Origin of the sequence: Streptomyces sp. NPDC087859, from assembly GCF_044742595.1 — a bacterium.
Lineage (GTDB): Bacteria > Actinomycetota > Actinomycetes > Streptomycetales > Streptomycetaceae > Streptomyces > Streptomyces canus_F.
This window is the reverse complement of the sequence record NZ_JBIUUU010000012.1, coordinates 1-225,418: the sequence shown is the minus strand read 5'-3', so window position 1 is coordinate 225,418 and position 225,418 is coordinate 1. Positions and strand designations below refer to the sequence as shown.

General features: G+C 69.3%; 204 protein-coding genes and 21 pseudogenes (1 of these 225 cut by a window edge). 123 read left to right on the top strand and 102 right to left on the bottom strand.

Going from position 1 to position 225,418, the window contains the following annotated elements; translation table 11 throughout:
• The 5 genes from ACIOHP_RS29490 to ACIOHP_RS29470 form a co-directional block, all read left to right on the top strand.
• Window positions 1–426, top strand: the 3' portion of a protein-coding gene (locus ACIOHP_RS29490; RefSeq protein WP_401892165.1) for a response regulator. 273 nt of this gene lie to the left of the window's left edge; the window shows 426 of its 699 coding nt (coding positions 274–699); its start codon lies off the left edge, out of view; its stop codon occupies window positions 424–426.
• A gap of 305 nt (window positions 427–731) precedes the next feature.
• The gene (locus ACIOHP_RS29485; protein WP_401892164.1) at window positions 732–2,456 is read left to right on the top strand and encodes a GAF domain-containing protein; all 1,725 of its coding nucleotides are present in this window, start codon (window positions 732–734) and stop codon (window positions 2,454–2,456) included.
• 890 nt (window positions 2,457–3,346) lie between these two features.
• Window positions 3,347–3,946: a hypothetical protein gene (locus ACIOHP_RS29480; RefSeq protein WP_401892163.1), complete on the top strand. Its 600-nt coding sequence runs from the start codon at window positions 3,347–3,349 to the stop codon at window positions 3,944–3,946.
• 483 nt (window positions 3,947–4,429) lie between these two features.
• Complete coding sequence (locus tag ACIOHP_RS29475) at window positions 4,430–5,335, top strand: universal stress protein (RefSeq protein WP_401892161.1); 906 nt, start codon at window positions 4,430–4,432, stop codon at window positions 5,333–5,335.
• 25 nt (window positions 5,336–5,360) lie between these two features.
• Window positions 5,361–6,266 (top strand): universal stress protein, encoded by a 906-nt coding sequence (locus ACIOHP_RS29470; RefSeq protein ID WP_401892159.1) that lies wholly within the window; start codon window positions 5,361–5,363, stop codon window positions 6,264–6,266.
• Window positions 6,267–6,429: 163 nt separating this feature from the next.
• On the opposite strand, the pseudogene ACIOHP_RS29465 reads toward ACIOHP_RS29470, so the two are convergent.
• The 4 genes and pseudogenes from ACIOHP_RS29465 to ACIOHP_RS29450 all read right to left on the bottom strand — a co-directional run.
• Window positions 6,430–6,526, bottom strand: a pseudogene (locus ACIOHP_RS29465) (polyphosphate kinase 2); the annotation flags it as partial.
• 27 nt (window positions 6,527–6,553) lie between these two features.
• Window positions 6,554–6,625, bottom strand: a pseudogene (locus tag ACIOHP_RS29460) (hypothetical protein); the annotation flags it as partial.
• Between the two features lie 102 nt (window positions 6,626–6,727).
• The gene (locus tag ACIOHP_RS29455; protein WP_401892158.1) at window positions 6,728–7,252 is read right to left on the bottom strand and encodes an AAA family ATPase; all 525 of its coding nucleotides are present in this window, start codon (window positions 7,250–7,252) and stop codon (window positions 6,728–6,730) included.
• 132 nt (window positions 7,253–7,384) lie between these two features.
• Window positions 7,385–7,808, bottom strand: a pseudogene (locus tag ACIOHP_RS29450) (cyclic nucleotide-binding domain-containing protein).
• Between the two features lie 369 nt (window positions 7,809–8,177).
• On the opposite strand from ACIOHP_RS29450, the gene ACIOHP_RS29445 reads away from it, so the two are divergent.
• The 7 genes from ACIOHP_RS29445 (at window position 8,178) to pflA (ending at window position 16,427) form a co-directional block, all read left to right on the top strand.
• The gene (locus ACIOHP_RS29445; protein WP_401892156.1) at window positions 8,178–9,101 is read left to right on the top strand and encodes a carbamate kinase; all 924 of its coding nucleotides are present in this window, start codon (window positions 8,178–8,180) and stop codon (window positions 9,099–9,101) included.
• Between the two features lie 167 nt (window positions 9,102–9,268).
• Entirely contained in the window at window positions 9,269–10,270 is a 1,002-nt protein-coding gene (locus tag ACIOHP_RS29440; RefSeq protein WP_401892154.1) for an Acg family FMN-binding oxidoreductase, read from the top strand.
• 443 nt (window positions 10,271–10,713) lie between these two features.
• The gene (locus ACIOHP_RS29435) at window positions 10,714–11,154 is read left to right on the top strand and encodes a pyridoxamine 5'-phosphate oxidase family protein (RefSeq protein WP_401892153.1); all 441 of its coding nucleotides are present in this window, start codon (window positions 10,714–10,716) and stop codon (window positions 11,152–11,154) included.
• 223 nt (window positions 11,155–11,377) lie between these two features.
• A complete protein-coding gene (locus ACIOHP_RS29430; protein WP_401892152.1) occupies window positions 11,378–12,208 on the top strand; it encodes a universal stress protein in 831 nt (276 codons plus the stop codon).
• Between the two features lie 370 nt (window positions 12,209–12,578).
• Window positions 12,579–13,202, top strand: coding sequence for a hypothetical protein (locus tag ACIOHP_RS29425; protein ID WP_401892151.1), 624 nt, complete (start codon window positions 12,579–12,581; stop codon window positions 13,200–13,202).
• A 220-nt stretch (window positions 13,203–13,422) separates the two neighbouring features.
• A complete protein-coding gene (pflB, locus tag ACIOHP_RS29420) occupies window positions 13,423–15,684 on the top strand; it encodes a formate C-acetyltransferase (RefSeq protein WP_401892149.1) in 2,262 nt (753 codons plus the stop codon).
• Entirely contained in the window at window positions 15,681–16,427 is a 747-nt protein-coding gene (gene pflA, locus ACIOHP_RS29415; protein WP_401892147.1) for a pyruvate formate-lyase-activating protein, read from the top strand. The genes pflB and pflA overlap by 4 nt, the downstream gene beginning before the upstream one ends.
• A gap of 104 nt (window positions 16,428–16,531) precedes the next feature.
• On the opposite strand, the gene ACIOHP_RS29410 is transcribed toward pflA, so the two are convergent.
• The 7 genes and pseudogenes from ACIOHP_RS29410 to ACIOHP_RS29380 all read right to left on the bottom strand — a co-directional run bounded on the left by ACIOHP_RS29410 (window position 16,532) and on the right by ACIOHP_RS29380 (window position 21,068).
• The gene (locus ACIOHP_RS29410; protein WP_401892145.1) at window positions 16,532–16,912 is read right to left on the bottom strand and encodes a hypothetical protein; all 381 of its coding nucleotides are present in this window, start codon (window positions 16,910–16,912) and stop codon (window positions 16,532–16,534) included.
• Complete coding sequence (locus tag ACIOHP_RS29405) at window positions 16,909–17,574, bottom strand: DUF4389 domain-containing protein (protein WP_401892143.1); 666 nt, start codon at window positions 17,572–17,574, stop codon at window positions 16,909–16,911. Before ACIOHP_RS29405 ends, ACIOHP_RS29410 begins: the two co-directional genes overlap by 4 nt.
• 193 nt (window positions 17,575–17,767) lie before the next feature.
• Window positions 17,768–18,445 (bottom strand): CBS domain-containing protein, encoded by a 678-nt coding sequence (locus tag ACIOHP_RS29400; protein WP_401892141.1) that lies wholly within the window; start codon window positions 18,443–18,445, stop codon window positions 17,768–17,770.
• A 303-nt stretch (window positions 18,446–18,748) separates the two neighbouring features.
• Window positions 18,749–18,871, bottom strand: a complete 123-nt coding sequence (locus tag ACIOHP_RS29395; RefSeq protein ID WP_401892140.1) for a hypothetical protein — start codon at window positions 18,869–18,871, stop codon at window positions 18,749–18,751.
• A gap of 118 nt (window positions 18,872–18,989) precedes the next feature.
• Window positions 18,990–19,217, bottom strand: a pseudogene (locus ACIOHP_RS29390) (vitamin K epoxide reductase family protein); the annotation flags it as partial.
• A gap of 83 nt (window positions 19,218–19,300) precedes the next feature.
• Window positions 19,301–19,930, bottom strand: a pseudogene (locus ACIOHP_RS29385) (respiratory nitrate reductase subunit gamma).
• Between the two features lie 715 nt (window positions 19,931–20,645).
• The gene (locus ACIOHP_RS29380) at window positions 20,646–21,068 is read right to left on the bottom strand and encodes a pyridoxamine 5'-phosphate oxidase family protein (protein ID WP_401892139.1); all 423 of its coding nucleotides are present in this window, start codon (window positions 21,066–21,068) and stop codon (window positions 20,646–20,648) included.
• Between the two features lie 305 nt (window positions 21,069–21,373).
• On the opposite strand from ACIOHP_RS29380, the pseudogene ACIOHP_RS29375 reads away from it, so the two are divergent.
• A pseudogene (locus ACIOHP_RS29375) lies at window positions 21,374–21,819 on the top strand (MFS transporter); the annotation flags it as partial.
• A 624-nt stretch (window positions 21,820–22,443) separates the two neighbouring features.
• Here the strand turns inward: ACIOHP_RS29375 and adhE are convergent.
• Window positions 22,444–25,095: a bifunctional acetaldehyde-CoA/alcohol dehydrogenase gene (gene adhE, locus ACIOHP_RS29370; RefSeq protein WP_401892138.1), complete on the bottom strand. Its 2,652-nt coding sequence runs from the start codon at window positions 25,093–25,095 to the stop codon at window positions 22,444–22,446.
• A gap of 338 nt (window positions 25,096–25,433) precedes the next feature.
• Here adhE and ACIOHP_RS29365 point away from each other — a divergent pair, with 338 nt between their 5' ends.
• Window positions 25,434–26,342: a universal stress protein gene (locus ACIOHP_RS29365; RefSeq protein ID WP_401892137.1), complete on the top strand. Its 909-nt coding sequence runs from the start codon at window positions 25,434–25,436 to the stop codon at window positions 26,340–26,342.
• Window positions 26,343–26,597: 255 nt separating this feature from the next.
• Here ACIOHP_RS29365 and ACIOHP_RS29360 read toward each other — a convergent pair whose 3' ends face one another.
• A complete protein-coding gene (locus tag ACIOHP_RS29360) occupies window positions 26,598–27,608 on the bottom strand; it encodes a zinc-dependent alcohol dehydrogenase (RefSeq protein ID WP_401892136.1) in 1,011 nt (336 codons plus the stop codon).
• A gap of 158 nt (window positions 27,609–27,766) precedes the next feature.
• Window positions 27,767–28,663, bottom strand: coding sequence for a universal stress protein (locus tag ACIOHP_RS29355; RefSeq protein WP_401892134.1), 897 nt, complete (start codon window positions 28,661–28,663; stop codon window positions 27,767–27,769).
• 326 nt (window positions 28,664–28,989) lie between these two features.
• Here ACIOHP_RS29355 and gap point away from each other — a divergent pair, with 326 nt between their 5' ends.
• Window positions 28,990–30,018, top strand: a complete 1,029-nt coding sequence (gene gap / locus ACIOHP_RS29350; protein WP_401892132.1) for a type I glyceraldehyde-3-phosphate dehydrogenase — start codon at window positions 28,990–28,992, stop codon at window positions 30,016–30,018.
• A gap of 55 nt (window positions 30,019–30,073) precedes the next feature.
• Here the strand turns inward: gap and ACIOHP_RS29345 are convergent, their stop codons facing one another.
• The gene (locus ACIOHP_RS29345; protein WP_401892131.1) at window positions 30,074–32,392 is read right to left on the bottom strand and encodes a PAS domain S-box protein; all 2,319 of its coding nucleotides are present in this window, start codon (window positions 32,390–32,392) and stop codon (window positions 30,074–30,076) included.
• Window positions 32,393–33,250: 858 nt separating this feature from the next.
• Between ACIOHP_RS29345 and ACIOHP_RS29340 the strand changes: the two genes are divergently transcribed.
• From ACIOHP_RS29340 to ACIOHP_RS29310, 7 genes are all read left to right on the top strand, one after another.
• Window positions 33,251–33,331, top strand: a complete 81-nt coding sequence (locus ACIOHP_RS29340) for a PhnA domain-containing protein (RefSeq protein ID WP_401892415.1) — start codon at window positions 33,251–33,253, stop codon at window positions 33,329–33,331.
• Window positions 33,332–33,490: 159 nt separating this feature from the next.
• Window positions 33,491–33,832, top strand: a complete 342-nt coding sequence (locus ACIOHP_RS29335; protein ID WP_401892130.1) for an ArsR/SmtB family transcription factor — start codon at window positions 33,491–33,493, stop codon at window positions 33,830–33,832.
• On the top strand, window positions 33,829–35,562 hold the full coding sequence (locus tag ACIOHP_RS29330; RefSeq protein WP_401892128.1) for a SulP family inorganic anion transporter: 1,734 nt from the start codon (window positions 33,829–33,831) through the stop codon (window positions 35,560–35,562). Before ACIOHP_RS29335 ends, ACIOHP_RS29330 begins: the two co-directional genes overlap by 4 nt.
• Window positions 35,559–35,966: a pyridoxamine 5'-phosphate oxidase family protein gene (locus tag ACIOHP_RS29325; protein ID WP_361552229.1), complete on the top strand. Its 408-nt coding sequence runs from the start codon at window positions 35,559–35,561 to the stop codon at window positions 35,964–35,966. The genes ACIOHP_RS29330 and ACIOHP_RS29325 overlap by 4 nt, the downstream gene beginning before the upstream one ends.
• Window positions 35,966–36,391, top strand: coding sequence for an ATP-binding protein (locus tag ACIOHP_RS29320; RefSeq protein ID WP_361552232.1), 426 nt, complete (start codon window positions 35,966–35,968; stop codon window positions 36,389–36,391). Before ACIOHP_RS29325 ends, ACIOHP_RS29320 begins: the two co-directional genes overlap by 1 nt.
• Window positions 36,392–36,438: 47 nt before the next feature.
• The gene (locus ACIOHP_RS29315) at window positions 36,439–36,852 is read left to right on the top strand and encodes an anti-sigma factor antagonist (RefSeq protein ID WP_401892127.1); all 414 of its coding nucleotides are present in this window, start codon (window positions 36,439–36,441) and stop codon (window positions 36,850–36,852) included.
• A 428-nt stretch (window positions 36,853–37,280) separates the two neighbouring features.
• Window positions 37,281–37,631, top strand: a complete 351-nt coding sequence (locus ACIOHP_RS29310; RefSeq protein WP_361552327.1) for a metalloregulator ArsR/SmtB family transcription factor — start codon at window positions 37,281–37,283, stop codon at window positions 37,629–37,631.
• Window positions 37,632–37,975: 344 nt separating this feature from the next.
• Here the strand turns inward: ACIOHP_RS29310 and ACIOHP_RS29305 are convergent, their stop codons facing one another.
• Window positions 37,976–38,452: a hypothetical protein gene (locus ACIOHP_RS29305; RefSeq protein ID WP_361552238.1), complete on the bottom strand. Its 477-nt coding sequence runs from the start codon at window positions 38,450–38,452 to the stop codon at window positions 37,976–37,978.
• Window positions 38,453–38,561: 109 nt separating this feature from the next.
• The gene (locus tag ACIOHP_RS29300; protein WP_361552241.1) at window positions 38,562–39,494 is read right to left on the bottom strand and encodes a hypothetical protein; all 933 of its coding nucleotides are present in this window, start codon (window positions 39,492–39,494) and stop codon (window positions 38,562–38,564) included.
• A 748-nt stretch (window positions 39,495–40,242) separates the two neighbouring features.
• Here ACIOHP_RS29300 and ACIOHP_RS29295 point away from each other — a divergent pair.
• Together ACIOHP_RS29295 and ACIOHP_RS29290 are read left to right on the top strand one after the other, a co-directional pair.
• Window positions 40,243–40,731: a hypothetical protein gene (locus ACIOHP_RS29295; protein WP_401892126.1), complete on the top strand. Its 489-nt coding sequence runs from the start codon at window positions 40,243–40,245 to the stop codon at window positions 40,729–40,731.
• A gap of 110 nt (window positions 40,732–40,841) precedes the next feature.
• On the top strand, window positions 40,842–41,522 hold the full coding sequence (locus ACIOHP_RS29290; protein WP_401892124.1) for a hypothetical protein: 681 nt from the start codon (window positions 40,842–40,844) through the stop codon (window positions 41,520–41,522).
• A gap of 20 nt (window positions 41,523–41,542) precedes the next feature.
• Here the strand turns inward: ACIOHP_RS29290 and ACIOHP_RS29285 are convergent, their stop codons facing one another.
• Complete coding sequence (locus tag ACIOHP_RS29285; RefSeq protein ID WP_401892123.1) at window positions 41,543–42,001, bottom strand: MarR family winged helix-turn-helix transcriptional regulator; 459 nt, start codon at window positions 41,999–42,001, stop codon at window positions 41,543–41,545.
• A gap of 63 nt (window positions 42,002–42,064) precedes the next feature.
• Here ACIOHP_RS29285 and ACIOHP_RS29280 point away from each other — a divergent pair, with 63 nt between their 5' ends.
• Together ACIOHP_RS29280 and ACIOHP_RS29275 are read left to right on the top strand one after the other, a co-directional pair.
• Entirely contained in the window at window positions 42,065–42,433 is a 369-nt protein-coding gene (locus tag ACIOHP_RS29280) for a VOC family protein (protein WP_361552250.1), read from the top strand.
• Window positions 42,434–42,631: 198 nt separating this feature from the next.
• Window positions 42,632–43,027, top strand: coding sequence for a hypothetical protein (locus tag ACIOHP_RS29275; protein ID WP_401892122.1), 396 nt, complete (start codon window positions 42,632–42,634; stop codon window positions 43,025–43,027).
• A gap of 77 nt (window positions 43,028–43,104) precedes the next feature.
• Here the strand turns inward: ACIOHP_RS29275 and ACIOHP_RS29270 are convergent.
• Window positions 43,105–43,270, bottom strand: a pseudogene (locus ACIOHP_RS29270) (IS5/IS1182 family transposase); the annotation flags it as partial.
• Window positions 43,271–43,362: 92 nt separating this feature from the next.
• Window positions 43,363–45,249, bottom strand: coding sequence for an ABC transporter ATP-binding protein (locus ACIOHP_RS29265; RefSeq protein ID WP_401892120.1), 1,887 nt, complete (start codon window positions 45,247–45,249; stop codon window positions 43,363–43,365).
• Between the two features lie 339 nt (window positions 45,250–45,588).
• Between ACIOHP_RS29265 and ACIOHP_RS29260 the strand changes: the two genes are divergently transcribed.
• The 4 genes from ACIOHP_RS29260 to ACIOHP_RS29245 all read left to right on the top strand — a co-directional run bounded on the left by ACIOHP_RS29260 (window position 45,589) and on the right by ACIOHP_RS29245 (window position 49,558).
• Window positions 45,589–46,458 carry a calcium-binding protein gene (locus ACIOHP_RS29260; RefSeq protein ID WP_401892118.1) on the top strand — a complete coding sequence of 290 codons (870 nt, stop codon included), beginning with the start codon at window positions 45,589–45,591 and terminating at the stop codon, window positions 46,456–46,458.
• Window positions 46,459–46,634: 176 nt separating this feature from the next.
• Complete coding sequence (locus tag ACIOHP_RS29255; protein WP_361552262.1) at window positions 46,635–47,222, top strand: 3'-5' exonuclease; 588 nt, start codon at window positions 46,635–46,637, stop codon at window positions 47,220–47,222.
• A gap of 105 nt (window positions 47,223–47,327) precedes the next feature.
• Window positions 47,328–48,836: a DUF4246 domain-containing protein gene (locus tag ACIOHP_RS29250; protein WP_401892116.1), complete on the top strand. Its 1,509-nt coding sequence runs from the start codon at window positions 47,328–47,330 to the stop codon at window positions 48,834–48,836.
• Between the two features lie 296 nt (window positions 48,837–49,132).
• Window positions 49,133–49,558 (top strand): DUF6003 family protein, encoded by a 426-nt coding sequence (locus ACIOHP_RS29245; RefSeq protein WP_401892115.1) that lies wholly within the window; start codon window positions 49,133–49,135, stop codon window positions 49,556–49,558.
• Between the two features lie 238 nt (window positions 49,559–49,796).
• Here the strand turns inward: ACIOHP_RS29245 and ACIOHP_RS29240 are convergent, their stop codons facing one another.
• Window positions 49,797–50,339 carry a DinB family protein gene (locus tag ACIOHP_RS29240; protein ID WP_401892114.1) on the bottom strand — a complete coding sequence of 181 codons (543 nt, stop codon included), beginning with the start codon at window positions 50,337–50,339 and terminating at the stop codon, window positions 49,797–49,799.
• A gap of 194 nt (window positions 50,340–50,533) precedes the next feature.
• Between ACIOHP_RS29240 and ACIOHP_RS29235 the strand changes: the two genes are divergently transcribed.
• The 11 genes and pseudogenes from ACIOHP_RS29235 to ACIOHP_RS29185 all read left to right on the top strand — a co-directional run.
• The gene (locus ACIOHP_RS29235; protein WP_401892112.1) at window positions 50,534–50,752 is read left to right on the top strand and encodes a hypothetical protein; all 219 of its coding nucleotides are present in this window, start codon (window positions 50,534–50,536) and stop codon (window positions 50,750–50,752) included.
• Window positions 50,753–51,146: 394 nt separating this feature from the next.
• Complete coding sequence (locus ACIOHP_RS29230) at window positions 51,147–51,731, top strand: GNAT family N-acetyltransferase (RefSeq protein ID WP_401892110.1); 585 nt, start codon at window positions 51,147–51,149, stop codon at window positions 51,729–51,731.
• A 417-nt stretch (window positions 51,732–52,148) separates the two neighbouring features.
• On the top strand, window positions 52,149–52,724 hold the full coding sequence (locus ACIOHP_RS29225) for a snapalysin family zinc-dependent metalloprotease (protein WP_307035660.1): 576 nt from the start codon (window positions 52,149–52,151) through the stop codon (window positions 52,722–52,724).
• 164 nt (window positions 52,725–52,888) lie between these two features.
• On the top strand, window positions 52,889–53,254 hold the full coding sequence (locus tag ACIOHP_RS29220) for an SH3 domain-containing protein (RefSeq protein ID WP_401892108.1): 366 nt from the start codon (window positions 52,889–52,891) through the stop codon (window positions 53,252–53,254).
• Window positions 53,255–53,332: 78 nt separating this feature from the next.
• Window positions 53,333–53,551, top strand: a complete 219-nt coding sequence (locus ACIOHP_RS29215) for a hypothetical protein (RefSeq protein WP_401892107.1) — start codon at window positions 53,333–53,335, stop codon at window positions 53,549–53,551.
• Between the two features lie 30 nt (window positions 53,552–53,581).
• On the top strand, window positions 53,582–55,093 hold the full coding sequence (locus ACIOHP_RS29210) for an MFS transporter (RefSeq protein ID WP_401892106.1): 1,512 nt from the start codon (window positions 53,582–53,584) through the stop codon (window positions 55,091–55,093).
• Window positions 55,094–55,642: 549 nt separating this feature from the next.
• A complete protein-coding gene (locus tag ACIOHP_RS29205; protein WP_401892105.1) occupies window positions 55,643–56,881 on the top strand; it encodes a glucuronoxylanase in 1,239 nt (412 codons plus the stop codon).
• Between the two features lie 414 nt (window positions 56,882–57,295).
• Window positions 57,296–58,486 (top strand): glutamate--cysteine ligase, encoded by a 1,191-nt coding sequence (locus ACIOHP_RS29200; RefSeq protein WP_401892103.1) that lies wholly within the window; start codon window positions 57,296–57,298, stop codon window positions 58,484–58,486.
• A 146-nt stretch (window positions 58,487–58,632) separates the two neighbouring features.
• The gene (locus tag ACIOHP_RS29195) at window positions 58,633–60,417 is read left to right on the top strand and encodes an N-acetylglutaminylglutamine amidotransferase (protein WP_401892102.1); all 1,785 of its coding nucleotides are present in this window, start codon (window positions 58,633–58,635) and stop codon (window positions 60,415–60,417) included.
• Window positions 60,390–62,501, top strand: coding sequence for a S9 family peptidase (locus ACIOHP_RS29190; protein ID WP_401892100.1), 2,112 nt, complete (start codon window positions 60,390–60,392; stop codon window positions 62,499–62,501). Before ACIOHP_RS29195 ends, ACIOHP_RS29190 begins: the two co-directional genes overlap by 28 nt.
• A 30-nt stretch (window positions 62,502–62,531) precedes the next feature.
• Window positions 62,532–62,708, top strand: a pseudogene (locus ACIOHP_RS29185) (aminoacid decarboxylase); the annotation flags it as partial.
• A 136-nt stretch (window positions 62,709–62,844) separates the two neighbouring features.
• Here ACIOHP_RS29185 and katG read toward each other — a convergent pair.
• On the bottom strand, window positions 62,845–65,037 hold the full coding sequence (katG, locus tag ACIOHP_RS29180) for a catalase/peroxidase HPI (protein WP_401892098.1): 2,193 nt from the start codon (window positions 65,035–65,037) through the stop codon (window positions 62,845–62,847).
• Window positions 65,038–65,373: 336 nt separating this feature from the next.
• Between katG and ACIOHP_RS29175 the strand changes: the two genes are divergently transcribed.
• Together ACIOHP_RS29175 and ACIOHP_RS29170 are read left to right on the top strand one after the other, a co-directional pair.
• Window positions 65,374–66,519 carry a Vms1/Ankzf1 family peptidyl-tRNA hydrolase gene (locus ACIOHP_RS29175; RefSeq protein WP_401892097.1) on the top strand — a complete coding sequence of 382 codons (1,146 nt, stop codon included), beginning with the start codon at window positions 65,374–65,376 and terminating at the stop codon, window positions 66,517–66,519.
• 485 nt (window positions 66,520–67,004) lie between these two features.
• Window positions 67,005–67,838, top strand: a complete 834-nt coding sequence (locus tag ACIOHP_RS29170; RefSeq protein ID WP_401892095.1) for a PIG-L family deacetylase — start codon at window positions 67,005–67,007, stop codon at window positions 67,836–67,838.
• A 287-nt stretch (window positions 67,839–68,125) separates the two neighbouring features.
• Here the strand turns inward: ACIOHP_RS29170 and ACIOHP_RS29165 are convergent, their stop codons facing one another.
• Complete coding sequence (locus tag ACIOHP_RS29165; RefSeq protein WP_401892093.1) at window positions 68,126–69,139, bottom strand: hypothetical protein; 1,014 nt, start codon at window positions 69,137–69,139, stop codon at window positions 68,126–68,128.
• A gap of 214 nt (window positions 69,140–69,353) precedes the next feature.
• Entirely contained in the window at window positions 69,354–73,181 is a 3,828-nt protein-coding gene (locus tag ACIOHP_RS29160) for a hypothetical protein (protein ID WP_401892092.1), read from the bottom strand.
• A 266-nt stretch (window positions 73,182–73,447) separates the two neighbouring features.
• Here ACIOHP_RS29160 and ACIOHP_RS29155 point away from each other — a divergent pair, with 266 nt between their 5' ends.
• Window positions 73,448–74,266, top strand: a complete 819-nt coding sequence (locus tag ACIOHP_RS29155; protein ID WP_401892090.1) for an NPP1 family protein — start codon at window positions 73,448–73,450, stop codon at window positions 74,264–74,266.
• A 149-nt stretch (window positions 74,267–74,415) separates the two neighbouring features.
• On the opposite strand, the gene ACIOHP_RS29150 is transcribed toward ACIOHP_RS29155, so the two are convergent.
• Together ACIOHP_RS29150 and ACIOHP_RS29145 are read right to left on the bottom strand one after the other, a co-directional pair.
• Entirely contained in the window at window positions 74,416–74,973 is a 558-nt protein-coding gene (locus ACIOHP_RS29150; RefSeq protein ID WP_401892089.1) for a hypothetical protein, read from the bottom strand.
• 74 nt (window positions 74,974–75,047) lie between these two features.
• Window positions 75,048–75,422: a hypothetical protein gene (locus ACIOHP_RS29145; protein ID WP_401892087.1), complete on the bottom strand. Its 375-nt coding sequence runs from the start codon at window positions 75,420–75,422 to the stop codon at window positions 75,048–75,050.
• Window positions 75,423–75,709: 287 nt separating this feature from the next.
• Here ACIOHP_RS29145 and ACIOHP_RS29140 point away from each other — a divergent pair, with 287 nt between their 5' ends.
• Window positions 75,710–76,177 carry a DUF5709 domain-containing protein gene (locus ACIOHP_RS29140; protein ID WP_401892412.1) on the top strand — a complete coding sequence of 156 codons (468 nt, stop codon included), beginning with the start codon at window positions 75,710–75,712 and terminating at the stop codon, window positions 76,175–76,177.
• A 14-nt stretch (window positions 76,178–76,191) separates the two neighbouring features.
• Here ACIOHP_RS29140 and ACIOHP_RS29135 read toward each other — a convergent pair whose 3' ends face one another.
• The 6 genes from ACIOHP_RS29135 to ACIOHP_RS29110 form a co-directional block, all read right to left on the bottom strand.
• Window positions 76,192–76,746 carry a hypothetical protein gene (locus tag ACIOHP_RS29135; RefSeq protein WP_401892086.1) on the bottom strand — a complete coding sequence of 185 codons (555 nt, stop codon included), beginning with the start codon at window positions 76,744–76,746 and terminating at the stop codon, window positions 76,192–76,194.
• A gap of 66 nt (window positions 76,747–76,812) precedes the next feature.
• Window positions 76,813–77,340 (bottom strand): hypothetical protein, encoded by a 528-nt coding sequence (locus ACIOHP_RS29130; protein ID WP_401892084.1) that lies wholly within the window; start codon window positions 77,338–77,340, stop codon window positions 76,813–76,815.
• A 35-nt stretch (window positions 77,341–77,375) separates the two neighbouring features.
• Window positions 77,376–81,389, bottom strand: coding sequence for a CHAT domain-containing protein (locus ACIOHP_RS29125; protein ID WP_401892082.1), 4,014 nt, complete (start codon window positions 81,387–81,389; stop codon window positions 77,376–77,378).
• 90 nt (window positions 81,390–81,479) lie between these two features.
• Window positions 81,480–82,166: a hypothetical protein gene (locus tag ACIOHP_RS29120; protein WP_401892080.1), complete on the bottom strand. Its 687-nt coding sequence runs from the start codon at window positions 82,164–82,166 to the stop codon at window positions 81,480–81,482.
• Between the two features lie 55 nt (window positions 82,167–82,221).
• On the bottom strand, window positions 82,222–82,389 hold the full coding sequence (locus tag ACIOHP_RS29115; protein WP_401892079.1) for a hypothetical protein: 168 nt from the start codon (window positions 82,387–82,389) through the stop codon (window positions 82,222–82,224).
• On the bottom strand, window positions 82,386–82,652 hold the full coding sequence (locus tag ACIOHP_RS29110; protein WP_401892077.1) for a hypothetical protein: 267 nt from the start codon (window positions 82,650–82,652) through the stop codon (window positions 82,386–82,388). Before ACIOHP_RS29110 ends, ACIOHP_RS29115 begins: the two co-directional genes overlap by 4 nt.
• Before the next feature lie 348 nt (window positions 82,653–83,000).
• Here ACIOHP_RS29110 and ACIOHP_RS29105 point away from each other — a divergent pair, with 348 nt between their 5' ends.
• The 4 genes from ACIOHP_RS29105 to ykgO all read left to right on the top strand — a co-directional run bounded on the left by ACIOHP_RS29105 (window position 83,001) and on the right by ykgO (window position 85,545).
• Window positions 83,001–84,497 (top strand): XRE family transcriptional regulator, encoded by a 1,497-nt coding sequence (locus tag ACIOHP_RS29105; RefSeq protein ID WP_401892076.1) that lies wholly within the window; start codon window positions 83,001–83,003, stop codon window positions 84,495–84,497.
• 415 nt (window positions 84,498–84,912) lie between these two features.
• Window positions 84,913–85,077: a 50S ribosomal protein L33 gene (gene rpmG, locus ACIOHP_RS29100; protein WP_266833770.1), complete on the top strand. Its 165-nt coding sequence runs from the start codon at window positions 84,913–84,915 to the stop codon at window positions 85,075–85,077.
• Between the two features lie 47 nt (window positions 85,078–85,124).
• On the top strand, window positions 85,125–85,385 hold the full coding sequence (locus tag ACIOHP_RS29095; RefSeq protein WP_401892074.1) for a type B 50S ribosomal protein L31: 261 nt from the start codon (window positions 85,125–85,127) through the stop codon (window positions 85,383–85,385).
• A gap of 37 nt (window positions 85,386–85,422) precedes the next feature.
• Window positions 85,423–85,545 (top strand): type B 50S ribosomal protein L36, encoded by a 123-nt coding sequence (gene ykgO, locus ACIOHP_RS29090; RefSeq protein WP_046258531.1) that lies wholly within the window; start codon window positions 85,423–85,425, stop codon window positions 85,543–85,545.
• A 130-nt stretch (window positions 85,546–85,675) separates the two neighbouring features.
• Here ykgO and ACIOHP_RS29085 read toward each other — a convergent pair whose 3' ends face one another.
• The 5 genes from ACIOHP_RS29085 to ACIOHP_RS29065 all read right to left on the bottom strand — a co-directional run bounded on the left by ACIOHP_RS29085 (window position 85,676) and on the right by ACIOHP_RS29065 (window position 93,384).
• A complete protein-coding gene (locus ACIOHP_RS29085; RefSeq protein WP_401892072.1) occupies window positions 85,676–86,086 on the bottom strand; it encodes a VOC family protein in 411 nt (136 codons plus the stop codon).
• A 53-nt stretch (window positions 86,087–86,139) separates the two neighbouring features.
• On the bottom strand, window positions 86,140–87,348 hold the full coding sequence (locus tag ACIOHP_RS29080) for a PP2C family protein-serine/threonine phosphatase (protein ID WP_401892071.1): 1,209 nt from the start codon (window positions 87,346–87,348) through the stop codon (window positions 86,140–86,142).
• Between the two features lie 251 nt (window positions 87,349–87,599).
• Window positions 87,600–89,258, bottom strand: coding sequence for a catalase (locus ACIOHP_RS29075; protein WP_401892070.1), 1,659 nt, complete (start codon window positions 89,256–89,258; stop codon window positions 87,600–87,602).
• Between the two features lie 355 nt (window positions 89,259–89,613).
• A complete protein-coding gene (locus tag ACIOHP_RS29070; RefSeq protein WP_401892068.1) occupies window positions 89,614–91,083 on the bottom strand; it encodes an FG-GAP-like repeat-containing protein in 1,470 nt (489 codons plus the stop codon).
• A 303-nt stretch (window positions 91,084–91,386) separates the two neighbouring features.
• Entirely contained in the window at window positions 91,387–93,384 is a 1,998-nt protein-coding gene (locus ACIOHP_RS29065; RefSeq protein ID WP_401892066.1) for a GDSL-type esterase/lipase family protein, read from the bottom strand.
• A gap of 306 nt (window positions 93,385–93,690) precedes the next feature.
• On the opposite strand from ACIOHP_RS29065, the gene ACIOHP_RS29060 reads away from it, so the two are divergent.
• The gene (locus ACIOHP_RS29060) at window positions 93,691–94,737 is read left to right on the top strand and encodes a hypothetical protein (RefSeq protein ID WP_401892065.1); all 1,047 of its coding nucleotides are present in this window, start codon (window positions 93,691–93,693) and stop codon (window positions 94,735–94,737) included.
• 106 nt (window positions 94,738–94,843) lie between these two features.
• Here ACIOHP_RS29060 and ACIOHP_RS29055 read toward each other — a convergent pair whose 3' ends face one another.
• Both ACIOHP_RS29055 and ACIOHP_RS29050 read right to left on the bottom strand, forming a co-directional pair.
• Complete coding sequence (locus tag ACIOHP_RS29055; protein ID WP_401892064.1) at window positions 94,844–95,716, bottom strand: alpha/beta fold hydrolase; 873 nt, start codon at window positions 95,714–95,716, stop codon at window positions 94,844–94,846.
• A 265-nt stretch (window positions 95,717–95,981) separates the two neighbouring features.
• Entirely contained in the window at window positions 95,982–96,605 is a 624-nt protein-coding gene (locus tag ACIOHP_RS29050) for a GyrI-like domain-containing protein (protein ID WP_401892062.1), read from the bottom strand.
• 165 nt (window positions 96,606–96,770) lie between these two features.
• Here ACIOHP_RS29050 and ACIOHP_RS29045 point away from each other — a divergent pair, with 165 nt between their 5' ends.
• Complete coding sequence (locus tag ACIOHP_RS29045) at window positions 96,771–96,980, top strand: hypothetical protein (RefSeq protein ID WP_401892060.1); 210 nt, start codon at window positions 96,771–96,773, stop codon at window positions 96,978–96,980.
• Window positions 96,981–97,177: 197 nt separating this feature from the next.
• On the opposite strand, the gene ACIOHP_RS29040 is transcribed toward ACIOHP_RS29045, so the two are convergent.
• Window positions 97,178–97,573 carry a DUF3662 domain-containing protein gene (locus tag ACIOHP_RS29040; protein WP_401892059.1) on the bottom strand — a complete coding sequence of 132 codons (396 nt, stop codon included), beginning with the start codon at window positions 97,571–97,573 and terminating at the stop codon, window positions 97,178–97,180.
• A 417-nt stretch (window positions 97,574–97,990) separates the two neighbouring features.
• Here ACIOHP_RS29040 and ACIOHP_RS29035 point away from each other — a divergent pair, with 417 nt between their 5' ends.
• Window positions 97,991–99,475, top strand: a complete 1,485-nt coding sequence (locus ACIOHP_RS29035; RefSeq protein ID WP_401892057.1) for a ricin-type beta-trefoil lectin domain protein — start codon at window positions 97,991–97,993, stop codon at window positions 99,473–99,475.
• 126 nt (window positions 99,476–99,601) lie between these two features.
• Here ACIOHP_RS29035 and ACIOHP_RS29030 read toward each other — a convergent pair whose 3' ends face one another.
• Window positions 99,602–100,513 carry an RNA polymerase sigma factor SigF gene (locus ACIOHP_RS29030; RefSeq protein ID WP_401892056.1) on the bottom strand — a complete coding sequence of 304 codons (912 nt, stop codon included), beginning with the start codon at window positions 100,511–100,513 and terminating at the stop codon, window positions 99,602–99,604.
• Window positions 100,514–100,792: 279 nt separating this feature from the next.
• Between ACIOHP_RS29030 and ACIOHP_RS29025 the strand changes: the two genes are divergently transcribed.
• Together ACIOHP_RS29025 and ACIOHP_RS29020 are read left to right on the top strand one after the other, a co-directional pair.
• A complete protein-coding gene (locus ACIOHP_RS29025) occupies window positions 100,793–100,996 on the top strand; it encodes an XRE family transcriptional regulator (protein WP_401892054.1) in 204 nt (67 codons plus the stop codon).
• Between the two features lie 369 nt (window positions 100,997–101,365).
• Entirely contained in the window at window positions 101,366–102,580 is a 1,215-nt protein-coding gene (locus ACIOHP_RS29020) for a PP2C family protein-serine/threonine phosphatase (protein WP_401892052.1), read from the top strand.
• A gap of 32 nt (window positions 102,581–102,612) precedes the next feature.
• Here the strand turns inward: ACIOHP_RS29020 and ACIOHP_RS29015 are convergent, their stop codons facing one another.
• The 3 genes from ACIOHP_RS29015 to ACIOHP_RS29005 all read right to left on the bottom strand — a co-directional run bounded on the left by ACIOHP_RS29015 (window position 102,613) and on the right by ACIOHP_RS29005 (window position 105,789).
• The gene (locus ACIOHP_RS29015) at window positions 102,613–103,179 is read right to left on the bottom strand and encodes a VanZ family protein (RefSeq protein ID WP_401892051.1); all 567 of its coding nucleotides are present in this window, start codon (window positions 103,177–103,179) and stop codon (window positions 102,613–102,615) included.
• 254 nt (window positions 103,180–103,433) lie between these two features.
• Window positions 103,434–103,841, bottom strand: a complete 408-nt coding sequence (locus ACIOHP_RS29010) for an ATP-binding protein (protein ID WP_361556758.1) — start codon at window positions 103,839–103,841, stop codon at window positions 103,434–103,436.
• A 784-nt stretch (window positions 103,842–104,625) separates the two neighbouring features.
• On the bottom strand, window positions 104,626–105,789 hold the full coding sequence (locus ACIOHP_RS29005) for a N(5)-(carboxyethyl)ornithine synthase (protein ID WP_401892050.1): 1,164 nt from the start codon (window positions 105,787–105,789) through the stop codon (window positions 104,626–104,628).
• A gap of 443 nt (window positions 105,790–106,232) precedes the next feature.
• Here ACIOHP_RS29005 and ACIOHP_RS29000 point away from each other — a divergent pair, with 443 nt between their 5' ends.
• Entirely contained in the window at window positions 106,233–106,691 is a 459-nt protein-coding gene (locus ACIOHP_RS29000; RefSeq protein WP_401892048.1) for a hypothetical protein, read from the top strand.
• Window positions 106,692–107,128: 437 nt separating this feature from the next.
• On the top strand, window positions 107,129–107,638 hold the full coding sequence (locus tag ACIOHP_RS28995; RefSeq protein ID WP_401892046.1) for an SUKH-4 family immunity protein: 510 nt from the start codon (window positions 107,129–107,131) through the stop codon (window positions 107,636–107,638).
• 23 nt (window positions 107,639–107,661) lie between these two features.
• Here ACIOHP_RS28995 and ACIOHP_RS28990 read toward each other — a convergent pair whose 3' ends face one another.
• The gene (locus tag ACIOHP_RS28990; RefSeq protein ID WP_401892045.1) at window positions 107,662–107,946 is read right to left on the bottom strand and encodes a transposase; all 285 of its coding nucleotides are present in this window, start codon (window positions 107,944–107,946) and stop codon (window positions 107,662–107,664) included.
• Window positions 107,837–108,256 (bottom strand): helix-turn-helix domain-containing protein, encoded by a 420-nt coding sequence (locus tag ACIOHP_RS28985; RefSeq protein WP_401892043.1) that lies wholly within the window; start codon window positions 108,254–108,256, stop codon window positions 107,837–107,839. Before ACIOHP_RS28985 ends, ACIOHP_RS28990 begins: the two co-directional genes overlap by 110 nt.
• A gap of 84 nt (window positions 108,257–108,340) precedes the next feature.
• On the opposite strand from ACIOHP_RS28985, the gene ACIOHP_RS28980 reads away from it, so the two are divergent.
• The gene (locus tag ACIOHP_RS28980; protein ID WP_401892410.1) at window positions 108,341–109,141 is read left to right on the top strand and encodes a phosphotransferase; all 801 of its coding nucleotides are present in this window, start codon (window positions 108,341–108,343) and stop codon (window positions 109,139–109,141) included.
• A gap of 444 nt (window positions 109,142–109,585) precedes the next feature.
• Here the strand turns inward: ACIOHP_RS28980 and ACIOHP_RS28975 are convergent, their stop codons facing one another.
• On the bottom strand, window positions 109,586–109,972 hold the full coding sequence (locus ACIOHP_RS28975) for a fic family toxin-antitoxin system, toxin component (RefSeq protein ID WP_401892041.1): 387 nt from the start codon (window positions 109,970–109,972) through the stop codon (window positions 109,586–109,588).
• A complete protein-coding gene (locus ACIOHP_RS28970) occupies window positions 109,969–110,271 on the bottom strand; it encodes a hypothetical protein (protein ID WP_401892039.1) in 303 nt (100 codons plus the stop codon). The genes ACIOHP_RS28975 and ACIOHP_RS28970 overlap by 4 nt, the downstream gene beginning before the upstream one ends.
• A 449-nt stretch (window positions 110,272–110,720) precedes the next feature.
• On the opposite strand from ACIOHP_RS28970, the gene ACIOHP_RS28965 reads away from it, so the two are divergent.
• From ACIOHP_RS28965 to ACIOHP_RS28950, 4 genes are all read left to right on the top strand, one after another.
• The gene (locus ACIOHP_RS28965) at window positions 110,721–111,248 is read left to right on the top strand and encodes a hypothetical protein (protein ID WP_401892038.1); all 528 of its coding nucleotides are present in this window, start codon (window positions 110,721–110,723) and stop codon (window positions 111,246–111,248) included.
• A 233-nt stretch (window positions 111,249–111,481) separates the two neighbouring features.
• Complete coding sequence (locus ACIOHP_RS28960; protein ID WP_401892037.1) at window positions 111,482–111,733, top strand: hypothetical protein; 252 nt, start codon at window positions 111,482–111,484, stop codon at window positions 111,731–111,733.
• Window positions 111,734–111,780: 47 nt separating this feature from the next.
• Entirely contained in the window at window positions 111,781–112,665 is an 885-nt protein-coding gene (locus ACIOHP_RS28955) for a hypothetical protein (protein ID WP_401892035.1), read from the top strand.
• A 59-nt stretch (window positions 112,666–112,724) separates the two neighbouring features.
• Window positions 112,725–112,868, top strand: a complete 144-nt coding sequence (locus ACIOHP_RS28950; RefSeq protein ID WP_401892034.1) for a hypothetical protein — start codon at window positions 112,725–112,727, stop codon at window positions 112,866–112,868.
• Between the two features lie 290 nt (window positions 112,869–113,158).
• Here ACIOHP_RS28950 and ACIOHP_RS28945 read toward each other — a convergent pair whose 3' ends face one another.
• Window positions 113,159–113,881 (bottom strand): hypothetical protein, encoded by a 723-nt coding sequence (locus ACIOHP_RS28945; protein ID WP_401892032.1) that lies wholly within the window; start codon window positions 113,879–113,881, stop codon window positions 113,159–113,161.
• Window positions 113,882–114,005: 124 nt separating this feature from the next.
• Here ACIOHP_RS28945 and ACIOHP_RS28940 point away from each other — a divergent pair.
• The 8 genes and pseudogenes from ACIOHP_RS28940 to ACIOHP_RS28905 form a co-directional block, all read left to right on the top strand.
• Window positions 114,006–114,230, top strand: a pseudogene (locus tag ACIOHP_RS28940) (IS630 family transposase); the annotation flags it as partial.
• Window positions 114,231–114,699: 469 nt separating this feature from the next.
• Complete coding sequence (locus ACIOHP_RS28935; protein ID WP_401892030.1) at window positions 114,700–116,511, top strand: alpha-galactosidase; 1,812 nt, start codon at window positions 114,700–114,702, stop codon at window positions 116,509–116,511.
• A complete protein-coding gene (locus tag ACIOHP_RS28930; RefSeq protein ID WP_401892029.1) occupies window positions 116,511–117,821 on the top strand; it encodes a sulfotransferase in 1,311 nt (436 codons plus the stop codon). The genes ACIOHP_RS28935 and ACIOHP_RS28930 overlap by 1 nt, the downstream gene beginning before the upstream one ends.
• Entirely contained in the window at window positions 117,818–118,783 is a 966-nt protein-coding gene (locus ACIOHP_RS28925; protein WP_401892028.1) for a dimethylarginine dimethylaminohydrolase family protein, read from the top strand. Before ACIOHP_RS28930 ends, ACIOHP_RS28925 begins: the two co-directional genes overlap by 4 nt.
• A 10-nt stretch (window positions 118,784–118,793) precedes the next feature.
• The gene (locus ACIOHP_RS28920; protein ID WP_401892026.1) at window positions 118,794–119,768 is read left to right on the top strand and encodes a glycosyltransferase family 2 protein; all 975 of its coding nucleotides are present in this window, start codon (window positions 118,794–118,796) and stop codon (window positions 119,766–119,768) included.
• Entirely contained in the window at window positions 119,752–121,032 is a 1,281-nt protein-coding gene (locus ACIOHP_RS28915; RefSeq protein ID WP_401892024.1) for an MFS transporter, read from the top strand. The genes ACIOHP_RS28920 and ACIOHP_RS28915 overlap by 17 nt, the downstream gene beginning before the upstream one ends.
• 84 nt (window positions 121,033–121,116) lie before the next feature.
• Window positions 121,117–121,548: a hypothetical protein gene (locus tag ACIOHP_RS28910; RefSeq protein WP_401892023.1), complete on the top strand. Its 432-nt coding sequence runs from the start codon at window positions 121,117–121,119 to the stop codon at window positions 121,546–121,548.
• A 183-nt stretch (window positions 121,549–121,731) separates the two neighbouring features.
• Window positions 121,732–122,505, top strand: a complete 774-nt coding sequence (locus ACIOHP_RS28905; protein ID WP_401892022.1) for a maleylpyruvate isomerase family mycothiol-dependent enzyme — start codon at window positions 121,732–121,734, stop codon at window positions 122,503–122,505.
• Between the two features lie 101 nt (window positions 122,506–122,606).
• Here ACIOHP_RS28905 and ACIOHP_RS28900 read toward each other — a convergent pair whose 3' ends face one another.
• Complete coding sequence (locus tag ACIOHP_RS28900) at window positions 122,607–123,623, bottom strand: LacI family DNA-binding transcriptional regulator (protein ID WP_401892021.1); 1,017 nt, start codon at window positions 123,621–123,623, stop codon at window positions 122,607–122,609.
• 576 nt (window positions 123,624–124,199) lie between these two features.
• Here ACIOHP_RS28900 and ACIOHP_RS28895 point away from each other — a divergent pair.
• Genes ACIOHP_RS28895 through ACIOHP_RS28885 form a run of 3 tightly spaced genes read left to right on the top strand, consistent with a single transcriptional unit; the run spans window position 124,200 to window position 127,313 of the window.
• The gene (locus ACIOHP_RS28895; protein WP_401892019.1) at window positions 124,200–125,516 is read left to right on the top strand and encodes an extracellular solute-binding protein; all 1,317 of its coding nucleotides are present in this window, start codon (window positions 124,200–124,202) and stop codon (window positions 125,514–125,516) included.
• The gene (locus ACIOHP_RS28890) at window positions 125,513–126,415 is read left to right on the top strand and encodes a carbohydrate ABC transporter permease (protein ID WP_401892018.1); all 903 of its coding nucleotides are present in this window, start codon (window positions 125,513–125,515) and stop codon (window positions 126,413–126,415) included. The genes ACIOHP_RS28895 and ACIOHP_RS28890 overlap by 4 nt, the downstream gene beginning before the upstream one ends.
• A 1-nt stretch (window position 126,416) precedes the next feature.
• A complete protein-coding gene (locus ACIOHP_RS28885) occupies window positions 126,417–127,313 on the top strand; it encodes a carbohydrate ABC transporter permease (protein ID WP_401892016.1) in 897 nt (298 codons plus the stop codon).
• Window positions 127,314–127,340: 27 nt separating this feature from the next.
• Here the strand turns inward: ACIOHP_RS28885 and ACIOHP_RS28880 are convergent, their stop codons facing one another.
• Both ACIOHP_RS28880 and ACIOHP_RS28875 read right to left on the bottom strand, forming a co-directional pair.
• On the bottom strand, window positions 127,341–127,937 hold the full coding sequence (locus ACIOHP_RS28880; protein WP_401892014.1) for an NADPH-dependent F420 reductase: 597 nt from the start codon (window positions 127,935–127,937) through the stop codon (window positions 127,341–127,343).
• Between the two features lie 40 nt (window positions 127,938–127,977).
• Window positions 127,978–128,811, bottom strand: coding sequence for an inositol monophosphatase family protein (locus tag ACIOHP_RS28875; protein WP_401892012.1), 834 nt, complete (start codon window positions 128,809–128,811; stop codon window positions 127,978–127,980).
• Window positions 128,812–128,947: 136 nt separating this feature from the next.
• Here ACIOHP_RS28875 and ACIOHP_RS28870 point away from each other — a divergent pair, with 136 nt between their 5' ends.
• Window positions 128,948–129,886, top strand: a complete 939-nt coding sequence (locus tag ACIOHP_RS28870; protein ID WP_401892010.1) for a LysR family transcriptional regulator — start codon at window positions 128,948–128,950, stop codon at window positions 129,884–129,886.
• A 537-nt stretch (window positions 129,887–130,423) separates the two neighbouring features.
• Here ACIOHP_RS28870 and ACIOHP_RS28865 read toward each other — a convergent pair.
• Entirely contained in the window at window positions 130,424–131,392 is a 969-nt protein-coding gene (locus ACIOHP_RS28865; protein ID WP_401892009.1) for an alpha/beta hydrolase, read from the bottom strand.
• Window positions 131,393–131,455: 63 nt separating this feature from the next.
• The gene (locus ACIOHP_RS28860; protein WP_361556803.1) at window positions 131,456–131,773 is read right to left on the bottom strand and encodes an antibiotic biosynthesis monooxygenase; all 318 of its coding nucleotides are present in this window, start codon (window positions 131,771–131,773) and stop codon (window positions 131,456–131,458) included.
• 144 nt (window positions 131,774–131,917) lie between these two features.
• On the opposite strand from ACIOHP_RS28860, the gene ACIOHP_RS28855 reads away from it, so the two are divergent.
• From ACIOHP_RS28855 to ACIOHP_RS28845, 3 genes are all read left to right on the top strand, one after another.
• The gene (locus ACIOHP_RS28855) at window positions 131,918–132,823 is read left to right on the top strand and encodes an AraC family transcriptional regulator N-terminal domain-containing protein (RefSeq protein WP_401892007.1); all 906 of its coding nucleotides are present in this window, start codon (window positions 131,918–131,920) and stop codon (window positions 132,821–132,823) included.
• Between the two features lie 158 nt (window positions 132,824–132,981).
• Window positions 132,982–133,731 carry an SDR family oxidoreductase gene (locus ACIOHP_RS28850; RefSeq protein ID WP_361556663.1) on the top strand — a complete coding sequence of 250 codons (750 nt, stop codon included), beginning with the start codon at window positions 132,982–132,984 and terminating at the stop codon, window positions 133,729–133,731.
• 233 nt (window positions 133,732–133,964) lie between these two features.
• Window positions 133,965–134,270 carry an L-dopachrome tautomerase-related protein gene (locus tag ACIOHP_RS28845; RefSeq protein WP_401892005.1) on the top strand — a complete coding sequence of 102 codons (306 nt, stop codon included), beginning with the start codon at window positions 133,965–133,967 and terminating at the stop codon, window positions 134,268–134,270.
• On the opposite strand, the gene ACIOHP_RS28840 is transcribed toward ACIOHP_RS28845, so the two are convergent.
• The 3 genes from ACIOHP_RS28840 to ACIOHP_RS28830 form a co-directional block, all read right to left on the bottom strand.
• Window positions 134,212–134,835: a hypothetical protein gene (locus ACIOHP_RS28840; protein WP_401892003.1), complete on the bottom strand. Its 624-nt coding sequence runs from the start codon at window positions 134,833–134,835 to the stop codon at window positions 134,212–134,214. The genes ACIOHP_RS28845 and ACIOHP_RS28840 overlap by 59 nt on opposite strands.
• Window positions 134,836–135,262: 427 nt before the next feature.
• Complete coding sequence (locus tag ACIOHP_RS28835; protein ID WP_401892001.1) at window positions 135,263–136,288, bottom strand: MASE1 domain-containing protein; 1,026 nt, start codon at window positions 136,286–136,288, stop codon at window positions 135,263–135,265.
• Window positions 136,289–136,338: 50 nt separating this feature from the next.
• Window positions 136,339–137,169, bottom strand: a complete 831-nt coding sequence (locus ACIOHP_RS28830; RefSeq protein WP_401891999.1) for a PP2C family protein-serine/threonine phosphatase — start codon at window positions 137,167–137,169, stop codon at window positions 136,339–136,341.
• A gap of 504 nt (window positions 137,170–137,673) precedes the next feature.
• Between ACIOHP_RS28830 and ACIOHP_RS28825 the strand changes: the two genes are divergently transcribed.
• Complete coding sequence (locus ACIOHP_RS28825; RefSeq protein ID WP_401891998.1) at window positions 137,674–137,913, top strand: hypothetical protein; 240 nt, start codon at window positions 137,674–137,676, stop codon at window positions 137,911–137,913.
• On the opposite strand, the gene ACIOHP_RS28820 is transcribed toward ACIOHP_RS28825, so the two are convergent.
• Window positions 137,907–139,418, bottom strand: coding sequence for a hypothetical protein (locus tag ACIOHP_RS28820; RefSeq protein WP_401891996.1), 1,512 nt, complete (start codon window positions 139,416–139,418; stop codon window positions 137,907–137,909). The two genes, ACIOHP_RS28825 and ACIOHP_RS28820, sit on opposite strands and share 7 nt — an antisense overlap.
• Window positions 139,419–139,802: 384 nt before the next feature.
• Here ACIOHP_RS28820 and ACIOHP_RS28815 point away from each other — a divergent pair, with 384 nt between their 5' ends.
• The 3 genes and pseudogenes from ACIOHP_RS28815 to ACIOHP_RS28805 all read left to right on the top strand — a co-directional run.
• Window positions 139,803–140,540 carry a beta-glucanase gene (locus tag ACIOHP_RS28815; protein WP_401891995.1) on the top strand — a complete coding sequence of 246 codons (738 nt, stop codon included), beginning with the start codon at window positions 139,803–139,805 and terminating at the stop codon, window positions 140,538–140,540.
• A 214-nt stretch (window positions 140,541–140,754) separates the two neighbouring features.
• Entirely contained in the window at window positions 140,755–141,258 is a 504-nt protein-coding gene (locus ACIOHP_RS28810; protein WP_401891993.1) for an N-acetyltransferase, read from the top strand.
• A 364-nt stretch (window positions 141,259–141,622) separates the two neighbouring features.
• Window positions 141,623–141,817: pseudogene (locus ACIOHP_RS28805) on the top strand (NADP-dependent oxidoreductase); the annotation flags it as partial.
• A gap of 169 nt (window positions 141,818–141,986) precedes the next feature.
• Here the strand turns inward: ACIOHP_RS28805 and ACIOHP_RS28800 are convergent.
• From ACIOHP_RS28800 to ACIOHP_RS28780, 5 genes and pseudogenes are all read right to left on the bottom strand, one after another.
• Window positions 141,987–142,295, bottom strand: a pseudogene (locus tag ACIOHP_RS28800) (dihydrofolate reductase family protein); the annotation flags it as partial.
• Between the two features lie 69 nt (window positions 142,296–142,364).
• Window positions 142,365–143,102 (bottom strand): dienelactone hydrolase family protein, encoded by a 738-nt coding sequence (locus tag ACIOHP_RS28795; protein WP_401891991.1) that lies wholly within the window; start codon window positions 143,100–143,102, stop codon window positions 142,365–142,367.
• Window positions 143,103–143,304: 202 nt separating this feature from the next.
• Window positions 143,305–146,556, bottom strand: a complete 3,252-nt coding sequence (locus ACIOHP_RS28790; RefSeq protein ID WP_401891989.1) for a family 78 glycoside hydrolase catalytic domain — start codon at window positions 146,554–146,556, stop codon at window positions 143,305–143,307.
• Window positions 146,557–146,676: 120 nt separating this feature from the next.
• On the bottom strand, window positions 146,677–146,877 hold the full coding sequence (locus ACIOHP_RS28785; protein ID WP_401891988.1) for a hypothetical protein: 201 nt from the start codon (window positions 146,875–146,877) through the stop codon (window positions 146,677–146,679).
• A gap of 710 nt (window positions 146,878–147,587) precedes the next feature.
• Entirely contained in the window at window positions 147,588–147,935 is a 348-nt protein-coding gene (locus tag ACIOHP_RS28780; RefSeq protein WP_361556627.1) for a PRC-barrel domain containing protein, read from the bottom strand.
• A gap of 128 nt (window positions 147,936–148,063) precedes the next feature.
• Between ACIOHP_RS28780 and ACIOHP_RS28775 the strand changes: the two genes are divergently transcribed.
• Window positions 148,064–148,393 carry a GNAT family N-acetyltransferase gene (locus tag ACIOHP_RS28775; RefSeq protein ID WP_401891986.1) on the top strand — a complete coding sequence of 110 codons (330 nt, stop codon included), beginning with the start codon at window positions 148,064–148,066 and terminating at the stop codon, window positions 148,391–148,393.
• 691 nt (window positions 148,394–149,084) lie between these two features.
• On the opposite strand, the gene ACIOHP_RS28770 is transcribed toward ACIOHP_RS28775, so the two are convergent.
• Window positions 149,085–150,014: an ornithine cyclodeaminase family protein gene (locus ACIOHP_RS28770; RefSeq protein ID WP_401891985.1), complete on the bottom strand. Its 930-nt coding sequence runs from the start codon at window positions 150,012–150,014 to the stop codon at window positions 149,085–149,087.
• Complete coding sequence (locus ACIOHP_RS28765) at window positions 150,011–150,769, bottom strand: IclR family transcriptional regulator (RefSeq protein WP_401891983.1); 759 nt, start codon at window positions 150,767–150,769, stop codon at window positions 150,011–150,013. Before ACIOHP_RS28765 ends, ACIOHP_RS28770 begins: the two co-directional genes overlap by 4 nt.
• A 133-nt stretch (window positions 150,770–150,902) precedes the next feature.
• Here ACIOHP_RS28765 and ACIOHP_RS28760 point away from each other — a divergent pair, with 133 nt between their 5' ends.
• Entirely contained in the window at window positions 150,903–152,231 is a 1,329-nt protein-coding gene (locus ACIOHP_RS28760) for an amidohydrolase family protein (RefSeq protein ID WP_401891982.1), read from the top strand.
• Window positions 152,228–153,295 (top strand): dipeptidase, encoded by a 1,068-nt coding sequence (locus ACIOHP_RS28755; protein ID WP_401891981.1) that lies wholly within the window; start codon window positions 152,228–152,230, stop codon window positions 153,293–153,295. Before ACIOHP_RS28760 ends, ACIOHP_RS28755 begins: the two co-directional genes overlap by 4 nt.
• Window positions 153,296–153,602: 307 nt before the next feature.
• Here ACIOHP_RS28755 and ACIOHP_RS28750 read toward each other — a convergent pair whose 3' ends face one another.
• From ACIOHP_RS28750 to ACIOHP_RS28740, 3 genes are all read right to left on the bottom strand, one after another.
• Window positions 153,603–155,162 carry a mucoidy inhibitor MuiA family protein gene (locus tag ACIOHP_RS28750; RefSeq protein WP_401891979.1) on the bottom strand — a complete coding sequence of 520 codons (1,560 nt, stop codon included), beginning with the start codon at window positions 155,160–155,162 and terminating at the stop codon, window positions 153,603–153,605.
• Window positions 155,163–155,168: 6 nt separating this feature from the next.
• On the bottom strand, window positions 155,169–157,232 hold the full coding sequence (locus ACIOHP_RS28745) for a DUF4139 domain-containing protein (protein WP_401891978.1): 2,064 nt from the start codon (window positions 157,230–157,232) through the stop codon (window positions 155,169–155,171).
• Between the two features lie 421 nt (window positions 157,233–157,653).
• Window positions 157,654–158,058: a DUF302 domain-containing protein gene (locus ACIOHP_RS28740; protein WP_401891977.1), complete on the bottom strand. Its 405-nt coding sequence runs from the start codon at window positions 158,056–158,058 to the stop codon at window positions 157,654–157,656.
• 119 nt (window positions 158,059–158,177) lie between these two features.
• On the opposite strand from ACIOHP_RS28740, the gene ACIOHP_RS28735 reads away from it, so the two are divergent.
• The 3 genes from ACIOHP_RS28735 to ACIOHP_RS28725 all read left to right on the top strand — a co-directional run bounded on the left by ACIOHP_RS28735 (window position 158,178) and on the right by ACIOHP_RS28725 (window position 160,745).
• A complete protein-coding gene (locus ACIOHP_RS28735; RefSeq protein ID WP_401891976.1) occupies window positions 158,178–159,545 on the top strand; it encodes a rhodanese-like domain-containing protein in 1,368 nt (455 codons plus the stop codon).
• 70 nt (window positions 159,546–159,615) lie between these two features.
• Window positions 159,616–160,002 carry a rhodanese-like domain-containing protein gene (locus tag ACIOHP_RS28730; protein WP_401891975.1) on the top strand — a complete coding sequence of 129 codons (387 nt, stop codon included), beginning with the start codon at window positions 159,616–159,618 and terminating at the stop codon, window positions 160,000–160,002.
• Entirely contained in the window at window positions 159,999–160,745 is a 747-nt protein-coding gene (locus ACIOHP_RS28725; RefSeq protein ID WP_401891973.1) for a sulfite exporter TauE/SafE family protein, read from the top strand. Before ACIOHP_RS28730 ends, ACIOHP_RS28725 begins: the two co-directional genes overlap by 4 nt.
• Window positions 160,746–160,766: 21 nt before the next feature.
• Here ACIOHP_RS28725 and ACIOHP_RS28720 read toward each other — a convergent pair whose 3' ends face one another.
• Window positions 160,767–161,054 (bottom strand): metal-sensitive transcriptional regulator, encoded by a 288-nt coding sequence (locus ACIOHP_RS28720; protein WP_361556590.1) that lies wholly within the window; start codon window positions 161,052–161,054, stop codon window positions 160,767–160,769.
• A 99-nt stretch (window positions 161,055–161,153) separates the two neighbouring features.
• Here ACIOHP_RS28720 and ACIOHP_RS28715 point away from each other — a divergent pair, with 99 nt between their 5' ends.
• Window positions 161,154–161,741, top strand: coding sequence for a rhodanese-like domain-containing protein (locus tag ACIOHP_RS28715; RefSeq protein ID WP_401891972.1), 588 nt, complete (start codon window positions 161,154–161,156; stop codon window positions 161,739–161,741).
• 45 nt (window positions 161,742–161,786) lie between these two features.
• Here the strand turns inward: ACIOHP_RS28715 and ACIOHP_RS28710 are convergent, their stop codons facing one another.
• The 3 genes from ACIOHP_RS28710 to ACIOHP_RS28700 all read right to left on the bottom strand — a co-directional run bounded on the left by ACIOHP_RS28710 (window position 161,787) and on the right by ACIOHP_RS28700 (window position 164,128).
• Window positions 161,787–161,930, bottom strand: coding sequence for a hypothetical protein (locus ACIOHP_RS28710; RefSeq protein WP_401891971.1), 144 nt, complete (start codon window positions 161,928–161,930; stop codon window positions 161,787–161,789).
• A 373-nt stretch (window positions 161,931–162,303) separates the two neighbouring features.
• The gene (locus ACIOHP_RS28705) at window positions 162,304–162,768 is read right to left on the bottom strand and encodes an FMN-binding protein (RefSeq protein WP_401891969.1); all 465 of its coding nucleotides are present in this window, start codon (window positions 162,766–162,768) and stop codon (window positions 162,304–162,306) included.
• 7 nt (window positions 162,769–162,775) lie between these two features.
• Window positions 162,776–164,128: a ferric reductase-like transmembrane domain-containing protein gene (locus ACIOHP_RS28700; RefSeq protein ID WP_401891968.1), complete on the bottom strand. Its 1,353-nt coding sequence runs from the start codon at window positions 164,126–164,128 to the stop codon at window positions 162,776–162,778.
• 218 nt (window positions 164,129–164,346) lie between these two features.
• Here ACIOHP_RS28700 and ACIOHP_RS28695 point away from each other — a divergent pair, with 218 nt between their 5' ends.
• The 4 genes from ACIOHP_RS28695 to ACIOHP_RS28680 all read left to right on the top strand — a co-directional run bounded on the left by ACIOHP_RS28695 (window position 164,347) and on the right by ACIOHP_RS28680 (window position 168,384).
• Entirely contained in the window at window positions 164,347–165,096 is a 750-nt protein-coding gene (locus ACIOHP_RS28695; RefSeq protein ID WP_401891966.1) for a response regulator transcription factor, read from the top strand.
• Window positions 165,093–166,577 carry a sensor histidine kinase gene (locus tag ACIOHP_RS28690; RefSeq protein ID WP_401891965.1) on the top strand — a complete coding sequence of 495 codons (1,485 nt, stop codon included), beginning with the start codon at window positions 165,093–165,095 and terminating at the stop codon, window positions 166,575–166,577. The genes ACIOHP_RS28695 and ACIOHP_RS28690 overlap by 4 nt, the downstream gene beginning before the upstream one ends.
• Window positions 166,578–166,703: 126 nt before the next feature.
• Complete coding sequence (locus ACIOHP_RS28685; protein WP_401891963.1) at window positions 166,704–166,979, top strand: hypothetical protein; 276 nt, start codon at window positions 166,704–166,706, stop codon at window positions 166,977–166,979.
• A gap of 832 nt (window positions 166,980–167,811) precedes the next feature.
• A complete protein-coding gene (locus ACIOHP_RS28680; protein WP_401891962.1) occupies window positions 167,812–168,384 on the top strand; it encodes an SMI1/KNR4 family protein in 573 nt (190 codons plus the stop codon).
• 136 nt (window positions 168,385–168,520) lie between these two features.
• Here the strand turns inward: ACIOHP_RS28680 and ACIOHP_RS28675 are convergent, their stop codons facing one another.
• Both ACIOHP_RS28675 and ACIOHP_RS28670 read right to left on the bottom strand, forming a co-directional pair.
• Window positions 168,521–169,093 carry a hypothetical protein gene (locus ACIOHP_RS28675; RefSeq protein WP_401891960.1) on the bottom strand — a complete coding sequence of 191 codons (573 nt, stop codon included), beginning with the start codon at window positions 169,091–169,093 and terminating at the stop codon, window positions 168,521–168,523.
• 127 nt (window positions 169,094–169,220) lie between these two features.
• Window positions 169,221–169,439, bottom strand: coding sequence for a VOC family protein (locus ACIOHP_RS28670; protein ID WP_401891959.1), 219 nt, complete (start codon window positions 169,437–169,439; stop codon window positions 169,221–169,223).
• On the opposite strand from ACIOHP_RS28670, the gene ACIOHP_RS28665 reads away from it, so the two are divergent.
• The 3 genes from ACIOHP_RS28665 (at window position 169,405) to ACIOHP_RS28655 (ending at window position 170,661) form a co-directional block, all read left to right on the top strand.
• Window positions 169,405–169,647, top strand: coding sequence for a hypothetical protein (locus tag ACIOHP_RS28665; RefSeq protein WP_401891957.1), 243 nt, complete (start codon window positions 169,405–169,407; stop codon window positions 169,645–169,647). The two genes, ACIOHP_RS28670 and ACIOHP_RS28665, sit on opposite strands and share 35 nt — an antisense overlap.
• Complete coding sequence (locus ACIOHP_RS28660; RefSeq protein ID WP_401891956.1) at window positions 169,634–170,083, top strand: hypothetical protein; 450 nt, start codon at window positions 169,634–169,636, stop codon at window positions 170,081–170,083. The genes ACIOHP_RS28665 and ACIOHP_RS28660 overlap by 14 nt, the downstream gene beginning before the upstream one ends.
• Window positions 170,084–170,187: 104 nt before the next feature.
• The gene (locus tag ACIOHP_RS28655) at window positions 170,188–170,661 is read left to right on the top strand and encodes a hypothetical protein (RefSeq protein ID WP_401891954.1); all 474 of its coding nucleotides are present in this window, start codon (window positions 170,188–170,190) and stop codon (window positions 170,659–170,661) included.
• A 77-nt stretch (window positions 170,662–170,738) separates the two neighbouring features.
• On the opposite strand, the pseudogene ACIOHP_RS28650 reads toward ACIOHP_RS28655, so the two are convergent.
• Window positions 170,739–171,126 (bottom strand): annotated as a pseudogene (locus ACIOHP_RS28650) (transposase); the annotation flags it as partial.
• Between the two features lie 127 nt (window positions 171,127–171,253).
• On the opposite strand from ACIOHP_RS28650, the gene ACIOHP_RS28645 reads away from it, so the two are divergent.
• Both ACIOHP_RS28645 and ACIOHP_RS28640 read left to right on the top strand, forming a co-directional pair.
• On the top strand, window positions 171,254–172,243 hold the full coding sequence (locus ACIOHP_RS28645) for a Rieske 2Fe-2S domain-containing protein (protein ID WP_401891952.1): 990 nt from the start codon (window positions 171,254–171,256) through the stop codon (window positions 172,241–172,243).
• Between the two features lie 571 nt (window positions 172,244–172,814).
• A complete protein-coding gene (locus tag ACIOHP_RS28640) occupies window positions 172,815–173,117 on the top strand; it encodes a hypothetical protein (protein ID WP_401891951.1) in 303 nt (100 codons plus the stop codon).
• Window positions 173,118–173,455: 338 nt separating this feature from the next.
• Here ACIOHP_RS28640 and ACIOHP_RS28635 read toward each other — a convergent pair whose 3' ends face one another.
• Window positions 173,456–173,956: a hypothetical protein gene (locus ACIOHP_RS28635; protein WP_401892423.1), complete on the bottom strand. Its 501-nt coding sequence runs from the start codon at window positions 173,954–173,956 to the stop codon at window positions 173,456–173,458.
• 126 nt (window positions 173,957–174,082) lie between these two features.
• On the opposite strand from ACIOHP_RS28635, the gene ACIOHP_RS28630 reads away from it, so the two are divergent.
• From ACIOHP_RS28630 to ACIOHP_RS28620, 3 genes are all read left to right on the top strand, one after another.
• Entirely contained in the window at window positions 174,083–174,643 is a 561-nt protein-coding gene (locus ACIOHP_RS28630) for a tetratricopeptide repeat protein (protein WP_401891949.1), read from the top strand.
• A gap of 178 nt (window positions 174,644–174,821) precedes the next feature.
• Window positions 174,822–175,589, top strand: a complete 768-nt coding sequence (locus tag ACIOHP_RS28625) for an SDR family NAD(P)-dependent oxidoreductase (protein ID WP_401891948.1) — start codon at window positions 174,822–174,824, stop codon at window positions 175,587–175,589.
• A 26-nt stretch (window positions 175,590–175,615) separates the two neighbouring features.
• A complete protein-coding gene (locus ACIOHP_RS28620; RefSeq protein WP_401891946.1) occupies window positions 175,616–175,975 on the top strand; it encodes a MerR family transcriptional regulator in 360 nt (119 codons plus the stop codon).
• A gap of 178 nt (window positions 175,976–176,153) precedes the next feature.
• Here ACIOHP_RS28620 and ACIOHP_RS28615 read toward each other — a convergent pair.
• Both ACIOHP_RS28615 and ACIOHP_RS28610 read right to left on the bottom strand, forming a co-directional pair.
• Window positions 176,154–176,486: pseudogene (locus ACIOHP_RS28615) on the bottom strand (GNAT family N-acetyltransferase); the annotation flags it as partial.
• Window positions 176,487–176,575: 89 nt separating this feature from the next.
• A complete protein-coding gene (locus ACIOHP_RS28610; protein WP_361559127.1) occupies window positions 176,576–176,950 on the bottom strand; it encodes an amphi-Trp domain-containing protein in 375 nt (124 codons plus the stop codon).
• A 247-nt stretch (window positions 176,951–177,197) separates the two neighbouring features.
• Here ACIOHP_RS28610 and ACIOHP_RS28605 point away from each other — a divergent pair, with 247 nt between their 5' ends.
• Together ACIOHP_RS28605 and ACIOHP_RS28600 are read left to right on the top strand one after the other, a co-directional pair.
• Window positions 177,198–177,524, top strand: coding sequence for a carboxymuconolactone decarboxylase family protein (locus tag ACIOHP_RS28605; RefSeq protein WP_361559124.1), 327 nt, complete (start codon window positions 177,198–177,200; stop codon window positions 177,522–177,524).
• A gap of 144 nt (window positions 177,525–177,668) precedes the next feature.
• On the top strand, window positions 177,669–179,105 hold the full coding sequence (locus ACIOHP_RS28600) for a DUF2252 domain-containing protein (protein WP_401891944.1): 1,437 nt from the start codon (window positions 177,669–177,671) through the stop codon (window positions 179,103–179,105).
• A gap of 239 nt (window positions 179,106–179,344) precedes the next feature.
• Here ACIOHP_RS28600 and ACIOHP_RS28595 read toward each other — a convergent pair whose 3' ends face one another.
• Both ACIOHP_RS28595 and ACIOHP_RS28590 read right to left on the bottom strand, forming a co-directional pair.
• Complete coding sequence (locus tag ACIOHP_RS28595) at window positions 179,345–180,037, bottom strand: DUF899 domain-containing protein (protein ID WP_401891942.1); 693 nt, start codon at window positions 180,035–180,037, stop codon at window positions 179,345–179,347.
• A 443-nt stretch (window positions 180,038–180,480) separates the two neighbouring features.
• A complete protein-coding gene (locus ACIOHP_RS28590) occupies window positions 180,481–180,936 on the bottom strand; it encodes a hypothetical protein (RefSeq protein WP_401891940.1) in 456 nt (151 codons plus the stop codon).
• Window positions 180,937–181,241: 305 nt separating this feature from the next.
• On the opposite strand from ACIOHP_RS28590, the pseudogene ACIOHP_RS28585 reads away from it, so the two are divergent.
• A pseudogene (locus ACIOHP_RS28585) lies at window positions 181,242–181,506 on the top strand (transposase); the annotation flags it as partial.
• A gap of 8 nt (window positions 181,507–181,514) precedes the next feature.
• Here the strand turns inward: ACIOHP_RS28585 and ACIOHP_RS28580 are convergent.
• Complete coding sequence (locus ACIOHP_RS28580; RefSeq protein WP_401891939.1) at window positions 181,515–181,979, bottom strand: hypothetical protein; 465 nt, start codon at window positions 181,977–181,979, stop codon at window positions 181,515–181,517.
• Window positions 181,980–182,602: 623 nt separating this feature from the next.
• Complete coding sequence (locus tag ACIOHP_RS28575; protein ID WP_401891937.1) at window positions 182,603–183,364, bottom strand: isocitrate lyase/phosphoenolpyruvate mutase family protein; 762 nt, start codon at window positions 183,362–183,364, stop codon at window positions 182,603–182,605.
• 335 nt (window positions 183,365–183,699) lie between these two features.
• On the opposite strand from ACIOHP_RS28575, the pseudogene ACIOHP_RS28570 reads away from it, so the two are divergent.
• A pseudogene (locus tag ACIOHP_RS28570) lies at window positions 183,700–183,984 on the top strand (hypothetical protein); the annotation flags it as partial.
• Window positions 183,985–184,398: 414 nt separating this feature from the next.
• Here ACIOHP_RS28570 and ACIOHP_RS28565 read toward each other — a convergent pair.
• Window positions 184,399–185,397 (bottom strand): NADP-dependent oxidoreductase, encoded by a 999-nt coding sequence (locus ACIOHP_RS28565; protein ID WP_401891936.1) that lies wholly within the window; start codon window positions 185,395–185,397, stop codon window positions 184,399–184,401.
• 122 nt (window positions 185,398–185,519) lie between these two features.
• Here ACIOHP_RS28565 and ACIOHP_RS28560 point away from each other — a divergent pair, with 122 nt between their 5' ends.
• From ACIOHP_RS28560 to ACIOHP_RS28540, 5 genes and pseudogenes are all read left to right on the top strand, one after another.
• Window positions 185,520–186,395 (top strand): LysR family transcriptional regulator, encoded by an 876-nt coding sequence (locus ACIOHP_RS28560; RefSeq protein WP_401891934.1) that lies wholly within the window; start codon window positions 185,520–185,522, stop codon window positions 186,393–186,395.
• A 112-nt stretch (window positions 186,396–186,507) separates the two neighbouring features.
• Entirely contained in the window at window positions 186,508–186,711 is a 204-nt protein-coding gene (locus ACIOHP_RS28555; RefSeq protein WP_401891933.1) for a transposase, read from the top strand.
• Between the two features lie 528 nt (window positions 186,712–187,239).
• Entirely contained in the window at window positions 187,240–187,995 is a 756-nt protein-coding gene (locus ACIOHP_RS28550; protein ID WP_401892408.1) for a class I SAM-dependent methyltransferase, read from the top strand.
• A gap of 193 nt (window positions 187,996–188,188) precedes the next feature.
• A pseudogene (locus ACIOHP_RS28545) lies at window positions 188,189–188,384 on the top strand (transposase family protein); the annotation flags it as partial.
• Between the two features lie 488 nt (window positions 188,385–188,872).
• Window positions 188,873–190,162 (top strand): hypothetical protein, encoded by a 1,290-nt coding sequence (locus tag ACIOHP_RS28540; RefSeq protein ID WP_401891931.1) that lies wholly within the window; start codon window positions 188,873–188,875, stop codon window positions 190,160–190,162.
• A 435-nt stretch (window positions 190,163–190,597) separates the two neighbouring features.
• Here the strand turns inward: ACIOHP_RS28540 and ACIOHP_RS28535 are convergent, their stop codons facing one another.
• The 3 genes from ACIOHP_RS28535 to ACIOHP_RS28525 form a co-directional block, all read right to left on the bottom strand.
• On the bottom strand, window positions 190,598–191,785 hold the full coding sequence (locus ACIOHP_RS28535; protein ID WP_401891929.1) for a tachylectin-related carbohydrate-binding protein: 1,188 nt from the start codon (window positions 191,783–191,785) through the stop codon (window positions 190,598–190,600).
• A gap of 55 nt (window positions 191,786–191,840) precedes the next feature.
• Complete coding sequence (locus ACIOHP_RS28530) at window positions 191,841–192,041, bottom strand: hypothetical protein (RefSeq protein WP_401891927.1); 201 nt, start codon at window positions 192,039–192,041, stop codon at window positions 191,841–191,843.
• Between the two features lie 168 nt (window positions 192,042–192,209).
• On the bottom strand, window positions 192,210–192,518 hold the full coding sequence (locus tag ACIOHP_RS28525) for a hypothetical protein (RefSeq protein ID WP_401891925.1): 309 nt from the start codon (window positions 192,516–192,518) through the stop codon (window positions 192,210–192,212).
• A gap of 159 nt (window positions 192,519–192,677) precedes the next feature.
• On the opposite strand from ACIOHP_RS28525, the gene ACIOHP_RS28520 reads away from it, so the two are divergent.
• On the top strand, window positions 192,678–193,673 hold the full coding sequence (locus tag ACIOHP_RS28520; RefSeq protein ID WP_401891923.1) for a helix-turn-helix domain-containing protein: 996 nt from the start codon (window positions 192,678–192,680) through the stop codon (window positions 193,671–193,673).
• A 160-nt stretch (window positions 193,674–193,833) separates the two neighbouring features.
• On the opposite strand, the pseudogene ACIOHP_RS28515 reads toward ACIOHP_RS28520, so the two are convergent.
• From ACIOHP_RS28515 to ACIOHP_RS28495, 5 genes and pseudogenes are all read right to left on the bottom strand, one after another.
• Window positions 193,834–193,932 (bottom strand): annotated as a pseudogene (locus tag ACIOHP_RS28515) (DUF5990 family protein); the annotation flags it as partial.
• On the bottom strand, window positions 193,920–194,384 hold the full coding sequence (locus ACIOHP_RS28510; RefSeq protein ID WP_401892405.1) for a DUF4209 domain-containing protein: 465 nt from the start codon (window positions 194,382–194,384) through the stop codon (window positions 193,920–193,922). The gene ACIOHP_RS28510 and the pseudogene ACIOHP_RS28515, both read right to left, overlap by 13 nt.
• 106 nt (window positions 194,385–194,490) lie before the next feature.
• A complete protein-coding gene (locus ACIOHP_RS28505; RefSeq protein ID WP_401892403.1) occupies window positions 194,491–195,966 on the bottom strand; it encodes a cellulase family glycosylhydrolase in 1,476 nt (491 codons plus the stop codon).
• 176 nt (window positions 195,967–196,142) lie between these two features.
• Window positions 196,143–196,358: pseudogene (locus tag ACIOHP_RS28500) on the bottom strand (hypothetical protein); the annotation flags it as partial.
• Window positions 196,359–196,443: 85 nt separating this feature from the next.
• Window positions 196,444–197,754 (bottom strand): cellulose binding domain-containing protein, encoded by a 1,311-nt coding sequence (locus ACIOHP_RS28495; RefSeq protein WP_401891921.1) that lies wholly within the window; start codon window positions 197,752–197,754, stop codon window positions 196,444–196,446.
• Between the two features lie 1,486 nt (window positions 197,755–199,240).
• Here ACIOHP_RS28495 and ACIOHP_RS28490 point away from each other — a divergent pair.
• From ACIOHP_RS28490 to ACIOHP_RS28480, 3 genes are all read left to right on the top strand, one after another.
• Window positions 199,241–199,615, top strand: coding sequence for a hypothetical protein (locus tag ACIOHP_RS28490; protein WP_401891920.1), 375 nt, complete (start codon window positions 199,241–199,243; stop codon window positions 199,613–199,615).
• 702 nt (window positions 199,616–200,317) lie between these two features.
• Window positions 200,318–200,752, top strand: coding sequence for a pentapeptide repeat-containing protein (locus ACIOHP_RS28485; protein WP_401891918.1), 435 nt, complete (start codon window positions 200,318–200,320; stop codon window positions 200,750–200,752).
• Between the two features lie 187 nt (window positions 200,753–200,939).
• Window positions 200,940–201,977 carry a GDSL-type esterase/lipase family protein gene (locus ACIOHP_RS28480; RefSeq protein ID WP_401891916.1) on the top strand — a complete coding sequence of 346 codons (1,038 nt, stop codon included), beginning with the start codon at window positions 200,940–200,942 and terminating at the stop codon, window positions 201,975–201,977.
• 378 nt (window positions 201,978–202,355) lie between these two features.
• On the opposite strand, the gene ACIOHP_RS28475 is transcribed toward ACIOHP_RS28480, so the two are convergent.
• The gene (locus ACIOHP_RS28475) at window positions 202,356–202,853 is read right to left on the bottom strand and encodes a pyridoxamine 5'-phosphate oxidase family protein (RefSeq protein ID WP_401891915.1); all 498 of its coding nucleotides are present in this window, start codon (window positions 202,851–202,853) and stop codon (window positions 202,356–202,358) included.
• A 303-nt stretch (window positions 202,854–203,156) separates the two neighbouring features.
• Window positions 203,157–203,393 (bottom strand): hypothetical protein, encoded by a 237-nt coding sequence (locus ACIOHP_RS28470; protein ID WP_401891914.1) that lies wholly within the window; start codon window positions 203,391–203,393, stop codon window positions 203,157–203,159.
• A gap of 359 nt (window positions 203,394–203,752) precedes the next feature.
• Here ACIOHP_RS28470 and ACIOHP_RS28465 point away from each other — a divergent pair, with 359 nt between their 5' ends.
• Window positions 203,753–204,508 (top strand): SDR family oxidoreductase, encoded by a 756-nt coding sequence (locus tag ACIOHP_RS28465; protein ID WP_401891912.1) that lies wholly within the window; start codon window positions 203,753–203,755, stop codon window positions 204,506–204,508.
• Between the two features lie 34 nt (window positions 204,509–204,542).
• Entirely contained in the window at window positions 204,543–205,265 is a 723-nt protein-coding gene (locus tag ACIOHP_RS28460; protein ID WP_401891910.1) for a TetR/AcrR family transcriptional regulator, read from the top strand.
• Window positions 205,266–205,882: 617 nt separating this feature from the next.
• On the opposite strand, the gene ACIOHP_RS28455 is transcribed toward ACIOHP_RS28460, so the two are convergent.
• Complete coding sequence (locus ACIOHP_RS28455) at window positions 205,883–206,491, bottom strand: TetR/AcrR family transcriptional regulator (RefSeq protein WP_401891908.1); 609 nt, start codon at window positions 206,489–206,491, stop codon at window positions 205,883–205,885.
• Window positions 206,492–206,579: 88 nt separating this feature from the next.
• Here ACIOHP_RS28455 and ACIOHP_RS28450 point away from each other — a divergent pair, with 88 nt between their 5' ends.
• The gene (locus tag ACIOHP_RS28450) at window positions 206,580–207,299 is read left to right on the top strand and encodes an SDR family NAD(P)-dependent oxidoreductase (protein WP_401891906.1); all 720 of its coding nucleotides are present in this window, start codon (window positions 206,580–206,582) and stop codon (window positions 207,297–207,299) included.
• An 892-nt stretch (window positions 207,300–208,191) separates the two neighbouring features.
• On the opposite strand, the gene ACIOHP_RS28445 is transcribed toward ACIOHP_RS28450, so the two are convergent.
• Window positions 208,192–208,545, bottom strand: a complete 354-nt coding sequence (locus ACIOHP_RS28445; protein ID WP_060895109.1) for a helix-turn-helix transcriptional regulator — start codon at window positions 208,543–208,545, stop codon at window positions 208,192–208,194.
• A gap of 144 nt (window positions 208,546–208,689) precedes the next feature.
• Between ACIOHP_RS28445 and ACIOHP_RS28440 the strand changes: the two genes are divergently transcribed.
• Together ACIOHP_RS28440 and ACIOHP_RS28435 are read left to right on the top strand one after the other, a co-directional pair.
• Complete coding sequence (locus ACIOHP_RS28440; protein ID WP_401891904.1) at window positions 208,690–210,063, top strand: aldehyde dehydrogenase family protein; 1,374 nt, start codon at window positions 208,690–208,692, stop codon at window positions 210,061–210,063.
• A 399-nt stretch (window positions 210,064–210,462) separates the two neighbouring features.
• The gene (locus ACIOHP_RS28435; protein ID WP_401891902.1) at window positions 210,463–211,575 is read left to right on the top strand and encodes an alkene reductase; all 1,113 of its coding nucleotides are present in this window, start codon (window positions 210,463–210,465) and stop codon (window positions 211,573–211,575) included.
• A gap of 901 nt (window positions 211,576–212,476) precedes the next feature.
• Here ACIOHP_RS28435 and ACIOHP_RS28430 read toward each other — a convergent pair.
• On the bottom strand, window positions 212,477–212,836 hold the full coding sequence (locus ACIOHP_RS28430) for a DoxX family protein (RefSeq protein WP_401891901.1): 360 nt from the start codon (window positions 212,834–212,836) through the stop codon (window positions 212,477–212,479).
• Window positions 212,837–213,003: 167 nt separating this feature from the next.
• Window positions 213,004–213,498, bottom strand: coding sequence for a cupin domain-containing protein (locus ACIOHP_RS28425; protein ID WP_401891899.1), 495 nt, complete (start codon window positions 213,496–213,498; stop codon window positions 213,004–213,006).
• An 81-nt stretch (window positions 213,499–213,579) separates the two neighbouring features.
• Here ACIOHP_RS28425 and ACIOHP_RS28420 point away from each other — a divergent pair, with 81 nt between their 5' ends.
• Window positions 213,580–214,431, top strand: coding sequence for a LysR substrate-binding domain-containing protein (locus ACIOHP_RS28420; protein WP_401891898.1), 852 nt, complete (start codon window positions 213,580–213,582; stop codon window positions 214,429–214,431).
• Window positions 214,432–214,499: 68 nt separating this feature from the next.
• Window positions 214,500–214,694, top strand: a pseudogene (locus tag ACIOHP_RS28415) (site-specific integrase); the annotation flags it as partial.
• A gap of 143 nt (window positions 214,695–214,837) precedes the next feature.
• Here ACIOHP_RS28415 and ACIOHP_RS28410 read toward each other — a convergent pair.
• From ACIOHP_RS28410 to ACIOHP_RS28395, 4 genes are read right to left on the bottom strand one after another with little or no spacing between them, the layout of a single operon-like run.
• Entirely contained in the window at window positions 214,838–216,091 is a 1,254-nt protein-coding gene (locus ACIOHP_RS28410) for an XdhC family protein (protein WP_401891896.1), read from the bottom strand.
• Window positions 216,084–218,201 carry a xanthine dehydrogenase family protein molybdopterin-binding subunit gene (locus ACIOHP_RS28405; RefSeq protein WP_401891895.1) on the bottom strand — a complete coding sequence of 706 codons (2,118 nt, stop codon included), beginning with the start codon at window positions 218,199–218,201 and terminating at the stop codon, window positions 216,084–216,086. Before ACIOHP_RS28405 ends, ACIOHP_RS28410 begins: the two co-directional genes overlap by 8 nt.
• The gene (locus ACIOHP_RS28400) at window positions 218,198–219,190 is read right to left on the bottom strand and encodes an FAD binding domain-containing protein (protein ID WP_401891894.1); all 993 of its coding nucleotides are present in this window, start codon (window positions 219,188–219,190) and stop codon (window positions 218,198–218,200) included. Before ACIOHP_RS28400 ends, ACIOHP_RS28405 begins: the two co-directional genes overlap by 4 nt.
• Window positions 219,187–219,744 (bottom strand): (2Fe-2S)-binding protein, encoded by a 558-nt coding sequence (locus ACIOHP_RS28395; RefSeq protein ID WP_401891893.1) that lies wholly within the window; start codon window positions 219,742–219,744, stop codon window positions 219,187–219,189. The genes ACIOHP_RS28400 and ACIOHP_RS28395 overlap by 4 nt, the downstream gene beginning before the upstream one ends.
• Before the next feature lie 157 nt (window positions 219,745–219,901).
• Between ACIOHP_RS28395 and ACIOHP_RS28390 the strand changes: the two genes are divergently transcribed.
• The 3 genes and pseudogenes from ACIOHP_RS28390 to ACIOHP_RS28380 all read left to right on the top strand — a co-directional run.
• Window positions 219,902–220,513 (top strand): TetR/AcrR family transcriptional regulator, encoded by a 612-nt coding sequence (locus ACIOHP_RS28390; protein ID WP_401891891.1) that lies wholly within the window; start codon window positions 219,902–219,904, stop codon window positions 220,511–220,513.
• 177 nt (window positions 220,514–220,690) lie between these two features.
• Window positions 220,691–221,101: a hypothetical protein gene (locus ACIOHP_RS28385; RefSeq protein ID WP_401891890.1), complete on the top strand. Its 411-nt coding sequence runs from the start codon at window positions 220,691–220,693 to the stop codon at window positions 221,099–221,101.
• An 80-nt stretch (window positions 221,102–221,181) separates the two neighbouring features.
• Window positions 221,182–221,307, top strand: a pseudogene (locus ACIOHP_RS28380) (RNA-guided endonuclease TnpB family protein); the annotation flags it as partial.
• 307 nt (window positions 221,308–221,614) lie between these two features.
• Here the strand turns inward: ACIOHP_RS28380 and ACIOHP_RS28375 are convergent.
• Window positions 221,615–224,389 (bottom strand): glycosyl hydrolase, encoded by a 2,775-nt coding sequence (locus tag ACIOHP_RS28375; protein ID WP_401891889.1) that lies wholly within the window; start codon window positions 224,387–224,389, stop codon window positions 221,615–221,617.
• Window positions 224,390–224,906: 517 nt separating this feature from the next.
• Between ACIOHP_RS28375 and ACIOHP_RS28370 the strand changes: the two are divergent.
• A pseudogene (locus ACIOHP_RS28370) lies at window positions 224,907–225,418 on the top strand (RNA-guided endonuclease InsQ/TnpB family protein); the annotation flags it as partial.

Genomic DNA, 225,418 nt, shown 5'->3' with positions numbered 1-225,418 from the left:
CTGACCTCGTTCGACGACGAGGAGGCACTCCTCGACTCGATCATGGCGGGGGCGTCCGGCTATGTGCTGAAGCAGATCCAGGGCTCGGACCTGGTGTCGGCCGTGCGCACGGTTGCCCGAGGGCAGTCCCTGCTCGACCCCAGCGCCACCACCAAGCTGATGGCCCGACTCCGCCAGGGCCAGCAGGTGGAGGAGGAACCGGACGCCCTGCCAGGTCTGACCGACCGGGAGCGGGAGATCCTGGCCCTGATCGGCGAAGGACTCACCAACCGCCAGATCGGCCAGCGGCTCTACCTCGCGGAGAAGACGGTGAAGAACCACATCTCCCGCCTGCTGGCGAAACTGGGTGTGGAACGACGCATCCAGGCCGCCGTCATCGCCACGCAGGCCCAGGACAGGCTCAAGCAGGAGGGCCACGGCCGCTGAGCGTTCCGATGGAAGTCCGGTGTCTCCTCGGCGGGCCCGTCGTGGCGGGTTGCGCTCATGCGGCCGAGCCGCCTGTCAGGCGCGGCCTCGCGTCTCTTCGGGGTGCCGCCGAACCGCACTGGGCTTCGCCGGGATCCGCTGGGCCACAGCCCCCTCGGCTCGCCCGCCGCGGGGTGTGAGCACGACCGTCGCCCCGAGCCGTCCGGTCCCGAACCCACCCTGCCCCGACCAGCCGATGGCCCGATATTGTGGCGACTGACCAGCATGGTCGAGCGCGGGCGTGCAAAGGGGCTGGAGGATCGCAGGTGGGAAGCTCCAACGAGTCCCGAGAGGCTCGCGTACGGCTGCCGCAGCTGAGGCTGGATGAGCTGCTGGAGGAGCTCCAGGCCCGTCTGGACGCGGCGCGCGGTACCCGGGACCGGGTGCACAGCCTGCTGGAGGCGGTGCTCTCGGTCGGGCGGGAGCTGGACCTGGAGCAGGCGCTGCGCAGCATCGTGGAGGCCGCGGCGGTACTGGTCGAGGCCGAGTACGCCGCGCTGGGGGTGATCGGGCCGGGCGGCGAATTGCTGTCGGAGTTCCTCACGGTCGGGATCGACGAGGACCAGATCGCCCGGATCGGCCGCTACCCCGAGGGGCACGGCATTCTCGGGGAGCTGATCCGCCGCCCCGAGCCCTTGCGGCTCGCGAAAATCTCCGATCACCCTGCCTCGTACGGCTTCCCGGCCCACCATCCGCCGATGAACACCTTCCTCGGCGTCCCGATCCGGGTGCGCGATCAGGTCTTCGGCAACCTGTACCTGACCGAGAAGCGTGGCGGGGCGCAGTTCGACGAGGACGACGAGTCGGTACTGGCGACCCTCGCGGTAGCGGCCGGTGTGGCAATCGACAACGCCCGGCTGTACGAGGAGTCCCGGCTGCGCGAGCGCTGGCTGCAGGCGAACGCGGAGATCACCCACAGCCTGATGTCCGGCAGCGAGCGCGCCGAGGTTCTCGCGTTGATCGCCGAGCGGGCCAGAGAGAACACCGGGGCGGCGCTCGCCGTGGTCGCGGTGCCCATGGAGGGCACCGACTCGCTCACCGTCGAACTGGCCATCGGGCAGGAGGCGGAGATCCACCGCGGACTGGTGCTGCCCGTCGGCGACAGCCTGATCGGCCGGGCCTTCTCCACGGTTTCCTCCGTCACCAGCCCGGATGTCTCGCGGGATGAGAAGGACTCGGCCGGGCCGCCGCGGTTCACCGGGCTCGGGCCGGCCGTGGCCGTCCCCATCGGCACCGGCGACGGGGTGCGGGGCGTGGTCCTGCTGGTTCGTGAGGCGGGCCGGACGGTGTTCTCCGAGGAGGAGACCGAGCCGCTGCTGGGCTTCGCAGCCCAGGCCGCGGTGGCGATGGAGCTGGCGGAACGCCGCAGCGACGCCGAGCGGATCGCGGTGCTGCAGGACCGCGACCGTATCGCCCGGGACCTGCACGACCTCGCCATCCAGCGACTGTTCGCCACCGGCATGACCCTGCAGAGTGCGGGCCGCTTCATCGAGCACCCGCAGGCCGCGGAGCGGGTGCTGCGGGCCGTGGACGACCTGGACGAGACCATCAAGATCATCAGATCGACCATCTTCGGTCTACGCGAACGGGACGACGGCACCGAGCCCGGCCTGCGGGCCCGGGTCGTGCGTCTGGCAGGCGAGACCGCGCCGGTGCTGGGCTTCCCGCCCAGCCTCCGGATGGAAGGCCTGCTGGACACCCACGTGCCCAGGGAGACCGCCGAGCATGTGGTGGCGGTGCTCTCCGAGGCGCTGACCAACATCGCGCGACACGCTCGCGCCGACCGTGCCGAAGTGGTCCTGGAGACCGACGGCCGCGAGGTGCGGCTGACGGTGTCCGACAACGGCGTGGGCATCCCGCCGGACGGTCGCCGCAGTGGTCTGCGCAACATGGCTGAGCGGGCACAACAGTTGGGCGGGGAATTGAAGTTGGGCACGTCGGCCGGCGGGGGCACCATGCTGGTGTGGCGGGTACCGGTGCTGGAGCGGTAAAGGGGATGTGCTGTCCGGCTCGGCTCACCTTCGCTTCGGCTTGGGGAGCCGCTGCCAGGGCGGCGGTGGCCATCCCCGTACCGTCCGTGGTCCTGGCGGTCGTAGGAGTGCTCCTGCGTCCGGTTGCTCGTACACAACGATGGAGACCGGGCAGCGGATGTGGCGCATGACCGCGTGCCCGACCGGCGCGCTGTGAGGGCTGGCCTTGGTTGGGCGGTTCCTCCGGCCGAGAACCAGCAGGCCGGCCTCGGCGCACCACGAGCAATGACGCGGAAGGCAATGCCGTGCTCTCGAGGGCGAACGCCAGTACGTCCTCGCACGGACGGCCCGTGTTCACGTCCACCACCACAGCCCGGTATGGTGCGCGCCCAGGGCCGGCCGTCGGCGTCCGGCACGTGCACCCCCTCGGCGGCCTGGTCGGCCCGCACCAGCACGAGGGGTCTTGGCACGTGGTCCACCGTCGCCAAGGCCATGAAGCAGCCGAAGCCACTGAACGCACGGCTGCCCGGAAGCGGGAGCTCGGCCACCGCGCCCACCGGGACCAGGGCTTCGGGCGCGGGCGCGCAGAACTGCTCGGTACTGAAGTACACCTGCGGGTAGCGGTCCTTGAGCTGGCCCATTGCGCCCCGCAGATTCCGCCGAGCCCGGCTAAGACAGGCGCGGGACGCATGCGACGAGAGCCGGTCGGAGCCCAGGACAGGGCCACTCGGCCCATGCGGCCGGCGCGTTCGCGGCCGAGGCTGGAAATGGTCCGTGACATACCGAGGAGTGGGCGATGCACAACATCGGCGCGTCCGCGACGGCCCAGCCGTATTCGGAACACCACTTCCGTGCCCGCCGCGATGCCGAACGGTCATCGCGGAGCGACAATTGCATGGGGGTGTCCATCGATGGCACAGACGCGGCGTAAGAAAGCGAAGCGGGTGTGGTTCTGGCGGTGGCGGAGCAATCCACTCCGGCGCCGCAGCGACTCCGCGGAGGCGTGGATCGTGCTCGCCACCTGGACTCTGGCCCTGCTGGGAAGCCTGATCGTCGGCCAGATGACGATGCAGGCCGTGCAGGACAGCATCGCCTCACGGCGCGCCCAGGTGCACGCAGTGTCGGCCACCCTGACCGAGAACGCGGCGAAGACCGCGACCGCGACGGAGTTCGGAACCAGCGGTGACGCGGTGTGGGCGAAGGTGCGGTGGACGTCCGCTGACGGGTCTACGCACACGGGCACGGCGAGGGCCGAGCCCGGCAGCAAGGCGGGCACAGCGGCCACCGTATGGACTGACAGCACCGGCAAGCAGGTCACCGAGCCCTCCACAGCGGCCGAGGCGATGCTGGAATCGACGTTCGCGGGTGTGTTGTTCGGGGCGAGCGCCGGTGCCGGAGCGCTGCTGTGCGGATGGCTGGTCCGGGGGCGTCTGGAGCGGCGACGCATCGCGGAGTGGGACGCGGAGTGGAAGCAGGTCGGTCCCCAGTGGCGGAAGCGGATGCTCGGCTGACTGGGGCGACCGGGTCCCGATCATCGACTGGCTGCGACACACGCGCCGGTTCTCAGGCGTGGACGATGACGACCTCCGTGTGCACGACGCGGGTCCGCTCGGTGCCCCAGCGAGGCTTCCTGAGAGAGGGCCGGACGGCACCGCGGGTGCCACGACGCACAACAGACCCACTGTGATCGCCGGCGCGGCCGTCATCAGCGCCGTGGCCTAATCCGGGCCGACCGAGAGCCCAGAGACAGGCGACCGGTGGGAGGCCGGTCATCCCTGTGTATGCCATCACCTGCGGCACCAGTCATGCGGCCACCGTCACCTCGGTCGGCACGTGGGACAACTTCTGTGGGCCCGGCAGCGACAGCCGACACAGCGAGGACATGTCTCGGCCGATGGGGCCCATCGGCCCCGGACCGGGGACCTGTGGTCTCTGCACCGTGTCCCTGGTCGCCACCACTCTGGAATCAGAACCCCGACCAGGAGGTGGACAACATGTCCCGCAACGTCATCGTGGGCCTCGACGGCTCGTCCGAGAGCCGTGCAGCCGCAGAGTGGGCGGCCCGCGAGGCGAAGCTGCGCGGCCTGCCGCTGCGGCTGGTGCACGTCTGGGAACCCGTCCCCGAGCCCATGGCCCAGGCCCCGCTCCTGGGCGCCGAGACGCAACAGCACTGGAGCGAACGGATTCCGCGTGAGACGGCCGACGGGCTCCGCCTGCGCCATCCCGGCGTGCACGTGGAGGTGGAGCAGATTTCCGGCAAACCGATGGACGCGCTGCCGGAGGTGTCGAAGGACGCCGAGCTGCTTGTCCTCGGCTCGCGCGGGCTGAGCGGCCTCGCGGGATTCCTTGTGGGGTCCGTGGGCATGGCGGTGATCGCCCACACGGAGACCCCCGTCGTCCTGGTGCGGGCCGGGGAACAGGCTTCCGACGAGCACGAGCCGGACCCGGCGGGCATCCCGTCCGCCGCCACCCCGTACCGGCCGGTGGTGCTCGGCCTCGACGCCGGCCACTCCGACGACACAGTGATCACCTTCGCCTTCGAGGAAGCCTCCCGCCGCGGCACCGCGCTGAAGGTCGTGTACGGCTGGAACCTTCCTCCCTACTTCGCCTACGGACTGCCCGCCGACCCCGAGCTCAACGCCGAGCGGGGCCGCCAGGAGGCCGCCGCGCTGGCCGCGGCACTACGCCCGTGGCGGCAGAAGTACCCGGACGTCGAGGTCGTCGAGGCGTCGCACTCCGGCAGTCCCGCCAACCAGGTCATCGACGCCTCCCGCGAGGCATCGCTGGTCGTCGTCGGTCGCCGGATCCGCCGCAGCCCCATCGGTGCCCACATCGGTTCTGTCACGCACGCGGTGCTGCACCACGCCACCGCTCCTGTCGCCGTCGTCGCGCACGGCTGAAGGCACCCGCTGAAGGAGTGGAGATATGAACGCACCGGTCGAACGAGCCCTCCTCGCTCCCGTGGTCGTGGGAGTGGACGGCTCCGAGCCGAGCCTGCGCGCCGTCGACTGGGCGGCCGACGAGGCCGTGCTGCGCGGAGTGCCGCTGCGGATGGTGTACGCCTGCCTGTGGGATCGGTACGAGGGTGCCGCAGTGGCGCGGGACATCGGCAGGCCGACCGCGCTGCCGCTGCCCCAGGACGTCGTCGGCGCCGCCGTTCAGCGGGCACGCACGAGACATCCCGACGTGCAGGTGAGCGCCGACGTGGTGTTCGAGGAGCCGGAGTACGCCCTGTTCCGTGAGGGGCGGGACGCCTCTGTCCTGGTTGTGGGTACCCGTGGTCGCGGCGGCATCGCAGAGATGCTGCTCGGCTCCGTCAGCCTTGCGGTCGCGGCGAGTGCCGACTGCCCCGTGATCGTGCTGCGCGGCAGCCACGACAACCAGGCGATGCCTCCGGTCCACGGTCGTGTTGTCGTGGGTGTCGGTGAGGAGGTGAAGGAGTCGGCGGTCGTGCGGTTCGCCGCCGAGGAGGCGCGGCGCCGCGGCGTGCCGCTGGAGGCCGTACGGGCCTGGAGGTGCCCTGCGCACGAGACCACCGACCATCCACTGCTGGCCGGAGATCCCGCTCGCCTGCACGAGGAGAAGGCGGTCGAGGAGCTGGAGGCGGCATTGCAGGATGTCCCAGCGGACGTCGATGTCCACCGGCGCACCGTCGAGGGACACGCCCGCCGGGTGCTGGTCGACGCCTCGCATGAGGCCGACCTGCTGATTGTCGGTGCCCGGCGTCGCGAGGGGCGCTTCGGGCTCCAGCTTGGAAGGGTTGCCCACGCGGCATTGCACCACTCCGCCTGTGCGGTCGCCGTCGTACCGCACCGGGAGCACGAGGCCTGACGGAGGCTCAGAAGCTCGCCGCGTGATCGGGACGCAGGTCTGGAAGATCGCGCGGCGGGTGCTCGTGTCCCGGCGATGACGGCTTGGGCGGCAGATCGAGCACTGTCGGAGGCTGCCGCAGAGTCTCGGTGATGCCGGCGATCACTGGCGTTGGGCCCTCGGCCCGCGAGTGGGCCTCCCTTCGGGTGATCGACTCCAGGTCATCGGAGACAGCTTCCAGCGCCGCAGCGGACCAGCCGACGCCGGAAGCGCTCCTGTCTCTTGGGAGATGCAGCCCAGGACCGGTCGAACAGCACAATCTCCGCGGCGGTCGGCGGATGCTCGACGTACCGATGGAAGCACCACTGACCGCGTTTCAGGGCCGCCCCAAGTCTGTTCTGAGGCCTGTCCGGCGGATCTTTCCGGGCTCGGCGCTCCTGGCACGGTTGCGTTACCGGGTGGCACCGGGGGTGGCCGGACAGTCACGCGAGCGATGGCCACCGATCAGCCGCCCACTCCAGCCATCCTGACCACCCAGGAGGCGGACCTCCTACCTCATGTCCATCGAGTTCCGTGGCGTCGGGCTCCTCGAACAGGGTCCTCCAGTGCAAGAGGTCTGCTTCGTTCATTGCGAAGGTCTGATCAGGGGTGGTCGACTTGCGATGGGCGATCCGAGCACGTTGGGTCTCATGGTCCACCGGCACGTACACGAGTTGACAGGACGCGCCTACAGACATCACCAACCAGCGGATCGCGGACCGCTCATCACGAGACCAGCATCCGAAATCCAAGACCACGTTCGTTCCCAGCTTCAGCGCCTCCAGACCCAGCCAGAGCAGCCGTCCTTCCAGCACATCGCGCTTCCCGGCCGGCTGCGGATCACCGAACAGCGGGAGCATCCACTCATCCGGCGTCAGCCGCAGCGCGCTGTGCCCCTTGGCCAGTTGTCGAGCTCTCGTGGTCTTTCCGGCCCCGGGCAGGCCGACCGTCAGGAACAACGTCGTCACGGCCGGATCCTGTCACGAAGGCCAGTCACGGCTCGAGGCAAATAGCGGATCGAAGCATCACATCGCTGACGATGTGCGGGTTGGCGTGCGTGGTGTCTCCTTCGGCGCTGTCTCTTCGACTCGTCGGCGTGGTCACAGGAGGCTGCCGCTGCCGTACGGGGCGTACAGATTCGGCAGCCGGGTGCGGGCCGCCTGAAGGCGGTGGGCGAGGACGTCGTCCCCCCATTGCGTGACGCTCGTGCCGAGTGCGGGGTCGTCCCGGCATATCGAGCGGAGCGCGACGGCGTCGAATTCGTAGGCGCGGACCGGGCTCGTCGCCGCGGCACCCAGATGCCAGGCATGCGGGGCGAACAGCCAGGACCAGCCGATGAGTTCGTCGTGTCGGAGAGTCTCCATGACGGCCGCATGTCGAGGTCGACGCTTCCGGTAGGGATGACCCAGAACCGGTCGGCGCGCGGCCGCCCTCCTCGAAGAGAAGGGTGCCCTGCGGGAACGGCACCTCACGGGCGAAGCGCATCAGACGTCGGCGGTGCTCGGCCGGCAGCGCCTGCAGCATGTCGGCCGCGGCGGGAGCGTTCACGGCGTGCCTCCAGTCACGGCGTGCGAACCTGCCATGTCCTGCGTGCTCACGTGCCCCGCGCCGGGCGATGGGCCACCCGGTCCCATGTCCGGGCCGGTTGGCACCGCGTCCGGGGCCTTCGGCACCCTGTGCCGGAACGATCCTCGATGTTCGATGAAGTCGGGACACTCCTCCGTGGGAGGGGGGTGTGCACCGTGGCCGCGTCACTCACCTCGGAGTGCGGATCTCTCGACGGCCGAGGACACCGGGGAGGTCTCCTCGTCCGGCTCCATCGCCCTGGATCAGGCGGGGAACGGCCCCACTCCGGCAGCGCCCTCGTCAACACCATCCTGGAGGACCAAGACCATGCGTATCGTCATCGCTCTCGGCGGCAATGCCCTGTTGCACCGGGGTGAACGCCCTGACGCGGACGTGCAGGAGGCGAACATCGACAGGGTGACCACCGCGATCGCCGGCCTCGCCCTGGAACACGAGATCGTCATCACCCATGGCAACGGACCCCAGATCGGCCTGCTCGCCATGGAGAGCGCCGCGGATCCGGCGCTCAGAGCTTCGTACCCGCTGGACCTTCTCGGCGCCCAGACACAGGGGATGATCGGCTCCCTGCTGGTCCGCGCGATGTACGACGCCTTGCCGGGGCGCCCGATCGCCGCGCTGGTCACGCACACTCGTGTACGGGCCGACGATCCGGCCTTCGGCACACCCACGAAGTTCGTCGGCCAGGTCTACCCCCGCAAGATCGCCGAGTCCCTCGCTCGCACACATGGTTGGCACATCGCCAAGGACGGCACGGGCTGGCGCCGCGTCGTCCCCTCACCATCGCCCGAACGGATCCTGGAGACCGAGACCATCCACGGACTGCTGGGCAGTGGCGTCCTCGTCATCTGCGCCGGCGGTGGAGGTGTACCGGTCACCGCCGACCAGGACACCGGTGCACTGACCGGGGTCGAGGCGGTCGTCGACAAGGACCTCACGGCGGCTCTGCTCGCCGAGGACCTCAAGGCCGACTTCCTGCTCATCCTCACCGACGTCCCGTGCGTCTACGCCGGCTACGGCACCCACGACGCGCAGCCCGTCCTCGACGCGACCCCCGACGACCTGCGCCGCGGAGGCTACCCGGCCGGGTCCATGGGCCCCAAGGCGGAGGCAGCCGCCAGGTTCGTCGAGCGCACTGGAGCACTCGCGGCCATCGGTGCCCTGGACGCGGCGTACGAGATCATTCACGGGAGATCAGGCACCCTCGTACGCCCTGACCTGGCAACCGGCTGAGTGGGCGATGCCGGCGCACCGCCGCGAGAGCCGCTCACACCCGTGAGGTGTGCCCGTCCGGCCCGCCGGCGGGACCATCGGCCTCTCACCGGGGTGAAGGCCAAGCACCCACGCTCGTAGGAACGCACTGCACTACCTGTCCCACGGCGACGTGTGAGGAGGGCATCGTGCACAACACAACCCTGGATGCCGTGAATCCGGAGACCTGCGTGTGGGCCGCTGTCGCCGCGCCCTCGATCCACAACACCCAGCCATGGTCCTTCCGCCTGGATCCCCTGTCGGCCACGTTCCAGGTGCGCGCCGCCCCGGAACGCGGTCTGCGCCACGCGGACCCGGCAGGTCGCGCCCTGCATCTTTCGGTGGGAGCGTCCCTCCTGAATCTCCGGGTCGCGATCGCGCACGCCGGATGGTCGCCGGTGAGGCGCCTGTTGCCCTCCCCGGAGGACCCGGGCCTGCTCGCCATCGTCCGCTTGGCAGGGGCCGCTGCCCGGCGCCCCACGGAGCATCGGACCGATCTGTATGAAGCGATCTGGCGCAGGCGCAGCAGCCGCCTCCCGTTCTCAGGGCGGCCGTTGCCACCGTATCTACGGAACGAACTCGGTGAAGCGGCCCGCGCGGAGGGCGCTCGGCTCTGGTTCCCCGACCCCGTCGAGACGGGGCGGCTGCTCCGCCTGACCGCAGAGGCCGAGCGCCGCAACCGCGTCGATGCCGACCGCGCCGACGAGAGCAACCGCTGGGTGCACCAAGACCTGCGACCAAGGCCAGACGTGGGCCTGCCGCGGGCGGTACTCGGCCTCCAGGACGCCCGCGAACACCTTCCCTTGCGGGACTTCACCGCGCAGCGGCACACCGAGCGGCTGCTCGCCCGACCGTTTGAGGCGGCACCCGTCATCGCTGTGCTCCTCACTGAGCACGACCGCCGCGCCGACTGGCTGCGGGCCGGGCAGGCTCTTCAGCACGTGTGGCTCCTCGCCACAGCGCATCGTGTGTGCGCCTCGCTGCTGCACCAGGGGCTGGAGTGGCCGGACCTGCGGAGTTCGCTGAGTCCGATGCCCGGTCGGACCGGTCATGTTCAGATGCTCATCCGCCTTGGATACGGGCCCGAAGGCGTCGCGAGTCCGCGGCGCGTCCCGAGCATGGTGCTCGATGGCGTGCCGGCTGAGCGTTGAGCAGACCGGGCGCGTTCTGTTGGGGGTTCAGTAGCCCCTTAGAGGGGGCGCGCGGGGCTGCGGCAATGCGCGGCTCCGCCGTGTGAAGCGACCGGCTACGACGGTGCCGTAGACGATCGACGGCATGTCGCGGCACGTCCAGCGGCGCGCTCGGCACGTCCGCATGGACATCAACTTCCGGTCACGACCTGCGGTGCACGGGCCAGGGCCGTGGCCAGGTCTGGACGGAGCTCGAAGACGCCTGCCGGACCAACGGCGTGAAGGATCCGCCGGAGAGCCCCCTGTCGGTGACCGGCCGGAACCGGCCGCGCCCTCGTGGCCCACCCGACCGCGGGCCCGTTCTCCGGCGCGACCGGGACTCGTGGCCCCTCGTCCTCGGGCCCCGATCGGCTCAGGGTAGAGGCACGCAGCACCGCTGTACCAGGCGAAGGACGGGCCGGCAGATGAACCCCAACGACGGATCCCGCGCACTCGGGCGGCAGGAGTGCCTGCGGCCGATGGACAGGGCACCCATCAGCCACGTCGTCTGCACACGCGGGGCGCTGCCCGCCGTGCTGCCGGTCAACTTCGTCCTGGACGCCGACGGTTGGGTTCTGCTGCGCGCCTCTGCGGCCTCGGAACTGGTGCGCTCGATCGACGGCGCGGTGGTTGCCTTCGAGGTGGACGATGTCGACGCGGCCGGACACTGCGGCTGGAGCATTGTCGTCACGGGCGCGGCCACGGTGGTGACCGACGCCGCCGAGCATGAGTGCCTGGACCGCACAGGCCCGGTCTCCTGGGTTCCCGCGCCGCAGGAGGTCTTCGTTCGCATCGAGCCCGAGCTGGTCGCCGGGCGTGAGTTCGTCGGTGGGCGAACCGTGTACGGGGTGGATGTCACCGCATGAAGGTCCGCCAGCCTTCTTGGTCGGGCCCGGGGCCGTACGGCCCGCTGGTTCGGGACGTACGGCGTGTCGACAGGTTCTGTCGGCCTCTCCTTGGGGCGTCCGCGGGCGGCGAGCATCGCTCGTGCGGGGCGTCCTGGTACCCCGCGTGCCGGCGGCTGCGAATTCGCCGCCGACGGCACATCACGGGAGTGACCGGCGCACGGAACAGAAGGGAGTCAGAACAATGCCTGACCGTCATGTGGTCGTTGGAGTGGACGGTTCACTGATCGCCGTACGGGCGCTGGACTGGGCTGTGGAGGAAGGGGTGCGCCGCGGCGCCGTGTTGCGCGTGGTCTACGCCGTGGCCGACCGCGATGAGGCGGGGCCCGTTCTGGCGTCGGCCGCCTCGCGGGTCCGCGAGCGCCACCCCGGTGTGCCGGTGGAGACGAGGGCAGTGGAGGGCGGGGCCGTGCGGGCGCTGGCGGGAGAGAGCAAGGACGCGGTTCTCACGGTCGTGGGCACCCGGGGGTTCGGCGGGGTGAGCGGCCTGTTGGCCGGTTCGGTGAGCTGGCGCCTGGCTGTGCAGGCGCACGGTCCGTTGCTGGTCGTCCGTGGGGACCACCCCTGCGACGAGGGGCGCGAGGTGCTGCTCGGTCTGGAGAGCGACGCCGACGAGGCCGCAGCCGTCTATGCCTTCCAGGAGGCGGCACGGCGCGGGGTCCAGCTGCACGTCCTGCATTCCCCGACGCACCGGCGCCCCACGCCCGAACTGCCTTCACTGGTGAGCGCGACGAGTGCGGGCCGGGAGCGCCAGGCGCGCGACGACCTGGCGGAAGAAGCCGTTCCGCGGTTCGGCATCGCCCGCCTGCGCGAGGAGTATCCCGAGGTCGGGGTCGACAGCCGGACGGTCAGCACCAGCCCGTCCCACGCCCTGCTGACGCGTACGCGCCACGCTGGCGTCGTGGTCATCGGCGCGCGTCGGCGAGCAGGCCGGCTCGGTCCACAGCTCGGCCCGGTCGCGCACGTTCTGTTGCACCACTCCCACTGCCCAGTGGTGCTGGTGCCGAAGACCTGAAGACAAGCGCCGGGGCCGAGGCGGATGGGCCGGTCGGCCCTGATCCGGGAGTGGGCCGGCACCGAGAGCGGCGAGCGGGAGCCGGACGTGGTGCGAGCGACTTCGAGTACGACGGCCGGTTCACCCCGCACAAGCCGGTGGTCTCGGCGTGCCACGGCCACCCCCGTCACCGTACAGACCTGCCTGAGATCGCCGACTGGGCCCGGGACCGCTGACGGAAGCCAACGGGCCCCGCACAGAGGGCCGTTCGGCCCGCGGTCCCGGGCCCTGCAGCCCCTCCGAAGGGCGTCGCCGGGGCGGGACATTGAAGGTGCAACAAGAGTCGTCCATCGCATTCTGCGCGTCGCGCCCCTCGAAAGGGATGAGCATCATGGCAGTGCACGACCACCCCACCCGGCACCTGGGATTCCGTTTCCCGTCCCTGCGCAGGACCGGGACGGCTCCCGCCTCCGACGCCGAGACGACCGCCGCCGCGACGGCGACCCGTGCGTACGTGTTCGCCGGTCTGCGGGTCCTGACGGGGTTCGTCTTCCTGTGGGCCTTCCTGGACAAGACCTTCGGCTTCGGCTACGCGACCCCGTCCGGCAAGGGCTGGATCGACGGCGGCTCGCCCACCATGGGCTTCCTCAGCGGCGTGTCCGCCGGACCGATGGAGTCCACCTTCCATGACTGGGCCGGGGCCACCTGGGCCAACTGGCTGTTCATGCTCGGTCTGCTCGCCATCGGCCTCGCCCTGATCGCCGGCATCGGCCTGCGGCTCGCCGCGGTCGCGGGCACGCTCATGATGGCGCTGATGTGGATCGCCGAGTGGCCGCCGGCCAAGCATCTGTCCGACGGGTCGCTGAGCATGTCGACCAACCCGTTCGCCGACTACCACGTCGTCTACGCCGTCGTCCTGATCGCCCTCGCGGCCGCGGGCGCCGGTGCCACCTGGGGCCTGGGCAAGGCCTGGGCGCGGCTGCCGTTCGTCAGCCGCAACCGCTGGCTGATCTGAGGGCTGTATGCCCGTCGGACCGGGGCGCCCCCACTTGTCTGCGGGGGCGCCCCGGTCTGTGTGCCCCGGCGAGGCCCGGCCTGACCAGGCCCAACGGCCCCTCCGAGAGAGGGACCGTTGGCGCGCCCGGGGTGCGCCGACCGGCCCTGCCCGCAGGCAGCGCGAGCCACGAGTATGACAGTGCAGACAGTTCACGTGCGGAGCGAGGGAGAGACCGGCGATGACGGCAACGGTGACAGCTGGACCCCAGCCGACGACCGAGGCGTGGCGAGGCTTCGCCGGCACGCGTTGGCGGGGCCACATCGACGTGCGCGACTTCATCCAGTCCAACTACACGCCCTACGAAGGCGATTCCGCGTTCCTCACCGGGCCGACCGAACGCACGCTCACCGTCTGGGACAAGATCGCTCGGCTGTTCCCCGAGGAACGGCGCCTGGGCATCCTCGACGTCGACCCGGGCAACCCGTCCACCATCACGTCGCACCGGCCGGGCTTCATCGACCGTGACCGCGAACTGATCGTCGGTCTGCAGACCGACGCCCCGCTGAGGCGGGCGATCATGCCCAACGGCGGGCTGCGGATGGTCGAGAACGGACTGAAGGCGTACGGCTACGAGGCCGACCCCTTCGTCACGCGCGTCTTCAGCACGTACCGCAAGACCCACAACGACGGCGTATTCGACGCCTACACCCCCGAGATGCGCGCCGCCCGCAAGGCCGGCATCATCACCGGACTACCGGACGCGTACGGCCGTGGCCGGATCATCGGCGACTACCGGCGGGTCGCGCTGTACGGCACGGACCGCCTCATCGAGGCCAAGCGCGCCGAACGAGCTCTGCTGGACGCGCGGCCCTCCAGCCCGGACGTCATCCGGGACCGCGAGGAACTGGCCGAGCAGGAAAGGGCGTTGGGCGAGCTGGCCCAGATGGCGGCCTCGTACGGCTGCGACGTCACCCGCCCCGCCGTCACCGCGCACGAAGCCGTGCAGTGGCTCTATCTGGGCTTCCTGGCGGCGGTGAAGGAGCAGAACGGCGCCGCGATGTCACTCGGCCGTACCTCCACCTTCCTGGACGTCTATCTCCAGCGCGACCTGGATGAGGGGATCCTCGACGAGACACGTGCCCAGGAGCTGATCGACGACTTCGTGATCAAGCTGCGGATCGTCCGTTTCCTGCGCACACCCGAGTACGACGCACTGTTCTCCGGCGACCCGACCTGGGTGACGGAGTCCATCGGCGGTATGGGCGCGGACGGCCGCACGCTGGTCACCCGCACCTCGTTCCGCTTCCTGCAGACCCTGTACAACCTCGGCCCGGCCCCCGAGCCCAACCTGACGGTCCTGTGGTCGCCCCGACTGCCGTCCGGATTCAAGGAGTTCTGCGCGCAGGTCTCGATCGACACGAGTGCGATCCAGTACGAGTCCGACGACCTGATGCGCCCGCGCACCGGTGACGACACGGCGATCGCCTGCTGTGTCTCGGCGATGGCGGTGGGCCGGCAGATGCAGTTCTTCGGCGCACGCGTCAACCTTGCCAAGGCTCTCCTGTACGCGATCAACGGCGGCCGGGACGAGATGACCGGCGAGCAGATCGCACCCGAGGCCCCCGCGCTGACCCGCGAACACCTGGACTACGAGCAGCTGTCGAAGGCGTACGACCACATGCTCGACTGGCTGGCGGCCACCTACGTCAACACGCTCAACGTCATCCACTACATGCACGACAAGTACGCCTACGAGCGCATCGAGATGGCACTGCACGACCACCCCGTGCACCGCTTCATGGCCTGCGGCATCGCGGGTCTGTCGGTCGCCGCCGACAGCCTGTCCGCGGTCAAGTACGCGCGGGTGAAGGTGATCCGCGACGCGACCGGCCTGGCCGTCGACTACGAGATCGAGGGCGACTACCCGGCGTACGGAAACAACGACGACCGCGCGGACGAGATTGCCGCCGACCTGGTCCGGTCGTTCATGGCCAAGGTGCGCAAGCACCCCACGTACCGCGACGCCGAGCACACGCAGTCGGTGCTGACCATCACCTCCAATGTGGTGTACGGCAAGCACACCGGCAACACCCCCGACGGACGCCGTGCCGGACAGCCCTTCGCCCCCGGGGCCAACCCGATGAACGGCCGCGACCTGCACGGCGTGGCCGCCTCGGCCCTCTCGGTGGCCAAGCTCCCGTACGAGCAGGCCCGGGACGGCATCTCGCTCACCACGACCATCACGCCCGAGGGACTGGGGCACGACCCGGCCGAGCGAGCGGGCCACCTGGTCGGCATCCTGGACGCGTACACGGCCTCCGGCGGCTTCCACATGAACGTCAACGTCCTGGACCGGGCGACGCTCCAGGACGCCATGGAACACCCGCAGAAGTACCCGGAGCTGACCGTCCGGGTCTCCGGATACGCCGTCAACTTCGTCCGCCTGACCCGTGAGCAGCAGCTCGACGTGATCAGCCGTACCTTCCACGGATCGCTATGAAGACCACGGTCGAACCGGTCACGGGCCGGATCCACTCCTGGGACCTCTCCACGGGGGTGGACGGTCCCGGGACCCGGTTCGTGCTGTTCCTCAGCGGCTGCCCGCTGCGATGCCTGTACTGCGCCAACCCCGACACCTGGCACATGCGCGACGGCAAGCGGACCACCGTCGACGAAGTGACGGCCGAGATCGAGAAGTACCGGCACTTCATCACGACCGCCGGCGGGGGAGTGACGCTCACCGGCGGGGAGGCCCTGTTGCAGCCCGCGTTCACGGCGGGGATCTTCCGTCGCTGCAAGGAGCTCGGCCTGCACACGGCCCTCGACACCTCTGGCTTCCTCGGCGCCCGCGCCAGCGACGAACTACTCGCCGACACCGACCTGGTCCTGCTCGACATCAAGTCGTTCGACGTCCGGACCTACCGCAGGCTGACCGGAGGGGACCTCTCCCCGACCCTCAATTTCGCCACCCGCCTGGACCGGCTCGGCGTCCCGGTGTGGATCCGCTACGTCCTCGTGCCCGGCTGGACCGACGATATGGCAGCGGTCGACGGCCTCGGCGCGTTCCTCGCCGGGCTGGGCAACGTCGACCGGGTGGACGTCCTGCCGTTCCACAAACTCGGTGCCCACAAGTACGACGCTCTGGGGATCACCTTCCCCCTGCGGGACACTCCCACCCCGGACCCGGACCTGACGGAGCGGGTACGCGAGCAGTTCCGGGAACACGGGCTGCGGGCGCTGTGACAGGGCTGCCTGGCGCGGCGTGACCGGGGCACAGCGAGCCAGAGCCCCCGACCGGCGGTGATATCCGGTCGGGGGCTCGGGATTTCCGGGTCGGGCGCTCGCGCTCAGTAGGCGGAGGCGGGCCAAGTGGAGGCCACCGCCACGACGACGCCCACGTCCAGCAGCGCGCCGACACTGAGCCACGGATCGAACCAGATCGCTTTGAGGACGAGACCGGTCGCTGCCCCGACAACGGCTGCCGTGGGCCACCACTCGCTGCCCGCGAGCGTCCCGGCACCGGCGACGGTGTAGACGACGGCGGTGTACCAGGCGAGCGCCAGGGCCGTGGCCCTGGCCGGCGCGGGGGAGACATGAGCGGCTGCCAGAGCCCACGAGTGTCCGGGGTCGAACGGGGGCGGCTTGTCCGGCTGCTGCGGCGCCGTCCAGACCCCCGGGTGCAGTAGCCCGTGCACGATCAGGAACGCCGCCACCAGAAACGCGATCACGGCAGTACCTCCGGTTCGCTCGGTTCGGTGCCGCCCATGTCGAGGCGGAAGGGGGGATAGGTGTCGGTCATGAGGGCGGTGTAGGCGGCGACGCGTAGTACCCAGCGGTTGAGGCCGAGGATGAGGTCGAACAGGCTCTTCGGGTATTTCTCGGTGAAGGCGAGGGTGATGGCGGCGATCAGGGCGAGTACGGCGACGAGTCCGCCGTCCCACCAGCCGAGGTGCCAGCCGCCGAGGAAGAAGCCGATGATGATGTAGTGGGGTATGGCCAGCAGCCACCACTTGACCAGGACCAGGCCGCGGGAGAGGTGTTGGGGGTAGGCGATGTCCAGCCGGGCCGGGTAGTCGGGTTCTTCGCCCAGGCTGAAGGGCGGGTAGCGGTCGGTGCCCAGGGCGCCGTACGAGTAGTAGGCGACCCGCCAGGTCCAGCGCAGTACGCCGAGGTTGAAGTCGAACAGGGCGCGTGGGTAGTGCTCGGTGAACAGGATGGCGAAGAACGCGATCATGCTCACGGCGGTGAAGGCGATCCAGAGGAAGAACAGCGCCACGTAGTGGGGGATGACGAGGATCCACTTCACCAGCCACAGCCAGCGGGACAGTGGTGTGTCGAGCACCGCGTTCACGCGGACCGGGCGGTTGGGTAGTCCGGCAAGGGTCGTCATGGCGATCAGCTCCTCCGGGCCCGGAGCGACAGCCGCGAAACCGGGCCCATGACAAGCGTCGCCCGGGACCGGGAGCAGTGAGGAGGGCCGCCCGGGGTTGAGGTGAGGGCCATGGGTCCCGGGCCGAACGACTGGCACCGCTCTGCCGTCAGTCGTCGAGCAGCGAGGGGTGCACGACTCCGCCCGAGGAGCGCTACTCGGGCGCAGGCGTCTCGTCGACAGGGGACGTCAGGCTGTTCACGACCCCGACGACCCCGTCCACCCGCCACGTCAGCTGGGCGGTGAGGAAGATGTCACTCCGCCGTTCCAACTGCCCCTCCAGCGTGACCATGCCGTCTCGCACCGAGACCGTCACAGCGTGAGGTGCCAGACACATGGCGCGCACCAGGACGTCGTCGGTGACCTCCCGGCGGATCTCCTCATCCGTTCGCAGGAAGATCCGCAGCAGATCCCGTCGGGTGGCGATGCCGATCAGGCGGTCCTCCTCGTCCACGACAGGAAGCCGGTCGACGTGGTGGCGTTCCATGACGCGTGCCGCGTCCGCGACGCGCTGTTCGGGGTGCACGGTGACGGCGGGTGTCGACATCATCTCTCCGGCGGTCATGGCCGGGGCCACCGCGGTCATGTGAGGGGCGGAGCGGCGCAGCGCGGAATTGCGGAACCACCGCACGCGGCCACGGGAGGACCGGTCTGTGTGCCGGCGCATCAGGTCGGTCTCGGAGATCACTCCCAGGACCTTGTCGTCGTGGTCCACCACGGGCAGACCGCTGATGCGGTGTTGGTCCAGCAGTCGTGCCACGTCCTTGAACGACGTGTCCCGGTGCGCTTCGACGACCTCGCCGGTCATCACCTCGCCGACTGTGCGGGTCATCACGCCGACTCCCTTCCGCCTCCACCGTCCGCCAGAGGAGCGCGACGGATGCTGTGCCGGGACGCCCCCGGCGTGAAGCCCTGCGAGGCGAGGCGTCTGTGATGCCGTCCCTCGTCCAGCCGCTCCGGGGAGGAAAGTCCCTGATGCTGCTCCAGCCTTCCGTACGACGAGCTCCCGGGCATGGGCCGACCGTCCCGAGGTCGGGGGACCGAAGCCCCGGCTTGCCGGTCCATGCGGCACGCGGGCACGTCCTGGCCCGGACGCGGGCCGCCATGCGCCGTTCCTCCGCCGTGTGGCGGCCGGTCACAGCAAGGTGCCCCAGTACGGCCAGAAGCGGGTCAGGACGAGCAGTGTGATCACGCCGTACCAGGTGCCGAGCAGCATCCAGTGTGTGTCCCGCACGATCTGCAGGACACCCTGCGCCACGGGGATGATTCCCCTGTCCAGGCAGTGCACGGTGCGTACCAGAACAGGGCGATGGTGACGCCCCCACCAACGCCCCGGCGTCCGGTGCGAGCCACAGCCGACGGTGCAGGCGCGCGCCGGTGAGGACGGCGATGCCCAGGGCGGTCACTGCGGCGAAGGCAGCCAGCCCGAGCAGCATGGTGGGGAAGCCGAGCAGGCTGCCCTGCGGACTGGACATGCCGCTGCCGCAGCTCACGACGGGGAAGATGTCGCAGGGCGGTTGGTAGGCGGGGTCCTGGAGCAGCCGCCAGTCGTCCACGGCGAGCTGACAGGAGGCGAGCCAGCTGACGGTCCCGGCGAGGGTCATCACCCATCCGGTTCGGCGGCCGGCGCCCACTGTGGGCGGGCGGCGGATGGTCGTGGCGTCCGGTGCGAGGGCGGGGCCGTGACTCATGCGGCTCGCCTACGGGGCCGGCCCCCTGCCGTCGGGGCTGCCGTCGTCGGCGTCGACCGCCGCCGGTAGACGAGGTAGGGCCGGACCAGGTATCCGATCGGGGCGCTCCACACGTGCACCAGCCGGGTGAACGGCCAGGCCGCGAAGAGCAGGAAGGCGGTCAGGGCGTGCAGCTGGAACAGCATTGGGCTTCGGCGATGGCCTCCGGTTGGGGCTGGAGGAGGAACAGACCGCGGAACCACACCGAGACGGTCGAACGGTAGTCGTAGCCGGCCGAAGACGTTGTGGGCGGCGGTGGCGGTGATGCCCAGCAGGACGGTGGCGGGTAGCAGGGGGAAGAGCAGCTTGTCGCTGCGGTCGGTGCCGAGCCGGATGGTGCGGGTCAGCAGTCGACGGGCGCACAGCATGCCCAGTCCCGCGACCATGACGATGCCCGCCACCGAACCCGCTCAGACAGCGGTGGTGTGGTAAGCGTGCTTGGAGATGCCGACGGCCTCGGTCCACGCGTCGGGAACGGCGAGCCCCACGACATGCCGGGCGATCACCATGAAGGCGTCCACATGGAACAGCGGGCTGCCCCAGCGCAGCCAGCCGACCCGTGTCCCTATCGCCCCGATCAGCCGCACGGGACCGGCGTCGGTGTCGCCCTGGCGGCCACCGCGGACGCCCTCTCCCTGCTCGTCGAACCCTTCCTGAACGGGACTGTCGGCCCTGTTGGAGAAGACCTTCGGCCGCCGCGCCGACCACCGCCGCCGGTGGATGCTGACGGCGACCCCTTCCAGCGCCCCGACCTCACCGAACTCATCGCCTACGGCCGGGAGATCGGCGTCCGGGTCGCGGTGTCCCCATTCGGCACCCCCACGCTCACCTCGCAGCGGCTGCGGGACCTGCACGGGGCGGGCAGGGTCGGAATCTCGCTGAGCCTGGACGGGTCCACCCCCGAAATCCACGACGCCTTCCGCGGCGTACCCGGGGTCTACCGCTGGACCCTGGACGCCTGGGACACGGCCCGCGCCCTCAAGCGAGCCTCATCGGGATACTCCGATGCATCGCGCGTGAGCTTGAGATTCTGGTTCTTCGGCGGCGTCGGCTCACCCCGCTCCTTCGCCGCCCGGGTGTGTTCCTCGGCCCATCGGGCACGGAAGGTGGCCGTCCTCTCCTGTTCTCGGGACTCCGGTCCTCGATGCGGTCATGGTTGCGGGAATCGGCCTACACCTGCGCGCGGATGGCTTGCGTGCACTCGGCCTGTCTCATCACGGCCTCTGCCCACCTGCGCACGCCGCGGGAGATCCCGACGCGGGCCGCGTGGCACCGTCCCCACCGGAGCCCGGCCGGCGCACCTCACTCCATCCCGCGCGTTTCCCGCAGCTCGCGTCCGGTGACCATCTCCGACTCGATCCGTACGAACACCCCGTCCTGCAGGGGCATCCAGGACGTGGGGCCGGTTTTCGACAGCCGCTCGTGCTCGGCGGGGTCGGTCACCACGGTGGCCCGGCCGGTGACGACGACACTCCAGCCGGACCGGGACGCCGCGTCGAACTCGTCCGCCTCGAAGGCGACCACGACGCCGTCGACGGCGCGTACGAGGTCCGAGTCCGGCGAGGTCGACAGCAGGACGGAGCAGTCCGTATCCAGGGAGAAGTTGATGGGGAGGACCGCGGGCAGGGCCTGCCGGGTGTAGACCACGCGGCCGACCGGCACCTTGGCGAGCAGGCGCAGGCACTCCTGTCGGTCGAGTCCGCGAGAGGCGTCGTTGTGGAACATCAGTCCATCGTCCCCAGGGTCATGGTGCGGGGGTAGGGCCGAGTGGCCCTACCCCCGCACCATGCGAAAGCGGCCTTCGGTGCGCTGGAGCCGCGCGGGCCACGCGGCACACGGGGCCGCGCGGAGGGACCGCCGGGTCCGGACTCAGGGACCGTCCGTCTGCCGGCAGGGACTCATGGCCCCATTCCTCGGTGAGCCCGGATGCGAAGAGCGTGACCGGAAGCCGTTCCGCGGGCAACGGGCCCGCGGTGCACATGCGATCCCGGTCGCGCAGTACCACTGCGAAGAGGAAGAGGACGGACAACGTGGTCCAGGAGTTGAAGTCGAAGAGCGAAGGCTCACCGTCGGGTGTACCGGTCTCCCGTCAGGCATGGCTGATGCTGGCCCTGGCCACTGTCGGTTTCGCCGTGAACTTCTGGGCGTGGGCGCTGCTCAGCCCACTCGGCCCCCGGTTCAAGGACGGCCTCGACCTGTCGTCGTTCGAGCAGTCGCTGCTGGTGGCGGTACCTGTCGTGGTCGGCTCGCTGGGCCGCATCCCGGTCGGGGCGCTGACCGACCGGTTCGGCGGGCGGGTGATGTTCCCGATCGTGTCGGCGGCCACCATCGTGGCACCGCCATCAGTGCCCTGACCACGGTGAAGCTGGTCGACGCGAACAGTATGTCCACCCCCTTCCTGATCACCGCCGCGGCACTCGCCGTGTACGCCGTGACCGCCGCCCTGCTGCTGCGCTGCGCGACGACATCCTCAGCAGTCCCACAGGCTCCGTACCTTCTCTCACCGCGAGCGGGGGTACGGAGCTTTGCTGACTCGGCATGGTCACGCGGAGCCGGGAACCGCCCTTGCACGCGGGTGATCCCTGCCGAGCCCCGCAATGTTCGTGGTCTGGCTGCTGACCTTCCCGGGGACGGCGGTCGTAGAGTCATGTGCTGCCGGAACCGATCGCAAGTCGAACGGGACTGCGGCGCCCGAGGCGGAGTGGCACGGGGAGCGCGGAGAGCAGCCGGGAACAGAGGCGGACGGGCCTGACCGGCCTGCTCGACACCGCGGTTCCGTATGAGTACGCCGAGCACCTGGTCGCGAGGCTCTTTCCGACACCGCCAGGCACGCCCGCGCCACGGCGGCCGGCATCAGCGCCGAAGCGACCGGCACGACGGATGTGGCATCGCCCGGCCACCAGCCGTCGCAACGGTCTTGCCAACCTTCACTCCCGGGCTCAGGAACTCGGCGGCACTGTCACCCTCGCCCGGAACGGTCCCAGAGGCACTGCCCTGGACTTCTCTGCGCCGCTTCCGGCCTTCTGAACGCGTCACGACATGCGGCACCGGGCCGCCTCCACCTGAGACGGCCCGGTGCCGCATGCCGCGGTGCAGCGGTTTACCGGGCTGCTGCCTGGCCGTAGTAGGCCGTGCGCATCAGTTCCTGCATGTCGTCGAGCATCGGCATGCGCGGGTTGGCGGGCGCGCACTGGTCTTCGTAGGCGTTGAGGGCCTGTTGGGGCAGGGCGGCGAGGTAGCTCTGCTCGTCCACGCCCAGGGCCTGGAACGACGGCTCGATACCCACGGCGTCACGGAGCCGTTCCACAGCGCAGGCCAGGGACTCCACACCCTGTGCCGGGGTGGCAGCGGGCAGGCCGAGTGTGCGGGCGATGTCCTGGAAGCGTTCCGGGGCGCGGTAGCTCTCGTACTTGGGCCACCCGGTCAGCTTGGTGGGCACGGTGCCGTTGTAGCGGATGACGTGCGGGAGCAGGACCGCGTTGGTGCGGCCGTGGGCGATGTGGAAGGTGGCACCGAGGGTGTGCGACATGGCGTGGACGATGCCGAGGAAGGCGTTGCCGAAGGCCATGCCGGCGATGGTGCCGGCGTTGTGCATCTTCTCCCGGGCCTCGGGGCTGCCCGCACGGTCGTTCACGGCGGCGTCGAGGTGGCCGAAGATGAGGCGGACGGCGTGCAGGGCGGGTCCGTCGGTGAAGTCGTTGGCGTAGACGGAGACGTACGCCTCGATGGCGTGGGTGAGGGCGTCGAAGCCGCTGTCGGCAGCCAGGGCCGGGGGCAGTTGGGCGGTGAGCAGGGGGTCGACGATGGCCACGCTGGGGGTGAGGGCGTAGTCGGCCAGCGGGTACTTCTTGCCGGTGGCGGGGTCGGAGATGACGGCGAACGGGGTGACCTCGGCGCCGGTTCCCGATGTCGTGGGAATGCACACCAGGCGGGCGCGCTCGCCCAGGACCGGGAAGCGGAAGGCGCGCTTGCGGATGTCGGAGAACTTCTGCCGCATGTCGGCGAAGTCGATGTCCGGGTGCTCGTACAGCAGCCACATCACCTTCGCGGCGTCCATCGGGGAGCCACCGCCGAGCGCGATGATCGTGTCCGGGCGGAAGTCCCGCATGAGGCGGGCGCCGCGCTGGACGGAAGAGATGCTGGGCTCGGGTTCGACGTTGTCGATGATCTGCAGCGTCACCGGTTCGGGCCGGCGTTGCAGGACGCGGCTCACCCGGTCGACGAAGCCCAGACGGGTCATCGTCGCGTCCGTGACGATCGTGACGCGGTGGACGTCCGGCATGGCGGTCAGGTAGCGGATGGCCTGCGGCTCGAAGTAGATCTTCGGCGGCACCTTGAACCACTGAAGGTTGTTGTGGCGGGTGCCGACCCGCTTGACGTTCAGCAGCTGGGCGGCGGTGACGTTGTTGGACACCGACGTGCTGCCCCAGGATCCGCAGCCCAGCGTCAGCGAGGGCAGCAGGCTGTTGTAGACGCCGCCGATGGCGCCCTGTGAGGAGGGCGAGTTGACGATGATCCGTACGGTCTTCATGCGACGGCCGTACGCTTCCGCGAGCTCGCGGTCCTCGGTGTGGATGACCGAGCTGTGGCCCTGACCGTGGAAGGCGACCATGGCGGCGGCCAGATCGAAGCCCTGGGCCTCGGAATCCGCGCGGAGCACGGTGAGTACCGGGCACAGCTTCTCCCGGGTCAACGGCTCGTCCGGGCCGACCCGTTCGGCCTCGACCAGAATGACGGACGTGTCGGCGGGCACGGTGAACCCGGCCTGCTCCGCGATCCACGCCGGGCTCTGTCCGACGGCCGCGGCGTTGACCTTGGGCTCGCAGCCGCCGCCCGCCGAGCCGACGGGAAACAGGAACGTCTCCAGCTTCGCCTTCTCCTCGGCGGTCGCCAGATGGGCGTGCAAGGTGCGGAACTCGGCGAGCGCAGCGTCGTAGATCTCGGAGTCGAGGATGACGGCCTGCTCGGAGGCGCAGATCATGCCGTTGTCGAAGGACTTGGACAGCACCAGATCGTTGACGGCCCGGCGCAGCTTGGCGCTCTTGTGGACGTACGCGGGGACGTTGCCGGCGCCGACGCCGAGGGCGGGCTTTCCCGCGGAGTAGGCGGCCTTGACCATGGCGTTGCCACCGGTGGCGAGGATGAGCGCGACGCCCGGGTGGTGCATCAGCGTGTCGGTCGCCTCGAGGGAGGGGGTCTCGATCCACTGCACGCAGTGCTCCGGTGCCCCTGCGGCGATGGCCGCGTCGCGGACGACGCGGGCCGCTTCCGCGCTGCAGCGCTGGGCGGAGGGGTGGAAGGCGAAGACGACCGGATTGCGGGTCTTGAGTGCCATCAGCGCCTTGAAGATCGTGGTGGAGGTGGGGTTGGTGACGGGCGTGATCGCGCAGACCACGCCGACCGGCTCCGCGATCTCGACGATGTCCTCGATGTCGTCGCGGGCTATGACCCCGACGGTCTTCATCCTGCCCATGCTGTGGGTGACGTGCTCGCAGGCGAACATGTTCTTCGCGGCCTTGTCCTCGAAGACACCTCGGCCGGTCTCCTCGACGGCGAGCGCGGCCAGCCCGGTGTGCCGGTCCAACGCGGCGACCGATGCCTTCTTGACGATGTGGTCGACCTGCTCCTGAGTCAGCGACTCGTAGTCGGCGAGCGCCTTGAGCCCGTTCGTGACCAGTCGGTCCACCGCGATAGCGGTTTCTGAGGGTCCGCTGTCGGGGGTGGTGGGCCTGCCGTCGTCCTTACCGGGCATGGAGATGCGCCTCCGTCGTCGAGTCCGCAGCGTGGGTGAGGAACGGCACCGTGCGGGATCAGTACCGCTTCCCTCACCACTCTTGCTTCTGACCAGCCCCGCGTTCAGGCGCCGAAGGTCCCCGACGGTGTCCCTATCGGCCCCAATTCGGCGAACCGGTGAGGCTTCCGTGAGCTTTGAAGGAAGGGAGGAGACAACCACCCCCGGCGCTCCGACGACGCACGGCCGGAAGGGGGCCGTGGAGCCCAAGGAGAGGGCCCATCCGGCCCGTGTGCACCGCCCGGAGTTCGTACCAGGCTGGGTCGGAGGACAACGCGTACACCTAGGAGGCACACGCCATGGACCGACACGTAGTCGCGGGGATCGACCTTTCTCCCGAGAGTCGCGCCGCCGCGCACTGGGCGTCCCGGGAAGCCCTGCGCCGTGGCGCAGCGCTGCGGCTCGTGCACGCCTGGCAGCTGCACCCGCGTCCCGCCGCCAACGTACCCATGGGCATGACCGAGCGAAGCTGGGCTCGGCAGATCCTGTCGGAGGCGTCGGACAGCGTCCGCGCCGCCCACCCCGGGCTGCAGATCGTGGACCAGCAGGTGAAGGACTCCCCGGCCGCTGCCCTGCTGGCAGCGGCGGAGGACGCCGAGCTGGTGGTGCTCGGGTCCCGCGGGCTCAGCGGTGCCACGGGGTTCCTGCTCGGTTCGGTGTCAGCGAAGGGCGTCGCCAGGTCGCCGCGCCCTGTCGTGCTGGTCCGCGAGGGTGAGAGCGCCGCCGGCGAGCACTTCTCGCCCCTCGCCGGTGTTTCGCCCGACGAGATTCCCGAGACCCCCTACCGCGATGTCGTCCTCGGCCTCGATACCGGCCAACCCTGCGACGAGCTGATCGAGTTCGCCTTCGAGACCGCCCGGCGGTGCGGTGCCGCGCTGCGTGTGATCCACACCTTCACGGTCCCGCCGGGATACGCCGTCGCCGACCGGGTCGTCCCGCCGCCCGGCCCGGAGCTGCTCGCGGAGCGCGAGCACGCCGTGGTCGCGACGCTGCGCCCGTGGTGTGAGAAGTTCCCCGAGGTCGCCGTCACCGAGACCGTCGTCGAAGGCAGGGCGGCCGCCGAACTGCCCCGCGCGGCTTCCGGGGCGGCGCTGGTCGTCGTGGGACGCCGGATCCGGGACAGTCGGCTCGGTGTCCACACCGGTCCGGTCACCCACGCGGTCCTGCATCATGCACGCTGCCCGGTGGCGGTCGTCCCGCACGCCTGAACCACTGTACGGAGCGGGACTCTTTCTCCTGAAGGAGCACCCGACCATGCGGTCGGCCGCTGACACCGCCGCAGGAGCCGGTGTGCCACTTCGCCCTGGGCGCTGAGTGGCACACCGGTTCCTGTTGGTCGGTCTGCTCACCTCAAGCCTCACGCCTCAGGACGACGAGACGGCCGACCACAAGAGCCGGCCGCCCTCCGCACACGCAGTCGTGTCCGGAGGGCGGCTCCAAGCCGGTGGTGACGCGGTGTCGCCTCACATCTCGAAGACGATGCGCGCCTCGACCTCCCCGCGCAGTACGTCCGCGATGGACTCGTTGACGGTGTCCAGGGAGCGGGTCTGGTAGATGACCTTCGTGCGGCCCGCCGCGTGCAGCCGGAACACCTCGTCGAGGTCCTGGCGGGTGCCGACGATGGAGCCGATGACGGAGGTGCCGTTCAGGACGGTGTCGAAGATCGGGACCTGGATGGTGCCGCCGGCCGGCAGCGCCACCATGATCAGCTTGCCGCCGCGCCGCAGACCGCCGTAGACGGCGGCGAAGGCTTGCTCGTTGACCGCGAGCGCGATGGCGGAGTGCGCGCCGCCGTGCCGCTTGAGCACCTCGGCCGGGTCCTCCTTGCGGGCGTCGATGAGGATGTCCGCGCCCAGCTTCCGGGCAAGCTCCAGCTTCTCGTCGGTGACGTCGATGGCGGCGACGGTGGCACCGGCGATCTTCGCGTACTGAACGGCGAGGTGACCGAGGCCGCCGACGCCGGAGATCGCCACCAGCTGGGCCGGAGCCACGCCCGCGACCTTGAGCGCCTTGTACGTCGTGACGCCGGCGCAGGTCAGCGGGGCGGCGTCACGCGGGTCGATGCCCTCGGGCACCGGGGCGGCGAAGTCGGCCGAGGCGAGCATCTTCTCCGCGTAGCCACCGTCCACGCCGTAGCCGGTGTTGCGCTGTTGCTCGCACAGCGTCTCCCAACCGGACAGACAGTGCTCGCACCGCCCGCAGGCCCAGCCGAGCCAGGGCACGGCCACCCGCTGCCCGATCGCCAAGTGGGTGACGCCCGAGCCGAGTTCCTCGATGATGCCGACGCCCTCATGTCCTGGGACGAACGGCGGGGTCGGCTTGATCGGCCAGTCGCCGTGCGCGGCGTGGATGTCGGTATGGCACAGGCCAGAGGCCTCTACGCGGATACGGACCTGGCCGGGGCCCGGCTCGGGATCGGGGCGCTCCTCGATGACCAGGGGCTGACCGAAGGCTTGGACGACTGCTGCTCTCATGACGGGCATCTCCTCTGCGGGGTGGACGCGTTGCCGGTCGCACGTCTTGGTATTCCGGCTCGCGGAGCCTGGTGACTCGGGGTGCCGGTAACAGACTCGTCCGGGTGAAGCCGTGGGCGGCAGGTCCGAATGCCCCCGGCCCGTGGTCCGGTCGGCCCTCAGGCGTGGGGTACAACGGCGACGGGCGCGACGGCGTGGTGGATCACCCCGTGGGCGACGGGGCCGATGCGCATGCCGAGGGCCGGCCGGCCCGTTCTGCGGCCGACGACCACCAGACCGGCGTCCCGAGAGGCCTGGAGGATAACCTCCGCGGCGGATGCGAGATCGATCTTGTGGACCACCTTGACCTGTGGATATCGCTGCCTCCACGGTGTCAGGGCATCCAGGAGTTCCTCTTCGACGCGGGCTTCATCACCGGTGTCCTCGTCACCCGTGGGCACGGACCCTGGGTTGTAGGCGAACACCGGTGGACGGCTCCACGCGTGCACGGCACGCAAGGTGACCCCTCGGGCCGCCGCCGTGGCGAAGGCGAACTCCAGCAGTGCTTCGGCCGGTTCGTCCCGGTCCTGGATGCCTACGACCACTGCGCCGCCGTCCTGATCGACATCGACGCTCTGGGCGCCCTCGACGGTGCCGTGCTTGATCGCGCGTACGAGCACCACGGGGGTTTCGGCGCGGGCGAGCACACGCTGACCGACGGATCCGAGAAGGAAGCCCGCGATGGCGCCGTGCCCACGCGAGCCCAGCACCAGCATCTCGGCGTTCTCCGCCTGCCCCAGGAGCGCGCGGGGGGCCAGATCGGACACCTGCTCGACATCGATCGGCAGTTCCGGATGTCGCGCCGTCAGATTTTCCCTCGCCTCGTCCAATATCTGCTGCGCCCAACGCTTCTGGGCTTCCGACTCCTGGGCCGAGGGCACGTCGACCGGTCGCCAGATCCAGGCAGTCACCAAACGCAGGGGCACCGCCCGGCGCTGTGCTTCGCGGGCGGCCCAGTCCGCTGCCGCCAGGCTTTCGGGGGAACCGTCCAGACCCACGACGATGGGGCGAAGCATGGGAAGTACCTCCATGTGCGATGCGGTGGGCCGCGGACGTTCCGGGTGGCCCTTGCCTCGAGCGTGGTGGGGGAGTGAGGTCGGGCCCAGGGGCCAGTGGTCCTTGGTTCGGTCCCGAGAGTCCTGGAAGCCCTGACGGCAGGGGTCCATTGCGGGGCTGTGGCCGAAGGCAGCTCTTCACACCGACCGCCTGCGGAGCCGTTTCCCAGGTATCCGACGTCGGGCCGAACGGCCCTCGACCCGCCCCCGTACGGCCCACGTCCCACACCCCGCGGAACCCGCAGGCTGGTCTCACACATCAGAGACCGCCCAGGAGGACAACCGACATGACCGTGCGTGTGGGAATCAATGGCTTCGGGCGCATCGGACGGAACTACCTGCGCTGTGTGCTGGACCGCGCGGACGCGGAGTCCGGCACGCCGGTCGAGGTCGTGGCGGTCAACGACCTCACCTCCCCGACAGCGCTCGCCCATCTGCTGGAGTACGACTCGACGTACGGCAGGCTGCGCCGCACGGTCGAGCACGACGATGACTCGATCACCGTCGACGGTCACCGCATCGCCGTGACCGCCGAACGCGACCCGGCAGCCCTTCGCTGGGGCGACCTGGGTGTGGACGTCGTCGTAGAGTCGACCGGCCGCTTCCGCAGCCGCGAGGACGCCGGACTGCATCTCAAGGGCGGAGCCCGCAAGGTGCTGCTGTCCGTGCCGGGCAAGGACGTCGATGCCACGGTCGTGATGGGTGTCAACGAGAGCACGTACGACCCGGACAGCGACCACGTGGTCTCGAACGCCTCGTGCACCACCAACTGTGTGGCGCCGATGGTGAAGGTTCTCGACGAGGCCTTCGGTATCGACAAGGGCCTGATGACCACCATCCACGGCTACACCAACGACCAGGTCGTCCTGGACGGTCCGCACAAGGACCCGCGCCGCGGCCGTACCGCTGCCGTCAACATCATCCCGACCAGTACCGGAGCGGCTCGTGCCGTCGGTCTGGTCCTGCCGGAGCTGGCCGGCACGCTCGACGGCATCGCGGTCCGCGTGCCCGTCGAGGACGGCTCGCTGACCGACCTCACCCTGGTACTGAATCGGGCCGTGACCGCGGACGAGGTCAACTCCGCGTTCCGGGAGGCCGCCGACGGGCGGCTGAAGGGCATCCTGCGGGTCTCCGACGCCCCGATCGTCTCCCGCGACATTGTCGGTGACCCCGCCTCCTGTGTCCTGGACGCCCCGCTGACCCAGGCACACGGCAACCTGGTCAAGGTCTTCGGCTGGTACGACAACGAGTGGGGCTACACCAACCGGCTGCTCGACCTCACCGAGTACGTCGCCGCCCGGCTCCGCCAGAGCTGACCGTGCCATGAGGCCGACGCCGGCCGGTGATGTTCTGCCGGGAGTCCTGTGCCGGTCACAGCCGGAGGGTGAACCAGGTGGTCTTTCCGCGCTCGTCCGGGCGGACTCCCCAGGTGTCGGCGATGGCGTCGACGAGGATGAGGCCGCGTCCGGACTCCTCGTCCTCGGAGGCCAGTCGAGGCTGGGGCAGGTGGGGACTGAGGTCGCTGATTTCTACAGCGAGGTCGGTTTCGGTCCGGCGCAGGTGGAGGACGAGCGGGCCTTCCGCGTGCTGGACGGCGTTGGTGAGGATCTCGGAGACGAGGAGCCTTGCGTCGTCGGCCGCGGGGACGCAGCCCCAGTCGGCAAGGGTCTTGATCACGAACGAGCGGCCGATGGACACCGCGGAGGCCGTGGCCGGTAGCTCCTGGGTGGCGATGGCCAGAGGCGCAGCGGGGAGTTGGGCCAGGAGCAGGGTGACGTCGTCGTCGTGGCCCTCGGCGTCCGGCAACAGGGAGGCGAGTACGTGGTCGGCTGTGTCATCGAGGCAGCTCGTGCGAGTGAAGGCGTCGACGAGAGCCGTGGCGAGCTTGTCGATCTCGTCCTCGATGTCGCCGCACGGAGTCTCCACAAGGCCGTCGGTGTACAGCACGAGGGTGGCCCCGGGTGAGATGGCCGCGCTGGACTGCTGGTAGAGCATGTCGCCGACGCCAAGCGGGGTGTTCACGGGGGAGGGGAGGCGGCGGACGCCTTCGCCGGGGGCGGAGATGAGCGTGGGCAAGTGGCCGGCGGAGCAGATGGTCACGGACCCGGAATCCGGTGCGATGACCAGATAGCAACAGGTGACCAGTTGGTCGGGCACATCGAGGTCGGCGACGACCGCGTCCAGGGCTTGCATGAGCTGGCGGGGTTGCATGCCGGTCTTGGCCAGCGCGTGGGCGGCGGAGCGCAACTGGCCCATCACGGAGGCCGCTTCCAGACCGCGGCCCATGACGTCGCCGATGAGAACGCCGACCCGGCCGGCGCCCAGGGGGATCAGGTCGAACCAGTCGCCGCCCACGCCGGCTCCCTGGGTGGCCGGCCGGTAGCGGCTGGCCGCCTCCAGGCCGGGGATCGCGGGCGGGGTGCCCATGAGGCTGCGCTGCAGGGTGAGCGCGATGTGCTTCTGCTGCTTGTACAGTGCGGTGAGTTCGGCCTCGGCGCGTTTGCGGTCGCTGATGTCACGAATGATGGCGCAGGCGCCGATGACGGTGCGGTCCGGGCTGCGTGTGGGCCACAGAGTGACGTCGACGTCGAGCATGGCGCCGGTGCTGGTGAGACGCAGCGTTTCGAAGTGCTCGATCTTCTCGCCCTTCCTCAGCCGGTCCAGCAGCAGGCTGATCTCGTCCTTGCGCTCCGGCGGCGCGAGCATGGACACGTGCTGGCCGATGGCTTCCTCGGCCGTGTAGCCGTACAGGCGCTGAGCGGCGGCGTTCCAGTAGGTGATGCGGCCGTCGAGCGTCTTGGCGAGGATGGCGTCCTGGGAAGACTCGACCAGCGCGGCCAGCTCGTTGATGCGCGCCTCGGCTGCTTTGCGGTCGCTGACGTCGCGGACGGCGGCGGAGACGAGGAGTCCGTCGGCGGTTTCCAGGGGGCTGAGGCTGATCTCGACGGGGAACTCGCTGCCGTCCTTGCGGAGTCCGTGCAGTTCGAGTCCGGCTCCCATGGGGCGCACCTGGTGAGCGCTGCCGTAGCCTTCGCGGTGCCTGGCGTGGGGAGTGTGGAAGCGGTGCGGGATGAGCAACTCGACCGGGTGGCCGAGGAGTTCGTCGCGTGGGTAGCCGAAGAGTGCCTCGGTCTGGGCGTTGACGAGTCTGATGGTCCCGGTGTCGTCGACGATCACCATCGCGTCGGGGGCCGATTCCAGGAGGCCGCGGAATCGCGCCTCGGCTGCTTTGCGGTCGCTGACGTCGCGGACGGCGGCGGAGACGAGGAGTCCGTCGTCGGTTTCCAGGGGGCTGAGGCTGATCTCGACGGGGAACTCGCTGCCGTCTTTTCGGAGTCCGTGCAGTTCGAGTTCGGCTCCCATGGGGCGTACCTGGCGAGTAGCGGTGTATCCGTCGCGGTGGCCGGAGTGCTGCGCGCGGAACCTTCCGGGAATCAGCATCTCCACCGGGTGGCCGAGGAGTTCATTGCGTCGGTAGCCGAAGAGTGCCTCGGTCTGGGCGTTGACGAGCCTGATGGTCCCGGTGTCGTCGACGATCACCATCGCGTCGGGAGCCGCTTCCAGCAGGCTCCGGAACCGGTCTTCGGCCGTTCCGGGCTTCTTCGTACGGCCCACGGCGCTGCGTCGCGGGTCCTGGCCCCGAGTGTTGGCGGTGCTGCCAGTTACCGCTGACGCAATCGTTTCGCTCATATCGGCCCCAACTGGCTGGTGGTGTGCGGCGAATCGATCCATCTCAGCGCATCCTGATCGCATCCACTGCCGTCTGCCGCTTACTGGCGCAGCATCGGCCGTACCTGTTTTCTTACGATCGGGTGCCTCCTCTGTCTGACGAAAGAGGAAAGGGCGTCCTGGTGGCGCTGGGAGAGGCCGGCCCATCAGTAAGGAGTATCCGCGCGGCTCGGCGCACGGACAGTCGGCCGGCCGTGGGGCCTGACGTGAGGGCCGACCAGGTTCCGCATGTCCTCGGCGACCTTGACGCCAGGGAGGCCGCGCGGGTCCTGGTCGATGGTGAGGCCTCGTTGGGGCAGGGGGCCGGTGCGTGGCATCCGGTGGTCCGGGTGGGGCGACTCCGATGCCCCCGTCGGCTCCACGTTCCTTGTCTCCGAGAGCTGGACTCGCACCCAGAAGCAGGGCTTATCGGCCCCCGTGGTCTTCGACGGTGATCCCGCCGACGGCCGTGAGCTCCAGATCTTCCGACTTGAGGAGGAGACCTCGGCCGACTCCCTGAACGCAGCCGAGCACGGCCCTGGCTTTAGTCGCACGGTGATCGACCACCGTTTTCAAGCAGACGATAGCGAGCTGTACGCGATGCGGGCCAGTGACCCCGAAACGCGGCCCCTCGCCCTCATCCGTGAGCCACTTGTGACGGCAGTGAGTACCTTCTGCGCGGCTCGGGCGCCCTGTTGAACAGCGAAGTCGGGTCCTTTGCCTCGGCGTGTGCTGTAGCAGGTCAGCCAGACGAAGACGGTTCACCTCTGCAGGTCTTGGCGGCGGCACAGGACCGTAAATGATCGGGAAGGCCGGTGTGGGCGGTCTCTTTCGTCCGAAGTGCGACGGTCATACATCGACTGCAAGATCGACGGCTTCGGTGCGATGCAGCTGAGGTCGAGCGTGGTCAAGAAGGGCTGATCCGCCGGCCCCCGTTCGCGGGGGAAGCCGACAGCATTCGGATGCCGAGTTGCTAAAGTTCGCAATTGGTTAGATGCTGTGTTGACAATGCGTGCAGGTAGCCGCGGGCGCAGTCTTTGCTTGCCCTGGGTGGGGCGCTGCCGGGGGAGTCGAGGGGTCGTGTCCGTTCCGCTGTACCAGGCCAAGGCCGAGTTCATCCGGATGCTCGGGCATCCCGTGCGGATACGGGTGTTGGAGCTGCTGCAGGGCGGGCCCATGCCGGTGCGGGCCCTGCTGGCGGAGATCGAGGTGGAGGCCTCCGGCCTGTCGCAGCAGCTGGCGGTGTTGCGACGCTCGGGCATCGTCACCTCCCGCCGCGCCGGGGCGACGGTGGTGTACGCGCTCGCCGGCGGGGACGTCGCCGACCTGATGCAGGCCGCGCGCCGGATCCTGACCGAGATGCTGGCCGGGCGGAACGAGCTGTTGGCCGAGCTGCGAGAGGGCGGGGTGGCAGCGTCATGAGGGTCTTGTTCGGCCGGGCCGGGGCCCGGCTCACCGCGCTGCTGCCCGGCCGTAGGGACGTGGCGGACATGCGCCGTGGACCGCGCCGTGACCTGCTGGCCGGCCTGACGGTGGCCATCGTCGCGCTGCCGCTCGCACTCGGCTTCGGGGTGTCCTCCGGGCTCGGCGCGCAAGCGGGGCTGGCGACCGCCGTGGTTGCGGGCGCGCTGGCCGCGATCTTCGGTGGGTCGAATCTGCAGGTGTCCGGGCCTACCGGTGCGATGACGGTGGTGCTGGTGCCGATCGTCGCCGAGCACGGCCCGTCCGGTGTACTCACGGTCGGGCTGATGGCGGGCGTGATACTCATCGCGCTCGCCGTCCTGCGGGCCGGGAAGTACATGCAGTACGTGCCCGCACCGGTCGTCGAGGGCTTCACCCTCGGAATCGCCTGCGTGATCGGCCTGCAGCAGATCCCGAACGCCCTCGGGGTGCCCAGACCGGAGGGCGACCGCGTCCTCGTGGTGACCTGGCGTGCCCTGGACGAATTCGCCCACCGCCCGAACTGGACCGCCCTCGCCCTGGCCGTATCCGTCGCCGCCGTCATGCTCATCGGCGCCCGCTGGCGGCCCACCATCCCGTTCTCCATCCTCGCGGTGATCGCGGCCACCGGGGTGGCGCAGGTCGCGGGCCTGACCTCAGCGAAACCGATCGGCGACCTGCCCTCCGGGCTGCCGGCGCCCTCGCTCGCGTTCCTCGACCTCGGCTCGCTCGGCACCCTGATCGCCCCGGCCGTGGCGGTCGCCGCCCTGGCCGCGCTGGAATCCCTGCTGTCGGCCGCGGTCGCCGACGGGATGACGGTGGGCCAACAGCACGATCCGGACCGGGAACTGTTCGGCCAGGGCCTGGCCAACATCGCGGCCCCGCTGTTCGGCGGGGTCCCGGCGACCGGCGCGATCGCCCGTACCGCGGTCAACGTCCGCACCGGCGCGGGCTCCCGGCTGGCCGCGCTCACCCACGCCGCGATCCTCGCCGCGATCGTCTTCGCCGCCGCACCCCTCGTCTCCAGGATCCCGCTCGCGGCACTCGCGGGTGTGCTGTTGGCCACGGCGATCCGCATGGTCGAGGTCGGCTCACTGCGGGCCCTGGCGAAGGCCACCCGCTCGGACGCCCTGATCCTTGTGCTGACCGCCGTCGCGACCCTCGCGCTCGATCTCGTCTACGCGGTGATCATCGGCTTGGTGGTGGCGGGCGGACTCGCCCTGCGTGCCGTAGCCGAGCAGGCACGCCTCGAGGAGATCCCCCTTGACCGCGGCGACCACAGCGATGAGGAACACGCCCTGCTCGCCGAGCACATCGTCGCCTACCGCCTCGACGGCCCGCTGTTCTTCGCCGCCGCCCACCGCTTCCTTCTCGAACTGACCGAGGTCGCCGAGGTCCGCGTCGTCATCCTGCGCATGTCCCGGGTCACCACCATCGATGCCACCGGTGCCCTGGTCCTCAAGGACGCCGTGGAAAAACTGGCCCGGCGCGGCATCGTGGTCATGGCGTCCGGCATACGGCCCGGCCAGCGCCAGGTTCTGGACTCGGTCGGCGCGCTGGAGCTGTTGCGTCTGCGGGGAGGCGAGTTCGCCACCACGCCCGAAGCGATCCAGGGCGCCCATGCCTACCTGGAGGGCGCCGGTGTGATGCGGCCGATGCCTGCCCGGACCTCCCGGCCCGTCAGCGAGGAAACCGAGGAAACCGTCGGATGAGCATCCCGCCCGCATCCCTGCGCATGGCCGAGGTCTCCGGTGCCGAGGCCCTGTGGCTCCTGGAGGGCAGCTCGCTGGGACGTCTGGTGTACACGCAGCGAGAGCTGACCATCGTCCGGCCCGCGCGGCACACCGGGCAGTACGGCCATCTGGTGCTGCGCACACCCGCCCCTGCGGCCGCGGTCCCCATGACCGCGACCTACCACGTGGACGAGGTCCGCGCGGTCGCCGGCACCGGCTGGAGCGTCACCGTCACCGGGCCGGTCGATCTGATCACCCACCCGGACGAGGCGGCCCACTACCGGCGCACCCTCACCGGCTGGAGCCACGGCCCGCACGACACCCTGCTGCGCCTGTACCCCAAGACGATGAGCGGATTCCGCCTCATCCACGCGGAGCCCTGATGAGCACCCACCTCGAGGCCCTGCCCTACCGGCATGTGCTGACGCTGCCCGCGATGCCGTCCGCGGTCCGGACCGCCCGGGAGACCGCCGAGCTGGCCCTGACGGAATGGGGGATAAGCCCCCGCCATCCCACCATCGGCCCGGCCCTGCTGATCCTGAGCGAGCTGGTCACCAACAGCATCCGGCACGCCGTGGCGCTCTCCCCGCAGGTGACGGTCGTCTTCGCGGCGAGCGAGGACTGCCTCGCGTTCGCCGTGCATGATCGCCACCCCTACCAGCCGCCCCTGTACGGCGCGGCCACCGGCACCGGGAGAGGCGGTCTGGCCACCGTCATGGAGCTCACCCTCGGCCTGGGCGGCACCGCGGTCGTCAGGGGTGATGCCGACGGCAGGGGCAAGAGCATCTGGATCACCCTCCCCCTGTGACCCCCTCCTGCGAACCGACAGGCCCATGTGGAAGGACGTTCACGACCATGACCATCGAGTGGCGCTACACCGTCGAGCAGGACCTCGGCATCCTGTCCGTCGCCGGATTCCTGGGCCCGGATGCCGTCCGCCGCTTCAGTGGTGCCATCGGCTGGGTGGTGGGACGCGGGAGCGGTCCGGTCATCGTCGATCTGACCGGACTGCGCGGCTGGTCGACCGAGGGACAGCTGGCGATTACTGAGGCCGCCCAGCACCTCACCGCAGCGGGACGGAGCCTGGAACTGGCCGCGATCCCCGCCCACGGCCTTCTCGTCCCCGACAGCGGGAGCCCGCCCATCCCCGTCCACGCCGACCTGCCGCACGCACTCGCAGCCCACAGCACACGCCACGGCGAGCGACCGGAAGGCCGCCACGAGTGGCGCACGACAGGATGGCCGCCGGCCGTCGACGCCGGCGAATGAGCCCGCTGGGTCCGGCCGGGGCGATGGCGCCGTCGCTGCCCCGCACCGGGACGACCAGACAGACGGCCTCCGGGGCCAGGCGGTTCGCAACTGCGCGGCGAGGTCAGGTCAGTGCCGGTCGCGGTCCGACGCTGGCCTTGCCGACGGCTCCGAGGCGGCAGTCAGGGCATTTCAACCGGGCGACCGACCCGCCACGCGGTGGAGCGACTCTCATGCAAGCCGCCTCACCACACCGTATAGAGTTGCTCATATTAGCAATTAATGACGTTGGCACCGCCGCTTCAGGCGGTTCGGTTCTCCCGCACGGATTCGGCGTGGCCGCCGCCGCAGGCGAGGATGGCCCGCATGGGTTCGACGAGTGGGTGGACACGATGCGCCGAGGACGGGCCGGCAGGACCGTACGGATCGGCCGGAGAGGGGACGGCACGGTGAGTACGCCGCTGTACCAACTGAAGGCTGAGTTCTTCAAGACCCTCGGCCACCCCGCGCGCATCCGGGTCCTGGAACTGCTGAGCGAGCGCGAGCACGCGGTCGCGGAGATGCTGCCTGAGGTGGGGATCGAGGCGGCCCATCTGTCCCAGCAGCTCGCGGTGTTGCGCCGGGCGAACCTGGTGGTGACCCGCAAGGAGGGCTCGGCCGTGTACTACTCACTGACCAGCCCGCACATCGCCGAACTGCTCCGTGTCGCCCGCACCATCCTCTCCGGCGTACTCGCCGGCCAGGCCGAACTGCTCGCCGATCTGCAGGCCGCCCAGCCGCGGGGAAAACCGCCGTCGTAACGACGGCCCATGATCAGCGGCCGCCTCGACTCCGGTCGCTCGATGGCCTGCCGGACACCGGCTGACCAGGCATCGCGCCACGGAGGGTGCATGGGCCGGCTGCGCGCGGCCCGCGACACCGTGCCGCCAGCTGAACCTGCCCCGGCTGCGGTGGGACCAGAGTCAGGGGAGCTTCCCGCAAAGGCACAGTGATCCCCCGCCGTCGGCGGGCCCGTCAAACATGAGGGGGCCATCGAACTGCCAGACGCAGTTCGATGGCCCGCGGGTTCATCTGTGGACGTGGCGGGGCCGGCTCGCAGTCGCGCCAGCGTCCTTCCGATGGAGGGATGCCGGAGCGAGCTCGGTCAGGTGAGCCAGCTGTTCGCGGCGCACCCGGTGCTCTGCACCCACCGATGGGAGGAGATGCGGTCGGGCACGCTGCCGCTGGTGTACCTGTTGTCGGTCACGTCGTCTGCATACAGCTCGTACGGTGAGAGGCAGACGTACCCGTGCTCGGCGGCGTAGTTGAGCGCCAGGTAGAAGGCGACGACGTCGTTGCCGCCGATCGTGCCGTTGTTCGCGACGGACTTGGGCTGGCTCCAGTCGTTGCCCTGGAAGGGGCCCGAACTGTCGCTCCAGTCGGGGTCGTTGCCGGGGGTGACGCCCAGGAGCGTGCCCGTGCAGTCGAACCCGTTCCAGGCGCGGACGTTGCCGTCGCGGCCGTGGCTGCCCCACTCCGCATCGCAGTACTGGCCCTGTTGCGCCGCATGGGCGGACGTGGGGACGGCGAGACCGAGAGCCATCAGGCCTGTGGCCGCAATGGCCGTGGTCAGCTTGCGCATGTGTACTCCTGTTGTCTGTCTCGTGGGAGGTGTGCTGATCCACGGCGGTGACCATGGACATGGTGTCGCGACCGTGCGCCGTCGTCACGGGAGGCCCTGAACGGAGCTCTCACGTGCGCGGTTCGACGACCTTCGTGGCGCGGGCGAGCGCCTGGAGCTGGAGGCGCGCATAGGTGTCGAGGTCGCTGCCGTAGCGGTCGCGAAGCTGGTTGACGTAATGACTCTCGCGTTCGTTTCCGATAGACCGCAGCGAGGTGTTCTTGGCGCACGTCGCATCGGCGACGGCGAGCTTCCGCTCTGCCTCGAATGCCTCGCCGGGGCCTGCCTTCAGGCCTTGCTCGACGGCTGCCTGACGGGCCTCTTGGGGAGTGCGATACGTGTGCCCGGAACGCGCCATGCACCGGGACCAGGAAGCCAGCGCCGCAGCGAATCGCTTGTCGGCCATCACCTGGGGGACGTAAAGGGGTTGCAGACCCATCACCGTCTTCTCGGCACGGAACCAGGCCACCCGGTCGCCGTAGAGGTGTCTTTCCGCCTCTGCCACGCAGCCGCCCACTCGCTTGCGGACAGTCCCGCCGGTGGGCACCTCGGCCGTGATGACCGGGGCAGCGGTGCCTTCGTCCAAGGCCTTGTCGTAGGCCGCACGCCGTTCACCGGAGAGGCCGGCGCGGTAGGCGACGTTCCTGTTGGTCAGCTTGGCGCGTTCGTGCTTGGCGTCTATGCGGCTGCCGTAGCCGTGCTTGTTCGCCCAGGGGACATCGTCGGTGACCCAGCCGAGCGTGCGGCTCTCCTCGAGGCTCAGCCGCTCCGCCTCCCAGAAGTCGAAACCCTTACGCGCCATGCAGCGTTTGATCAACCGCTGTTGGGCATCAGCGATACGCAGCTGCTCGGCGTCCGTCAGCTCTCGCGGGTGCGTGCTTGCGGCCGAGGTCCCCCGATCCGTCCCGGAGGGCCTCGCGTCCTGTTCCTGCGGGCCGCACCCCGCCGTGACAACGCCCAAAGCCGCCATCACGACGAGCGCGGCAGCGCCCACGCGCTTCATCAACAACCACTTCCCCCGATGCGGCTCGTCGTCCCGGCCCTCGGTTGACCTGCGGACCGAGAGCAACGTACGCGACAACGCGCCGCTTGCCGTCCTGACATCTGTCAGGGCAACGAACTCCGTGGGCAAGGAGGCCGGTACGTTCCGTGGACGGCCGGAGTCAGCCAGTCGGGCTCAACTCCAGGGGCGGCATCCGCCGGCGCTGTACGACCATCCACTAGCCGGGAGCGGGGGCGGAACCCCGGTGATGGATGCCTTCGCCTTCGGTGACGCAAGACGTTCCGGCTCCGGCAAGCCCTGCCGGAGTCGACGGCACGAAGGCGGCCGCGACTGACCGGCCTCCGCTCAGCACTCATCTCCGGATACCGGCCTCCGGCACTTGAGCACCTACCAGAAGACGCCGCGGGCGAGGTGTAGCCGTAACCGCGCTCAGCTCCATCGCGCTACGTCCGGTCACGTCCGGTTTCCCGCCGGGGCGGCAGTGTCCGGCCCCGGCGGGAACCCCCACCTGCCAACACTCGTCGGAGCTCTCTGCGTGCCCCCGCCGTGACCGCTGTCGTGACCGCCGTACTGCTCGCCGGAACATCCGTGGCGTGCGGCGGGCAGTTGGCATCGCGAGAGGGCGCTGCGCCCGCTGCCGGGCTTCTCGCTCTATGGCGGAGGGCGGGTCATCGTCCCCGGAGATCCCGCCGGAGCACTGCAGACGGCCCGCGAATTCCCTCTCTCAGGCCGCCAGTACGAGCAGGTCATGGCGGATGCCCGGGTAGCGGGCCTCGGCCGGGCCCGTGGCTACGAGGACTCCGGCAGCACCGACGCCTCACTGCTGCGCGTGACACTGCGGACGACGGAGGGTTTGCGGACCACTCGGATCGCCGCTCCCGAGGCGGGTGGGACAGGCTCGCGGCGGGAGCTCCTGGAGTACGTCGACCGCCTCCCGGACGCTCCCCGTGGGGCACGTGAGTTCCGGCCGACAGCGCCGGCGGTGCTGGCCACAAGCGGGGTGAGCGCGGGATCGGCCTCGGTCACGCCGTGGCCCCTGCGCCCGCTCTCCGACGGCACCTGGACCCGTGAGGGAAGGTGCACCGTCCTGACCGACGAGGCGCTGACACAGGTTCAGCGCCTCGCCCGAGACGCACGTCAGGACAGCCGCTGGACCAGTGGTGGCAGCCTCTACGCGGTGTCCTTCCGGCCCCTGCTGCCCGACGGACACACCTGCCGGGACCTCGACGTCCGCTGACACCGACCGCCGACACCCATGGGGCCGCACTCGAGCCAGATCCGGGCAGGACAAGTCGAGAGGTACGCCGCCGCATCCCACCTGTCAGACCCGTGATGTTGGATGGAGACATGACCATTCACCGTGTGGCCCGGCGACTGCCCGAGATTTCCGCGCTTCGCGGTCACTGCCGTTCGATGGCGATGCTGGAAGCGATACTCAGCCCGGAATGGGCCGACCGGCACTACTCCTTCGACGCGCATTGGTCCGCCGGAGAGGAGATGGCCTCGATGCGCAACGGATCGGGCGACGAGTACTCCATCGTCTTCTCGGACGCCGGCGCCTACATCCGCGGCTTCGCCCACGAGTCGCCCATGAGCCCCTACGCCAATGACGGGCCGTGGCCCGGCGTCCTGGACGACGTCCCGGACGTCTTCCGGTCCTGCGTCGAAGAGCCCGCGTTCGCAGACGAGGACGGAATGCCGGCCGTGACCGCCTGTGCGTGGCGCGAACGGGGCGATGGAGCTTGGACGGCGGGCACGATCGAGTTTCCCGACGACGGTGCCGCAGATCCGGATGGCTCCGAGTATCTGTTCCGACTCCTTACCGACCGCTCTCCGGAGACATTCCAGCGTTTCGCCGAGGACTACTACGAAATCCCGGTGCCCCTCGCGGCCATTCAGCACGTGTTTGCACTACGTCCTCTCACGAGCGAGGTGGTTGTGGCCCTGAATCCGGAGGTGGCTTTGGATGCTCTGGCAAAGGACACGGCCGAGATCGGCTACCCGACCGGCGACAGCACGGAGACCTGATACATCGACCACCTCGTGAGCTATCCCCCCTCGCTGTCCCCGCGCAGAGAATGGATCATGCTCTGCAGGATTCGGAAGGCCTCTGACTGCTCGGTCTCGGTCAGGCCGGCCTGCATTCTGGCCTCGACGGACCGGACGGCCGCGCTCGCCTTTTCGAGGCTTCGCCGGCCGCGAGGCGTGAGCCGTGTGGGAAGGACCTTCCCGACGGCTGCCTCCGCAGGTCTGGTCACGTAGCCGTCGCGTTCCAAAGCCTGGAGCAGCACGTTCATCGTCTGCCGTGTCACGAACGCGCCCCGCGCGAGCTCGGAGTTCGACAAGCCCGGTCGCTGCGCCAGCAGCTCCAGGCAGGAGTAGTGCGTCACGCTCATCCCGAGCGGCCGCAGCACTTCCTCCATGGCCGCGCGGAGGGCGCTCGAGGCTTCTTTGAGCAGGTAGCCCAGTGACGTCTCCAGGTCGACGCCGACACCTTCTTGACTCATGTCAGTATTCTGACATACGTTCATGCGTGTCAGAAAACTGACATGCAGAGAAGGAGCGTCATCATGCCCGCTACCGGCCCCGACTTCATATCGCTCCAAGTGCGCGACCTCGACACTTCGCAGGCGTTCTACGAGCAGTACCTGGGACTCGTCCGCTCGCCGGCCGGACCTCCGCACGCCGTCGTCTTCGAGACGAAGCCGATCGCGTTCGCCCTGCGCGACGTCATTCCCGGCACCGACCTCGCATCCGTCGCGCAGCCCGGCATCGGTGCCGCGATCTGGCTCCACGCCACCGACGTCCAGGCCATCCACGACGCGCTCGTCGCCGACGGCCACACCATCGCCTCCGCGCCGATCGACGGCCCCTTCGGCCGGACCTTCACCTTCGCCGACCCCGACGGCTACCAGGTCACACTCCACGACCGCACGTGACCGACCAAGCGTCACCGCACCATCACCGGCGGGTCGCACCCCAGGGCCGGTCCTGACGTCACCTCTGCCTTCCCGACGTTCTGCCAACTGGACGACCTCAGCTGGGAAGTGGCTGGCCAACAGCGGCACCCCGACACGCCGTGTTGAGCTGGTCAGGGCGCCCTGGCCTAGTGTTCGCTGCTGGACGAAGGGGGTCGCTTGTCGCGCGATACGTTCGAAGCGGAGGCGGGCATGAAGGGGATCACGTTTCCCGCCTGGCACGGGAAGCACTACGTCACCCTGGCTGAGCTACTGGTCCGCCTCGGCAGCTTCGGCCTGGACCTGACGTGGCGCGTCGAATTCGACGAGCTCGTCGATCCTCGCTGTGCCGAGATGGAGAGACGGTCCGCCGACGCCGGCATGGACACGTTGACGCTGTTGTCGCTGACGACCCCCTTCCTCCAGCTGATCGACGCCGAAGCACGTGGATCCGCCGAGGGCAGGGTCACGGTCGTCCTGACCGAAGTGGACAGCTCGTTGTGGGAGGTCAGGGCTGTCGACGAGCGCGTACTCAGCGAACTTCGTCGCCACTATCCGGGCGCAACGGACCTCTGAACGCAGGGTTGCGTGACGAGTACGCCTTATCGCCTCTGACGCGGGCGGGCCGGGTGCGCGGTCGTCCAACAGCCCGTGGGGGCACGAGTGGAGGCACCAGCCGCGTGCTGATGGGGGCGGCAGGTCGTGGAATCGACGCTGACCATGCTCCGGTCGAACCGGCCTTCGGTAGGCGTCTGCGTGGACGGCCCGCAGGATTCTCTCCCGCGTGCCGTCCGCCGACCACCTGTGATGACGGTCGTGAACCGTCTCCAGGGCGCCGGATTCGACCACCGGGGCATCCGGGCAGCGGGGACCCCCTCGCCCAGATGCGCCCTGACCAGGAACAGCGCTGTTCACGCGGTCTTGGCCCCCGTCGGCGACGGCAGCGTAGGGCCGGCGTGCGGCGTTGGGCCGGTGGCCTGGTCCGGGCCGGTGGAGTTGTGTTGGTCGCTCTCGCCGAGGAAGCCGCCCGACTGGTGTTGCCAGAGCCTGGCGTAGGCGCCCTGTGCTGTGAGCAGTTCTTCGTGGGAGCCCTGTTCGATCACCCTCCCGCGGTCCAGCACGACGAGACGGTCCATGCCCGCGACGGTGCTCAGCCGGTGGGCGACCACGAGCGCGGTGCGCCCCTTCATCAGCCGCCACAGCGCGTCCTGGACGAGGATCTCGCTCTCCGAGTCCAGGGCACTGGTCGCTTCGTCGAGCAGCAGGACCGGTGCGTCCCGCAGGATGGCGCGGGCCAGGGCCACGCGCTGGCGCTGGCCGCCCGAGAGCTTCACGCCTCGCTCGCCCACCAGCGTCCTGAAACCGTCGGGGAGCTGCTCGGCGAATTCCGTGACGTGCGCCGCCTCGGCTGCCGCGAGGATCTCCTCGTCCGACGCGCCGGGCCGGGCGAAGGCGATGTTGTCCCGCAGCGGGCGGTGGAACATGGCGGGTTCCTGCGGGACGTAGGCGATCAGCGACCGCAGATCACTCTGCCGCAGGCGGCTGATGTCCTGGCCACCGATCAGGATGCGTCCGCCGTCGACGTCCGACATCCGCAGCAGGAGACGCGTCAGGGTGGTCTTGCCGCCGCCGGACCGGCCGACCAGCCCGATCCGCGCACCCGCCGCCACGTCCAGGTCGAGCCCTTCGAAGATCGGTGCCGCGCCCGCGTGGGCGAACGTGACCTTGTCGAAGCGGACACCGGAGTCACGCGGCGCGAGCGGCTCCGGCGTCGGCGGGTCGAGCACGGTGGGCGGATCCAGCAGCAGCTCCGTGAACTGCGCCGCCTCGGTCATCGAGCTTTCCAGGCGCCGGTAGATCTGATTGAACTCGAACATGATCTCGGTCGCCTGGGAGTAGTAGGTGAAGGCGACGACAACTCCCTCCACCCCCAGCCCCGGACCGCCGAAGGCGATCGCTATCACCAGCCCCAGCACATTGGTGGCGACGGACAGCGGCGCGATCACGGTGTCGACGCGCAGGTTGCCGTAGTCCCACGACCTCAGCGTCAGCCGTCGGGACTCCGCGACCCGGCTTCGGTGCTCGGCGCCTTCCCGCCGTTCGGCCGCGAAGGCCCGGATGGTCTCCATGTTCATGAGGCTGTCGGCGACATGGCCGGAGACACGGGCGATCGCCGCCTCCCGTTCGTTGACCAGCCGTTGCCGGCGACGGATCAGCGGGGTCGCGGCCACCAGGGTCAGCGCCATCATCACGAGCAGACCGGCGACCAGCATCGGCGAGTAGGTCCACAGCACCGCCGCACCGAACAGCAACGGCACGAGACTGCCGACGATTCGGTACGTCATCGTGTCGATGAAGTCCTCGAATCGCTTGCCGTAGCTCAGGACCCGCTTGGTGAGAGAGCCGGCAAAGTTGTCGTGGAAGAATGCCGCGTCCTTGGCCAGGAGTTCGTCCATGCCGTCGACGTACAGGTGCTCCATACCGAGCGCCGCCACCCGGTTGAGACAGTGCTGCCCGACCCGCCACACAGCCTCGGAGAGCAGCAGTGTCACCCCGAAGCCCAGCACGTACGGCGACGCGGAGTCGAGGGTGAGGCCGCCGTCCGAGGCGGCCTGCCCCGCCAGCTTGGCGATCAGCAAGGGGGCGATGTAGCGGATGCCGATGTTGCCCAGGGCCGGAAGCAGCAGCGCGGGCAGCGCCAGCCACCGTAGGCGCAGGAGTTCACGGTTGTAGTGGCGCAGCGCCAGCAGGACCGCGCTCTTGCGCGGAGCGGAGCCGTACGTGTCAGAGGTGCCCATCACACTCCCGGGGGTGAGGAAGCGGGCAAGTGTCCCGTCGAACAAGGTTCTCAGTCCATGCATTTACGGCGGAGCGGTGATAATCGGACACTCCGCCGCCGGGTTCCGCAGCATCAGACCGCCCTGCCGAGCCGTATGCGGGCTCCGCCCGGCTCGCCTTGCGCGTACGGATGGCGTCTGTCGGCGCAGACACGGCGGAGCACGGTTTCCGATCCAGGGCAACGATCGGGCCGGTTCGGTAGTCGTAGAAGGCGACATACGCCATCCCGCTGTACCTGCCGCCAACTGCCCTCGTTCGGTGCGTGGTTGGGAGCATGGTGCGCTGCCCGTGGAGGATTCATGAGCCGTTACGTCCCACCGATGGGCGAGAGACAAGCCGGGGAGCGTGAGGTCTCCTCGCCGGCCCGCGCCACGCACGCCTCGTGGCGCAAGCCGATCCGGAGCGCAGCACGGCGCGGAGCCGTGGTGGGAGCCGTCGCCGTAGTGGCGGTGGGGGCGGCCGCTTCGGCTGATGCCGCGCCCGATACCTCACGCAGTGAACCGGTGGTCAGCGGTGCCGTCATCAACGCGGGGCATGACGTCATCGTGGGGATCACACGTGACGTGGTGTTCCCGGTCACGGTCACCGGATCGGACGACTCCGGGCTCTCCTTCGTCGATGTGGACCTGAAGGGACCTCACGGCGGCTTCTACACCACCGACGCGTTCTGCGAGACCGCCACGGACTGCACGACGGTGTTCACCGTCAACGCCCACCTGGCTCCCGGCAGCGACGACCCGGTGGACCTGGCCAACGCCAACGCGGGAACCTGGTCGGTGGACTCACTGGTCGACGCCAACGACGGCGATTCCGTCTACTCTCCCGGCGTAGCGTCGTTCGCCCTCAAGCGTGCTGCGCGGCTGACAGTCAACGCGGCACCGGAACCGGTCGCCAAGGGTGCGCAGATCACCGTCACCGGCAAGCTGGTGCGGGCCAATTGGGACACCTACAGGTATGCGGGATATACGGGCCGGGCGGTGCAACTGCAGTTCCGCCCCAAAGGCAGCAGCACCTACGCCACGGTGGCCACGGTGAACACCAACAGCACGGGCAACCTGCGCACCACCGTCAAAGCGGTCAAGGACGGCTACTGGCGGTGGAACTTCACCGGCTCGGCCACCACCGGACCCGCCAAGGCAGCCGGCGACTTCGTCGACGTACGGCCCTGAACGGGCGAGCGTCACCGCACAACGGCCGCTGCCCCGGACGGATCCGGGGCATGCCGCCTGCGAAACGCGGCAGGTTGCGGGAGCGCGGGGCCGCCACGAGGTTGCGTTGGCGGTGACGGGTGGGCGGGTGGAAATCGAGGTGCCGGAACCGGGCGCGCATCCTTACTCTCGGTTCCATGCCCCATGAATCGTCGCTCCTGAACGTCATTGACGTGGAGGCCACCTGCTGGGACGGGCAGCCGCCGCCCGGCTCCGTGAACGAGATCATCGAGATCGGTCTCACCGTCGTGGACGTATCGGCACGACGCCGTGTGTCCCGGCACCGTGTCCTGGTCCGCCCTGTCCGGTCGGCGGTGAGCAACTTCTGCACCGAACTGACCGGACTGACGCAAGCTGAGGTGGAACGGGGCGTCACCTTCGCCGAGGCATGCCGGATCCTCGTCGAGGAATACGAGGCTGGGAAGCGCCCCTGGGCGAGCTGGGGCGAGTACGACCGTCGGCAATTCGCTCGACAGAGTCAAGCCGATGGGGTGGCCTACCCGTTCGGCTATCCGACGGAACGCACCCACACCAACGCCAAGGCGGTATTTGCCGCTGCGTACGGGCTGCGGAAGAAGCCCGGTATGGACCATGCTCTCCAGATCGCCGGACTGCCGCTCGAGGGGCGCCATCACCGAGGCGAGGACGACGCATGGAACATCGCGGCGCTTGTTCTCGACCTGTTGGATCGCGGGACATGGCCAGTGACGGCCACCGTCGTTTGACGCTCCGGCTCCAGCCCCAGCTGCAGACGCCTGGGACATCTCCTTGTGTCAGTACCGGCACGTAGGCTTCTGGCCACCACTCACCTACTGGGAAGACACAGAGACTTGACTGACCTGTCTGCTTTTCCGCTGCCTTTTCACGCTTCCCGGTCCATAGCGTTCGCGACACCCCGAACACTGCGGGAACTTCAGATGATGGAGTGCAGCTCCGAGATTCGGGCGAAGCCGCGGTGGTTCGACAAGATGAACGACGCCGACATCGTCGCGAGATGGACGCGAGAGGCGATCGCCCAGGGGCTCACCGAGGCACAGGTGCAGTACGTACTGGCCGAACTTCGGCATTACGCCGCGCTGCGAGACGCACGGACCGGCATCGAGGTGTCCACCGTCGATGGAGTGTGGCAGTCGGACACCCTTGTGGACGACAAGCTCAGATTGCGGCTGCGCGAGGCGGTGCGGGTTCTGGAGCAGGTCCCCGAAGCAGAACAGGACTGGCATCCCGGATCTGACGGCCTCGTACTGGATCTGGTCCACCCCTCCCTGTTCTGCCTGGTGAGAGAGGTGAGCGGTGCACCCGAGCGGGCTTGGCGCAATCCGACGGACCGATACTCGAAGTACGAGTTCTCGGAGAAGTTCCAGTGGCTGCCGACGGACGTGGACGTCGACGACGAGGGCGAAGTCGCTTTCCGTTCGTACGTCAACAACGTACATCCCGAGACGCATCGCGAACTGGTCTCCGTGCTGCCAGACTTGTTCGCTCGCTTCCGCCCGCTCTGGGAGAACGTACTGACCGATCTGCGGCATCCGCGACCGCTGCGGATCGAGGCCGATCCGTACGGATGGTACGACTCGGAGCCGGAATACCCGAACAAGTCCTCCTACAGCGATGATGAGGCCTACGCCGAAGCCCTCCAGGCATGGGAAGAAGCCCACGATTCCTGGTGGGAAGACCGCCGTCCGGTCATCCCGGATGCCCCCGCGTTCACCCCGCCCGCGATGCCCGATGCGGCCGAGCGAGTCGACCTGCGTGGCCGCTCACTCCAGGTCATCGTCAAGATTGCCGCTATTCATCTGACCCCGGACAAGCCTGAGTACCCCGGCGGTTCCTGGCATGTCGAGGGGATGATGAACGAGCGAATTGTCTCAACCGGCATCTACTACTGGGACAGCGAGAACATCACCGAAAGCCACCTGAGTTTCCGGGCGGCACTCGATGACCCGAGCTACGAGCAGAACGACGACAACGGATTGCGTGAGGTCTACGGCCTGGAAGACGAAGACGCACTGAACCAGGTACTGGGATCGGCATCGACCCCGGCAGGACGCTGCCTTGCCTTCCCGAACGTCCTGCAACACCGCGTCGGTTCATTCCGCCTCACGGACCCAACCCGCCCGGGCTATCGCAAGATTCTCGTGTTCTTCCTGGTCGATCCGTCAGAAAAGATCGTCTCGACATCTGATGTGCCACCGCAGCAGCCCTGGTCCGACTCCTCGACCATGACACTCGAACAGGCCCATGAGTACCGCGACCAGCTCATGCAAGAACGCAAGTTCTTCGTCGACGAGCACAACGAACAGCTCTACGAACGAGAATTCTCCCTCTGCGAGCACTGAGCCTATTCCAAGGCCTGCTGGGCAAGGCCGTATTCGAGCAGCTCAGGGTGCGTGACCGCACCTGACTGCTCATGATGCGAAGTCGAGATTGCGCGTAGGGGGTGACGGCCTGGGCTGTGTGGTGCAGGCCGTCACCCGGCACCTCAACGTTCGCGGAGAGGCAGGAGCGAGCGGGTGGCGTCAGCTCTGGCCATCTGCGCGGGGGAGTTGGCCATGCCCTGGGATCGAAGTGCCTTCCGAGGGTATTGGCACCACGTTCGTGTTCATGCTTTGTTGCGAAGGCGGGTGCCAAGACCATGGCCGACGATGCTCTGTTGTTCGTTCTCCCCGAGCGCCATCCGCGTCTGGGCGCGGCCCTGGCCGCTGTCGGCGACCTGGAGTGCATCGAGACGCCCGCGGTGCGGGGGTGGCTTGATGCGCACGGGGTTCCTGCGAGCTCCGAATGCGTCAGGATCGTCCCGGCCGGAGCCGAGGTGCTCATCCCCGAGGACGCGGAGCGGCTGCCGGTGCCCCTGACGCAGGAGGAGACGGTGCGGGTGGAGCACGCCTGCGCACCGCAATCCGTCACGGACATGGAGTCCGAGCTGCTCAACTTCCGCGACACCACCCAGGACTGGCAGTCCCTCGTCCACCGGGCGCTCACGTCCGGGATTCCCGAGGCGCGGATCGCGCAACTCACGGGCCTGGACCCACAGGAGATCGGCCAGGCTGTGCAGGGCTGAGCTGCGGGCTCTGGGTGTCCACTTCCTTTGGGTGCCCCCTAGCGCCAGCAGCCGGTGAAGTCGCGGTTGCTGATAATCGCCCGGAGCTGGAGGAGCCGCGTCGTTCGTGTTGCCGCCCCTGAAGTCGATTCGGCCGAGGTGGCGGGCACTGTCGGCCGGGAGGATCGGACCATCGTCCCGGCCGTGCCGCGGCACGATCAGCGCCTGGTCGACATGGCGGTATTCGGCGCGGTACGGCTCAGGCCTGCCAGCGGTAGAGGTCGCGCAGCAGGGAAATCTCAGCGCCGTGATGGATCAGCTCCCTGTTGACGTGCAGGACGATGCCCTCCATGGGAAACCGCTCGGGACCGAGCGTGGGCGGATTCTCCAGGCCAGCGTCCGAGAGCTTGCGGACCCCCGCGTTCCATCTCCCGTACATCTCATCGAGCTGCTTCAGCGCCTCGTCAGCGGTCCCCGCGTAGGCGAATGTCTGGGAGTCGACGTCCTGGCCGCCGAAGTGCCACCCGACCCGATAGCCCAGGCAGGAGACGATGATGTGCGCCAGCCGCCAGGCAATCGTGGTCACCGGCGCCGGCACCGGGGCAGGGGACGCGGAGTCCATCGTCCATTCGCCCGAACCTGCCGACATCGGTGCGGCCGACCTGCCACGTGGGCGGATGCTCCAACAGCCACGCACCGGCTCCCAGAAGTACTCCTCATCGGCAAGACCGTGCAACCGCGGCCGCAGGTTCTTGTGCCAGTGCCGGTCCAGCTGATCCGCGATGCGCTCGCTCCTTGCCACCTCCGCACCCTACATACGACGGAGATTTGCCTGTGCCCTTCGCGGACGCCGTCGCCGCGAGCGGCTTCTCACGGGTCTCACCTCACAGCCTCGCCGAACGGCATCGGAGCGGAGAACCCGCGCCAGCGTGTGACGGCCACGCGGCTGGCGCACTACACCAGGCGTCTCAGTCGTTCGGCGTGCAGGGTGGCCTCATGGCTACCGATCATCCCGTCGTCGTCTACCCGCCCGCCGCGGACGGAGGTCGACGCGTGCGGATCGATGACCACTTCGTCGGCATCGCCTACAGCGTTCTCGACATCGCCGCGTTCGTTCAGGAGGCCGGGCTGCAGGACTGGGACGAGATGGACGTCGTCCGGTCCTCGCTGATCGAGTGGCGCAGCGGCGGGCCCGACGTCTGGACGTCCGTCTGATGACTATGTCGAGCGCCGCACAGCAGCGGTCAGTGAACCTGGTGATCAAGATGGTTCAGGCCGCGGGCCGGGGCACGCTTTGAGCGCGGGGAGGAGAACCAGAAGGTTGCCGCGGAACTGCGGGTGAGCGAAAGCGGTCCGTTCAGCTGCGGCGGTCCTGGCGCGCAGGGTGCGGACGGTGGCGTCTCCTAAGGATCACCCGCGCGTACTGAATCAGCCGCTTGAAGGTGGCGGCAACCGACCAGGAAGCGATGATGAACTGCCCGGCCGGGCTGTCGGTGCGTGGTTGATGGCATGCGCGATCTGCCGGTAGGTGGTGCCGTGGTCGTGAGGGCCGGACCGTGCTCGGATATTCGGTGTCCTGCACGCTCCGTGAGGACACAAGATGGTGCGCATGACGTTGGCCACCCCGATACTCCACACCACCCGCCTGCGACTGCGCCCCTTCGCCGACGCCGACGCGGAGCCCCTGTTCGCGCTGCACAGTAGCGCCTACGTGATGCGCTACTGGGACTCCCCGCCGTGGACCGACCGGGCCCGCGCGGAGCGTTTCCTCTCGATGTGCCGGACGATGGCGGACGAAGGCACCGGGGTGCGGGTCGCCATCGACCGTGCTTCTGACGGGGCCTTCGTAGGCTGGTGCGTTCTGACCGGATGGAACCCGGACTACCGCAGCGCGTCGTTGGGCTACTGCCTCGCCGAGGCGATGTGGGGCCATGGCTACGCGACGGAGGCGGCACACGCCCTGCTGCAGTGGGCATTCGACACGCTGGACTTGAACCGGGTCCAAGCCGAGGCCGACACGCGCAACGTGGCGTCTGCCCGGGTGCTGGAGAAGATCGGGTTCGTGCGTGAAGGGACGTTGCGGGAAGACTGCGTCGTGAACGGCGAGGTATCCGACTCGTGGGTGTTCGGATTGCTCAGGCGAGAGTGGCAGCCGTCGGCCGTGCCGATTCCCGCTCGCGAAGCGCAGCGTTGAGCCCGTTTCTGATAGTGGCCACGTCCGGGTCGTCAGCGGGCATGCCGAGGACCTTGTGCAGCTCGCTGGACCTCCTTGTCGGCGTCCGGTCCCGTCGCGGTCTCCAGGACGCCGGCTGTCGCGCGGACCGGGTTCCCGGTCGCTGCCCGCGCCATCAGGCGACTTGACGCCCCGTCGGAGCCGCGGGATGTCGGATCTCGGGTCTGGCGGGTGGCCGCCCAACTTCCCTTTCAGGGCGAGGTGATGGCGCAAAAATTGGCATGGCAGGTACATGACCTACAGGGCTCGTGGGGCATACCATCGCAAGGCCCCGGAGGGGCGGTCGACGAGGCGTCCGGCCCCACCGGACGTTCGTGCCGCTCCTTCGCGTACCCGGCCCCGCCGGGGCCGGAATCCCCCCACGGACAAGGAGCAGAAATGCCCCTCGGCACATGGCTCAAGGCAGGAACTTCCGCCGCTGCGCTCACCCTCGCGATGGCGAGCGCCGCGACTGCCGCCCCTGCGGCTGAACACCCCACCGCACAGGCGGCCGTGGTGACCCTTCGCTACGACGACAGCCGCGCCGCAGGCTGGGAGGCGGCGATCGCGGCCGGAGTCGCCTCATGGAACGCGAACGTCAGCAACGTCAAACTGGTGGAAGCGGCCTCCGGCACCGGGGCCGAAATCGTGATCGTCGCCACCACGGGCTGGCCGCAGGCCACCCTCGGCCCCGTCCGCCCGGGCCGTCAGGTCCGCGTCGAGCTCGGTAGCCAGGCCGTGAGCCAGGGCTACGACAAGACGCGGATCGCCGCCCACGAGCTGGGTCACAGCCTCGGCCTGCCGGACACCAAACCCGGCCCCTGCTCACAACTGATGTCGGGGTCGAGCGCCGGCACGGCCTGCACCAACGCCGTACCCAACGCTACCGAGCGGTCCCGTGTGCAGTCCGCTTACGCAAGCGGCGTCGCCGCGCTCGTACCCACTGATGGCCGGATCCTCATCGACGCACCCTGAGCACACGGCCTCAAGGGACGGCGCTTCCCGGGGACCTCGCGAGATCCCCGGGACGTCGTCCCCCTCTCATCCCCGCCGCGACCCTGACAACTGTCAGGGTCCGCTCCCTCCCCGGGCTCCCTACAGTCCTGAGCGTCAGCCACACCACTCAGGGGGAACTCGCCATGTCCACTCACCTCTTCGCCAGGACCGCGCTCGTCGGCGCCGGGGCGCTCGCTCTGCTCAGCCCGCTCACCATGGGGACCGCTGCCGCAGCCGAGCAGGGGACCGCCCGCGTCATGGCCGCGCCGTACGCGGTCGTGCCGTACGAGACCGTCAACGTCCGCACGGGCCCGGCCACTGGCTTCCCCGCGGTGAGTACCGTGGCCGCGGGTGAGTCGCGCGGCGCCTACTGCTGGGAGTTGGGTGGGTGGGTCAGCGACTACGGCTTCACCAACAGGGTCTGGGTGAAGATCGCCGAGGGTTACGTCAGCGCCGTCTACCTCAAGGGCAACGAGTACGGCGACCTGCCCGCCTCGGCGAGTTGCTGACCGTGGCGTGACAGCGATCGGCCGCGCCATCGTCGCGGGGGACGGACATGCGGCCGGCCACTGATCAGCCGTAGCGCCATGGCCCTGGCCGCTGCCGTGCTCGCCGTCGGCGGCCTTGCCACCACGGCCCAGGCAGCTCCGGCCGCGACGGCAAGCAGCGGTGCTCCGACCTTGGTGGACGTCTACGTCTGGGCCACCGACGTCGGTCTGCGCCGGCTGCGTCCACGGTCCGTCCTACGCCGGTCGGTGGCCGGTCGGGTGTGGCCCGGGTCCTGGAAGGGAACCTGTCCAGCCTGATCGTGGCGCGGCGGAAGGAACCTTGTGGCGGTGTCTGACTCGGCGGCGAACGGACCGCGCGCGGGCGGGGCCGAGGACGGGTACGTTCCGGATCCCAACCGGTGGCATGCGCTGTGGGTCACCCTCGTCGCGGGGTTCATGAGCCTGCTCGACGTGACGATCGTGGCGGTGGCTCTGCCCACCGTCCAGCGTGAGCTGGGCGCCACCCCCGCCCAGGTGCAGTGGGTGGTCTCCGGGTACGCGCTCTCGTTCGCCCTGGCCCTGGTCACCGCCGGGCGGCTCGGCGACGCGCTCGACCGGCGCCGCATCTTCCTGCTGGCGCTGAGCGGGTTCACCCTTTTCAGCGCGGCGTGCGGTGCAGCCCCGAGCATCGTCTTGCTGGTGGCGGCCCGGCTCGCCCAGGGGCTTGCTGCCGGTTTCATGGCCCCGCAGAACTCCGCCCTCATCCAGCAGATGTTCCGCGGCGCCGAACGCGGCCGCGCCTTCGGCTTCTTCGGCGCCACCGTGGGCATCTCCTCCGCCGCCGGGCCCCTCACCGGCGGCGCCATCCTCGCACTCGCCGACGGCTCCGACGGCTGGCGGTGGATCTTCTTCGTCAACGTGCCGATCGGTGTCCTCGCTGTCCTGCTCGGTCTGCGCCTGCTGCCACGCGTCGAGCGCTCCGGACGCGGGTCGGTGGACGTCGCCGGTATCGCGCTGCTCGGCCTGGGCGTGCTGGCGGTCATGTACCCGCTGGTGCAGGCGGACGCCGGTGGCATCGGAGGCTTGTGGCGGCTCTTCCCGGTGGGCGCGGTGCTGCTCGCGCTCTTCATCCGGCGTCAGTTCCGCCTGGTCGCTCGTGATGCCCAGCCCTTGCTGGATCCGCGCCTGTTCACCACCGTGCGGGGCTACGCGGTCGGTGCGGGCGTCGGCACCCTGTACTTCATCGGGTTCAGTGGGGTGTGGCTCGTCTTCGCGCTCTTCTACCAGGGTGGGCTCGACTTCACTCCGTTGGAGTCCGGCCTTGCGGTCACCCCCTTCGCCCTCGGCTCCGCCGCCGCGGCGGTGGTGGCGGGCCGACTCGTGGACCGTTTCGGTCGCCTGCTGACGGTGTGCGGGCTGAGCGCCGTCATCCTCGGTATGGGTGGCGCCGCGCTGTTGCTGTGGCTTGTGACAGACGATGTGGCGCCCTGGGTCGCTGCCCCGGCCTTGTTCATCGCGGGCATCGGCGGGGGCTTCGTGGTCTCCCCGAACATCACCATGACCTTGCGGGACGTGCCCGTCCGCATGGCGGGAGCTGCGGGCGGCGCCCTGCAGACCGGTCAGCGTCTCGGGGCGGCCGTGGGCACCGCGGCTCTGCCCGGCATCTACTACCTCGTCCTGGGCGGCACCGATCACTACCGCACGGCACTGGTCACCGCGCTCGGCGTGGCCCTCGTCGGCATGGCCGCCTCGCTGGCACTGGCCACCGCCGACTGGCTGCGCGACCGTGGTGGCGATGCTTCGGGCCGCCACTGCCCGGACGAGGTCGCCAACAGTCCTGTCCACTCCCGGCAGGGCTGAACTGGTCGACCCTGCGTCCCGATCGCGGCACGGCATCCGGGAGTTCTGACAGGTGGCCCAACACAGGGCCTCCGGACGGCGGGCGGCACACCACCCTCGTCCGGGCGCGTTCGTACCCGGGGCAGTGCTGGTCAGGCGGTCCTGTTCGTTGCGGGCCACGGCGGCGTAGTGCCACCGGTAGCTGGCGGGCCGGTCGCCCGGTCCGGAGTCGGCGCGTCGAGGGGCTTGACCTCGGTGATGGGCATCGTTAACTTTCGTCAGGTCCGCCACTTGGACATCGTTCAGGATGTCGAACAACATGGGTGCCCCGGTGAGCCGCTGAGCGGGTATCGGGGCGACGGCCAGTACTGCTTTCCGTCATAACGGCACGTGTGCAGTCATCTACGCGTATGGGAGCGCTCCCATATCGCCCGTACCGGTGGAGGCCGGCGACGGCCTCGAAGGTCCGGAGCAGAACCTGCGGCCAACGGAGGAGACATGGCACAGAGTCGGACAGAGCCCGCCAGCGGGGAGCGGAGATCGCCGAGCCGGAGGACCGTCCTGGCCACGATGGGGGCCCTCCCTGTCCTCCCCGCCACGGCGTCGGCCGCACGAGCCTCCGATGCCGGGACCGCGCTGGTCGCCGCCACGGCGGTCATCGATCCGTCCGCGACCCGGCAGACCATCCGTGGCTTCGGCGGGATGACCCACTCGGCCTGGATCGGCGACCTCACGGCGGCTCAGCGGGACATGGCGTTCGGGACCGGCGACGGACAGCTGGGGTTCACTGTGCTGAGGATCCCCGTGCCCGAGGACCGGGCGGCATGGAACCGCGATCTGGCGACAGCGCAGCGTGCGGTCGAACGAGGGGCCGCCGTCATCGCCTCACCGTGGAACCCGCCCGCCTCCATGGTCGAGACCTTCGTCCGCGGCAGCCAGACCGACGCCCGGCGTCTCCGGTACGACATGTACGGCGCCTACGCCCAGCACCTGAACGATTTCACCACCTACCTCCGGAACAACGGAGTCAATCTGTACGGCATATCAGTGCAGAACGAGCCCGATTACGCGCATGACTGGACCTGGTGGACCCCCGCCGAAATGGTCCGGTTCCTGCGCGAGAACGCCGGCTCCATCGGCACCAGGGTCATCGCGCCGGAGTCCTTCCAGTACCTGAAGAACATGTCGGACCCGATCCTCAACGACCCGGTTGCGCTCGCCAACGTGGACGTCATAGGGGCCCACCTCTACGGCACGCCGTTCGCGAACTTCCCATACCCCCTCTTCAAGCAGAAGGGGGCGGGCAAGGAACTCTGGATGACCGAGGTCTACTACCCCAACAGCAGTGATTCGGCGGACCTCTGGCCCCAGGCGCTCGACGTCGGGGAGCACATGCACCGGGCGATGGTGGACGCCGAGTTCCAGGCCTACATCTGGTGGTACATCCGGCGCAGCTACGGCCCCATGCGCGAGGACGGCAAGATCAGCAAGCGCGGCGCCTGCATGGCGCACTTCGCCAGGTTCGTCCGGCCCGGGTACGTGCGGGTCTCGGCGACGGCGAATCCGGCGACGAACGTCTACGTCTCCGCGTACCGTGGCGCAGGTTCCACGGTCGTCGTCGCCATCAACAAGGGATCCGCTGCGGTGAGCCAGCAGTTCACCCTGGCGAACACCTCCGGTTCCAGTGTCGCTTCGTGGCTGACCGACGCGAGCAGAAACGTCGCGTCTCAGGGCACGAGCGGCGTGACGAACGGCTCCTTCACCGTCTCGCTGCCAGCGCGAAGCGTGATGACGCTCGTGGTCCGCTGAACCACTCTCTGCGGAGCCACAGCTGCTGGTGCGGCGGCTGTCGGAGGACTGGTGTGCGCCCCGCTGACGGGTTTCACGCCAGGCCCGAGCAGCGGGCCGACGTCCGGCGACGCGGGGCCGCCTCGCCCTGAGGGGCGCGGCGGCCCCGCCGCGTTCGCCGGATCGGACGCGCAACAGTTGGCCTGCGGTGCCGGGATTCACTGCCCTCCGCGCGCAGGAAACGGCCGCCCAGCGCCCGACGAAGACGACAATCCGTCGCTCATTTGTGAGGCATATATACCAGATGGGCGCGAAAGGGTGCTTAGTCATCGCCGCTCTGGGCACTTGGAGATCGTCATCACAGCCGCCGCGTCCGCCCCTCGAGGGCACGTTTGCAGGGACGTGGGGAGTTCGGGTCAGACCGCTAGGAGTGACGTGAACGTACACATCGGAGTGGAGGAGGAGTTCCATCTCCTGGAGGTGGAGAGCGGGCTGCTCGTACCGCGGGCCGAACAGGTCCTGCGACGGCTTCCCGGGCGGGGCTTCACCGCGGAACTGCACCGGTCCAGCGTGGAGGCGAACAGCGGGGTGCACGCCTCGCTGGACAGCCTGTACACCGACCTCTCGCACACCAGACGCCGACTTGACGCGGCCGCCTCCTCGCTGGGACTGGCCGTGGTGGCCGCGGGGACGGCTCCACTGGCGCCCGCCGCCTGCGGTCCCCCCACCGCCGACGCGCGCTACCGCCGTATGGTCGAGGAGTACCGCCGGGTGGCCGACGAGCAGCTCATCTGCGGCGCGCAGGTCCACGTGGACGTACCCGACCGCGACACGGCGGTGCGCCTCATGTGCCCGATCTCGCCGTGGCTGCCGGTGCTGCTGGCACTGTCCGCCAGTTCGCCCTTCTGGCAGGGGGCCGACACCGGCTATGCCAGCTGGCGCACGCTGGTGTGGCAGCGCTGGCCGAGCGCGGGTCCGGCGGGTTGCTACCCCGGCGCGGCCGAGTACGAAGCCGCCGTCGACGAACTCGTCCAGGCCGGGATCATCAGCGATCCGGGGATGATCTACTACGACGTACGGCCCTCCGCCCATCTGCCCACGCTGGAACTGCGCATCTGCGACGCCTGTCCGCGCGCGGAGACCGTCGTTCTCATCGCCGGGCTGTTCCGTGCCCTGGTGACCGACGCCGGCGACCGTCTGGCGGCCGGCCTGGTGGCGTGCGACGGCCACCACGAGTGGTTGCGAGGCGCCTCCTGGCGAGCCGCGCGATCCGGGCTGGAGGGGACGTTGGTGGACCCCGAGACGCGTCGGGAGGCATCCGCCGCACAAGTCGTGCGCAAGCTTCTCGCTCGTCTGCGTCCCGCGCTCGAAGCCCACGGCGACTGGCAGACCGTCAACGCGCTGACCAGGAGGGTTCTGGCCGAAGGCAGCGCTGCTCGGCGTATCCGTCACGTGGCCCAGGAAGAGGACCTGCTGGCCTGTGTCGATGTGCTGATCGCTGAAACCCGCGGCGAACGCAGGGACCGTCGCACCCCACCCCGCGGCCGCAGGAAGACCCTGCCCGCCACCACGGGCCCCGCGGTCGCCTCCACCGTCTCCGGGGCGCCGGAGGTCATCGCCCGCTGATCCGCGCCGCCACGTGCGGCCTTCCCCGATGTGACAGAAGAGGTTTCCATGTCCAGCCATCCCGTCCGGGTCGCGGTCCGCAGCCGCGGCCCGGAGGTCTCCTACCGGAGCGTGACCGACGAGGTACGCAAGGGAGGTGGCGCCGCATGTGCGGGCTGAGCGGTGAGATCCGCTTCGACGGTCGGCGCCCCGACCTCGCGGCCGTCGAGCGCATGAGCGACAGGCTTGCCCCCCGTGGACCCGACGGGCACGGGACCTGGACTGGGGGAGCGGTGGCGCTGGGACACCGACGCCTCAAGATCATCGACCTGTCGGACCTCGGGGCGCAGCCGATGACCGACACCGACGGCGAGCTCACCGGCGTTTTCAACGGCTGTGTCTACAACTACCGCGAGCTGCGTGAAGAGCTCCAACGCCTCGGCCACCGCTTCGCCTCCCATTCCGACACCGAGGTGGTTCTCAAGGCTTACCGCCAGTGGGGCACCGCGTGCGTCGAGCGCTTCTACGGCATGTTCGCCTTCGCCCTCGTCGAGCACCGCACCGGCCGCGTCGTACTGGCCCGCGACCGCCTCGGCATCAAGCCGCTGTATCTGGCAGCCGCGCCGGGCCGGCTGCGGTTCGCCTCGTCGCTGCCCGCCCTTCTCGCCGCCGGGGACGTCGACACCACCCTCGATCCGGTGGCCGTCCACCAGTACCTGACCTGGCACGCCACGGTCGCGGCGCCGCACACCGTCCTCAACGGCGTGCGCAAGCTGCCGTCGGCCACCGTGCGTGTCGTCGAACCCGACGGCTCCCACCGCGACCACCGCTACTGGCAGCCCTCGTACACGCGCCGGGCCGAGTACGCGGACATGGGTCCCGACGAGTGGCGGGACGCGGTACTGGAGGCCCTGCGCACGGCCGTGCGCCGCCGGATGGTCTCCGACGTGCCCGTCGGCGTCCTGCTCTCCGGCGGCCTGGACTCCAGCCTGATCGTGGCGCTGCTGGCCGAGGAGGGGCAGCGGGATCTGATGACGTTCAGTGTCGGATTCGAGGCCGAGGGCGGGGAGGAGGGCGACGAGTTCCGGTACTCGGACCTGGTGGCCCGCGAGTTCCGTACCGACCACCGCCGGATGATGGTTCCCTCCCAGCGGGTGTCGACCGCCTTGGACGACACTGTCGCCGCGATGAGCGAACCGATGATCAGCCATGACGTGGTCGCCTTCCACCTGCTGTCCGAGCAGGTCTCGCGCGAGGTGAAGGTCGTACAGAGCGGGCAGGGCGCGGACGAGGTGTTCGCCGGATACCACTGGTATCCGGAGCTCGCCGCGGTGGCGCGCGAGGAGGAACCCGACCGGTACGCCGAGGTCTACTTCGACCGTTCGCATGCCGACCTCGCACGCATTCTGGAGCCCGACATGCTGCCTGCCGACGACGTCTCGGGCCGCTTCGTCAGGGAACACATGGCGCTCCCCGGGGCACAGACCGCCCTGGACGCCGCGCTGCGGCTGGACACCCATGTCATGCTCGTCGACGACCCCGTGAAGCGGGTCGACAACATGACCATGGCCTGGGGCCTGGAGGCCCGGGTGCCCTTCCTCGACCATGAACTGGTGGAGCTGGCCGCGGCCTGCCCGCCGGAGCTCAAACTCGCCGACGACGGCAAGGGCGTACTGAAGGAGGCGGGCCGCAAGCTGCTGCCGAGTCAAATCGTCGACCGTCCCAAGGGCTACTTTCCCGTCCCCGCCATCAGGCAGATGGCGGGCCCCGTCCTGGACCGGGTGCGCGAGGCGCTCGAAGCACCGGAGGCGAAGAAGCGCGGGCTGTTCCAGGAGTCGTACGTGGCCGAACTCCTCGCGGCACCCGACGAACACCGGACCAAGCGGGGGGCCAACGCCCTGTGGCAGGTGGCTCTGCTGGAGATATGGCTGCAGACGCACGGAATCCAGTGACCGGCCGCCCGCTCACGCCGACCGTGCGGACAGCGCCACCGGGCCACCGTGCCGCCCCCGTCCCGGTGCCGCTGCCCGACGCCACAGGCCCCCGCGACGCCATCACGCGGCTGCACGCGCACGGGTGCTGGTACCCCTCCGCCGACCCCGACGGCGCCCAGGCGGCCTTCATCTGCGACCGGGGCGGCAGTCCGCAACTGTGGGCCGGCCCCGTCGACGGCGAGGAGGTCCGACTGCTCGACTCCACCCCGGACCCGGTCACCGAGGTCTCCTGGTCACCGGACGGCCGCTGGATCGCCTACACCATCGCACCCGGCGGCGGCGAACACACCCGGGTGCTGTGCGTACGGCCCGACGGCACCGGCCGGCGCATCCTGGCGGGCGCCGACCCGGCCACCTCCGCCTATCTCGGCTGCTGGGCGCACGACGGAACGGCCGTCGCGGTCACCCTCTCGGCACCGGCCGCCCGCGGCCACGGCACACGGCGTCCCGGCCCGCCCGACCTGGCCGGCAGGGACACCGGCGCGACGCTCCCGGGCGCGGTCACGGACGACGGCGGGCCCGGGACCGCTGCGCCGGGCACGTCGGCCCCCGCCCTGGCGCCACGCATCGCCCGGGCGGGTGGCGGGCTGTCGTCCTATCTGGTCGATCCGGACGGCCTCATGTCCCCCGTGCTGCTGGCCACGGAGACCAACGCCGCGACGCTGCGGGTGTGCGATCTCAGCCCCGACGGCTCTCTGGCGCTGTTGCGCCGCGGACCGCGCGGGCGCCGGGAGGCGGTTCTCCGGCGTCTGGACGACGCGACGACGACCTCCACCCTGCCGGTCGCCGACGGTGATCCGTGGATCGGCCGGTTCTCCCCGGACGGGCGCACGCTATGGCTGCGCAGCGACGCCGACCGTGAGTACGCGGCGCTGTTCGCCCTCGTGCTCGACGCCGACGGCGTACCGTACGGCCGCACGGTGGTGGCGGAGCGCGAGGGCAGCGGTCTGGAACTGCTGTCGCTGGGCCACGACGGCCGCACCGCCGTGCTGACCTGGAACGTCCGGGGCGCGAGCGAACTCGAACTTGTCGAGACCTTCCCCGCACGCCCCGTCCCGGACATCATCGGATTGGCGCGGCCCGTGCCTCTCCCGCATGAGGTCGTCACACGGATCGTCCCCGCCGGAGCAGGACGGCTGCTGCTGGCCCTGTCCGGCTCGCCGCGCCGCCCAGGCGTGTGGTGGGCCCACGAAGGGGTGTCGCTGCTGCGCACCCCGTGGTCCGCCCGCGATGAGGACACCGTCCCGCCCGGCCGCCCACCCGTACGCCCCGTCCCCCTGCGGCCGGCGGCGCGCGACGGCCTGCTTCTCGGCGGCTGGTACCACCGGGCGCCGGGGCGCGCCCCGAGCGAACCGGCCCCCTGCGTCCTGTATCTGCACGGTGGCCCGGAGGAGCAGGAACGCCCGGTGTTCAACCCGCTCTACCACGAGCTGATCAGCCGCGGGCTGGACGTCTTCGCCCCCGATGTGCGCGGTTCCGCCGGGCACGGCAGGTCGTTCGTCGACGCCGACCTCGGCGCGGGGCGCTTCGCCGCGCTGGACGACGTCGCGGACTGCGCTGCCCACCTTGTCGGGGCCGGTCTGGCGGACCCGACCCGGCTGGCCGTGATGGGGCACTCGTACGGCGGCTATCTGACCTTCGCCTCGCTCGTGTGGCACCCGGATCTGTTCCGCACCGGCGTCGCCGTCTGCGGCATGTCCGACCTTCTGAGCTTCTTCGCCGGTACCGAGCCATGGATCGCCGAGTCGGCCGCACACAAGTACGGCGACCCCGCAAGCGACCAGGCGTTGCTGCGTGCCCTGTCGCCGATGAACCGCATCGACGCGCTGCGTGTCCCCGTACTCGCCGTCCACGGCGAACACGACACGAACGTCCCACCGGGGGAGTCCGAACAGTTCGTCCGGGCCGCGCGCGAACGCGGCGTCCCCGCCGAACTCCTCGTCGTGCGCGACGAGGGTCACGAGTTCCGGCGGGCGGACAACCGGCGCCTGTTCCGCCGGACAGCGGCCGACTGGATGGAACGGCATCTCGGCGGGCTCTGAACCAACGGCGTACGCGACGCCGACCCGCGCGTGGCCGAGATCGTCGACCTCGACGACCGCCGTCAGTCGCAGGGCGTGCTGGGCCAGGCTCAGGAGCTGATGGCGGACGCTGTCGGCGCAGAGCACTCGTTCTTCTCCACCTGCGACAGCTCGCTGTCGGTCAAGACCGCCATGCTCGCCGTGGCCGGTCCCGGCGAGAAGCTCTTGCGGTGGTGCGGCGCCGACGGTCGGGCAGCCAGGCGTACCCCTTGGCGAGGAGGGCGAGTGCGCGCTCGATGAGAGGGTCCCGGGGCCCATCGGCCAAGAGCTCAGGGACTCCTGACCGAGGGGCCCTGGACTTCACTCAGCGGCGGACGTCGTACCGGTCGAGGTTCATCACCTTGTCCCACGCGGCGGCGAAGTCCCGTACGAACTTCGCGTCGGCGTCACGGGAGGCGTAGACCTCGCTGAGGGCGCGGAGTTGGGCGTGCGAGCCGAAGACGAGGTCGGCGGCGGTCGCGGTCCACTTCACCTCGCCCGTGTCCCGGTCCCGGCCTTCGTACACGTTCTCGTCCGTGGCCGACGTGGACCATTGCGTGCGCATGTCGAGGAGGTTGATGAAGAAGTCGTTGGTCAGAACCTGGGGCCGGTCGGTGAGAGCGCCGTGTGCGGAGCCCTTGTAGGCGGTGTTGAGGGCTCGCATGCCGCCGATCAGGACGGTCATTTCGGGGGCGGTCAGGTCCAGCATGTTCGCACGGTCGAGCAGGAGCGTTTCGGGGGAGAGCTTCTCACCCGCCTTGAGGTAGTTGCGGAACCCGTCCGCCCTGGGTTCGAGTACGGCGAACGCCTCCACGTCGGTCTGTTCCTGGGTGGCGTCCGTGCGCCCCGGCGTGAAGGGGACGGTCAGCTCGTGCCCGGCGTCGGCTGCGGCCTTCTCGATGGCCGCGCAGCCGCCCAGGACGATCAGATCGGCGAGGGACACCCGCTTCTGGCCGGTCTGTGAGCCGTTGTAGTCCTGCTGGATCCGCTCGAGTGCGCTTACGGTGTCGGTCACCGCGGGGACGTCGTTGACCTCCCAGTCCTTCTGCGGCGCGAGCCGGATCCGTGCCCCGTTGGCGCCGCCGCGCTTGTCGGTGCCGCGGAATCCGGCGGCCGAGGCCCAGGCGGTGGTGACGAGCTGGGAGACGGACAGGCCGGAGGCGAGGATGGTTCCCTTGAGAGCGGCGACGTCCGTGTCGGTGACCAGGTCGTGCTCGACCGGGGGGACCGGGTCCTGCCACAGCTGCGGCTCGGGAATCCACGGGCCGAGATAGCGCGAGCGGGGGCCCATGTCGCGGTGCAGGAGCTTGAACCACGCCTTGGCGAAGGCCAGCGCGAACTGGTCCGGGTTCTCGTGGAAGCGCTTGGCGATCGGCCCGTAGACCGGGTCCATCTTCAGCGCGAGATCCGTCGTCAGCATGATGGGGGCGTGCCGCCTGGACGGATCATGAGCATCGGGCACCCTGTCCCGGGCGGAGGGGTCGGTGGGAGTCCACTGGTGGGCACCGGCCGGGCTCGTCGTGAGTTCCCAGTCGTAGCCGAACAGGTTGTCCAGGAACCCGTTGTCCCACTTCGTCGGCTCGTGCGTCCATGCCCCTTCGAGCCCGCTGGTGAGCGCGTCGCCGCCGACTCCACTGCCGCAGGTGTTTCGCCAGCCCAGGCCCTGCTGCTCGATGGGGGCGGCTTCGGGCTCGGGCCCGATACAGCTGGGGTCGACCGCCCCGTGGCACTTGCCGAACGTGTGGCCGCCGGCGATGAGCGCCACCGTCTCCTCGTCGTTCATCGCCATCCGCCCGAACGTCTCACGGATGTCTGTGGCGGCAGCCAGCGGATCCGGGGTGCCGTTGGGGCCTTCCGGGTTGACGTAGATCAGCCCCATCTGAACGGCGCCGAACGGACCGGCGAGTTCCCGGTCCCCGCTGTAACGCTCATCCCCGAGCCAGGTGTCCTCGGGCCCCCAGAAGATCTCCTCGGGTTCCCACTGGTCCTCCCGCCCGAAGCCGAACCCGAACGTCTTGAACCCCATGGACTCCATGGCACAGTTCCCGGCGAAGACCAGGAGGTCCGCCCAGGAGATCTTCTGCCCGTACTTCTGCTTGACCGGCCACAGCAGACGGCGCGCCTTGTCCAGGCTCGCGTTGTCCGGCCAGCTGTTCAGGGGAGCGAACCGCTGCGCGCCGCTGCCGCCACCGCCCCGGCCGTCCGCCGTCCGGTACGTTCCCGCGGAATGCCAGCTCATACGGATGAAGAGCGGACCGTAGTGGCCGTAGTCGGCCGGCCACCAGTCCTGCGATGTGGTCATCACCTCGAAGACATCGCGCTTCAGCGCTTCCACGTCGAGGGTCGCGAACTCCTTGGCGTAGTCGAAGCCCTCGTCCATCGGATTCGAGCGCGATGAATGCTGATGGAGGATCTGAAGGTCCAGCTGATTCGGCCACCAGTCCCGGTTCGTCCGCGGCCGACTCGCCGTGGGGGTGGGGGAGGGGATTGCCGGATTCTCGCTTTCACTGCCGGACATGCGCGCACCGTGCTTCCTGGTCGAATGTGTCCCTTTTGCTGGTTGTTGCTCCCGACGTTGTTCGCTTTGCGGGAGCCGGGCAATCCGACACGCACACGGAGGGCGCCATGGCGCCCACACGATGGAAACCCCGGCCCGCACCATCACCTTGCAGACGGGCACACGCGCAGCCGCTTACGGTCGGCGGCTGCTTCCCACGGTTGCCGCTGCTCCCTGCGGGATGCCAGGGGCACGCGCATACGACGGCTATCGGCCGTGATCCAAGTGGCCTGACACGTGTCTTGCGTCGGCCGTCGGGCACCCGGCGACAGAACGGGGGCAAGTGAGGAGGAACGTATGCAGCTGTCATTCCTGGAACCGCTCTTCGACCGCCCCGGCCCGTGGGCCACCGTCTACTTCGACCCCGCTCAGAACGACGAGTCGGGGGCCAAGCGGCGCGAGCTGTCCGTGCGGGAAGTGTGCCGGATCCTGGAGGAAGAGGGCGCTGACGCGGCCACCACCCAAGCGGTGCGCGACACCCTGATGAACCTCGGCCCCGCAGAGGACCCGGCGGGCCGAGTGATCTTCGCCGCCGCAGGAGAAGTGGTGCTCAGCCATCGTCTTTCCCGGCCCCCGCAGAACCAGATCGCCTGCTGGGCCCCGCTGCCCCGCCTGACGCCTCTGCTGGAGCTGTCCGGCCAGGACCCCGTCTGCCTCGTGGCGTACGTCGACCGGACCGGCGCGGACTTCGAACTGCGCGGGGCGGCCGGGCGGCACGACGCCGGGCAGGTGGAGGGCCGGCAGTGGCCGGTTCACCGCACGGCCAGGGCGGACTGGTCCGAGCGGCACTTCCAGCTCAAGGTCGAGAACACCTGGGAGCACAACGCCGGGGAGATAGCCGAAGCGCTGAGCTCGGCGTACGAGGAATCCGGCGCCGATCTGGTCGTCCTGGTCGGCGACCCCCGCGTACGGCCGGCCGTACGCGAAAGGCTTCCCGACGCCGTCCGCCACGTCACGGTGCAGACCGAGCACGGCGGCCGCGCCGCAGGCTCATCCTCCCCCGCGCTGGAAGAGGGCATCGAGCAGGCCCGGCGGCAGTACACCCGTCGCCGCGCCGAGGAGGCGCTCGACCGCTTCCGCGCCGGACGCGTGGGCACCGACAGGCCGACGGACGCGGTGGAGGGAGTTCCGGCCCTGGCCGAAGCCGCCCGGGAGCACCGCATCGACACGCTGCTCGTCCGGCCCGACGGGGCGGACCTGGCCCGCGAGGCATGGGTGGGCGGCGAACCCGACCAGGTGGCGGTGCGCCGGAACGACGCGCGGACCCTGGGGCAGGCTGATCCGGTCCCCGTACGGGCCGACGACGCGCTGCTGCGGGCGGCAGCCGTCACCGCCGCCGACGTACTGATCGTTCCTCCTGCCGACGGGGACGGTACGGACGATCTTCCGGCAGGCGGCCTCGGCGCACTGCTGCGCTGGACGTACGAGCCGACCGCCGTCTGACGACGGCGCTCCGTCACGGTGCAGGTCAGCGACGAGGAGAACCGGCTCCTCTCGCTCCCGGCCGGTGTCTGCCCGCCGTGACGCCCGGTGCGGCCCGACGATCGGAGACCTTCCGCCGGATTCCGGTGGCCGGCGGAACCGGCGGGCCGCGGGATCGCACCTGTGCGGACGGGTGCTCGCCACGGGCGCCCGAGTCGTGTGCCTCACAAGCTGGCCGGCCGCGCCTCGCCGCCCTCGAGCCGAGCGAACCCGACCGCCAAGACTCGGGCGTTTCCCCTTGCACGGCGGGAACAGCCGAGTCGGCCGGCACTGTTGCACCAGCTGAGGGACCGGCATCGCGTGGGCGGGGATCAGGGAGGAACTGGTCCGCTCCGACGCGGTCCGGCCCCCGGTCCGTGGTAAGCCCGGTCACTCGATATCTGCGTGCCCTCATGTGCGCCTGCCGCGGACTCGGACCGAGGCTTCTCACACAGGAGGACTGTTTTATGAACGACCGGCCGTTGACGCTCATGGCGGTGCACGCACACCCCGACGATGAGGCAACCGGGACGGGCGGTGTTCTCGCGCGGTACGCGGCGGAGGGCGTGCGCACGGTCCTCGTGACGTGTACCGACGGCGGATGCGGTGACGGGCCGGGGGGTGTCAAGCCCGGCGATCCCGGGCATGATCCGGCGGCCATAGCCCTGATGCGGCGTCAGGAACTCGAGGCAAGCTGCGACATCCTGAAGATCAGTCATCTGGAGATGCTGGACTACGCCGACTCCGGAATGATGGGCTGGCCGACCAACGACGCCGACGAATCCTTCTGGCAGACACCCGTCGAGGTGGGCGCCGCCCGGCTCGCGGAACTCTTTCGGCGCTACCGACCCGATGTGGTCGTCACCTATGACGAGAACGGCTTCTACGGCCACCCCGACCACATCCAGGCCCACCGCATCACGATGGCGGCGCTGGCGATGACCGGGCTGGCATCGAAGGTGTACTGGACGACGGCGCCCCGTTCGATGATGCAGCGGTTCGGGGAGGCCATGCGTGAGTTCGGTGCGGACGTACCCGAGCCGGATTCCGCCGAGGCCGAAGCCATGGCCGAGATCGGACTCCCCGACGAGGAGATCACCACCTGGGTGGACACCACCGCGTTCGGCGGCCAGAAGTTCGACGCCCTGGCCGCGCACGCCAGCCAGGGCGAGAACATCTTCTTCCTCAAGATGGGCCAGGAGAGGTTCACCGAGTTGATGGGCGTCGAGACCTTCGTACGCGTCCAGGACACCACCGGGGCGGCCCTGCCCGAGAACGACCTCTTCGCCGGCCTGCGCTGACCTGCCTCCCTTGAGGCCGTCAAGAGATGACGGTCCGTGCTGCTCGGCTGCGCGTGCTCGCACGTCCGCAGGCGAGCAGCACTCATCGTCCTGTTCACCGCCACCGCCGTGGAGGTGGCGGGTGTCTCGTACAGGGCGATGAAACGGGCCCCCGGCACTCCCGCTCGGTGTAAGGGCCATCGGTCGGGAAAAGCCGCTGACCGATGGCGAGGACGCTGGGGAAGGCCAGCAAGCGGTACTCGTCGACCAGACCCGCCGCCATCAGCCGGCACGATGAGATTCCAGCCTCAGGTCGCGGAGTTGTTTGCGGTGGCTGCGAGTCGTGGCGAAAGGCGAGTCGACCGCAGGCGGTCGTAGAGGGCCGCGAAGGCGGTGGCCGTGAGCGGGAAGGTCAGGGCGGCGGCTGTGAGGATGCCGATGATGACGGGCGCGAGGATGCCGGCGTAGTACGCGGCGAAGAAGTTGCCCGTTGCCTCTTCGAGGAGGTCGCGCAGGAACGGGCGGACCGGCAGCGCCAGTTGTGTGGTGAGCCGGATGACGGTGGCGGTCAGTGCGGCCAGTGGCAGTGCGATCGCGAGGACGCGGATCGCGCCCGCACGCGTTCGTGTGGTCAGCGTCCAGGAGTGACGCAGGGCCTCACGCGGTCTCAGGCCGGAGGCCGCTGCGGCGGGCGCGAGGGCCAGCGCGAGGCGGGCCAGCACGGCGACGCATAGGGCGACGGCCGGAGAGGCCGAGACGAGTGTGTAGGGCCATGATCCGCGGGCCAGGGGCAGTGGAGTGTCGAGCAGATTGCTGGTCAGATGACGCGTCAGCTCGAAGGCGAGCAGCGGCGGGGTCCACACGATCAGGCCGCGCAGCACGTATACGGCGAGGATCGGTCGCAGTCGGGCGCTCGCCGTCGTAGCTGACCGGTCGGACTGTGGGGACGCCTGAGCTTCTGCTGTGACCGTTCGGGAGCACACACTCTGCAGGGCCGCGCTGCCCACTCCGAGCAGCAGCAGGTAGAGGGGGAGAGTTGTCAGGGCGACCAGTCCCAGATCGGAGTGGTCGTGCGAGTAGGGGTCCTCGAGCTGGTGGTAGCGGATGCGTTCGCTTCGCATGTGGGTGAACAGGGGCCAGGAGAGGGCGAAGACCGTGACTGTCGTCAGGAGCCCGGCGAGCGCGGTCAGGCTGACGACGCGTACCGTCGCGGCCGTGAGAGTGCTCCGGTGGTGCAGCAGAACGGCGAACGTGGCGGCCGCGACGCCGCGTTGTGTCCCCCCGAGCGACGAAGGAGCGGTGCTGTTGTGCTGTGGGGGCATGGAGCAGCCTTCTGTGCGGGCGGGTGCGTTCTCACGAGGACGCTGAGCGGACCGGGTGCGGTTCTTCGCTCGTCGGCGGTGAGCAGGAAACAGCCGGCTCCTGACGTTGTTCTCGCCGGCCTGTGTCGAGCCTGAGCGGTCGGCCACCCCGGAGTGGACGGCGGTGGCGCCCGGACAGGAGCGACAGACGCAGGGGCCTCCAGGCCCTGTAGCCCTACAGGGCCTGCCCGCACACCCTCCTGTACGCCACCTCCGGCACATACGTCCGCCACTGCTCCCGCGAGAGGTTCGCCCCCTTGCCCGCCCGGGCGCACACCTGGGTGGCCGCACGTTCGGGGTCGACCGCGTACCGCTGGAGGGGGACATGGGCGCTGGCCGCGTACAGGGTGCCGCTGTCGGCGCTGAAGGCGAGCGAGTCGATCACCTCGCCCGGGGTGGTCAGCGGGACGCCCAGGGGCTGTTGGGTGGCGATGTCCCAGAGCTGGAGTGTGCCCGCGGTGCCCCCGACGGCCAGGGTCGCGCCGTCCGGGCTGACCGCCAGCGCGCTCACCGCTTCCGGGACCTCGCCCAAGGGAGCGCGGAAGACGTTGCGCAGAATGCCCGTACGGTGCTTCAACTCCCCGTCCCACAGGGCGACCCGTCCGGTCAGGTCGCCCGCCGCGAGGCGTGAACCGTCGGCTGCGAAGGCGAGTGCGCTGATCCGTTCGCCCTGGACGAGCCCCTTGCCGGTGACCTTCCCCGCGCGCAGATCCGCGGTGCGGTTGTCGCCGACGAGGAGGCCGCCGTCGGGGTGGATGGCCAGGTGGGTGCTGGTCAGGCCGGTGAGGGCGGTCGTGCGGCGGCCGGTTGTGGTGTTCCACGCCTCGTCGACCGGTTTGCCGGGGGCGGGCAGGCGGGCCGCGTAGAGGGGGCCGCCGCCCGGTCCCAACGCCAGGGCGGCCACGGGGGCGGCGGACTCGGGCGTCGCGAGTTCCAGGGCGGCCTGGAGCCGGTCACGGGTCAGGTCCCAGACCGTGAAGCGCTGGGGGGACACCTCCCGGCCGGGCGCCGAGACCCCGTACGAGAGTGCCCTGCCGTCGGGGCTGAACGCGAGGAGAGCCGCCGTGTGTGCCGGGATCGCCGGACCGGAGGGGGCGGCCGGCACGGGCGGGGGCGGGGCGGGGAGCGTGCGCAGGAGGCGGCCGTCGGAGGTGGCCCGGAGTTCGAAACGGTAGCGGGCGCCGACGATTCGGGCGGTCGCGTAGGTCCGGCCGTCCGGGCTGATGCGTACGGCCGACATCGGGTGCGCGCGCCAGGTCGGCGTGACCGCCATGCCCAGTTCCAGGCAGTGGACGGCGCCTCCTTCCAGGTAGCGCAGGGCGGTCCGACGGGTGGGGTCCCAGGAAAAGCCGTACAGGTGCTGGTTGTTGACGGGGTGGCGGAACACGGGGGCCGCGGGGTCCGACAGGCGCCACACCCGGATCTCCGCGCCGGCGTCGGTTGCCAGGAAGGTGCCGTCCGGGGTGAACGCGGCCTGTTGCGCGCCCGGTTCGTCGAGGCGGGCGACTTCGCGGGCGGACGTCGTGTCCCATACCGTCACACCGGACGCCGAGAGCGCGGCGAGCCGGGCGCCGTCGGCGCCGAACACGAGGGCTGTTGCCTGCGCCTCGGCGCACAGGCCGCGGGCCCGTTCCCAGGGGCCGGGGCGGGTGCGATGGTCGGCGGTGTCCCAGACCCGCGGGGACCCGCCCGCCGGGCAGACGGTGACCATTCGGCCGTCCGCGCTCACGGCCGGAGTGACCGGGCCGTGCGCCACCCGGCCCCCGAACAGCTCGCCGCCGCCGGTGAGGGACCGCAGACTCACCCGGCCGTCGCCGGTGCCGCTCACGACGTATCCGCCCTCCGCGACGTCGATGACGGAGGCGGCGGGGAGAGGGCGCGGGCCGCCGGTCCAGCGGCCGGTGGCCGTGTCCCACAGACGGATGCCGTCGGCCCCGGCGACCGCGAGGACCCGGGCGTCGGGGCCGGCCGCGAGCACCTCGCCGGCGGGGAGTCGCCCGGAAGCGGTGCGGCGGCCCGTGACCACGTCCCAGGTCCGCCAGGTACGACGCTCGACACTGAGCAGGGTCCGGCCGGAGTCGGCGAGGAAACGCTTCGGGTCGTCGCCCGGCGCCGGGTCGGTGAAGACGGCGTGTTCCACCTGGGCGAGAGACCCGAGCAGCGCCCGGCGGGCCTCCGGCAGCGGCGAGACGCGCCAGGCGGCGACGCCCAGCAGCATCGCGGTGCGCGGATCGGTCGTCCGCGTCGCGTCGGCGAGGTCGGCGATCCGGCGCGCGGCAGTGTCGGCGCGATGCCGTGTGTTGTCGACGCCCAGGTGCCAGGCGGCCACCCCGCCCATCAGGGCCATCGCCAGCAGGGCGGACAGCGCGCCGACGAGACCTCGGGTACGCCGGGCGGTACGGGCGGCGGCCCGGACCTGCGCCGCGCGGGCCGCGAGCGCCGCGTCGAGGAACTCCCGCTCGGGCGGGGTGAGACGGCCCTGTTCCCCGGTCGGTTCACCGGCGAACAAGGCCTCGGCGCGGGCCAGCCTGCTGCCCCGGATCAGCGCACCCGGGTCTCGGTCGTGGTCCAGCCAGAGCCGGGTCTCCTCGGCCAGCCGCCGGTGGTGGCACAGCCACTCGCGGTCCTCCTCGATCCAGTCGCGCAGCCTCGGCCAGCAGGTGATCAGGGCTTCGTGGGCGAGCTGGACGCCGTCCTCGTCGGCGGTGAGGAGCCGGGCCCGGGCCAGGCGTTCCACCACCACGGGCACATGGCCGTCGGTCGACTCGGCCAGTTCGGCCCGCGTCAGCGGGCGCCGGGTGTCGGCGCCGCCCTGCCCAGGTTCGACCATCCGCAGCAACAACTGACGGGCGCTGCGAGCCTGTTCGGGGGTCAACTGCCCGTACACCTGCTCCGCGCTCGCCGCGATCGCCCCGCGCACCCCGCCTGCCGCCTCGTACGCGGCCAGCGTCAGCAGCCGGCCCCGGCGCCGCCGCCAGGTCTCCAGCAGCACATGCGACAGCATCGGCAGCGCGCCCGGCCGGCCGAGGACCTCCTCGACGATCCGCGCGGTAAGTTCCCGCTCGACCAGGAGCCCGACGGCCGCCGCCGGCCGGGTCACCGCCTCCCGCAGCTCGTCCGCCGTCATCGCCCCGACCAGCAGCCCGGCACCGTCGAGCGCGCCCGCGAGTTCCCGCCGCTCGGCGCAGCGGGCGTAGAAGTCGGCCCGTACGGACACGAGTACACGCAACCGGCTGTCCGGGTTCCGGGCGGCCAGCAGCAGGTCGATGAACCGGGTCCGCTCGGCGCGGTCGTGGCAGAGGGTGAAGACCTCCTCGAACTGGTCGACGACGACCCAGCTCTCCGGGTCTCCCTCCTTCGGCACCAGCAGGTGCCCGTACGCCTCGGCGGGCCGTTCCCCGGGGGTGAACACCCGCACCTCGACAGGCGCGCCAGAGGAGTCCGGGGCGTCCGGCGAGCCGGGGGAGTCTGCCGCGACAGGGCCCTCCTGGTCGGAGTTGCGTCCCCGGTCGGCGCCCTCCTGCCGGAGGCGGGGTATCAGCCCGGCCCGCAGCAGCGACGACTTCCCGCTCCCCGACGCCCCGAACACCATCGCGAACCTGTGCTCGCGCACCAACCGCAGAAGCTCGCCGACCAGGTCGTCCCGCCCGAAGAACAACTCCCGGTCGTCCGAATCGAAGGGCGCCAGCCCCCGGTAGGGCGCCGCGGCCGCCCCGGTCTCGTCGCGGGCGGTGGACGCGGCCTCCGCCTCGGCGTCCTTCCAGCGCGGTTCCCACTCACCAGGGTCGGCCCCGCACGCCCGCACATACCCATGGACCACCGTGAGAGACGGCAGCCGTTCCCCGCGCGCCGCCTCGGACAGCGTCGCCGCGGAGAACCCGGCCGCCTCGGCCATCCGCCGGTACGAGGGTCCGCCCGCCGTGCGTCGCAGTTCCCGCAGCTCATGGGCGAACCGCTGCACCGGACCGGCCTGCGGGTCCACAGGTCTCTCGGGACGCCCCATGAGCTTCACCCTCCCCATCCCCGTACCGCACGGGAGTCACCTCACAGTCACATCACTGGGGTAAACGGGTCATGCGCCATACCTGTTCACAACGAAAACAACCGAAAACAGTCGGAGTGACGAATGCGAACTCCGGACGACGGAATTGAACGGCCTGATGAAAGGGGTGCCAGTCAACTTTCCGGCTGCCAGTCTCGGTCCCGCCACGCCGGACGACGGCACGACCGAGCCGTGTTCCCGGCACGACCAAGTGGAGAGCACCCGCAATGTTCAAGGCATCCACGCACCACCGCAGAACGTCCCGTCTCGGCCGAGCGGCACTCGTCGCGCTCAGCGCCGGCGCGCTGACCGTCGGTGTCTCGACGAGCGCGTCCGCCGCCATCCTGACCCCGCTGCCGTGGAACGCGAGCACCTTCCAGAACAAGTACATGCCGCTCTTCGACTACGACTCGGACAGCTGCTTCCCCGCGGCGGCTGTCGACGCGAGCGGAAAGCTCAACGGCGGTCTGGACAACACCGGGACGATCACCGGCGGCTGCCGGACCAACCACCTCGGCAAGGCCAACACGTACTCGCAGAGCTGGTGCAAGGACGGCTGGTGCGCGTACGTCTACGCGCTCTACTTCGAGAAGGACCAGACGCTGAACGGCGCCGACGCCTTCGGTCACCGTCACGACTGGGAGTCCGTCGTGGTCTTCCAGAAGCAGGGCGAGGAGAGCCCCCGCTTCCTGTCCGCCTCCCGGCACGGCGGCTACAGCACCCACCCGATCAACGAGGTGCCGATGGGCAGGCTGAACGGCGAGTCGAGCTACAACCGCGTCGAGATCGTCTACCACAAGGACGGCGCGAGCACGCACGCGTTCCGCTTCGCCAAATGGGGCGAGGCCCCGGTGGCCTGGGGCGACGGAGGCTGGGACCGCCCGGCCCTGGTCACCATGGAGAACATGGACAAGACACCGCGCGACCAGCTGTGGAACTCCACGTGGGGCAAGGCCAACTTCCCGCTGACCGGCAACCTCCAGAGCAACATCAACAAGGCCCGGAACGCCGACAGCCGGGCCGCGGCCGCCATCCCCGCGTTCTGACGCGCGAGTACACACGGGCCTGCGGCCTGACGCAGTCACCTTTCCGCAGGCCGCCCTGAGCAGCCGCCGGTGGGACCAGCTCCCCGCCCGTCCCACCGGCGGCACCCACTCGTCCGTCTTCATCCAGCACCAGCGGGTGGGTGATCACCTCACTTCCCGAGCTCCGTGAAGCCGTGTTCCACCGTGGTGGTGACCCGTACCAGGGACGGTGTGCGTGGGGTGGAACCGAAACCGAACCGGACCGGTGGCTCGACGCGGGCGAGGCGGCCGAGCGGTTCGCCGTCGTAGGTGGCGGTGGCCGTCGTGATCAGGTGAAGGTCGTGGGCGCCGTACCACTCACGCCGTCCGGCCCGCGCGCGCCCGTGCGTGCGGACGCCCAGGAACAGCCGAGCCGGGACACCGACGGCCGTGGCCCACATCGGACGGGCCGCCAGGGAACGGGGCACGGCACGCAGCAGAAGTGCCAGCGCGCTTCGCCGACCGGTGGTGAAGCGCAGCTGTACGGGTCCCGCGACGACGGTCCAGGTGCCGTCCCTGACGGTCACCTCGACCGGCACCACCCGAACGTCGTCGAAGACATAGGTGTCGGCGATGAAGCGAGCTGTCTGCCGCGACGGAGCGAACAACACCCGGTGTCCGTCCGCGCGTTCGAGCATCACGTCGCTGAACGCCCCGAACGGTGACCGCGCCCAGTGCCCGAGCACCACGCGGGTTCCGCAGGAGGTCCCGATCCCCGCGATCCAACCCTCGAACCGGACCCGTCCAGGCCCGCCGCCCGCTCTCACCGGGCCGCCGTACGGTGACCGCGCAGCCGGCCGCAACGCCACCAGGCGACGAGCCCGCCGGCCTGCATCGCCGCCTCCAGCAAGGAGGCCGGACGGATGCGGCCCCGAGGCACGTACGCCACGTCGACGGCCGGCAAAGAGGCAGCCGTGCCCACCGCCGTGCGGCGCGTCCAGGCCAGGCCCCCCTGTGGGGACGGAGTGCGCGGCAGCACCCACCCGGACACGGCGAGCAGGCCCGCTGTCGTCCGCCGCAGCCACTCCTCCGACTCGGGGCGGAAGACCCACTCGAAACTGCGCAGATGCAGCAACGGCCAACCTCCACCGACCAGATCGAACAGGCCCTGTGACCGGGCGGTGAGAAGCGGGTTCATCGATCTCCTCCGGGTGGGACGGGCGGATCGGCAGGGGCACACACCCAGGCGCACGGGTCGTACACCGTCCGAGCAGTGAACCAGGGGCTCCGCACGGAGCTCGGGAAGGCCGGCCGCGAGTGTCACAGTCCGAGGAGTCCTCGCGCCGGGACACGTCCAACCGGCCGGCTGCTGTGGCCCCGAGCCTGCGCACCGCCATGGGGGCGCTCGCCGCGCCTCCATGTGTCGTGTGCCGGGTACTCGGTACTCCGTACCCACAGATGATCAGAGACGTCCCGGAGGCGATGATGAGTGATGAGGACATGGCGGATGACGTCTACCAGCCCACGGGCGGCAACGAGGAACAGGAGGACGCGAACCCGCTGGACCTCCAGGACGCGGTGGACGAGCGCACTTACGACGATCAGTTGGACGAGGGCTATTCGCCGCCGGAGAGGCCTTTGGGCGTGACCAAAACGGGCACGACGGCGGCCGAGCAGTACGAGGGCGAGTCGTTGGATGACCGCCTGCGCCAGGAGGTCCCCGACGTCGAGGCACCGATGGGGGACGAGATCGGTGACCTGCCCGACGGGGAGGGCGAACCCCTCGACCCGGAGGCCGGGACTGAGCGCGCCGGCCGCCTGGTGGCCCCGGACGAAGGCGTACGGGAGGACACAACGAAGGAACTCGTCGCTGAGGATGAGGGCATCGACGGGGGAGCGGCAGGCGCGGAAGAGGCCGCGATGCACGTCGTACCGGAGGACCGGCTGCCGTAGCCGACACCCCTGGATCAACCGCGCTGCCAGATTCCGAACGGCAAGGTGGCGCCGTACTTGAGGAGTGTGCTGTCGGGGCCGGTCAGATCGGTGTATGTCTGGTCCAGGAACTGCCTGAGGCCCGGGCGGGCGGTGGTGCGCCAGGCCCAGAGGAAGTCGATGACGTCGTCGGGCCGTTCCTCCGGGAACTCGTAGTCGTCGATAGGGACGCAGAATCGCTGCCGGAAGACCTCGCCGGTACGGACATCCTTGATGTCGCCCTCGATCCACACAATCCCCTGGAAGAGCAGCAGGGCGTTGATGTACTCGATGAGCGCCGTGATGTTGCGGCCATGGACCGGCTTTCCGTTGCGGGCGAGCACGGAATGGTAGAAGTACGGAAAGAGGTGCGGGACGTCGCGCCGCTTCGTCGGGTCGCGGTCTCCCTCCTTCCAGTGGGACGACCCTTCCGGCGGCAGCATGCTGGCCGCGGAGGAGGGTGGGGGATAGGCACGGTCCGTGGCTGATGGGCGGCCGTAGAGCTGTACGTACAGGTCCGTGCCGTCCTTGGCGGATCTACGCGAGGCCATGACTCTGTGCTCCTAGCGGGTGTTGAGGGCTCCTCGGAGAGAGCCGTCGAGGATGGGATCTCCGGTTCAATGGGCCAGGCTGAGGGCCAGCAGCAGGCCGCCCTCCGTGGGATGGAAGGGCCGGCCACCGAACTGCGCGACGCATGCGCGGCCGTCGGGGCCGGACGTCTCGGCGATTGTGAACAGCTGACTGGCGAACCAGTTGCGGACCGCCTCACTGTCGAAGCTGAACATCGTGCCCATCTGGTTGCTGCTGAAGATCACCGATGCCTCGCCGGTCTCCCGGTGGACCAGGCACAGGTATGTGCCCGAGTTCAAGGCGAGGTTGCGGGCGTTGACCCAGTGCAATACGTCGTTGTGGCGGGCGGCGGGGATCTCGGTGGCGACGCCCGCGGTGAGGCGCAGCCACCACGGCTGCTGTCCCTGGACCGGGTCGGCCCACACCAGTCCCAGCCCACCGTCGTGGACGAAGGAGAACTCGATGTCGTCGGCCGGTGACCCGCCCCCGGCCTTCAGTGATCCCGGGTAACGCACTTCCGCGAGGTCGGCGAGGAAGCCGATCAGTTGACGCTGCTGGTCGGTGCCCAGGTCCATGGTGACTCCTGTCCAACGGTACGGTCTGAAGGGGTTCAGCTGTCGAGAAGGGCCGCAACGGCCTGTGCCTCACGCACGTCGAAGAGCGCGTGCAGCCGGGCGAGCGTCGTGCGGATGCCGAGGTGGCGGACCAGGTCGGCGTAGACGCTTCTGTTCCTGGTGAGTTGGGCGTCCTGTGCGTCCGGCTGGTGCAGGTGCAGGGTGGATTCGGCGAGTGCTCGCAGGGAGCCATCCATGAGGTGTGGCCGGTCCGTTCGTTCGGCGAGGGTGAGCAGGACGCGCGCCAGGGCGCACAGGCTCTCGGCGGCTCCCGCGTCCGCGCCGGCTTCGCTGAGGATGTGTCCGGCCCGCTCCAGCAGTCGGCGGGCGTCCTCCAGGTCGTAGTCCAGGTACGCCACGACGCCGAGGTGGTGGAGGTAGCGGCCCTCCGAGTCTCTGGCACCACGTCGTTCGGCGCTGGCCCGGCATTCACTCCAGCGTGTCCTTGCTGTGTCGAGGTCGCCCGCGTCCCTGGCCACCACGGCGAGCAGGTTCAGTGCCAGTTCGTGGTCCTCGATGTCACCACTGCGTTCGGCGAGCGCGAGGTGGTGCTCCGCGACGGCGCGCGCCGTGACGACATCCTTCTCCATGAGTGCCGCGTACACCAGGTAGGAGTACGCGCGGAGCATTCCGTCGGTGTCGCCGATCCGCTCGTGCTGGAGCAACGCCTCGCGGGCGTGGACCTTGAGCTCGTGCGGTTGCTCCAGGCGCAGGTAGACGTCGGCGACCACCAAGGTCGTCGCGGCGATGCCGTGCCGGTCGACGGGCTCCTCGCGGTCGTGACCCAGCGCTTCTTCGAAACACCGCAACGCGTCGGCGTACCGACCCTCGTCGATCGCCAGGCGGCCCCGCTCGGTCAGCCGTGCTGCCTGGGTACGACGGTCACCGGGTCCCCCGCGCAGCTCGTCGGCGCGGTCCAGATGCCATTTCTTGGCGGCGAGTTCGCCGCGCCGGTCCGCGCGCAGGGCGAGCGAGTGGTGGATGCGGCTCATCTCCTGGCGGTCGCCCAGCTGTTCACTGAGGGTCAGTGCCTCCTGGAAGTGGGCGTCGGCGAGGTCGTGGCGGGACAGGCTCGTCTCGGCGAGACCGAGCCGGTGCAGGCTCTGCACGATCGCTGCGGTGTCCCCTGCCTGCCGTCGGATGGCCAGGGCGCGCTCGTGGGCCGCCACTGCGGCGGCGACCTGTCCGGTCTCGTGGTCGCAGTCGCCGATGCCTTCGTGGGCGTCGGCGGCGAGGAGGGAGTCGGGGGGCACCAGGGTGAGGGTTTCCCGCGACAGCGCCCTGACCTGGTCGAACCGTCCTGCGACGAAGTGGCGTCTGCACAGCAGTCCGGTCACGCCGATGAACTCGTCGGTCATGCCCGCTTGCCCGGCGTGGTACCTGGCCTCGTCTGCGGCGTCCACGTCGGCGGCCCGTTCCAGGTCGCCGGTCCCGAGCTGGGCAAACCAGTGAGAGGTGGCCCCTCGGTGTGCGAACCGCCGAGCCTGTGGGGCGAGTTCAGCGAGGTAGGCGCTGATCCAGCGGGGCACGGTGAAACGCCGGTCCGGGTGGGGTGCCGAGGACGCGGACGGGGACAGCAGTCCCGCAGCGACGAGTTCGCCGAGCACGTCCGCCCCGTCTGGACGCGGTGGTGCGGGACGCGCGCGGCTCATCGCCGCCGCCATGTCCGTGGGGGACGTGCCGACCGTCAGGAACGCCTGGGCAGGCACCGGCGTACGGAACACCGAGGCCGCCATCAGGGCGCTGCGGGTGTCGGGGCGCAACTGGGACCATAGGGAGGGCAGTTCCGCGTCCTCGGCCGCCGTCATAGCGGCCTCCCGGAGGACCGCGCCCAGCCCCTGCGCCGCCACGGACCGCACGTGCTGTTCGGCGTCGTTCACCCCACGGGCGTGCAGTACGTCCGTGAGGCGCGGCCATATGTCCGGGCCGGCCGCATGTGGGGTTGCGCGCAGCAGACACGCCGCGAAGCCGAGGGCCCGCGGGTGGCCGCCCAGCGCGTGGGTCAATCGGTCGAGGTCCTGGGGGCGCAGAACGGACAGTCCCGGTATCCGCCGCGCCAGGTAGCGGGCCTCGGCCTGTGGCAGGGGCTCCAGCCGCAGGGTGGCCAGAAGGTTGTGGTGGTCTTCCGGCCCGGGCGCGTGCGGGTGTGCGTGCAGGTTCAGGGTCAGGGGGGAGCGGGAGGTAATGACGAGTCGCCGTTGTCCGCCGTTACCGGACGACGCCCAAGCCGTCAGGAACAGGGCCTTGAGGGATTCTTCCGTGTCTGCCCGGGTTCCGGGCGGGCGCGAGACTGCGGAGAGGGTGCGTGAGTCGAACAGCACCAGTGGCGGGGTGGACGGGTGGGTCGTCGGGGTGGCTGGGTGGTCGGCGTGGGCGTCGAACCATTCCCGGGCGCGGCGCACCCGCTCGGCCTCCGGCAGGCCTGGGGCGCGCAGGTCTTGCGCCGCCTGGGGGTCGACGCGTCCGGTGAGAGCCCGCATCATCCGCGTGAGGGATTCCAGTGCCGAGGTCCGGTCGTCCAGGTGTGCGATGCGCTGCCGCTCCACACTCTCTCGGGCCAGGAATTCCTCGACGAGTGCCGTCTTGCCAGTGCCCCCGAGCCCTGTCACTTGCACCGGTTCACCTGCCTGCCGGTACTCGCGCAGCAGCCACTGGAGTTCCCGGCGGCGGCCCACCCGGTCGCGAGAGTCGTTCGCGGCGTCAGCTGTGGTGCCGTCGGTCCTGCCGGACTCGTCCCGTGCGCGGGCAGCCGTCGGGGCCTTGCCGCGCAGACCGGTGGGCCGGCCTGCGGCGTACAGGGTGGGCGTCCCCCACTCCGCCGGGGGCAGCGGCCGTTCCTGCCCGCCCGGCCGTACGTGGAGGGCTGCGGGCGGTGCGGAGCGACGGTGTTGCTCCAGCTCCTGCCGGACTTGGGCGACCGTGCGGGGGAGCGGGGATGTCGGGTCCTCGGCGAGGCGCTCGTAGAGGCGGGCGGCGAAGTCCGTGGCGTACGCGTCGCTTACCTCTGCCGTCATGGCGAGTACGGCAGGGAAGCCTGCCGAGGCGAAACGCTCGGCCAGGCCGGGCAGTTGGGCGGTGTGCTGTGATCGGCCCGGTGCCGAGAGATCGGTGCGGGGCGTGAAAGGGCCGTGGGAGGCGCCGAGTGCCGAGGCGCAGGCCGACAGCATCAGCAGACCGGGTCGCGGCATGGTGTCGGGGAACGCGGCGACGAGCCGGTCGAAGGGCACGAGGTCGGGCTCGCCCGTGCTGCCCTCCAGACACAGACCGTGTTCGTAGCCGTGACACGACAGGTGCACGATGTCGAACGCGTCGCGGTGCACAGCGTCGCGCAGTGCGTGCCAGCTCCCTTCCCCCAGCAGCTCCAGCTCCAGCTGGCCGTCGTGGTCAGTGGCGTCGAGCAGCCGTCGTTGTTCAGCCTCGATGTCGAGACGGGCGAATCCGTATTCCTCGGGGGCGGCGATCATCGCCAGCATCCGCAGCGTTCCCTCTTTGACGTCCTGCCCCTGGCTCTCCAGGCCGTGGCCGGTGCCTGGCGAGGCCGAACGGTAGAGAGCCACTCGTGGGTCCAGGGCCAGCGGTGATCTGGTGCCCGGATGGCACAGCGCCTCCCACGGCAGGTCTTTGAGCGGTGCGTCCACGACGTGGATGCCCACGCTGTGCGCGGTGTGCGGGCCGGGAACGTGGCGCAGCAGGTTCTCGAGGGTTCGGCCCACCGGGCCGTCCAGGTAGGTGCGGGTGAGGGCGGCGCCGGCGGCGACGAGGTCGGCGTGGGAGGGATCCGTGCGGGCGGTGTCGTCCAGCGGACGCAACGGTGCTGCGGCCGCCGCGGCGGACCGGGTGTGCCAGGACCGCAGCACCCAAAAGGCCTGGTCGGCCGCGTGGTCGGGCACGCCGGCCGGTTGACGCACGATGCCCGCACGATGGGGCAGCCGGAGGGTCACCTCGGTGCTGTCGATGTGCAGGACGGCGTCGGTGGAGGGGGAGGCGGCAGGTAGGGCGTGGGACGGCATGGAGACTCCGTGGGTGCCGACGGGGCGTGCCGCGGCGGATCGTGAGGGGGCCGATAGTGTGCGCGGCCGTGCCGTACGGGGGCGTGATGTTCAGTGGGCCGGAGCGCTGGGTGAGGCGACGGCGGGTGCCGACGAGGAAGGCGAGACGGCGGTGGCCGGTGCCGGTGTCTTGTCCGCCGTATCCGCTTCGGAGGTCGCAAGGACCAGGCAGAGGGCACCGAGCAGCGTGATCCCGCACCCCACGAAGGTGTGGACGCGGGCCCTGCGAACGCCCGCACGGACATCCCACGCGTACATCAGGGCCGCCAGGCGGCTCACGCGGGCGTAGTCGTCGGCCACCCAGGAGGCGGCCTGGCGACGGGCTGCGGCCAGGGCCTGTCGGCGCGGAGGGTCGGTCTCCGCCGCGAGCAGCCGGGTGACGTCCTGCAGTGCCCGCCGGTGCCTGGCGCGGTCGTGGTCGAAGTCGGGCAGCGCGGTGGGGCCTTGGCGTGCGGACGGGCCGAGGAAGAGCTCCGGTTCGGCCTCGACGGCGGCCTTGATCTCGGCGAACCGCGGGCTGTCGAGGTCCTGGTAGGACACCAGACGCGGCATGAGGGCCTCGCTCGTGACCCACAACGCCCAGCCCACGCCGAACAGGGCGATCGCCAGTCCGGCCAGCGCGAACAGCAGCCGGCCCGTCGAGGCGGCGGAGCGCATGGCGGTCAGTGGGACACCGGCGAGCAGGACGGCGCCCACGGCGGCCAGGGCCGCGAGCATCCACTTCGCCGTGGCCCGCATGTCCGGGACCGCGTCGATCGGGGAGGAGCCGGGAACCGGTCCTCGACCTGGAGGGTCAGCCGTCGGGGTCGTCATCGTGGCCCTTGAAGAAGACGGTCTGTACGTCGTCCACCGGGGCGCTGATGCCCTCGTCGCCCATCACCTGCCAGTGCCCGTCGAGGTACACCTCGGGTGCGGGACCGGTGTAGCGGACCTCGCCCTCCTGGGGAGCGGAGGCCGTCACGACAGTGCCTCGGCGACCATCCGGTCCATCTCCCGCTGGGCGTGCGGGGGCAGCCCCAAGTACAGCGGGGACTGATACCGGCGGGCCCCGCGCACGGCGCGGTCCTTGCCCGCGTCGAGTAGTTCGTCCGCCAACCGCGACATCTCCTGGCAGATCTCCGCGCGCCCTTCGGGTGAGTTGCGTACGGCACCGCGTAAATGGGAGCGCACCAGGTCGTCGATGAGCGCTTCCAGTTGCTTCTGGCCCTCGGACTTGAACAGCACGACTTGTCCCCCTCATTATGTTCTGCCGGTTGTGTCCTTTGATGTCGTGTCCATTGATACGGCAGGCGTCGGTGGGCGGCGGGGCATTTTGCACGACGGTTCGGGCTGTGCAACGGCTCTTGCCGCATTGCCTTCCTTGGGCTAACGCCCGGCTGACACTCTGGTGTGATGGCGTACACCACCTCGCAGTCACCGCCCCGATCGCCGTTCCCTCCGGCAGCGGCCATCGGGGCCCGCGGGCGTGTGGCGTGGCTCTTACGGGTCAATCGGGTCCTGGGATCACGCGGCACGGATGCCTCCCTGCCCGCGTTCGCCGGCGCGTTCGCTGGCGGTTCCTACAACAAGCCGGTGAGTGTCAGCGCACTGTCCCGGTGGGAGACGGGGCAGGTCCCGGTGCCGGCGGCCGCGGTGAGCCGGTACGAGGAACTGCTGGCGCTTCCGCGTGATCTGCTGGTGACCACGGCGCGGACCACACTGCGCTATCTGGCCTCCTCGGCACTGACCCGGCCGCCCTTGCCGAGGACGGGCAAAGGGCTCGAAGCCGCCGCCGACCGGGCCCAGGAGCTGGTGGAGCGGGCGCTGTCACGGGATCTGATGCGCGGTGAGGACTGGGCCGAGCTCACCGAGGCGCTGTGCGAGATCGACCGGTTCGCGCTGCTGCCCGTATCCGCTTGGACCCAGATGACCGAGCGGCTCGTCGCTGAGATGGTCATCTCCGATGACGTGCCGTGGATGGCTCGGTTCGAGGCGCTGAACCGGCTGCTGAACCAACCCAGGGCCGCGCAGCACGCGATCGCCGTCTGCGCCTCGCTGGCTCGCGACAGCTCCAACTACGCGGCGACGGAGGTGATCTGCGCCCTCGACAACACCGCGCACCCGGACGCCGCCGCCCGGGTCCTGGCCGAGGTCAGCCGGCCGAGCAGTCAGCGCGCCCTGGAGGGAGCGGTCATGGCGTGCATCCGCAAGGTCGACTACCGGCACTTCACGGCACCGCAGGTGCGCCGTCTCGCCCAAGCTGTCGAGGACATCGGCCCCGGTTGGGATCTCTTCGGTCAGATGCAGGCGCTGTCGAGCGTCTTGTACGAGTTACCCGGGGTGGTGCCGGCGGAACGGGGTCGGCCGAGCCCATCCGCGACGGTCGTGCGCGACGCCGGTGTCGCACACTCTTCCTCCAGCCGTCCTCGCGTCCACCGAACTCCCCCTGCCGGGCTCATCGCCGCGATGCCGCCCACCGAACTGGCCGCCGTGGCACGACGGATCCTCCGACACGTCCGCCGCGGAACCGGCCCCGACCGGACGGACGCCACGCTGTCCCTTCTGGTCACGGAGATGTTCTGCCACCCGGTGTTCGACGTGCGCCTGCACACCTCGCTCCTGCTGGCCGCGACGCCGTACCGCAGGCCGCTGGCGGACGCGGCCGTCGCGGAGCTGTCCCGCTCGCGTATCGCCGCGACCGTGTCCTGCGCCCTGCCCGTTCTCGGCGCCCTGCGGATCATCGGCGACGCGCGTCACCGCGCGAGCGTAGAGAGGCTCGCCCTCACCTCCGGACTGCCGCGCGCCACCATTTCCGCCGCGGTGCACAGCCTGGGACACATCGACGCCCATCCAGGCGACGACGCCTTCTTCACCCGCGCTCTCACCCACTACGCCCGCCAGTGGGCCCAGCGTCGGGACCCGGTCGCAGCCACCACGCTGAGCGGCCTGGTCTACGCGATGGGCCGCGCAGGCCGTACTGATCTGCTCCGCGATGTCCGCGACCGCGCCGAGCACCCCCTCACCGCCCGGCAAGCGGCCGCCTGGTGGCTGAACCTCTCCATCCACACCCGGGCGAGCTCACTGACCTGAACGTCTCGAAGCGCGGCGGCCCCGCCCGACGTCGCCGTTCCCGCCACCGTGCCCTGCCAGAGCGCCGACGCCTGCCGTCGTCTCCGAGTCGGGAATGCCGACGGGGGCGGGTGTGTTGAACGCGGCGTGGGAGTGAAGGGGACAGTGTCCCCGGGCCTCATTTATTGCCTGCGGGGACGATCGTCCGGCTGAAGCCCCGTAGAGCCTTTCGCCGCGTAGGCGACCGCCCCTTCACCCCATGTTTCTTGGCCGTCGTCCAGGCGGGTAAGAACACGCGCCCGGGTTACGGCCGCACCGCTTCAGCCCGTACCGAGAGCGGTGACCGTCGGGAATGAGGAACCGGCCGACGTTGTTACAGAAAGCGTCTGACATGTCCGAGTCAATTAGCTCGGACGGTGGGCGGAAGGAGCACCTCATGGCACGCAGCACCACACGCGCCGTCGTCAAGCTGAAGTCGACGGCCGGTACCGGAGTCACCTACGTGACCCGCAAGAACCGTCTGAACGATCCCGACCGAATGGTCCTGCGCAAGTACGACCCGCAGGTCGGCGCGCACGTCCTCTTCCGAGAAGAACGCTGACCCCGACTTCGCGGCTCCCCATTCGGCAGCATCAGAAAGGCCACCCCATGAGGCACGGAATCCACCCCGTCTCCCGCCCGGTCGTCTTCCGCGACCGCGCGGCAGGCTTCCAACTGCTCACCCACTCCACCCTCCACTCGGAGCGCACGGTCGAGTGGGAGGACGGCGGCACGTACCCGGTCGTCGACGTCGAGATCTCGTCGGCGAGCCACCCGTTCTACACCGGCACCTCACGGGTCGTGGACACCGCGGGCCGCGTGGAGCGCTTCCACAGGCGCTATGGCGCCACCACTCCCGTCCGCGCCTGACAGCGGACCTCGTTCGATCCCTCGCAAGGAGACGGCTATGAAGGTGCGAAAGTCCCTGCGCTCGTTGAAGGCCAAGCCCGGCGCCCAGGTGGTGCGCCGACGGGGCGTCACCTTCGTGCTCAACAAGAAGGACCCGCGCTTCAAGGCCCGCCAGGGCTGACGGCCTGAGCCGCGACATGATCCGGCCCGGCACCGCAACTGCGGTGCCGGGCCGGACCCATGCCGTGTCCAGAGCCGGAAGCGACGGGGCGTGATCGGCTACCCCGTGCCCAGGGATGTGACGCCGTCCGCTACCCCTGCTCGGGCCAGGTGAGGCCCTGATCGGTCCAGACCACACCCTTGTTGCGGCAGAGGCAGAAGGGGTGGCCGATGGGGTCGGTGTAGACGCGGAAGCCGTAGCCGTCGGGGTCGGTGCAGTCCCGCTGCAGGGTCGCGCCGAGGGCCAGGACGCGGCGCTGTTCGGCCTCGATGTCGTCGACTTCGAAGTCGAGGTGGAACTGCTTGGGGTGCTCGGTGTCGGGCCACTGCGGAGCGCGGTAGTCATCCACCTGGACGAAGGCCAGTTCGAGCTCGCCGAACTGGATACCGGCCCAGTTCTCGTTACTGCTCTGCTTGACCGGCAGTCCCACCACCTCGGAGTAGAAGGCTGCCAGCTTCATCGTGTCCGGGCAGTCGATGATGAAGTCGGTGAGTCGTAGCATCCCGTGATCTTGCCATAAGACCAAATGAGTCGGCCTTCGAGACAGGTCCTGGCTCATTCCGCGTCTGGTTCCGTCGGCGGCCTCCCGTGCCATTGGCAGGACAGGACGGTGGCGTCGTCGTCCAGCCGGCCGTCGTGGTGGTCGAGGACGGCGTGGATGAGGCGGCGCAGGGTTTCCGCGACAGGCAAGCCGTCGGCGTGGTGGCGGATGATGAAGTCGGTGAAACGCTCCACGCCGAACAGCTCACCGTTCGTGTCGCGGGCTTCGGTGATGCCGTCGGTGAACAGCAGCAGCCGGTCCCCGGGCTCGAGCTGGTCGACGCACGCGTCGGCTCGCAGGCCGAACCCGGCGCCCATGGGACCGGCCGGTGCACAGCGCAGGGTGGTCACCCAGCGCCTGCCGCGGATGACCACCGGCAGCAGATGCCCGCGGTTGACCCAGCTCAGCTGTCCGGTGGTCAGATCGAGGGCGGCGAGGATGCCGGTGGCGTAACGGCTGTGGCCGAACTGCTCCACCAGGGCTTCTTCGATGGCATGACTGGTGGCGGCGAGAGGACTGCCCGAGCGGCGGTGGCTGCGGCAGGTGGCCATCGCAAGCGACGCGGTCAGGCCGGCGGCGGTGTCGTGGCCCATGGCGTCGAAGACCGCGAGGTGCGCGACGTCGCCGGCGATGGCGTAGTCGAAGGCGTCGCCGGCCACCTGATAGGCGGGCTCCATCACAGCGCTCACCGTGAGGCGGTCGTTGGCGAAGGTGCGCGGCGGCATCAGCGCCCACTGCATCTCCGCCGGCACGCTCATGTGCCGGGTGCGGGTGAGGCGGGCGTGGGCGTCGCTGTTGCTGCGCTTGGAGATCAGCAGCAACCCGGCCATCGAGGCCAGCGCCCGCACGACGTCCAGGTCGGGGAGGGTGGTCGGGCCGGGGGCCGGGTCGACACGCAGCACACCCAGGCGTTCGGTGCCGTCGAGCACAGGGGCCCAGCAAGCGCCACCCACGGGCGCGGTGGTGATCTGTAGCGTCCGGTAGGCGCGGCCGGGCAGCGTGCCCTCAATACGCGCCTCCTGTCCGCCGCGACCGGCATCCGCTCCGACACCGGTGACCTCCCGCACCACGTCCTCCTGCAGGTCCGCCACGAACAACCGCGCTCCGCCGGTACCCACGCCCCGAGCGGCTGACTCGAGAAGCCCGGGAAGTTGCTCGAACGTCGCTGTGTGGCTCTCCTCCAGCAGTCGGCTCAGCGCCCGTCCGAGCGCTTCGGCGCTCACAGCCGCTGCCCCTCGCCACGGCGCCGGCCGGTTGTGCACCGGCCCGTTGCGGCCCGTTCCGTTGCGGTCTCCGACCATGAAGACGGCACCGTGGGGCGCGGCACTCGCAGGCGGGGGCGCCGGTCACGGTCCGCTGTGGCCGTGGTCGGCACCCTCGCAGCAGTCCGGCTGGTCGGTCGTTTCATGACGGTGCCCCAGTTCGGGTGCGGTGCGGTGAAGGGGCTGGGTGGACAGCCCGATGGGTCAGCCGGTCACCGGGTCACCACGTGCCGTTCGTCCGGTACGCAGTGGGTCATGGTCAGACCGGAGACGTCGCGGGGCGGGTTGTTCCCGAGGTGCTCCAGGCGCTTGCGGTCCTCGTCCGTCAGCGTCTGGCCCGTCAGCGGCTCCAGATGCGCCACGTCGGAGGGGGCGATGCCCAGCCCCTCGCCGACCCGCAGCCCGAGGTCGTTCTCCACCATCAGGAAGTGCCAGACCATGCGCTCTTGGACCGTCCGGTCGCACTGGGAGATCAGACTGACGAAATTGCGCACCAGGTCGTCCCGTTCCCACTCCTCCATCAGCAGGTAGCGCTGACCGGCCTGGAGGTAGTCGTTGGTGCGCGGGATCCGCTTGCGGGTCAACCGCCCCCGGATCTCGGGGCCTTGCTCGTCGTGGGCCGGGTACTGGGACTCGCGCAGCCCTCCAGTGATCGACGGCTCGTAGTTGACCTCCGGGTTCTCGTTCGCCGCCCGGTTGTCGTACGCCATGAAGCCGTCACGCTGGTTGGTGCGCACCTCCGCGTTCTTGGCCTGGTTGACCGGCAGCTGGAGGTAGTTCGGGCCGACGCGGTAGCGCTGGGTGTCGCTGTAGGAGAAGGTCCGCCCGATCAGCATCTTGTCGTCGGAGAAGTCGAGGCCGTCGACCAGGACGCCGGTACCGAAGGCGATCTGTTCGTTCTCGGCGAAGTAGTTGTCGACCGTGCGGTCGAGGACCAGGCGGCCGACCGGTTTGGGCGGGAACTCCTGCTCCGGCCACGTCTTGGTGTCGTCGAGCGGATCGAAGTCCAGCTCCGGGTGCTCGCCGTCCTCCATCATCTGCACGAGCAGCTCCCACTCCGGGTACTCGCCCCGTCGGATCGCCTCGTACAGGTCCTTGGTGGCGTGGCCGAGTTCGTCGGCCTGTACGTTCGCCGCGTCTTCCTCGGTCATGCTGCGTACGCCCTGTTTGGGCATCCAGTGGTACTTGACGAGGACGGTGCGGCCCTCGGCGTCGACCCACTTGTAGGTGTTCACACCGAAGCCCTGCATGTGCCGGTAGTCCGCGGGGATGCCCCGCGGGCTGAAGAGGTTGACCAGCATGTGCATGCTCTCGGGGGTCTGCGACATGAAGTCGAAGATGCGGGAGGGCTTCTGTTCGTGGGAGACGGGGTCCGGCTTGAGCGCGTGGATCACGTCGGGGAACTTCACGGCGTCACGGATGAAGAAGACTCCCAGGTTGTTGCCGACCAGATCCCAGTTCCCGTCCTCTGTATAGAACTTCACGGCAAAGCCGCGCGGATCGCGGGCCGACTCGGAGGAGTCGCGGCCGCCGATCACCGTGGAGAACCGCACCGCCACGTCGGTGCGCCTGCCGCGCTCCTGGAACAGCTTCGCCCTGGTGAACTGGCTGATCGGCTCGTCGCCCCAGGCCCCGTACGACTCGAAGAAGCCGAAGGCGGTCACACCGCGCGCGTGCACGACACGCTCCGGTATCCGCTCGCGGTCGAAGTGGCTGATCTTCTCCAGGAAGTGGTAGTTCTCCAGGGTGGCCGGGCCGCGCGCGCCGACCGTGCGCTGGTTCTGGTTGTCGTAGACGGGGTGCCCCTGCCGGTCGGTGAGGACCGGGCGGGGGTCGTCCGAGGGGGATCCCATGCTCGATACGTCGGTCACGGCGTTCGGCTCCTTGCAGCGTTTCGGCGTGCCATGACGTGAGTCCCGGCACGCCTGCGGGCAGGACGGCGGAGCCCAAGTACCCACGTGCCGCGCTCTCACCCAGGAGGGTCCGCGGCGGGCGCGCGCGATACCGGGGCGTCGCCCTCCCGGCCCGGGCGCTGGTGGCAGCCGAGCGTGGGGCACGACGCGGACGGCGGCCTCTTGGACGCCCTCGTCCGGCTCCACCGGACGTGCGGCCCGGTACGCTCCGGCCTCGGATTCGACCGGCTCGCCCTCGTCGCCGGGCAGGCCGAGGCAGAGGACTGGCCGATGGCGTGTGCCAGCAGCTCTACGACGGCCTGCGACCGCCTGATTACTTGCCGAGAACGGATCCGAAGTAGGCGTTGTCCTGCGACGCGCCGAGCGCGGCGGCACCGAAGGACCAGGAACCGCTGGTCGTCACGCCCGACGCCGTGCCGTCGAGCACCCAGGCGAAACCTGCGGAGTCGTTCTCGTAGGGAGCCGTCGTGACGAGTTCGGCGTGGCCGTCGCGGTCGGAGTCGACCAGCCGCGCCTGCGCACCGAAGCGGTCGCCCGCCTCGGACGCACCCGGCACGCCGGCGGTGTTCTGGTTGAAGTTCTGCGCGCCAGCCGTCCCCAGTCCCCGTGCCGAACCGCGCAGCAGCCACACCGCGCCCGCGTCCGCCAGGTCGCCGATGCTCTCGCCCGGGGAGCCGATCGCCAGGTCGAGGTAGCCGTCGCCGTTGACGTCGCCGAGGCTGAGGTCGGCCCCGAACTGATCGCCGACTTCGGAGCTGCCTCCGAGGCCGCCCCTGCCCTGCTCGAAGATCTGATCCGGCGTCTGGGGGTGGGAGCCGAACAGGCCGTCCGGGCTGCCGTAGCGCACGGAGACAGCGCCCGGGGACAGGTCCCACTCGCCGTGCTCCAGGATGCGGGGGTCGCCCAGCACGAGGTCGGGGTATCCGTCCTTGTTGATGTCACCGGAGACGCCCACCGAGCCTCCGGCGAAGGAGCGGTCCAGTTCCAGTCCGTCCGCCGAACCGCGCAACAGCACCGAGTGGCTCTGCACGAACTCCAGCATCGGCGCGGTGCCGGTGATCACGAGATCGGCATAGCCGTCCTTGTCGTAGTCGGCGCCGGTCAGACCGCTGGGCCGGAAGCCGTCCTGCGTGGGCAGACCGTAGAGCTGCTCGGGGTTCTCCGGCGTGCGGGAAGCGCGGAAGTCGTGCACGTAGACGGAGTCCTCCGCATTGACGTGGGCGAGTTCCGGGCGTCCGTCGCCGTCGACATCGGCGGCTGTCAGCCCGCTGCCGTAGGACTCCCTCGCGCTGGGCTCGCCCAGGGTGTTGCTCTCCAGCCACGAACTCGTGCCGGTCAGCCCGCGGGCCGAGCCCCACAGGACAGTGACGCTGCCCGCGTCGACGGCGTCACCGATGTCCTCGCCGGGCACTCCCACGGCCAGATCGGCATATCCGTCACCGTCGAGGTCCGCGGACGTGACGGCCGCGCCGAAGGCGTCATGGGCCTCCGGGCTGCCGGGCACCCCTGTCGAATTCTGCGTCAGGACCACCCTTTTAGCGGTGTCGACGCCCTGGGGTGAGCCGTAGAGCACGGCGACGAACCCGGCTCCCGGCTTGCCGCCCACCGTCGCGGCGGGTGCCGCGGTCACCAGATCCGCATAGCCGTCGCCGTTGAAGTCGTCGTGGGCCACCGCGGTGGCGCGCTGGGCGCCCTGTGCCGCCCAGGCGGGCCCGCCGGCGATCGCGGTGCCGGTGACGCCGAGCAGGGCTACCGCCAGGAAAGCGGCGCGTGTGGAGCGCATGGAAATCCCCCTTGTGTGGCGCTGCGTCGATGCCGCAGCCTCATCAACCGGGCAGCACGCCGTGCCGGTCACGCACGGCTCGCCGCCCTTGCCACAGATCAGACCGACGACCTTCAACAGAAGTTGTACGCCCAGCAGTTGCGGCCGAGTCCTGTGGCACGGCTGTGACAGTGGCCATGGATCGATGACACACCCGAGGCCACCAACGACAGGCCGTCGGGGCCGCCGGGGCTGGGCCGGGCGTCCGCGCAGGCAGCGGAGGCGTCCGCCTGCGCGCTGCGGTCCGGAGGCCCCGGCCCTGCCTCACATCCCGATCCGCGCCGCGATGACCGGTGCCAGCCGGTCCGCGATGACGCGGTGCCCCTGGTCGTTGGGGTGGACCGAGTCCGTCAGGTCGCCCGAACCCAGCCAGCCGGTGGTGTCGACGAAGGAGACGCGGGTGTCGCCGCCGTCGATGGCTGCCTTGACCGCCGCCTCCGTCTGCGGGACGTAGCGGCCGCGAAAGGTCTCCAACGCGAAGATCCACGCCTGCGGGTACGCCGCGCGGACCTTGCGCAGCAGGCTGGTGTACGCCGTCTGGAACTGCGCGGAACTGACCGCGTGACCCACGTCGTTGGTGCCGAGGTTGATGACGACCGCGTTCGCCTGATAGCGGGAGAAGTCCCAGTCGGGGGTGTCCGCGTTCGGGTTGAGCTTGGTGAACCGCCGCTCCAGGCCGACGCATCCGTCCGAGGCGGCGACCAGACATGCACCGCCCTGGGCGATCTGGGTGTGCTCGGTGCCCAAGCGTTCCCCGATCAGCCAGCCGTACGCGGTGCGGGCGTTCTGCGACGACGTCGTCCCCACCGTGATCGAGTCGCCGACGAACTCGATCAGCTTGCCGGGCGCCGGAGGTGCGAACGTCGTGGCGCCACTGTCGAGGACCAGTCCCTGAAAGACGGCGTCCCCCCGATAGGAACCGGCGACCACCTGGTAGTTGACCTGGAGGGTGTGGTTGCCGGCGGACAGCGCGGAGGGCGTCAGGTTCACCGTTCCCTTGACGTCGTCGTAGAACTTCACCGGGCCGTTGTCGATCCTCGCCCAGAAGTCGATCGTCCCGCGCTGCTTGAGCTGGACGGTCCGGCCGGTGAAGCCGACCCTGTAGTAGGCGCCCGCCCAGTACGGGGTGTACGCGGTGGAGGTCCTGGTGTCCCAGCGGCCCACGAACTTGATGTTCGGGTCGCCGGGCTGGCCGGGAGCGGCCGCCCGGGTGGACGCGGGGTCGCCGAGCCGGGCGGCGATGACGGGGGTGAGCCGGTTCGCGAACTTGGTGTGGCCCGCCTCGTTGGGATGCCCGTTGCCGTCCTCGTAGTCGGTCCCGTCGGTCAGCCAGCCCGTGGTGTCGACGTAGTGCACCCCGCTGTCACCGGCGTTGGTGCGGGCGGTGACAGCCGCCCTGGTCTCGTTGACGTAGCGCTTCTTGAGCGTCTGCACGGCGAACAGACGCGCGTTGGGGTAGGTGGCGCGCAGGTCGGCGAGGAACTTGGTGTACGCCGACTGGAAGGCGGGGCCGGTCACTCCGTGGCCGATGTCGTTGGTGCCCAGGTTGATGACGACAGCGTCCGCCCGGTAGCGGGAGAAGTCCCAGTTCTGGCTGCCCGTGCTCGCCGTCCTGAAGAACTGCGTGCCAAGGCCCGTGCATCCGGACTGGGCGACGAGGCAGTAGCCGGACCGGGCGATCTGGGTGTGGCGCGCCCCCAGTTGCTCGCCGGTCTTCCAGGCGTACGAGTCCAGTGCGAGCCGGTCCGTGAGCGCGCCGGCGGTGATGGAGTCGCCGACGAACTCGACGAGCCGGGACGGGGTGCTCGGCGCGACCGTGCGCGCACCGGGGTCCAGCACCAGGCCCTGGAAGACGGTGTCGCCGGACCGGTACGAAATGCGCAGGGTGTGGGTGCCGGCGGACAACGGCTGGGGAGTGAGGTTCACCGTGCCGCGCACGCCGGCGTGGAAGACGTCGAGGCCGCCGTCGATGCTGGCGTACAGGTTGACCGCGTCTCTCGCCTTGACCTTGACCGTGGTGCCGGTGAAGGCCGTTTGCAGGTAGGCGCCGGTCCAGGAGGGCACCGCTGTCGTGCCGGCGCTGGTGTCCCAGCGCCCGACGTAGCCGATGTTGGGGTCGGAGACCGAGCCGTCCCCCGGTGCGGCCTGGGCGGGGGAGCTCCCCGTCCAGGACAGCAGGCAGGCGACGAGAACGGCCGTGACGAGCGAAGGGAGGGTACGGGTGAGGTGGCGTAAGCGGGTGATGTGGGGGGTGGTCTGCACGGGGATCCCTTTCAGCATGGGGTGGGAGCGCTCCCAGAGGCAGCTTCTCGAGAGAAGCAATGAAACGGTTCAGCGTCAAGGGTTCGCGTGAGGCGGGCAACTCACCGGCAAGCACGAGAAGTTGAGCGGGCCGATCTCCGCCGCTCACCGAGACGCACCCCTTCACAGAGCGTCAGTCGCCGCACTGCTTCGCAAAAATGTTCGCTTCGGCGCGCATGGACACACCACGGATGGGCATCGGTCGCACGTGTCCCACTCCTTTTCGCATGCCTCTCCAGGCACCCGATCGACGAGGACGAAGAACTGATGAGAAGACCCGGCTTACGAGCCGTAGTCGGTGTACTGATCCTGCTGTTGCTGCCGCTGTTCGGCCCGAGCGGCACTGCCGCAGCCAAGCCTGTGACCGACCCGGTTTCCACCGCACTTCCGATCTCCTACCACGCGGACATGGCCGTGGACGCCGTGCACCGCAGGCTCTTCATCGCCGACATCGTCACAGGTTCCGTACTCGTGACGGACTTCGACGGCAGGCTCCTCAGGACCCTGAAGAACAAACCGGGCGCGGCGGATCTCGTGCTGTCCCCCGACTCGCGCACGCTGTACGTGGCGCTCAGCGGCGGCGACGCGATCGCCGCCGTCGACACCGCCACGTATCGGGAGAAGGCCCGCTACGCCACCGGTGACGGAACCGCGCCGCTGCGACTGGCACTCGCGGGCGACACCCTGTGGTTCAGCTACGGATCCGACTGGGACAGCAACATCGGCTCCCTCGACCTGAGCGGCGCCCGTCCGACCGTGCGGCTCGCTCTGGTGCCCTGGGGCACCTGGGCCGGTCCGCCGATGCTGCTGTCCTCGCCGTCCGCGCCCGGTGTGGTCATCGCCGGCGAGCAGTACCTGTCGTCGGCGAACGTGACGGTGTACGACGTCAGCTCGGGCCATCCGGTCGTCCGCACCAGTCAGGACAACCCCGGTGGTGTCGGCAGCGTCGTCGATCTCGCTCTGTCTCCCGATGCCGCCACCCTCTTCATCGTCGGAGGCTACCCGTACCACCACCTGGCGTTCCGGCTGGACGACCTCTCCGTGGTGCACACGTATCCCACGACCAACTACCCGAACGCGGCCGCGGTGTCCGTCACCGGTGAGGTCGCGGCGGGCATCGACAACTCGTACGGCCAGGACGTCTACCTCTTCCGGACCGGCGCCGACACACCGTCCCGCGTCATCGACCTGGAACCGGGAACCGGCCGGTGGCTACGGGCGCACGGCCTGATCTGGTCCCCGGACGGGACCCGGCTGTTCGCCCTGACCGGCGAGTACGGCGCGAACCTGACCCTGCACGTGATCCCCGCGTAGCAGCCGCGCACCCGACGCGCCCGGCGTGACACGGCGACGAGGACGAAGGACCGCTGCTGCGGAGACCCAGTGGCGGTCCCGCCACACCCGGTACCGGATCCGAGGCTCAACTGGCCGGAGCCGGGCGCAGGAAGTCGGTGAGCGCGTGGGCCAGGGCATCGGGTGCCTGTTCTGCGACATGGTGTCCGGAGTCGACGCCGTACCCATGCACGTCGGTGGCCCATCGCTGCCAGATGGCGAGGGGGTCGCCGTAGAGGTCTTCCAGGTCGTCCTTGAGCGACCAGAGGATCAGCGCCGGGCAGGTGACACGCGCGCCGGCTGCCCGGTCGGCCTCCTCGTGCCCGCGGTCGACGGTGAGGCCGGCCCGGTAGTCCTCGAGCATGGCCCGCACCACGTCGGGATCGCGGGTGGCGTGCCGCCACTCGTCATAGTTCTCCTGTCCCATGACCTCCGGTTCACCGTGGTACCAGCTGTCGGGATCGGCGGTGATGACCCGCTCGGGAATGCCCGGCTGCGCGAAGAAGAACCAGTGCCACCACTGCGTGGCGAACTCGGCCGTGATCCGCGACAGATGCTCCGTCAGTGGCAGGCAGTCCAGAAATGCCACCCGGGACACGGTTTCAGGGTGGTCGAGCACCAGGCGCAGAGCCACGCTGCCCCCACGGTCGTGCCCGGCGAGCGCGAACCGCCGGTGCCCGAGGTGACGCATGACGGCCACCACGTCGTCCGCGACCGCGCGTTTGGAGTAGCCCTCGTGATCCGCGGTGAACCGGGGGCCTCTGGAACGCCCGTACCCGCGCAGGTCCGGGCAGACCACCGTGTGTCCTGCTGGCACCAGTTGTGGCGCGACCCGATGCCATGTGGCCGACGTGCGGGGGTGACCGTGCAGGAGTACCACCGGCGGACCTTCGCCGCCGAAGCGAACGAAGAGGGATGCCTCCCCGACGTCGACCTGCGCCTCCTCGAATCCCTCGAACACCCCAGCCTCCTCCTTCGGCCCGGCATAGGCCCCGCCGGCACCTGCGGGGCGGCACGACATCTGCCTTCCCGGTGCCCCGGACAGCAACTGGCACGCGTGTCGCGGCAGGAGGAGAGGCCAGGTCCGGCTCACGAGGCAGCACGTGTGATCCGGTAGGTGACCCTCATGGCCGTCTCCTGGTCCCGCGCGGGCGGCGACGGAGTCCCCGCGCGGCGAGCTTCCGCGGCAATCGTGCTCACCGAGCGAGTTGAGGGCAGCCTGGTAGCTACCTGTCGAGGCGTTCGGCCGGCTGACGCAGGATGGTCTTCAGCTTTTCGGGGGCGGTCTTGCGGGGGTCGCTGAGGTAGATCTCGTGATGCAGGCCCGATGGCCGCAGGCCGTTGGCGGCGAGGTAGGTGTGGTGGAGTTCGTGCAGCACGGGTGCCTCGTCGTCGTAGGAGCCGATGTGCAGCACCTGGGCGCTGGAACCTTCGTGCAGGGTGAAGTGTCGGAGCTGCGAGATCGTGGGGAGCTTCTTCTTGGACAGGGCGGTCTGCTTGGCGTCCTCGATCATCTCTTCGGTGATCCAGGGGGGCATGTTGATGAGCATGGTCCAGTTCCAGGTGTCCTTGGCTCCGCTGGTGAAGGCTTCGGGCCGGTCCGCCCACCACAGCCCTTCCAGCGGAGCGACGACGAAATCGCCGCCCGCCGTGCGCTTGCTGGCGAACTTGAGGGTGTAGGCAACCGCGTAGAGGGCCTCGACCGTGCTGGCGTAGACGGGCGCCGTGTTGGGGTTCCCCGTACCGTCGATGGCGATGAACTGTTGTTCGGGAACGTCCACGATGGCCCACACCGTGTTCTTGGGCGCGTAGAACTCTTTCCGCTCTCGCTTGACGTCGTACGGCGCCATGCGTGCCTCACTTCCTGGAAGATGCGCATCGCCCGGCGATGCCCGATGACGACCTTCGGGCACGTGAGCGAGGCTGACGGGATGTCAGTGGCGGGCGGCACGATCGGGAGAGACGTGACTCGTGCCCTGTTTCGAGCTGCCCTGTCCCATCCTGCCTACCCGGGCGTGACACGCCACCACTTTGCCGAGCTCGTCTTCGCGCTGGCGCCGCGCTGGGAAGTCGCCGATCTGCGACCCCGGCGGCCACCGAAAGCGGCCATCACCACGGCGGCACCGCACCACAGCTTCGCGCTCTCCGCGGACTCCTCCACCACCGACAACGCTTTGCCGACGCCGGTCGGCACCCTCGTACCGGCCTGCCGCGTCACGGCTTGATCGGCTTCGCCGAGCCCCGCCGGCCATCTCATGAACTGCGGATATCCCGAGGACCGCGCCCTGTACCCGTGATCAGCTCCCTGCCTGCCGTATGGTCGTCGCTTCTCATCCGGACAGCGCACCAGCGCGCGAGCAGCGCCGCATCCGACTGACCGACGCGAGCGAGAGCAGCGCCGGTGAACACCGGCGACGGCCCGTCAGCGCAACTGGAACCCATCGGCCCTGACGTGAGGCATGACCCTGCTGGTCACGCGGTACCGCCGGTTGGGGACGTCGGGGGACCTGGTGACGTGCACCACCAGCGGCCCTGCCCATTCGTACCCCTTCTTCTCGCCGTGCCCCGCCAGCCTGTCGGTGAGGACCTGCCCCACGCCGACGCCGTTACGGCTCAGCTCGTCATGGACGTGCTCGGCGAGCTCGACGTCGTACGCGTTGGGTACCACCACTCGGCTGCGACTGCACACCACGGCTTGGCTGTCGCACTCACGCCGTAGCGCGTCGACCACCTCGACCGGTTCCTTCGGGAAGATCTGTGCCAGCAGCGCTTCCTCGACCCTCTCCAGAGTCCGTTCCCATCCCGTCAACGTGCCCATCCGACTCGTTTTCCCCTTCCGCTTCCAGCCGAGCATCACGACCCGGGCACGACCGAGTCCTCGTGCTCGGCCGTGGTGTCCGCGTCCCCGTCGCGGGTGTCCGCGACACGGCGGATGACTCCTCTCGATCGGTGCCCCGCTCTGTGCATGTGACCGTCCGGCCCGCCGAACGGCAGCCTTCGAGTCCGACGGGCCATGGACTGCTCGGGGTCCGACGCAAAAGTCTGTCGTGTTTCGGAAGCGTCACGGGGGTTGTCACAAGAGCGGGCGTCGTGCGAGTGTCCGGGCAATGGTTACGTAACCATGGCCGGTTTACAGGGGTCCAAGTGTCTGTATCCGGACCCTGGTTCATCACTGCCTCGGCTCAGGTGACGAACCCGCACTCCGCCCTCCGCGATTCCCGTCACTGGAGACGACATGACCGAGACCTCGACGAGGTCGAGAAGACTGGCCGCTGTGCTCATGGCCGGCTTCGGCGCGACACTCATGTTCCTGACCGCCCCCGCCCCCGCCCTCGCGCAGTCGGCCGCCGAGACGTCGGCCGCGTCGTACGCGCCGGCGAAGCCCGTGACAAAGGGCGGTACCAGTGACTTCCGCGGGGTGAACTGGGCAGACCCGCGCGACAACTACGCCAGTGACGCGGTCGTGCCCAGCGGGCTGAAGGTGACCGACGACTACCGCACCGTGTACCGCACCACGGGCCACATGGTGCGCGGCTTCAAGAAGAACCTGGGCGCCAACACGCTGCGACTGCCGATCAACCCGGCAACCGTGGGCACCAACTGGTGGAAGTCGTACCGGGCGACGATCGACGCGGCCACGGCCTACGGTGACAAGGTCATCGTCAGCTACTGGGAGGCCGACAGCAGCAAGGACGGGTTGGTCGACGACACGGCCGCCTGGAAGAAGATGTGGAACACCGTGGTGCGGGAGTACAAGCACAACCCGCGGGTCTACTTCGAGCCCATGAACGAGCCGCACGGCTACACCCTGGATCAGTGGGTGTCCGTCACCAGCGGCTGGCTCGTCCAGCACAAGGACGTCCCGCGCGGCCGGGTCGTGATCAGCGGCACCGGCTACAACGACAACGTCACCGGTGTCGGCGCGGCCCGCGAACTGCGGGGAACGCTGCTGTCGCTGCACTTCTACGGCTTCTGGGCCAGCCACACCCAGCAGGCGGACTGGACCGCCGACCTCGAGGCCCGGATCGGCAAGTACGCCGGCCGGACCATCATCGACGAGGCCGGCTCCCCGATGACCACCGGCCTGAACTACGGCGCGTGGAACGGCAACATCTACACGTCCTACCTCGCGGCCGTCACCAACACCGCCCGCAGCAAGGGAATGGGACTGGTCTACTGGCCGGGGCTGAGGTTCGGCGACGCCTACTCGATCGAGTCGCTGGACGCCGCGGGCAACCTGGTGGACAACAACGCCAGCGGAGTCGCGCAGCTGCGCTGGGGCTACGGCTTCGGCAAGACCCCGCCCGTCAACGACCTGCCGCCCGCGCCTCCCGGCGAGGTCCTGCGCGGTGTGGGCTCCGACCGCTGCGTCGACGTGCCCGGCTTCAGTACGACCAACGGCACCCAACTCGACCTCTGGGACTGCAACGACGGCGGCAACCAGTCCTGGAACTGGAACGCGGACAAACAGCTCACCGTCTACGGCAACAAGTGCATGACGGTGGGAGGCACCGGTGCCACGGCGGGTGACCCCGTGATCATCACCGACTGCACCGGCGCGGCGGCACAGCAGTGGAACCTGAACGCGGACCTCACGGTCACCAGCGTCGCCAACCCGGAGCTCTGCCTGGACGCGGCCGGAGGCGGCACCGGCAACGGCACGGCGGTCGATGTCTGGTACTGCAACGGAAGCAGCAACCAGCAGTGGACCAGGAGCTGACGCCGGCACCTGTTCCCGCCGACTGCTGACCCAGTGATCCACACCGTACGGGCCCGGCGAGCACTCGCCGGGCCCGTACGACTCAGTACGCCGGCGGGGGTGCCGGGCGCGGGCCTCCGGCGTGACCTACCGACGTGTGGTGAGCTTCGCTTCGAGGAGGTTGAGGGTGCGAGTCAGGATGCGGGACACGTGCATCTGGGAGATCCCGAGTTCCTCGCCGATCGCGCGCTGCGTCATGTCGCCGACGTACCGCAGAGCAAGGATCTTGCGCTCCCGCTCCGGGAGGGCGGCGATGAGCGGTTTGAGAGCGTGCAGGTCCTCGACCTTCTCCAGGTCCGGGTCCGCGTAGCCGATGTGGTCGGCAAGGGTGTCCTCGGAATTCTCGGCATCGCTGGGAAAGTCGAGAGAAGACGAGGTGTAGCCGTTTCCGGCGAGCAGGCCCTCGATGATCTCGTCCTCTTCGAGGTCCAGCTCTACGGCGAGTTCCGCCACGGTCGGCGGGCGGCCGTGGGTCTGCTCGAGCCGGGCGGTGGCCTGGTTGAGGTCGAGGTGTAGTTCCTGCAGGCGGCGCGGGACGCGCACGGACCAGCTCGTGTCACGGAAGAACCGCTTGATCTCGCCGATGATCGTCGGCAGCGCGAAGGTGGGGAACTCCACCCCGTACTGCGGGTCGAAGCGGTTGATGGCCTTGATCAGGCCGATGGTGCCGACCTGGACGACGTCCTCGTACGACTCCCCGCGCACCCCCATGCGGCCAACCGCATAACGGACCAGGGTGAGGTTGAGTTCGACCAGGGAGTTGCGCACGTAGGAGTGCTCCGGCGAGCCCTCCTCCAGCGCGTCGAGCCGCGCGAACAAGGTCCTGGACAGGGCCCTGGCGTCGACAGCACCGACCTGCTTCAGATCGGGCGGCAGTCCCTCAAAGCTCGACACGCCCTCACCAGCGGTACCCGGACCGGTGGTATGTCGGTCCGGGTACGGGGTTTCGTAGCCGGGATTGCTGTGAGTAGCGGTCACCGTCGAGGTCGCCGTCGCCATAATCGCTCCCGAAAAGAAGAAGAGCGCCCCAAATGGAGCGCGTCGTGGAGGGGCGCATACCCCGTGACGGTCGAGACATGCCTGTGACTTAACTCTCCGTATGCGAATGTGGCCGCCGTGCCGCACGTGACATCACGGCCGGAATGCCGCGCTCCGCACGGATCAATGGCCGCTCGGTCATGCCTCACAGCCACCCGTACAGGTGAGGACAGCCATGGCTCGCAGAGTTTCGGGCAGGGGAAACGAATGGCCGAACTTTCACAGCTGTTGCAACAGACCATGCGACGCAGGCACCTGAACGCACAGGACCTCGCCGACCGCACCGGCATTCGCACCCCGCGGATCCGCGTCTTCGCCCAAGACGGCGCCACCGGTCCCGTGCGCCCCACCCCGGAGGAACTGGCGGAACTCGCCGAGGCTTTGGCGCTGCCCCTGCCCGATGTCCAGAAAGCTGCGCGTACCCCAGCGTCGGCGTCGGCCTGACGGCCGGCGCGGGACTTCTCAGCAGCCCCAAAGGTCAAGGCGCCGGGATGCCGCTGGCGATCTCAAGCCCTGATCACTTCACTTCGCGGGTCGGTCAGGGTGCCAGGCCAGGCCCCGGAACGCCATGCGCCGCTGAAACCGTCTCCCGGCCAGGTGTGCCGGTCGAGTAGGCGGAGTCTGGTGTGGCCGCTCGGACCCGGCTGCTCGCTCGGGATGCCCGGCGGCCGCCTGTGTGCGAAGCGTGGAGGCTTGGTGTGCCAGGAAGACTAGAGTGGGCACGCCCCCTTCACGGTGGCGTGCAGGGGTTCGGGTGGGGCTGCGGGGTGGGGAGAAGATCCTGTGAACGATCAGGACCGGGACGGCGGGAAGATGCTGGCCGGTCTGCTGGCCTCGAGCCAGCTGATACCGCTGGAGTGGCTGCCGGCCAAGACGGCCGAGCACGCGGCGTACGCGGGTTTCACGCAGGTACTGATCTACCTGGCGGACCTGCAGCGCGAGATGCTGCACCTGCTGACCGGCCAGGGACTGGACGCGGCGGGCGACGGGGGCGCCGAGGAAGCCTCGATCAAGATCGAGGGGACGCTGCCGGGCCGGGCCTACCAGTACGGGCAGGTGCTGCAAAACGGCAGTTCGGCTCCCGAGGAACGGCAGTGGTGGGTGCCGTTGCTCAACGGCACCGAGCGGCTCGGCGTACTGCGCCTCACCACGCGGGCGGATGACGCGCGGACACGGGAGCACATGGAACTGCTGGCCTGCCTGCTCGCGCTGATCATCGTGAGCAAACGACAGAGCAGCGACTCCTACGCCCGCCTGATGCGCACCGAACCGCTGAACATCGCCGCCGAGATGCAGTGGCATCTGATGCCGCCCCCCACGTACGCCGACAGCCGCGTGGCGATCTCTGCGGCGATGGAACCGGCGCACCACGTCAGCGGCGACGCCTATGACTACGCCACCGCCGGCTCGTTGGTGCACGTATCGATCTTCGACGCGATGGGCCACGACACCGCCGCCGGCCTGACCGCGGCCCTGGCCATGGGGACCTGCCGCAACACACGCCGTCAGGGCGGGAGCCTGCTCGACATAGGCGAAGCGGTCGAGGAGGCGTTGATCAAGCAGTACGACCGAACGCGGTACGTCACCGGCATCCTGGCCGATCTTGACACCGACACCGGAGTTCTGACGTGGGTCAACCGCGGCCACCCCGTGCCGGTACTCATCCGCGCGGGCCGCTCCAGCAGCCAGCTGGCCTGCAAACCCGCACACCCGATGGGCACAGCGCTGGGGCTGGAGGCCACCACGTGCCGTGAGCAGCTGGAACCGGGTGACCGCGTCGTGTTCTACACCGACGGCATCACCGAAGCCCGCGGCCGCGGCGACAATGAACTCGGTGTGGAACGCTTCACCGACTTGCTGGTGCGTCAGCACGCCGACGGACTGCCCGTTCCCGAAACCCTGCGTCGTCTCATCCAAACGCTCCTCGACCACCACGACGGACAGCTCCAGGACGATGCCACGATACTGATCTGCCAATGGCTCGGCCCCGCTCCTGCTCCCACAGCAGATGCAACGGATCGCGCCTGAACCCGTCCTGACAGTCCGTGTGCGGAGCGGCCTCAGTCGGCGGCATTCGCCGGTCGCTTGGCCAGGCGGTGCCACCAGTGACGGCGTCGGGGGTGCACGGCGCGGCCGAGCCGACGGCCGATCAGCAGGTAGCCCAGCAGGGCGCCTGTCGTGTTGAGCAGGACGTCGTCGATGTCGAAGGCCCGCCCGGTGATCATGGCGCCCTGGACGAGTTCGACCAGAAGCATCAACAGCGCCGTGCACGCCGCCACGCGCAGCAGCCCGCGGGCTCTGGGAACCAGCACCGGCAGCAGTACGCCGAACGGGATGCCCAGCACGATGTTGCCGCCGAGCTGCTTGACCGTGTCACGGAAGGCGGGCTGCGCGAGGTAGTTGCGGATGGAGTCCCCGGGGCGCAGGTTGCTGTGTGTCAACGACACGGAGGCGGCGGAGGGTTCCAGCGTCAGTCGGGCCAGCACCACCGCGAAGGCCACTGCCGCCGCGAAGGCCAGCAGCATGGCCACCGCCCGGCCCCACCACGAGATGACGGGCCTGCCCGGGCCCTCTCGGTCGGCTGCTCTCTTTTTTGCGGCCTTGTCATGCAGAACTGCGCGCGCCATCACGGCCCCCGTTCGGGTTGGTTGCACCTTCCGTTACCCCAACTCCGGCAGATCACCGCCCGCATGACCAATTCGGCGCTCAGCGGCTGTCGCCTGGGTACTGGGGGTAAGCGGCAGCGCGAGGCCGGGCTCCCTTCCTGTGACCGGGTCCCGCGCCAGGTGCCCTGCGGCGGCGGCTCGCGGGGGTGGAGTGCTGCCGGAGGGCGCGGGCTGGAGCCGCGTCGTCGGCGATGCCGCTCCAGCCGGCCTCCGTGTCAGTGGGACAGCGGCAGCAGCGCGGACACCGTCTTCCCGCCGGGCCGGGTGCTGACCTCCACGTCTTCGGACAGCTCCCGCACCATCTGCCAGCCGAACCCGCCTGGCTCGTCTGCGTTGCTCCGCTGCAGCGAGGGGGCGGTGGCGCTGGCGTCTTCCACCGTCACCGTCACCGCTCCCGGACCGGCCACCAGGCGGAACTGGGTCACTCCGCCGGCGTGCCGCACCGCATTGGTGACCAGCTCCGACACCACCAGCAGCACCGCGTCCGTGTCGTCTCCGGCAGGTGCGGCCACCGCGGACAAGAACCCGCGCGTGAGATCCCTCGCCCGCTTCGCGGTCTGCGGGCTCGCCCCGTGCAGGGCCTTATGGTCTTCCTCGTCTTCCTCGGGTGGGTGCACGATCACGATCCTCCGTGGAATGGATACTCAGACCCTTATTCGCCTGCCCGGTGAAACTCCGGCCATCCCTTCCTGCTGGGCGCCACTGTGAGTTCGTCCCCACCGGCTGTGGCGGCAAGGCCCGTCAGGATGGGTGGGCGTAGGCACGGAAGCGCCGGCCGACCTGGGCCGTCGCACAGAAGATCATCACGATCATCTCCGCACGTCAGCCCGCGGGCCCGCGGGAGCGGCTGAAGCCATGGGCAGCCCGCCGGCCTGGTTGCGGGCTTCTGGTGTGAACCCACCCTGTGCGATGGGCCGCACACCGTATGCTGCCTGTGGTGCGTCGGCGCTGGTCCGGGATCAGGGGACAGGTGCCATGGGGGAGGGGTGTTGGAACAGTGGGGGCCGCTGGTGCCGGCGGTGGCTGGTGTCTGGGCACGGGCCGAAGGACAGCTCGACGCAGCGGTGCTGAGCGGTCTCGAAGAAGAGTTGGCTGCCGGGCTGCGCGCCTACGATGACGCGTGTTCGGCAGCAGCCGTCGAAGCACCCGCCGTGACTCCCGAGACGTTCGACGCTGTCGACAGCGCGGCACGCGCTGTGGAGGCCGCCCTACGGGCCCGACCGCCCTTGGGCGCCTGGTTCAACAAGGAGTTCGACCGGCTCGTCGAGGGGCAGGAGCGCTTCGGCCCGGCGGCGGCACCGACCTACTGGGTCTCCTACCTGCGCTCGCTGCTCGTGCCCGTCATGTACGCCACCGACCGTGCTGCGGAGGTTTCCGAAGAGGGGACCGTGACGTACACCGGGTCTGTTACCTCAGCGGGGTCGTCGGGTCCTCGGGGGAGTGGGGGTAGTCGGCTGAGCGGTGCTGGAAGGAGAGGATCTTTGGGTTCTGGACGACGCCGTCGCGGATCTCGATGGCCTTCTTGATGGTGGTGTCGGTGTCCCATGCCGTGGGGCCGCTCATGACCTTGTGCAGGTAGGGAAGGAGCGCTTCGCTTATTTCCCAGGTGGCGGAGTTCCACAGGTGGGACGGGCTGTGATCCACCGCGTAATAGTGGCAGCCGGATCCCACCGAGAGCATGGGCTCGCCGAAGGTGGTCGGGTGGGCCCAGTCGAAGCCCATGCCCTGGTCGCAAGCAACGTCGATGAAGAACGTTCCCGGCCGGAAGAGCGCGAGTTCCTCGTCGGTGACGAACATGAGAGGTGCGTCGGTGTCCTGCAGGACGCAGTTGACGATGATGTCGAACCCGGCCAGATACTCCGCGAGCGGCTGGGAACCGGCCGCGGTGACGGCCTGCAGGCGCGACGGATCGTGCTCCTGCTCCTCGAAGTGGCCCATCACGACCGAGGGCATCGGTGACGCCACCGCTGCCGCGGCGCGTTGGGTCAGCACGGTGACGTCGGAGACTCCCATGGCGCCCAGGCCTGTGACCGCTCCGCGCGCCGTGGCGCCGAAGCTGATGACCACCGCCCGCAGGCGGCGCCCGTAACTACCGGTCAGCCCGCCGAGCTGCAGGGCGTGCAGCACCGAGCAGTAGCCGGCGAGCTCGTTGTTCTTGTGGAAGACATGGACGCTGAAGGCGCCCGTGGAGGTCCAGTGGTTCATGGCTTCCCAGGCGAGCAGGGTCAGCCGTTTGTCGATGCCGATCTGGGTCATCTTCTCGTCCTGCACGCAGTGCGGCCATCCCCACAGCACCTGACCCTCGCGCAGCTCGGCGATGTCGTCGTGCATCGGTTTGGGCAACAGGACGATGTCGCTCTCGGCGACGAGTTGCTCGCGGGAGCGCAGGCCGGCCACGAGTGGTCGCAGGGCGTCGTCGGGCACGCCGAACCGTTCGCCGTAGCCCTGCTCGAGGAAGATCCTCTCGCGTACGGCCGGGGCGATCCGGTCGAGGTGGTGAGGGTGCAGCGGCAGACGGAACTCGTTCTCCTTGCGGGAGGAGGCGAGTACTCCGAGGCTCATCAGGCTCATGTGGGGCGGCTCATTTCCGTCCGGACGCGATGTGCTCCGGCCTTGCCGTTCCCCGAGGGCGACGCCGAAATGGATGACGGCGTGCGAGGTGCGCTCGGTACTGCCACCGTACTCCGGTATCGGCCGCTCAGCGGCCGCCGCTCGTTTGAGCTAGAAGGATCCACAGGTCAGGCCCGTGGAGATCTGAAAGGGCTGCCGACGGACTGGTGTTGTGAGGCGGCGCCCACCTTCGAGGGAAGGCGTGACTCGCGGTCGTCCTGGACGCGTTCTCGCGACGCATGGTGGGCTGGTCGATCGACGCCTCACCCACTGTCACCCAGTGAGTGAGAGCCTTCGGCCCGCAGCCCGCCACGGGGTCCATCGGGGATGCGATTCGGGTCCCAGCCGTCAGCTGGCGGAGAAGCACTGACCCGTGGTCCACATCGGGATACCCGTCCGGAGGCATGGATGTACGCGTCGCAGCGATCGTGGTCGCCGCAGGACGGCAGCGTGCTGCGGACCCGGTCCGTGAGATTGTCGTGCCTGTGAACGAGTCCTGGGTGATCAATGGCGACAGCCCTGTCCCTGTGTCGTCCGCGGTGGTGCTGGAGGCTCTTCGCTCGAGGATCGACAGCGGGCACTTCGAGACGTGGTTGACCAGCTCAAAAGGACGATTGCTGGCCTTCGTGACGAATACCGAGCGCGCGATGGTGATGCTGCTCGAAGACGAGGGTGATCCCGGCGAACATGCCGTGGACCCTGGGGCTGAGGGGTCGAGCGACGGATTCGTCCTGTCCAACGGGCAGGACGACGAGTATGCGGATGAGGACACCGTTCCCCTTGGTGTGGGGCTCGGGCTCGTGGAGCAGATCATCGGCATGGGCTCTTGGCCAGCAGACGCGCGATGGGTGACCGATCGCTGACTCGGCCTCGAAGTCGGGTAGTTGGTTTCCGGAGGGGTCGTGCCGCGGACGGTGGAGACCTGGTCGGACGGCTGGGGAACGACAGCGCGGATTCCGCTTCGGCGGAGGCGATTTGGACCGGCCGGGATATGTACGCGCGGTCCGCAAGGTCGGCATCGGGTCGAGTCCTTGGTCTTGCCGCTCTGCTTCGTGGAACACGGATGCCGACCACGATGGTCTCGAAGGCTGGAGCCTCGCCCGCCCGGCCCCGTCTCACATCTGACAAATGCCCAGGTGAGTCGCCTAGTTCGAAGCGCATTTCGGGACCGTCCCACGCTTGGCCGAGCTGGCGGTACTGAACTTGATTGGGTGATCTCGGGACCTGCCGACCGGCATGCGTAGCCCGTCTCGCGGGCCTTTGGGTGTTGCCGGGCAGTCCGTCGGGAGAAGATCCTCCCGTGAGTCAGCCCCTGCCGCAGTTGCCGAAGCCCGAGTTCGTCTTGGTCTCCATCGAGGCCCCACCCGAGGTGCCCACCCAGATCGCTGTCGATCTCAGGGAGACTGGCATCCCAGGTGGGTTGATCGGGTACGAGTACCGGCCGCTGAGCGAGCCGGTGTACTTCGGAGGCATCGGTGAGCGGGGGCTTGTCGCCATCGCGACGAGTGGCCTGTTCGGACGCATCGCCGTCGACGTGGCCAGTGGTCGCGTGGTGCACATTCCCATGACCGAGTCAGCGACAGCCAGTCACGTGAACAGAGACCTCGGCGCCTTCAACCGATCCGTCGCGGCCGTGATCGCACGCTTCCCGTTCTATGCAGAGGGCGACGAGGAGAGATGCGAGGAGGTGGCGGAAGAGCTGCGCGATCTCGTCTCCCGCATCGACGAGACCGCTCTCGTGCACAACGGGTTCTGGGAGACCTTCTGCGACGACGTGGGGATCGGGGACTACGCGGACTGGGATGAGTGATCTGGGACTGGTCCCCGCTCCGGTCAGCCGTCCAGGCTCAGGCCAGTGGCGGCGATGCAGCCGTCGACGAGGTCGGGGCGGTACTGGATCCCCTTGAGTCGACGTTTCACGGCTCTGGTGATCTCACCGAGGTCCGCGGCAGCCAGGTTGCCCAGGTCGCGCTTGACCAGCGCCCAGATGCCCTCGGTTGGATTGAGGTCAGCGGCGTAAACCGGGAGTTGTAACACGGTCAGCCACTCGGCATTCGCCTCGATGAATTCCTTCATACCGGCGGTCAGGTGGAGCCGGACGTTGTCCCAGACCAGCACGATCGGGCCCCGAGCTGGATACGAGCGCGGACGACCAGGTCGCGGAGATCCCGCCAGCCGAAGCCCTTCGGCTCGTCCTGCGTTTCGCTGAGCCGGGACCGCCCTGGAGAACCCCGCGACAGGACCCGGCCTCGCCGCGCTCGCGCCAGGCCCTGCGCCACCGCTCCACCGACCGCTCGCTCACCCGCAGAGCGGCGGCGGCCTCGCGGTTCGTCTCCCCGCCCTCGAAGCGGACGACAGCCTGCAACCGGATCCGCTCCCGCGCGGCCCTCTCGGCGTCGGTCAGCCCACCACCCTGCGCGTATCTCACTCCCCAGGAGCTACCGGAGCCGGCAGGTCGCTGTCAGGCGAACCGCACCGACATCACTCAATCAAGTTCAGTAGCGTGATCGAGATGACGGCTGAGGGTGAAGAGCTGGTCGGCGGCATGGTTAACGCGGGCGCGGTTTTCCGCCGTGGTGCTGTGGTGGAACGTCCGGCGCCGCGCACTGCGCGTGCGCTCCATGCCCATCTCCTGGCGCTCGGAGAGCACGGGTTCGACGCGGTTCCGAGGCCGATCCGACTGGCCGCCGACGGCCGCGAGCAGTTGACCTTCATCCCCGGCGACGTCGCCCTGCCGCCGTTTCCGCGCTGGGCGATGAGCGAGACCGCGCTGCGATCGGTGGGGAGCCTGCTGCGGCGTCTGCACGAGGCCAGCGCAGCCATCCCGGTCGACGAGGGCGTGAAGTGGCCCCGGTCCCTGTCGGACCCGGCGGGAGGAACGATGCTGTGCCACAACGACGTATGCACGGAGAACGTCGTGTTCCGCGACGGCCGTGCCGCAGCCCTGATTGATTTCGACCTGGCTGCGCCCGGCCGAGCGGTGTGGGACGTGGCTATGACGGCCCGATACTGGGTGCCCATGCTCGATCCCACGTCCGCGGCGGTCCTTTATCCCGCGGGACTGGATACCCCGACGCGCCTGCGGATTCTCGCCGACGGCTATGGCCTCTCCCGGCAAGAGCGTACTGAACTGCCCGGCGTGATCGAACAGGCCACCGCGTCTTGCCGGGCCTTCGCCGTCGGCCGAGTGGCCGTCGGCGACCCCCTCTACACCCAGGCGCTGGCCGAGCACGGTGGTTGGCAGCGTTGGGACCGCATCCAGGAATGGCTGGTCGCTCACCGCGAGACGTTCAGGGCTGCCCTGCTGGGGTGACTGGCTCAGAAGCTAAAGCGATCGGCTGGCCAGAGTCACGCGGCCACACGCGGTGGACCGGGCCCGTTCTCGCGAAGGAAGCCAGATGATCAGCACCCGAAGCCTGGCTTCGCCGTCGAGCAGAACATGTCGGGGGATGGGTGCGAGGCTTACAAGAGCCTTGGGGGTGGCGGGCTTGGACAGCTGCCTCATCGACATCTGGCCTGTCGCACGTCGGCGCGCCGGGCGGGGGTGCGCGATCGACGGTCTGCGCCTGTTCTCGGGTTTGTCCGCGCTTGCTGCCGCCCCGGCCGATGGTGCCGGACGGCTACGGCCGGTTCGCCCGGCGGGATGTCCCGCACCGGACCGGCACGGCGTCGGGTGACGCTGCGGGCCGTGGGGGTGTGTCCGCTGGTGTGGCTGTTTGCGGAGATTTCCGCCCCGCGGGCTGTTGCGGGCGGTGGGTCAGGAGGTGCTCCAGGCGCGTAGTTGACGGCCGATGAGGCCGACTCCGGCGGTGCCGGTGGCTGCATCCCGTACCAGGGCTACCGCTTCCTTGGGCGAATACTCGAGTCGGCATCCGTTGAGCGCCAGGTACGCCTCGGCCGCGTGCCAGGCGAAGGCCTCGTTGGAGTGCTCCAGGCAGGGCAGCCGCACCAGCGTCTGGAGGAGTGCTGCGGCTCTGAGGTGCAGGGAGCCGTACACGTCGTGTTCCAAAGCGCGTGCGTTGACCCGGGCGACGGCCGCGTACAGCGGGCCGTAGTCATCCACCTGGGGGTCGCCCGGCAGAAGCTCGGCGGCATGGAGAAGGAAGGCCACATCGAGGGGATGGAGGGGTTCGTTCTGGGTCACGCGGCGTGGCCCCGGCCCGGCCGCCGCCCGTCGAGCTCATGGCGCGCCTGGAGCTCGGCTGCGCGCTGCTGCGTGCTGGGATCGACCGTGCTGCCCTCCTCGGCGAACGCGGCTGCGCTGTGTGCCATCGAGGCGCGGAAGGCGTCGAGGAAGGCGTTCTCCACGGCGGTGGCGCGGTCGTAAGCGGCGGACAGGATGTATTCCTGCAGGCTGACGCCCGCTTGCTTTGCGGCGGCTTCGATCGCGGCATGCTGAGCCGGATCCGGGAAGCGCAGGCTCATGGCTTTCGGATGCGTCATGGTGTCAACGGTACCGACGATACCGGTGGCCGGTCCAGGGCGCTGAACCGGGACAGCCCGGAGCCGATGACGGCGGTCCAGCGAAGCGCGCTCCCAGCACTGCGCGTACGGCTGGCGCCCCAGTCGACGTGCCGGCAGTCCTCACGGCGCTGCCTTCCCGAAGCGGGGATCAGAGGGCTGGGACGCTGGCGAGCCTTCCCATCGAATGGATCATGGGCTCCGGGCTGATGGCGATCAGGCCAGTCCTCCGTCACCAGGATCTGGCCACGGCCGCCTTCTCTCCGAAGGTCGGCTTCACCGCGCTGCGCGAGGTCGCCCAGAGGAGGATCTGTGACTTCACCGGTCCTTCGGGTACGAGATGGCGGAGGCGGCCTGGCTGCTGCCTGATTTCGTCACCTTCCTGGAAGAGCAATCAATTGGCGTCGACCCGGCTCCGATAGCCTGCGGCGGTGGGTGAAACTCCGTTGAAGTTCCTGATCGATGCCGATCACGGGCAGTTCTACGTCCAAGACCTCGAACCCTTTGACGCCTGGATGGCCGAACACGCGACGGACCCCGACCTGCCGCCGGCCGGCTGGACCGAGGAAGCGGTCCAGGTTCATCGCATCGGGTTGGAACCACACTCGATCTCCGTCGGCACCGCCCGGGACGACATGGTCGAGTCACACATCACCGTCCACGCATCCGCACCGATGACGGAGCCGACGGCCGAGCACATCGTCGAGGCGGACCTGGATGCCTCAACCGGCCGACTCGCCGTGTCCAGCCCGGCGATCCTTCCCGTGGACGGACCGAGCCTGACCGTTCCTTGTGGGCTGCTCCGTGTGCGGGTCTCCTACCTTCCTTCCGAGCCGCCGGCCGTCGACACCAACGGCGGCCGCGGTGACCACTTCCTTTACCAGATCGATCTATGGCCCACCGACCATGCGCGCCAGCTCGCCGTCCTCAAACAGGGGCCGATTCCCTGGGCCGGATAGTCGTCTCCACCGTCGATAATCCCGAGCACAGTGGCCTCAGCCCGCCTTGCGTCTCGCCTCGACCGCAACCTGGCGCCCTGCTGGCGCACAGACTGGCCCAGCTCCTCGAGCGACAGGCCACGCGTCCGGGACACGCCTTGACGCTCCGGCAGCAGGCAGACGACGAAGGGCGCTTCATCCTGCCGGGACGACGTGCCAGCCGACGCCAAAGCGCCGCCTCGATCCACTCGCTCATGCGCCAGTACGAACTCCCCGTACTCGGCGCCCGCAACACCGCGATGACCGAAACGGTCGCGGACCTCCCGCCCATCGTGGTCAGCGACCTGTTCGGCATGCACCCCAACTCCGCACCCGTTTGCGCTCAATATGCCCAGGACAGCTGGGCGGACGACCTCGTCGCCTGCCAGGACGAGGAGTGGCGCAGGGCCAGAGCATGGCCTTCTTCTACCAGTGCGCTGCGGCCTGCCCCGGCTGACGACGCATGATGATCTGCACAGGTCGAATGGCCTTTGAGTTCATGGGGGATGGGGCAATGATCGAGGTTCAGCGAGACGGAGCGTTTAGCGTCAACAGCGTCGGGGCGGATCATTTGCCGTTCCCGCTGACATTCAGCGTTAGCGAGGTCGGCAGGTCGTGGCGGATCAGTGCCTCGGCGGCCCAGGCCGGCGAGTTGATCGATGTGATCTCGCGCTCGGTGAACGACACGGTCCTGGTCGTGGACCTTGCGACCAACAGCTTCCTGGACGAGGACTTCCGGCAGTGGCGGCCGTCGTTGATCGCCGCTGAGCAGGGTGCCGATTTCATCGTGCACCCCATCGGGGCGTGGGCTTCTGCCACCCCGGGGCTCGGTGAGGAGATCCTGGTGATGCACCGCGACAGTCTGCCCGGGTTCCTGGACGGCAGTTGGTCGCCCTACGAGCTGTCTCTGGTCGACGTGCCGGTGGCGCCGACCCCGGCCCAGCTTGATGAGATCGCGTTGTTCGTCGGAACGGCAGCCTTCGACGAGCCTGTCCTGCCCCACGTCGACGGCTCGCGCTTCTGGTATTCCGGGCATGACGACTGCTATCTGACAGTCGAGACAACTGACCCAGCTATGCCCGCAGTGGTCCTGAGCCGTTTGCTGGCCCTGCTGGCCGGCTCTGCGCTCGTCGGCGCCGGTGAAACCTCATCAGTCATGATCCCCGAACCGGACATCGCGACAACGGGCCGGCTGATCAGCGAAAGCCCTCACTGGATCGGAGCTGTTGGGGCCACCACACAAGCCTTGGCGACCATCCGCCTGTCTGCTTTGCCGCAGCGGTGGCGTCACGGCCAAGAACCGCCCGTACGCGCCGACTACACGGCGACGCTCGACGAGATCCGAGGCACTTGGCAGATAACCCCCGCCGACAAACAGTGCCCTCTGATAGGCGGATAGTGCGGGGTCGGAACACTGCCTCTTCACCAGCAGAGCTGGAGTTCTACGAGAAGGCACGGGTGTATGTGCTGCTGCCCGAGGTCCGCCGCCTGCTCACCGGGGCCGTCGGCCCGCATGCTGCGCTCGACCCGGAGGGCAAGCGGGTGCGGCACATCGTCGCCCAGCTCAACTCCGTCGCGTCCGCCCTCGACCTGATGACCTGAATGACGGAACAGGACACGCCGGCACCGGTACGCGTCGGACCCCACCGACCTCGAATTGGCCCTGCTCGAGCCCTTGTTGCCGGTGCCGACGTGCCGGACTCCGCATGGTGGCCGCCCGGATGCGTATCCGCGGCGACCGTCTTGTTGAAGCATCGAAGACCCAGGCCGGTGAACGGGGTCTTTCCAGGCCGGCCGCGTAGCCGTGATCAGAGCAGTCATGGCTCGATCGTTGGAAGCACGTCCCGCACGTCCCGCACGTCCCGCACGGCCGGAGGATGGCGCGGGGTGGGTCACGGTGCCAGTGCCGTGGCTACCCGGGCCAGGCGATCGGCTGACAGGGCGAAGTGTTTGACAGGGTTGCGGAAGGAGTATTCGCCGTCGTTCACGGGGAAACCGTGCGTGGCGGTTGTCCAGTGCGCGGGGCCGGGGGCTCCTTGATTCTCCAGGAGAGCCGCAGCCAGGGTTTGAGGTTCTTCCACACTGGTGCGGGCGCGTAGCGCGGTCGCCAGGCTGTCAACGGCGTCGTCGGGTATTGCGTGGTCGCCGAACGCAGGCAGCAGGAGCAACAGGCGGGCGTGGGCATCGGTGGTGCTGCCGCCGGGCAGCGCGTTGCCCGCAGCCGCCTCGAGCTCGGACCACGACAGGCCCGGTCCCATGAAGTGACCGTCGTCCCGGGCGAGGAGCTCTGCCTGGTCCCAGTCGGGGTGGTGGAGTAGGTAGTCGGTGCCGGTGTCGTCCGCGAAAGTGCGGTAGACCACATGGAGACGGTGGTCAGCGGCGAGTGGAACGGTGAATGTCGGCCACTCGGCTCGCTCCCACAGCCGTCGCTGAAACTCGCCGGCCGCGTCGTAGTCCGCGCCGAACAGCAGCTCCTCGGTCTCCTCGCTGTGGATGCACGAGTAGAGGTGCCCCAGCCAGAAGAGTGGCTCGTCCAGGAGGCTGGCCTGGTGTGTGAGGGGGCCTCCGTCGTAGCCGGGTATTCGGTCAGGATGCAGGACTGTGCTGTTCTTCACGGAGGACATCATGCCGCCCAGGCGGCGCTCTGGCTTTGAGGTCGGACGTATCTGCGGTGAGCGTCTGTGAGGCGTCAACCACCGCAGGGTCGCGCTGTGATTCAGCCCGCTCTGCGCCTCGTAGGCGGACCCCATCGAGGCGCGCTTCGGACCGCTGCGGCAGTGCACCATCGCCAGCCCGTACTACCCCAACCACACGGCGCAGCCCCGGCCCTCGTACGCCTACCTACCCCGCCATAACGCCAACGCCCGCCGCCGCGATGTCCTGGCTTCCGAGCGCAGGGAATGCGCCCGCTTCCACAGCGAGAAGGGCATCTGCCGGGGAGGCCGCCTCGCCGCCGCGGCCTGAACGATCCGGCCGGCCTATGTGAACCAAACACTATGGACACGGCGGCGGTTGGACGGCGACGACGGTGACGCGGCTGGCGTTCACCAGGCGTGTCCAGCCTCGCCCAGTGTGCCGAGAGTGCTGTCCTTTTCGGCCACGACAGCTACTTCGCCGACCTCTGCACGCACTCGGCTTCCCCGTTTGAGTGCTCGTCGGCTCCGGAGCCCGCGGTGCCGACCGGGCCGTTTTACGTCGCCTTTAGTTCAACTCTGTTGATTCACCTACGAGTTTGAACCGATTCATTGACAGCTTCTGTTGGATTATGGTTGCCTCACGGATTGTGAACGGAGTGTTACGCCGTCAGGCTCACCCCGGTGCGGGTCGTCTGCAGCCAGAAGGGCAATCGATGAACGCGGTTCCTTGCATGCGCCTGATCGTTCGTCTTGAGTCTGGAGCTGAACGGGAGTTCGGCCTCTTCGTGCTCGGGGAGGTGGCTGCCGCTCGCCACGAGGACATCGATGTCTACGTGAGTGGCACGGCTCCCTTCCAGGTCACTGTGCGTCCGCCGAGCGGCGAGCGCATCGTCTCCCTCGAGTACCTGCTGCGTGCCCCGATGGGGAACTTCGACGAGGTCGTCCCGCCGGACAGCGGGCGATGGTTCATGAACCTGATGCACGTCACCAGCTTCTGGAAGTTCGGCCGGCTCGCCCAGTCGAAGATCAACGACGTCAAGGTGCCGCTCTACATGTTCACCGGGCGGGACGGGAACGTGGAACTGGCCCTGGGGCTCATCGGCTCGCTCACCGAGACGGACATGCGCCTTCTGGAGCCCGTGTCCAACCGGGCGTTGAACGTGCACACGGGCGGCGTCGAGGTGAGCTTTCGCCGGGGTACGGAGGAGTACCCCCTGTCCCGGTCCGCCGCCGCGGCTGATGGATCCTTGACCGAGCACGTGTATCTCGTCTCCGGACCGCAGGGCGACGAGCGCGGCCCGTGGCTGGATGTTCTGCGGGACTTCTCCGAGCAGACCCGAGCCGCCTTCGGGCTGGAGGACCGCATCGTTGCCGAGTCCTTCGAGCCCTTCTGGTGCAGCTGGACCGACTGGGCCAGCGACGACATCAGCACGGAGATGGTCCTGGAGAACGTCAAGATCGGACTCGATGTCGGCGTCCGGAACTTCATCATCGACGACGGCTGGTTCGGCCCCGGCCTGGACACCGTGTACGAGACGCCGCTGAACATCGGCGACTGGAAACCCGACCCGGAAAAGTTCCCCGACATGCACGCACTGGTGCGCCGTGTGGAGGCAATGGGAGCGCGAGCCCTCATCTGGTGCGCGCCCCATGCCGTCGGCCCCGCCGCCGACTGTTTCGCCGACCGCCGCCACCTGCTCATCGCCCCGACCTCCGGTGAACCGGTCCTGGGCGAGACCCAGTTCTACTCACTGTGCTTCATGAACGCCGAGGCGCGCCGGACGATGGCGGACGTCTGCGTACGGCTCGTGCAGGAGTACGGATTCCACGGCGCCAAGTACGACCTGTTCAACTGGATACCCGACCTGCGGTGCGAGAGTCCGCACCACGAGCACGACCTGGACTCCATGCTCACAGGCCTGCAGTTGATGCTGGAGGACGCCGACCGGCGCACCCGTGAGGTGGCGCCGGACTACATCGTCGAGCTCAAGCAGAACTACGGCACGGCGTTCCTCACCCCGTACGGGACCTGCATGCGGGCCGGCGACGCACCGTTCGACCCCCGGACGAACTTCCTGCGGACCCTGCACGTACAGGCGTACACCGCGGCCGCGATCAACGACTACCAGACGTTCGGCCCCCATGACACCACGCAGGACATCGCCGTGGCGGTCATCGCCATGCTGGCCGCCGGAATCCCCGCCTACGGCTCGGACTTCGCCCGCCTGCCCGAGGAGGGCAAGGAGGTGTTGCGCCGCCACCACCAGCTGTACGCCGACAACATGAGCGGCTTCCTGAAGCACCGTAGGACCGACAACGCCTCACACAGCGTCCTGCGCGCCACGGGCGACGCGCGCGATGTCGTCTTCGTCCTCCAGCCCACCACCTCGTGCCGAGTGCAACGGCCGGCCATCGTGCTCAACGGCGGCTACGCGTCCCGGCTGACGGTGGATGCGCAGTCCGAGGGGCTCTCCTTCACCGTCCACTCGCCGACCGGACAGCCACTCACCGCTGAACGCCCCCACCCCGGAGGGCCCCTCACCATCGACGTGCCGCCCGGCGGCAGCATCGCCTTCGAAGCCGCCTCCGGGAGCGAGGTCCTGGTCTGATGGCCTCAGGCGTCGAAGTTTCCGTGCGGGACCGGTCGATCGCGGCAGCCCGCCGCACACTGGCCACCGTGCCGGCCTCCGCGGACATGGACCTGTCGCACGTCACACGCGTCGTGGCGATCGTGGCCTCGTCCAGGGGCGGCAGCAGCCTCCTCCACCAGATCCTGTCGGACCAGCCTGATGTGCTGTCCATCGTCGGCGAGCACACCGCGCTGTACAAGCTGAACGGGCTCGACCGCGGCAGGGACGGCTCCGACGTACTGGAGCCGGACGCCGTGTTCAACTGGGCCCAGTTCTCGGCAGACTTCATGTCGCTGCTCGGCTCCGGGGCGAACCGGCCGCCGGTGGATGCCGCCGGCCGCACGCAGTACGCGGCGGTCGTGACGCGCCGTCTGGCCCTGCAGTGGCCCCTGGAGGAGATCCAGTACACGACGGTCCAGGACGCCGTCGACCAGGCGGTGCGCAGCTGTGCACGCCGCGACGACCCGGACGCCCTGTTCGCCCAGGTGTTGCACCACCTTCGCGACTCCCACCCTCGCGTCGACCCGTCCTTCTACGATCTGCCGCCCTCGCTGCGGACCGAGGGCAACACCGGCGAACTGCGCACGCCCCACAACGGTTTCTGCATCGAGGAACCGCCCTTCATCGTTCCCCGCGTCCGCACCGCCGCCGACCGCGACTGTCTGCGGGGCCGTCCCGTGGTGATCAAGTCGTCCGTCGACGCCTACCGACTGCCGTTGCTGCGCCGCCTCTTCCCGCACGCCCGGCTGCTGGTGATCCACCTCACCCGCAACCCCGCCGCAAGCATCAACGGGCTCTACGACGGCTGGCGCGACCGAGGATTCTTCTCCTACGACGTGTCCGACCAGCACACCCTGGCCATCGACGGCTACTCGGAACTCGGCGCGGCGGCCACGCGCTGGTGGAACTTCGACATTCCGCCGGGCTGGGACAAGCTCGTCGACCAGCCGCTGGAATGGGTGTGCGCACAGCAGTGGGCGGGAGCGCACCGCTCAGCTGTCGAAGGGCTGGCGCCCGGCATCGTCGACGAGGTGCTGCGCGTGCCCTTCGAGAAGATGCTTCACCCCGGTACACGCGAGGCCACCCTCCGGTCCGTCTTCGACTTCGCCGGCATCCGACAGCCCTCCCGTCCGGTCCAGTTCCCCGTCGTCATGGCGACCGCGCAGCCTCGCCCTGCGCGCTGGCGGCAGCGAGCCCACCTCGTGCTCCCGGCCGTGGAAAATCCCGCCCTCCGGGACATCGCGAGCGAACTCGGCTACCGCAAGGGGGAGGAGGACCAGTGGCTGTGACCGCCGCCGCATACCACGGGCCGGGCTGGCGCTCCCGCCCGGGACGGCACGAGGACGACATCACGCTCGGCGGCACCTGGGCGCCGCTGCGCGTGGAGCGGGACTGCGACCGGCTCACCGATGTCGCCCTGCACTGCCCGCCTGCCTCGCTGCTCACCGCTGGAGACCCGGACGCGCTCCAGCACCTGGAACGGCTCGACCACAGCGCGCTGCGCCGGGACATGGACGCACTGGCCGAGGCATACCGGGCCCTGGGAATCACCGTGCACGAACTGCCCGCGCCCCAGGCGCCCGGCGGGAATCCCTACAGCGGAGCCAACGCGATGTTCGCGCGTGATCTGCTGTGGATGACCAGGGCAGGCGCCGTCATTCCCCGGATGGCCAGCAGCGTCCGCGCCGGCGAAGAACTGCAGACCCTGCGGCTCTGCGCACAGCTCGGCATTCCCGTGGCCAGGACCATCGGCGCCGACGGCCTCTTCGAAGGCGCCGACGCCCAGTGGCTGCGCACCGACCTGGTCGCGGTCGGACTCGGCACCCGCACCAACTACGCCGGCGCCCGGCAGGTCGCACAGGAGGCGCGACAACAGGGCGCACGGGCGCTGCGACTGTCCGTACCGAACGGAGTCCAGCACCTGCTGGGCGTCCTCCAGGTGCTCGACGCCGACCTGCTCGCCGCCCGTACCTCGATCATGGATCCCGCCGATGTGCGCCGACTGCGTGAGCTGGGATTCACCGTCGTCGACATCCCGGAGTCCGACGAGGTCCGCACCCAACAGGCGTTCAACTTCGTCACCGTGGCGCCCCGCTCGATCCTCATGGCGGCCGGGTCCCGGGAAACCGCGGCCCTGCTCGCCCGGCACGGCATCGAGTGCGTGGCCCGCGTACCGATACCCGAACTCGCCAAAGGCGCGGGGGGCATCGCCTGCGCCACAGGAATCCTCGCCCGCACAGCCCAGAACTGAGGTAGCCCGGATGCCGACACTCAGCGTCGTCGTGCCCTTCTACAACGTCGCCCCCTACTTCCCCGAACTCCTGGAGTCCCTCTCCACCCAGGAACTCACCGACCTCGAAGTGGTCCTGGTCGACGACGGCTCGACCGACAACAGCCCCCAGATCGCCTCCTCCTGGGTGGCCAAGGACGAGCGATTCCGCCTGGTCACCCAGCCCAACCGCGGACTGAGCGCCGCCCGCAACGCCGGCGCGGCGAAGGCCACCGGCACCTACCTGGCCTTCGCCGACTCCGACGACGTCGTCCCGTCGACGGCCTACCGAGCCCTGGTCCAGTCCCTGGAATCCACAGGCTCCGACTTCGCCTCCGGGGACGTGCGACGCCTCAACTCCGCGGGCACCCACCGCCATCCGCGCTACGCCGACGTCTTCGCCGCCCCGCGCCGCGGCACCCACATCACCCGCGACCGCGACCTGATCCTCGACCGCATGATCTGGAACAAAGTGTTCCGCCGGTCGTTCTGGGATCACCACCAATTCGCCTTCACCCTGCGCCAGTACGAAGACGCGCCCGTAACCGTGCGGGCCCACATCGAGGCCCGCGCCATGGACGTGGTCGGACAGGTCGTCTACCACTGGCGCATCCGCGAGGCCGGCGAACGCTCCATCACCCAACGCCTGTACGAGCCCGACAACATCGCCGCCCGCATGCGGATGATGGTGGTCACCGGGGACCTCCTGCGCGAACGCGCCCCCGAACTGCTGCCCGTGTACGAACGGGACATGTGCCTGGGCGACCTGCGTATCGCGACGCTGGCGATGCTGGAGAACTCCGACGACGCGATGGCGGAGGCCCTCGAACTCGGGCGCGGCTTCCTCGCCCGAGTGGACGAGCACGTGCTCGAGCAGCTGCCCGAGCCGAACCGCCACCGGCTCTCCCTCCTGCTCACCGGCCGCTCCGCCGAACTCCGCGAGGCGCTGAGTGCTGACGGGCAGTAGTACGCCGGACACCACAGCACACACGCCCCCGGCGCCAAGAACGGCAGTCCAACTGCTCCGCCAAGAGGCGGACTTCCGCCGCGTCTACCTGTCCCAGCTGGTCAGTCTGGGCGGCGACTGGTTCGCGATGATCCCGCTCCTGGCGCTGCTCCAGGAGCTGACCGGCGCCCCGCTGTGGGGGGCGCTGGTCCTCGCGGCCGACACCCTGGTCATTGCCGCGCTGTCGCCGTACGCCGGCGTGGTCGTCGACCGCGTGGACCGCCGACGACTGATGATCCTGTGCGACCTGCTCTCCGCCGCCTTCATCGCCACCCTGTTCCTGGTGCGGGACGAGTCGACGGCCTGGATCGCCCTGATCGCGCTGGGCGGTGTCGCGGGCGTGAAGGCGTTCTACGGGCCGGCCGCCAGCGCCGCTCTGCCCAACCTGGTGCCGAAACAGGACCTGTTGACGGCCAACGCGCTCAACGGTGGTGCCTGGGGCGTCATGCTCGCTGTGGGCGCTTCACTGGGTGCCCTGCTCGCGTCCGCCGTCGGCACCTACTGGTGCTTCGCGCTGGACGTGGTCACCTTCTGCCTCTCCGCGGCCCTGGTCCAGCGCGTGCAAAAGCCCTGCGGGGACCGCCGGCCCGCGCGGACGCGAAGCAGGGTCCGCGACGACCTTCGTGAAACCGCGGAGTTCGCCCGTACGGACCGTCGCATCATCGCCCTGGTCCTGGCCAAGCCGGGAACCGCCCTGGGTAACGGAGTCCTGGCCCTCTTCCCCGCCCTGGGCGCGGCGGTCTTCCACGTCGGCGCTGTCGGCGTGGGTCTGCTCTACGCCGCCCGAGGCGTGGGCGCGCTGATCGGTCCTGTGCTCGGCCGGCGCCTGCTGTCCGGCAGAGAGGACCGGATCCGCCTGCTCGTCCTGGCCTCAACCCTGACATTCGGCCTGGCCTACGCCGGATTCTCCGCCGCCACATGGTTCCCGCTGGCCGTTCTGCTGGTCGTCACGGCCCACATCGGCGGCAGCATGAACTCCACCCTGTCGTCCTTCGCCCTGCAATCCGCCACACCGGACAGGATCCGCGGACGCGTCCTCAGTGCCGACTTCATGTTCTCCACCCTCTCCCTCGGCGCCAGCCAACTGGTAGCGGGTGGCCTCACCATCACGATGAACGCACAACACGCCGCCCTGTGCATCGCGGCCATCGTGATCACCTACGGCGTGCTCTGGTGGACCCTCGCCGACAGCCTGCGCCAGACCAACCCCTCTCCCGCGAAGTGAGGTAGCCCGAGCATGCCCATGGACGCCAAACCCTGCGCGTGTGGAGTGACGGTGTGGCTCACCGGCTCCCCAGGAAACGGAGCGATGCCCCTCGCGCATGCGCTCGCCGATCTGCTGCGCAGCGCCGGGCGCCAGGTGGCCGTACTCGAGGCAAAGGAGCCGCGGCGTGCCGGGCTGACGGCCGAAGTTCTCGCGCGAAACGGCATGCTGGTCCTCGTCGCCTGCTCCCCGGACCATCCGCAGGACTGTGACGCCGCGCGGAACCGTCACGGCAAGAGCGGCACGCACTTCCTCGACATACGTGTGGCGCCTGCGGCATCGCACCCACCGAAGGCCGACCCGCCCCCTCGCGCTCCCGACTTCGTCGTATCGCCAGACACACCGGCGACCGAGAGACCGGCTCTCCTTCTGGAACTGCTCACCGAACGACGCTTCCTCGTACGGCGCCCCTCGGCCAACCACGCTCAACTCAGTGCTCCTCGGGAACTCCGACATACACCGGGTTCGTGGACGTGACCTATCCGATTGCCGGGCCTGGCGCGCCGAACGCGCCGGGTGGGTGATCACGCCTGCGGACGCGCACGATGGACGGCAGGACCGCACCCGCATGCTGTCCTGGACCGCTCGCCCCGGTCCGTTGACGCGTTCGTCCGACAAATTCGCTACCCGGCGGCCGGAGCGCCGTGATACACCACCGAGGTGCAGAGCATCCTGGAGTTCCCCGAGGTCCTGCGGTTGATCGCAGACCGCTCGGCCGCGTTCCGCGCCGCCATCGCGTCCGCCCCCGACCTTGACGTCCAGGTCCCGACCTGCCCGGACTGGACGCTGCGCGAACTGGCGCAGCACCTCGGCGACGGCCGCCGCCGCCAGGCCGCCATCGTCACGGCGGGCCCGGGCGCTGAGCCCCCGGCGAGGACGACCCCGAAGGGCGCCCCGACCGCGCCCCGCGACCGCGAAGCCCTGGACGCCTGGCTCGCCGAGTCGACCGAGCTCATGCTCGACGCGATGCGCGAGGCCGGCCCGGACCGCGGCTGCTGGACCTGGTGGGGCCGCTCGCAGGCCCCGGAGACCAGCGGAGCCGTGGCCCGGCACCAGATCCAGGAGATCGCCGTCCACACCTACGACGTCCAGCTCACCCAGGAGGCCGCACAGCCGCTGCCGACGGACGTCGCGGTCGAGGGCGTCGACGAGTTCCTGACGACCGTCTCGGCGACGACCGTGCCGTGGCCCTTCAAGCCGGCGACCATCGACCTGCACACGACCGAGGGCCGCTCCTGGCGCCTGACCCTCAACGCCGACGGCGTCCGCTGCGACGACCTCGCCGCCGACGCGGAGCCGGGCGACATGGCGATGCGAGGCGCAGCGAGCGAACTGGTCCTCTACTTCTACGAGCGCGTTCCGCTCGACGGCCTGGAGACCACCGGCGACACCGAGCCGATGGAGCAGCTCGCAGAGTGGGACCCGAACGCGTAAAGGGTGCGCTCAGTTCAAGGGTGAAAGGCGGCGCACCCCGACGGCCCGGAGCAGGCTCCGCGGCCGCGATAGGGGGTGGACGACTCAGCGCCCGTGGGCGGTCACTTGAGGTCTGCCGGCGGCGCCGTCGAGGCGCGTACCACGAGTTCGGTGGCGAGTTCGATGTGGTGGGACTCGACCTTCTCGTCGTTGGCCAGTCGCAGGGCGGTGCGCAGGGCAGCACCGCCCATCTCCCGTAGCGGCTGGCGCACGGTGGTCAGTGGCGGTGAGGCCATCTGAGCGAGGTGCGTGTCGTCGAAGCCGACCACGCTCAGATCTTCGGGGATGCGCAGGCCTCGGGTGCGGGCGGTCTCGATGGCACCGAGGGCGATCTCGTCGTTGCAGGTGAAGATCGCCGTCGGCGGTTCTTCCAGGTCCAGCAGTGCCGCGGCGCCGAGCAGGCCGTATCGGTACGAGAATTCTCCGGGCCGGACGTAGGCGGCGGGTACCGGCGCTCCTTCCGCCTCCATGGCGGCGCGGTAGCCGTGCATGCGTGCCTGGTTGCACACGGCCATGGCCGGTCCGCCGAGGTAGGCGACGCGGCGGTGGCCGAGGGAGAGCAGGTGCCGGGTCGCGGCCAGGCCGCCGGTGAAGTTGGTCGCTCCGACGCTGTTGACCCGGCTGTCCGGCAGGTGGAGCGGGTCGAGCACGACCAGCGGCAGCCCGGCCCGGGCCAACTCCTTGAGGTGCGCGGCGGTGTACACGCTGGTGACCGCGATGAGGGCGCGGCGCCCGGCTGAGACCAGGTCCCGGGCCCAGTGCGGGGCGCGGGATGCCTTGCTGATCGCCACCGAGGCCCCTGCTGCCGCGGCGGAGTCGATGATGCCTTCGAGGGCCTCGGCCACGTACGGCTTGAGGCTGCCCTGGAACTGTACTTCGATGATCGGGCTTGTTTTCGCCTCGGTGTGGCGGAACACGGGCGCGAGGTAGTCGTGCTGGTGCAACGCTTCCTGCACCCGGGCGCGGGTTTGCGGCGCCACGTCACCGCGGCCGTTGACCACCTTGGACACCGTCGCGATGGAGACGCCGGCCGCTTGGGCGATGTCCGCCAAGGTGGTGCGTCTGGCGTTCGGTGGCATCAGTTCCTCCCAGCTGTACGTCAACCCGGCGGGGGGCTCGTCCGGGAAGGGGTCCAAGAGCCCCTCGGCTCCGCGGTGTTGGACGATCCGCGAGGGATCGCGTCCGGTGGAGGTGTGGCTTGCGCGTCGCTGCCTTCGGCTACGCGCCGCAGGTAGTTGGAGCCCGGGTGGCTGCCGAGAGGCGCGATCTTCCGCGCCACCCTCTTCGCGGCCGGGAGGGCATGGCATCGACCCGGTCCGGCCTGGACGGCAGCGGGTCTTTTCGGCGCAGCCTGACCTGGACCGTCATCGGCAGTGAACCAGCCGCAGCCACCGCATCCTCCCTCTCCTGACGATCCTTGACGTCAATATTCGAAATGTTTCGGTCTTTGCCAGGGCTTTTCGCGAGTCATGCTCGGCCGATACTACGCAGGTGAATGCCGCCCAACAACGGGGCTGCGCACGCCTTGACAGGGCATCAGTTCGAAACTTAATTTGCACGAACACGCTCCATGCACAGGCTCGAAGAAGGCTTTATCGAAAAGCTTTCATTACGACTCACGAGAAGCCGGTGGCTCTCGAGTGCGGAGAAGAAGCATGGCGATCCCTCTTTCTCGACGTACCTTCCTCGGGCTGGCAGCTGCCGTACCCGCCTCTGCGGCGCTGTCGGCCTGCGGCTCGTCCGGACCCGGCAAGAGCGGTGCCGGAGTCTCGTACTGGTACCTCAGCGGCCAGCCTCAGGAAGGCGTCAGGACGAACGCGCTCAACGCGTTCAACAAGGCCCACCCCGATGACGAGATCAAGGGCACCACCTTCCAGAACGACGCGTACAAGACGAAGATCAAGACGGCCATCGGCGCCGGGCAGGCGCCCACCCTCATCTGGGGCTGGGGCGGCGGCACGCTGCGCAGCTACGTGAAGGCCGGGCAGGTCGAGGACCTCACCTCGTGGTTCGGCGACCACCCCGAGGTCAAGAAGCGGCTGTTCCCGTCCTCGTTCGGCCCGGCGACCATCGACGGCAAGATCTACGCGATGCCGTGCGAGACCGTGCAGCCGATCGTCCTCTACTACAACAAGAAGGTCTTCGACGATGTCGGAGTGGAGCCGCCGCAGTCCTGGGGCGACATCATGGATCTGGTCCCCAAGTTCAAGGCGAAGGACATAGCGCCGTTCTCCCTCGGCGGTCAGTCCCGGTGGACGAACATGATGTGGCTGGAGTTCCTCTTCGACCGCATCGGCGGTCCCGAGGTGTTCCAGGCCGTCTTCGACGGCGAGAAGGACGCCTGGTCCAACCCGGCAGCCCTCGACGCGCTCGGCAAGGTGCAGGAGCTGGTCAAGGCGGGCGGGTTCGTCAAGGGCTTCTCCTCGATCACGGCGGACTCCAACGCCGACCAGGCGCTGCTGTACACCGGCAGGGCCGCGATGATGCTGCACGGCTCCTGGTCGTACGGCATCCAGAAGGCCGACGGCGGCGACTTCGTCTCCGGCGGCGGGCTCGGATTCATGAACTTCCCGCCCGTCGAGGGCGGCAAGGGCGACCTCAGCGACACCGTCGGCAATCCCGGCCAGTACCTGTACATCTCCTCCAAGGCCAGCACCGAGCAGAAGAAGATCGCCAGGGACTACTTCACCAAGGGTGTCCTCCAGCCGGCCGAGGTGAAGGACTGGATCGGCACCGGGGCGGTCCCGCTCCTGCTCGGCACGGAGAAGCAGCTGGACGCCTCCGAGGACGCCGAGTTCCTGAAGTTCACCTATGGCGTCGCCAGCAAGGCCAAGACGTTCGCCCAGTCCTGGGACCAGGCGCTCAGCCCGACGGCCGCGGAGACACTGCTGGACAACATCGTCAAGCTGTTCCAGCTGTCCATCTCGCCGAAGACGTTCGCCACCAACCTCAACGCGGTCATAGGCACATGAGCTCACTCACCAGCCGTCCGCCGCGTCGCGAACCGCGCAGCATCCTGCCCTGGGTGGCGATGCCGGCGCTGGTGGTCTTCGTCGGCTTCGCCGTGATTCCGCTCGTGGGCGTCTTCGCGCTGAGCTTCACCACATGGGACGGGATCGGCGGCATCCACCCGTCGGGGCTGACCAGTTGGCGTGCGGTGCTCACCGACCCCGGGCTGCCGCACGCCCTGTGGATCACGTTCCTCGTGATGGCCGCGTCCTGGGCCGTTCAGACTCCGCTGAGTATTCTGCTCGGTACGTTCCTGGCCGGCAGCCAGCGCTACCGTGCGGTACTGGGCGTGGTGTACTTCATCCCGCTGCTGCTCAGCTCCGCGGCGATCGCGATCGCGTACAAGGCGCTGCTGGACCCCAACTTCGGGCTCGGCCACGGGCTGGGGATCGGATTCCTCAGCCAGGACTGGCTGGGGCGGCCCTGGCTGGCCTTCAGCCTCGTGGTCTTCGTCGTCTCCTGGCAGTTCATCCCCTTCCACTCGCTGATCTACCAGGGCGGCGTCCAGCAGATCCCGCAGTCCCTGTACGAAGCGGCCCAGCTGGACGGCGCCGGCCGGGTCCGCCAGTTCTTCAGCATCACGCTGCCGCAGCTGAAGTTCACCATCATCACCTCGTCGACGCTCATGGTGGTGGGGTCACTGACCTTCTTCGACCTCATCTTCGTGCTGACCGAGGGCGGTCCCGGGGACGCCACCCGGGTGCTGGCGCTGGACATGTACAAACGGGGCTTCCAGGCCAACCTGATGGGACCGGCCAGCGTCATCGCGGTCATCCTCGTCCTCGTGGGCCTGGCCCTCGCCCTGCTGCTGCGCAGGCTGGGGGGCCGGGATGCCGGTGAGAGCCAACTCGAGGGGGCCTGACGTGACCACCACGCTGACCAAGCCCGAGCGACCGGAGAAGGCCACCCGCCGCGAGCGGGGCAATCACTCCCGTCCGGCGGTCCGCCGACGCAACTGGCCCGGCGGTCTGGCCGGATGGATCTGGCTGGTCGTCGTCGCCATACCGCTGTACTGGATGCTCATCACCAGTCTGAAGGCGCAGAGCACCTACTACACGAGCAACCCGCTGGTGCCGTCGGGCGATCCCACGCTGGACAACTACCAACTGGTCATCGAATCCGACTTCCTCACCTACTTCGTGAACAGCGTCGTGGCCACCGCCGGCGCGGTGATACCGGCCGTTGCCTTCTCCTTCATGGCCGCCTACGCGATCGTGCGCGGCTGGCGGTTCAGGTTCCTGCGCGCGGTGAACGGCCTGTTCCTCATGGGCCTCGCCATCCCGCTCCAGGCGACGGTCATCCCGGTCTACCTGATCATTATCAAGCTGCATCTGTACGACAGCCTGCTGGCGCTGATCCTGCCGTCGATCGCCTTCGCCATCCCGCTGTCCGTGCTGGTGCTGGCCAACTTCATCCGCGACGTACCCAACGAACTCTTCGACTCCATGCGGGTCGACGGGGCCACCGAGTGGACGACCCTGTGGCGGCTGGCGGCGCCGCTCACCCGGCCGGCCCTCACCACCGTGACCATCTACAACGCGCTGACCATCTGGAACGGATTCCTGCTGCCGCTGATCCTCACCCAGAGCCCGTCGAAGCGAACGCTCCCGCTTGCCCTGTGGTCGTTCCAGGGCCAGTACGGGGTCAACGTCCCCGCCGTGCTCGCCGCTGTCGTCCTCACGACGCTGCCCATCCTGGCGCTGTACGTCTTCGGGCGCCGCCAGCTGCTCAGCGGCCTGACCGCCGGATTCAGCCGGTGACCGCCGACGTGGTGGAATCCGCTGACTTCAGCGGGTGATCGAGAGGGCGAAGGGCGCGAATCCGCTGGATCGGATCACGTGCGGTACGAAGAGAATCGCCGCCTCGGCTGCCCGCGCGGTCTCGATCCCGCCGAGGTCCGTGATCCATTCCCGCTTCCAGCTGAGGTCGGCGAGCAGCCCGCGTACGACTTGCTTGGCCTCCGGATCCTCGCCGGAGAGGAAGGCGGTCGGTGTCTGGGTGAGCGCGTGGGGCGCGGTCATCACCGTGTAGAGCATCGTGTTGAGCGTCTTGATGACGCGCGTGTCGGGGAGGGCTTCTTGTAGTTGCTCCGCGAGGCTCGAGCCGGGGTACAGCAGGTCGGCCGGCAGTCCGTCCGGTCCGTCGACGGTGGCGTTGGAGACGTCTACGAGAATCTTGCCCCGCAGGTCCTCCCGAAGCGCGATGAGCCGCTCCAGCGAGCCGGCGCCCGGGGTGGCGTTGATGACGATCTGGGCTGTCCGGGCGGCGTCGGCAGCAGAGCCTGGTGAGCGGTCCGCCACGGTCACCTCGTGTCCGGCCCGGGTGAGGGCCAGGGCCAGGCTGCCGCCGACGCGGCCGTTTCCGAGAACGGCGATCATGCTCATGTTGATGGGGTCCTTTCGGTGCTTGCGGTTCTGATGGACGTCAGCGGGAGAGCGTGGTGACGGCTTGGGTGTGCACGCCGGGCGCGGCGGCCACGAAGCTCTCGCTCTCGGGGGTCCAGGGGCGGCCCTCGGCATCGGATATCCGTCCGCCGGCCTCGGCCACGAGCAGCGCCCCGGGAAGCAGGTCCGCGCGGGCCCCGGCGAACTGCCAGAAGGCGTCGATCCGGCCGGCGGCCACGTTCAGGAGGTGCAGCGTGGCGGGTACGGATGTCCGCACCACGAGCGCATCGAAGAGCATCGCCGTGATCGAGGAACCGATGCGCCGCACGACCTTGTCGTCCTCGTCGGGCCTGGCCTGGCTCGTGGCCACGAGGCTCAGGCCGAGGTCGGTGGTCTGCGACACGTGCAGCGGGCGGCCGTCGAGGTGGGCGCCGGCACCGGCGAGTGCGGTGTAGGTCTCACCGGTCAACGGCAGGTGAACTGCGGTGAGCACCGGTTGGTTGTCGCGCACGAGCGTGGCGGTCACCGCCCACTCCGGCAGGGCGTGCAGGTGGTTGACGTTTCCTTCGGCCGGGTCCAGGACCCACCATTCGCCCGGAGGCAGGGCCCCGCCCGCGAGCTCGTCCTCCACCAGGCGGGCATCCGGGCGCAGGACGGCGAGGCGTGGGCGCAGGACGTCGAGGGCCGCGTCGTCGTTGGCGGCGAGCGCGCGCATCAGCTCTTCGCGGGTCTGGTAGCGGACCACGTCGCCGAACCGCTCCCGCAGTGCCGAACCCGCCGCGCGCACGGCGATCGCGGTCTGAGCGAGCAGGTCGGCGTCGGACGCGGAGTTGGCGGCTGCGGCAATCCCGTTGGTCTGAATCGACTCGGGCATGGCGGTGCTCCCATCTGAGCGGAGGGGTGATGAGGCGGGCCGGGCGAGAACCGTGGTTCCTTCCGCCCGCATCTCGAAGGTAGAAGGGCGCATAGTTAACTGCAAGTGCATGTAAAGCACGTCTAGGATGAATCTCATGCAATTGGATTTGAACCTGCTCGCCGCCCTCGACGCGCTTCTGGAAGAAGGCAGCGTGGCCGGAGCCGCTGAGCGCCTGCACGTCACCGCCCCCGCGATGAGTCGAAGCCTCGGCCGGATCCGGCGCACGACCGGGGATCAGATCCTGGTGCGTACCGGGCGCACGATGACTCCGACGCCGTACGCGATCGCCGTCCGGGAACAGGTGCACGAGTTGCTGCAACAGGTCCAGGGCGTGCTGGCACCGAGCCGCGAACTCGACCTCACGACGCTCGAGCGCACCTTCACACTCCGCTGGCACGATTCACTCGTCGCCCTCAGTGGTCCCGCGCTTCTCACGGCCGTACGCAAGCAGGCGCCGGGCGTGCGTGTGCGCTTCATCGCGGAATCGCACATCGACACCCCCGAACTGCGTCGCGGCGAAGTCGACCTGGAGGCGAACGCGAACCGCCCGACCGCACCCGACATCTGCGCCGAGCCGGTGGCTGAGACCCAGCACGTCATCGTCGTGCGGCGGGGGCACCCGCTCACCCGCGTCAAGGCCATCACCGCCGCGCGATACGCCGCGGCCGAGCACATCACCGTCTCGCGGCGCGGAAGGCTCAGCAACAGCCTTGACGACGCTCTCGCACGGCTCGGCCTCACCCGGCGGGTAGTGGCGACCGCGCCCACCGAAGGGGCCGCGCTCGAGTTCGTACGTGGCTCCGACCTCCTCGTCACCGCCCCCGAGTCGACGACGCGTTCAGCGGCCACGGTTCTCGGTCTGACCCTGCTCCCACTGCCGTTCGAACTGCCGCCGGCCACGGTGTACCTGTCATGGCATCAGCGCTATGACACCGACCCCGCACACGTCTGGCTACGCGATCTGGCCCGGACCGCGTTGGCGCCCCGACATGACGCGCACCCTGAAACATCTCCGGCCGCCGACGCACGTTGACTTCCGGGGGATGATCCGCCCATGCGCATACGACGAGAGGTCCGTTGGTTCTTGTGGGGGCTCTGGCTTGGGTGTCTGGTGTTCTCCATCTGGTTCTTCGCCGAAGTGATCACATTGTTCCTGCAGGCCGAGTCCTGGTGACGCGGGCGGGGTGTCGTGCCACTCCATGCCAGAACGAACGTGGACTCATGGCGAACGACGCGATATGCCGAACCAGGTCAGCGAGTTCGGGGCAGCAGGCCGTGACGCACTCGAGTCGGAGCTGCTGGTCGGAGCTGAGGCTGTCGGGGTAGTGGGAGAGACGGTCGGAATCTCGACCCGAAAGCGGGACAGGACGCTCAAGCCTCGCTCGCGGACTCAACGACGGGGGACTCCTGCACAGCGGGCGTTCCCTCGTGCATCGTTACTCGATGTCTCGAAGCGTCGAGATCGGTCGCGTCACGTGCCGCCATGTCGCCCGGTCTCTCAGCAGGTTGAGTGGCCCGCGACGTTGAGCGCCAAGCTCACGCACACTCCGTCATGAGATTTCCGGTGCCGTCACGCGGCGGGGCTCGTGGGCAGGACTCGGGCGAGCCACGCGGTGCGGGTCCGGCGGGCCGTGGCCGAGATGTTCGCTTGCGGGTACAGCGCGTCGAATCCGTGGAAGCCGCCTGCCCAGACGTGGAGTTCGGCCTGGCCGCCGGCCGCCCAGATGCGGGTGGCGTAGTCGGTGTCCTCGTCGCGGAAGACTTCGGCGGAACCGGTGTCGATGTAGGTGGTCGGCAGGCCTGCGAGGTCGTCGGCCAGGGCGGGGGAGACGTATGCGGGTACCTCGTCGCCGGTGAGGTCGCCCAGAAGGCAACGCCATCCGAATCCATTCATCTCGCGGGTCCAGACGCCGGGCCCGTTGGAGTACTGGAGGCTGGAGGTGGTCGTGTTGCGGTAGTCGAGCATGGGGCCGATCAGGACTTGGGCGGCGATCGTCGGGGTGCCGAGGTCGCGGGCGAGCAGGGTGACGCCGGCGGCGAGGCCGCCGCCTGCGCTGGCGCCTGCGACGACGATTCGCGCGGGGTCGATGCCCAGTTCGGCGGAGTGTTCGGCGATCCAGAGCAGTCCCTGGTAGCAGTCCTCGACCGGGATCATGCCGGAGGCCTCGGGCGCGAGCCGGTAGTCGACGGAGACCACGACGGCGCCGAACTCGTCGAGCCACTCCAGCGGGATGTCGATCTGTGAGAAGCGGTCGCCCATGACCATCCCGCCGCCATGCATCCAGTAGACGCACGGCGCGGCGGCGGCGCGATCGGCGTTCGCGGGACTGAAGACGGACAAGGGGATCATGGTGCCGTCCGGACTCGCCGCGGTGACCTCGCGCCGGTCGATCGCGCGACCTTCGAGGAGGGGTTCGACGGGCATCGAGGAGAAGGGGCGTACCTGCGCCAGAATTTCCGGGCTGAGCTGGGACATCAATGGCATGTCGGCCAAGAGCTCATGCAGTTCGGGGTCGAGGGCGGGTCGTGCTGTGGTCATGGCTGTCGCCTTTCGCGGGTGGTGGTGACGGGATGGTCCAGCGAGGTGGGGATCCTCGCCGGGTCAGAAGGCGGCTTTGCCGCGGACCGGGACGTAGTCGGTGTACTCGGATTCCTTGGCCAGCAGTCCGTCAATCTGCGCCACGATGGCCTGGGCGGCCTCGCCGGCGAAGATCCGGTGATGGGCCTCCGCGCTGGTCCATCCCTCGGTGACATGAACGACGTCGGGCGCGGACGCGGAACGCGAGACGAGGTAGACGACGCAGTGTGCGCTCGCGCCGGGGCTGCCTTCGTCCAGGCCGGTCAGCAGCAGGTCGACCAGCCGGTCACCCATTCCCGGCCTGGCGGTCAGGGTGGCGTTGAACCCGTACTTGGCAATCATGGAAGCCTTCTTCTGCATCGATGGAATGCGGTGATTCCATTCAACTGCGTTGACCTGCCGAAACGTTAGAACGATGCTCGCAGCCACTTGCACAATTCTCGCGGCTACGGGAACCCGGGCGGCGAACGGTGCTCCAATGGAGCCATGCACCTCGAAGAGCTCCGCACCCTGCTGGCCCGGCATGCCCGCCCCGACTGGACCACGGCCATCGACGGCGTCCTGATCTCGAAGGTCGACCGGCCCGACCCGCCGGCGCCCTCCATGACCGGCACGGTGCTCGCGGTCATCGCCCAGGGAGCCAAACGCCTCGCACTGGGCGACCGGGTCTACGAGTACGGCGCCGGCCAGTACCTGGTGGCATCCGTCGACCTGCCTGTCACCGGGCAGTTCACCCAGGCCGACCCCGACCGGCCGGCCCTCGGCTTCGGACTCACGCTGGAACCGTCCGCCGTCGCCGAACTGCTGCTGCAAGCCGGTCCCGGCGACACCCCCCGCGCCGGCACGGGCGCGCCGTCGGGGATGGCCGTCAGCGACGCCCCGCTCGCGATGCTCGACGCAGTCGTCCGGCTGCTGCGCCTGCTCGACGAACCCCGCGACCGCGCCGTACTGGCCCCGCTGGTCAAACGCGAGATCCTGTGGCGCCTGATCACCGGCGAGCAGGGCGCGGCGGTGCGCCAGCTCGGCCTGGCCGACAGCGGGCTCAGCCACATCTCCCGGGCCGTGCGCTGGATCCGCGAGCACTACGCGGAACCCTTCCGGGTCGAGGATGTGGCACGCCTGTCCGGCATGAGCGTCTCCGCGTTCTATCGCAACTTCCAGGCAGTGACCGCGATGAGTCCCATCCAGTTCCAGAAACAGATCCGGCTCCAGGAGGCCCGGCTGCTGCTGGCCACCCACCCGGGCGACGTCACCGGGGTTGGCCACCGCGTCGGTTACGACAACGCGTCGCAGTTCAGCCGTGAGTACCGCCGTCAGTTCGGCTCACCCCCGAGCCGGGACGCGGCCCGCCTGCGGAACACCGCAGGCACTCCCGCGGCCCTTCTGCCCTGAGCGGGATTGCGCATCGGAGGAGGATCGTGCAAGAGGAAGCGAGGATAGTTCTACTATCCTCGCAGGTCAGAGCGATTCAATGGGATCACGAGTTCTTCCGCAGGGCAGGAAAATGCCTGTCCTTCCGGCGGCTCCCATCACATCGCGAGGGTCACAGCATGAAGACAGTTCTGATCACTGGTGCCTCATCCGGATACGGGCGGGAGACCGCCCTGTACTTCCACTCGCAGGGGTGGAATGTCATCGCCACGATGCGTACGCCGCGTGCGGGCATCCTGCCCGAGTCGGACCGGCTCCATGTCGTCGAGCTCGACGTGACGAAGCCCGAGAGCGTCACCGCCGCGTTCGAGGCGGCCGGGCCCATCGACGTCCTGGTCAACAACGCGGGCATCCCCTCGATCAGCGTGTTCGAGGGCGTCCCCATGGCCCGAGTGCGGGAGGTCTTCGAAACCAACACGTTCGGCGTGATGGCCACGACGCAGGCGGTACTGCCCCAGTTCCGCGAGCGCGGCTCCGGCGTGGTGGTCAACGTGACCTCCAGCGTGGTGCTGGGCCACATGCCGCTCTCGGCCGTCTACAAGGCGAGCAAGATGGCCATCGAAGGGTTCACCGCATCCCTCGCGCTCGAGCTCGCGCCCTTCGGCGTGCAGGCCAAGACGGTCCAGCCGGGCGCCTGCCTGACGACGAACTTCGCGGCCAACGCGACGAACGGCGCCCCGCTGGACGAGTTGGTCCCGGCGCCCTACGCACCATGGGCGCAGAAGGCCATGGGCGACTTCACGGGCCAGGACCTGTTCACCAAGGAGAGCGACGTCGCCGAGACAGTGTGGCGTGCCGTGCACGACATGACCGGCCAGCTGCGATTCCCGGCCGGTCCCGACGCGGTCTGGCTCGCCCAGGCGAAGTGACCATAGAGCGGCACGACCGTAACCAGTCCGCAGCACACGCCCGCCACAAGGGCGAACCGGTGCGGTGCTCGTGACGGGGCGAAGCCCAGACCCAACCGCTCACCGGTCACGGTGGAACGGGCCGAGCATGGCATTCCCGTGGCGCCCAAGGTGCGGCGCTGACTCGTCGCGTAGGCCGAGAAGTTCGGGATCACCCCGCCCACGCCACTCGTCTGACCGGGGGAAGGGATCGTATGTTGCCAGCCATCGCATCGAACGGTTGGCGGCTGCTGTTTTCTCAGTGCCGCGCGGACGCCTCCGACCTGACCGGGCACTTCCAGTCGGTGCAGGGCGACGTCGTCGACCCTTCCGGCCGACTGTGGATACTCGATATTGGCAGCTTTCTCTTCGCAGCGTTCTTCTTCCGCGGCCCGAAACTGGTCACGGTCGACCTGCGCACCAACCGGATCATCAGGAAGGTCCGTCTCCCCTCCGACGTATTCAGAGTGCGTGTCCGGGTTCGACGCCTGCTGGGAAGCCGTGGATTCCGGGGGCGGTGACGGAGTCGTCCTTGATCAGTGGCGGGCAGATGCTCCAGTCGGCGGCGATGCGCATCACGTGCTGTTCCGTGGGCATGGCGTCATGCCAGGCGTCCCATTCGGCGTCTCCCCAGTCCTGCCGGATCTCGTCGCACCCGACCAGCCCGACGCCGAGCTGCCTTTCGACGGCGGTGGGTTCTCCGTGGCGCAGGGGAACGTCGCCGCTCATCCCGATGTAGCAGTAGGCGCGGGTCAGTTCGCCGGATTCGACCTTGGCCCAGGCGTGGTACTCGCTGACACGGTCGGTGGCGAAGTACTGGAGGTCTCCGACGCGCGCGGCCAGCGTCAGAAGCCAGTTGGGAAAGTCCGGGCGCGTGGGGTCGGTGTTGTGCGTCAGATGGATCCTGCCGTGGGCGAGTGTCCACTCCGGGACGGCTCTGGCCACGAAGACGCCTTGCCGGTAGGCGAGTTCGGTGCCGGTCTCCCAGTCGATGTGTTGTCGGTGCCGCAGGTCGAGGGCGTCGGCCAGTTCTTCCGGCCCGGCGTCGCGCACGGCGAGCCATGACGTCTTGAAGCCGAGTGACATGAACGCTCCCCATCGTGGTGTCCCTGGACCACGCGGGATCATCGCAGATGGCACCGACAGCGGCGGTGTCCGCTCGCTGTCTGGGCGGTGTCTGCGTTCGTGAAGCTGTGCACGCTGCGTGTGTGACTGCAGAGGTTTCCCTGCCCGTCTACGCCGTCGGCTGGTGGCCTGGGCACCGTGACGCGGCCCGTGCCCGGGCCAGGAGAACAGCCACGCGGGTACGGGGAGCAGCTGCACCGTCATCATGATCACGGGCCTTGTCGTCGTCGACGCCCGCGCTCGCCGTCCGTATGACCCTTGCGGCCGGCTGCCTTTGCCGGGCACCGAGGAGTCCAGTGTGCTGCCGCGCAGCGACACACCTGGTCGGGCCGCATTCCCCCGGGCGAGTGATACGGCCGGCCGTCGTGGCTCGGCATGGCGGTGATGCTCAATGCCCTGTCTTGGGCTGCCCGGGCCCGTCCTCCGCTTCCCCCTTCGGTGGTATCGGCCCGCCTCGTGGCGCATTCCCCGCGGTGAGGTGTTCGAGCACTTCGACCAGTTCCTGGCAGGCCCGTTCCACCGAGCGTCGGGTGTTGCGCTGTTCGGTGATCACGGCGGAGAGCAGCAGCGCGGTGAGGGCCATGGCACCGTTGAACGCCTGCAGTTTGATCATCACCTCGATGTGGTCCAAGCCGTGGAAAGGGCCGGCCCCCTCCGTCGCGGCGACGGTGGCCACGACGGATGTGAAGAGCGCGCAGAGCATGCTGCCGGCCAGTTGGAAGCGCAGGGCCGTCCAGATCAGCAGAGGGTAGACGAGGAACAGCACACTGAGGTTGCTGTGGGTAACCAGCACTACGGTGCCGCAGATGATGAGGGTGAGTCCGGTGGCCTCCTGCCAACGGGACAGGCGTGGGGGCCAACGTGCTGCGTGGAGCACCAGCAGGAGGGGGGTGACGATCAGGACTCCCATCGCGTCGCCCACCCACCACCCCAGCCACACGGCCCAGAAGTCGTGGCCGGGGAGACGGTCCGTGATCACGAGCATGCCGACGCCCACCGTGGAACTGATGAGCATGCCGGTCAAGGCGCCGAGGAACACCAGGGCCAGGCCGTCTCGCAGTCGGCTCAGGTCGGTACGGAAGCCCACGGCGCGCAGCATGAGGTAGGCACAGATGGGCGCGACCGTGTTGCCCGCGAGATTGCCGAGCACTTCGGGCCGCAGCGAGGTGAGGTGCATGATGACGAGCAGGGAACCGAGTGCGATGCCGGGCCAGACGCGCAGCCCGAGGATGAGCAGAGCGGCCACCGCGATACCGGTCGGCGGCCAGATGGGGGTGAACACTGCCCCCTCGACGGTCAGATTCCGCAGGAGTCCGAGTCGTCCCGCGGCGTAGTAGCAGCCGGCGACAGCCAGTGTCTGGAGGGCGTAGACGCCGGTCCGGCGCTGAGTCTCGGTACCCGCCACACAAGCCATCAGACACCGAAGCCGCCGTTCCGGCGAGGCGAAAGCGGCGGCGTGCCGCCCTACGGCTGAGGTTCGTTTCCTTCGTAGCCGAGGACGAGTACGGCGGCGTCGTCCTCGTGTCCGACCTGGTCCGCGCCCCGGATCACGGCGGCGGCGAGCGCGCTGGCGTCCATGCCCGCTACGGCGGCGATTCCGGCGAGTCGTACGACCTGGTCCAGGCCTTGATCGATCTCCATGGACGGCCCCTCCACCACGCCGTCCGTGAGCAGGACGAACACGCCGCCCGTGGTGAGCCGGAATCGGGTCACGGGGTAGGTCATGCGGGCCTGGACACCGAGCGGCGGACCGCCTTCGTCACTGCCGACGCCGGACTTTCCGTCCGCTGTTGCCCAGACGCAGGGAATATGTCCGGCCCGGGCGCTTTCCAGCACGTTGGTGGAGGGGTCGAGGCGCAGGAAGGTGCAGGTGGCAAACAGGTCGGAGCCGAGCGACAGCAGGAGGTCATTCGTCAGTGCGAGGAGTTCACCGGGTTCACTTGTCACGGAGGCGAGCGCGCGCAGGCCGACGCGTACCTGCCCCATGAAGGCGGCGGCCTCGATGTTGTGGCCCTGGACGTCACCGATGGACAGTCCTATCCGGCCGTCTGGCAGGTGAAAGGCGTCGTACCAGTCTCCGCCCACGTTGAGGCCGTGGTAGGCCGGTACGTAGCGCACAGCCAGGTGGTAGCCGGGTGCTGTGGGCATCTGGGCGGGCAGCATGCCGCGCTGCAGGGCAATGGCCAGCTCGACCTGGGAACGCTGCAGCTCCGCGTGCTCACGCGCCCGGGACGTCAGCGAGCTGAGTCTGGCCAGCAGCTCGTCGCCGTCGTACGCGGGGCCCTTGCGGGACATGGGCCGCTCCGATATATCTTCAACCGTTTCCGGGTTTTAGCCCGAAATGATTCATATCGGATGATAGCGGTGCTGGGGTGCTGCTCGGTACACCACCTGTGGTGTGGCCGTCTCGCAGGCAGCCCCCTTCGGTCCCGCCGTGCCGGGCCATCAACGATTTTGTGTGCACAAAGGCCCGCTGCTGGGTGTGCAGAACCCGCCACATGACCGCTGAAGCCTGACCCGGGGCTCGACTCCTGCCGGCCGGAACGGCGTGCGTCACCGGAGGCGCGGGTCGCCGCCCAGTTCCTGGGGCTGCGCCTCCCGCGCCCCTGCCTCTCCGGCCGTTCTGTGCGGCGCGGGCCGTGAACGCTGTGGCGCTGCCACCGTGGGCTCGGGGCGGCCTGGGACTGTGCCGGTCCGTCGTCGTGGGGACCGTGGCGGTATGCCGAGGGAACAGCTCGCGGTACCTCCCGCGGGCCTGCTTTCATCCGCCCCATCCGCTGGGCGAAGGCCCCGCGGCCCATGGCCCACGACATTGCCCGGGTGTGCCGCACCGCCGGTCTGGGCCGTATGCCCGTCACGGATGACGGCGAGCACCGCCGCGCGTCCGGCGACCGGGACGAGCACTCCCTGTCCGGGCATCGTGACGGTCCAGGTGGTGTCTTCGGTCAGGGCCGCTTCCCGCTCGGGTGCGTGCGCGGTGGCGCGCTGCCCCTGCGCCCTGCCGCCGACTTGACCACGAAGATTCATCCCGGTCAGTAGCCGAGAGTCGTCGTGTAGGCGCACTCGGTGTAGATGTAGCCCGGCTCCAGCTTGGCGGTGTCCGAGGCCGGGGTGTTGCCGGTTCCTCCCTGGGACTTGTGGACGAAGTAGGTGGTGCCGGCGGGCAGCTGGATGGTCTTCTGCGGGTACTTCTTGCCGCTGTCGCTGCACGGTTTCGAGTCGAACCCGAGAGAGCTGCCCAGCGCGGAATAGGTGAAGCAGCTACCGCACGCCTTGAGGGTGAAGCTCCCGGTCACCGGGCCGGTGAACAGGACGGTGATCTTGTCGGGGCTGTCGTTCTTGACTGTGACGGCGATGCTGCCGCCCGAGCGGGTGGTCGGCAGGCGCTTGCCGGCTGCCGGGACCGTCTGGGCGACCTCCGCGGCGATGGCCACCTTCCGGGCGAGACTCCGATTCGGGCTGTCGGGGTTGTCCTTGATGAACGTGCCCATGGTGGTGACGGCGTCGCTGAAACTGCCGTCCTTGTACTGGTCCACACCACAGTTGTACGTCCCTGACGCCGCGTTCCGATCCGCCCGGTCAGCGGCCTGGTCGAGAGCCTCGGTGAGTCCCGCCGCCTCGCCCGACACGCCGCGAATCTGCGTGGACAGTGAGCCCAGGCGCTCAACGGCCGCGCAGGGATCGCTGCCGCCCACGGCCGTGACCGCCTCGCCCACCTCCGTGTCGATCGCGGGCCCCACCTTTTGAGCCTGTTCGGACTTCGGGAACGTCGTCAGCAGTTCGCCCCACTGCGCGGTCCAGGACGCGCTGTCGCCGCTCAGCGACTCCGTCCCGCATTCGTACAGCGAGGTCGCCAGCCGGTCGTCGGGCCAGGTGGACAGGGATCCGAGCGTCTTCTTGTCCATCGTGCGCGGCACGGTACGCAGGTACTTCAACGGCGCCACAGCCCCGCAGTAGTTCTTCTCCGCGTACGCGGCGCCGACGGTGGCGTAGTAGGTCCTGAGGCGGTTCGGCACCTCGGCGGCAGCCCGTGACGTCGGATGGTCCGCGGCAAGACCGTGGTAGATGGCCAGTGCCCTGCGGTAGTCGGGTTGCGCCACGTCGAAGGCCTGCGTCCCGGTCGACTTCACCAGCTCGTCCGCTGTGGCCAGCCGGTCCAGGAGCATCTGCTGAGTTGCCTCGTCACGTGCCTGGTCATACAGGACGTATCCGCCCGCCGGTATGGCCAGCAACACGACGCTGAGCACCGCCGCGACCAGCGCACTCGGCAGCCATGCCAGGCGGGTGCGCAGGCCCAGCCGCGCACCGTGCAGGGCTGCCGCCACCAACAGGATCAGATACAGGACGAGCAGGATGCCCGGAACCCCGTTCGGATCTGCGGGCAGTGCCACGACAAGCAGGATCCCCGTGGCGACCAGGCATGCGATCGTCAACTTCCAACGGCGGACGACGGCATAGCCCAGCCCCAGGCCGCTGAGGTTCAAGAATCCCACGGCGAAAGCCCGCCAGGGGTCCGCCGGGGCGGGTGGCGGTGCGGTCGGCATGGGCGGAACGGCAAAGTCCGGATGTGCGTTCTGATCCCAGGACATGACAGGTCCCCCAGTCAATCACGCCTGAATTTCCCCGAGTTGACAGTGTACGGCCAGTCAGGGAATGACGACAGAGGGTGAATCGAAGGGTTGTGGTTCGGCTGGACGGTTCCCGTTGGAGGTCGTCGCGCGAGGGCGATGCTCCGGTGTCGCCTACGGCGGAGGCCGGTTCCAGGGCCGCGTGTGCGCGTACGCCGGGCGTGACCGATGGCGCGCAGAGGCACTTCGTCACTCGGGAGGCTGAATTGCACGTCAGGTGTGGGCGGATGGCGCATGAGGGCGGACGAGGTAGGAGAGGCAACGGGGGCGGGGCCGTCGCCGACAGCAAGGAGAGCGCATGTGAGCGCCGTTGCGTTCATGGCCGATTTCACCTCGGAACGCCAGTGGGTCGCGGGCCGGTCCTGGGCCTATCCGGACGGCGGGCCCACCAACCGGGGCGACAACAAACTCGATCACCTCACCGCGGACCCCGCTTACTCCCGGCTCGGGACCTTCCGGGCCCGGCGCAGGACGGACGGCCTGTGGGACGCCGGGCTGCTGACCACCGAGGGGAGCGCCGAGGGGTTCATGGTGCGCACCGGGGACCGTCTGGAGGCCACTGTACGACTGCCCACCCGGCTGGGTGCCTGGCCCGCGATCTGGACCTGGCGGGACGGCGGCAACGAGGTCGACGTCTTCGAATACCACCCCGACAATCCCGACCTCCTGGAGCTGACCAACCATGTACGGCAGGGCCAGAGTTACGTCAGCGATGACGCGGTGCGCCCGGGGGCGGTCCTCGAGCTGGGCGTGACGTTCGGCCGGCACAGCGTGGTGTGGACCCTCAACGGTGAGCAGGTCTTCGCCGACGGGCGGGGCGTGGGGTCCGGCTGGCGGGCCTACCTCATCGTCAACCTGTCCGTATGCGCCGGCCGTTACCACCCCGCTCCCGAACCCGAGATCACCGAGATGTCGTACGAGGTCCGCAGTCTCGTGGTCACCCGGCCGTCCGGGGACTGTCTGCGGGACGGCACGGCCGGGGCACACCGGCCCGAGGGCGGACCGGCGGAGGAAGCTGCGCCCGATGAACCCAGCTGACCCCTGGGCACGAAGCTCGCTGCAGGTACCGGATGACGTCACGCTGGGCCATGGCGAGACCGCACCTGCCACGTCAGCAACCGTCACACCAGCCATGGTCCGCAAACGAGCCGCCGCTGCAGGCCTTCGAGTTGGACAGCTCAGAGCAGGGTCTGACGGCATACGGGGAAAATCCAGGGGAGCGGGCGGCTGCGCGCTGTTACGGTCGGACGCTATGAGCTGGCTTCCTGATGACTTCGTCCATCCTGTCTTTGTACCGTTGCCGGGTGCTGGTCATCACCTGCGGCCGATCCGGGAGGCGGACACTCCGCTCGACTATCCGGCTGTGATGGGTTCACGCGAGCGGCTGTGGACCGTCTTCGGCCCAGCCTGGGGCTGGCCTGCGGCCACCATGACCTACGAGGCCGACCAGGCTGACCTGTTGCGGCACGAGAAGGAGATCGCCGCACACCAGTCTTTCAACTACGCGCTGTTCGACGCGGAGGAGACAGCTCTGCTCGGCTGCGTCTACATCGACCCACCGGAGAGGGCCGGCGCGGACGGCGAGATCTCCTGGTGGGTGGTGGACGAGCTGGTGGGCAGCAAGGTCGAGCAGGCCCTCGACGAGCTGGTGCCGCAGTGGATCGCCGCTGACTGGCCGTTCGAGCAGCCGCGCTTCCTCGGCCGGGAGATCTCCTGGGCGGACTGGCTCGCCCTGCCGGAGTACTCAGACGCGTAAGCAGCTTCTGTCGTAATGCTCTGGGGTCTTGGTGCTCGAACGGCCGTCTCGATGGGGTGGTCGTCGCGTGCTCGGCGCATGCGAGGACGGACTCCCGAACAGCTCGCGGGTCGCCAATCACCGAGCATCAGGAAGCCCTGGTGCCGGAGGCTTGCGTGCCGATGCCCGTACAGTCCACCGCGGTACCGGGGAGTGCAACTGTCTGGTCCACGGGTCCGGAAACGCTGCCGATCGGCGTTGCCGTGTGCGATGCGCGCGAGGTCGGCCGACGTGTACGGCGCGGAGCGCACGAATGCCACCGCCCCGGCGCTGAACTCGAACGGGTAGTCGCTGGAGAACGGCACTCAGTCGACACCGACCGGCTGTGAAGGAGCGGCAGCCCGCATGGCGCGCCTCCTCTGCGCAGACCAGTCTTGATTCCGAAAGCAGTGCGTTCAATCCGGGCGAGGCCGCGATCCGGCAGGCATTGCTGCACGACAGGTCCTCGGTGAGGTTCCCGTCGGGCCCGGGCTGTGACCTCGCCGGGGTTGTGGAGCAAGTCGGCGCGGGCGTCACCGGATTCGCCGTCGGGTTCTCTCGTCGTAACTCGCCCGACATGCCGGGGCCACAGCGATCGGTCCGGCGAGCGAGCGTGATCCCGCTGACCTACGGCAAAGGCGTCGGCGAAGGCATCCGCTGGGGCGGACGTCCCCTCGCCGTCGCAGCCTGCACTCGAGTGGGCCCTCGCCTCACCTTCGCCAGAACAGGTGATGCGTCACACCGCTCGGGCTGGGCACGACCTCCACGTGGAACCGGTCGAGCAGTTCATCGGGGGAGTCCCACAGGAGTAGTCCGGACCCGAGCCCTACCGGCGAGACCGCCACATGCATGGTGTCGACGAGGTCAGCATCAAGGAACTGCCGGATGGTGATGACCCCGCCGCCGAGTCGGACGTCCTTGCCCTGCGCCGCTTCCCGCGCCCGTGCGAGGACCGTGGCCGGGTCGCCGTCGACGAAGTGGAACGTGGTGTCGGAGAGCGTGAACGACGGACGCTTGTGGGGACTTGAGGGGAGGAGGCGGTGAGTGCCCGACGCGGACCAGGCCTGGCGTCAGACTGTTTGCCTGGGTCATGCCCGCAGGTCTTCCGTCACGGGCAGGCACTCGGTGAGCAGGTCGACGACGTCGCGCCAGGCTCGCTGCGCGTGCTGTGGGTGGTGGCCGACGCCGGGGACCGTGGGGTGGTCGACCGGCGGGTGGTGGAAGGCGTGCAAGGCGCCGCCGTAGACCGTGAGGCGCCAGTCGACGCCCGCGGCCTGCATCTCGGCGGTGAACGCGGTGCGTTGTGCGGGCGGCATGATCGGGTCTTCCGACCCGACGCCGGCCCACACCGGGCAGCGGATGCGCGCTGCCTCGCCGGGTCGGCCCGTGGTGGTTGCGTTGACTGTCCCGATCGCGCGCAGGTTGACGCCGTCGCGGCCGAGTTCCAGCGCGATGGCGCCTCCGGTGCCGTAGCCGATGGCGGCGATCCGGTCGGGGTCGGTCCGCGGTTCGGTGCGCAACACGTCGAGTGCCGCGTGGCCGATGCCTCGCATACGGTCGGGATCGGCGAGCAGCGGCAGGCAGCGGGCCAGCATTTCCTCGGGGTCGCTCAGATAGCGGCCGCCGTGAAGGTCGAAGGCCAGTGCTATGTATCCCAGTTCGGCGAGAGCATCGGCCCGGCGGCGCTCGACGTCGCTGAGTCCCGTGCCCTCGGGTCCGAGCAGCACCGCGGGCCGACGGTCGATGCCGGCTGGGAGCGCGAGGTGCCCGATCATCGTCAGACCGTCGGCCGGATACTCGACCGTGCGCGTCGTAATCGTCGTCATGAGACGGGACTGTAGTGATCGTCGAACCCGGTCCGGCCGGTGTTCTGCCGCTGGCAGAAGAGTGCGCGTGTCCCCGCCAACCCGGCGAAGTATCGCGGTCAGAGCTAGGTGGTCCGGGTGACCTTGACGGAGGTTCGGACCTGCCGCCGTCGGCGGGCCCGGCGTGTCCGGGCCCGCCATCAGGTCACGCGGTTCTCCGGGCCTACTGGCCCTTTTCGCGGGCGGTGTCGACGCCGAAGTCGTAGGACCCCGAGCCGACCTCGAACACGGCGGCCCCCTTCTCCATGCGTAGGAAGCGGACTGACTTGGTGGCGATGGCCGGTCGGCCGCCCTCGGTGACCGCTGTGGGAGTGTTCGCCGGCACATGGACCTCTGCGACGGTGTTGACCGGGACGGTCACCTTCAGGTTGATGGCGCCGTTGTGGGTGCTCCACTTCGAGGACAGGCGGCCGTAGACGGTGGTGAGGCTTCCCGTCCCTTGCGTCAGGTCTGCACCGGGTACCGGCGCGATCCGGGAGCGCTTGTAGCCGGGCTCGAGCGCGGAGATGCCGCCGATGTTCTGGAACATCCAGTCACCCACGGCGCCGTAGGCGTAGTGGTTGAAGGAGTTCATGTCGACCGGGCCGAAGTCGCCGTTGGGCATGATCGAGTTCCAGCGCTCCCACATGGTGGTGGCGCCGTTGGCGACCTCGTATCCCCAGGACGGGTAGTCCTTGTGCAGCAGCATCTTGTAGGCCAGGTCGTCCCGGCCGATCCTGCTCAGTGCGGGCAGCAGCAGCGGCGTGCCGATGAAGCCGGTCCGCAGGTGGTAGTCGGTGAGCGCCAGCTTGGCCACGAACTTCTCCCCGACCTTGTCGACCAGTGCCGGATCCGAGACCAGGTTCATGGCGAGGGCCATCGCGTACCCGGTCTGAGAGTTGCCCTTGACGATGCCGTCGGCTGCGACGTAGGCCTTGGTGAAGGCGTCGCGGATGTCGGCGGAGAGCTTGCCGTAGTCGGACGCCGCCGCGTCATCCCCCAGGGCCTTGGCCGTCTCCGCCATCATGCGGGCGTTCTCGGCGTAGTAGGCCGTGCCCAGGATGCCCTGCTCGGTCGGGTCGTCCAGGTTCAGCCAGTCGTTGGTGAAGAAGGTGGTGCGGCCGGGCTCGAGCAGGTCCGGTCCGGCGCTGGTGCGTACGAATTGGAAGAACTTCTGCATGGCGGGGTAGTTCTCGCGCAGGATGCGGGTGTCGTCGTAGGAGCGCCATACCTGGTACGGCACCGTGATCATCACGTCGGACCACCCGACACCGCTGTCGCCGAACTGGCCCTGGGGGGTCGGTACGACCGCCGGCAAGTCGCCGTTGGCGTACTGGGAGTTGCGTACGTCCGCCATCCAGTGGGATAGGAACGCGCGGGTGTCGACCAGGTAGTTGGCCGTCGGCGCGAACAGGCTGATGTCGCCCGTCCATCCCAGGCGTTCGTCGCGGGCCGGGGTATCGGTCGGGATGGAGAGGAAGTTGCCGCGCTGGCTCCAGGAGATGTTGCTCACCAGTCGGTTGAGCATGCCGTCCGAGGTCTTCAGCGTGCCGGTGGCGGGGAGGTCGGACCCCCATACGACGCCCTTGACGTCCAGGAGAGCGGGGGGTTCGTTCGCCCCGGTGATCTCGATGTAGCGGAACCCGTGCTGGGTGAAGGTGGGTTCGTAGGTGACTGTTCCGGTCTCGGCGAAGGTGTAGCGGTCGGTGACCTTGGCACTGCGGAAGTTTTCGGTGTAGAGGGTGCCGTTCTTGTTGAGCACTTCCGCGTAGCGGATCTTGACTGTCTGGCCGGCGGAGCCGGTCAGCTTCAACCGTGACACGCCGACCATGTTCTGACCGAGGTCGTAGACGTAGGTCCCGGCGGTGGGCTCGGTCATCTTTTGGGCCTGGAGCACCTGGGTCCGGCGCACCGGCTCGTCGCTCTGCGGCACGAGGAGGGCGGTCTGCGAGTCCACGCTCGCGGCGGCCTCCCACTTCGCGTCGTCGAATCCGGGCCGGCTCCAGCCCGACGGCTCCAGGCGAGCGTCATACGTCTCGCCGTCCTGCAGGTCGGCCTTCGCGAAGGGGCCGTCCGACGCCTTCCATGAACCGTCCGTGGCGATCCACTGGATGGAGCCGTCGGTGTAGGTGATGCGCATCTTCGCCACGAGAGCGGGGGTGTCCCCGTACTGGTGGCTCCAGCCGAGCCCGGTCTTGCCGGCCCACCAACCGTCCGCCAGGGAAGCGCCGATCACGTTGTCGCCGCTGTCGAGCAGCTTCGTGACGTCGTAGGTCTGGGACTGGATGCGCTTGTGGTAGTTCGTCCAGCCCGGTGCGAGCACCTGGTCGCCGATCGGCTTGCCGTTGAGCTCCAGCTCGTAGAGGCCGAGTGCGGACGCGTAGACACGCGCGGAGGTGATCTTCTTGCCGGCCTTGGTCGCGAAGCCCTTGCGCAGCAGCGGCTGCGGCCGGGACGCGGGCGCGTAGAGGGCGTCCGTGGTACCGGACACGACGAGGGCGGAGTCGACGATCTCACCGCCGGTGAACGGGTTCCGGCCGGACGCGAAGTCGGTGTTCAGCAGCGTGCCACCGTCGGCGCCGGTGACAACGGCGTCGTAGACGGTTCCGCGTTCGCCGCAGCATGCGTGGGTGCGGAAACCCATGTAGCCCTTCGCGAACGTGGAGTCGGTGAAAGTGCTGACCAGCTTGCCGTCGAGGGTCGTCCTGATGGTGGTTCCCGCCACGTCGTAGCGGACGGTGTGCCGGTCGGCGAGGAGACTCGCGTCGGTGAAGCCGTAGGGCGCGAGATCCACCTCCTGAACCAGGGTGTAGTTGCCGTTGACCTGCTTGTGCAGTCTCAACATCGGTGTCGGGCCAGTGACGTTGAGCTGCCACATGTACCCGTTGCTCACGTCCGGGGCACGCAGGAACATGCCGAAAGCGGCGCTGTCCAGCTTGAACTCGACCGTGGCGGTGTAGTCCGTCCACTTGTCCAGTTCGCTCGGAGCCGCGGGGCGGGTGATCCACTGGGCGCCGTCCCAGTCGGCGGAGTCCAGCAGGCCGGTCTCGAAGTACGCGGTCGCGCTCCACGGGCTCGCGACTCCCTTGTCGTTCCAGGCCCGAACACGCCAGTAGTATCGGGTGCCCGCGTCCAGGGCAGGCCCGCCGTACCGCACGCCGACCTGGCGGTCGGACGCCACCCGGCGGGACGACCACACATCGGCCGTGCCCGGCCTGCGTCCGACCTGGACCTCGTAGGCCGTCTGCGACGTCGCCCGCCGGGCCGACGCCAACTGCCAGCCGAGGACCGGGTCCTCACCGCCGATGCCCAGCGGGTTCACCCGGCCGTTGGCAGTCAGAGCCTTCACGGAGAACGGCTCGTCCGATGTGGGAGCCGACGCGGCGGGGGATACGGACGTCGGCAGGATCGACGCGGCCGCGACCACGGCACACATGACGATACCTCTCAGGAGTAGGGGCAATAGTGGGCGTTTGCCGAGCATGGCATCTCCTTGATGAATCGTTTCATGGATGTTCGCGGCTGATGACGCCGCGAAGCAAGGTGTGGTGCGGGGTCAGTCCGCTGAACCGCTCAGCGGGGTCTTGAGTTCGGCACCGCCGTCTTCGAACCGGATCCTGTTCAGCAGGGCGGGCATTGGGCGGGCGGTCAGGTCCGGGAAGGGGGCCAGTCGCCGGACCGTGTGTGCCGAGTCGCCGGCCAGTGCGTGCCGGGTCAGGACGCCGGCTGTGCGGTCTCCTAGCCCGGCGCTTTCCATCAGGTGCCGCACGGTGGCGATTTCGGAAGGTGTCGGGGCGGGGGAGCGATCCCCGGTGGTTCAGGTGTGCGTGCCGTTGTATACGGCCGTTTGGTCACTATCACCGCTGCTTCGGACAAGCCGAAGTGCCCTAGCCTGCCGGCCTGTTCGAGCTCTGCGACCACGCCCGCGTCGGCTTCATCCGGACGTCGGCTCGACCCGGTGCCGGCGGTCGATGGTGTCTGTGCGCCGGCGGCGCAGAGAGGTGCCGGCGACCTGCTTGTTCTGCTCCGTCCGACTGTCGAAGCCGGAGGGGGTGCGTCTTCGATGCGTCAGCCGTTCTTGGTGGCGATGCCTGTCTGGTCCCGCGGATGGGCGGGCGTTCGCTCACGAGTTCTACTGTGTTTCGGACGGGATCGTGAGTGACGTCCGGCGGACTGCATACGACCCGAGCGGAATCTGTGCCGCTGCCGTGGCGGCATCTTCAACTGATCTGTCTGCTCGCGAATCGAAACCCCGGCCGCCGAGGTGGGTGTGGCGTGTGTTCCAGCTCCCGGGCAGCGGCAGGTCGTTCGCCGGCCGGGGGAGGGGCGCGCCCGCTTGCACGCAGGGCACCTGAGGGGCCGCCTCGGCCGGCACCGCACGGACGGGTCGAGCAGGACCCCGCAGCCGTCCTCGGAGAGGGCGGCGCAACCCGATCGCGCTCTCCGAGGAAGCTGCTCAGGCCCGGGTCAGTGTCCCGAGCCCTGGGTTCCGCCGAGCTGGTCGCGGTAGCGGGGGTCGCCGAGGTACTGCTCCTCGTCGAAGACCGGCGCCGCCTTGACCTGGTCCTTGGTCCAGCTCAGACGTACGGTCCGGGCCGCATGGTCGATGCCCGAGACGGCCTCGGACGGGATCACCACGTCCTTGCCCAACAGCGGGAGACCGGTGTGCACCACCGCATGGTGTGGCCCGAGGTCCGAGGAATGGGCGCCGATCTTGCCGACCTCTCCGTCCACCGCGTGCACGTGGTAGCCCGTGAGAGCGTCGTCCGGGGTGTGTCCGGCGGTCGGCACCTGGTCGGTCTGGAACTCGTTCACTTCGTCCTCCCTGTGGTTCTGGATCTGCGTCTGCCCGTCATCCGCCGCGGCAGTCGTCTGCGGGCCGGCTCCGACGCTTGATCGACTACGCTCGGGTGCGTTCCCCGGCACGACCTCAGGAGATGCCCATGCCCCCGCACACCGACCAGGACAGCAGCGCGGTGGAAGTCGTCGACGTTCCCGAGGAGTCGCGCTTTGAGGTGCGGATCGACGGGCAGCGGGTGGGCCTCGCGGAATACCTCCGCACGGACGCACTGGTCGTGTACCCCCACACGGAGGTGGACCCCGCCTACAACGGCAGGGGCCTCGGCTCGGCCCTGGCGCGTGCCGTCCTGGAGGACGCTCGAGAGCGGGACTTGGCGGTCCTGGCGACCTGCCCCTTCATCGCGGCCTACCTCGCGCGGCACCCGGAGTACCACGACCTCGCCTACCAGAACCGCAGCAAAGTCGCCGACTGAGCGACGCGGCCGCACCGCACGGACGCTGGTCCGGTCACTGAGGCCGGGCCGGCGCCCGGCCCGTCGTACGGCGTCCGCAGCCGCCGCTCAAGGGGGCGGGAGGCGGCCGCCAACCGCGCGCCACTCGACCAGCCCGCAGGACATGCGGACCGCCTCGAAGCCGTTCTCCTCCACAAGGTTCGCGGCGCCGGCCGAGCAGAGGTCGCCGCTACAGACGATTCCATGCGAATAGCTGGCGGCGTCGACAACGAGGGCCTTGGAAAGCAGGCCCGTCGCCTCCGTGGCGGTCACCGCCGGCCGGCGGTGGGCTGGCTCATGCGCCGTAGGCTCGCTCCCGGCGGGCGACGCCCATTGCCTTGGCGGGCACAGTCGTCATGCCGACGGCCAGGAACAGCATCGGTCGCGGCCGCTTGGCCAAGCGGAGACTTGGGCGAACCGCACGCGCCGACAGTCCCTCAGGGCATCGATCGGTGCGGCACTTACCCGCGCCGCGCGATGCCCTGGAACCGCATCCACCCGTGTGCACGGGGGCGGAGGTGGACCAGGTGACGGCCCGCGATGGTCCCGGCCTCGTACCGCCGACTGTACGAGGCCGGGGGCTCACGGCCGGCGAGCGGACGCGGCCGGACCATGGCGAAAGCATCGTTGCTCGCGGGAGGTTGCATCACCGTTGCAGGCGTCGACGCCGGGGCTACCGACCGATCCGCCCGGTCACCGTCACGTGCACCACGTGCGCGGCGGCCACGTCGAGGGCCGCGTGTCCGGTGGACTTGAAGACGGTCAGGGCGTCGGGGGAGCGCCGTCCGGGGGCTTCGCCGGCCAGGACTGAGCCGAGGAGGGTGACGCGGCGTTCGGTCGGCAGATCCTGCAACTCGTGGGCGCCGGACGGCGGCGGGGTGGTGGCGGCGCCGGGCCACTCGGTGTAGAGGTCGGCGTCCTGGACGGTCTCGGCGTCGAGTTCTGGGCCGTGGGAGCCGCCGACGGAGCTCACGTGGGTGCCCGGAGCCAGCCAGGGGCGGCGGATGACCGGACGGGTGGCGCCGGTGCAGCAGTACAGCGTCGCGGCCTTGCGTACGGCGCTTTCGATGTCCGGCGCCGCCTCACCCTCGGGGTGCAGTGCGGCGGTCGCGCGGGTCGCCTCGGGGTCGCGGCCCGCGACGGTGACGGGCACGCCGGGCCGCAGCACGGCCAGCAGGGAGACCTGCGCGCGGGCCTGGGCGCCGGTGCCGACCACCACGACCGGACCGGGACCGGCGAGGGCCAGGGCGCTGTGCGTGGCGGCAGCGGCGGTTCGCCAGGCCGTGATCGGCTCGGCGTCCAGGACCGCAAGGGGGCTGCCGTCCTCGGGGTCGAACAGCACGACCACCCCCTGGTGGCTGCTGCGGCCGGGCTGGTCGGGGTCGCGGAAGACCGACACGAGTTTCGCCGCGAGGCCGAGGCCGGGGACGTATCCGGGCATGGCGCCGAGCAGACCGTTCGGGGCGAAGGCGGCGGTCCGCGCCGGGGCGGACACCTGGTCCCGGGCCACGGCGACGAGGGCGTCGGAGACGGCGGTCATGAGCCGGTGCGGGTCGAGGGCGGCGAGGGTGGCGGCCCGGTCGAGGACGAGGACGTCGTTCACGCCCGGACCTCCTGGTGCGACCCGGAGAGCAGGCCCGCCAGCGTCTCGACTGCGGCGGCGAGATCGGAGCGGAGCTGTCCGAGGCGGTCGTCGATTTCCGCCGATGGTCCGACGAGGGTGAGCGCGCACACGGGCACTCCGCCGGCGGGCACGACAGCCTGGCTGAGTGAGGCGACGAACTGGTCGTTGCGCCCGTCCTCGGCCGCGAAGCCGTCGGCCTCGGCGCGTGCGAGGTCGGCGAGCAGCCCCGCGTCGCCGTCGAGCGGATGCCCGGCGTCGACGGCCGGTTCGAGATAGGGGGCGCGGGCCTCCGGCGGCAGGGCGGCCACCAGGGCGAGCGGTCCGGCGAAGCGGTGCGCGGGCAGGGTCTCGTCGAGCAGGGTGCTGATCATCGCCAGCCGGTCGGGCCGCACGACGTCCACCACCCGGGAGCCGGTGCGCTCCAGCACCTGGAGGTTGACCATCAGAGCGGTGTGTCCGGACAGGTCCTCCAGTACCGGACGGGCCAGCGTGGTCAGCGAGTTGTGCGCCGCGCGGGCCGACAGGAGCAGGACGGCCGTACCGGGCAGATAGCGGTCGTCCGCGCGCAGCACCCAGCCGCGGCGCACCAGGTCCAGCAGGATCCGGTAGGCGGTGGCGCGGTGCAGTCCGACGGTCTCGGCGAGGTCGGTCAGCCGGGGTGGCCGGGGGGCGCGGGCGACCGCCTCGACGAGGTCGAGTGCTTTGTCCACGGCCGTGCGCTGCGCTTGCGGCATCGAGACCCTTCCGGAACGTCGGGGAAGAACGGCCCGGTGCGGCGTGTGCATCGCCCGGATCCGGATGTAGGGTACCGGTTGTTTCTTCCAGCGAGAGCGATGTTACATACAGCGTAACAAGAGAGTGGTGTTCATGACGAGCGACAGTGCCGGGGCGGCCACGCCGTACGCGCCGCCGGAGCGGGGCACGGGTCCGACGGTGGTCTACCGGGGCGTCACCCTCTTCGACGGGACGGGCAGCCCGCCCCGCGCCGGGATGTCGATCGTGGTGGACGGTCCCCTCATCCGCGCGGTCGTGGCCGACACGGACGCCGAAGCCCTCGCCGAGGGTGCCGAAGTCGTCGACCTCACCGGTCACTTCGTCACCCCCGGGCTCGTCGACTCCCATCAGCACCTCGCCACCCCGCCCGACCGCCCGGCCGCCGAGACCGTGCTGAACCGGCTCGTGCACAGCGGTGTCACCGGCATCCGCGACATGGCCGACGACCTCCGTCAGATCGGCGACCTCGCCCGGGCCACCCGCGTCGGCGAGATCGCCGGTCCCGACATCCACTACGCGGCGCTCATGGCGGGCCCCGGCTTCTTCGACGACCCCCGCACCCACCAGGTCAGCCAGGGCGCCGTGCCCGGCGAGGTCCCTTGGATGCAGGCCGTCACGGACACGACCGACCTGCCGCTCGCGGTGGCTCTTGCCCGCGGGACGTACGCGTCCGCCATCAAGGTGTACGCCGACCTTGACGCGGGGCTCGTCGCGGCGATCACCGCGGAGGCGCACCGGCAGGGGATTGCGGTCTGGGCACACGCCGCCGTCTTCCCCGCCGCGCCGGGCGAGGTCGTGGAAGCGGGTGTGGACGCCGTCTCGCACGTGTCCCTTCTCGCCCACGAGGCGGCGACCGAACCGCTGACCTCCTACCGGAACAAGCCGCCCGTCGATCACGCCGCCCTGGTTACCGGGGAGGACGAGCGGCTGGAGAAGCTCTTCGCCCGGATGCGGGAGCGGGGGATCGTCCTGGACGCGACCGCCGGACTGTACGCCTCCCGCGAGTTCGCCGGCGACGACCCCGAGACCGCCGAACGGGCCGCCCGCAACAACGAGTTGGCGATCGCCCTGACGGCACAGGCGCACCGGGCCGGCGTCGAGATCGCCACCGGCACCGACTATGAGACCCCGCCCGAGGAGCCCTTCCCCGCCCTCTACGAGGAACTCGCCTTCCTGGTACGGCAATGCGGCATCCCCGAGCGTGACGTCCTCAGGTCCGCCACCCTGGTCGGAGCCCGCAGCGCCGGAGTGGGCGACCTGACCGGCAGCGTCGAACCGGGCAAGCTCGCCAACCTCGCGGTCTTCGCGCGCGACCCGCTGGCCGACATCGACCACCTGCGCACCATCACCCTGACCGTCAAACGGGGCCGGCGCTTCCCGCGCTCAGCCCCCACCGCCGACCGCCCCCGGGAGAGCCGATGACCGGCACGCCGATGATCATCAACGCACTGGGTCAGCTCGACAACCCGAACGACCCGCGCTCGCAGGCGGCGGCGAGCGAACTCAACGCGACCAGCGAACAGTTCACCGTCGACGCCCGCACACTCACCGAGGCACGGGCCTCCGGCCTGACCGCCGTCAACATCACCCTGGGCTACGTCATGGGCGACCTCCCGCCCTACGAGCACACCCTGCACGAGATCGACGTCTGGGATGGCATCCTGGCCCGGCACCCCGACGACCTGCTCAAGGTCACCTCCGTCGCCGACATCGAGACCGCGGCACGGGACGCCCGCGTCGGCGTGATCTACGGCTTCCAGAACGCCGAGGCCGTCGGCGACGACACCGGCCGCATCGCCGTCTTCGCCGAACGCGGCGTGCGCGTGGTGCAGTTGACGTACAACCAGGCCAACCACCTCGGCGGCGGTTCCATGGCACCCGCCGACACCGCGCTGACCGACTTCGGACGAGAGGTGATCGACGCCCTCAACGACCGGCACCTCATGGTCGACCTCTCGCACAGCGGCGAACGCACTTGCCTGGAGGCCGCGCGCCACTCCCGCGTGCCCGTCTCGATCAACCACACCGGATGCCAGGCGCTGACCGACCTGCCACGCAACAAAACCGACGAGGAACTGCGGCTGGTCGCCTCCCGCGGCGGGTTCGTCGGCATCTACTTCATGCCGTTCCTCAGCCCCACCGGCCACGCACGCGCCGCCGACGTCGTCGAGCACATCGTGCACGCCGTGAACGTCTGCGGGGAGGACCACGTCGGCATCGGCACCGACGGACCGGTCACCGCCATCGACGACCTCGACGCCTACCAGGCCCACCTGGCCGAGCACGTCACCCGGCGCCGGCAGGCCGGGGTCTCCGCCGCCGGGGAGCGCGCGGACACCTACCCCTTCGTGGTCGACCTGCGGGGCGTGGACCAGTTCCGGGAACTGATCCGCCTGCTGGAGCGGCGCGGATTCTCCACCGAGCGGATCGAGAAGATCATGGGCCGGAACTTCGTCGACTACGCGCGACGTGTCTGGGCGGCCTGACCTGCCGAGTCGGGGGCGCCGATGCAGTGTGCGCCGGTACCCGTCCGCATTGGCTCACTGCGACGCGCATGCTGTCTCAGCGGGGCTGGTCAGCGGAGGGGCTGATGGCCCCGTGCTCGCCGTGGATGCGGTCCTGTTCGCACAGGGCGTCGAGCTCGGCGTTGTCCCCCTTGCTCAGTAGTGGAGCCGTTCCGACGCTGATGGTGTGTCGGGCACGGCCCGGGTCGACCTGGACGTGGTGTCCGACTCCGACGGCCTCGCGCAGGTGCCGCAGGCATGCGGCGCTGGAACTCCTCGCGGATCAGGCTCAGAGACCGGTGACCTTGCCGCTCGCCGAGAGTTCGTAGACGAGGGTGACGGTGCGGCGCCCGTTCGGCGGCAGGGCTACGTCCCAGCGGGCGATGCCCTCGGCGTCGGCCGCGTCGGGGGCAGGGGAACAGGCCTCCTTGCGCAGCCGCACCTCCACCGCGGAGACCTCGGAGACCGGGATCCGTTCCCGCAGCGTCACCACTTGCTCGCCCTGTTCCCCGGGGGCGGAGAAACGGGACAGGTGCAGGCGCACCGTGCGAGTGACGGTGGTGCGCTGGGTCATGGTTGTGGTGTCGCGGTGCTCCTCCGTGTCGCGGAGCACTCGATAGTCGTCGTGGCTGCCGAAAGCGAGCTCGAGGGGCGCGCCGGGAGCGGTGAAGTCGAGCGTTGCGCGGGCGCCGAACCCGCCGACGCCGACAAGGTCCACCGGGCCTGCCAGGAGCGCGTGACCGGTCGGGTTGTCGCAGCGCACCACGTGGGTGACGAGGGGGGACAGCTCCGGGGAGCAGGTGTATTCGCTGCTCACGGCCGTGGTGGTCGTGGAGAGCGGCACCCGGTGGGCGTGGCCGTCCGCGGGGACGGAGACGGGGGCGGGGGAGCGCAGGACGCGCGTGCTGCCGCCGTCGTCCACTCCCGGCAGGCCGAGCACCGGAGCTGGGCCCAGCTTCGTGATCTCCTCGTCGCGCAGTTCGACGGCGACCGTGCGGCGCTCCTCGGGGGAGAGGTCCGTGAGCGTCAGGCGGTCTGCGTCGAGGCGGGGTGGTTCGGTGGACAGTGCCGTGCGGGCGGTGGACAGGGTCAGGCGTACGTCGGACCAGTCCTCGCCGGTGCGCTGCCAGACCATCGCGTCGCTTTCCAGGGTGAGCGAGTCCCCGTCGAGCACGGCCCGGTAGGCGGGGCGCCACAGCGCACACGCGGTGAGGTGGGTCAGCCGCAGCCGGGCCGGGCCGGCTGCGGCGGCTTCCACGGTCAGTTCGATATGACCGACCAGTTCGGCGGGACGCTGTTCGGAGAGCTCGATGGCGCGTTCGGCCGCTTGGAGTTCGGTGGTGAGGAGCTGGAGCCGGGCCTTGGTAGCGCGTAGGTGTTCGCCGTGGGCGTCGCGTTCCTCGTCGACCCGGTCCAGTTCGGCGCTCCAGCGTGCGGTGTCGGTCTCTCCGTGGCCGGTGCCTTCGCCGATCTCCCGCAGCAGGTCTGTGGCGAGGCGGCCGAGGAGGTCGAGGCGGGCGCGCAGTCGGTCACGTCGCCGTTCCAGTGCGGCCTGTTCTTGTGTGAGGTCGTGAACGTGAAGGCGCAGCGCCGAGTCGTCGGCGCCGGGCAACGGCTCTCGCGGCGTCCACGTGCGGACGATCCTTGCGTCGAGGACGGTCGCCCGATGGTCGCCGGTCAGCTCGGCGTGGAGGGTGCGGTCGACCGCCAGGGCGCTGATCGGCCCGAGGCGCAGTCGCTGGACGCCGGCCCGCAGGTCGAGCGTGGCGGATCGCTCGATCTGGGCGCGATCTTCCAGACAGGTGACGGCGGTGACGGGAAGGGGGATCGGCTCGAGGTCCGTGGACATGATCTGTCAGCTCCTGCGGTTGCCGCCGACCAGGGCCTTCGCGGCCGGGATGCGGATCTCGTAGCCGCCGTGGCGGGCGGCGGTGGCTCCGGCGGGCAGGTCTACGCGCCACACGCGGGTGCCCGGGCCGAGGTGATCGGGCCCCTCGTCGTCCGGGGGAACCGTCCAGTCGGAGCGTTCCTCGATGCGTACGTCGGCTTCGGAGGTGACCGGTACTTGTTCGCGGACCTCGACGGTGACGGGTCTGGTGAGACGGTTGGCCAGCTCCACGTGGACGCCGTGGTCGAGCACGCTGATGTTGTTGCGCAGCCCTGCCGTCGACTCCTGCAGGCTCGTGCGCCGGGTGACCTGGATGCCTTCCGCCGGTCCGAGCCCCATCCGGCGGACGCCGCCCGGGGCGAGGGTGGGCAGGGCGGCGGTCAGAACGAAGTCGTCGTCGACGCCGACCTCCACGGGACCGGCGAGCAGCGCCTGGTCGGTCGCGTTGGACAGCACCAGGGTCTGGTACACCCGCTGCTCCACCGACGGAACACAGACGTACTCGGTGCGCAGACCGACCGGGATCTCGGTCACGGTGACGGTGTGCCAGGTGCCGTCCGAGGGAACGTCGGCGCGGGCGACGGCGTCGTAGCGGTGGTCGAAGGATCCCGCTGAGGCACGGGGCCGCGCGGCGTGGCCGGGCAGTGGCAGCGCGGCCACCGCTTCGGCCCGTCGGCGGTGTTCGACCGCGACCGGGTCGAAGGCTGCGGCGGGGAACAGCCGGCCCCTGCGATCGGCGGGCTCGTCGGGACCGTTGAGGATGAGCGCGGCGTAGTCGAGTTCGGCGCCGCTGGGTTGCGGAGGACCGGCGGCCGGCGCGGGTGGGAGGGGACCCGACGATGCTGCCAGTCGTGCGGCCGGGGCGGCTGCGGGTGCGCCGCCGCGCGGAGGTCCGCCGGGTCGGCGCTGTGCCGCCGGTGCGAAGGCGGGCATCGCGTCGGCTTGTGCGAAGGCGGGCATCGCTTCGTAGCCACCGGGGGCCGCGGGCGCGGGTGGCGGGCCGCCGTAGGCCGGTGCGGCCGGGGGCAGGGGGACGGGAGGAGGAGGTACGGGGGCGCCGGTGGCGGGCGGGGGAGCCGACCCGACGGCTACCGGTAGAGCGTACGGAGTCTGGCGTGGGCCCGCCGCGTCGTACGGGGTGAAGAGGTCGGCGAGTCCGGGCGGGGGTGCACGCCACCCGGCCGGTTCGGGGGCGGGCTGGCGGCGTCCGATCCGCAGCGAGCGCAGCCGCGGCACCTCGGTCCGGCGCGTGAGGTCGGCGGTGGCCAGGGCGATGCGCACCCCGGTCCAGTCCTCGCCGGTGCGCTGGGCCACGGAGGCGCGCAGTACGAGGGCGCCGCTGCCGTCACCCTGACGGTAGGAAAGCCGGTAGGCCGGTACCCACACGGCGCCCGGGACCGCGTACTCGATCTCCAGCTGCACCTCGCCGGTTCCCTCGAGGCCCAGGGCCGCGCAGACCGTGGTCTGCAGCTGTCCTGACGGTGTGTCGGTGGAGGCCCGGTTCCAGCGGTCCGTGGCGACGGCGAGATCGTGCTCGAGGCGGAGCAGCTCCTCCTCCTGTGCGGCGAGGCGGTCGTGGAGGCCCGTCAGCCGCTCGTCGACGAAGTCCGCGAGTGTCAGCCAAGCCTCGGCAGGGGTGCGGCGGTGCGGGTCCTCACGCTTTCGGGCCGGGGGGACGGGGTGGAGATCGGTCATCTCCTTGATCCGCTGGAGGAGCCGGTCGCGCCGTCCTCGGGCCGAGGCGCACGCGTCGTCAACCTGTTCCATGGTCTGCCGCAAGCCGTCGGAGGGCTCCGGGCCGGACGGCTCGGCGGTCACCTCCACGCGCACCTCGGTGACATGTGCACCGGAGTCGCCCACGACGCGGGCGCGCACCGAGCCGGCGTCCAAGGAGCGGGGCAGCCCCGTCACCAGCACCCGGCCGCCGGACGGCACTGTGCCCCGCGCCAGACGGCTGCACAGTGCGCCTTGCGCGTAGACCACGACCTTGTCGAGTGCCGACGCCCATCGTGGTGCCTCTTCGGACTTCATGCCCTCAACCCCCGTCGTGTCCGTGCCGGGCGAAGCCTACTGACTTCGGCGGGGTGTTGTCGGGGGTGGTGACGGGCGGCCGGTGTCCGCAGGGCGTATCCACTTCGCCGGCGTCACCACGTCCGCGGGACTGCCGCAGGGCTCCGGGCCCTGGATCGCGAGATGGCTCGGCCTCGACAGCCTCACGGAGTGCCACGCCACCGGTAGAGAGCTCGCCGACTGGTTCAACGGCCCGGCCGACGCCTATGAGTGTCGGCGGCTGCAGGTCTTGATCGTCTACCGCGGCGTGGCGTGCACGTGCGGCGCCGGGGGAAGTGTCACCGTCCGCGCTTCGCGCGCTGCCCAGCGGGGGCTTGTGCCCATGGGGTTCGTGGGTGTCAGGCCGGCTGCCTGCACCCGGCGGCCGATACGGGCTCGGAGGTCAGGTGGTCACGTCGGTCGTGGTGAGGGAGGTGAGGGCGGCGTCGAGGCGTTGGGTGGCCTCTTCGGCGACCGGACGCAGGGCGTCGAGTTCGGTGAGGGCGACCATCGTGTTCGGTGCGAGGGCCTGTACGACGGTGCCGGCGCCGTCGGAGCGGACGACCACGTTGCACGGCAGCAGCAGGCCGATGGAGCGGTCCACTTCCAGGGCGCGGTGGGCCAGGGGCGGGTTGCAGGCGCCCAGGATCACGTAGTCCTCCATGTCGTGATCGAGCTTCGCCTTGAGCGTGGCGGTGACGTCGATCTCGGTGAGGATGCCGAAGCCCTGCTCGGCGAGGGCTTCGCGGACCCGGTCCACGGTGATGGCGAAGTCGGTGTCGAGGTGCACGGTGCGGTCGTAGCGCATGGCGTGGCCCTTCTCGTTTCTGTGGGCTTTCCCTGCCCTTGAAAATACCCCCGGGGGTACTCATGCTACCGTCGAACGTATACCCCCCGGGGTAATTCTTCACTGGAAGGGAGTACCTCGTGTTCTTCGTCGACACGATCGAGGTGCCGGGACTCGGCAACCGGAGCTATCTCGCGGGCGGCGCGCAAACGGCGGTGGCGGTCGACCCGCCCCGCGACGTCGACCAGCTGATCGCGGCGGCCGCCCGGCGCGGGGTGCGGATATCCCACGTCTTCGAGACACACGTCCACAACGACTACGTCACCGGCGGGCTGGAACTTGCCCGGGTCGTCGGCGCCGCGTATCTCGTCCCCGCCGGCGCCCGGGTCTCATTCGAGCGCGTACCGGTCCACGATGGCGACAGCGCGGAGGTCGACGCCGACGCCGGGCTGGCCTTGCGTGCCCTGGCCACACCCGGTCACACCCCGCACCACACCTCTTACGTGCTGGAGGAGAACGGCACGGCGGTCGCGGTGTTCACCGGCGGTTCGCTGCTCATCGGCACCGTCGGCCGCCCCGACCTCGTCGAGCCGCGACTGACCGAGCACCTCGCACGGGCCCAGCACGCCTCCGCGCATCGATTGGCCGCCGAACTGCCCCAGGAGACGGCGGTGTTGCCCACGCACGGCTTCGGCAGCTTCTGCTCCTCCGCTCAGACAGAGGGCGGCGACACCACCATCGGCAAGGAGAAGGCCTCCAATGCGGCACTCACCCGGGACGTGGACGACTTCGTCGCCGACCTCCTGGCCGGCCTGGACGACATCCCCGCCTACTACACGCACATGGGACCCGCCAACGCCGCCGGTCCGGAGCCCGTCGATCTGACCCCGCCCGCCCTCGCGGACGCCGAGGAGATCGCCGCCCGGCTGGCCGCGGGGGAGTGGGTGGTTGACCTGCGCAACCGTGTCGCCTTCGCCGCCGGGCATGTCTCCGGCTCGTTCAACTTCGAGGCCGAAGGTCAGCTCGCGACCTATCTGGCCTGGCTGATTCCGTGGGGCAAGCCGGTCACGCTGCTCGCCGAGTCGCCCGGCCAACTGGCCGCCGCTCAGCGCGAGCTGGTCCGGGTGGGCATCGACCGTCCGGCCGCCGCGGCGATCGGCGGGCCGAAGGACTGGGTGCCCGAGGGCGGGCTACCGGCCTCCTTCCGCCGTGCGACTTTTGCCGACCTCGCCGGTCGTCTCCCGGCAGAGGGTGTCGTCGTCCTGGACGTCCGGCGGGATTCTGAGCGGGCCGACGGGCAGGTCGAGGGCTCGGTCCACATCCCGCTCCACGCCCTGCACCGCCGCATCGAAGAGATCCCCGCCGGTGAGGTGTGGGTGCACTGCGCGGGCGGCATGCGCGCCGCCATCGCCGCGTCCCTGCTCGACGCCACCGGCCGTGCCGTCGTCGCCGTGGACGACTCCTTCGACGCGGCCGAGAAGACAGGACTCACCGTGCGCAACGCCTGACGGGGCCGGACGCCGCGGAGTCCCGGCCGATCTGACCAACCGACATGGGAAACAGGAGCGAGAAACCAGGATGAGCATCTTCCGACGAAGTCGGGGCGGCGCGGGCCGCTTGACCGCCCGGGAGGCGGCCGCGCGCACCGGCCACGGCAGCACCGCAGCCGGCGGCGATGCCGTGCTGCTCGATGTCCGCGAACTACACGAATGGCAGGCGGGACATGCCCCCCGAGCCGTGCACCTGCCCCTGTCCGCGCTGGTCGCGGGGGCCGGGCTGCCCGCGGACGCGCAGGCACGGTCCCTGATCGTGATCTGCCGCTCGGGCAACCGCTCCCAGCAGGCCGCCGAGATACTCGTCGCCCGCGGCGCGGAGGCTGTGGACGTGATCGGCGGCATGAAGGACTGGGCGGGAGCGGGGCTGCCGGTGGTGGACTCTCGCGGCCGCAACGGCGTCGTCGCGTGAGTGCTCTCCTTCTCGCCCTGATTGCCGGGGCGGTCATCGGCCTGGCGCTCGGCGCGCTCGGGGGCGGGGGCAGTGTGCTGGCCGTCCCCGCCCTGATCTACCTGCTCGGCTTCACCCCGGTCGCGGCCACCACCGCGAGCCTGGTCATCGTCGCCATCACCTCGGCCACCGCGATGTCCGCGCACGCCCGCGACGGGCACGTCCGCTGGCGCACGGGGCTGCTGTTCGCGGCGGCCGGGACCGGCCCGGCGATGCTCGGCGGCGCGCTCGCCGGACACATTCCGGCGGCCGCGCTGACAGCGGCCTTCGCGGTGGTGGCCGGTGCGGCCGCGCTCCGCATGCTGCGGACCCGCCCGCACGCGGACACCATCGTGCCGGTACGGCCGGGCCGGGCCGCGGCCGCGGGTGCCGGGCTGGGCGCGGTCACCGGCGTCCTTGGTGTCGGTGGTGGCTTCCTCGCCGTACCGGCTCTGGTGAGCGTGCTCGGCATGCGGATGCGGAACGCGGTGGGCACCAGCCTGCTGGTCATCACCGTCAACTCGATGGCTGCGCTGATGACGCGCGCCGGTACGGTCGAGGAGCTGGACTGGGCGGTCGTCGGGCCGTTCGTCGGGGCCGCGGTCCTCGGCGCCTGGGACGGGAAACGGCTGGCCTCGAAGGTCTCCGCGCACGCACTGCAGCGGATCTTCGCCTTGGTGCTGCTGGTCGTGGCGGCCTTCATGCTGATCGACGCCGCCCTGTGAAGGCCGCACCGGTGTCAGCGCTCATGCCAGGGACAGGAACAGCTTCTCCAGCCGGGCGCGCATCTGCTGGGCGTCCTCGCCGTTCTTGCGGCCGGCTTCGATGTCGGTCATGCACTGCTGCATGCCGGTCGCGATGATCGCGAAACCGGCGCGGTCCAGTGCGCGGGAGGCCGCGGCGAGCTGCGTGACGACGTCCTCGCAGTCCCGTCCCTCCTCGATCATCCGGATCACACCGGAGATCTGCCCCTGCGCCCGGCGCAGCCGGTTCAGCACGGACTTCAGGTCCGCACCCTCAAGCTCCAGTTCCACGATCACTCCTAGAAAAAATACCCCTAGGGGTACATTACGTCGTGGTTCGGGACGGCGTCGACCATCAAAAAATCTCGCCCCTTAAGGATCACTCCTGCCATGACCAGCTCACCCACCCCCGTCGCCCTCGCCACCGACCAGGCCCGCACCCGGCTCCATGAACTCACCGTCATCGACGTGCGCACCCCCGCCGAGTACGCCTCCGGCCATCTGCCTGGTGCCCTCAACGTCCCCCTCGGCCGCATCCGGAAGGCGCTGCCGGAGATTCGGCACGCCGCCGAGCGCGGTGACGTCCTCGTGGTGTGCGCCTCCGGCGCGCGCTCCGAGAGTGCCTGCAAACTGCTGGCCGAACAGGGTGTCACCGCCGCCACGCTCGTCGGCGGCACCGGCGCCTGGGCCGCCGAGGGGCATGACCTGCAGACACCGCCCGTCTGCGACACGCGGGCGGGCTGGAGCATGGAACGCCAGGTCCGCTTCACCGCCGGAAGTCTGGTCCTGTTCGGCCTCCTTCTGGGCCTGCTCGTGCATCCGGCCTTCCAGCTCCTCGCTGCCGCCATCGCCGGTGGCCTGGTGTTCTCCGCCCTCACGAACACGTGTGGCATGGCGGTCGTACTCGGCAAGCTGCCCCACAACCGCCCGCGCGCGGCCGACCTGGACACGACGCTCGCCGCTCTGCGCAACCGCTGAGTGGTGCGGTCCGGGCCTCCCGTGGAGACGCCGGGTGACCTGGCGTCAGCTCGCTCCCGCCGAGCCCGCGGGCTGCCGGCGCACGTCCTCCATGCCGACGGCCCGGATCCTGCCTTTGAGCTCCTCCAGCACCTGCGGCGGCAGCGCGCCCGGCCGTGAGTACAGGACACTCCGGTCGCGGACGGCCATGAGCGTGGGGACGGACGAGATCCCTGACAGGCCACCAGCGCCGGGCTGCTTGCCGCCCGCCCGGGCCGGTGCTGCCGTCCCGGGCTGGAGCCGGCCGCGGCAGGTGACGGACCGGCTGAACGCCGAGGGGCGATGAGGTCTCGCCGCGGGCCTGGAGTGCAGGCCCGCAGGTGAGGCACATTGCCTGCGCGGACCGGGAAGATCCAGCGTGCGAGAGAGCGTCGGCATTGCTCGATGACTCGGAGCCTGAGCATTTACGGGCGGCTCGGCATGCGGTCCTCTGCCACCCAGCTTGGGATGCAGGCCGCGGTGAAGGCTCCGCCGCAGATCGAGGTGTCGCGAAGCACGGTCCCGGTCGACGGCGAGACAGGTGTCAGCGGCTCGCGGAGTCCAGCGCCGACTGGAGCGACTGGCGGTAGCCCTCGCTGGTGTACGTGGCGCCGGAGACGGTGTCGATGTCGGCGCTCTGCGCGGTGAGCGCCTCTCTGGTCAGCTGCGGGATGGCGTAGGCGTTGATCTGCTGGTCCCTCGGGTTCTCCTGAGGGTAGGTGATCGCGGTGACGTCGGTGAGTCTCCCGTTCTTCAGGGTGACGCGGACCTGGACGGGGCCGTAGCGGGTCTGGACCGAGGCTCCTGTGCGGGTCCCGGTGCCCGTGGCCGAGCCACTCGAGCCGCTTGTTCCGCTCGAACTGCTGGACGGCGCGGGAACGGTGGCGACCCCGGCGACGGCCGGCGTCGTGTGGGGCTTCAGCGAGAGCAGCAGCACCATCCCGGAGACGGTCGCGGCACCCGCCAGCACGATGCGGCGTAGCGGACGGTTCTTCCTCAACGTGTGCAAGACGGCCTCACAGCTCGAAGGACTCGTGGTGGATACGGCGGTCCGGAACCCCGGCGCTGCGCAGCGCCTCGTACAGGTCTCGTGCGAACCCGTGCGGGCCGCACAGGTACACGTCGTGGGCATCCAGGTCGGGCACCGCCGCGCGCAGGGAGGGTGCCGTGAGGTCGGGGCGCTCGCCGTGCGGCCCGTTGAGCGCGTACAGCACCTTTGCCCCACGCCAGCGTGCGATGGCCTCCAGTTCGCCGCCCAGGGCGAGGTCCTCGGCCGTGTGGGCGCGGTAGAGGAGGGTGACGTCGCCGGGCAGCGTTTCGAACAGGGCCCGCAGCGGTGTGATGCCGACACCGCCCGCGATCAGCAGCGACTTGTGCGAGGTCTGCCGCTCGGCGGTCAGCGCTCCGTAGGGGCCTTCCGCCCACGCGCGGGTGCCCGGCCGCAGCAGGGCGACGGCGGCACTGTGGTCGCCGAGTGCCTTGACGGTGATGCGCAGCAGGTCCGGACGCGGCGGCGCCGACAGGGAGTACGGCGTGGAGGTCCAGCGCATGCCCTCGGTGAGGAACCGCCAGCGCAGGTACTGCCCCGGCCGCGCACGCATCTCGTGCAGCCGCCGGCCACGGATGACGACGGAGTACACACCTGGCGCCTCCTGGCGCACGGAGTCGACCCGCAGCCGGTGACGCACGTTGAGCCGTACTGGAGCGAGGATCCGGAACCACGCCACCAGGGCCGCTACGCCCAGATACAGCGCGTACCAGGCGGCCTGGGCCGGCCCGTTGCCGGTGAAGTCGGATCCCAGGGCGAGCTGGTGGCCGAAGGAGAGGAAGACCGCGGCGTAGGTGAGCAGGTGCACGTAGTACCAGAACTCGTGGCTGACCCGACGGCGCACCGCCCGGGCCGAGACGAGCCCGACCGCGAGCAGGATGACGGTACCGGCGGTGGCCTTGAGCATCTCCGGGTAGTCCAGGACCACGGTGAGCGTCTCGTCCAGGACCGAGGAGCCGTCCTGGGCGGCGTACCCGAGAAGTATCAGCACGACGTGGGCGACCAGCAGACAGATCGTGTAGCGGCCCGCCATCGCGTGCCAGCGCGCCACCCGGTCCGACCCGATCCGCCGCTCCAGAAGCGGGACACGGGCCATCAGACCGACAAGGATGGCGCACGCGTACCCGCTCAGCAGTCCCGCGATCCGTCCGGCCCCGGTCAGCCACCCGGCGGCGCCCACGACCGACCCCGTGTCGTGCCACCACAGAGCGATCACAGCGGCGGCCCCGCCCCACAGGACGGCGAGCACGGGGCCCGCGGGGGAGCGCCGCGGCGCGGGAGGCGCGGGGGCGACCCTTCGTTGCGCGTATGCCGTCGTCATCCGTGGGTCCCTTCGGCTGTCCGTACGACCGTCGGCCGTGCGGGAGGCCACTGTGCCGACGCAACCTCTGAGCCCGCTCTCAGCGCGCGGCCTGCGGCGCGGCCCCGCCGCAGGTGGACAGGTCGACCCGGTGGTCCGGCCGCACGGCGGACTCAGAGCGAACTCAGAGGTCCGGGGAGCGGCCCCGAACGCGGCGAGGCGGCATCCTGGTACGTGAGATGAACGCCCACCGCCCCCGTGGCTCCGCCCGCCCCGCGCTGACCCGGACCGACGGCGCCCCGCTCCGCGTCCTCGTCGTCGACGACGACCCCGACCTCGCGGAGGTCCTCTCCGGCGCCCTGCGGTACGAGGGCTGGGAGGTCCGCACGGCGGGCGACGGCGTCTCGGCCGTCGCCGAGGCACGCGAACTGCTGCCCGACGCCGTCGTCCTCGACGTGATGCTCCCGGACACCGATGGCTTCGCCGTGCTGCGCTCGCTGCACGCCGTACGGCCCGACGTGTGTGTGCTGTTCCTGACCGCACGGGACGCCGTCGAGGACCGCATCGCGGGCATCACCGCGGGCGGCGACGACTACGTGACGAAGCCGTTCAGCCTGGAGGAGGTCGTCGCCCGCCTGCGCGGACTGCTGCGCCGCGCCGGCATGGCCCGCCAGACGGAGGACGGTCCGCGGCTGGCCGTCGGCGACCTCGTCATGGACGAGGAGGCGCGCGAGGTCACCCGCGGCGGCGAACTGATCGAGCTGTCCCCGACGGAGTTCGAGCTCCTGCGCCTGCTGATGCGCAACCCGCGTCGCGTCCTGAGCAAGGCGCAGATCCTCGACCGCGTGTGGTCCTACGACTTCGGCGGGCAGGCCCACGTCGTCGAGCTCTACATCTCCTACCTGCGCAAGAAGGTGGACGCCGGCCGCCCACCCATGATCCACACGGTGCGGGGTGCCGGATACGTGCTCAAGCCGGTGACCCGGTGAGGCCACGTCGCCGACTGCCCCCTCTGCCGCGCCCACACACGCTGCGGGCGCGGCTCACCGCCGGCCTGGTCGTGCTGCTCGCGGTCAGCTGCGCGGCCGTCGGGGTGGCGGCGGTGGTGGAGCTGAACGGCTTTCTCACCGGCCGTCTCGACCAGCAGTTGCGTGAGGCGGGGGTGCGCTTCCCGGCGAGCCTGGAGCACGGCGGGACGCTGCCGTCCGACCACGACGGAGACGAGGGCCCCGACGGTGACACCCGCCGCCAGGCCGTCGGAACCTTCGGTGCCCGGCTGGTCGGCGACACGGTCACCAACGCCGCGGTGGTGCCGTCCGGCAGCGGGACGGGCACGGTGACCGTACCGCTCGGTCCCCAGGAAAGAAGGGAGCTCGCAGAAGTGCCGGCCGATGGCGAGGGACACACGACGGACCTCTCCTCGCTGGGCGACTACCGCATGATGGCGACCCGCGGCAGGGACGGCGACGTCCTGATCACCGGGCTGCCCATGGAGTCCGTGGAGGCCACCGTCCACCGGCTGGAACTGGTCGCCGCCATCGTCTTCGGCGCGGCGCTCGCCGTCGCCGGCGTCGCGGGAGCGCTGTGGGTGCGGTGGTCGCTGCGCCCGCTCATCAGCGTGGCCGCGACCGCCACCCGGGTCAGTGAACTACCGCTCTCCAGTGGCGAGGTGGCCCTGCCGCCGCGCGCGCCCGAGAGCGACCCGCGCAGCGAGGTGGGACGCGTCGCCAGCGCCTTCAACACGATGCTCGGCCACGTGGAGGACGCGCTGACCAAACGGCACGCGAGCGAGGAACGGCTGCGCAGTTTCGCCGCCGACGCCAGCCACGAACTGCGCACGCCCGTGGCGTCGATCCGCGGTCACGCAGAACTGGCGCTGCTGCACCCGGACCCGGTACCGCAGAAGGTCGTTCGGGCCCTGGAGCGCATCGAGGCCGAGGCCGCCCGGATGGGCGAGGTGGTCGACGACCTGCTGCTCCTCGCCCGCCTCGACGCCGGCCGCCCGCTGGAACGCCGTCCCGTCGACCTGACCCGTCTCGTCCTGGACGCCGTGACGGACGCGCAGGCCGCGGGCCCCGGACACCGCTGGACGCTGGAACTGCCCGAGGAGCCCGTGACGGTGCCGGGCGACGCCCACCGGCTGCACCAGGTCCTGGCCAACCTCCTGGCCAACGCCCGTCTGCACACACCCCCCGGGAGCACGGTGACCATCTCCCTGCGGACCGATGCCGGTGTGGCGGCACTGAAGGTCCACGACGACGGACCGGGCGTTGCCGCGGACATCCGGCCCAAGGTCTTCGAACGCTTCACCCACGGGGACCGGCGCCGCACCGAGGGCGCGGGCACCGGCACCGGTCTCGGCCTGTCCATCGTGGCGGCGGTGGCGGAGGCCCACGGCGGAAGCGTCGTACTCGAAAGCGGCCCCGGATCGACCACGTTCACCGTCCGGCTCCCCACCGGGGAAGAGTGACGGGAAGCCCGTTGCACCCTCCGGGAATTCGCCCCCAGGAGAGCACCACAGAAGCTGAGAGACCCCAAGCCACGTCACTACAGCAACGAACTGCGCCAGCGTCCCGGCCTTCTTGCCGTCCGACGGTTGCCCGACGAGGGAGGGAGGGCCCACGCCCACCTCGGTCTCACCCCCGCGCACATCCGGCTGCTCGAACTCGACGACGCCCACCGCCACCTCGACCAGGACCTCAGTCTCTACGGCCGCATCGACGACTGGGTCGGCCAAGGCCACACCCGCACCACGATCGCCATGGCGTACGGCCAGGAGTACCGCTACGGACCCGAATCCGCATACCACCTCATACCGGCACTTGAAAATTTCCGACCGCCGAACACCGGGCCGGACAGGCGAAGGCCTTGAACAACCTCGGCTGGTACCACGCCATACGCGGCGACCGTACTGCCCCCTCCGACGCCTTCCACGACGACGTGGTCCTGCTGGCCGTCCGCCTGACGACGTGACCTCCGCGCGCACGAAGGACAGCGCGTTCGACGGGAAGGGCCCTCCTAGGGCCGTCCGGCCCTGACGGCAGTGCTTTCTACTCCTTGACCGCAGTGGTCCGGTGGTGTCGGTGAAAGCCATCCGGCACCTGGCCCGGACTCTTCGGAGAGGCGGGAACGCGGATCACGCGATGAAGACACGACACAAGGCCCCTGGCGGCTTCAGGATGGCCCCGGCCGGGCCTCTTGCGTACTCCTCCAGCGTTGAAGTAGGCGAGGACGTCGATCACGTCACCACCGGGATTCCCCCGCCCTGTGGGATCGGCGCCCACACCAGGGGGAGCGGCCTTGAGGAAAGGGCGTGGCCGCGAGTGGGGCGTCGACCACGCGCCGCGTGCATCGGGCGGCCGCGGCACGCTCCCCGCCCCGCGGCTCCGGGCGAGGGAGGCGTCGAGAGCGCCGCCCAGCCCACCGAGCGGTCGCGGTGGCCCGGCAGCCGCCCTCTGCACTACCCGGGCAACCCCGGTGACGGCGATGGAGGGGAGCCCGTCACCGCGAGAACGCGACGCCTGGAGACACTCCCGGCATCCCCCTGCAGGACACCTCCCTTTCCTTTGCCCCCACGCACAGGAAGGACCTGTCGCAGCGAACGTTGAGTGATCCTCATTTGCAAGCCGTCTTTGAACTCCGTTGGCTGTCCTGGCCGTTGATGAATTGGGATCCTTGGCCTCTGGCCGGGTTGAGGAGGGTGCGTGAGTGTCGAGGAGTCGTGGGGCAAGATCGAACGCTGGATAGCCCAGCATGCGCCGGAGGAAGACCCATTGCCGGCCCCGTGTACGCGCGCAGACCTGGATGCCTTGTACGAGTCTCTCGGCGGACGGCTGCCGGAGGATGTCGAACGCTCACTTCTGCGTCACAACGGCTCAGGACTGACCGTGATCATCCCGCCCGGGTTCACGCTACTGAGCGTCGAGGACATCCTCGAGAATCGTGCGGACTGGTTGAAGTACGCGGCACCCGATGACAAAAACCTCACAGCAGGAGATAAGCCATTCCTCGTCCCGATCGCGACGTTGAGCGTTATCCAGCTCCTGGTCGACATCAGGACAGGCCGTCTCGGCGAGTGGGACATTCAGCAGGGCTTCGCCTGGGAACGTGATCCCCTGTGGCGCTCCTTCACCAGTGCCCTGGACATCGTCGGGAACGTGCTGGCCTCACCGCCTCCTTGGATCGCGATACTGCCGGGCGACGACGAGTGGGAAGTAACCAACAGGGACCCGGATTTCCCCGGAATGCTCGTATGGACCGAAGACCCCGTCGACTGACCCCCAACCGGCCGGGAAGCAGACCCCGAGTACCTCTCATGGCCGCGCGCCCTCTTACCGGGGACTACTCAGGTTGAGCTCGTCGAGTCAGGCTCAGTACGCATCGCGGTATTGCCGTACCTGTGCTGGCCCCGGATCACATGCTGTCCGGTGCGGAACGTCGGCGGCTTGTCCAGAAGGAGAACCACCTTCGCCGGTTGCGCCGGGTGTCGAGAATGCGGTCGTGGATATACGTGACGGGCAGTTCGGCCGTCCGGCGGGCGAGTTCCTGGAACGCTGAGAGGTATGAGCTGTCGCTTCCTCGCAGCTCGCGCTCTCGCTCTACGAATGGCTGGGTGGCCCTCCAGACGTTCATGATCCGGTGACGTAGAAGCGGAAGAAACAACTTGTCGTCCACGAGCTGGAAGACGGTCAGGGTGGCGAAGGACTGGTAGTAGTACACGACATTGCAGAAGGCCGCCTTCGCCTCGCCGGGAAGCCCGCGCACTCCCTCACTCGGGTCGTGTTCCTGCTGAAGACGGTTGCACACGTAGTCGTGCTGGTCGTGAAACTCGGCTGACCGGAACTCGTCGAGCAGAGTGATCATCGCCTGAATATTGTTCACGTGCTGGCTGATCCGCGTCTGCCGGACACCAATCCAGGTGGGAACAGCGATGGCGACCACGGCGATGACGACCGGGAGCACGTTGATGAGGAACGTTTTGAGCATCCGATCAAGTTAGAGAGGAATCGCAACCGACAAGCCGGATGCTCACATCTGGAACATTTCTGCCTGCTCTTGTAGTGAGCCCGTCGCTACTCAGGTTGACTCGTAGAGCCTGCGGGATCGTGACGGTTCATGGTTCCTGCGGTACGACGGGAGAAGGCGTCAGGCAGAAGGCGTGGCCAGCCGGATCCAGGAGTACCCGTCTGGGTCCGTCGCCTGACTGATGGTCCGGTTTGGCCGCACCGAGTTCCAGGGCCAGCTCTTCCAGCGCGTCGAGGTCGCCAGCGCGGAAATCCCCGGCCCAGCGCGGCCGGTTGGAGGAGATCCACGGCAACCTCGTTGCCCGCATCGCCGAGGCCGAGCGCGAGGGCTGGCTCGGGCAGGTCGAAGGACTCCGGGTCAGTCTGGCGGGCGCCGAAGACAAGCTTGCTCAAGTGGACCGACGAACTTCCGGCGGCACGGCGATCAACCTCGCCATGCCGCGCATAGCAGCAGTTCAACCCTTCCGGGAGGAGGGAACGGCTTCGCTGAGACAATTACGGAGTGACCAGCAATGAGATCCGCTTCGAGTGCCAGCAACGCGGCGACGGTGGCGTGCTCGTGATCGTCCCCCGCATCGATGGAGCATCACTCACTGAGCTGATCGACAGTTTCGAGATCGCTGCCCGGATGCAGCCCGCAGGCGACGCCTATGGTGGTCTGATCCCACAGTTCTTCCCATTCGGTCCGATGCAGGACCACTTCCTCGGACGGTCCACCAAAACGATGGGGCCGAAGACACCCGTTCTCGGCTGTGAATGTGGCGAGTGGGGGTGCTGGCCTCTCATGGCCCGCATCACCACCACAGCTGACCTCGTCGTGTGGGACTCCTTCGAGCAACCCCATCGCAAAACCCGGGAGTACGCGGCATTCGGTCCGTTCCAGTTCGACCGTCACCAATACGAAGACGCTCTGCGCGCGCTGAACGCCGCAATCGGCTCCGACGAGGTGTGATCCGCACCCGCTAGCGCCAGGCGGTCTCGTTTGGAAGACCGAGCAGTTCTGGAGGCTGGGTCAATGGTGTCGCCGAGGAGCGGAGGGCTGCGTAGATTCGCCCGGTGACCTACGACATCATGCTCGTGCGGGTGCAGCCGGGCCTGACGCTTCAGGAGACGCTTGATCGCCTCAACGCCGGCTTTGATCCCGATGCCGGCCTGCCGCTGCTCCGGCTTACCGACGCGCAACGGGATGAGTGGGACCGGATCCTGGGCCGAGTCCGGCGGGACATCGGATCTGTCGAGTCCGAGGAGTATCTGTATAGCCTCACCCTTGAGACGGTTGGCCCGCCAGGACGCGTACAGCTCGACTACTGCGGGGACACAGCCCACATCGAGGTCGCTTACCGCCATTCGGGTCCGGCGGCGTTGGCGGTGATGGAGCTGGCCTATCGCATCGCTCACATCGTCGAGGACGAAAGCGGCCTGACCGGCCACGACTTCGAGGTGGGCCAGCCCACCCGAGACGGAGACCCTGTCAAAGCCGCCGCCCGGCTGAGCGGTGTCTCCGATTGGGCACAACATCACCTGAGCTAACGGATCACAGGGCGTACCAGAGGAAGATGCCGGTGATGTGCAGCCCGGCCAGATAGATGGTTGGTGGTGTGTCCGTTGCCGCGTTTGCGCAGGTCGGCGCGGAAGCGGCGGGAGCTGTGGGCCTTGTCGGCGATGACCTGGTCAGGCCGGCAGCGGGGGCAGCCCGCGCCGGTGCGCGGGACCCGGATGCGCTCCAGAGGAGGTCGCGCGCAGATACTGTCGTGCCGTTGGCCGGGTGTCACCAGGACGGCGAGCGGGCGCCCCTTCCCGTCGCAGGCGAGATGGATCTTGGTCGTCAGTCCGCCTCTGGATCGGCCGAGGGCGTGATCGTCCGGTTCGTCCGGCCTGTTGATCCCTTTTTCGGCCGGTCCAGAGACGGAAGCGGGTGTAGACGGTCTGCCGGGGACCGTAGTGTTCCGGCAGGTCACGCCAGGAGATCCCGGTCCGGATCTTGTAGGCCATGCCCGCCCGCTGATGTCCCGGCGCAGCACTCGGCGCGGGGTGGACAGAAGGGCGTCGAGTCCCGCCTCCGGGCCGGATACCGGCTGGAGAATGGCCGGTATCCCCGTGATCCTCTAGCTAGCATCTGCGCATGCCTTCACGTCGCAGTCATGACAACTTGGCCGCTCTGCCGCGCGATCCTCGGGCCGACCAGTATCCGATGCCGACCGTGCCGTACGGCTGGTACGCGGTGCTGCGCAGCCGCGAACTGCGGCCGGGCAAGGTCGTCAGCCTGCACTACTTCGGGCGGGCGCTCATCGCCTTCCGGGGAGCCGACGGCCGGGCAGCTGTTCGGGATGCGCACTGCCCGCACTACGGCGCGCATCTCGGCGCGGGCGGGAGGGTCGTGGACGGCACGGTGCAGTGCCCGTTCCACGGGTGGCGGTTCGGTGCCGACGGCCGGTGCGTGGAGGCCCCGTTCGCAGTGCGCACTCCCAAGGTCTCCCTCGACGGGTTCCCGGTCCGAGAGCACAGCGGGCTCGTCTTCGTCCACGCCGGGCCGGGCGAGCCTTCGTGGGAGGTGCCGGAGATCCCCGAGACAGGATCGAAAGAGTTCGCCGCGCCCATCGACGACACCTGCCGGGCTCGCGTCCACATCCAGGAGATGCGCGAGAACATCGTCGACGAGTCCCACTTCCACTTCATCCACGGCCAGAGTGAACCCCCTGTCCAGGACTGGCGGGAGGACGGCCCGTTCGCCGAGGCGCGCGGCCGCATCTCCCGCCGCGTCCTGGGCCGGGTCATCGACAACACCTTCGACGCGTTCATGTACGGGCCCGGCGTCATGGTGGTGCGTACTCACGGCCCCGTACTGTCGGTGACCGCCGTCGCACTCAGCACTCCCGTCGACGACCGCATGAGCGAACTGCGGATGCTGTACTACATCCGCAAACCGGCCTGGCTGCCGATGCTGACCCCCCTGGCCAAACTCGTCTTCCGCATGGCGGCTTTGGACGAGGTGCGCAAGGAGGTCGGGATCTGGGACCACAAGATCCACCAGGCGCGCCCCGTCCTGCTCCCGCACGAGAAGGGCATCAAAGCGCTGCGCCGCTGGTACGCGCAGTTCTATCCGGTCGACTGACAGATCGGTCGACCGATCGACCGGGGCGACGCGCGGCCACACGGTTCGACACGCCGCCTCCTTGTTCTCCGTGCTCATCGCACGGCGAGATCTGTTGTGAGAGTGGATCTTGATCATGGATGATCACGCTTCGTGAGGCGTGGCGATCTGAAGAATAGCCAGTGGGCCCGGCTGGAACCGTTGTTACCGCAGGACTTCAAGCCGGGCCGTCCGCTGGTGTGGGCGCGGCGGAGCTGATCGACGGCATACGGCGGCGGAACCGGATCGCTGCTGACTGGCCGAGCGTCGGCGACTGGGAGCGCGTCACCACCGACCTGCTGCCCCTGGTCCACTGCGGGCACTGCGATGCCCTCAGCCTGGGCCCGCCCGCGATCGTGCGCGCCCTCGTCTGCACCGGCCCGCACAGTCACCTGCGCGTCTACGACGCCGCAGCTGACGACGTCATCGCCTACGGGCCCGCAGAGCGCGCCCACCGTGCTGGCCGAGGTCTCTGTGCTGCTCAACCGCCTCGCGTCCAGCAGCCTCTCCGGCCGGGCGACGGCCTTGTGCCCCCGCCGTGGTGCCGGCGCACGTGAAGACGTCGGAGCGGTACGTCGCGGCCCTGGCCGTCAGCCTGGCCCTCACCTATGACGACGAAGGAACTCCCGAACCATGCCCCGGCCTGGACGACGACATAGTGCTCGTCGCGCTGACCTACGGATCGGTCGTCGAGGCCTGCGGCCATGGCGGGTTTGATGTTTGGACCGCCTGTTCCGCTCCCGAGGACACTCATGCCCGTCCTGCGACGAAGTCGCTGATCTTCCGCCTGCTGATCTCTGGGCCAACATCGATGGAGCTGAGCGGCCCCGCCGAGCGCAGCGGAGTACTTGTCTGATCAGGAAGCCCTGAGATGCCGCAAGAGGACTCATACGACCACGCGCTCGCTGTGAGAACCCCGGGCCCGCAGCCTCCAGGGAGTTGCCAAGGCGCACCCTGGCGGTGTCAGGGCGTCAGCCCGGTGTGCTGCTTGACGAGTCCCTGCGTTTCCACCGGGACCAGGCCCTGCACTACATCGACATCGCCCGCACTGGGACGGTCGACTCCCCAACGCAGCGACGGCGGTTGGACACCGCGTACGGACACAACCGTCTGTCGGATGCGGCAGCTCGGAATGATGGGCTGTCCGTCCTCAGCCTTCTCTGCACCAGCAAGGGCCGTGCTGAGCGTAGGAGGTTAGTCCTGTGCGACTCGGAGCCGTCCGAAGGAACGCTCGTCCGCAAGCCACTCGTCGGCCTCATGGTCGGCAATGAGTGCTGCCAGTCCAGCCCGCAGCTCTGGTTCGAGGCGACTGCATGCGTCTGTGAACGCCCTCAGGTCATCGCTGCTACCGAGCAGGGTCAGGAGCTGGAGGACTTGGCCACTGTGGTCACGTGGGATTCGCAAGAGGTCGGTGACAGCCGTGATCGCGCCACTGAACAGGTGCTGGCTGGGAAATTGCTCCAGGGCGCCGTAGACAGCTTCGTGGGCGCCGTAGCCCTGTTCCACTTGCAGCGACGCGATCAAGGCGTGAACTGCTGCGGGGCCCTCGGTGCCGTCGACCATGTCCGCAAGGGCGACGTAGCGGTCGTAGCGGTAGCCGGCCTCTTCGTCGGAGACGGAGGTGTCACCGTCCTGGACGAGCACGCCCGTCCAGAGCAGCTCTCGTCGCCAAGCATCGAAGTCACCGAGTGGCATGTGTGCTCCCTCTCGCGGCGGCCCGCTGGACTCATGGCGGCGGGTTCGACCTCGGACAGTACCGAGCGCTCGCGTCGCGGCCTTCTGGTGGGTGCCCGATGACAAGGCATCGGGCAGGTCGCCACGGTGGCGACGTTCGGCTCGGTATGTGCGGTGCTCGCGGTCGGACACAACCTTGCGGACCATGTGATCGGTCAGGCCGATCACCAGGCCGGAAGAAAGGCGGCGCCGTCGGCGGCTGAGGTCGCCGACGGCGTGAGCCCGCAGCGGGGCCGGGGCGCGTGTCTGGGACACATAGTCCAGTACCACCTGGTGATGGCGGTGATGGCGGTGATGCTGGCCCTGGTCTGGGCCGTCCTCCCGCTCCAGATGTCCTGGGCCAGCCTGGCGGAGGGGCTCGCCGTGTCGGCGTGGATCACCGGTGGCCGGTGCGCTGGCTGTTGGAGCACATCAGGTCGCTGCTCCCCGCGTCCACGGGGGTCGGAGTATCCGGACACGCTGAGCACGGCGCTCAACCTGGCCGTCTGGTTGGCGGATGTGGGTCGAGTGGGGGAGGCGGTGGTGTTGGGGGAGGAGACGTTGGAAGTGCAGCGGCGGGTGTTGGGGTTGGAGCATCCGGACACGCTGGACGCGGTCAGTCTGCCGGAGTGGCTGAAGCGGCAGCAGGCTGAGGGCGAAGCGTCCTGACCCTGTTGCCCCGCTCTGCACCGTCTACCAGCGCATCCCCAACGCGTTGCGGTCTGACCGTCGTTCGGGGCCCAGTGTGCCGGCGCGGCGGCGGGCGTTGGCGAGGAACGAGCCGAGTCCGATGACCGGGTACCCGCGGCAGAATGCTTGACCTTGCCGCTGGCGGCAGGGTTGGACGATGAGCGGCATGGACAGCATCACACCGCAGAGCAGTAGAACTGTCGTTGTCACGGGAGCCGGCACCGGGATCGGCCGGGGCGTCGCCCGCGCTTTCGCCGCCGAGGGTGCCCGCGTGGTCGCGATCGGGCGGCGGGTCGAGCTGCTCAAAGAGACCGCTGCCGAGAGCGACCGGATCATGGCGCTGCCCGTCGACATTACATCCGAGGGTGAGCCCGAGCGGATCGTCCAGACTGTGCGGGAGACATACGGCCGATTGGACGTGCTGGTCAACAACGCCGGCATTGTGCGCAGCGGAGCCCTCGGCACGCTGACGCTGGAGATGATCAAGGCTCAGCTCTCCACCAACCTCGTCGCCCCCACTCTGCTGGCCCAGGCCGCGCTGCCGCTCCTGGAGATGTCTGGCGGAGTGATCGTCAATGTCACTACGTCGGTGGGGCAGCGGGGTTGGCCCGGCAGCTCGGTCTACGCGGCGACCAAGACCGCGCTGGAACTGTTGACCCGCAGTTGGGCGGTCGAACTGGCACCCCGCGGTGTCCGGGTGGTGGCGGTCGCCCCCGGTGCGATCGATACGCCCATCGGCGAGCATCAGGGACTGACGCCGGAGCGGATGGCCACAGTGCGGGAGTGGCAACTGGCGCACACCCCGCTGGCCCGGGTCGGCCGACCCGAGGAGGTGGCCTGGGCGGTCACCCAGCTTGCCGCACCGGCGGCATCGTTCATCACCGGCGTGATACTCCCAGTGGACGGCGGAGCGGTGGTGGCGTGATAGGAGTGGCTCGGGAGGTGGAAGGCGTGCGGATCGGTGAGCTGGCCAGGGCAACTGGGACGACCGCTCGTGCGCTGAGGCACTACGAGCAGGCCGGGCTGATCTCCTGCGAACGTGCCTCCAATGGCTACCGCGTCTATGACGAGCGGGCCCTGGTGCGGGTCCGCAACATCCGCTATCTGCTGGCCGCCGGGCTCACCCTGGACGACGTGCGTGTGTTCCTGCCATGCCTGGACGGCGATGTGGCTGCCGTACCGCCCTCCACCAAGGGCCTGCGCGTCGCGCGGGAACGGCTGGCGGTCCTCAACGAACGGATCGCCGCCCAGACCAAGGCCCGCGACCGGCTGGAAGCCGCACTCCGGGAGACGACCGGCGACCGGATCTGACCCGTGGTCTGACCAGGGATCTCACTGTCGCGGGGGCGAAGAACGGGCGGAACAAGATGAGACAGCCTCAACTGGACATGTCTCATGCACGGCTGCCGGGCACGGCCGAGGAGGACGTTCCCGACCGGTTCGGCCCCTCGGCGTCCCGGAACACGACGAACGTGTCTCCGGGCAAGTCTCGCGGCAGAAAAATGTAGTCGAGATCGACCTTCCCCGCAGCAGCCGGGCGACGGTGCTGCGGTGCTGCGGTGCTTTCCTGAGCAGGAGCTGGCCGATCATCGCCCCGTCGAGGTCGACGACGAAGCTCTCGGGCCACCGCTCAGGCACTTCGGGCATCTCGCGTTCAAGCTCCTCGCGCCGGCGGGCGGTGCCACCGAGGTAGGTGTGCACCTGTGGCGACGCCAGCAGCTCGATGAAACGCCGCACGGTCCCGGGCCTCAGACACAGGAAGTGCAAGCCTGTCGGCCCTGACCGGGGCAGGCGGCCAGACGACAGGTCCAGCAGCGATCAAGACTTCCCGAACGATCAAGCCACCGGCCCGGGCCCCACCCTCACCAACGGAGGCCGGACTCTTTGTCCCGACGGTCTAAGGACGGGTCGTCAGGGCTTTTTCGTCGCGGACCGCTTCGTACCTGTGCCGCTGTTGCTGCTGGTAACGCTGCGCTTCGGCTTTGCTGGGGCCTTCTTGCGTGTGCGTGTGGTGGGCTTCTCCGCGCCTGCGGCCGTTTGCGATGGCGTTGTCCTGGGCCGTGTGGTCGGCCACGTGAACTCGATCTCCAGTTCGATCTCCCCGTCACCGACTTCGACTTCTATCTCGCTGCGCAGGTCGTCGGGGATCCGCAGGCTCAGCGTTCCGGGACTGAGTTCCACTTCGGCCTCCCCGCCCTTCCGCAGAGCGGCGGCCAGCGCAGCGAGTTGATCAGCAGCTTCCAGGCGTGACAGGGAGCGCTTCCGCTCGAACTTGAGGTCCTTCATGGTGTCTCCGATCCGGAGGCTGCCTGGGTGCCGGGCAGCCCTGCACAACCGCCGTTCACATCCGACCGGCGGATTACCTCCAATCTCGTCCCCTCGGGCGCGACGCGCACGTCGGGAATGCGCGCAGAGACGGCACGCGATGCGCGAGGCCCGAAGGGGATCTACGGTTGAGAGGCCCCGTGTGCGGAATGCGGTTCGTCCGCCTCACGCCCCTTCGGGCTCGACACTCACCAGGAGGGCATACGTCATGTCCACTGCATCGGACACTCCTGTCCTGGACGTCCTCGCCGCCATGACGGTCGACTCCGTCGAGCGGTGCGGGCTGGCTCCGGACACGCTCCTCCTCACGCGCATCGCGGCACTCGCCGCTTCGGACGCCCCGCCCATCTCCTACGCGGCCCATATCGACCCGGCGATCAGAACCGGTCTGAGTGTCGAACAACTGCAGGACGTCCTGGTCGCCATCGCACCCATCGTGGGCACCGCCCGCGTCATGACCGCGGCGGGCCACATCGCCACGGCGCTCGGCATGGCCATCGCCGTCGCCGATGCCGAGGTCGAAGCTCAGGGCTGAGAGCAGCCGCCCGCCCGGCATAGGTGATCTGCACGGCCGGCAGGGGACAGAGCGCCAGGGAAGAGCCCGCCGGGTACGACGTGCCGTGTGCCGGGTGTCCCCATGGCGGCAGAAGCAGGGCAGGACTAGGCAGGAGCGTCTTTGATGTCCCAGAACGCGACCACGGCCATGCGGGCCGCACCCCACGCCACGCCCGAGAACCGCGCGGCTCTCGGCAAGGAGGCACGGCGCCGCTCGCCTCGGTCGGGTCACGCCGTGTACACGCCGTCTCCCGACCGGCCGGACCCGCTGTCGATTCTTGAGGCGCAGTCCGAGGCACGGGTGCCCGAGCTCGTCCCGATCCGCTACGCCCGGATGATGGAGTCCCCGTTCCGCTTCTACCGGGGAGCCGCCGCGATCATGGCGTCCGACCTGGCCGCCAGCCCGGTCTCAGGGCTCACCGCCCAGCTGTGCGGGGACGCACATTTGCTGAACTTCCGTCTGCTCGCCTCACCGGAACGGCGGTTGGTGTTCGACATCAACGACTTCGACGAGACGCTGCCGGGCCCTTGGGAGTGGGACGTCAAGCGCCTGTCGGCGAGCCTGGTCATCGCGGGCCGGGAGAACGGCTTCGACGACGACGAACGCGCCCGCATCGTGCGCGCCACAGTCCGTTCGTACCGCAAGGCGATGATCCGCTTCGCGGAAACGGGCAACCTCGACGTCTGGTACACGAAGATCGACGCGGACCTCCTCGAATCACTGGCCTCAGGCCGGCTCCATGCAACGAAGCGCGGTCGCAAGAACCTGGCCCACGCGATCGCGAAGGCCCGCACCCGCGACAGCCTCCAGGCTTTCGACAAGCTCACCGAGACGGTCGACGGCCGGCCCAGGATCGCGGCGGAGCCCCCGCTGCTCATCCCGGCCAGTGACCTGCTGCCGGATGTGGAGCGCAGCGCGCTGGAGCGTCAGTTCCGCGGTCTGATCGAGCGGTATGGTCGCACGCTCGCGTCCGACCGGCGCACGCTCCTGGAGGACTACCGACTGGCCGACGTCGCCCGCAAGGTGGTCGGCGTCGGCAGCGTCGGAACCCGATGCTGGATCTTCCTGCTCCTCGGCCGCGACGACCAGGACCCGCTCTTCCTCCAGGCCAAGGAGGCCGACACCTCCGTACTCGCCGCACACGTCGGCGCAAGCCAATACCGCAACCAGGGCGAGCGGGTGGTCTCGGGCCAGCGGCTGATGCAGGCCACCAGCGACATCTTCCTCGGCTGGGAGCGGGTGGACGGGATCGACGGCAAACGACGCGACTTCTACGTCCGCCAGCTGCGCGACTGGAAGGGCATCGCCATACCGGAGAGGATGCGGCCGAAGGACCTGAAGGCGTTCGGTGAACTGTGCGGAGCCACACTGGCGCGTGCGCACGCACGGTCCGGCGACCGCATCGCGATCGCCGCATACCTGGGCAGCGGCGACTCCTTCGACCGCGCACTCACCTCCTTCGCGGAGTCATACGCCGACCAGAACGAGCGGGACCACCAGGCTCTCCTCGACGCGGTACAGGCCGGCCGACTCCCCGCGGAGGAACTGCCGGCAGCCTGACCCGCGACAGGACACCCGGCTCGCCCCGCACGCCTATGGCCTTCCGCCACTCCAGCGCGGATTGCCCTCGTCCGGTCAGCTCGTTCTTCCAGCCCTTGGGCGGGGCGGCCAGGCGATGCCCCACTGAGTCAGCGTAGGCAACTTGTCCGGCAGTTACGGGGACGCCGAGCGATGGTCGATCCGTCGCGCATCGGCAGCATCTCCGAGTTCACCCGCTCACCGGCTGTGACGGAGGTCGTTCAGCTGCCGGAGCCCGGGCCATAGAGCGCAGCGATGTCTTTGGACGTCGCCCACCGGCTGTAGGTGGGCGACTGAGGCCAGCCCTCGGGCGAGTCCTGCCACTCCTCCTGCCGTCCGTACGGCAGGAGGTCGATCAGCGGGAAGGTGTGACTGAGCTGTTCGGTGCCCCGGCCGTTGGTGTGCCAGGTGCGATAGACGGTGTCGCCGTCACGCAGGAACACGTTGACCGCGAATCCTGCGTCGGGCGGTGCACCGACGTCGGCCCCGAAGGAGCTGTTGGCAGTCGAGTACCAGGTCATCTGGTTGCCGACCCGCTGCCGGTAGGCGAGTGCCTCTGTGATCGGCCCCTGGGTGACGATGACGAATCGCGCATCGTAGTTGTCCAGGAACTCCAGGCGGGTGTACTGCGAGGTGAACCCCGTGCAGCCCGGGCACTGCCATTCCTTGCCGGCGAACCACATGTGGTTGTAGACGATCAGTTGCCTCTTGCCCTCGAAGACGTCCGCCAGCCGAACGGGACCGTCCTCGCCCTCCAGGGTGTAGTCGGGCATCTCCACCATCGGCAGGCGACGACGCTCGGCGGCGATGGCGTCAAGCTCCCGCGTCGCGGCCTTCTCCCGGGCACGCAGCGCCTCGAGCTGGCGCTCCCACGATGCGGCATCGACGACGGGTGGTAGTGCGTGGGTGGTCATGGTCCCTCACAGAATCGTGTGCAGCTTTCGCTCGTACAGAGGTAGACCCCACCGGGCCCCGGAACTCATCGCCCCCGAGCCGCCCCTTCCACGCTCGCACGACTCCGCAGGCGGGCAGTTCCGAGCGTCGAGGATGGACAGCGGACAGAGCAACCCCTGTCCGTTACTTCCGCCGGGCCGGCCACCCCACAGGCAGTGCCTCATCGTTGACCGGCGCGGCGCGGCGCGGCGCGCATCGGCTCGGGCAGTGACCAGCCGCACGGCACAGACGCAGACATGATCGACGTCTTCCACCGCTCCAACGCGCACCGGCCCCTGTTCCGCCAGGTGCGCACCGGTTCCAGGCCTTCGACGCGGAGCTGACGACGGGGACCACTCGCTCGGAGAGGTAGCAGGCGGCGGTGAGCCGAGGCCAGGGTGACCAGGGCCGACTGTCGGGACGGTCAGGCGATGTGGCTCACTATGTAGGCGGTGCCCACCCTGTCTTCCTCGGGTGAGTCCGCCTGGATGGTGAGGCCCGGCCCGGCCGTGGTGAAGTCGAACCCGTTCGTCGTCGCCTCGGTGCAGTCGACGCGCTTGGCTGTCTTGGCGGTGCCTGAGGCGACCGTGAAGGTGACCGTGCCCTCCCCAGCGCAGGCCACCTCCACCCGCAGGGCGGTGCCGGTCTTGACGGTCTCGTCCAGATTCTCTCCGGGCACCGCGAGGGAGCCGGACGAGATCAAGCCCTCGTCCGACTCCAGGCGGTCCGTCATGTTGAGCAGGTCGCGGGCTTCCTTGTCCAGCTTCTCCCGGCCGGATGGGGAGGACGGCTGCGCTGTAGGTGACGGGGTGGAGGTCGCCGTCTTGTGGGACTGGGGAGTCTTGGACGGCGTAGGCGCGTCGGAACAGGCCGATGTCATGCCGGTAATCAGCGCGACGGCAGTCAGAGCAGTGGCGGTGTGGCGGGTGAAGCGGTACATGAGTCCCCCGAAGTGCAGGCCGAAGCCAAGCAGTTGTATAGAACGAGGTGATCATCTCGTGTGAACACCCGCGTCACGCATGCGGTCTGGGCACCGGTACCAGATTGGTGCACAGGTTCGACGTACTTCGCCTGCTCAAAGCCCGCTTCAGCCGTCAGGTGTCCTCGGCAAATTCGATCGTCAAGGAACCGGGATCAAGCGACCCCGCGGCGCGCGGCGGCCTCGGCCATTTCCATGAACGCCATGGCGGCCGGCACGCCGACAAGGGCTACGACTACGACCACCTGCGTCGATGGCTCCGCCGACGGGGCATCCGCCACCGTATCGCCCGCAAGGGCGTCGAGTCCTCACAGCGGCTGGGCCGGCATCGTTGGGTGGTCGAAAAAAACCGTGTCCTGGCTGGCAGGCTGCCGAAGGCTCCACCGTCGCTACGAACGCAAGGCCGAGCACTTCCTCGCCTTCGTCGGCATAGCCGCAACCCTCATCGGCTATCGACGACTCACAGGCTGAGGCGCCGACTACCCGAGGACCTGTTCCGCCGCCTGGCGATACTGCTTCGACCAGTCTTCCGTCAGTTCCCACAGGGCAGGCAGGCCGTCCTTCCGGAGACGGTCCTCCGCCTCCCGCTGGCACGCCACTTCGAAGCGGGCCAGGGTGTCGAAGGAGCCGATACGGACGGCGGACGGCCAGGCTGCCGCCGCCTCCGAGGCGAAGCCCAGCGTCTGCGCTGCCACGATGTTCTGCTGCTTCGGCTTGGTCAGCACCACCGTGCCGAACACTAGACGCGTCCAACCTCCAACGAAGGCATGACCCGGGAGCCCTGCCGGGTACCTGGCATCCAGGGACCAGCTCTCGGCAAACGCCGAACTGAGCAAGTCGTCGTCGAGTTCCTGGCCATCAAGAAATGCCCTGATGCTCTCCACTCCCGCCATGATCGAGGCGTAGGCGTCGAACAGGCCAGACCGCCCGGTCAGCACCTCCATGGCCCCGCCCAGCCGGACGGTTGCGGCGCAACACAGGGCTTCTCCAACGGCGTCAAACGACTCGTCCACGATCCCCCGACCCATGGCCCGACCCCCGACGGAGGCACCCTCAGGCACGATAACCGCAAAGGCGCCATAAGAAGCGAGGTCTTAGCTGCCGACCATGGCGAGCCATGGCGTGAAGGGTATGCCAAAGGTTCACTGTGCAGTGAGCTCAGCGTCAACGATGCTCACCAACGACCGTGCTTGACACCGACTTCGATGCCGCCCTTGTGCTCGTCGGCAACCCGGCTACGAGCGCGCAGCTTGTGTGGCCAGGCGGGCCAACATCCCAGTCCTGATCAGTCACTTCATGGCGACGTGTCATTTCACCATTGCGACGGGTTCTAGTGTGATTCCGGCGTCGCAGCTGTCCTGCATTCGGCGGCGTTGAAGCGGCTGGAGGCCATTCGACCTCCAGGCCACTCACCGGTCACCAGGGCAGGCGTGCCTCAACTCGGGCGATGAGGCGCCATCCGGAAGAGCCGTCTATGGCGACGCAACCTCGCAAGTCCGCCGCTGAGCTCCACCGTGCGGTGAAGAGTTCTGGCGGCGCGGCCGGACCCTGCCGCCCGGTCAACTTCTCAAGGTGCCCAGGGCTTGAGCATGTCCTTCATCGTGTCGGTCAGGGCGATTTGCAGGAGCGGGCCGTAGGTGATCCGGCCTACGCCGAGGCGCCGGAAACGCTCGAGGTCGTGCTTGACGGGGTGGGCCGTGGAGTTGACGGGGATGTTCACTGCCCCGATCACCGCGGTGAGCAGTTCATCGTTGTCCTGGATTCCTACCGGGTAGACGCTGTCGGCTCCGGCCTCTTCCACAGCACGCAGTCGGTCGATCGCCTCCTGGAGGACGCCGGAAGCGTCCTGCGCGTGCAGGAAGAGGTCGGTGCGTCCGTTCACCCAGACCGCGACACCTGACTCGTCCGCCGCCGTACGCAGGCCCGCGATGTAATTCGCGTGCTCCTCGGTGCTGCGCACCCGGCCGCCGTCCGAGTGGACGGTGTCCTCGATGTTGAGGCCGACCCCGCCGACCTCGATGAGCCCGGCGACGAGATCAGCGGGCTTTTGCCCGTATCCGGACTCCAGGTCCACAGACACGGGCACGTCGACCGCCGCGATGATCGGCCTGACGGCGGCGAGCACTTCGTCGAAGGTCTGCCCCTCGTGGTCCGCTGCTCCTCGGGACTCTGCGAGGGGATGGCTGCCGACCGTCAGCGCGGGGAACCCGGCGGCCACTGCTGCACGCGCGGACCAGGCGTCCCAGACGGTCGGCAGCACGAGCGGCTTGCTTTGGGCGTGCAGCTGCTTGAGGCGTTGAGCTCGCTCTACGGTGGTATCGAAGTCCATGTCGGGAACACTACCCGGACCACCGGGCGAAGCGGCCTGACAACGGGCATGCGACACCCGGCTGATGGAGCGCGGGGCCGATCAGCCTCTACCGCCGGGCGCCAACGTCATGGCCATCCCCAACAGCCCCCTCGAACCGCCGTCGTGGGAAGAATCGGCGTGTTTGTCAGCTGAACTGTCCACCGTCGCGCACGCGCGCGGCTCCGCCATCAGACAGCAGTCGAAGCAACAGACACGCAGCTTCCATTTCGACTGTCCCCGACAGTTCCCGAACGCCGTGTGTGACACCTGCCGATACGAGGCCGAGGTCCTGCGCGAGACAGACCCCGCCTACGGGCTGCACCGCGCCGATCGGATCGACGGACCAGCACCGCATCCGGGACCTGAGGTAGCCCTGCCGCCCGTCGGCCCGCCTCTTCGACGCACAGGAGGCTGGCGCCACCGACCAGGAGCTCCAGGAGACCGTGGCCGAAGCGCTCAAGGAGGTGTACTTCCTGGACGGCGGCCGCACCGGGGGCCTGCAGGAGGTCCGGTTCACGGACCCGAGCGCCCAGAGTTCGACCGTAGCAACCGCGCGCCGAACAGCCCTCGAGCCCGGGTATGGAGCCGAGGCACGGTAGTTGTCGCAAAGGCAAGGCCCTTGTCACCCCTGCCATAGGCGAACGGCGTGCCGTGCTTCACCGGGGTAAATGAGGGCGGGTTTCGGCTTGAGGCAGAGCATGATCTACCGGGTGACGAGGGGAGCGGATATGGGCGTGAGCGTCGTTGGTGGGGATGTGTGGCACGAGCGGCTGGGGTGGGCGTACGGGCTGATAGCAAGCGATCCGGCTGATCGTGCTGCTGCGCTGGTCCGTCTGGCTGATGTTGAGCGGACCACGCAGGACGCCTGGGATCGGCTCAACAGGACGTGGCGGCGGAGGTATTCGCTGGGTCGGAGGGCGGCGGACAGGAACTACCGGGAGGTCCTGAGGTATTCGCTGCCCGGCGGGTTGTGGGACCGGCCGGCCGGCGTTGCGCCTGCTGAGGTTCGGCGATCACGACGTCACTGTCAGCACGATCTTGCCTTGGAGGTGGCCCCGCGCGGCTCGCGTGTGTGCGCTGGCCGCCTGGGGAAGTGGGTATGTGCAGTCCACTCCGACCTGAAGCTTGCCCTCGTCCAACAGGCGCCCGATCTCGGCGAGCTGGGGGCCGTTGGAGCGCACCTGAATGTTTGAGACGGTGATGCCCAGACTCGCCGTCTCTTCCGGGGCGTACTGGGCGAAGAACACCGGAAGCATGGTGCCGCCGCGCTTGAGCACGGTCAGGAAGCGTGCGCTGTCCGGGCCGCCGACGGTGTCGATCACCAGGTCGACGCCGCTGACCACGTCCGCGGCCTGCGTCTTGGTGTAGTCGATGAACGCATCGGCGCCGAGCTTGCGCAGGAACTGCTCGTGCCGGCCCGAGGCCACCGCGATGACGTGTGCCCCCTTCCATTTCGCCAGCTGGACCGCGAAGTGGCCCACTCCACCGGCGGCCCCGTTGACGAGCACGGTCATCCCTGGCGTGATCGGCGCCGGCTGGTGCACCTGGCCGGTGAAAGGGGACGGCACGTCGTGGCCGAGCTCAACCAGGTACTGCCAGGCCGTAAGCACGGCCATTGGCGCGCCAGCTGCCTGGACGTGGTCGATACCGGCCGGTTTGTGCGCCAGGTCCGAAGCCGGCGCGGCCACGTACTCGGCGTACGTCCGGCCGTCGAATCCGGGGAACCGCAGCATGCCGAAGACCTCGTCACCGACAGCGAACCCCACCACGTCCGGAGCGACCGCCTGGACCACGCCCGACATGTCCGTTCCGGGGATCAGCGGGAACTCCAGCGCGGGCCTCATCTCGGCCGGCATCACCTTCATCCCCTCACGCAGGTACCAGTCCGGCGGGTTGATGCCCGCCGCGTGCACCCGGACGAGCACCTCGCCCGGGCCGATCTCGGGAACCGCTACCTCGTCGTAGTGCAAAACTTCCGGCCCGCCGACTTCGTGGAACTGGATCGCCTTCATCGCGCCTGTCGCTTTCTCGGGGAAACGTTGTTCCTTCAGTCAAGGCCCAGGACGGCAGTGCCGTCCAAGACCGCTTCGGCAACCTGATCATTCCGAAACGGCATGACGCGTACGCTGCAAGGGTGAACGATCTCGGACAGGACCTGGAACTGCGGCTGGTGCGCTACTTCACCGTGGTGGCGGCCCACCAGCACTTCGGCCGGGCCGCCGCCGAACTGCACGTGGCCCAGCCGGCGCTGAGCCGCCAGATCCAACGGCTCGAGAAGTATCTCGGCACGCGACTGCTGGACCGCACCCCCCAGGGCACCCGGCTCACTCCGGCCGGCCAGACGTTCCTCCCCCGGGCCCAGGCCCTGCTGCAGGAGGCCCGCCAGGCCGAGCTGTCCGTGCGTGAACAAGCCCAGACCGAACGAATCTCCATCGGCTACGTCGAGGACCTGGTGATCACTGCCGCCGTGCGGGAGTTGCGCCGTCGTTACCCCAACGCCGAGATCGCCACCCGGCATCTGAGCTGCCGTGAGGTCGGCTCGCTGTTGGACAGGCGTGTCGATGCCCTGATCGCGCGGGCCCCGCTGCCGCTCGCCTCCGACGACGTGTTCACCACCCCGCTGTACGAGGAGCCCCGGGTGCTCGTGGTCCCGCGCGGCCATCCCTTGGCCGACCGGGCGTCGGTGACGGCAGAAGAACTGGCCGGCGAAGAGGTGGCGCCGTGCGTGTTCGAGACTGCGGACTGGGCTTCCTACCGGATCCTCGGGGCCGGCGTGCCGCCGATCGAGAACTACGAGGACAAGCTTGAACTCGTAGCGAGTGGCGAGGCGATCGCCGTGCTACCGGTCGGTGATCGGCGTAGCTCACTGCGTCCCGACCTCGTCACCGTTCCGGTCGAGGGCGCTCCGCCCAGTCAGGTCGTCCTGGTCAGCCGCAAGGGTGATTCGAATCCGATGATCAGGAATCTCGGGCTGGCGGCCCAGGCCGTCCTGACCGCCCCGGCTGCCTGACCGGGACCAGGCCCACGATGACCATGAGCAGCAGGCCCGCCAGGGTTGAGGTGCCCCGAGGGTTCCGGACAGGGACCCAACAGGGTTGCCCTGAACAGGAAACGACGATGAAGTGGCGCCACCGAGCAAGTACTCGCCGGAGTTCCGCGAGGAAGCAGTCCAGATCGCGTTGCGGTCGAGCAAGACGGTCTCCGAAGTCGCCCGGGAACTTGACCTGAGCCCGGAGACCCTCCGCGGCTGGGTGAAGAACCACGAGAAGCAGCTGGAGCCCGCCTCCAAGGCGGAGCTGACTGTGAATGAGCGGGCGCGCTGGTAGGCCGGAGTCTTGCGGGGGCGGATGTTCAGGCGGACGGTTCCCCGACTGGACGGCATGGGGGGCCTGGCGCTGGCCGGCGTTCCCCCGCGACTTGAGGGTATGACGGCACGTCACGCGCGGTGTCCTGGCAGCGCCCGGGCCCGGCGGCGAGGGCGCGCGGTTCGCCTGTGAACGGCGCCGGTCAGCTCACCTGGTCGTACCGGCCGAGGAAGCGGAACTTCCCTCAACGGGAGCCCTCCGGGACGGGGCAGTCGTCGGTGAAGCAGGGAACCCCAGCGGGCGACCCCTGGAATCCCCCGCCTTTAGGCGGGAGAGGAAGCCAACCGCGTACTGGACACGCTGCGTATCAAGTTCGGACGTATTGATAATTCCGAAGCGCCGAACACGGCGAATGACCGAGCGGATCTGCTCGCGCTATCCGCGGCATGGGCGGACGGGTTGTCCCTGCGAAAACCATTGGTGCCCGGCTTGCTCCTCTGATGGGCTGACGTCCCGCCGTGAGTCTGCTGTGTGACGGAGGTAGTGGTTGTGACGGAATATGACGTGCTTGCCGAGGTGTACGAATGGCTCATCTCGGATGCAAAGTTGCCTCCCGCCGAGTTCGCTGCGTCGTTCGATGACGCCCTCAGCCTCCTGCCGTCGAACGCTCACGTCCTCGACTGTTCGTGCGGAACCGGACAGTTGGCGGTCGGCCTCGCCGGTCGTGGCATGCAGGTTGTCGCAACTGACGCCAGCGAAGCGATGGTTCGCCGGACTGCAGAGCTGTCTAAGGAGTTCGGGGCCTCCGTCCGGGCCGTGCGGGCGAACTGGGAAGAGTTGCCCGATCATTTCGAGGACGACACGTTCGACATGGTGTTCTGCGTTGGCAACTCGCTTCACCATGCTGCGGGCGCGACGGGCAGGGGTGCTGCTCTGGAGTCGATGTCACGGCTTCTGCGCCCTGGCGGGCGCTTGGTGCTCACATCCCGCACTTGGGAACTCGTGAGGGCCAGAGGTTCCCGGCTGGACATCAGGGACCGACTCGTCCGGCGAAACGGTCGCGATGCCGTCGTGGTCTACCGCTGGGAGATTGCGCCGCACTGGGAGGATGAGCACCACATCGAGATTGCGATCGCCCAAGTTGATGCGACCGGCATGGTTCGTGTCCGCTCGGAACTGCTGTCCTGCTGGCCCTACCGGTACGAGGAACTCGAAGTCGAGCTGCACCGGGTCGGACTCCGGACGGAAGTGAGCACGTTCGATCTTGAGGCCGAGAACTACATGGTGGTCGCGAGCAAGGTATAGAGACCGGGCTCTCGGTCCCTGGCAGGACCGCGTGGTTGCTCGCGGGACGCTTGCGCCCTCTCATCGGTGCGGGTTGAGGCGGTCAGCGCTACGCCTCGGACGAGGAGTCATGCTGAGGCGAGCGGACACGGCGGCCCGCGTAGCGCGCCCTTGGCGCGCGCGTAACCGTGCCGATGGCGAACTCGTCCTCGAAGACGGCACGCTCCTGCCGATCGACCGTAACGCCGCGCACGGGCTGTTCCACCGCGGCAAACACAAGAGGCACGGGATGAACGTGCAGGTCATAGCCGACCCCTTGGGCCACTGCTGTGGGCCTCACCGGCCATGCCCGGCGCCGTTCACGACGTCCGTGCTGCCCTGCACACGGCATCGTCGAGGCCCGGAGCGAGCGGCGTTGTAGCCGGTGAAGCTGTACGGGGAGTGGTCACCGGCGCTGCACGGCTTGCCGTCCGGTCCCGGTAGCCTTTGTCGGCTTCGAGCAACTGTTACCCGAAACCGTTGACAAACGCCGTGGCCGATTCCCCTGAGCCTCTCCGGGATGTGAATGGAGGCCGCAGGATCTGAGTGTCCGGCACGGAAACGGCAGTCCGTAAAAGGCCCCGGGTATCGACCGGCATGCTTCGTCCGCGGGACTGGGTGGCCCCATCGGCTGCCCAGCCTGGACGCTGTCATGGGCGAACGCCCCGTCAGGACGCTACCGGCCAGGGACGTTTGCGGCCATCGGATCTCTCTTCCGGCACTCCTGACCTGCGGCGAGAGTAGTTCCTGACACCGGGCGCCACACCCGCGAACAACCCTCACAGCTGTACCTGCAGGGCAGCTGTCCGGGCCAGGGACGTGCGTTCGCCCACTCGACTTCCGTGCCGCAGGAGAGACCATGAAGCTGAGCAACGTCATTCGCCGTACGTCCGCCACCCTCGCCGTCGGGGCGATGTCCTTGGGGCTGGTCACCGTCGCCGGCGGGGCCGCGCAGGCCGTTGCCTCGTGCACCGGGAACGTGTCGATCTATGGCACGCTGTCGGACGGCCGGTTGACGTACTCGCAGATCGAGCCGAACACCGGCGACCGCGTGAAGACACTCATCGGCCCGAACCTCGGTTTCACACCGAAGGCGATGGCGACGCTCAACTTCAACACGGTGCTGGTCACTTCGACGGCCGGTGACCTCTACCGCGTCGACATTCAGACCAACAACACCGCCCTCGCGCTCGCCGGAGTCACCAAGATCTGGGACGGCGGCTGGACCTTCGACAAGATGGTCTACGACGGCGCCGGCCACCTCTACGGCACGGTCGACGGGCAACTTCACCAGTACCTGGTGTCGCAGGACAAGCCTTCCGGGTCGGCCCACATAGGCCAGCATGTCGTGATCGACACGGGCTTCGTCCTCAAGACGCTGGCCGCCGCGGGCGACGACCGCATCATCGCCTCCACCTCGGACGGACGCCTGCTCAGCTACAAGATCAACGGCGTGAACGACTGGGACCGCGCGGTGCTGAAGTCGAGCGGCTGGTCGGCGGTCGACTCGCTGACTTCCCCCGGCGGGGGCCTCTACTACGGCCGCACCAACGGCGGCATGTACTGGTACCACGACTCCGACCCCACCGACGCGGACGGCTCCGACATCGCGTACCACCCGAGCGACCCGGTGGACGCCTCCGGCTGGACGCAGAGCCTGCTGTCGGCGTACGCAGACAACTGCGCCTACGTGCCCCCGGCACCGCCGCACTCCGTGCAGGGCGGCACGATCTACCGCAGCGAGGTCATGACCCGGGCCAAGGACTGGTACAACCGCAACATCCAGTACAGCCAGAGCGCTTACGCCACCGACATCGAGGGCGACGACACCTACCGCACCGACTGCTCCGGCTTCGTCTCCATGGCCTGGCACCTCACCTCCTCGCTGACGACGCAGACCCTCGACAACGCCGCCGCGCAGATCTCCAAGGCCGACCTCCGGCCTGGCGACGCGCTGAACTCCAGCAGCGAGGGGCACGCGGTCCTCTTCGCGGGCTGGAAGGACCAGGACGCCGGCACCTTCTACTACTACTCCGAGGGCAGCCCGGACTCGGACATGAACTACCGGTCTGCGAACGTCTACAGCGGCACCATCGACAGCCACCCGGCCTCGGCGTACGTGGCCCTGCGCTACAACAAGATCGCCTGACGCCCCGGCCCCACCGCGTCGCCCCCGAGGGCCCCGCCGACACCGGCGGGGCCCTTTCGGTATGCGCGCATGCCCGGCCCAGGGGCCGTGGGCGGCCGTACCGGAGACGATGCCTACCCCCTCGGCACGTCCGCCCGACGAAGGGCGCCGCCACTCCTCTGAGGGGGCGCCGCCCTTGTGCCGTACCCGTAGGCCCGCGTCTGACGCCCCGGCCCCGCTGCGTCGCCCCCGAGGGCCCCGCCGACACCGGCGGGGCCCCTTCGGTATGCGCGCACGCCCGGCCCAGAGGCCATGGGCGGCGTCGTACCGGCAGACGATGTCCACCCCCTGGGCACGCCCGTACGCACGCCCGCACGCCCGCACGCCAAAGGGCGGCGCCCCCTCGGAGGAGGGGGCGCCGCCCTTTGGCCTGTCCGTAAGTCCGTAACTACCGGTCTAGTACCAGTTGTTCGCCTGCCAGAAGTTCCACGCGTTGCAGGGAGAGCCGTAACGGCCGTCGATGTAGTTCAGACCCCATCTGATCTGGGTCAGCGGGTTCTCGTGCCAGTCGTCGCCCGCGGAGTCCATCTTGGAGGCGGGCAGCGACTGCGGGACGCCGTACGCGCCCGAGGACGGGTTCGTGGCGTTCCAGCGCCAGCCGCTCTCGTGGTCCCAGAGGTTCTCCAGGCAGGCCCACTGGGTGGCGTTGGCCCAGGCCGCGTCCTTCTGGTTCATCAGCTGCCGCCCGGCCGCCTTGACCTCGGTGATGTTGCCGCGGTCGACGGTGTCCACGGAGGTCGTGCAGGTGTAGGTGCCGGGCTGCGCGGACAGCAGCTTCTGTGTCCAGCCGCTGGTGTTGACCGGGTCGTCGAGGTGGTACGAGATGTCCGCGCCGGAGCCGTCGGTCGGGTTGGCGTCCTTGTACCAGTACATGGCCCCGGTGGAGAGCCGTCCGTAGTACAGCCCGCTTCCCGGGGAGACGAGCTGGTTGAAGCCCGACCAGCCGGAGGACTTGAGAGAATTACTCTTCCAGGAACCGGCACCCGCGACGGTGTAGTCGAGCAGCCGCCCGTCCTCGGTGGTGGCGCCGAGCCGGTCGTCGCCGGTGGCGGTGAGGGTCTTCAGGACGAACCCGGTGCCGATCTCGGTGCGTACGCCGATGTGCTGGGAGCCGGCCGGCTTGTCCTCGGTGACGTTGTAGCGCAGCAGCAGGCCGGAGGTGGTGGTGCCGTAGAGGTGGCCGTGACCGTCGTAGGTCAGCTTGTCGTGGGTCCAGCCGCTGTCGGCGATCCTCACCGGCGGGTTCAGTAGCGTGAGGCTGGTGTTGTTGGTCCTGATGTCGACGCGGTAGAGGGCGCCGCTGGTCGAGGTCATCAGGACGGTGTTGAAGTTGAGGGTCGCCATGGCCTGCGGCTCGAAGCCTAGGTCCGGTCCGACGAGCACCTTGGCGAGATCGCCGGTGGCCGGGTTGATCTGGCTGAAGGTGAGCCTGCCGTCGCCGAGTACGCCGTAGATGTTGACGCCGCCCGAGCACGTGGTGGCCGCGTCGGCGGTGGGAGCGGTCACCGTGAGGAGGGCGGTGCTCAGGGCGGCGGTGGTCAGCAGACCGGCGGCTCTGCGGCCGTGGGTGCGGATGGTCTTCACTTCTGGTTCCCCCGGGGGTGGTTGGTGTCGGGCAGTCAGTGGCGGCGCGGACGGCTTACTGCCAGCCCGCGTCGGTGGGGGCGGCCTGCCAGCCGGCGTCGGCCGGGGCGGCCTGCCAGCCGGCGTCCGCGGTGACGACGGAGGAGGACTCGGCGGCGTCCGTCCCGTATGCCGAGGTGACGGCCGGGGTGGCGAGGGCCGCGGTGACCACGAGGGAGACGACCGCGACGGCCTTGGCGATACGGGTGCGAGGCATGGCTGTCCGTTCCTTCCGGGACGAGGTGTGAGGTCCGGCCCGCTGTCGCGTCCCGCGGTGACGCGCTTGCCGGCCGGTGATCACCAGGTTCGTCGCCGCCCGGGCCCATGAGAAGGGTTCCTCGGTGGACGGAAAGGGCCTTGGACCGATACGTCCACACGGGCCGCTTCAGTCCACCGGCTGCGCCTCGAACGCCAGAGGTATCAACGGCACCCCGGCCCCCGTCAGTCGCGCCCCCGCCAACTGCGGGACGTCGCACAGCAGTCGGCCGCAGACACGCCCGGCCCGTTCCTCGGCCTCTCCCAGCCCGTTGGCCAGCAGGTAGAAGCCCAGGGTGAGTCGGGAGGAGGAGCGGGGATGCACGGCGACGTGCTCGACGCGGTCACCGGGGACGAGGGACGCGCGCACCAACTCACGGACGTCCGGCGGCAGACGGTTGCCGGGAGGGAGTTCCAGGTGCGCGTGGACGAGATACATGCGCTCCAGCGTCTCAACGGATGAGGTCGCCAAGTCCGCGTGGCGGGTGGCCGGTTGTGTCCCTGGCCCGTTCCGGCCTGCCCCTGTGACGAAACGTCTCTGTTCTGCGAAGATCAGCGCTGAAGAGGGGTCGTTGTGTGCAGAAACGGGGGGACGCACGTGCTGACCGCACTCGGGCTCGACGCTGTCGCGGAGACGGTGTACCGCGCCATGCTCAGACATCCGGCCGCCGGTGTCGCGGACCTCGGCGACACCGTGGGGCTGTCCGAGGAGGAGGTGCGCGACGCCCTCGACACCCTGAGCGAGCTGGCGCTGGCGCGTCCCGCTGCCGGGGATGCGGGGCGGCTGCGGGCGGTCTCGCCGGATGTCGGCATGGAGATCCTGATGGCCCGGCAGCAGGCCCAGCTGGCGGCGCAGCAGCAGCGCCTGGAGGCCTCGCGGGCGGCCGCGGCCCAGCTCATCTCGGAGTACGCCGAGCTGCGGCCGGCCGCCAGCCACCCGGGCGTGGAGCAACTGGTGGGGCTCGACCAGATCCGGGACCGGCTGGTTGTGCTCACCCGTGAGGTGCGCGAGGAATTCCTGACGTTCGCGCCGGGCGGGCCGCAGACCGCGGAGAACATGGCCGCGTCCCGGCCGCTCAACGAGGATCTGCTCGGCCGTGGGGTGCGGATGCGCACGATCTACCTGGACAGCGTGCGCGCCAACCGGCCCACTGTCGAGCACGCCAACTGGCTGGCCGGGCTGGGCGGTCAGGTCCGCACGGTGCCGTCGCTTCCCACCCGGATGATCCTCATGGACCGGCAGATCGCCATGATCTCCGTCAGCAGCGACGACACCGCCGCCGGCGCGGTGCTCCTGACCGGACAGGGCACGCTCACCGCACTGTGCGCGCTCTTCGAGACCATCTGGGAATCCGCCCAGCCGCTCGGCCGGCTCGTTCCCACCGACGCGCACGGTCTCACCGGCCAGCAGTCCACCGCCCTGCGCCTGCTCGCCGAGGGTCACACCGACGAGGCCATCGCCAAGCGCCTCGGAGTCTCCCATCGCACCGCCCGCCGCATAGCCTCCGAACTCATGGATCGCCTCGGCGCCCGCAGCCGCTTCGAGGCCGGCGTACGAGCCGTCCAACAGCACTGGCTCCCGTCCCACCCGTAACCCGCGCCCGTACGGTGACAGTGCCTGTTGCCAAGGTGCAGGGGCATGCGTGACTGCCGCGCGGGCCACCTCGCTGACGTGCGGTTATGCAGCTGCCGCCGCTGAGCGTCCTGGCGGCGCTGCTGTCGGCCGGAACGGCGTGCGACCTCTTCTGGCCGGTGCGTTCGGCCGTCCAGGTGATGTGCGGGGGCCGGACTCGTGCGCACAGGGGCCCGCCCTGTGCGTTGGTCAGGCCGAGGCGTCCGATCAGCAGTTCGGAGTCGTTCGGCTGCCAGGCGAGGGCGGGCCGCCGGCTTCTCCCGCTCGGTTCGCTTGCTGAACCTTCAAGGGGTGGACGGGGCGGGGGATCGATGCCCGTGGGCATAGCTGAGCAGGTACAACGGCCTGGAGGATGAGTGCGACGCGGTGCTTGGGCAGGGTGTCGACCATGCCGTGGCAGACGTCGTTGCGCAGGTTCATGCCGCGGTCGGGGTCGACGAGGAGCAGCTCCAGGGCCCGGCTCCAGTCCCGGGATACCCGGCGGCCGGCATGCTGCGGATGAGCCCGCCCATCTGGTCGACGGTCCCAGGAGACTGGCCCTTTTCCCCCAGCCAGAAGGAATGGGCATCCGACTGGTGCGGGACGCTCCGATGCCGGCCGCCGACCGGTTTCACACCTGGAGTCTGGGAGCGGGCGACTCCCCTGTGGGCTGCGGTTCGAGCACCTCGCCACACTCACACTCGTGGTGGTCGAAAGCCGCCCGGGCCGAGTTGTGCCGTTGGGGAATCCGGCCGGGGCGGCGTCGTACGCGGCGGCTGGGCAGCCGCTGGGTGTGCGGTTACGGGGTCGTGTAGGGGTCCTGGCTGATCAGGTGGGCCTTCAGACCCTCGCCGATGCCAGGTTCCGGGGTTCCGGCCCAGTCCTTGATGAGTACGGCGCCGGTGCTGCAGCCCCATGGGTTCCAGGTCCACGCGAGATAGCCCATGTTGTGCGCGTCGGCCCAGTCGACCAGCCGCTGCATGTAGTCGAAGCCGCAGTTGTCCTGGCCGAACTCGCCGATGACGACCGGTACTTGTTGCGCGAGCGGCGCGACCTGGCTGTCCCAGCAGGATTCGGTCGCGCAGGCGTTGAAGCTGTAGGAGTGCCAGGACGCGGCGAGGTTGTTCAGTGGGTCGGTCGGCTTGTACGTCAGCCACTCCCGCATGTCGTTGGCCCACTCCAGGCCACCCAGCATGAGGACGTTGGTCGCGCCGGTGGCCCGGACAGCGTCTACCAGGTCTTGCATGCCGGCGGTTTCATAGGGAAGGCCGGTGCAACTGCCGCCGTCTCGCCAGCACGTCCAGCCGAGGGTCTTGTCCCAGTTGCTGGCGACCTCCGGGTACGGCTCGTTGAACAGATCGAAGACGACGGCATCATCGCCCTTGAAGGCGTTGGCGACACCGGTCCAGAACTGGGGGGCGTACTGCGCGTCCGGCATCGGCTTCTGGCACGTCGCGGTGGCGTCCTTGCAGTGCCAGTCCGGCCCGTTGGTGTAGGCACCCCGCGTCCAGTGCAGATCGAGGATCGGGGTGATGCCATTGGCCACCAGCAGGTTGACGTAATCCTTGACGCCCTGCTGGTAGGTGGCTCCGCTGGGCGAGCCGTTGATGCCGAGCCAGCATTCCTCGTTCAACGGCACGCGTACCGCGTGGATGTTCCAGGTCTTCATCGCGTCGACGGAAGCCTGGTCGACAGGGCCGCTGTCCCAAAGCCCCTTGCCCTGCACGCAAGCGAATTCACCGCTGGAGCGGTCCACACCCAGCAGCCGATACTGCTTGCCGCTCGCGGTGACGATCTTGTTGCCGGAAACCTTCAGTTCCGGGGCCGGACCACTGGGACCGCTGGTCGGAGTGTTGGTGGGGCTGGGGGTCGGGGATGTCACCGAGCCCGTACAGGTCACGCCGTTGAGCGCAACCGATGCGGGTTCCGGATTGGCACCCTTCCACGCACCGGTGAACCCGATGGAAGCCGACCCGCCCGTATCCAGCGCCCCGTTCCAGTCAAGGCTGGTGGCGGACACGTGGGTTCCGGACTGTGTCCAGGTGGCACTCCAGCCGTTGGTGACCTTCTGGTCGGAGTTCGGGAAGTCGAACGTCGCGGTCCACCCTCGCATGGGGGAGCCGAGATTGGTGATGGCCAGGTTCGCGGTGAACCCTCCCGGCCATTCGCTCTGCACCTTGTACGCGATCGAGCAGCCGGTGGCGGCTGCCGATGCGGGCAGGGTGGCGAAGGCAAGGCCACCCAGGATCAGTGCACCGGCGGCGCCGGTGGCCATTAAGGCGTGACGACGTTTCACTTGATCTCCTCGTTGCTGTAAGGGATCGATGAGTTCGATACCCAGCTGATCGACGAGCTGGTGAGCCGGGCCCAGGCCGAGGGTCTGCAGCTGACCGGTCCACCAGGCGGGTGCTGCGCGCTGTACGGATCAAGGAATCAACAACTGTCGCGCGTTCAGATCCTGTTTTCCCGACGGATCCCACGCGGGCGTCCGCAGCCGATCGGTGACGAGCCCAGGGCCACGTCGTCGAACCAGAGAGTGTCGTCCCCGGTGCCGTGGCTCTCCCACCCCGGGCGCAGGCCGGTGGGGCGGGGAGGGGTCCTACGGGCGAGCCACTGCCCGTCGACGTTCCGGGTCGCGACCCCGTCCACGTGCAGTCCGGCGACCTCGTGGTCGGCGACCGATGTGCGCCCACCGGCCGGTCGGCAGCGGCGTACGCGTAACGACATCATGGCCATGATCAATCTCCGAGAGTCAGGACGCGGTGCAGGAGAGTGTGCCGAGGGTTCGGTCGTCGCCGCTGAGCGTCATCCCCCAGGTCGTCGACGCGCCCGGTGTCAGCGAGCCGTTGTAGGAGGCGTTGTGAACGGTGGTGGCGGGGCGGGACGGATCCACCACCGCGTTCCAGCGGTTCGCCACGGTCACACCACCCGGCAGGGTGTGGTGCACCGACCAGTCGGTGACCGGCCGGGACCCGGTGTTGGTGACCGTGACGTCGGCCTGGTACCCGCCCTGCCATGAGCCGGTCAGCTTCCACTCCGCCGTGCAGGCGGTGTCGCCGGAGGGGCTCGGCGCGGGAGTGGGCGGTGGTGTCCCTCCAGAGCTGTCGGTGGTGTAGGGGACGGGGGTGTAGTCCTGCGAGCAGCCTCCCGCGCACCCTGACGGCAGCGAGAAGGAGTACGTACGGCCGCCGCCCAGCCAGGTGTCGGCTGCGTCGCGGATCCGTATGGTGAAGCTGCTTTGGCCGGAGGTCGTCGCGCCGATGACGTAGGACTGCCCCATGTCGCTGTTCATTGTGGCGTCGGTCCAGGTGTCGTTCGCCCGGTACTGGACGCCGTGGATGCCGTTGGGTAGATGGGAGACGGCGATGGCGGGCCAGTACCGCTGGGCTCCCCTGAGGAAGCCGATACGGATGTCTCCGCTGTAGTCAGGGGCCGGGACGAAGCTCCAGGAGACATGACGGTTGTTCCAGTGGTCCGGGTACATCGTCGCCACTGGCGTGTCGCCGATCCGGAAGCGGTTGAGAGAGTCGGTTGCCAGGTCGAGGTGGTTGGGGTCGTCCCGGCACCAGGCGTTGGAATCGGCGCAGCTGTCCGCGACGAGCATGGTCATGGTGGCCCCGTTGTACTTGTCGGCCACCCAGGAGCCGTTGCGGCAGAAGGGCAGGCCCGGGGAGCCGTCGTTGGTGCCGGTGCAGTAGTCCCCGATGGTGACCTTGACCCAGCGGCCGCAGTTGCGGCCGTTGTCGAAGGCGCCCTTGACCGATGCGCTTGAGTCCGGCACCGGGCGGGGGTAGGTGCTCGAGTAGTCGCCGGGTGTGTTGAACACGTTGAGCGCCACGAAGTCCTGGGTGTCCAGTTCGCGTTGCGGCAGACCGCAGCCGCCGTAGGGGCTGCCGAGCCCGGTGAAGTGGGTCGCGTTGCCCAGGACCTCAGTTGCAGCGGCACTCGCCGCGGGCGGCTGGGCCGCCGCGGCCACGACGGGTAACGCGGCGCAGCAGAGCGCTGCCAGCAGCGTGGCGGTGCGCCTTCGGGCCGGCGAGCGGGGGGTCGAAAGAAGCTGCATGGAGGGATCCGCCTTCTTTGTGACGGGGCGCCGTGACGTTCGTATGGGAGTCCTCTCGGAGGGAGGGGAGTGAGCGCTGGAACACCTCATCCATGGGAGCGCTCCCACAGTATCCGTATCCGGGGACTGTAGGAGAAGGTCATGCCCCTGACAAGGGGGTGGGTTCCCGTCGGAATTTTCGCCCTGTCCGAGCCGGGGCGTGCCCGGCCGGACAGGGGTGGAGTCAGCTGAGGTTCCACGACTGGATGGTGCCGCCGTTGCAGGTCCACAGTCGGACGAACCAAGGACGCGCTGGCGACCGTCGAGGGCGCCCGGAGCTTCGTCGACCAGCTGCGCCGCGCCTCCGACAGCACCGTCGTCTACGCCGAACTGCCCGGCGGCCAGCACGCGTTCGACGTTTTCCACTCCCCGCGCTTCGAGGCAGTCGTGGACGGCGTCGAAGCTTTCACCGCCTGGGTCCTGGCCGCTCCGCAGCGCACTCCTGACCCAACCCGCTAGACCGTGTATCGAAGTGGCTCGTGGCGGCCTGCGGGGCATGTTCGAGAATGCCGTAGCCGCTCGTATCGCGGACCTGCGATGGTGTCCGTCATGGATTCGGAGCCGCAGGCTGATCTCGATCGGCACTATGACCCCGGGGGCTGGTTGGCTCGGTTCGCGGGTCGGCTGCTTGTGGTCTGTCCGCGATGCGGGGGCCGTGCTCTCGTAATCCCCCGGCCAGGCATTCCTGATCCCAGATACTTCAGCGAGCTTCTGTTCCAGCCGCGTCGTCTGGCTTGTGGAGGGTGTGGTGCCGTCGAAGACTGGAAGCCTGAGGTGAGGGGGGCCGGGCTGGTCGGTGCGGTGCTGGGTGGTAGTGAGGATCCGTTCTTCCAGCGGCCTCTGTGGCTGCAGACCCATTGCGCTGGGCACATCTTGTGGGCCTATAACGAGGAGCACGTCAACGAGCTGTCTGCCTACGTCGGAGCGCGATTGCGAGAGCGTGGTGGCACGCGGCCGACGATGTCGATGTTCGCTCGGCTGCCAGCGTGGATGAAGCGGTCGGGCAATCGCTCGGGGGTGCTGGCCGGCCTCGAGACCCTGCGGGAACTGGCGAAGCGGACGGCGCCTGCTGACCGCTCCGCTGCTGCGCACGAGCGCGGTGACCGCCCCAGAGCGCACAGGAGTATGTACTTTCGGGGCGGCCCTTATGAGTCTTGAAGGCTTTGATCACAGCCATTCGTTGATGGTTGCGATGAGGACGGTTGCCTCGTACCGGACCACACGCTTGTCATCAGGTGCTGCGCGTGGGCGGCGAAATCGAGCAGCTGGGCGGTGGGGTTCGCATCCATGGGCATCCCCTTGTCTTCACTGGAGAAGGGGCATCGGGCCGGAGAGGTAAACCTCCGGCCCGGTCTGCGGCGTACGTTCAGGCGGGCACGTTGCAGCCGTCGACTCCAGCCCGAACACGGAACCGTCTACTCCCTTGAGCCCGGGGAATGCGGTGCTCATGACACTGGCGCGCTCACTGCCCGACAATGCCACCGAGTGGTGGATCTTCCTGGGAACGTTCGTCCTCTACGTGCTCGGACGCTGGTTCTTCGCTTGGCAGCGAGCCAGGCGTGAGGACGACAGCCATCCCATGCGTACCGCGTTCGCCGAAGAAGACGATCCTGCCGCAAGCCATGCGGCCATGGTCGGGGGCTTCCGTTCCTACCGGCAGTTCTTCGGCTTTGTCGGAAGCGCCGTCGCAGTGGTTCTCGTCGCTGTCCTGACCGAAGGCTGGCTGCGCCCCGTCCTGCTATGGATCATTGTTCCGCTTCTGGTCATAGCGCTCTCGTACCTCGACTTCCGCCAGGCCCTCAAAGCGCGCTCAGAAGCGTGACAGGGACGCGGGCAAGCGGCAAGGCGTACCACCCGGCCTCACCCGTATTCGCGCAACAGCTCCTCGATCTTCCGGTTGGCGATCTCCTGCGCCCGTCAGGGCATTTGGCGTAGCGGCCCAACAGGACGCGCCCGCGCCCTGGACGAAGACATCCTCGCCCGCCGTCGACGTCCCCACAGCGACGACCACCCCAACACCGTGGCCAGCGCCAACAACCTTGCCGCCCTGCCGTGGGCGCTGAGACGACACGGGCAAATCCTCGCCTGGACGAGAAGACGATGGAGACACGCCGTCGCTGGCCGGAGCATCCGGACGTACTGCACACGGCGACCGGACTGACCAACAGATGTGCACGCGAGTCGGTGACACAGTCATCGCGGGGTGTCGCTTGCACAGAAAAGCGAACAAGTGTCGCAATAGAGGGTATGGATCACGTGGACCTCTCCGACGGCCTGGTGTGCCTGCAAGCGGACTGATACCACAGCTACGACGCGCTCGCCGAGCCCCGCCCGGCCTATACGACGGCGCAGCGCCGCCGCCTGTACGCGCTGTCGGTCCGGCTGCGCTGGCACCCGTACCGGACGCGCACGGTCGCGGTGTCGGCGGCCCCCGCGGAACTGCGCCCAGGGGGGCCAGCTGACGGACGCCGAACTGTGGGAAATGCGGGCGACGGACACCGACCCGGCTGACACGATGGCGGACATGATCACGCCACTGACGACGAGACAACGACTCGCCGCGCTCCACGGCTATGCGGCCGTGGCCGGTGAGGACTTCACCGGTCAGAACCTGGCTTCCGCTCGTACGTCGCGGCTGCGGTTCACCCGCTGCTCGTTCAGCGGGGCCGATCTACGCCACGCCACCCTGGACGGGTGTTGGTTCAAGTTCTGTGACTTCAGCGACGCAGACCTGCGCGGGGCTTCACTGCGAGAGGTCAGCCTGGCCGGATGCGATCTACGGGGTGCTGACTTGCGCGACACCGATCTGACCGACGCCAGGTTCGGCAGCGTGAACACCGGCAGGCCCCCGCTCGGGCTGACCAACGTCACCGGCGCCCGGTTCGAAGGAGCATCCTTGCGCAACGTTCAAGCTGAGGGCGTCATCGGGTGGCCACCGGGACACGGCACGAACGGGTAGGGCCTGCCTGGCGGCGGGATCACGATCTGCCGAAGTTCCTCGGCGTCGGTCGGCGTGCAGTCCGGGCCTGTCCGGGATATTGACGTGTCAGCGACAACAGTGGCTTGATGAACAGTACGTAGTAGTGGGAGCGCTCCCACACGTGCGTGCCACGTTCCCGCTCCACCCGCTTCGGGAAGGACACTCCGTGCGCAGCAGACACCGTCCGCTCCTCGCCACTCTCCTGGCCGCCCTGCTCGTCCTAGCCGCCGGCTTCGGCCTGGCCGGCGCCCCACCCGCCGCCGCCGCGACCCCTGTACGGATCATGCCGCTAGGGGACTCCATCACCGGCTCCCCGGGCTGCTGGCGCTCCCTTCTCTGGAACCAGCTGCAGAACGCCGGTTACACCGACATCGACTTCGTCGGCACACTGAACGCACAGAGCTGCGCCCTTACGCACGACGCCGACAACGAAGGCCACGGCGGCTTCCAGGCCACCGCCACCGCCGACCAGAACCTGCTGCCCGGATGGCTGTCGGCGACCCGGCCGGACATCGTTGTCATGCACTTCGGCACCAACGACGTCTGGAGCAGCATCGCACCGGACACCATCCTCGCCGCGTACACCAAGCTGGTCAGCCAGATGCGGGCCAGCAACCCGGCGATGAAGGTGCTGGTCGCCCAGCTCATCCCCATCAATCCGACCAGCTGCGCGGAGTGCGCCGCCCGAACGGTGGCCTTCAACCAGCGCATTCCGGCCTGGGCCGATGGCATCACCACCGCGCAGTCGCCGGTAACCGTCGTCGACCAGTGGACGGGTTTCGACACGGCCACCGACACCTACGACGGGGTCCATCCCAACGCCTCCGGCGACGCCAAGATGGCGGCCCGCTGGTACCCGGCGCTGTCGGCCCTGCTCACCCCGGGTGACCCAGGTGAGCCCGGGAGCGGGGGCTGTTCGGTGGCCTTCCGGGCGGTGTCGGTGTGGCAGGGCGGCTACCAGGGGGAGGTGACGGTCACCAACACGTCGTCCACGGTGGCGATCTCTTCCTGGTCGGTGACCCTCGCACTCCCGACGGGCACCCAGATCACGCAGGTCTGGAACGGCGCGCTGACCGGGACGACGGTGCGCAACGCCGGGTGGAACGGCACGGTGGCAGCGGGGCAGAGCACCACCTTCGGCTTCCTCGCGAGCACATCGGCTGCGGCGGGCACGCCTTGGGTGACGGCCACGTGTTCAGCTTGATCTGACGGGGAATCCCGGGTGTTCACACCCGGGAGGTCCGCGCTCGTAAGTGCTGCGCGGTGGCGCCGGGGAAGCTCGTCGTGCAGCTGCCCGGCGGCGGTGGATTCGCAGGGCGTTGCGGACAGTTGCCTCAGTGGAGTGGGTGATGGGGTGGAGTTGCTGTTGGAGGAAGGAGGCGACTGTCTCCCACGTGGGCGTCACCGGGCGGGGAGGCTTGGCGTGCCCGTGGTGTGTGGACTCCAGGTAGGCACCCTGACGGGTTTCGTCGTCGGTGAGCATGTCCTGCAATGGGCCGTGTCCGGTGGCAGGTCTGACGCCCTTCGGACAACAGCTGATCAGGCAGGGAGCTGCCTTCTGAGGGCCTCCGGCGCTTTGTTCTCAAAGGCGTTCACGCTCGGCCCGTTGCCTGGCCAGTTCCTCGATCGCGCTGGGCAGTGTCGTCTCGAAGTCGATCAGTTTCGCCCACGTCGGGGTCACCACGATCCGGACCATGCCGTCGTAGAGCGAGCGGACCTCGGCCTCCCCCGCGACCCGTTGCTCAGGTGTCATCTCGTACGAGCCGTTGATCTGGAGGTACTCGTCCGGGATGCCGTCGACGACGTCCAACTCGGCCCGACCGCGGATCAGCAGGATCTTGGGCGGGTGCGCCTCGGTGTCGATGGTCAAGGCCACCATCGGGTTCGCGCGCAGAAACGGGAGCTTCGGGGCGTTTTTCGTGGTGCACATGACGAGTTCGGAACCGTTCCAGGTGAACGCGATCGGGATGTTCCGGGGCGTGCCGTCCTTGGCCACGTACGCCAGTCGGACCACGTCGCGCGCGAGCAGCTCTCGGCTGATCGGCCGGTTGAGGATCTCGGTGATCTCGTTGGCTTGCATAGCGGTCCCTCCAGGGTCGTCGTGTCTGACCCTGGGACGTAGCTGTCGGGGCAGTTTCGACATCCGCCGGCAAAAGCGTCGCCACTCTTCTTCTCGCTGCCGCCTTCTTTCAGCTGTCAGGCCGTTGACCTGCAGGAATGATCGCTTGGAATGTGCGTGTCGATTCCCCGCGCGGCGTACCGCAAGGGGCGGTCGAACGCCTCTCGCCCTGTCGCGCCGAGTCGGTTGCCCTGCTGCGGTCGCTGGGCACGGTCTTCGATGCTCGCGGACGCCGTCGCGTTCTCTCGCTCGCATCTGTCCGCGTCAGCGGCCGGGGTGTGGTCCGAGCCAGTCCGGGGAGGGCACGCCGCTCACCTCACCTGCATGGAGGGTGGGGTGACGCTGGAAGCGCTCGACGAGGGTGCGGTCGGCCATGGGGTGATCGAAGCCGTCGAGGTGGGGCGTCGGGTAGTCCCCGATGGGCCGACAGCCGGTGTGCGGGGTCACGTCGATGCGTACAGACCACTTGGCGAAGTGGGACTGGGTGTCTTGGACAGGCATCGGTAAGGGGACGTCTTGGACGGGGGCAAGCAGCTGCCCAGGCCGGCTGTCTGGCCGAGCGCAGCCGAGGATCACCGCGAAGGAACTCGTGAGTGGTGGAGGGCCCGTGGCCATCAGCCATCAAGCGACTCGCGGCGTGCGTCGGGGGTGAACGACCCGAGTCCGAGGGGTTCGCCGTCGACGTCTTCGCGGTGCTGGCGAGGCGCACGCGCAGATGTCCCTGACCTTCTCCGGCGTGGCCGAACCGCTCCAGACTGCCGATGGTAAGTGGATCGACTTGCCATAAGGGTGGGGCGGGAGCTACCTTCAAATGGTGAGTCGCTCGACTTACCCTATGACTCGGCAAGGAAACAATCACCATGAATCGTCTTGCGGGCAAGCGCGCCCTCATCACCGGCGGCACGAGCGGGATCGGTCTGGAGACCGCGCAGCGTTTCATCGCGGAGGGGGCCGATGTGCTGGTCACGGGCGTGACCCCGGCCAGCATCGACAACGCGCGGCAGATCCTCGGGGACAAGGTGCCCGTCGTGCAGGCCGATGCGCGCGATCTCGACGCGCAGCGCGGCCTGGCCAAGCAGGTGCGTGAGCACTTCGGAGAACTGGACGTGGTCTTCTTGAACGCCGGGGTCTCGGATTGGCGGCCGTTCGAGGACCACACGGAGGACAGTTTCGACCGGCTCTTCGACATCAACGTCAAGAGCGTCTTCTTTCTCACGCAGGCCCTGGTGCCCGTGCTGGCCAACCCGTCCTCGGTCATCCTCAACGCGTCCAGCAGTGCGCACGGCGGCTACGGGAACTCGAACGCCTACGCCGCGACGAAGGCTGCTGTGGGCTCCTTGATGCGGTCGTGGAACGCGGACCTGCTCAGGTCGCACGGCATCCGGTTCAACGCGGTCAGCCCCGGCCCGGTGGACACCCCGCTCTACTCCAAGCTCGGGATCGAGGACCCCGCGGTGCAGGCCGCGGTCCTGGAGGGGATCAGCGCCGGCATCCCGCTCGGCCGCATGGGCCTGCCCGAGGAGGTCGCGGAAGCCGTCGTGTACCTGGCCTCCGATGCCTCGGCCTTCGCGGTGGGCCAGGACCTTATCCTGGACGGAGGGCAGACCGTCCTCTGACAGCGAGGATGCGGCCGGGAGACGGGCGAGGGGCATGGGTATGTCGGTGGCGGGCCGTGACCGAGCGGAAACCGGTGGCGATGCGTGCCAGGCCGGGTATCACGCGGAGAACAAAGCGGGGTATCACGCACAGATCAAGGCGGAGAACCGCGCGCGCATCATCCGCGCCGCCCGCGACCTCTTCCTCGCCCGGGGATACGACAAGGCCTCCTTGGCGCAGATCGCCAAGGAGGCCCGCGTCTCCACCGGCACCCTCTTCAAGCGGTACCCCACCAAGGCCGCGCTGTTCGCGGCCGTCACCGCCGAACAATGGCAGCTGGATGTGGAGTACGCCGAACCGCCCCCGCCCGGCGACCCCCGCTACGGCCTGGACCACATCGGCCGCGACTACGCCTGCCTGGTCGCGCGGCCCGGCACGGCCGCGCTGTGCCGCCTCATCATCACCGAACTTCCCCAGATGCCGGAACTCGCCGACATCGTCGGCACCGGCTTCGCCATCGACCGCGGACCCTTCTTCGACCGGCTCCGCGACTACCTGGACGCCGAAGTGCAGGCGGGCACGCTCGACTTCCGTTCGGCCGACGGAAAGCCACAGTCGGCATCCGAAGTGGCTGAACAGTTCCTCGGCATGATCTGCAGCCAGTTCCTGTGGCCTCAACTCGTACGGACCGACTTCGTCCCGCCCAACCCCACGGACGCCGCGATCGTGGACGAAGCCGTCGCCCTCATGCTCAGCCGCTACGGCACCGCATCCTGAACCCCGCACCGCCGGCCCATGCCGCCAGGACGGCGGCGCGGCGGGCTGCCGCGGAGGGGGCGCGTATCCGGTCGGCGGCCGCGTCCGCGAGGTCGAGTTGGCCGGCCCAGGCCGTGGCGACCTGGCTGACGAAGTCCTGGTCCAGGAAGTCCGCTCGGCGAGACCAGGCCCCACGTCCGTGAGGTCGTGGCCACCCCCTGGTGGTGCCGCCGGTCCTCGGTTCCTCGTGTGCTCGGACGCCTCGGCGGGACGGGGGCTGTGAGGATGATCCCCGGCTCCGCCGCTTCATGAAGACATGCGGGTGAATGCGGCAAATGTTCAGATGGGGCGGTGGGGCCACCACCGGGCGGTCGGGGGCAGGCCGACGTCCCATCGCCGACCGGAGCGCGAAGCCCGTCGAACAGCGAGCGGGGCTACACAGCACATGAGCACCCTGCCCTTCGAAGACACCACCGACTTCGAGAACGCCGACCGAGCCTTCGTCGGTGCGCTGGCCCCAGGCGTCGTCACGGCGGCCGACGGCCGGTCTTCCATGGACGCGTCGCGCCAGTCACGCTGGCCTCGAGCGAACCACAGAAAGTCGAAGTACGTGCGCAGATCGCGGGCCAATTAGCTGACTACAGCGTTGGCCAGCTGCCCAACGCGAGGTTCGCGACTTGCAGCAGCTCCGGGCGGGAGCTACCACTCGAGGCCTGGACGGCGATCCCATTGGCGACCGTTCTCAGGTAGAGCGCAAGGAGATGAGGATCTGTGGAAGGCGGAAGGTCACCGGCGTCTACCGCCTGTTGAAACCGGCGCGTCAAGTGGGCTATCCCGTCCTCACGCCATGCGATGAGTGCGTCTCGGACTGGGCGGCTCTCATCCCCGGCGGCCAACGCGCCCTGCACGCCAAGACAGCCCGTGGGGAACCCCGGCATGGTTGCCGCCTCGACCGTCCCTCGGAGCACAGCAGTAGCCACTGCTCGGCTTGTGGGCTCTGCCAGAGCTTGAGCGAAGTAGGCGGTCAAGCCCTCGGTGTACCGCTCCAGCGCCTTGTAGAAGAGGTCTTCTTTGTTGCCGAACGCCCTGTACAGGCTGGGGCGGCTGATCCCCATCGCTTCAGTGAGGTCGTCAAGGCTGGCGCCCTCGAACCCCTTTGACCAGAACACCAGGACTGCACGATCGAGTGCCTCGTCGATGTCGAACGCGCGAGGCCTGCCAGGAGGGGACGGTGTCGTGGAGGGCATTTCTTCATCCTACCCCTTCGGTACCGATCGGTACGGATGTGCTAACGTGTTTCGTACCAATCGGTACGCTATACGGAGAGGCGATATCGTGTCACAGACCGTACTCATCACTGGCGGAACCTCAGGCATCGGCTTGAGCCTCGCGCAATCCTTCATGGAGCTCGGGACGTCTGTCGTCGTCTGCGGGCGTTCGCAGGCTGCGCTTGACCGATTCGCGCAAGCACACCCGCAGGCGCTGGCCGTGCGGGCTGATGTGACGGACGCAGCTGATCGGGCAGCGTTGCTGCAAGCCGTCGCTGATCGCTTCGGGCATCTGGACGTGCTGGTCAACAACGCCGGTACGTTCGAAGAACGAGACTACGCAGCCGGCAAGAACCCCAATGCGACCCTCGACGCAGAGGTGGCGTTGAACCTCACCGCCCCCATCCACTTGACGGGCGAAGTGCTCGAGCGATGGCCATCGCCCGACGCGATCGTCTTCATCACCTCGGGGTTCGCTTTGGTCTCACCCACTCGCGCGCCTACCCACGGCGCGGTGAAAGCCGGCCTGCACGGCTTTGCGGACGGCTTGCGCCGTCAACTCGCCCCACGGGGCACCCATATCCTCGAGGTCCTCCCGCCGTCTACGGACACACCCATGAACGCCGAAGCCACGGGGAAGAAACTGACTCCCGCACAGGTGGCGGCGGTCACGATGAAAGCTCTTCGGCGGGGGCGGAACATGGCATTCCCCGGTCAGACGAAAGTCATGCCCGCCATGCTGCGCATCGCGCCGGGCACACTACGACGCGTCGTCGCCGAGCTCTGAACCCTAGAGAAAGCCTTCCCCCAAACACCGGACCGAGTGGGTCGAGTGGGCTCCCGTCTCCCGCGAAGCCGAAGGCAAGTAGCCGTTTCGGCCTAGACGAGCAGTTCCGATTGTGGGGTTCACGAATACATAAGGGGTGTCCAACATCGGTTTGTGATGACTGAGTTACTGAGCTCGTCGGGTTGTTGTCGGGTGGTGGGTGAGGGTGAGGCCGGTGCCGGCAAACCAGCCGTAGATGAGGTCGCGCCGAAGCTGGACATGGCGTCGGCGCCGACGCAGGGTGCGTTGGAGATGGTCGTCATCGGGAAGACGGCGGTGGCCAGTGGGCCGCGCCACAACAGCGACCAGACGCCCTCGACAGCCTGCTGCACTGGTCCACCTGGCGCAGGCGCCACCAGGCCGCAGCCGGACGCAGCCACTGCCAACAGTGGTCCGTCGACGAACCTGCTGGATGGATCACGAAACCGTACTGGAGTACCAGGCGGTGGGGGTGACGGGTGTCGCCGCCCCGCTCGGCTCGCGGTCCCCGAAAGTGCCACGCCACCTGCTGCGAGAGCCCTGCTGCGAGAGCTGCCGGTGCACACGTCGAAGGCCGTCGAGGTCCAGGTCTTCGTGCCGAGGGAGGCGACTCGGTCCAATCCGCATGTGCGTAGAGGCGGTCAGTGACCGGTCCGTGTAGGGGTACGGCGGGGCGGGTGGCCTGTCGCCTTGCTGGTTGCGTGGGTTGCGGCCACGCGGCGGGCGGGCGGGAGGCTGACCTCGCCGGCTCGGCCGTGGCCTGGTCGACGTTGTGTCCGGGGTGTCGTTCGGCGTGATCGAAGCTGGCCGCAAGCTGGACACCTGGCTGTGGTGGGTTCGGTTCGTCGCGGCCGCGGAGGGGCGCCCCAGAGGGTCAGGCGCACTCGGCGTTCACGTAGGGCTCCACGCGGCCGACGCTCTCCTTGAGGACGAGGTCGAGCAGTCCGGGGAAGCGCTGGTCGAGATCTTCCTTGCGCAGAGTGTTGAAACGGCGGGTGCCGACATCGTGCTGCCGGATGAGACCGGCCTCGCGCAGGACGCGGAAGTGGCGGGTGAGTACGGACGCGGTGACGTCCTGGGTGAAGCCGCTGCAAGCCAGACCGGGGGAGACGGAGAGGGTGACGACGATGGTGAGCCGGGTCTCGTCAGTCAGCGCGCTCATGATCTTGAAGAGGTCGAGGTCGTCCGTGTCGGGGTGGACGAGGGGTGATGAGGTGCGACTGGCCATGAGGAAAGAATAACCCCTGCCCTATGTTCGCGTCAGTGCGTACATGGGCTACAGTGAAGGCACGGATTGCCCCTTCATCCGTCATCCACCGGGTTGCCCATCACCGGTACCGCGGCATGCCCTCAACGCCTTTGACGGCGTGGCGTGCATCAAGAACGGAGCACACACCCCATGACCACAACACAGGCGACCGATTCGAGGACCCGCCAGAGCGAAACGGCCGCGGAGGTGGTCGGCCGCCTTCGTGCGACGTTCAACACCGGCGTCACCCGCCCACTGGACTGGCGCGTCAGCCAACTGCAGCGGCTGCGGGCGCTGCTGGTCGAGAACGAGCAGGAGCTGACCGAAGCGCTCTGGGCGGATCTGCGGAAGAACGCCGCCGAGGCGAAGATGCAGGAGATCGACTTCACCGTCGCCGACATCGACGAGACGCTGGCAAATCTCGAGAGCTGGCTCCAGCCCCGTCCGGTGGAGGTTCCTGCCCACTTCGGTCCCACCACAACGGCCTACACCACGTACGACCCGCTCGGGGTCGTCCTGGTGATCGCCCCGTGGAATTTCCCGCTGCACCTTCTCATCGACCCCATCATCGGCGCACTGGCCGCCGGAAACACCGTGGTGGCCAAGCCGAGCGAGATCTCGGTGCACACCTCGGCACTCGCTTCACGCCTCCTGCGTGAGTACTTCGACGCCGACGTGCTCACCGTCGTCGAAGGAGGTGCCGAGGAGACCACGGCCCTCCTGGCGCAGCGTTTCGACCAGATCTTCTACACCGGCAACGGCAGCGTCGGCCGGATCGTCATGGCCGCGGCCGCCAAGAACCTCACCCCCGTCACGCTCGAGCTCGGAGGCAAGTCACCGGTCTACGTGGCGCCCGACGCCGACGTGGACGAGGCCGCCAAGCGGCTGATCGGCGCCAAGTTCGGCAATGCGGGCCAGCAGTGCATAGCCCCCGACTACGTACTGGCCGACTCTGTCACCGCCGCCGCGCTGGTCCCCGCCCTGCGCGCGGCGGTCGAAGCCCAGTTCGGCACCAGCCCGCAGACCTCTCCCGACTTCGGCCGGATCATCAACGAGCGGCACTTCGACCGGCTCACGCGTCTGCTGGACTCCGGCCGGGCGGCGGTGGGAGGCCAGCACGACCGTGACGACCTGTTCATCGCCCCGACCGTGCTCACCGATGTCGACCCCGCATCGCCAATCATGCAGGAAGAGATTTTCGGTCCGATCCTCGCTGTCGTGGAAGTTGAGGACCTCGATGCCGCCATCGGCTTCATCAACGAACGCGACAAGCCCCTCGCGCTCTACGCCTTCACCGAGTCCGAGGCCACCAAGTCGCGCCTGGTGAACGAGACGTCTTCCGGTGGCGTCGCCTGGGGCCAGCCGGTGATGCAACTGCTCATGACCGGCCTGCCCTTCGGTGGCGTCGGTGAAAGCGGCATGGGCCGATACCACGGCCGGTACTCCCTCGAGACGTTCAGCCACCTCAAGGCCGTCGCGGACGTCCCGCTCAGCTAAGCCCGCGCCTTGGTGAAGCAGGCTGTCCGACGGGCGACCGGCCGGCGGAAGTGGCCGCTGTTCCCGCTACCGCTACCGCTACCGCCACGGCCGCAATCGCGTGAAGCCGTGTATCGGTCCTCTGTGCGGGAGCGCGTCCAGCTGCGGATCGTGCGCAAAGAGCGAACACCCTTACTGAGGCGGGTAGTTGCGCTTTACCGGCGTTGACACCGACGGCACGCGGCTCTCGCCGCGTTCGCCGCCAGCGCCACCCACGCCCCATCGCGGTCCCGGAACCGCGTCACCGTCAACGGCCCGCGCTTGCCCGAGGACCGTATCCGTGCCCCCCGCGGGACAGCGTGGACCCCCTGCCTCACAAACCTTCATCCCGTTCCCCCTCCGTAGTGCAGAAGGAAACTCATGCCTGTCAACACTTCAGAAGTTTCGCCCGCTCCGTCGCTTTTCTCCCCCGTCTCTCTCGGGAAGATCGAGCTCGCCAACCGCATCGTCATGGCACCGCTGACCCGGGTCCGGGCCGGTTCCTCCGGCATCCCCGGGGACCTGATGGTCGAGTACTACCGGCAGCGGGCGAGCGTCGGAATGATCATCACCGAAGGCACCTACCCCGACCACGCGTCGCAGGGGTATGTCGGTGAGCCGGGCATCGCCACCGACGAGCAGGCGGCCGGCTGGCAGCGGGTGTTCGAGGCGGTGCACGCCGAGGGCGGCCGCATCGTCCTGCAGATCATGCACGCCGGCCGCGGCACCCACCCCGACATCAACGGCGGCCGCCGCATCCTCGCCCCCAGCGCGATCGCCATCGACAACAAGACGTTCACCGAGAAGGGCGAGCAGCCCTACCCCGTACCGGAAGAGATGACCACCGCAGAGATCCGGGCAGCCGTGGAGGACTTCGTCGCCGCGGCCCGCCGGGCCATCGAGGCGGGAGCGGACGGCGTGGAGATCCACGGCGCCAACGGCTACCTGCTCCAGGAGTTCCTCTCCCCGGCGGCCAACCAGCGCACCGATGAATACGGCGGCTCGCCGCACAACCGCGCCCGCTTCGTCGTCGAGGTCGCCACGGCCATCGCCCAGGCCGTCGGTGCCGAGCGGGTCGGGCTGCGGATCTCGCCGGAGGTCGAGCTCGGGGACGTCTTCGAGACCGACCGGGACGACGTCCTGGCCACCTACGGCACCCTGCTCGACCAGCTGCGCCCGCTGGGCCTGGCCTACCTCTCCGTACTGCACACCGAGCCGGGCGGCGACCTGGTACAGGAGCTGCGGCGGCGCTTCGACGGCAAGTTGATCGTCAACAACGGCCCCTTCGGGGGACAGACCACCCGCGAGCAGGCGCTCCAGCAGATCGAGTCCGGCCACGCCGACGCCGTGGTCGTGGGCCGGGCCCTCATCGCCAACCCCGACCTGGTCGAGCGCTGGCAGGGCGGCCACCCGGAGAACGAGCCGCGGCCGGAACTGTTCTACGGGCCGGGCGCCGAGGGCTACACCGACTACCCCTTCCTCGAAGCGGCCTGAGGCCCACGCTCACGCCGGTCACGCCTGTCCATGCGCCAGCCCCACTCACCCATGGACAGGCGCCCGACCGGCGACACTGTGCCCGCGCTTTTGAGCCCGCGGTCACACCGGCGATCACCGGCTTGAGGACGGTCTGGTCCGCCAGGGGGTTGACGGTCCGCAGGTTCCTGGTCCGCAGCCGGCCGTCGGTAACCTCGTCGAGCACATCGCTCCCGTGCGTGGCCACCGCGGCGGCCCTGGGCCAGAGCTGACGTCGATGACAGTCTTCGGCAGCGGCCCATCCACCAAGTCCGCCTTCCGCAGGGAGTCCTTCGCCGATATCCGTCCCCGCTGTACACCGGCGCGCATACCGTTCAGCCCGAACGCGGGGGACGGGGGTGACGAATGGGGCTGTCAGCGGGGCGGGGTCTGGGTCCGGACAGGGTGGCGGACCACTTCACCCTGTCCGGCGACCAGGCGGGCTGGCTACGGGACGAAAGCGGCGCCACCAGGCTGGGCTTCTTCGGCCATCTGAAATTTTGCGGCGGCGACATGGAGGCGGTTCACGAGTTGAGCAGTGCAGGGCCGTCCCGGCCTGGAACACCGCGCGACACGGGCGATAGGGATGGAACGACGGAACGTGGGGTCAGGAGATTCCATGGCGCGAGCCCTGCCGGGTGATGGACCTCGTCGGGGGGCATCGCCGACGACTAGACGGGCCGCCTGACGGCCGTGCGCACCGACGGCACGCGTTGTCGCACCGGGTGGTTGGCCGTTCTACATGAGCTACATGAGTTTCCTCAGCGGATGGACACACCATCGAACGGCACGTAGGTGGCCTCGTGTTCGATGTGCATGAGATGTGACGGTGGCCGTGGGGGCTGGCTCTCAGGCGCATCCACCGGTCGACAACGGTGCTCGGTCACAGTCTGATGGCCAGCCAGAGGGTCATGGCCGCGGTGGCGATGAGCCCGACGTTGAGTATGATCCGGCGGTCTTCGCCGCTCAGGTGGACGGCGACTGCAGCGATCTGCAGGAGTAGGAAACCGATGGCCGCGGTTGGCGCGAGGAAGGGAGCGATGCCGGTCAGCGGCGGCAGGATCAGTCCGGTCGCGCCGAGTACTTCGACCGTCCCCAGCGCTCTCACGACGGGCAGCGGTATGCGGTCGACCCAGGCCATCATCGGTCGGAGTTGATCGCGGCTGCGGAGCATCTTCATCGTGCCCGCATAGAAGTAGAAGAGGGCGAGAAGTCCCGCGACGATCCAATAGGCGATGTTCATAGTTCCCGTTCATGGGCCGCCGGTTTTCGGGGACCCGTCGATTGCGTCGATTACCTATAGAGCCCTGGAGCAGGCCCGGTCCGCCGTCCGAGGGGCCCGGATGCCGACAGGCGGGAGCGCCGCTGCCCCGCCGGTCGAGAGGAGGGCGGCCGTGCGTTCCGTCGGCTTCAGGTGAGGTCGGTGGCGGGCTCGGTCGCGTAGCGGCTCATCGCCTCGATGTTGGCCTGTGGCGTCAGCGGTCGGCCGCCGGCGAGCATGTCCTGGAGGTCTCGGAAGTACTGCACGTACAGGTCCGGGGTGAATGTGCTGAGCATGACGGCGGGTTGGCCGGTCAGGTTGGCGAAGGTGTGCGGGGTACCGGGCGGAACCATCACGAGCGTGCCCGCGGTGGCGTCGTAGTCCTCGTCCTCGACGGTGAACCGCACGGTGCCGGAGAGGATGTAGAAGCCCTCGTCGTGTCGGGTGTGGCGGTGCTGCGGCGGTCCCTGGGTGTGCGGGGCGAGGACGGACTCGGCGATCGCGAGGCGGTGCCCGGTGTGGCTGCCGTCCTCCAGCACGCGCATGCGTGTGGTGCCCACAACGATCGTCTCCCCGTCGCCGGGACCCACCACAGTTGCGGCGGAGGCGGCCCGCGGCTCGTTGGTCTTGGCTTCTTCGGTCATGGTCACGAGTGCACCGCCGGGGCCCTGTTGTTGTCCAAGACCTATCCCGCAGCGCCGATACCCCGTGGGTATTGTTGCAGCGTGGAGCTACGGACCTTGCGTTACTTCGTGGCGGTCGCCGAGGAACTCCACTTCGGGCGGGCCGCCACCCGACTGCACATGAGCCAGCCGCCGCTGAGCCGGGCGATCAAGCAGTTGGAGGCCGATGTCGGGGCCCCGCTGTTCGCCCGCTCGCCTGCCGGCGTCACGCTCACTCCCGTGGGCACGGTGCTGCTCGATGAGGCGCGGGCCCTACTCGACCATGCCGATCGCGTCCGTGCACGCGTGAGCGCGGCGGCCGGCGTCGCGACCCTGACCGTCGGCATCCTGGGTGACGGCACCGACCCGGCCGTGGCCCAGCTGGCCGCCGCCTACCGTCGGCGCCATCCCGGTATCGACATCCGTATCTGCGAGACCGATCTGACCGATCCGACGTGTGGGCTGCGCGCCGGGCTGGTCGATGTCGCCTTGACTCGAGCGCCGTTTGACGAGACCGCCCTGACGGTCCGTGTGTTGCGGACCGATCCGGTCGGAGTCGTTCTGCGCGCCGATGATCCGCTGGCCCGCCGCGAACGGCTGCGGCTGGTCGACCTGAGCGACCGCCGCTGGTTTCAGTTCCCGCAGGGCACCGACTCCCTCTGGCAGTCGTACTGGAACGGCGGCAGGCCGCGCGAGGGCCCGGTGGTGCGCGCTGTCCAGGAATGCCAGCAGGCCGTGCTGTGGAACGCCACGGTCGGCCTGGCCCCGCTCGGACACGAGCTGCCCGCCGAGTTCGCCGTGGTACCGCTGATCGACATGGCGCCGAGCCGAGCCGTGGCGGTATGGAACGAAGGTGACACCAACCCGTTGATCCGATCCCTCGTCGAGATCGCGACAGCCGTATACCGGCACTGAGCACCGGCAACCTGTGCTGCCGCGGGCTTCCTGATGGCCTCGGCGATCTCGCCGTACGGTAGCTCGAAGACGGCCTCATCTTCGTCGGAGAGAAGGGCGCCCCCTTCCGTTGCCCGACCGTCGGCCGTAAGTGGCGCAACGCCAGGACCAAGGTTGGCATGGTCCGTGCTGGCCAGTCCTCGGTGTGGGCTGAGCTGATCTGCCAGCACTCGACGGTCAAGCATCAGCGGATGCTGGCTCACGGCATCGACGCCGAGGTCCGGTATGCCGCCATCGCCCCGTTACGGGCCCCTCGGTGCCGACCCTTCGGAGGCGCTGCACCTTGGAGGGGCTCAAGCAACAGCGGGTACTTCGGCAGCGCGATGGGCTGGCCAGCCACGTCCACAGGTCCGCCGTGTGCGGATCGTCAAGATCGAACCTGCGGAGGAAGGATCCCACTCGATGAAAATCGCGTGCCCGTCGAGTGTGTGGTGGGACGGGGTCCGGGGCCGGGCTTCGCGCCGTCCGTCTCCTCGTGGTGGATCGGCCTACCGGACCCGGTCAGGGGCGTGCCCGTCCCGCCCCGACGGGTGGCGACGATCTCGGCCGCGATGGACAGGGCGGTCTCCTCGGGTGTGCGGGCACCGAGATCGAGGCCGATCGGCGCCCGCAGTCGGGACAACTCCTGGTGGCTCAGGCCCGCTTCGCGCAGCCGTCGCTCGCGGTCGGCGTGTGTACGCCGTGAGCCCAACGCGCCGACGTAGGCGGCCGGCATCCGCAGGGCCGCTTCCAGCAGGGGCACGTCGAACTTGGCGTCGTGGGTGAGCACGCACAGCACCGTGCGCTCGTCGGTCGCGGTGCCTCGCAGATACCGGTGCGGCCAGTCGACGACGACGTCGTCGGCTTCGGGGAAGCGGGTTCTGGTGGCGAAGACGGGGCGGGCGTCGCATACGGTCACGTGGTAGCCGAGGAACTTGCCCACCCGTACGAGTGCCGCAGCGAAGTCGATCGCCCCGAAGACGATCATGCGGGGCGGCGGCACACTCGACTCGACGAGCAAAGTCAGTCCGCCGGGGCAGCGCGAGCCGTCCGCCGACAGTTCGACCGTGCCGGTACGGCCCGCGTCCAGCAGGGCGCGGGCTTCGCCGGCCGCCGTACGGTCCAGCTCCGCCTGCCCGCCGAGACCGCCTTCGTACGAGCCTGCCCCGGCCTCCGCCCGAGGAGACCCCCGCCTCGCTTCGCCCGGCCGCACGAGCAGTGCCGTGCCGAGGAGTTCGGCGGGGCCGCGTACGACGCGGGTGAGGGCTGCCCGCTCGTCCCGGGCGGCGGCCGACAGGGCCGATCGGAGCACCGGCCGCGCGGGCGCGTCCGCGCCGACCGGGGTGACCATGATGTCGATGATCCCCCCGCAGGTCAGCCCGACCGCGAAGGCGTCCTCGTCGCTGTAGCCGAACCGTTCGACGACCGTCTCGCCGTCCTGCAGTGCCTGGACGCAGAGGTCGTACACCGCCCCTTCCACGCAGCCGCCGGAGACCGAGCCGATGACCGTGCCCTCGCTGTCGACGGCGAGGGCGGCGCCGGGTCCGCGCGGGGCGCTGCCGCCGACGGCCACGACGGTGGCGACGGCGAACGCGCGGCCCTCCTCCATCCAGCGGTGCAGTTCCTCGGCGAGGTCAAGCATGGGCGCCTGCCATCAGGACCCGGTCGGGGCGGATCGGCAGGTCCCGGTGGCGTACGCCGGTCGCGTGCCAGACCGCGTTGGCGACGGCCGCCGCCGCGCCCACGATGCCGATCTCGCCGATGCCCTTGATGCCCACCGGGTCCTCCGGGTCCGGGTCGTCGATCCAGTCCGCCTCGATGGCCGGGACGTCGGCGTGGGCGGCGACGTGGTAGCCGGCGAGGTCGGCGCCGTAGTGGCTGCCCAGGGTCCGGTCGCGGACCGCCTCCTCGTGGAGGGCCATGGAGATGCCCCAGGTCATGCCGCCGACGAACTGGTTGCGGGCGGTGAGCGGGTTGACGATCCGGCCGGCCGCGAAGATGCCGAGCATGCGGCGCACGCGGACTTCACCGGTGGCCGGGTCCACGGCGACCTCGGCGAACTGGGCGCCGAAGGAGTGCCGTTCCTTCTGGGCGAGGGCGCCGATGGCCTCCGTGGTGTCGGACCGCACGGTGATCCCCTCCGGTGGGATGTCGGCGCCGAGGGCGAGCCGTTCCCGCAGTTCCCCGGCGGCGATCGTGACCGCCCAGGCCCAGGAGCGGGTGCCCATGGAGCCGCCGGCGATGAACGCGGGACCCAGGTCGCTGTCGCCGATGCGTACGCGGATGCGTTCCGGTGTGGTCTCCAGGGCGTCGGCGGCGACGAGGGTGAGTGCGGTCCGGGCGCCGGTGCCGATGTCGGCGGCGTTGATCCCCACGGTGTAGGTACCGTCCGCCTCTGCTGTCACCGCCGCAGTGGACGGGCCGGCGCCGGCCGGGAAGGAGGCGGCGGCCGTGCCGGTGCCGAGCAGCCAGCGTCCCTCGCGGCGCAGGCCGGGGCGCGGGTCGCGGTCGGTCCAGCCGAACCTGCGGGCGCCTTCCCGGAAGCAGGCGATCAGGTTGCGTCCGCTGAACGGCAGTCCGGACACCGGGCCTGTCGCGGGCTCGTTGCGGGCGCGCAGTTCGATCGGGTCCAGGCCGCACTTCTCGGCGAGTTCGTCGAACGCCGACTCCAGTGCGAACGACCCCGGCGCCTCGCCCGGCGCGCGCATCCAGGTCGGGGTCGGCACGTCCAGTCGTACGAGCCGGTTGGCGGTGTGGTGGGCGTCGGCGCCGTACATGGTCCGGGCCGGGCCGGCGGCCGACTCGACGAACTCGTGCACGGTGGAGGTGGCGCTCAGGGAACGGTGCTCCAGCGCGCGCAGCCGGCCGTCGGCGTCGGCGCCGAGCCGAAGGCGCTGCCGGGTGGGGCTGCGGTAGCCGGCGAGCGAGAACATCTGCCGACGGGTCATGACCACCCGTACCGGGCGGTGCAGTTCGGTCGCGGCCATCACAGCGGCCACCTGGTGGGCACGGACCCCCTTGCTGCCGAAGCCGCCGCCGACATGCTCGGAGCGCACCCGGACCGAGGCCGGGTCGAGCGAGAACATCTTCGCGAGTTCGCTCGCGACCCAGAAGGTGCCCTGGTTGGAGTCGACGAGTTCGAGTCGGCCACCGTCCCAGCGGGCCGTTGCCGCGTGCGGCTCCATCGGGTTGTGATGCTCTTCCGGGGTGGTGTACTCGGCGTCCACGACGACCGCGGACGCGGCGAGTTCGGCCTGAAGGTCGCCCTTCTCGATCACCGCCGGACCGTGGCTGTCGACCGTGTACGCGTCGGGGTGCTCGCCGGTGAAGTCGACGTCGTGCGGTTCCTGTTCGTAGTGCACGACCAGCGCTTCGGCGGCTTCCCGGGCCTGTTCGGAGGTTTCGGCGACGACCAGTGCCACGGGCCAGCCCGCGTGCGGCACCCGGTCGTGCTGGAAGACGGCCGCGGTCGGGTCCGGGACGCCCAGCAGCCCGACGTAGCCGGTCTCGACCCGCGGGGCGTTGCCGTGGTGCAGGACGGCGATCACGCCGGGCATGGAGAGGACGTCGGCGGTTTCGATGGTGCGGACGCGGCCGCGGGCGACCGTGGACAGCACCAGCCAGCCGTGCGCGAGGTCGGCGAACGGGATCTCGCCGGCGTACCGTGCGGCGCCGGTGACCTTGTCGCGGCCCTCGACGCGGGTGTGCGCGGTGCCGACGGCGTTCTCGCGTGCCGTGGGGGTGGTGGTCATCGGGCGGCCTCCTCTGCCAGTTCGGTCAGCACGGCCACGACGAGGTTGCGCATGAGGGTCACCTTGTATGCGTTGTGCGGCAGTGGCTTTGCCGCGGCGAGTTCGGCGTCCGCGGCGGCGGCGAAGGTCTCTGCGTCGGCGTCCGCCCCGGTCAGGACGCGTTCGGCTGCCGTCGCCCGCCAGGGCCGGGAGGCGACCGCCCCGAAGGCGAGGCGCACCTCGCGTACGACGCCGTCCTGGACGTCGAGCGCGGCGGCGACGGAGCCGATGGCGAAGGCGTACGAGGCGCGCTCACGCACCTTGCGGTAGCGGGAGCGGGCGGCCACCGGAGCGGGCGGCAGGGTGACGCCGGTGATCAGCGCGCCTGGCGGCAGCGCGGTCTCGCGGTGCGGGGTGTCGCCGACCGGCAGGTAGAAGTCGGCGAGGGGCAACTCTGCGGGCCCGTCCGCGGTTTCGTGGTTGACGACCGCGTCGAAGGCGGTCAGCGCGACACCCATGTCCGAGGGGTGGGTGGCCACGCAGTGCTCGGAGGCGCCCAGGATGGCGTGGTTGCGGTGTTCGCCCTCGATCGCGGGGCAACCGCTGCCGGGCACCCGCTTGTTGCAGGGCTTGGTCACGTCGGCGAAGTAGCCGCAGCGGGTGCGCTGGAGGAGATTTCCGCCGACGGTGGCCATGTTGCGCAGTTGACCGGAGGCGCCGGCCAGGACGGCCTGGGCCAACGCCGGGTACCGGCGGCGGACTTCGGGGTGGGCGGCGAGGTCGCTGTTGGTGACGGTCGCGCCGATGTGCAGGCCGCCGTCCGCCGTCACCTCGATGCCGTCGAGCGGAAGTTCGCGGACGTCGACCAGGCGGGCGGGCCGCTCCACACCGGTCTTCATCAGGTCGACGAGGTTGGTGCCGCCGCCGAGGAAGCGGGCGTCGGGGTCGGCGTCGAGCAGGGCGAGGGCGTTGGGGACGTCGAGGGCCCGGTCGTATGCGAACTCCCTCACGCCGCCGCCTCCTTGGTTTGGGCTTCCGCCGCCCGGGACACGGCCTGGGCGATCGAGACGTACGCGCCGCAGCGGCACAGGTTTCCGCTCATCCGTTCCCGGATCTCCTCGGCGCTCAGGGGTGGTGGTCCGGCCTCGGGGCGGACGTCGTCGGTGACGGCGCTGGGCCAGCCGGCCGCGTGTTCCTCGATCACCGCGATCGCCGAGCAGATCTGGCCGGGTGTGCAGTAGCCGCACTGGTAGCCGTCCAGGTCGAGGAACGCCTGCTGCATCGGGTGCAGTCGGTCGCCCTCGGCCAGGCCCTCGATGGTGGTGATCTCGCGTCCTTCGGCGGCCACGGCGAGTTGCAGACAGGACACCGCCCGGCGTCCGTCGAGCAGTACCGTGCAGGCGCCGCACTGCCCCTGGTCGCAGCCCTTCTTGGTGCCGGTCAGGTCGAGGCGCTCGCGCAGGGCGTCGAGCAGGGTGGTGCGGTGGTCGGCGGGAAGGGTGTGCTTCTCGCCGTTGATGTTCAGGGTGATGTCGCTGGACGTCGAGGAGGGGGCTGGTGCCATGTTCAGCCTTCTTTCGCGTATCCCGGACACGTCGGGGCGTCAGTCCGGCGCTAGAGTGAGCTCAAGCGGACAGCTGTCCGCTCCTGGTCCGAACGTAGTGGACAGCTGTCCGCTTCTCAAGGGCTGCCTTTCGGACACGAGTAGGCGAGGAGGACGAGTGGGCCAGAAGAACGACCCGCACCTGCGCTCGGACGCGCAGCGCAACCGCGAACGCATCCTGGAAGTGGCCCTCGCCGAGCTGTCCCGGGCCGCCGACACCCCGCTGAGCGCGATCGCGAAGAAGGCGGGCGTCGGCCAGGGCACGTTCTACCGGAACTTCCCCAACCGCGAGGCGCTCGTACTCGAGATCTACCGCCACGAGGTGCAGCAGGTCGCCGACACCGCGTCCGTGCTGCTGGAGAGCGGGGAGCCCGACCGGGCGCTGCGCGCGTGGATGGACCACCTCGCCCGGTTCGCGATGACCAAGGCCGGCTTGGGAGACGCGATCCGCCAGGCCCTGAGCACCTCCTCGGGGAAGGCGGCGAAGCCGGGCCACACCCCGGTGATCGACGCGGCCGACCTCCTGCTCCGCGCCTGCGAGGAGGCGGGCACGATCCGTCCCGGCGTCACGACCAACGACTTCATGCTGGCCATCGCCGGCCTGTGGCAGCTCGCTCCCCACGAGAACTGGCAGCCACAGGCCACCCGCCTGCTGGATCTCGTCATGGACGGACTGCGCGCGGGGGCGCCCGGACGTCAGGGCCCGTCGTCCGGATCAGGTCGGCTGTGACGCACGGTGCGTTCCGGCCTGATCACCGACACCCGGTCCGTGCGCGCGGCGGTGACGCGGGGGCTCCTGTTCACCAGTGGCTCAGAGCACTGTTCCCCGCAACCGCCCGTCCCTCACTCTGGGCAGCGCCGGTGGCCGAACGGGTTTGCGGTCCGAACGAGCGGCAACGCGAAGTCCATGACTGAGCCGAACACAGAGACGAACAAAGAACAGCACACTGCGAAGCGGGCGACCGCGTCCAAGAAGACCGCACCTGCCGCACGGACGGCGAAGCGTGTGGCGGAGGGGACGGACGATGCCGCGTCGGCCGTCAGGGCTGGGGCCGAGCGTTCCGCCGAGGCGGCTGGCGGGGCGTCGCAGGGACTGGCCCGTGGCGTCGAGGCGGGCCGCCGGACCCTTGTCGCGACGACCGGCCAGGTCGCTGCCACGGCGAAGACGGCCTGGACGGTGATCGCCAACCGGAAGCTGGTCGTGGCCGGTGTGAGCGCGGGCGTGACCGCGCTGACAACGGCGTCGTATGCGGTGGGCCGCCGCTCCGGGCGCCGCAACCACGGCCCGGTCACTCGCCTGACCGGCGGCCGGATCTGACGCACCCGCCCACCTGCTGCGCCGGTCGGGGGAGCCCCGCCTGAGTGGGGCCCCGCCGGCCCGGCCCAGCCCCGGCGGCTGCCGCCCGGCTGGCGGCGTCTGCCTGTGGAGACGGTGTACGACCTCAACGGGAGTCCTCCCGGACGGGGCAGTCGTCGGTGAAGCCGGAACCCCAGCGGGCGACCGCTGGAATCCCCCTCCTTTAGGCGGGAGAGGAAGTCAAGTGCTCGCCGACGGAGGAGTTGAAGGAAGACGTCCAAGTCGGCGAAGGACGGAAGCACTTTCTCGGGCAGCGTCAGGCACATCCGCCCGTTGCCCTCCGACTCCACGATCACCACCGTGCCGATGTAGCCGCCGGCAACGAAGTTGGCCACGGCCGGCTCCGGTACGGGATCTGTGGTGGTGCCTGCTTGTGATTCGGCGGGGTGCTGCATTTCGTCAAATGTCTGTCGAGTACGCGGATGTGGCGGGCAAGGGACGTACGCCGCTGCCCGCCACATGGTGAGCGCCGGTTCAGCTGTAGGGGATCACCACCACAGATTTGTCTGTGCCCGTCTGGAGTTTGGCAGCGCCGTTGCCGATGGCGCTCCAGACCTCGAGTCGGACGGTGCCGCCCTGGAGGTTGCCCAGTGTGCCCGTGGACGCCTTGAGGCCGCGGGCCTGCGTGTACTCCTCCCAGCCGTTGACCGGGTCGGTGGCGAAGTAGTTGTACGTCTCGGTCCGGTCGTAGGTGCCGTCACCGGTGAGGTCGTAGCTGACGCGTGCCTGTTGGCCGAGCCCGACCGTGGTGCCGGCGTCCACTTGGAGCCGGAACGTGGTGCCGGCGCCCGGGGTGAGGGTGCCGTTGACTCCGCGGACCTCGTAGACGAGGGGCTGGTACGGCGTGCCGTCGTGGTTGGTGCCTCCCGCGGAGGCGATCGTGTCGCTGCTGGAGGTGCCACCGGTTGACGTGGTCAGGACACCGCCACTGCGCAGCTGAAAGGTGTTCCCGGTCGGCGGATCGGGGTCGGGATCGGGGTCAGTTGATCCCGACCCTGTGCCGGTCGCGGTAGAACGAGCCGGTACGGACAGGGTTTTGCCGTCGGAGAAGGTGACGGTCCGGGTCGACGTTCCGTAGTTGTGGGCGACGTAGGTGCGGGTCGTGCCCTTGGCCAGGACGGCGGAGGTGGGGATGTCGCCGGTCACGGTGGTGTCCGGGGCGCCCAGCGCGTCGAGGGTGTTGATCCAGTGGTAGGTGTGTGCCTTGGATTCCCCCTCCTCCGGGGTGTAGCCGGTGTTACCCGCATCCCACTTGGCCTTGGCCGTGGCAGGGTCGGCCAGGGACTGGAACTCCCAGAGGATGTCGCGCCATTCGACGGCCGGGCCCCCGTTCTCCCGTTCCATCTCTGCGATGTTGCGCCGTATGGCGGCCTTCTCGCCGCCGAGGTGGAGTGATCCGCCGGTGACGGGAAGGACGTTGATGCCGTGGATCTCTTCGGGGTTGGCGGTCCACCAGGTGGCGTAGGCGGCGCCGCTGCCCCAGACCATGCCTGCGGTGTCGTGCCCGAACGAGGAGGGGAAGACCTGCTCGTCGGCGTCGAACCAGTACTGGGCGATCGATTCCGACTCGGTGGTCAGCAGATAGGTGCCGAGGTCGCGCAGCGCCGTGTCGCCGGTGGCGGAGCCCCACAGGACGAGGGCTGCGCTGAGGTTGGTGGATTCGGAGGAGGACTCCTGGTTGTTGCCGGCGGCAAAGCCCTGATGGCCGGAGGCCCAGCTGTGGCCGGCGTAGACGTCGAAGCCCCGCAGGAAGGGGAAGGAGCTGTCGGTGCGGCTGGGGTTGGCGGTGTCCCGCACGAGGGCTTTGACCATGCCGCCCCATGCGGAGTCGGCGGCCCATCCCTGGTCGTACTGGGCGACGATCGCCGCCGCGTAGATGTAGTAGCCGTAGTGGAAGTGGTGGTCGTTGAGTTCGGTGTCGCTGCCGTAGGAGGCGGGATAGCCGGTGAGGGTCTTCCAGTCTTTGTCGTAGCTGAACTCGTTCGCGCCGCCGGCTGTGAACCAGTCCTGGAGTTTGCCCTTGATCAGGCCGAGAAGTTTGTCACGGGTGCCGGTTTCACCGATCTGCTCGGCCACGGGGACGAGTTGGGCGAGGCGGCCCAGGGCTTTGCCGGTCCAGTAGGTGTCGCTCGCGCCGGAGAAGGGATCGGCGGCATTGGCGACTTCGTTGAGGTAGCCGCGTAGTCGGGCGGTGTCCACACCGTCCGACTTGGGGAGCGCGGGCAGGGCCCCTGCCGCCTTCTGGCTGGTGGTGAACGTGGTCGATTCGCGGACCTTCATGGTGCCGCGCGGTGAGACGTAGGTGTAGGAGGTGAGGGCGTCGCTGGTGTTGAGCCATTGATGGCGGTAGAGGGCTTGGAGTGTGCCGCGTTCGGTGCCTTCCTTGGCCTCTGTGGTGAGGGCGTACGTGGCTTGTGCAGTGCCGCCGGTGTAACTCCAGGTCACTTTGGAGTCGGTGACGAAGCTGTAGGCGTACTTCTTGAAGGTTGCCAGTGCGTCGGTGCTCGGCAGTACGGCAACGGAGAAGTAGTCCTTGGAGCCGAGCCCGGTGGTGATGGTCGACCCCGCGACGTTCCAGTCGCTGCCGGTCGGTGCGAAGAGGGCGTAGTGGTGTCCGCCGACGGTGATGCCGAGGACGTTGGTCTGGTCGGCGAAGACGGTGGGGGCGGCGGTGGTGGTGATCTGGGCGTTGCCGCCGGAACCCCTGGCGTATACGAACGGGGAGCCGTGGCCGATGGTGGTGCGCAGGGTGCGGACACCGTCGGACCACAGGGGAGTGACCGTCCAGTCGGACCAGTCGTCGGCCTTGGTGTCGGGGGAGTTGAGGCCGGTCAGTCCGATGGTGAGGTCGCGCTTGTGGGCGTACTCGTACTGTCGGCCGTCGCCGACGATCGCGGGCGAGGTCGGGTAGCCGACGTCGAGGCCGCCGGCCGTGGCCTGGTAGGTGAGGGGGTGGCCGTACATGGGGGTTGACCACGGATTGTCGCCGTAGCGCTGGAAGGCGAGGGAGGACCACCAGTCGTTGGTGGGTACCGGCCGGTTGCGTGCGGCGGTGGTCAGCTTGGGGGTGACGGGTGTTCCCGTGTTGGTGGTGGGCCCCGACGTGCCGGCGGGGCGGGTGTCGGAGTAGCTGCCGGAACCTACGGGAACGGTGGCAGCGGCCGCTGGTGCGGCGGTCGGGACGAGGCCTGCGGCGGCGAGGGCTGAGGCCAGGAGCAGTAGCACTGCCGGTCTGCGTGGGGATGGCATGCGGCACCTCAAGTCTTCACAGAAGAGGAGTCTGAGAGCGCTCTCAGTGTGCCGGAACGTAAAGCCTCTGTAATGTGCGCGTCAATAGACTGAACGCATCCGGTAGCTGACGAGTGATGAAGTCCGTTATGTCTTCGCCCCTTGACCATGCAGGTCGGTCCTGGCGGTACCCGGTCGGCGCGGATAGCGTGCTCCGGTCGGCAGTTCATCTCCCGTGCCCGGTGGGAACACACTCCCTGTGGCGGCGGCCAGCGCTTTCGACCCCCTCCTGGGGGAGACGCGTGAACTGAAGCAGGCGGGTCGCTCCCGACAGCACCGCGAGAGGCTCTGGGCTGTCCGGTGCGCGGTCAGTTCATCGGGTCTGTCCTTCGTGGATACCCCGGCCTTCAGGCCGGGGAGGAAACGAAGCTCCTGCGGAGCAGGGCAGGAAAGGCCGGTTCGCCGTCAGTGCGGACCGGCGTGCGCCGTCCACCGGACAACACCCGCCGCCAGCAGGGAAGTTGATACGGTGTGAGGCGTGACACGGCAGGTCAAGCGGGCGTTCAAGTACCGCTTCTACCCCACCGGCGTGCAGGCGGCTGAGCTGTCCCGCACGTTCGGCTGCGTCCGCCTCGTCTACAACAAGGCGCTGGAGGAACGCACCCGGGCCTGGTACGGCGAGCAGCGCCGGATCTCCTACGTGCAGTCCTCCGCTGCGCTCACGGCATGGAAGAAGACTGGGGAACTGGCTTTCCTGGCGGAGGTGTCCTCGGTGCCGTTGCAGCAGGCGCTGCGGCATCTGCAGACGGCGTTCGGGAACTTCTTCGCCTAGCGCGCGAAGTACCCGCGCTACAAGTCGCGGAAGAAGTCGCGTGCGTCGGCCGAGTACACCCGCAGCGCTTTCACGTGGCGCAACGGACAGCTGACTTTGGCGAAGATGGCCGAGCCGCTGGACATCCGCTGGTCGCGTCCGCTGCCCGAGGGCACGGAGCCGACCACGGTGACGGTGTCCCGGGATGTGGCGGGCCGCTGGTTCGTGTCCCTGCTGTG

Bases quoted from the DNA above. Each gene is read 5' to 3' on its own strand.
- ACIOHP_RS29480 (WP_401892163.1), top strand. From the start codon at position 3,347: ATGGCACAGACGCGGCGTAAGAAAGCGAAGCGGGTGTGGTTCTGGCGG.
- ACIOHP_RS29475 (WP_401892161.1), top strand. From the start codon at position 4,430: ATGTCCCGCAACGTCATCGTGGGCCTCGACGGCTCGTCCGAGAGCCGT.
- ACIOHP_RS29470 (WP_401892159.1), top strand. From the start codon at position 5,361: ATGAACGCACCGGTCGAACGAGCCCTCCTCGCTCCCGTGGTCGTGGGA.
- ACIOHP_RS29445 (WP_401892156.1), top strand. From the start codon at position 8,178: ATGCGTATCGTCATCGCTCTCGGCGGCAATGCCCTGTTGCACCGGGGT.
- ACIOHP_RS29435 (WP_401892153.1), top strand. From the start codon at position 10,714: ATGAACCCCAACGACGGATCCCGCGCACTCGGGCGGCAGGAGTGCCTG.
- ACIOHP_RS29430 (WP_401892152.1), top strand. From the start codon at position 11,378: ATGCCTGACCGTCATGTGGTCGTTGGAGTGGACGGTTCACTGATCGCC.
- ACIOHP_RS29425 (WP_401892151.1), top strand. From the start codon at position 12,579: ATGGCAGTGCACGACCACCCCACCCGGCACCTGGGATTCCGTTTCCCG.
- pflB (WP_401892149.1), top strand. From the start codon at position 13,423: ATGACGGCAACGGTGACAGCTGGACCCCAGCCGACGACCGAGGCGTGG.
- pflA (WP_401892147.1), top strand. From the start codon at position 15,681: ATGAAGACCACGGTCGAACCGGTCACGGGCCGGATCCACTCCTGGGAC.
- ACIOHP_RS29405 (WP_401892143.1), bottom strand. From the start codon at position 17,574: ATGACGACCCTTGCCGGACTACCCAACCGCCCGGTCCGCGTGAACGCG.
- ACIOHP_RS29400 (WP_401892141.1), bottom strand. From the start codon at position 18,445: ATGACCCGCACAGTCGGCGAGGTGATGACCGGCGAGGTCGTCGAAGCG.
- ACIOHP_RS29380 (WP_401892139.1), bottom strand. From the start codon at position 21,068: ATGTTCCACAACGACGCCTCTCGCGGACTCGACCGACAGGAGTGCCTG.
- adhE (WP_401892138.1), bottom strand. From the start codon at position 25,095: ATGCCCGGTAAGGACGACGGCAGGCCCACCACCCCCGACAGCGGACCC.
- ACIOHP_RS29365 (WP_401892137.1), top strand. From the start codon at position 25,434: ATGGACCGACACGTAGTCGCGGGGATCGACCTTTCTCCCGAGAGTCGC.
- ACIOHP_RS29360 (WP_401892136.1), bottom strand. From the start codon at position 27,608: ATGAGAGCAGCAGTCGTCCAAGCCTTCGGTCAGCCCCTGGTCATCGAG.
- ACIOHP_RS29355 (WP_401892134.1), bottom strand. From the start codon at position 28,663: ATGCTTCGCCCCATCGTCGTGGGTCTGGACGGTTCCCCCGAAAGCCTG.
- gap (WP_401892132.1), top strand. From the start codon at position 28,990: ATGACCGTGCGTGTGGGAATCAATGGCTTCGGGCGCATCGGACGGAAC.
- ACIOHP_RS29345 (WP_401892131.1), bottom strand. From the start codon at position 32,392: ATGAGCGAAACGATTGCGTCAGCGGTAACTGGCAGCACCGCCAACACT.
- ACIOHP_RS29330 (WP_401892128.1), top strand. From the start codon at position 33,829: ATGAGGGTCTTGTTCGGCCGGGCCGGGGCCCGGCTCACCGCGCTGCTG.
- ACIOHP_RS29325 (WP_361552229.1), top strand. From the start codon at position 35,559: ATGAGCATCCCGCCCGCATCCCTGCGCATGGCCGAGGTCTCCGGTGCC.
- ACIOHP_RS29320 (WP_361552232.1), top strand. From the start codon at position 35,966: ATGAGCACCCACCTCGAGGCCCTGCCCTACCGGCATGTGCTGACGCTG.
- ACIOHP_RS29315 (WP_401892127.1), top strand. From the start codon at position 36,439: ATGACCATCGAGTGGCGCTACACCGTCGAGCAGGACCTCGGCATCCTG.
- ACIOHP_RS29305 (WP_361552238.1), bottom strand. From the start codon at position 38,452: ATGCGCAAGCTGACCACGGCCATTGCGGCCACAGGCCTGATGGCTCTC.
- ACIOHP_RS29300 (WP_361552241.1), bottom strand. From the start codon at position 39,494: ATGAAGCGCGTGGGCGCTGCCGCGCTCGTCGTGATGGCGGCTTTGGGC.
- ACIOHP_RS29295 (WP_401892126.1), top strand. From the start codon at position 40,243: ATGGCGGATGCCCGGGTAGCGGGCCTCGGCCGGGCCCGTGGCTACGAG.
- ACIOHP_RS29290 (WP_401892124.1), top strand. From the start codon at position 40,842: ATGACCATTCACCGTGTGGCCCGGCGACTGCCCGAGATTTCCGCGCTT.
- ACIOHP_RS29285 (WP_401892123.1), bottom strand. From the start codon at position 42,001: ATGAGTCAAGAAGGTGTCGGCGTCGACCTGGAGACGTCACTGGGCTAC.
- ACIOHP_RS29280 (WP_361552250.1), top strand. From the start codon at position 42,065: ATGCCCGCTACCGGCCCCGACTTCATATCGCTCCAAGTGCGCGACCTC.
- ACIOHP_RS29265 (WP_401892120.1), bottom strand. From the start codon at position 45,249: ATGGGCACCTCTGACACGTACGGCTCCGCTCCGCGCAAGAGCGCGGTC.
- ACIOHP_RS29260 (WP_401892118.1), top strand. From the start codon at position 45,589: ATGAGCCGTTACGTCCCACCGATGGGCGAGAGACAAGCCGGGGAGCGT.
- ACIOHP_RS29255 (WP_361552262.1), top strand. From the start codon at position 46,635: ATGCCCCATGAATCGTCGCTCCTGAACGTCATTGACGTGGAGGCCACC.
- ACIOHP_RS29245 (WP_401892115.1), top strand. From the start codon at position 49,133: ATGGCCGACGATGCTCTGTTGTTCGTTCTCCCCGAGCGCCATCCGCGT.
- ACIOHP_RS29235 (WP_401892112.1), top strand. From the start codon at position 50,534: ATGGCTACCGATCATCCCGTCGTCGTCTACCCGCCCGCCGCGGACGGA.
- ACIOHP_RS29230 (WP_401892110.1), top strand. From the start codon at position 51,147: ATGACGTTGGCCACCCCGATACTCCACACCACCCGCCTGCGACTGCGC.
- ACIOHP_RS29225 (WP_307035660.1), top strand. From the start codon at position 52,149: ATGCCCCTCGGCACATGGCTCAAGGCAGGAACTTCCGCCGCTGCGCTC.
- ACIOHP_RS29220 (WP_401892108.1), top strand. From the start codon at position 52,889: ATGTCCACTCACCTCTTCGCCAGGACCGCGCTCGTCGGCGCCGGGGCG.
- ACIOHP_RS29215 (WP_401892107.1), top strand. From the start codon at position 53,333: ATGGCCCTGGCCGCTGCCGTGCTCGCCGTCGGCGGCCTTGCCACCACG.
- ACIOHP_RS29205 (WP_401892105.1), top strand. From the start codon at position 55,643: ATGGGGGCCCTCCCTGTCCTCCCCGCCACGGCGTCGGCCGCACGAGCC.
- ACIOHP_RS29195 (WP_401892102.1), top strand. From the start codon at position 58,633: ATGTGCGGGCTGAGCGGTGAGATCCGCTTCGACGGTCGGCGCCCCGAC.
- ACIOHP_RS29190 (WP_401892100.1), top strand. From the start codon at position 60,390: ATGGCTGCAGACGCACGGAATCCAGTGACCGGCCGCCCGCTCACGCCG.
- katG (WP_401892098.1), bottom strand. From the start codon at position 65,037: ATGTCCGGCAGTGAAAGCGAGAATCCGGCAATCCCCTCCCCCACCCCC.
- ACIOHP_RS29175 (WP_401892097.1), top strand. From the start codon at position 65,374: ATGCAGCTGTCATTCCTGGAACCGCTCTTCGACCGCCCCGGCCCGTGG.
- ACIOHP_RS29170 (WP_401892095.1), top strand. From the start codon at position 67,005: ATGAACGACCGGCCGTTGACGCTCATGGCGGTGCACGCACACCCCGAC.
- ACIOHP_RS29165 (WP_401892093.1), bottom strand. From the start codon at position 69,139: ATGCCCCCACAGCACAACAGCACCGCTCCTTCGTCGCTCGGGGGGACA.
- ACIOHP_RS29160 (WP_401892092.1), bottom strand. From the start codon at position 73,181: ATGGGGCGTCCCGAGAGACCTGTGGACCCGCAGGCCGGTCCGGTGCAG.
- ACIOHP_RS29155 (WP_401892090.1), top strand. From the start codon at position 73,448: ATGTTCAAGGCATCCACGCACCACCGCAGAACGTCCCGTCTCGGCCGA.
- ACIOHP_RS29145 (WP_401892087.1), bottom strand. From the start codon at position 75,422: ATGAACCCGCTTCTCACCGCCCGGTCACAGGGCCTGTTCGATCTGGTC.
- ACIOHP_RS29140 (WP_401892412.1), top strand. From the start codon at position 75,710: ATGAGTGATGAGGACATGGCGGATGACGTCTACCAGCCCACGGGCGGC.
- ACIOHP_RS29135 (WP_401892086.1), bottom strand. From the start codon at position 76,746: ATGGCCTCGCGTAGATCCGCCAAGGACGGCACGGACCTGTACGTACAG.
- ACIOHP_RS29130 (WP_401892084.1), bottom strand. From the start codon at position 77,340: ATGGACCTGGGCACCGACCAGCAGCGTCAACTGATCGGCTTCCTCGCC.
- ACIOHP_RS29125 (WP_401892082.1), bottom strand. From the start codon at position 81,389: ATGCCGTCCCACGCCCTACCTGCCGCCTCCCCCTCCACCGACGCCGTC.
- ACIOHP_RS29120 (WP_401892080.1), bottom strand. From the start codon at position 82,166: ATGCGGGCCACGGCGAAGTGGATGCTCGCGGCCCTGGCCGCCGTGGGC.
- rpmG (WP_266833770.1), top strand. From the start codon at position 84,913: ATGGCACGCAGCACCACACGCGCCGTCGTCAAGCTGAAGTCGACGGCC.
- ACIOHP_RS29095 (WP_401892074.1), top strand. From the start codon at position 85,125: ATGAGGCACGGAATCCACCCCGTCTCCCGCCCGGTCGTCTTCCGCGAC.
- ykgO (WP_046258531.1), top strand. From the start codon at position 85,423: ATGAAGGTGCGAAAGTCCCTGCGCTCGTTGAAGGCCAAGCCCGGCGCC.
- ACIOHP_RS29085 (WP_401892072.1), bottom strand. From the start codon at position 86,086: ATGCTACGACTCACCGACTTCATCATCGACTGCCCGGACACGATGAAG.
- ACIOHP_RS29070 (WP_401892068.1), bottom strand. From the start codon at position 91,083: ATGCGCTCCACACGCGCCGCTTTCCTGGCGGTAGCCCTGCTCGGCGTC.
- ACIOHP_RS29060 (WP_401892065.1), top strand. From the start codon at position 93,691: ATGAGAAGACCCGGCTTACGAGCCGTAGTCGGTGTACTGATCCTGCTG.
- ACIOHP_RS29050 (WP_401892062.1), bottom strand. From the start codon at position 96,605: ATGGCGCCGTACGACGTCAAGCGAGAGCGGAAAGAGTTCTACGCGCCC.
- ACIOHP_RS29040 (WP_401892059.1), bottom strand. From the start codon at position 97,573: ATGGGCACGTTGACGGGATGGGAACGGACTCTGGAGAGGGTCGAGGAA.
- ACIOHP_RS29035 (WP_401892057.1), top strand. From the start codon at position 97,991: ATGACCGAGACCTCGACGAGGTCGAGAAGACTGGCCGCTGTGCTCATG.
- ACIOHP_RS29030 (WP_401892056.1), bottom strand. From the start codon at position 100,513: ATGGCGACGGCGACCTCGACGGTGACCGCTACTCACAGCAATCCCGGC.
- ACIOHP_RS29025 (WP_401892054.1), top strand. From the start codon at position 100,793: ATGCGACGCAGGCACCTGAACGCACAGGACCTCGCCGACCGCACCGGC.
- ACIOHP_RS29020 (WP_401892052.1), top strand. From the start codon at position 101,366: ATGCTGGCCGGTCTGCTGGCCTCGAGCCAGCTGATACCGCTGGAGTGG.
- ACIOHP_RS29015 (WP_401892051.1), bottom strand. From the start codon at position 103,179: ATGGCGCGCGCAGTTCTGCATGACAAGGCCGCAAAAAAGAGAGCAGCC.
- ACIOHP_RS29005 (WP_401892050.1), bottom strand. From the start codon at position 105,789: ATGAGCCTGATGAGCCTCGGAGTACTCGCCTCCTCCCGCAAGGAGAAC.
- ACIOHP_RS29000 (WP_401892048.1), top strand. From the start codon at position 106,233: ATGGATGTACGCGTCGCAGCGATCGTGGTCGCCGCAGGACGGCAGCGT.
- ACIOHP_RS28980 (WP_401892410.1), top strand. From the start codon at position 108,341: ATGACGGCTGAGGGTGAAGAGCTGGTCGGCGGCATGGTTAACGCGGGC.
- ACIOHP_RS28970 (WP_401892039.1), bottom strand. From the start codon at position 110,271: ATGACGCATCCGAAAGCCATGAGCCTGCGCTTCCCGGATCCGGCTCAG.
- ACIOHP_RS28960 (WP_401892037.1), top strand. From the start codon at position 111,482: ATGCGCCAGTACGAACTCCCCGTACTCGGCGCCCGCAACACCGCGATG.
- ACIOHP_RS28955 (WP_401892035.1), top strand. From the start codon at position 111,781: ATGATCGAGGTTCAGCGAGACGGAGCGTTTAGCGTCAACAGCGTCGGG.
- ACIOHP_RS28930 (WP_401892029.1), top strand. From the start codon at position 116,511: ATGGCCTCAGGCGTCGAAGTTTCCGTGCGGGACCGGTCGATCGCGGCA.
- ACIOHP_RS28920 (WP_401892026.1), top strand. From the start codon at position 118,794: ATGCCGACACTCAGCGTCGTCGTGCCCTTCTACAACGTCGCCCCCTAC.
- ACIOHP_RS28910 (WP_401892023.1), top strand. From the start codon at position 121,117: ATGCCCCTCGCGCATGCGCTCGCCGATCTGCTGCGCAGCGCCGGGCGC.
- ACIOHP_RS28900 (WP_401892021.1), bottom strand. From the start codon at position 123,623: ATGCCACCGAACGCCAGACGCACCACCTTGGCGGACATCGCCCAAGCG.
- ACIOHP_RS28895 (WP_401892019.1), top strand. From the start codon at position 124,200: ATGGCGATCCCTCTTTCTCGACGTACCTTCCTCGGGCTGGCAGCTGCC.
- ACIOHP_RS28890 (WP_401892018.1), top strand. From the start codon at position 125,513: ATGAGCTCACTCACCAGCCGTCCGCCGCGTCGCGAACCGCGCAGCATC.
- ACIOHP_RS28880 (WP_401892014.1), bottom strand. From the start codon at position 127,937: ATGAGCATGATCGCCGTTCTCGGAAACGGCCGCGTCGGCGGCAGCCTG.
- ACIOHP_RS28875 (WP_401892012.1), bottom strand. From the start codon at position 128,811: ATGCCCGAGTCGATTCAGACCAACGGGATTGCCGCAGCCGCCAACTCC.
- ACIOHP_RS28870 (WP_401892010.1), top strand. From the start codon at position 128,948: ATGCAATTGGATTTGAACCTGCTCGCCGCCCTCGACGCGCTTCTGGAA.
- ACIOHP_RS28865 (WP_401892009.1), bottom strand. From the start codon at position 131,392: ATGACCACAGCACGACCCGCCCTCGACCCCGAACTGCATGAGCTCTTG.
- ACIOHP_RS28860 (WP_361556803.1), bottom strand. From the start codon at position 131,773: ATGATTGCCAAGTACGGGTTCAACGCCACCCTGACCGCCAGGCCGGGA.
- ACIOHP_RS28855 (WP_401892007.1), top strand. From the start codon at position 131,918: ATGCACCTCGAAGAGCTCCGCACCCTGCTGGCCCGGCATGCCCGCCCC.
- ACIOHP_RS28850 (WP_361556663.1), top strand. From the start codon at position 132,982: ATGAAGACAGTTCTGATCACTGGTGCCTCATCCGGATACGGGCGGGAG.
- ACIOHP_RS28845 (WP_401892005.1), top strand. From the start codon at position 133,965: ATGTTGCCAGCCATCGCATCGAACGGTTGGCGGCTGCTGTTTTCTCAG.
- ACIOHP_RS28840 (WP_401892003.1), bottom strand. From the start codon at position 134,835: ATGTCACTCGGCTTCAAGACGTCATGGCTCGCCGTGCGCGACGCCGGG.
- ACIOHP_RS28835 (WP_401892001.1), bottom strand. From the start codon at position 136,288: ATGGCTTGTGTGGCGGGTACCGAGACTCAGCGCCGGACCGGCGTCTAC.
- ACIOHP_RS28830 (WP_401891999.1), bottom strand. From the start codon at position 137,169: ATGTCCCGCAAGGGCCCCGCGTACGACGGCGACGAGCTGCTGGCCAGA.
- ACIOHP_RS28825 (WP_401891998.1), top strand. From the start codon at position 137,674: ATGGCCCACGACATTGCCCGGGTGTGCCGCACCGCCGGTCTGGGCCGT.
- ACIOHP_RS28820 (WP_401891996.1), bottom strand. From the start codon at position 139,418: ATGCCGACCGCACCGCCACCCGCCCCGGCGGACCCCTGGCGGGCTTTC.
- ACIOHP_RS28810 (WP_401891993.1), top strand. From the start codon at position 140,755: ATGAGCTGGCTTCCTGATGACTTCGTCCATCCTGTCTTTGTACCGTTG.
- ACIOHP_RS28795 (WP_401891991.1), bottom strand. From the start codon at position 143,102: ATGACGACGATTACGACGCGCACGGTCGAGTATCCGGCCGACGGTCTG.
- ACIOHP_RS28790 (WP_401891989.1), bottom strand. From the start codon at position 146,556: ATGTGTGCCGTGGTCGCGGCCGCGTCGATCCTGCCGACGTCCGTATCC.
- ACIOHP_RS28785 (WP_401891988.1), bottom strand. From the start codon at position 146,877: ATGGAAAGCGCCGGGCTAGGAGACCGCACAGCCGGCGTCCTGACCCGG.
- ACIOHP_RS28775 (WP_401891986.1), top strand. From the start codon at position 148,064: ATGCCCCCGCACACCGACCAGGACAGCAGCGCGGTGGAAGTCGTCGAC.
- ACIOHP_RS28765 (WP_401891983.1), bottom strand. From the start codon at position 150,769: ATGCCGCAAGCGCAGCGCACGGCCGTGGACAAAGCACTCGACCTCGTC.
- ACIOHP_RS28760 (WP_401891982.1), top strand. From the start codon at position 150,903: ATGACGAGCGACAGTGCCGGGGCGGCCACGCCGTACGCGCCGCCGGAG.
- ACIOHP_RS28755 (WP_401891981.1), top strand. From the start codon at position 152,228: ATGACCGGCACGCCGATGATCATCAACGCACTGGGTCAGCTCGACAAC.
- ACIOHP_RS28750 (WP_401891979.1), bottom strand. From the start codon at position 155,162: ATGTCCACGGACCTCGAGCCGATCCCCCTTCCCGTCACCGCCGTCACC.
- ACIOHP_RS28745 (WP_401891978.1), bottom strand. From the start codon at position 157,232: ATGAAGTCCGAAGAGGCACCACGATGGGCGTCGGCACTCGACAAGGTC.
- ACIOHP_RS28740 (WP_401891977.1), bottom strand. From the start codon at position 158,058: ATGCGCTACGACCGCACCGTGCACCTCGACACCGACTTCGCCATCACC.
- ACIOHP_RS28730 (WP_401891975.1), top strand. From the start codon at position 159,616: ATGAGCATCTTCCGACGAAGTCGGGGCGGCGCGGGCCGCTTGACCGCC.
- ACIOHP_RS28715 (WP_401891972.1), top strand. From the start codon at position 161,154: ATGACCAGCTCACCCACCCCCGTCGCCCTCGCCACCGACCAGGCCCGC.
- ACIOHP_RS28710 (WP_401891971.1), bottom strand. From the start codon at position 161,930: ATGGCCGTCCGCGACCGGAGTGTCCTGTACTCACGGCCGGGCGCGCTG.
- ACIOHP_RS28700 (WP_401891968.1), bottom strand. From the start codon at position 164,128: ATGACGACGGCATACGCGCAACGAAGGGTCGCCCCCGCGCCTCCCGCG.
- ACIOHP_RS28695 (WP_401891966.1), top strand. From the start codon at position 164,347: ATGAACGCCCACCGCCCCCGTGGCTCCGCCCGCCCCGCGCTGACCCGG.
- ACIOHP_RS28675 (WP_401891960.1), bottom strand. From the start codon at position 169,093: ATGCTCAAAACGTTCCTCATCAACGTGCTCCCGGTCGTCATCGCCGTG.
- ACIOHP_RS28670 (WP_401891959.1), bottom strand. From the start codon at position 169,439: ATGCGGGCAACGAGGTTGCCGTGGATCTCCTCCAACCGGCCGCGCTGG.
- ACIOHP_RS28645 (WP_401891952.1), top strand. From the start codon at position 171,254: ATGCCTTCACGTCGCAGTCATGACAACTTGGCCGCTCTGCCGCGCGAT.
- ACIOHP_RS28635 (WP_401892423.1), bottom strand. From the start codon at position 173,956: ATGCCACTCGGTGACTTCGATGCTTGGCGACGAGAGCTGCTCTGGACG.
- ACIOHP_RS28625 (WP_401891948.1), top strand. From the start codon at position 174,822: ATGAGCGGCATGGACAGCATCACACCGCAGAGCAGTAGAACTGTCGTT.
- ACIOHP_RS28610 (WP_361559127.1), bottom strand. From the start codon at position 176,950: ATGAAGGACCTCAAGTTCGAGCGGAAGCGCTCCCTGTCACGCCTGGAA.
- ACIOHP_RS28605 (WP_361559124.1), top strand. From the start codon at position 177,198: ATGTCCACTGCATCGGACACTCCTGTCCTGGACGTCCTCGCCGCCATG.
- ACIOHP_RS28600 (WP_401891944.1), top strand. From the start codon at position 177,669: ATGTCCCAGAACGCGACCACGGCCATGCGGGCCGCACCCCACGCCACG.
- ACIOHP_RS28595 (WP_401891942.1), bottom strand. From the start codon at position 180,037: ATGACCACCCACGCACTACCACCCGTCGTCGATGCCGCATCGTGGGAG.
- ACIOHP_RS28590 (WP_401891940.1), bottom strand. From the start codon at position 180,936: ATGACATCGGCCTGTTCCGACGCGCCTACGCCGTCCAAGACTCCCCAG.
- ACIOHP_RS28580 (WP_401891939.1), bottom strand. From the start codon at position 181,979: ATGGAGGTGCTGACCGGGCGGTCTGGCCTGTTCGACGCCTACGCCTCG.
- ACIOHP_RS28575 (WP_401891937.1), bottom strand. From the start codon at position 183,364: ATGGACTTCGATACCACCGTAGAGCGAGCTCAACGCCTCAAGCAGCTG.
- ACIOHP_RS28565 (WP_401891936.1), bottom strand. From the start codon at position 185,397: ATGAAGGCGATCCAGTTCCACGAAGTCGGCGGGCCGGAAGTTTTGCAC.
- ACIOHP_RS28540 (WP_401891931.1), top strand. From the start codon at position 188,873: ATGAAGCTGAGCAACGTCATTCGCCGTACGTCCGCCACCCTCGCCGTC.
- ACIOHP_RS28530 (WP_401891927.1), bottom strand. From the start codon at position 192,041: ATGCCTCGCACCCGTATCGCCAAGGCCGTCGCGGTCGTCTCCCTCGTG.
- ACIOHP_RS28525 (WP_401891925.1), bottom strand. From the start codon at position 192,518: ATGTATCTCGTCCACGCGCACCTGGAACTCCCTCCCGGCAACCGTCTG.
- ACIOHP_RS28505 (WP_401892403.1), bottom strand. From the start codon at position 195,966: ATGGCCACCGGCGCCGCCGGTGCACTGATCCTGGGTGGCCTTGCCTTC.
- ACIOHP_RS28495 (WP_401891921.1), bottom strand. From the start codon at position 197,754: ATGCAGCTTCTTTCGACCCCCCGCTCGCCGGCCCGAAGGCGCACCGCC.
- ACIOHP_RS28490 (WP_401891920.1), top strand. From the start codon at position 199,241: ATGACACTGGCGCGCTCACTGCCCGACAATGCCACCGAGTGGTGGATC.
- ACIOHP_RS28485 (WP_401891918.1), top strand. From the start codon at position 200,318: ATGATCACGCCACTGACGACGAGACAACGACTCGCCGCGCTCCACGGC.
- ACIOHP_RS28475 (WP_401891915.1), bottom strand. From the start codon at position 202,853: ATGCAAGCCAACGAGATCACCGAGATCCTCAACCGGCCGATCAGCCGA.
- ACIOHP_RS28470 (WP_401891914.1), bottom strand. From the start codon at position 203,393: ATGCCTGTCCAAGACACCCAGTCCCACTTCGCCAAGTGGTCTGTACGC.
- ACIOHP_RS28465 (WP_401891912.1), top strand. From the start codon at position 203,753: ATGAATCGTCTTGCGGGCAAGCGCGCCCTCATCACCGGCGGCACGAGC.
- ACIOHP_RS28460 (WP_401891910.1), top strand. From the start codon at position 204,543: ATGGGTATGTCGGTGGCGGGCCGTGACCGAGCGGAAACCGGTGGCGAT.
- ACIOHP_RS28455 (WP_401891908.1), bottom strand. From the start codon at position 206,491: ATGCCCTCCACGACACCGTCCCCTCCTGGCAGGCCTCGCGCGTTCGAC.
- ACIOHP_RS28445 (WP_060895109.1), bottom strand. From the start codon at position 208,545: ATGGCCAGTCGCACCTCATCACCCCTCGTCCACCCCGACACGGACGAC.
- ACIOHP_RS28435 (WP_401891902.1), top strand. From the start codon at position 210,463: ATGCCTGTCAACACTTCAGAAGTTTCGCCCGCTCCGTCGCTTTTCTCC.
- ACIOHP_RS28430 (WP_401891901.1), bottom strand. From the start codon at position 212,836: ATGAACATCGCCTATTGGATCGTCGCGGGACTTCTCGCCCTCTTCTAC.
- ACIOHP_RS28425 (WP_401891899.1), bottom strand. From the start codon at position 213,498: ATGACCGAAGAAGCCAAGACCAACGAGCCGCGGGCCGCCTCCGCCGCA.
- ACIOHP_RS28410 (WP_401891896.1), bottom strand. From the start codon at position 216,091: ATGCTTGACCTCGCCGAGGAACTGCACCGCTGGATGGAGGAGGGCCGC.
- ACIOHP_RS28405 (WP_401891895.1), bottom strand. From the start codon at position 218,201: ATGACCACCACCCCCACGGCACGCGAGAACGCCGTCGGCACCGCGCAC.
- ACIOHP_RS28395 (WP_401891893.1), bottom strand. From the start codon at position 219,744: ATGGCACCAGCCCCCTCCTCGACGTCCAGCGACATCACCCTGAACATC.
- ACIOHP_RS28385 (WP_401891890.1), top strand. From the start codon at position 220,691: ATGACTGAGCCGAACACAGAGACGAACAAAGAACAGCACACTGCGAAG.
- ACIOHP_RS28375 (WP_401891889.1), bottom strand. From the start codon at position 224,389: ATGCCATCCCCACGCAGACCGGCAGTGCTACTGCTCCTGGCCTCAGCC.